Here is a 223,849-nt window from a genome sequence, read left to right as displayed (position 1 = left end):
GCGGGCTGCACAACGCCAGTCCGCTGTCGGCCGTCGGCGCCCTCGCCCCGGCGAGCTGGGTGCTCCAGATGCTCGGCGTCTTCTTCCTCGTCGGCGGCTACGCCTCGGTGCTCTCCTTCCGCCGCCGCACGGGCTCCACCGGTGCCTGGCTCAAGGGGCGGATGGTCCGGCTGGGACGGCCGGTGCTGGGGGTGACGGCCGTGTGGGCGCTGGCCGCGCCGGTGCTGTACGCGGCCGGCGTGCCGGAGGCCACGCTGCGGACGGGGGCGACCCTGGTGGTGCAGCCGCTGTGGTTCGTCGGTGTGTACGCGGTGGTGACGGCGCTGACCCCGTACTGCGTCCGGGCCGCGGGCCGGCTCGGCGGCTGGGCTGCGGCCCCGCTGCTCGTCTCGGTCGCGGTGGTGGACTTCCTGCGCTACGGGCCGCTCTCCGCCTCGGTGCCCTCCTGGCTGTCGGTGCTGAACGTCCTGCCGGGCTGGCTGTTCGCCTACCAGCTGGGCGTGTCCTGGGGCGAGCGGCGGATCGGCCGGGCCGGTGCGCGGCTGCTGCTGGTGGGCGGGGCCGTCCTGTTCGCGGTGCTGCTGGCGGTCTTCCACTACCCGGCGTCGATGGTCGGCGTGCCGGGCGCGGCGCGGACCAACTCGCACCCGCCGTCGCTGCTGGTCCTGGCGCTGGCCTCGGCCCAGTCGGGCGCGGCGATCCTGCTGCGGGACCGGCTGGCGCGGCTGCTGGCGCGGCCGGCTCTGTGGGCCCCGGTGGTGGTGGTCAACCTGTCGGCGATGACCGTCCTGTGCTGGCACCAGACGGCGATGCTGGCGGCGGCCGTGCCGGCGTCCCTCGCCGGCGGCCCGGTGGCGGGGCTCACGACCGCTCCCGACGGCCTGGGCTGGGTCGCGGCGCGGGCGCTGTGGCTGCCGGTGTTCGCGGCGCTGCTGGTGGCCATCGCCCGCTTCGCCCGCCGGTTCGAGGCGCCGCCGTCGCCGGGGCGCCGGGGGGCGGCGGTGCGCGCGGCCCTGGCGGGGGTGCTGGCGGCCGGGTTCGGGGTGTTCGCGCTGGGTCTGGCGTAGGGAACGCGGGGAGGGCGCCGCTCCCGGTGGGGAGCGGCGCCCTCCTGTCGTCCGGGCGCGGGTGGCGCGCCGGGCGGTCAGGCGATGGAGGCGGCCACGATCGCGGCGACCGCCAGGTTGCAGGAGGCGGTGACCCACACGGCCGGGTGCGGCTCGGGGTCGACCACGATGGCGCCGAGCTTGCCCGGCGTCACCAGGTCCAGCACCAGGAAGGCAACGGCCATCAGGACCAGGCCGAGCAGGCCGAAGGCCGCCGTGGACAGCAGGCCCTTGCCGAAGTCCTCGTACGTCGTCCAGATCGAGGTGAAGACGATGCCGCCGATGCCGAGGAGCGCGGAGCTGAGCAGGAGGGCCGCGTTGCGGTTGCGCTCCTCCCAGATCTGCCGGGGGAGCTTCCCGGGGGTCAGCACGTCCACCAGGACGATGCCGAGGACCAGCAGCACGAGCCCGAGGGCGCCGTAGGCGGTCGTACGGCCGAGTCCGTCGACGATGTCGCTCATGGAGAAGCCTGTCTGCGCGGGGGTGGGATAGGGATGTGCCAAGGACGTGCCGTGGGGAGGCCGAATGTATCGCACGGCCCAGCCCCGGACCATGGGGAGGTCAGGAGATGGCAAAGACCAGGCCCGCGCGGCCCGGTGAGGCGGCGGCGCTGACCGCGCTGGTCATGCGGTCCAAGGCGCACTGGGGGTACGGCGCGGAGTTCCTCGCGGCGTGCGCTGCGCAACTGCGGGTGCGGGAGGAGGAGCTGACGGCGCGGCGGATCGTGGTGGCCGAGAACGCGCGCGGGGAGGCGCTGGGCCTGGCCTCCCTGGAGGGCGGCGGGGACGCGGGCGGCCCGGACGGCGGCTCCCCCGGGACGGCGCGGCTCGGGCTGCTGTTCGTGGAGCCCTCGGCCATCGGCCGGGGGCTCGGGCGGCTGCTGTACCTGGACGCCGTGCGCCGGGCGGCCGCCCTGGGCTTCCGGCGGCTGCTGATCGACGCCGACCCCCATGCGGCGGGCTTCTACCGGGCGATGGGCGCCGTCCCGGCGGCGGGTTCCCCGCCGGGGCTGGTCCGCTTCGCGGTGGCCCCGGTCCCGCTCGCGCCCTGGGCGCGGGCCTGGACGGGCGGAGTGGCGGCGGTTCACGTGGGCAACGTGGCCGAGTTCAACGCGCAGTTCGCCGACGCCTCCCTCGACCCGGCGCAGGAGCCCGCGCACGACTACGCCTGTCTGGCCGCCTTCTACAGCCCCCGCCCGGCCGCGCTGCTGCTGCCGAGGCCGGTGCCGCGCTGGTGGGCCGGCGCCGTCGGGCGGCCGTTGGGCTGGGGGCCGGAGGTGGAGGTGTACGACGGCCTGGCGGAGCGGGGCCCGGGCCTGTCGGAGGCGGTGCTGGCCCGGCCGGCGCTGGCGCGTCGGGTGACGGGGTACGGGCTGCCGCTCGTTCCGTGGGGGCCGACGGGTCCGTACGCGCGGCTCGCGGGCGTGCCGTGGCGGCCGGACGCGCTGCGGTACGAGTCGAAGTCCGCGGCCCACGCCCTGTTCGCCCGGATCCTGGCGGGCGGCGGCCATCCGGCGGTCGCGCTGCCCGCGCAGTGGCGGGCCGGGAGCCGGCGGGCGGCGGTCCGGCGGGTGGCGGCGCGGGCCCGGGCTGGCGAGGGCACCGTCCTCAAGTCGGAGCACGGCGTCGGGGGTTCGGGCACCATCGTGGTGACGCCTGGGCGCGTACGGGCGGCCGGCGGGGCCCGGGCCCTGGTGCGCCGGCTGCCGCGCGGTCCGCTGCTGGTGGAGGAGTACGTGCACGGCCCGGCGGAACCGGACGCCGCCCGGGATCTGACCTACGACGGCTTCGTGGACGGCGCGGGGCGCCCGCACACGGTCGGCGCGGCCCTGATGGACGTGGCCGACGGCGGGTACCGGGGCGCCGTGGTGGGCCCCGGGGTGGTGCCCGCCCGCCTGGAGGCACCTCTGCTGGACTTCGGGGCGGCGGTGGGGCGGGAGCTGGCGGCGGCCGGCCACCGGGGCTGGTTCGACGTGGACTTCGTCGTGGACGCGTCCGGGCGGCTCGCGCCGACCGAGGCCAACCTGCGGCTCACCGGCCCGTCGGCGGCGTTCATGGCGGCCGCCCGGCTCGACGAGCTGCGGGGCGCGGGTCACCTCGTGCGGATCACCGACCGGGTGGAGCTGGGCGCCCGGCTGCCGGAGGCCCAGCTGGAGGAGGTGTGCGCGGGCCTGGCGCGGGACTGCGCCGGGCTCGGGGCCGTGTTCGTGCCGGCGATCCCGACGGGCGCCTTCGACCCGGCGCCGTGGCTGGGCGTGCTGGTGGCCGCGCACAGCCGGGAGGTGCTGGACGCGGCCGGGGCGGTGGTGCGGCAGCGGGCCCTGGCGGTGGGCGAGGGCTTCGCCGGGGAGGGGCGGGGTCAGTCGTCGAAGTCGAAGGGCGAGACGGGCCTGCGGGTGAGGTAGAGCGCCACCACCAGCCCCGCGATCATCAGGGGGATGTTGAAGGCGTAGACGAGGGCGGCCTGCCGGGGCCAGTCGTGCTTGGCGGCGAGCCGGTAGAGGTTGTCCTGCGGCCACCAGGCCATCAGCAGGTACGCCACCGCCAGGTGGGCGGCGGCCGTCCACCGCCGCCCCGGGCCCGGGCGCGGCATCCGCTTGCGGCCGGCGCACAGGAACAGCAGCCCCGCGGCGAAGGCCGAGCACTCGAAGAGGTACAGGACGGAGAAGAGGAACGACCACGGGCCGGGCACCCCGGTGAGGTCGGTGGAACCGGGCCAGATCAGGTCGGTGGCCAGCAGGGCCAGGACGGTCAACGGCACCGCCGCGCAGCCGAAGCCGAAGCAGCCGGGCAGCTCGCCGCCGGCCGCGGACCCGTACTTGCCGCTGCGCGCGGGCCGCGGCTGCGGTTCCGGGGGCTGCGGCACCGCCGCCCGGTCCTCCTGTCCGGCCCGGGTACGGGGCAGGGTGCGCAGGTGCACCAGGCCGGTCGGCCTCCCGGCGCGGAGCACCCGGCCCGCCAGGTGCTCGCGGAGCCCCTCCATGTCCACGGGTGCGCCGGCCCCCGTCCAGCCGGGGTCGTCGGGGGGCGGGGCGACGTACGCGACGAGCCGGGTGCCGCGGCGGCTGCGGACGGGGGCCACGACGGCCGCGCCGACGCCGGGGTGGGTGCGGATCGCGGACTCGACGGGGTACGGGTCGAGGGGGCTGCCGTCGTCGAGGGTGATCCGGTCGCGCAGGCGTCCGCCGAACTCCAGCAGCCCGTCCGGGCGGAGCGCGGCGAGGTCTCCGGTGGCCAGCGCGTCGCCGCCGCCCGGCGGGGTCAGGAGCACCTCCCCGTCGCGCAGCTCGGTGCGGCAGCCGGGGAACGGGGTGCCGAGCAGCGAGAGCCCGCCGGGCTCGTCCAGCGGGCGGGGCAGCTGCGGCAGTTCGAACCAGGTGCCGGTGCCGGCGGCCTCGGCGGGTGCGTAGACGTTGAGGACGCGGGCACCGGGGCGCAGCCGGTCCTGGAGGGCGGCCTGCTCGTCGAGGTAGAGCCGGTCCCCGGTGACGGTGAGCAGGCGCAGGGTCGACAGCAGCGGTGCGGGTTCGCGCCGTCCCCGGGGGGCGGCGCCGGCCGGGTCCAGGCTCCGGTCGAGGAGGCGCAGGGCGCCGGCGGGGTCGGTGTGCAGCACGCCGGCGTGGTGGTCGGCGACGGCCCCGGGTATCGCGCCGGGCGCCCAGGCCGGGCCCTCGGGGAGGACGAGGGCGCCTCCGGAGCACAGGGCGCGGGTCCAGCCGGCGGCGAAGGCCGTGAGGTCCGGGCCGCCGGTGAACAGGTGGCGGTCCTCGGGGGTCGGACGCGTGACCCGGTCCCAGGCCTCGTGGGCGGCGAGCAGCAGGTCGTGGCCGACGGGGACGGGGCGGGGCTCGGCGGTGCCGGTGAACAGCACGGCGGCGGCCGCCGCCGGCTGCGGGGAGCGGGCCGGGGGCCGGCCGGGGCGGGCGGCGATCCGGTCGGCCTCCTCGTCGGTGAGCAGGGTCCGCAGGCCCTCGCCCCGGTCCAGGCGGGCCCCGCCCGCGGCGTCGGTGACCAGCAGGTCGGGTTCCAGGGCGGCGAGCTGGAGCCGGGCGGTGCGGGTGTCGCCGGTGTCGACCAGGGCGTAGGCGGCGCCGGCCTTGAGGACGGCGAGGAGGGCGACGACGCCGTCCTCGCGGCGGGTGGGGCCGACGGCTATCCGGGCGTGCGCGGGCAGGTCCAGGGCGAGGAGGTGGTGGGCGAGCCGGTCGGCGCGCGCGTCGAGTTCGGCGTAGGAGAGGGGTTCCGGGCGGACGATGACGGCGGGGGCCCCGGGAGTGTCGCGGGCCCACTGTTCGAAGCGCTCCAGCACGGTGTCGGCGGCGGGCCGGCCGGAGCCGGCGGAGTGCGATGCCTGCGTCATTCCCCGATGATGCCACCACGACCGGACCGGACACGTGGTTCTCGAAATTCCCTTCCGTGGCCGGAAGTTGACGGTCTTCGGAACGGCGGGCGGCCCTCCGCACCGCTCCCTTGACCTCAAGTTTGGTCGAGGTCCTACCGTGGGGGTCATGGACATGGAAGTCACCGCCTGGCACTCACTGCACAGCGCGATCAACGCCCAGCAGGGCGGCAGGCCCCCGCTCTCCCGGGCGAGCCTGCGCCGGATCGCCGCCTTCGCCCGCCCGCACCGGCGCGGGCTGACCCTCTTCCTGCTGCTCAGCGTGGTGGGCGCCCTGCTCGCGGTGGCCACCCCGCTGCTGGCCAGCCGGATCGTGGACGCGATCGTCCAGGGCGCGGCGGCGGGCGGCGACGGCGACACCGGCCGGGTGACCCGGCTCGCGCTGCTGATCGCGCTCATCGCGGTGGCCGAGGCGGGACTCGGCCTGCTGACCCGCAAGCTCTCCTCCACCCTCGGCGAGGGCCTGATCCTCGACCTGCGCCGGGCGGTCTTCGACCACGTCCAGCGGATGCCGGTGGCGTTCTTCACCCGGACCCGGACGGGAGCGCTGGTCAGCCGCCTCAACAACGATGTGATCGGCGCCCAGCGGGCCTTCAGCAACACCCTCTCCGGGGTGGTCTCCAACCTCGTCACCCTGCTGCTGACGCTGGCGGTGATGCTGGGCATCTCCTGGCAGATCACCCTGCTGGCGCTGGCGCTGCTGCCGGTGTTCGTGCTGCCGGCCCGCCGGATGGGCACCCGGATGGCCGGGATGCAGCGCGAGGCCTCGACGCTGAACGCGGCGATGGGCACGCAGATGACGGAGCGCTTCTCCGCTCCCGGCGCCACTCTCGTCAAGCTGTTCGGGCGTCCCGCCGACGAGTCCGCCGAGTTCGCGGCCCGGGCGGCGCGGGTGCGCGACATCGGGGTCCGTACGGCGATGGCCCAGTCGGCGTTCATCACCGCCCTCACCCTCGTCTCGGCGCTGGCCCTCGCCCTGGTCTACGGCCTGGGCGGCTACTACGCCCTGCGCGGCAGCCTGGAGGCCGGCTCGGTCGTCGCCCTGGCCCTGCTCCTGACCCGGCTGTACGCCCCGCTGACCGCGCTGGCCGGGGCGCGGGTCGAGGTGATGAGCGCGATGGTCAGCTTCGAGCGGGTCTTCGAGGTCCTCGACCTGGTGCCGCTGATCGCCGAGAAGCCGGACGCCCGCCGGGTGCCCGACGGCCCGGTGGCGGTGGAGTTCGACCGCGTCTCCTTCGGCTACCCCTCCCCCGACAAGGTGTCGCTGGCCTCCCTGGAGGAGGTGGCCGTCCTCGACGCCCGGGGCGGCACCCGGGTGCTGCACGAGGTGTCCTTCCGGGCCGAACCCGGCCAGATGGTCGCGCTGGTCGGCTCCTCCGGCGCCGGCAAGTCCACCATCGCCCAGCTGCTGCCGCGCCTGTACGACGCCGACGCGGGCGCGGTGCGCCTGGGCGGGATCGACGTGCGCGACCTCACCGCGGACTCGATCCGCGACACCCTGGGCATGGTCACCCAGGACGGGCACCTCTTCCACGACTCGGTACGGGCCAACCTGCTGCTGGCCCGGCCCGACGCGGCGGAGGAGGAGCTGTGGGAGGCCCTGCGCCGCTCCCGTCTGGACGGACTGGTCGCCTCCCTCCCGGACGGCCTGGACACAGTCGTCGGCGAGCGCGGCTACCGGCTCTCGGGCGGGGAGCGGCAGCGCCTGACCATCGCGCGGCTGCTGCTGGCCCGCCAGCGGGTGGTCATCCTGGACGAGGCCACCGCCCACTTGGACTCCACCTCCGAGGCGGCCGTGCAGGAGGCCCTGGCCGAGGCGCTGGCGGGCCGGACGGCCGTGGTGATCGCGCACCGGCTCTCCACGGTGCAGGCCGCCGACCTGATCCTGGTGGTGGAGGAGGGCCGTGTCGTGGAACGCGGCACCCACTCCGAGCTGCTGGCGTCGGGCGGCCGCTACGAGGAGCTGTACCGCACCCAGTTCGCGACGCGCGGCACGGCCGCGGCCGGCTGAGCGGCCCGCACCGGCCCGCCGGGCCGGGCGCTCCCCCGTGCGGGGTGCGCCGTGTGCTTCAGTGGTACCCCGGCGGCGAGGCGGCGGGAACGGCGGGGGTGGGACGTGGACTTCGGGCGCGTGATCGTGGTGATGGGCGTGGCCGGCACGGGCAAGACGACCGTCGGCCGGCTGGTGGCCCGGGCGCTCGGCGTCCCGTTCGCCGACGGCGACGCCTTCCACCCGGCGGCCAACGTGGCCAGGATGTCGGCCGGGATCCCGCTGGAGGACGCCGACCGGTGGCCGTGGCTGGACGCCCTCGGCGCGTGGATGCGCGCACGGGACGCACAGGGCGGCGGTGTGGCCGCCGCCTCCTGTCTCAAGCGGGCCTACCGCGACCGGCTGCGCGCCGCCGTCCCCGGGGGCGCGGTGTTCGTCCACCTCGCCGGGGAACGGGCGCTGATCGAGGGGCGGATGGCCGCCCGCACGGGACACTTCATGCCCGTCTCCCTCCTGGACTCCCAGTGCGCCGTGCTCGAACCGCTCGGGGCCGACGAGCCGGGGGTGGCCGTCGACGTGGCCGGCACCCCGGACGAGGTCGCCGAACGGGCGCTGGCCGCCCTGCGCGCGTACGGGGGCTGACGGAGCGGCGGCTCCCGGCGGGCCGGCGGGGGGTCAGCCGCGCCGGGGGTCCGGACCGTCGAGCTGGGCCGCCGCGAGGGCGAACCCGTCGGCCGCCCGGGCGCAGCGGTCCGCGAGGGCGGCCACCTCGGCGCGGAACGCGTCGGCCTGCGGACCCCGCCACTCCAGCGCCGCCGCGCCCGCGCGCAGCCGCCGGGCGTGGGAGCGCAGGAGGGCGCAGTGGCCCCGCAGGCCGTCGGCCGGGGCGGACGGGGCGGGGCGCGGCGGGCGGCGGTCGCTCACGGGTTGCTCCAGGGGGCGGGGGAGGTACGGAACCGGTCGGTGCGGGTGCCGGTGGCGCCGGGCGCCTTCGTCGGGCCGGCCCCGGGGGTGCGCGGGCCCTCGTTCCGGCCGCCCGCGCCCGGTCCGCGCGCGCAGAAGGCCCGTAGGGCGGCGCCGAGGCCCGCCAGCGGCGCGGCGGGGACGGCACGGCCGGTGGCGACCTGCCAGCCGGCGTGGTCGTTGAAGGGGTTCTCGTCGGTCAGGGCGTGCCAGGCCAGGATGTCCGCGAAGGCCGGGGCGAGCAGCGAGTAGGCCGGCCCGGCGCCCCGTTCGCGCAGGAGGGTCCGGAAGGCACGGGCGGCGTCGGCCTGCCGTCCCCGGTCCACGGCCCGCAGGACGGCGGCGCAGCCGGGGTCGGCGAGCAGTTCGGGACGGCCCGTGCGGGCGACGCGGATGCGCGCCTTCAGTCCGCAGACGGCCGCGCTGACGGCGAGGCTCTCCCGCCCGGCCAGGACCCCGGCGTACCACCCGGCCCGCGCCACCCCCCGGCCGCGCGGGGCCCAGCCGAGGCCGGCCGGGTCGGTCAGGGTGCGCAGCAGGGTCCGCCAGGCGCGGCGCCGGCGGCTGCTGCGGGCCACGAGGGCCCCGGCCGGCAGGCGCGCGCCGAAGGCGAGCCCGGAGGCGTACCGGGCGGCCTCGCCCACGGCGTCGGCGGCCTCGGCCAGTTCCCGGCACAGGGCGTCGAGCGTGTCGACGTCCGGGTCGGTGGCCGGCGCGGTCACGGCGTCGGACATGGGCTCCTCGCGGGGGCTGCGTACGGCGGCTGCGGACGGCTGACGGGATCACCGTACGTCGGCCCCGCGGGAGGCGCGCTCCGACTGCGCTACGGGAGTGGGCCGGCCGCCGCGGCCGGGGCGGGCGGCGGGTCGGCGGACGGGGCGGGCGGCGGGTCGGCGGGCGTCCCGGGGGCGAAGGCGGCCTCGCGGAAGGCGGTGCGCAGCCGGGAGCCGGGTGCGCAGGCGGCTCCCGGGAGCAGGGCGGCCCAGCGGTCGCGGCGCGGGGCGACCCAGAGGGCGGGGCCGGACGGGGGGTGGTGGGCCCACACCCCGGCGGGCGCCGGGTGCCAGAGCAGGCCCCGGGAGGGGGTGAGCTCGCCGGTGCGGATGCGCAGCGACTCGGCGGTCCAGGCGCGGGGGACGGGGTGGTCGGCCGCGGACAGCAGGTGGCGCAGGAAGCGGGCGAGGTCGGCCAGTGTGGTGTGCAGGACGCCGTCGGCGAGGCGGGTGCGGGCCATGCCGAGGGGCTGCCAGATCCGGGTCGCCGCGCAGTCGCCGAGCGGGGCGCCGGCGAGGTGTTCGGCGAGGCGGGTGAGGGTGGCGAGGGCGGCCGGGCCCTCCGCGTGCGTGAGGAGCTGGTGGGCGGTGGCGCCGCCGTGCGGTCCGGCCTCGGGCGGTTCCCCGTAGGCCGTGAGGGGGGTGTGGAGGCTCAGCTCCCCCTGGGCCACGAGGGTGCCGAGGACCGGCCACAGCGCGAGGGCGGGGGTGAGGGCGCCGGCGGCGTGGGGGGTGTCCCAGTCGCCGGGCGGGCCGGGCCGGGCCGTGTGGACGGAGTCCGCCGAGCCCACCGCCCAGACCGCGTCCGGGTCGGCGGTGCGCATGAGGGCCTCGATCTGCGGCGTCATGCCGGGCACGCTACGTCGGCCCGGGCGGCCCGCCGGGCAGGTCGCGGGGAAGTCGCGGACGCGTTGCCGCCCGCCACCCGAATGCCGGGGGCGGGCGGCCGCGTCCCTGCCGGGGCTACGTCCGGTCGGGGCGGTCGGTGACCCGGAGGCTGTTGACCAGGGGCTTGCCGAATCCGCCGTGGGTGACGAAGCGGAGGTCGAGCACCCCGTCCGTGACCTTGACCGTGTAGGTCCGGGTCAGGGCGGTGTACGTGCCGGCCTCCAGGGCGATGTCGAGGGAGGGCAGGATCTGGGCGCCCTCGGCCATGACGTCGAAGACCCGCTTGTCGGGCCGGGTGGAGGAGAGCTCCGCGAAGCCCAGCTCCACGGTGTAGGTGCCGTTCGGCACGTTGTCGAAGCGGTACTCGTACATGCCCTCGCGGGCGTTGCGGAACAGCCGCTGGTCCTCGGTGCCGGCGATGGCGCGGCCGGTGGACCGTACGGAGGAGGTGCCCTGGTAGCCGTAGGAGCCGGGCGCGTAGGCGCGGTCCGGGGACCAGGAGTCGCCGGCCGCGTCCGTGGAGGCGCGGTCGGATCCGGCGTCGACGGCGGCCTGGTAGCGCGGGACGACGAGCTTGACGGGGACGGTGAGCACGGGGGTCCGGCCGCTGGCGGAGGTGATCCTCAGGTCGGTGGTGAGGACCGTGCCGGGGGTCAGGCCGGCGGTGTCCGCCGTCAGGGTGATCGCGGCCCGGCCGCCCGTGGGGAGGTTCCCGTCGGCCGGGGCGGCCGTCAGCCAGGGGGCGTCCTCGGCGGCGGTGAAGGCGGTGCCGAGGCCGGGGTTGGTGAGGTCCAGGGTGCGGGTGCGGCGGGCTCCGGCCGGCAGGACGAGCTCCACGGCGGCCCGGTCGGCGGTGACCCGGCCCGTGCGCAGGGACCGGTCGACGGTGGTCACGTCGGCCGCCCTGACCTCGACGGTGCTCCGCGCGTCCTCGTACGCGGGGGCGGTGAGGGTCAGCGGGAGCGGACCGGAGGGGCTCTGGACGACGTAGCCGCCGTCGGCGGCGGTGGTGGCGGAGACGGCGCCGTCACCGGTGCCGACGGTCACGGTGGCCCCGGCGACGCCGTTGCCGTCGTTGGCGTCGAGCACCCGGCCGGTGACCACGCCGCTGCGCGTGGTGCGGAAGCCGATGGACAGGCCGTCGGTGAGGACGGCGGAGTTGAAGGAGTAGGCGAAGGCGTCGGTGCCGGCCGCGTTCTCCAGGCCGATGGTGGCCGAGGAACCGCCCTTGATGCCGGTGCCGCCGGTCCCCTTGTAGGAGTAGGTGACGGCGCCGTCCTCGCCGATGGCCGCCGAGAAGGAGAAGGTGTCGGCCTGGGCGGACCAGTGGGACACCTGGCGCCACTCGATCACGTAGCTGCGGTGGGGTGCGCTGCCGGTGACGGCGGTGAAGACGCCGGAGCCGCTGCCGGGCGCGCCGACCACGAGGTCGTCCCAGAAGGGGTAGAGGGCCGCGTTGGGCGTGGCGGTGCTCGGGAGGTCGCCGTTGACGTCGCCGGTGTGGTTGCCGCCGAAGCTGACGGTGCCGTTGGTGCCGATCCAGGCCTGCCCGTACGTCCTCCCGTACAGCGGCAGCGGGAAGGGCAGGTCGACGTGCTCGGTGGTGTTGTCGCCGGTCAGGGCGAGCCGGTGGTCGCCGGCGGCGTAGGGGCGGCCGGCGGCGGCGCAGGCGTAGCCGTAGCCGTCGGTGCGGTCGGGGAGGGTGAGGGCGACGGTGGTGTCCCCGGCGACGGTGGCCTTGGCGGTGGCGCCGGTGAGGCAGCGGGAGGGGTGGGTGGCGGAGAGGTCGTAGCTGCCGTGCGGCAGGGTGACCTCGAAGCGGCCCTGCGCGTCGGTGGTCGCGGTGACCGGGGTGTCGGCGACGGTGACGGTGGCGCCCGCGGCGGGTCCCGCGGCGGAGGAGACGGTCCCGGCGAGCTTGCCGGAGGGTGCCGGGACGAGTGTGAAGTCGCCGGTGGCGGTGGCGTGTTCGGTGACGTCCGCGGTGGCGCGCTGCTCGCCGTAGCCGAACTTCGCGGCGGTCAGGGCGTAGGCGCCTGCCGAGAGCGAGGGGAAGCGGTAGGTGCCGTCGGCGGCGGTGGTGGCCGTACGGTCGATCGGGCCGTGGGCGGTGACCTTCGCACCGGCCACGGGCTCGCCGGCGGGGCCGCGGACGGTCCCGGCGAGGGCGCCGACCGGTCCGCGCGGGGCGGAGGTCACCGCGGCCAGCGCGTCGAGGCGGCCCTCGCCGAACACGTTGTTGTCGGCGGGGGTACCGCCGCACTGGGCGTCGGCGGTGTCCTGGGCGGTGCCGTCGAGGAGGGCCTCGGTCTGCGCCACGTCGCCTTCGAGGGCGGGTGCGGCCGACCACAGCAGGGCCACGGTGGCGGCGGTGTGCGGCGAGGCCATGGAGGTGCCGGAGAACGCCTCGTAGGCGCCGCCGGGGACGGAGGAGCGGACGTTCACGCCGGGCGCGGCGATGTTCGGCTTGACGATGCCGCCGGGGCCGGCTCCGCGCGAGGAGAAGGAGGCGATGGCCCCGTCGCTGCCGAACGCGCCGGAGCTGTAGGAGTTCGCGTAGTCGCCGGGCGAGCCGCTGGTGGCGCAGGCGGGGCCGGAGTTGCCGTTGGAGAAGGCGGGGAAGATGCCGGCGGCCCGCCAGGTGTCGACGACCTGGCGGTACCAGTCGTCGTGGGCGGGGCTGCCCCAGGAGTTGTTGACGATGTGCGGGGCGAGGTCGGGCCGGGGGTTGCGGCCGGCCAGGTCGGTCGGGGCGACGATCCACTGGCCGGCGGCGAGGAGGGAGGCCTCGGAGCAGGAGTTGGACTCGCAGCCCTTCGCGGCGATCCAGCGGGCGCCCGGCGCGACGCCGATCCGGTTGGCCCCGCCGTCGTCGCCGACCATGGTCCCCATGGTGTGGGTGCCGTGGTCGTTGTTGTCGCAGGGGGCGGCGCCGGCACAGATCCCGGCCGGGTCGAACCAGTTGTAGTTGTGGTCGTACCCCCCGTCGGCCTTCCGGCCCCGGTACTGGGCGTTGACGGCGGGATGGGTGTAGTCGACCCCGCTGTCGACGTTGGCGACGACGATCCCCTCGCCGCGCACGCCGAGCCGGTCCCAGACCTCGGGCGCCTTGATCCGGTCGATGTTCCACTCGACGGCGTCCGCCGCGGTCTTCTCCCGGGTGCCCTCGGCGGGCTTGGGGAGGGCGACCTTCTCGTCGGCGTCGATCCGCGCGACCTCGGGGCGCTGGGCGATGGTCCCGGCGAGCTTGCGGTCGCCGACGACGCGGACGGCGTTCACGATCCAGAACGGGGTGTACTCGGCCCCGGCCCCGTCCAGCGCCTTGAGCAGGGCGGCCTGGGTGCGCCCGGCGTGCTCCCGCTTGGTGCGCAGAACCGTTTCTGCTTTGGCGGCGCGCGTCTGCTGGCGGCCCGCCGCGGTGAGGTCGGCGGCGCTGTCGAGGTAGACCCAGAAGGCCGCCTTGCCGGCGCCGTCGAGCTGGGCGCGCAGCGCGGGCTCGACCTTCCGCTCGGCCGGGCCGGGCGCCGGCCCGGGGGCGGGGGCGGCGGCTGCGGCGCCGGCGCCGAGGGGCAGGAGCAGGGCGGAGGTGAGGGCGGCGAGCGCCGCGCGTAAGGATCGTCGTCGGGTGGGTCGGGCCACGTGTGGTCTCCTCGTACGCCGTGTGCGGAACGTGCGGAAAGGACGTGCGTGACGTGCGCGGGTCATGCTGGAGGAGCCCGCGGGCCGCTCACAAGACCGCCTCCCGAGCCATCCCGGGCGCCGCGGCCGGCTCTCCCACTGGCCCTTCGCGGGCGGGCGGGCCAGCCTGGGGGCATGGACGCGACACCCGCCGGACCCGGGCCGGAACCCGGTACGCCGCCACCACCCGGTCCCCGTCCCGGACCGGCCCCCGGAGCGGCCGCGCAGCCGGAGGTCGTGCTGCGGTCCGCGCGGGGGCGGTGGGTGCTGCTCGCCACCGTCCTCGGGTCCGCGATGGCCCTGCTGGACTCGACCGTGGTCAACGTCGCCCTCCCGCAGATCGGGCGGGACCTGGACGCCGATCTGGCGGTGCTCCAGTGGACGGTGAACGCCTACCTGCTGACCCTGGCCGGGCTGATCCTCGTCGGCGGGGCGCTCGGCGACCGGTTCGGGCGGCGCCGGATCTTCGTCCTCGGGGTGGTGTGGTTCGCCGTGGGCTCGCTGCTGTGCGGCCTCGCCCCGAACGCCGGGGTGCTGATCGGCGCCCGCGCCCTCCAGGGCGTCGGCGGGGCCCTGCTGACCCCCGGCTCGCTCGCGCTGATCCAGGGCTCGATCCGGCCCGGCGACCGGGCCCGGGCGGTGGGCCTGTGGTCCGGGTTCGGCGGTGTGGGCGCGGCCGTGGGGCCCTTCCTCGGCGGCTGGCTGGTGGACGGGCCGGGCTGGCGGTGGGTGTTCCTGCTGAACGTGCCGGTGGCCGCGCTGTGCGTGCCGGTGACGCTCAGGCACGTACCGGAATCGCGGGACCCGCGGGCCGGCGGACGGTTCGACGTGGCCGGAGCGGTGCTCGGGGCGGCGGCCCTGGCCCTGGTCACCTACGCCCTGATCGAGGCCCGCTCCGCGAGCGCGCCCGTCATCGGCGCCGCCGTGGGCGGGGTGCTGCTGGCGGCCGCGTTCGTGTGGGTGGAGCGGCGGCGCGCGCATCCGATGGTGCCGCCGGACGTCTTCGCCTCCCGCCAGTTCACGGCCGTCAACCTGGTCACCCTGTGCGTGTACGGGGCCTTCGGCGGGTTCTTCTTCCTCTTCGTCCTCCAGCTCCAGGTGGTGTCCGGGTACTCGGCCCTGGGCGCGGGGGCTGCGCTGCTGCCGACCACCGTCCTGATGCTGCTGCTGTCGGCCCGCGCCGGGGCGCTGGGCGAGCGGATCGGGCCGCGGATCCCGCTCACGGTGGGGCCGCTGCTGTGCGCCGCCGGGATGCTGCTGACGCTGCGCGTGGGGCCGCACGCCTCGTACGTCCGGGACGTGCTGCCGGCCATGACGGTGCTCGGTCTGGGCATGGCGGCGCTGGTGGCCCCGCTGACGGCGGCCGTGCTGGCCGCCCTGGACCCGGGCCGGGCGGGCCTGGCCAGCGGCATCAACAACGCCGCCGCCCGCGTGGCGGGGCTGCTCGCGGTGGCGGCGCTGCCGCTGCTGTCCGGGATGGGCCCGGACGCCTATCTGTCGGCCGACGCCTTCGACGCGGCGTTCGGCCGGGCCATGGCCTGGTGCGGGGGCCTGCTGGTGGCCGGTGCGGCCGTGGCGTGGGCGACGGTGCGCTCCCCCGGCCCCGGGGCCTGCCACCCTCAGTGCCGGACGGCCTGCGCGGTCGTGGCCCCGCCCCTGGAGGACCCCCGGGAGTCCGCTCCCTGACCACGGGTCCCCTGACTACCGGTTCCCGGACTACGGGTTCCCGGACCACCGGTTCCGGGACTACTGGTTCCGGGACTACTGGTTCTCGCCGCCCAGGACGAACAGCAGGTACACGAAGAAGGCGAAGAGGTGGCCGACGAACAGGTACGCGATCAGCCGGATGATCAGGCCGCGCGGGAACTTCGACTCGAAGCGCTGCAGGACGGTGAGCTGGGCCGGGCTCTCGGGCGCGGTGGACATGTTCTCTCCCTCGGACATGCGGGTGACTCCTCGGCAGGTCGACTGGTCGACGGCTAGCGGTGGTGTGGGGCGGCCCCGCCGAGGCAGACCCCGGCGAGGCTGCTCTGCAGCAGGGTGTGCACGAACAGGAGGTCCGCCCCGCCGGGACCGGCCGCGCCGATCCGGTGCGGGGTCAGCGAGTCGAAGTGCGCGCTGTCCCCGGGCTCCAGCAGGTGCTCGGCCTCCCCCAGGTGCAGCCGCAGCCGCCCGCCGAGCACGTACAGCCACTCCTCCCCCGGGTGGACGCGGACCAGCTCGCCCTGGCTGCGCCCCGGCGGGACGTGCACACGCAGCGCCTGCATCCCCCGCCCGGAGCCGCCGGCCTGCCAGTACGTCCACCCGTCGGCCTCGCGGGCCCCGGGACCGCCGGCGCGTACGATGGGATCGGCGACGGCCGGGGTCTCGCCGAGCAGCTCGGAGACGGTCGTTCCGTAGGTGCGGGCGAGGCCGAGCAGCAGCGGCAGCGAGGGCTGGCGCCGGCCGGTCTCCAGCCGCGACAGGTGCGCGGGCGAGAGCCGGGCCCTGGCGGCGGCCGCCTCCAGGGTCAGACCGGCGCGTCGGCGCAGCTCGCGCAGCTGCGGGGCCACGGCCGGCAGCTCGTCGGCGGGGCCGCCGGTGGCCTGTGGGGCCTCGGTGTCCGAGGGTTCCTCGGGACGGGGGGTCATGCCCCGATTGAGTCAGAATCTTGCCCTCCTGGCAATCTCCCTTGCCTCTGAGGCAAATCCCGGGGGCGCGGGTTCAGCCGCCGCGCCGCTCCAGCACCGTCTCCACCGTGTCGGCCTCCTGCGGCCCCTTGTCCGGACGGTGCCGCAGCACCCGTGCGAAGCGCAGGGCCACCCCCGCCGGGTAGCGCGGGGAGCGCTGGAGACCGTCGTAGGCGATCTCGACGACCAGCTCCGGCCTGACCCGGACGGTGAACCCGTCGTCCTCCACCGCCAGCCCGCGCAACCGGTCCGTCTGCCAGCGCAGCATCTCGTCGGTGAGGCCCTTGAAGGTCTTGCCGAGCATGGCGAAGGCGCCGTCGGCCGCCCGGGCGCCCAGGTGCAGGTTCGACAGCAGGCCGGTGCGGCGGCCGTGCCCCCATTCGGCGGCCAGCACGACCAGGTCGAGGGTGTGCACCGGTTTGACCTTCAGCCACTGCCTGCCCCGCCGGCCCGCCGCGTACGGGGAGCCGAGCCCCTTGGCCATCACCCCCTCGTGGCCCCGGCGCAGGGTCTGCGACCAGAACGCCAGCGCCCGCTCCGCCTGGGCGACCGGGTCCTCGACCACCAGGCGGCGGACCCGCGCGGCCTCGGGGACGAGCCCGGCCAGGGCCTCGTACCGTTCGCGGACCGGCAGGTCCAGCAGGACCCGGTCGCCGAGGGCCAGCAGGTCGAAGAAGTACGCGGTGACGGGGAGGGCGCGGCGGGCGGCGGCCACGTCCACCCGGGAGCCGACCCGGCCCGCGATCTCCTGGAAGGGCACCGGCCGCCCGTCGGCGTCGTGCCCGATGACCTCCCCGTCGAGGACGAACCGCTCCCCCGGCAGGCTCAGGGCCAGCTCGGCGACCTCCGGAAGCCGGTCGGTGACCTCGTCCAGCGAGCGGGTGTACACGTGGACCTCCCCGCCCTCGCGGTGGACCTGGACCCGGATCCCGTCGAGCTTCTCCTCCACCGCGCACGGGCCGAGCGCCCTCAGGGCGTCCTCCAGCGAGCGGGCGGTCCCGGCCAGCATGGGCTGTACGGGCCGCCCGACGCGCAGGGTCGCCCCGCTCAGCGCCCCTGCCCCCTCGGCCAACACCGCCGCGGCCACCCGGGGCAGCGAGCCGTCGAGCATCACCGCCCTGCGCAGCGCGGCGGCCGGCACCCCGGCGGCCGCCGCCACCGCCTCCAGGGCCACCGCGTCCAGCGCGCCCTGGCGCACCTCGCCGGAGAGCAGGCTGCGCAGGAACCGCTGCTCGGCCGCGGTGGCGGAACCCAGCAGGGCGGTCACGACGCGGCGCCGCTCGGCCTGCGCGCCCGGGCCGGAGACGGCGGCCAGCTCGTCCACCGCCGCGTCGACGGCCCGCACGGTCAGGGTGGGCCCGGGGGCGGGGCCGACCTCCTCGGCGAGGGTGCGCCAACCGACGCCGGGGCGGCCCTGCGGGAGCCGGCCGGACAGATAGGCGATGACCAGGCCGGCCTCGTCGGCGGGGGCGGCCGCGAAGAGCTCCGCGAGCAGGGCGGTCTTCCGGGACCGGGCGGAGGTCCCGGCGACCTCCCGGGACACGCGCGCGACCTCGGCCAGCAGCATGTGCCCCATCCTGCCGCCGCCGGCGGCGCCCCGCAGCCCGGGTACCGCGGACGCGGTACGCGGGGCCGCGCGGGTACTCCTGGAGAAGGGGCGGGGCTCCCCCTGAGGGAGCTCGGGGAAGGCGATCAGGGGCTTTAGGGTTCCCCTATGAAGCTCCGACTGCCCCGGCGGCCCCGGGACCGCCTGCTCGCCGGCGCCGCCGCCCTCGCGGTCCTCGCGGGCGCCGGCACCTGGACGGCCGCGGCCGCCTCCGGGGACGAGCCGGCCGTGCACCGCCTGGACCAGGTCCTGCGGATGCCCGGCGCCGACGCGGACGGTTCCGCCGGCACCGACATCGACACCTCCTTCTTCACGGCGGGGGACGCCTCCGGGCGCCGTCCCGCCGTCCTCCTCGGGCACGGCTTCGGCGGCAGCAAGGACGACGTCCGCGCCCAGGCCGAGCGCCTGGCCCGCGACGGGTACGCGGTCATGACCTGGTCGGCGCGCGGCTTCGGCCGCTCCGGCGGGAGGATCGGGCTGAACGACCCCGAGCACGAGGTCAAGGACGTCTCCGCGCTCGTCGACTGGCTGGCCCGCCGCCCCGAGGTGAGGCTCGACGCGCCCGGCGACCCGCGCGTGGGCGTGGCCGGCGCCTCCTACGGCGGGGCCGCGGCGCTGCTGGCCGCCGGGTACGACCGGCGGGTGGACGCGATCGCCCCGCAGATCACGTACTGGAACCTCGCGGACTCCCTCTTCCCGCAGGGCGTGTTCAAGAAGCTCTGGGCCGGGATCTTCTTCACGAGCGGCTCGGCCGACGGCCTCGGCCGGCCGGGCCGCCCGGCCGGCCCGGCCGGGGCCCCGGCGGCCCCCGGCTGCGGACGGTTCGAGCCGCAGCTGTGCGCCATGTACGAGCGGGTCGCCGTGTCGGGGAAGCCCGACGCCGAGGCGCGCGAGCTGCTGGAGCGGCGCAGCCCCTCGGCCGTCGGCGACCGGATCAGGGTGCCCGCGCTGATCGTGCAGGGGCAGGACGACTCCCTCTTCCCGCTGGACCAGGCCGACGCCATGGCCAAGGCCATCGCCGCGAACGGCGCTCCGGTCGCCGTGGACTGGGCGGCCGGCGGGCACGACGGCGGCATGCGCGAGTCCGGCCGCGTCGAGGCCCGGGTGACGGCCTGGTTCGACCGCTACCTCAAGGGCGACGCGGGCGCGGACACCGGCCCGGCGTTCCGGGTCTCGCGCACCGGCGGCATCGACTCCACCGACGGGCGGATCATGGTGCGCGGCGCGAGCGGCGACCGCTACCCGGGGCTGGAGTCCGACCCGCGCGCGTTCGCCCTGTCCGGACGGGAGCAGACCTTCGCGAACCCGGCCGGCGGGGCCCCGCCCGCCCTGTCGGCGCTGCCCGGGATCGGCGGGCAGCTCGCCTCCCTCGGGACCGGGTTCTCCCTGGACTTCCCCGGGCAGAACGCCCGCTTCGACTCGGAGCCGCTGGCCGCGGAGGTACGGGTCACGGGGACCCCGACCGTCACCCTCGACGTGAGGTCGACGGCCGCCGACGGTTCGGCCGTGCTGTTCGGGAAGCTGTACGACGTCGGGCCCGACGGCCGCCAGCAGGTGCTGCCGAGCCAGCTCGTGGCGCCGGTGCGGGTGGCGGACGCCGGGCAGGGCCGCAGGGTGGAGCTGCGGCTCCCGGCCGTCGACCACGCCTTCCAGGCCGGGCACCGGATGCGGCTGGTGGTCGCGGCCACCGACCTCGGCTACGCCTCTCCGGCCGAGCCGGCCTCGTACACCGTCGCCGTGCGCGAGCCGCTGCGGGTGCCCGTCGCGGACGGGGTGCGGGCCGCCCCCGCCGGACTGCCCGGCTGGGTGTGGTGGCTGCCGCTGGGCGCGGCGGCGCTGGCCGCCGCGCTGCTCGGGATCCGCCGGACGGGCGGGAGCCGGGCGGCGGCGCCGCCCGAGCCCGCGCTGGCCGGCGTACCGCTCGACATCACCGGGCTGACCAAGCGCTACGCGAAGGCGCAGGACCGCTACGCCGTGCGGGACCTGTCCTTCCGGGTGGAGCGCGGCCAGGTGCTGGGCCTGCTGGGGCCCAACGGGGCGGGCAAGACCACGACGCTGCGGATGCTGATGGGGCTGATCGCGCCGGACGCCGGGGAGATCCGGGTGTTCGGGCACGCGATCCGGCCCGGGGCCCCGGTGCTGTCGCGGGTCGGGGCCTTCGTGGAGGGCGCCGGGTTCCTGCCGCACCTGAGCGGCCGGGCCAACCTGGAGCTGTACTGGCGGGCCACCGGCCGCCCCGCCGAGGACGCGCACCTGGCGGAGGCCCTGGAGATCGCCGGGCTCGGCGACGCCCTGGAGCGCGCGGTGCGCACGTACTCGCAGGGCATGCGGCAGCGGCTCGCGATCGCGCAGGCGATGCTGGGGCTGCCGGACCTGCTGATCCTGGACGAGCCGACGAACGGTCTGGACCCGCCGCAGATCCGGGAGATGCGCGACGTGATGATCCGCTACGCCGCCGCCGGGCGGACCGTGATCGTCTCCAGCCACCTGCTGTCGGAGGTGGAGCAGTCCTGCACGCACCTGGTGGTCATGGACCGCGGGCGGCTGGTGCAGGCCGGTCCGGTCGCCGAGATCACCGGCGGCGGGGACACCCTGCTGGTGGCGCTGGAGGGGCCGGCGGACGAGGTGGCCGTCGGGAAGGTCGCGGCGCTGGAGGGCGTCGCCTCCGCGGTGCCCGCCGAGGAGGGGCTGCTCGTACGGCTCGACGGTGCGACGCCCGCCGCCCTGATCGCCGAACTGGTGCGGCTGGAGCTGCCGGTGTCGGCGGTGGGGCCGCACCGGCGGCTCGAGGACGCCTTCCTGACCCTGATCGGAGGTGCGGCATGAGTGCCGTACGGGCCCCGGCTCCCGCCGGGGAGACCGCGCCCGGCTACCGGCCGGGGCGGACCCTGCCGCTGCGCGTGGAGGCGCTGCGGCAGTGGCGCAGGCGGCGGACGCTGGTGATGGGCGGGGTGCTGGCCGCCCTGCCGTTCGTCATGATCATCGCCTTCGCGGTGGGGGGCGGCGCGGACGACGGCCGGGGCGGGGCCGACGGCCGGGTGAGCTTCATCGACACGGCGACGGCCTCCGGCGCGAACTTCGCGGCGACCTGCCTGTTCGTGTCGGCCGGCTTCCTGCTGGTGGTGCCGGTGGCCCTGTTCTGCGGGGACACCGTCGCCTCGGAGGCGAGCTGGTCCTCGCTGCGCTACCTGCTGGCCTCGCCGGTGCCGCGCGCCCGGCTGCTGTGGAGCAAGCTGGTGGTGGCGCTGGGGTTCAGCCTCGCCGCGATCGTGCTGCTGCCGGTGGTGGCGCTGGCGGCGGGCACGGCGGCGTACGGGTGGGGGCCGCTGAAGCTGCCCGCGGGCGGGGCGCTGCCCGCCGGGGACACGGTGGCGAGGCTGGCTCTGGCCGTTGCCTTCGTGTTCGTGTCGCAGCTCGTCACGGCCGGGCTGGCGTTCTGGCTGTCGACCCGGACGGACGCGCCGCTGGGCGCGGTCGGCGGGGCCGTCGGGCTGACGATCGTGGGGAACGTGCTGGACGCGGTGACCGCGCTCGGGTCGTGGCGGGAGTTCCTGCCCGCGCACTGGCAGTTCGCCTGGGTGGACGCCCTGCAGCCGCAGCTGGAGTGGGGCGGGATGCTCAAGGGGGCGGTGGTGTCGGTGTCGTACGCGCTGGTGCTGTTCGCCCTCGCGTTCCGCGGCTTCTCCCGCAAGGACATCGTGTCCTGAGGGGCGCCGAGGACACGGGCCGCGGCCTGGTCCGAGCGGCACGGCCGAGGGCCCTCCCGGGTGTTCCGGGAGGGCCCTCGGCCCGTCAGGAGGTCGGCCGTCCGGGGGCGGCCCGTCCGGGGTCAGGGCAGGACGCGGACGGGCGCGCCGTCGAGGAAGGCGAGGACGTCCTCGACCGCCTCCCCGTAGTACGTGGCGTAGTTGGCCCGGGTGACGTAGCCGAGGTGCGGCGTGGCCAGCAGGTTCGGGGCGGTGCGCAGCGGATGGTCCGCGGGCAGCGGCTCGGTGTCGAACACGTCCAGGCCCGCCCCGGCGATGCGGCCCGTGCGCAGGGCCTCCAGAAGCGCCTCCTGGTCCACGATCGCGGACCGGGAGGTGTTGACCAGGCGGGCCGTCGGCCGCATCAGGGCCAGCTCGGCCGCGCCGATCAGGCCCCGGGTGCGCTCGCCGAGGGCGAGGTGGACGGAGACGAAGTCGCTGCCCGCCAGGAGCGCCTCCTTGGAGGGGGCCAGGGCGACCCCTTCCGCCGCGGCCCGTTCCCCGGTGAGGTTCGGGCTCCAGGCCGCCACGTCCATGCCGAAGGCGAGCCCGATCCGGGCCACCCGGGCGCCGATCCTGCCGAGGCCCAGCAGGCCGAGGCGGCTGCCGGCCAGATCGGTGCCCACGGTCTGCTGCCAGGGCCCGCCCTCGCGCAGGGCGGTGTTCTCCGTGACGAGTCCGCGCGCGAGACCGAGGAGCAGGGCCCAGGTGAGCTCGACGGGCGGGGTGGAGGAGCTGGCGGTGCCGCACACCGTCACGCCGGCGCGGTGGGCGGCGGCGTAGTCGATGACCGAGTTGCGCATGCCGCTGGCCACCAGCAGCCGGAGGCGGGGGAGCCGCTCCAGCAGGCCGGCGGGGAAGGGGACGCGCTCGCGCAGGGTGACGAGGATGTCGTAGCCGGCCAGGCGGGCGGCCAGTTCGTCCTCGTCCGCCAGGTGGTCGGGGTAGGAGACCACCTCGACGCCCCGCGCGGTGACCGGCGACCAGTCGGCCAGGGTGGTGGCCGCCCCCTGGAAGTCGTCGAGCACCGCGCAGCGCAGTGCCGTCGTCATGCGGCGTGGGCCCGGGCGACGGCGTCGATCTCGTCCAGCAGCCCCGCCTCCAGCGGGTTCGCTCCGGCGGCCGCGTTGGCGCGGACCTGCTCGGGCGAGGTGGCGCCGGCGATGACGGAGGCGCAGCCGGGCTGCGCGGAGAGCCAGCCGATGGCGAGTTCCAGCACGGTGCGTCCGTGCTTCTCCGCGAGCGCGGCCAGGGCCTCGACGGTGTCGAGGCGCTCCTCGGTGAGGTAGGAGTCGAGGCCTTCGAGGCGGGAGCCGGACGGGACGGGGGCGCCCCGGCGGATCTTGCCAGTGAGCAGGCCGTTGGCGAGGGGGAAGTACGGGAGGACGCCGAGGCCGTAGTGGCGGGCGGCCGGGACCAGTTCGCGCTCGGCGGAGCGCTCCAGCAGCGACCACTCGTTCTGCGCCGACACGAAGGGCACGGCGCCGGTCTCCCGGGCGGTGTGGGCGGCCTCGGCGAGCTGCCAGCCGCTGAGGTTGGAGTGGCCGATGTAGCGGACCTTGCCCTCGGCGACGAGCTCGGTGAGCGCGGCGAGGGTCTCCGCGATCGGGGTGGAGGGGTCGGGGCTGTGCAGCTGGAGGAGGTCGATGCGGTCGGTCTCCAGGCGGCGCAGGGACTCCTCGACGGCGCGCCGGATGTAGCCGCGGCCGCCGCGGGAGCCGGCGGCGGGCCCGTACCCCATGTCGACGCCGTCGTAGCCGAACTTGGTGGCGAGGACCACCTGGTCGCGGCGGCCCTTGAGGGCCTGGCCGAGGTGGCTCTCGGAGCCGCCCCGCCCGCCGTAGATGTCGGCGGTGTCGAGGAGGGTGATCCCGGAGTCGAGGGCGGCGTCGACGACGGCCCGGGTGGCCTGGAGGTCGAGGCGGGCACCGAAGTTGTTGCAGCCGAGGCCCACGGCGGAGACCAGGAGACCTGAACGGCCCAGGGGGAGATGGCGCATGCGGGATCTTCCTCCACACTCGTCGGTTGCATGATCGACAAGTGGCCAGTCTAAACAGACCGGTCGGTCGGGGACATGGTCTTCGGCCCCCGGGGCGTGAACTCTGCGTGTCGACGCGGAAGGGCGTCGCCGGCACGGTGCCGGCGACGCCCTTCGCAACCTGTCCGGGATCAGCCGTTGGCGGCGGCCAGCAGCACGTCCACGAGACGCTCGGCGGCGTCGGGCCGACCGTACGCCCGGGCCCGCTCGGCCATCTGCGCCCGCCGGCCGGCATCGGTGAGGAGCGGGCCGACCGCCTCCGCGAGGCCGTGCGCGGTGACCTCGCCGAGGAGGGCGACGGCGGCGCCCGCGTCGGCCAGGTACTGGGCGTTGTGCGCCTGCTCGTTGCCGGCCGAGGTCGCCAGCGGCACGAACACCGCGGGCTTGCCCAGCGCGGTCAGCTCGGCCAGGGTCCCCGCCCCGGAGCGGGAGATCACGATGTCGGCGAGCGCGAGCACGTCGGGCAGCTCCGGTCCGACGAAACCGGTCACGTGGTAGCGGCCGGCCAGCACGGGGTCCAGCCCGGCCGCCGCGAAGCGGAGCTCGTCGACGTTGGCGGGCCCGCACTGGTGGATCACGTTCGCGTGGCTCAGCAGCCACGGCAGCACCTCGCGCACCACGCCGTTGATCTGCTGGGCGCCCTGCGCGCCGCCGGTGACGTAGACGGTCGGCAGCCGGCGGTCGAACCCGACGAGGTTCAGCGCGTGCACGGCCTTGTCGGGGTGCCCGGAGAGCACCTCGGGGCGGACCGGGTTGCCGGTGACGACGGCGCGCTCGCGCACCTCGGCCGGGAGCAGCGGCAGGGAGGACTCCGAGGACACCGCGATGCGCGTCGCCGAGCCGGCGAGCTTGCGGTTGGCGAGACCGAGGCGCACGGTCTGCTCGTGCAGCACCAGCGGCCGCTTGCACAGCCGCGCCGCCAGGCCGGCGGGCACGGCGACGTAGCCGCCGGTGGCCAGGACCACGTCGGGCTCGAACTCGGAGACGATCGTGCGCGCCTGCGCCACGCCGAGCGGCACCCGCGCCATGTCCTTCATGTTCGCCGCCGACAGCATCTTCAGCGGGTTCGCCGAACGGCGGATCTTGCCCGTGGCGACGGTCTTGAACGCGATCCCCTCGGCCGGCGCGACCCGCGCCTCGAGCCCGTCGGCGGTCCCGATCCACAGCACGTCGAGCGTGCCGCCGGCGGCCGCGAGTCGGCCCTGCAGGGTACGGATCGCGGTCAGGGCGGGGTAGGTGTGTCCACCGGTCCCCCCACCCGTGACGAGCAGCCGGAAGGAACGCGGAAGCGCGGAAGAAAGGTTCACCCGGCCCACCCTACTGGCCTGCCGGGAACATCTCCCTCCGGGGCCGACCGCCCGGCCGACCCGGCCGGATCCGCCTGCCCGGCCCGGGCGACCGGGCCGGGCGACCCACCCACCCGGGCGGCCGCACGGGCGGCCGCCGCCGGTGCGCGCCGGGGTCAGGCCGGCCCGGGCCGCTCCAGGCGGGCCACGCCCGCGTCGAGGTCGATCCCGGTCCTGCGCGGGGCGCCGTCCTGCTCGTCGTCCCGGAGCACCAACTCGATCCGGCGCTGCTCCAGTTGGGCCCGCTTGCCGGGGTAGATCAGGGCGTGCAGCTCCTCGGTGGCCGTCGCGCCCGCGCCCCGGCCGCCCCGGTCCCGTCCTCGGGCACGACCGGGCAGCCACCCCCGTCTCCGGGCCCGATCGAGGGCGTACCGGGCCGCCGCCACGACGAACAGCGGTATCACCACGATCAGCACGAGGAGCGGACTCGTCAGCAGGCGCACCATGTCCCGACAACGTCCACCGCGCCGCCCCGGGTTCCCGCCTTCCCGGCCGGCCGCTGCGCGGGGCCCCAGGTGCGGGGACCGGGTTCAGCCGGTCCGCAGGCGGCGGGCCTCGGCGACGAGCCCGGGCGGCAGGCCGGGGCCGGCGCACGCGCGGTCGATCAGCAGGCCCCGGTACGAGGCGTCCGGGAGGTCCGGCGCCAGCGCGACCAGTGCGCGCAGGTCGTCAGGGGAGCCCGTGAGACGGGCCCGGTAGGCGGCACCCGCCGCGCGCAGCGTGACCTCCGCCGGCTCGTGCTCCAGCCCCTGGCCGACGAGCCGGACCGCGGTGGCGAAGTCGCCCTGCCCGGCGCGCACGTCGGCCAGGTCGAGGTACAGCGACCAGTTCACCGGGTCCAGGACGAGGGCGCGCTCGAACGCCGCCGCCGTCCGGTCGGGGTCGCCCAGCACGCGCCACGTCCCCGCCCGCACGACCTCCGTCAGCATGGCCGGCTCGACGGCGTCCGCCCGGTCGCAGAGGGCGAGCGACGCGTCGGTCAGGCCGCACGCCCGCAGGAAGATCGCCATCCTGGCCATCGCCCCGGGCCGCGGCTCGCGTGCGCAGACCGTCTCGACGGCCCGGATCCAGGGACCGAGCGCCTCCCGCGTGCCGTCGCCGTCCAGGGCGTGGCCGTGGTCCGTCGTCCGCAGGACGGCCTCGGCGAACGCCTCGGCGCCCACCGTCCCCAGGAACCGCGCGTCGCCGAACCAGGGGGCCCCGGCCCAGGCGACGGCGGGACGCGCGCCGGCGGCCGAGCCGAGCGCCATCACCGCCCCGTCCATGTCGTCCTCGAGGAAGCGGACGTACGCGTACGCCGGCACCGTCCGCAGGGAGTCGGCGTCCCGGAGGATCCCGGCCAGGTCGGCGCGCCGCTCCTGCCACAGTTCGGCGAGCGCCGCGTACGGCTCGGGGTCCTGCGGCGCGGAGGCGATCGCGGCGCCCAGGTGGTGCACGGCCGCCCGCAGGTCGCCCCCGCAGTGCGCCATCACGCGCGCGAGGCCGACCGCGGCTGCCGCCCGGTTCGAGGTCATCCGGGGATCGTACGGGGTCCCCCGGGGCGGGCCGGAAGGGCTTCCCCCCTCGGCCCCGCGCGGCTCCCTCCCGCCCCCATCGGCGATGATCACGGCATGCAGCCCCCTCACCTCCCGACGACCGAGTCGGCCGTCCGCGCGATACGCGAGATCGCCGAGGAGTACCGCCTGCCCTTGACCGTCACCGACGACATCGGCGCCGACCGGACCTCGCGCCGTACCGCCGCGGACCCCTTCACCGCCCTCGACCCCGACGGGTCCCTCCCGCACGAGGCCTTCGTCGAACTCGACGGCACGCCGGCGGTCACCGTCCGCCTCTTCCCCGAGGAGGACGCGGAGATCACGGTGGACCAGGTCGGGTTCCACGACGTCCCCCGCGACGCCGTCCCCGCCTTCCTCCGCTCCGTCTACGGGGGCCTCGCCCACACCAGGGGCCGCTTCTTCCCGCCCGGCCTGTGGCTGGTCGTCCCCCTGCCCGGGGACACGACCTACAAGGAACTCGTCGCCCTCCCCCACCCCACCCCCTGGCTGCTGCGCAACGCCCGCGACGCGTGAGCCCGGAAGGAGAAGCCTCCGGGCCGCGCTCGCCCAGGGGCGGCCGCAGGCACCCGGACCGGTGTGCCGGCTCCTGCCGACGGCTCCCGAGGACGCCGGGCGCGCGGCGGCCTGCGCGACCCCCTGCCGGCACCGCTGGGCGGGACCCCGGCGGAGGAACCCGCCCTGCGGGTCGCCCCGGCCGTGTTCGCCTGCCAGGACAATCCGGAGCCGCCGCGCGCCGCGGTCCACGTCCGGATCCCGTCGGAAGCGGCCGGGCCGAGCGGCCCGGATGCCGTTCGGCGGCGGGAAGTTGACCCGGCGGTTCCCGTACGGCACCCGTGACAGAATCGGCGCGTGCAGATCGGGGTGCTGGGTCCACTGGAGGTGCGCGCGGAGGACGGACGTCCGGTCGACGTGCCGGGTGCGCGGCTGCGCGGGCTGCTGGTCGCCCTCGCGCTCAGGCCGGGGCGCGTGGTCCCCAAGGCGGCGCTCGTCGACTGGATCTGGGGGCCGTACCCGCCCGCCGACGCGACCAACGCCCTGCAACGGCTGGTGTCCCGGCTGCGGAAGGTGCTGCCCGGCGGGGCGGTCGAGGGGCTGACGGACGGCTACCGGCTGGCGGTGGAACCCGACGCCGTCGACGCCGTGCGGTTCGAGCGGCTCGTCACCGCGGGGCAGGCCCGTACCGACGACCTCTCCCGGCGGGTGCGGCTGCTGCGCGAGGCCCTCGGCCTGTGGCGCGGCGCGGCCCTGCAGGACGTCGGCCTGCAGGACAGCGCCGCGTGCGAGGCGGCGGTCGTACGGCTGGAGGGGCTGCGGCTGACCGCCGCGGAGGCGCGGGCCGAGGCGGACGTCGCCCTGGGGCGCGGTGCGGAGGTGGTCACGGAGCTGGCCGACCTGGTGGCCGCGCACCCGGTGCGGGAGCGGCTCGTCGCCGCCCTGATGCGCGCCCTCGTCGCGGCCGGCCGCGACAGCGAGGCGCTGCAGGTGTACCAGCGGGCGCGGGAGGCACTCGCCGACACCCTGGGCGCCGACCCCTCCCCCGAGCTGTCCTCCGTGCACCTCGCGCTGCTGCGGGGCGAGCTGGGACGGCGCGAGGAGGGCCCGAGGACCAACCTGCGCGCCGAGCTGACCAGTTTCGTCGGCCGGGACGCCGATGTCGCCGCCCTCCGGGTGCTGATCGCCGAGCACCGGCTCACCACCGTGATCGGACCGGGCGGTGCGGGGAAGACCAGGCTGGCCGCGGAGACCGCGCGCACGCTGCTCGACGACCTGCCGGACGGGGCCTGGCTGGTGGAGCTCGCCGCCGTCGGCCCGGACGGGGGCGACGTGGCGCAGGCGGCGCTCGACGGTCTGGGCCTGCGGGACGCCCTGCTCGGCGGGGCCCCGAACGCGGAGCCGACGGACCGGCTCGTCGCCGCGGTCCGCGACCGCGAGGCGCTGCTGATCCTGGACAACTGCGAGCACCTCGTCGAGGCGGCCGCCGTCTTCGCCCACCGGGTGCTCGGCGAATGCCGGCGGCTGCGGATCCTGGCGACGAGCCGCGAACCGCTCGGCATCACCGGTGAGGCGCTGTGGCCGGTCGAGCCGCTGGCCCTGCCCCGGGGGAACGCCGGCCCGGCCGAGATCGAGTCCTCGCCGGCCGTCCGGCTGCTGCGGGACCGGGCCGGGGCGGTGCGCCGGGACCTCGCGGCCGGCGCCGGAACCGACGCCCGCACGCTGGCGACGATGGTGCGCGTGTGCCGGGCGCTGGACGGGATGCCGCTGGCGATCGAGCTGGCCGCGGCCCGGCTGCGCACGATGTCCGTGGACCAGCTCGCCCACCGGCTGGACGACCGGTTCCGCCTGCTGACCAGCGGCAGCCGTACCGCACTGCCGCGCCACAAGACGCTGCGCGCGGTGGTCGACTGGAGCTGGGAGCTGCTCAGCGGGGCCGAGCGGACGGTGCTGGGCAGGCTCTCGGTGTTCTCGGGCGGGGCGGGCCTGGAGGCGGCCGAGCGGGTCTGCGCGGACGGCGCCGTCGCGGAGCACGAGGTGCTCGAACTGCTCACCGCCCTGACCGAGAAGTCGCTGCTGCGCGCCGAGGGCGGCGCCGCCCCGCGCTACCGCATGCTGGGCACGATCAAGGAGTACGCCGCCCACCGCCTCGCCGAGGCGGGGGAGGCCGAGCGGGCGCGCCGGGCGCACCTGGCGTACTTCACCGGGCTCACCGAGAACGCGGAGCCGCACCTGCGGCGCGCCGAGCAGTTGGAGTGGCTGGCCCTGCTCGGGGCCGAGCACGACAACATCGGCTCCGCGATGCGCGGCGCGCTCGCGGCGGGCGAGGCGGAGCCGGCGATGCGGCTCGCGGCGGCCGCCGGCTGGTACTGGTGGCTCAGCGGGCACCGGACCGAGGGGATGGAGCTGGTCACCGCGGCCGTCGGGACGCCCGGCGAGGCCGCCGACGACGTACGGGCCACGGCGTACGCGCTGGTCGTCCTCTTCGTGAGCGCCGGTCGCGGCGACGAGCACCAGGCGGCGGAGTGGATCCACGAGGCGTACCGGTTCAGCCTGCGCGGCCTGCGCCGCAACCCGCTGCTGGGCCTCGTCACCGCGCTGGAACGCATGCTGGAGGCTCCCGACGCCTTCCTGCCCGCCTTCGAACCGCTGCTCGACAGCGAGGACCCCTGGGTGCGGGCGCTGGGACGGCTGCACCTGGGCAAGATGCGGATCATGCTGGGCCGGGAGGGGCGCGACGCGGACGCGTACCTGGAGACGGCGCTGGCCGAGTTCCGGGCCCTGGGCGAGCGGTTCGGGATCTCGTTCGCGCAGACGGAGCTGGCGGAGCGGATCGCCGTGCGCGGCGGGTTCGCCGCCGCGTGCGAGCACCTGGAGCAGGCGATCGCGGTCGTCACCGAGCTCGGCGCCGTCGAGGACGTCATCCGGATGCGGTCGCGGCAGGCCCAGTTGTACTGGCTGCGGGGCGACGGGGACGCCTGCGCGGCCGCCCTCGCCGAGGCGCAGCGGTACGCGGAGGGGGTCACCTGGCCGGACGCGCTGGCCGAACTGGCGCTCGCCCGGGCGGAGCTGGCCCGGTGGGGCGGCGAGGCCCGGGAGGCGCGCCGGCAGCTGGGCCTGGCGACGTCCCTGCTGGGCGACGAGGCGCGGCAGGGGAACGTCCTCGCGGTGACGCACGACCTGCTGGGCTACCTCGCCGACGACCTCGGTGAGGCCCGCGCGCACCACGCGGCGGCCTGCGCGGCGGCGGCCGGAGCCGGACACGCGCCGCTGATCGCCCAGGTGCTGGTCGGGGTCGCGGACCTGGCCCTGCGCCGGGGCGCGTACGAGCAGGCGGTGCGGCTGCTGGCGGCGAGCGCGGGCGTACGGGGGCTCCAGGACCGCTCGCAGCCGGACGTGGCCCGCATCGAACGGGCAGCGCGCCGCCGCCTCGGCGACGCGGGTTTCGCGGAGGCGGCCCGCGAGGGCGCCGGGACCGCCTGGCCCGAGCTGACCGCGGCGGTCCTCGCTCCCTGAACGGGTCCCGGGTGGCGGCCACGAGGTCGCCGCGGCCGCCACCCGCTCGGCCACCACCGGCCGATGACGGGGTGTCGCCCGGGCTGCCGCAGCGGACCGGTGGCCGGCCGGGCCGCCGTCCTCGGCCGCGCCGCAGGAGTCCGGTGCGGCGGGGTGGTGGGGTGGTGGGCGCCGATCGCCTCGTCCCGACCGGGCCGGCCGACCGGCAGGAAGCGCGGCGCTTCCTGCGTCCGGGGGCGAAGGCGGCCCGGCGCGGACGGCTCCGGCAGCCGTGCCGTGCGGCTCTCCGGGGCGCGGTCGGATGCCGTCCGTGCGCGGTGATCGGGCCGGCGGGTGAACCACGGGGCCCGCGCACGTGTCGCCGCCCCGCCCGGGGGCGGGCTCTGTGAGCATCTTCCTGCTCCCCTTCACGGCCCTCGGCCGCCGTCGGCTCCGGCGCCCGGGGCCCACCGCAGGAGGCGCCCGCGTGACCAGCCCAGCCGCCCCTTCCCGGCCCGCCACGGTGCTCGCCATGAGCCCGGACACGCGGGCCGCCGTGCTCGGCGGCCGGGTGCTGGCCGAGCTCGTCCGGATCGCCGATGTGGACCCCGGGTTGCTGCTCACCGACTTCGCGCGGCAGGACCCGGCGCTGAACGGGCGCCTCGCCCGCGTCGAGGTGCTGTTCACCGGCTGGGGCTGCCCCGCCCTGGACGCGGACGCCCTGCGCCGGATGCCGCGGCTGCGCGCCGTCGTGCACGCCGCCGGAAGCGTCAAGCGCCATGTGACCGAGGCCTGCTGGGAACGCGGTCTGCTGGTCTCCAGTGCGGCCGCCGCGAACGCCCTGCCCGTCGCCGAGTACACGCTCGCCGCGATCCTGTTCGCCAACAAACGGGTCCTGGAGGCCGCCCACGCCTACCGGACCGCGCGCGGACCGGTCGATCCGCTGGGCCGCTACCCGACGGCCGGCAACTACGGGCGCACCGTCGGCCTCGTCGGCGCCTCCCGGGTCGGCCGGCGGGTGCTGGAGCTGCTGCGCCCGTTCGACCTGCGGGTCCTCGTGTACGACCCGTACGCCGACCCGGCCGAACTCGCCGCCCTCGGCGGCGAGGCCGGGGGACTGGACGAACTGCTCGGCCGCAGCCACGTGGTGAGCCTGCACGCCCCCGAGCTGCCCGGGACCCGTCGTCTGCTGGACGCCTCCCGGCTGGCCCTGATGCCGGACGGTGCCACGCTGATCAACACGGCACGGGGTTCGCTCGTCGACACGCAGGCGCTGACACGGGAGCTGGTCACCGGGCGGCTGCACGCCGTCCTCGACCACACGGAGCCCGAGGTGCTGCCCGCCGGCTCGCCCCTGTACGACCTACCGAACGTCCTGCTCACCCCCCATGTGGCGGGATCTCTGGGCGGAGAGCTGGACCGGCTGGCGGTGACGGCGGTCGAGGAGCTGGAGCGCTACGCGCGCGGTGTCGGCTTCCGCTACCCGGTGGACCCGGACCGGCTGGCCTACTCGGCCTGATCGCCATGGACCACCAGCCCCTCCAGGTGTTCGCGGCCCCGCCTGAGCCGGGGGCCGGACAGCTCGGCCGCCCCGGGGTACCAGCGTCTCTCGTACTCCCAGCACAGCCACCCGTCGGCCGGGCTCCCGGCCACCGCCCCGGCCAGCGGCAGCACGCCTGCGCCCAGCGGTACCGGAGTGAGGTCGTCCGCCGATGCCACGTCCTTGACCTGGACGTAGCCCAGATGCGCGCCCAGCCGCCGTCTCGACTCGGCCGGCCCTTCGCCGCCCAGCCAGGTGTGCAGGACGTCCCACAGCGCGCCCGCCGCCGGGTGCCCGACCGCGTCGAGGACGCGGGCGGCGGCCGCTCCCGTACGGTGCGAGTCGTGGGTCTCCAACAGGATCCGCACCCCGTTCCGCTCCGCGTAGGGCGCCGCTTCCCTCAGGCGGCGTACGGCGATGGCGTCGGCCTGCTGCTGCGGCAGGCCGCCCCCGCCGGGGAAGACCCGCACGTACGGGGCCTCGAGGTCGGAGGCGAGCCGGACCAGGGACCTCAGCTCGGCGAGGACCGGCTCGTCGGAACCGGGCGCCGCGACCCTGGCGTAGCCCGCGACCCCGAGGACGACGACCCCGGCGCGGGTGACGGCCCGCAGCCCGGCGGCGCGGTCCCCCGGCGGGCTCTGGGGGTGCAGCGGCTCCTCCGGGTGGGCCCGCACCTCGAGGCCGTCGTAGCCGTGGCCAGCGGCCAGGGCGGCGCTCCGGGCGAGCGGGGTGCCCGGCAGGCCGAGGGTGGAGAGGGCGTACCTCACGGGGTCCTCCCGGTGGTCGGCGGCGGTGCGGTCGAGGCGCGCACCATGAGCGCGGTGGGCAGCGTGGTGATGCCTCCCGGGGGCAGGTCCCGGCGGCCGGTGACCAGCTCGGCGGCGAGCGCGCCCGCCTTGCGCAGCGGCACCCGGACGGTGGTGAGGGCGGGGGCGGTGTCCTGGCTGAACGGCAGGTCGTCGAAGCCGGCGACCGAGACGTCCTCGGGTATGCGCAGGCCCTCCTCGCGCAGGGCGGCGGCGACCCCCGCGGCGGCCGTGTCGCTGGCTGCGGCGACGGCGGTGAAGGCCTCTCCCCTGCGCAGCAGTTCGCGGGTGGCGTCATAGCCGGCGGAGCGGTCGAAGCCGGCGTGGACGGTGAGCGCCGCGCAGGCTCCGGGAAGTGCCGGGTCGTGGCGCCGGAGGGCTTCCCGGTGTCCTGCGAGGCGCTCCCGGGTGGTGCTGCGGCCCGGCGGGCCTGCGATGTAGGCGATGCGGCGGTGACCGAGTGTCAGGAGGTGTTCGGCGAGCCGGAACGCACCTCCCCGGTCGTCGAACACGACCGTGGCGACGGGCAGCGCGGGGGGTACGGGCAGGGGCGGGCGGCCGCAGAGGACCACCCGGGCTCCGGCGGCGGCCATGCGCGCGACCCTGGCGGCGAGTGCGGTCGTGTGCTCCGGGTCCTCGGCGGCCGCACCGGTGAGGACGACCCCTCCGGCGCGCTGGCCTTCGAGCAGGGTGAGGCAGGCGGTCTCGGCGGCCGGGACGCCCCGGGTGTTGCAGACGACGGCCAGCCGCCGCGCCCCGCCCTCCCCTGCGGGGTCGAGGGCGTGCTGCAGGGAGCCCGCGAGGATGCCGAAGTAGCCGTCGGCGATGTCGTGCACGAGGATTCCGACGAGGTCGGAGCTGGCGGCCGCGAGCGCCCGGGCGGGGGCGTTGGCGATGTAGCCGAGCTCTTCGACGGCCCGTTCCACCCGGGTCCTGGTGCCGCCGGCCACCGGATAGCCGCCGTTCAGTACGCGCGAGACCGTCGCGGGCGACACGCCCGCCCGGGCCGCGACCTCTGCAAGAGTCACCGCCATCGGGATCCCCTCCCCCTGCGGCCCGCTGCTGCCGCGGGCCCTCGTCCGATCTGGTGTGTGAACCTCATGGTGCCCGATCCAGAAAGCGCTTTCTATCACCCGAACGGGTAATTGAAGAGCGCCAGTTCGGAGGCCTAGCCTGATCGACAGAAAGCGCTTTCTATCGCTTTCCGCAGACGATGCCGACGGAACGGGAGGTAGGTCGCCATGGAACGCAGGACGATCAGGATCGCGATGAACGGCGTGACCGGGCGGATGGGGTACCGCCAGCATCTGGTCCGCTCCCTGCTCGCGCTGCGCGAGCAGGGCGGGCTGGACCTCGGCGACGGCACCCTGCTGTGGCCGGAGCCGGTGCTGGTCGGGCGCCGCGAGGCGGCCTTGCGGGCCATCGCCGAACGGCACGGCCTGGAGCACGTCGGCACGGACCTTGATTCCGTCCTGGCCGATCCGGAGGTGGAGGTCTATTTCGACGCCCAGGTGACCGGCGCCCGGGAGGCGGCCCTGCGCCGTGCCGTGGCAGCGGGGAAGCACGTGTACTGCGAGAAGCCGACCGCCCTGGGCTTCGCGTCCGCCCTGGAGCTGGCCCGGCTGGCGGCGGCGGCCGGCGTCAAGCACGGCGTGGTGCAGGACAAGCTGTTCCTGCCGGGCCTGATCAAGCTGAGACGGCTGGTCGAGTCCGGCTTCTTCGGACAGGTCCTCTCCGTCCGGGGGGAGTTCGGCTACTGGGTCTTCGAAGGGGACCGGGATCCGGCCCAGCGTCCCTCCTGGAACTACCGGGCACAGGACGGCGGCGGCATCGTCGCCGACATGTTCCCGCACTGGGAGTACCTGCTGCACGAGCTGTTCGGCCGGGTCCGCACCGTGCAGGTCCTGACCCGGACGCACATCGGCCGCCGGTGGGACGAGGAGGGCAAGCCCTACGAGGCCACGGCGGACGACGCCGCCTACGGGATCTTCGAGCTGGAGGGCGGTGCCGTGGCCCAGATCAACTCCTCCTGGGCGGTCCGGGTGCACCGCGACGAACTGGTCGAGTTCCAGGTGGACGGGACGCACGGTTCGGCCGTGGCCGGGCTCCACCACTGCCGGATCCAGCACCGCGCGGCCACGCCGAGACCGGTGTGGGACCCGGACCTGCCGGCGGCCGGCTCCTTCCGCGCGCAGTGGCAGGAGGTACCGGACCACGGCCCGGTGGACAACGGCTTCAAGGCCCAGTGGGAGCTGTTCCTGCGCCACGTCGTACGCGACGAACCCTGGCACTGGGACCTGCTCGCAGGGGCCCGCGGGGTGCAGCTCGCCGCTCTCGGCCTGCGCTCCTGCGCGGAGGGGCGCAGGCTGCCGGTACCGGAGGTGACCCTGTGAACGGGATCCGGCTCCCCTCGGCGGACGGCGGGTTCCGCCTCCACCGGCCGTCGGCCGCGCCGCTCGGGCCGTACGCCTGCGGTCCGACCCGCAGCCGGACCCTCTACGCCGCCGTCCATGTGGCCGCGGCCCCGCCCTCCGCGCCGGGCGGCGGGCCGGTGGTCGACTGGGAGGCCACGCTGGGCTTCCGGCACCGTCTGTGGGCGTGGGGGCTCGGAGTCGCGGAGGCCATGGACACGGCGCAGCGCGGCGCGGGACTGGGCTGGCCGGGCGCGGCGGAGCTGATCCGCCGTTCGGCGGCCGAGGCCCGGGCCGTGGGCGGCAGGATCGTCTGCGGCGCCGGAACCGACCAGCTGCCGCCCGGCCGGGTGCATACGCTCGCGGCGGTCACCGCCGCGTACGAGGAACAGCTCGCGCACGTGGAGGGCTGCGGAGCGGAGGCCGTGCTGATGGCCTCCCGCGCCCTGGCCGCGGCGGCCCGGGGCCCCGAGGACTACCTGGAGGTGTACGGAACGCTGCTGCGCCAGAGTTCCCGGCCGGTGCTCCTGCACTGGCTGGGCCCGGTGTTCGACCCGGAGCTCGCGGGGTACTGGGGCCACGACGGGCTCGACGGGGCCGCGGACCTCCTGGTGGCCCTGGTCGGCGCACACCCGCGGAAGGTGCGCGGCATCAAGGTCTCGCTGCTGGACGCGGAGCGGGAGAAGGACCTCAGACGCCGGCTCCCGGCGGACGTGCGGTGCTACACCGGCGACGACCACCACTATCCGGAACTGATCGCCGGGGACGGGGAGCGGGACAGCGACGCCCTGCTGGGGATCTTCGACCCGATCGCCCCGATCGCTGCGCGGGCGGCGCTCGCCCTCGACCGGGAGGACCCCGAGGGGTTCCGGGCGCTGCTGGATCCGACGGTCGCGCTGGCACGGCACCTGTTCGCCCCGCCGACCCCGCTCTACAAGACGGGAGTGGTCCTGCTGGCCTGGCTGGCGGGCTACCAGGAGCACTTCACGATGCTGGCCGGGCTGGAGTCGGCCCGCTCGCTCCCCCATCTGGCGCGGGCTTATGAACTGGCGGACCTGCTGGGCCTGTTCCCCGACCCGGAACTCGCCGGGGCCCGGATGCGCCGGCTCCTGTCGGACCAGGGGGTGCAGGCGTGAACGGGGCGGCTGCCCCGGCCCGGTTCAGTCTGAACCAGGAGACGGTGCGGCAGTGGTCGGTGCCCGAGCTGGTGGCCGGGTGCGGTACGGCCGGGGTGGCCTCGGTGGGGTTGTGGCGGGACCCGGTGCGCGGGTTCGGGGTGCGGGAGACGGCGCGGCTGGTCGCCGCCGCCGGGCTGCGGGTCAGTTCCCTGTGCCGGGGCGGGTTCTTCACCGCCGCCGATCCGGGGGGCCGCGCGGCCGCGCTGGAGGACAACCGCCGGGCGGTCGAGGAGGCGGCCGAACTGGGTGCGGACGTCCTGGTCCTGGTCTCGGGCGGGCTGCCGCGGGGCGAGCGGGACCTGGTCGGGGCGCGGCGGCGGATCGTCGGCTTCCTGGAGGACCTGGTCCCCTGGGCCGCCGGGCACGGGGTGCGGCTGGGCATCGAGCCGCTGCATCCGATGTTCGCGGCGGACCGCTGCGTGGTCTCCACCCTGGGGCAGGCCCTGGACATCGCCGAGCAGTTCCCGGCGGAGCGGGTCGGGGTGGTGGCCGACTCCTACCACCTGTGGTGGGACGAGCGGCTGGCCTCCGATCTGGGCCGGGCCGGTGCCGGCGGGCGGATCGTGTCCGTGCAGGTCGCGGACTGGGTGACCCCGCTCCCCGAGGGCGTCCTGCTGGGCCGGGGGCAGCTCGGTGACGGGTGCGTCGATCTGCGGGGCTTCCGGGAGCTGGCCGACCGGGCCGGCTACCGGGGGGCGGTGGAGGTCGAGATCTTCCATCCGGCCCTGTGGGAGCGCGACGGCCGCGAGGTGCTGCGGGAGGTGATCGACCGCTACCGCGAGCACGTGGAATGAGGACGGCCGCAGGGGTGGCACGGCCCGCTGCGGAGGGCTTGTGGGGATCGGACGGAGGAGATGTGATGACGGGAGTGTGGAGCCGGCGCGCCTTCCTGTCCGCCGCGGGCGCGGGGGCGCTGCGGGCGGGCGCGCCGGCCGACCGGGCGGACGCGCGGGGCGTGGTCGATGTCCACGGGGCGATGCGCGAGGTCTGGCGCTCGCTGGTACTGGGCGCCGGGTTCTCCGAGCGGGCCGAGCCGTTCCGCTCGCGGCTCGCCGAGCTCGGGCAGGAGGCGGGCCGCTGGGCGGCCGCGATGGCTCCGGCGCCGGGGGCGCTCTGGCCTGACCTGGGGTTCGCCTCGGACCCCGAGCCGATGGTGCGGAGCTTCCAGCGGCTGCGGACCATGGCCGAGGCCCATGTGCGGCCGGGCACCGGGCTCACCGGGGACGGGGCGCTGCTGGCGTCCGTACTGGCCGGCCTGGAGGAGCTGCACGCGCAGGTGTACCACGCGGGCCGGGAGCCGTACGGCAACTGGTGGTGCTGGCGGATCGGCGCGCCGCAGGCCCTGCTGGACGTGTGCGTGCTGCTGTACGGGGAACTGTCGCAGGCTCTCCGGGCCGATGTGTGCGCGGCGGTGGACCACTTCGTCCCGGACTCGGCGGTGGCCGTGTACGGCGGGACGAGCACGGGTGCCAACCGGGTCGACCTGTGCCGGGTGCTGGCGGTGCGCGGGGCCCTGGGCTCCGACGCCGCGAAGGTCGCCCTGGCCCGGGACGCGCTCGGGCCGGTCTTCCCGTACGTCACCGCGGGCGACGGTCTCCACCGGGACGGGTCCTACGTCCAGCACGGCGCAGTGGCGTACACGGGAACCTACGGCGCGGTGTTCCTGGAGGGGCTGGGGCTGTTGTTCGCGCTGTTGAGGGGAACGCCGTGGCAGGTCGTGGATCCCGCCCGGCAGAACGTCTTCGACGCCGTGGAGCGGGGCTGGGCGCCCTTCCTGTTCAACGGGCTGGTCATGGACGCGGTGTCCGGGCGGGCGGTCAGCCGGGGGCTGGCGGCCTCGGACGCCCGGCAGGTCCAGCAGGACGAGCACACCCGCGGCCACGCGGTGCTGGCCGCGGTCCTGCTGCTCGCCGAGGGGGCGGGCACCGCCGAGCGGGCCCGGTGGCGCGACCTGGTGAAGGGGTGGGCGGCGCGGTCGCACCACAGCCCGCCCCTGGCCGACCGGACGCTGGGGCCGGCCGCGCTGGCCCGGCTGGCCGAGCTGGAGGCGGACCCGTCGGCGGCGCCGCTGCCCGAGCCGGTGGGGCACCGGCTGTTCCCCTCGATGGACCGGGCCACCCACCGCAGACCGGGCTGGGCGGCCTCGCTGTCCATGGCCTCCCGGCGCATCGCCCACTACGAGACGGGGAACGGCGAGAACCTCCGCGGCTGGCACACGGGCAGCGGGATGCTCTGCTGGTGGGGTTCCTCGTACGGCAACGACCAGTACGCGGACGCGTTCTGGCCCACCGTCGACCCGTACCGCCTGCCGGGCGTCACCGTGGCGCGGAAGGCCCTGGCGGACGGGGCGGGCGGCTCCTGGGGCACCGCGCGGCCGGACACGGCGTGGGTGGGCGGGTCTGGTGACGGGGAGTTCGCGTCGGTGGGCCAGCACCTGCGCGGTCTGGGGAGCACCCTGGAGGCCCGCAAGTCCTGGTTCTTCCTCGACGACGCGGTCGTCTGCCTGGGGGCGGGGATCCGCGCCTCGGACGGGGTCCCGGTGGAGTCGGTGGTCGACTGCCGCAATCTCGGTGCGGCCGGTACGCACGCCCTGACGGTCGGCGGACGCCTCCAGCCGTCGGCCCTGGGCTGGTCGGCGGAGTTCCGTTCTCCCGGCTGGGCGCACCTGGCGGGCTTCGGCGGGTACGTCCTCCAGGGCCCGGGGCCCTTCAGGGCCTTGAGGGAGGGGCGTACCGGCCGGTGGAGCGAGGTGAACCGGGGCGGATCCGGGGCCGCGCTGACCCGGCGCTACCTCACCCTCTGGTACGACCACGGCGAGGACCCGGTGGACGCGGGGTACGCGTACCAGCTGCTGCCGGGGGCGACGGCCGCGCGGACGGCGGCCCGGGCGGCGACGCCGGGATGGCCCGCCGTCCTGGCCAACAGCGCGGCGGCCCAGGGGGTGGCCGTCGGCCCGCTCGGGTTCACCGGGGTGAACTTCTGGCGGGCCGGGGCGGCGGGCCCGCTGGAGGCGAGCGCCCCGTGCTCGGTGACGGTGCGGCAGCGGCGCGACGGCACGGCCGGGGTGTACGTCGCCGACCCGGCCCGGGCGGTCGGGGAGCTGGTCCTGGTGTGGGACCGGCCCGTCGCGGCGGTGCTGTCAGGCCCGCCGGCCCTGGTCTCGGCGCGCACGGGGGCACGGCTGCGGCTCGTCTTCGGGGACCTCTCGGCCACGGCGGGGGTGAGCCATGAGGTGGTGGTGCGGCTGCGGTGAGCGGAGGCCGGCCCCGCGGGCCGGTTCCGGTACCGCCACCGGTACCGCCCGGGTGCTGCGGGGACCCGGCAGGGCCGGGGCGGGCGGGCCTTCGGCGGGGTGGTGGGAGGGGGCGGGCAGGGGTGTCATAACGTGCCCCGCATGGATCAGGAGCACATACCCGAGGGCGCCGGGGGCGCGGGCAGGCGGCGGTTCCTCGCCATCGCGACGGGCGCGGCCACCGCCGCCGGGCTCGGCTCGGCCGCCGGCTGCGCGAGCGGCGCGGGTGGCGCGGGTGGCGCGGGTGGAGCGAGCGGGGCCGCGCTGAAGGGGAAGGGCGCGGGCAAGGAGTCACCGTCGGCGCCCGGTCAGGCCGGTTTCGACGTGAAGGCGGAGAACGCCCGGCCCGGCAACGCCGACTGGCACGTGGTCAGGGCGGGACCGGCCCGTGCCATCGAGGGCTTCACGGACAAGGTGAGCGTGCTGCCCGGGGAGTCGTTCGGGCTGCACGTGTCCACCACCGCGCCGCGGTTCACCGTCTCCGCATACCGGATGGGGTGGTACGGCGGGGCGAGGGCCCGGCTGGTGTGGCGTTCCGAGGCGCTGCCCGGGGTCCGACAGCCCGAGCACACGGTGGACGCCGGCACCCGTATGGTCCGCACCCGCTGGCCGCGCACCGCCACGGTGGAGACCAAGGGCTGGCCCGAGGGCTGCTACCTGCTGCGGCTCGACGCGCAGGGCGGCGAGGGGCAGCGGTTCGTGCCGGTGACCGTCCGCTCGGCATCGGCGGCGGGCCGGACGGTGATCGTCAACGCGGTGGCGACCTGGCAGGCGTACAACCGCTGGGGCGGTTACGGCAGCTACGACGGCCCGAGCGGCGGCTACGCCTCGCGTTCGCTGTCGGTGACCTTCGACCGGCCGTACGAGTACGACGACGGGGCGGGGCTGTTCCTCGTCTACGAGGCCCCCCTGGTCGCGCTGGCCGAGCGGCTCGGGATAGCCCTGGCCTACGCCACGACCACCGACGTGGCACGCGAGCGGCGCCTGCTGGAGGGGGCGGCGGCCGTGCTGTCGCTCGGCCACGACGAGTACTGGTCGCCCGAGCAGCGCGCGCACTTCACGGCGGCCCGGGACGCGGGCAGCAACATCGCGGTCCTGGGCGCGAACTGCTGCTTCCGCCGGATCCGGCTGGAGCCTTCCGAGCTGGGGCCGGACCGTACGGTGGTCTGCTACAAGTCCTCCTACGACCAGGATCCCGGCTTCAAGCGGGGGCATCCGGCGACCGTCGACTTCCGCTCGCAGCCGGGAGCGGACCCGGAGAGCTCACTGCTCGGGGTGATCTACGACGGCTACCCGGTGGACGCCCCGTACGTGGTCGTGAACCCGGGCCACTGGCTGTTCGAGGGGACGGGCGTGAAGGCCGGGGACGGTTTCGCGCACCTGGTCGGCGTGGAGTACGACAAGGTGAACACCGGCTTCCCGACCCCGCGTCCGATCGAGATCCTGGCCCACTCCCCGGTGGTGTGCGAGGGCCGTCCGAGCCATCAGGACACGGCGTACTACACCGTGCCGAGCGGGGCGGGGGTCTTCGCGACCGGCACGATGCGCTGGGTCGAGGCCCTCGACGCGTCCGGCGACGGCCGCAGCGGCGCCAACCACGGCCTGGACGCCCGTGCCGGCGCGCTGACCACCCGGGTCACGGAGAACCTGCTGCGGGTCTTCGCCGCGGGCCCGGCCGGCCGATCGCACCCGGCGCAGGACAACGTCAAGGCGGTGTACGGGGGGTCGTGAGCCGCCGGCGGCGGCATTTCGGTGGACCGGGCGCGAAGGAGGTGCCTAGGATCAAGGCGACGGCATCGCGTGTCGGTCACCGACCGGGTGAGGCATGGAGGTGCCGTGAGATGCCTTGTGGAGGCATTCACCCATGTCGGTCCAGTTGAACCACACGATCATCCACTCCCGTGACAACCGGGAGTCCGCCGAATTCCTGGCGCACATCCTCGGCCTCGAAGTCGGCCCGGAATGGGGTCCGTTCATCCCCGTGGCCACCGGGAACGGAGTGACGCTGGACTTCGCGGCCATCCCGGCCGAGTCCATCACCCCGCAGCACTACGCGTTCCTCGTCTCGGAGGAGGAGTTCGACGCCGCCTTCGAGAAGATCCGGGCGGGCGGCGTCGAGTACTTCGCCGATCCGCACCGCAAGCACCCGGGCGAGATCAACCACAACGACGGCGGGCGCGGGGTCTACTTCCTGGACCCCGTCGGCCACGCCATGGAGATCATCACCCGCCCGTACGGCGGCTGATCGACGAGGACCCGAGGGGCCCGCGGCGCACGGCGCGCCGCGGGCCCCTCGCACGTCCCCGGCACGCCCCTCGCACGTTCCCCGCACGCCCCTCCCCCACCCGCCCCCGACCGTGGCGGCCCATCCGGCGCGGAACCCTGGACAGATAGTCTGCGCAGAGATAATCTACGGACAGAGGAAATCGGGAACGACCGAGGAGAGCGCCCATGTGGACGTACGAGCACACCATCGAGACCGCCGCCGCGCCCGCAGCCGTCTGGCGTCTCTGGGCCGACGTCGAGAACTGGGGTGACTGGAACCCCGGGATCGAGAAGATCGAGATCGACGGCCCCTTCGCGGCCGGCGCCCGCATCACGATGACGCCGCCCGGCGAGGACCCCGTGCCGCTGGTCGTCGCCGAGGCCGTCGAGAACGGACTCTTCGTGGACGAGGCCCGGTTCCACGGGCTGCTCCTGCGCACGGAACACCGGATCGACCCCGCCGGGGACGGCCGGGTCCGCATCACCTACCGGATGGAGATCACCGGCCCGGGCGCCGACGAGGCCGGCCCCGAGATCGGCCCGGCCATCACCGCCGACTGGCCCGAGACCATGGCCGCGCTGGCGGAGTCGGCGGCCCGCTGATGGCCCTCAGCCCCGGGGAGAGCCCCGGGTTCCTGCTCTGGCACGCCACCCTGCGCTGGCAGCGGGAGGTCTCGGCGGCACTGACCCCGCTCGGCCTCACCCACGTGCAGTTCGTGCTGCTCGCCTGCGCGTGGTGGCTCAACGGCCAGGGCGAGCAACCCAACCAGCTCGCCCTGGCCCGCCAGGCGGGCACGGACGTGAAGATGACCTCCCAGGTGCTGCGCGCCCTGGAGCAGAAGGGGCTCGTCGCACGCGAGGTCGACCCGGCCGACACCCGCGCCAAGCGGCTGCGGGTCACCGCCGCCGGGGCGGAACTGGCCCCCCGGGCCGTCGCCGCCGTCGAGGAGGCCGACGCGCGGTTCTTCCGCGCGGTGCCCCTCGACGACGCACTGCCCCTGCTCAAGCGGCTGGCCCGGCCGGATTCCTGAGGCCCGCCACCCGAAACCGGCGCGGACCGGCGGACCGTCGAGCCGGCGAGCCGGCGAGCCGGCCGACAACGGCCCGCCTGTGCGCACGGCGGCGCCTCAGACGGCGGGGTGCTCCGGGAGGTACACGATGCCCGGAGCGCCCGTCGCCGGATGGACGGCGACATGGGCGCGGACCCCGTAGACCTCCGCGATCAGCTCCTCCGTGAGCACCTCGACCGGCGGCCCCTGAGCCACGACCCGGCCGCCCGCCAGGACGTACAGCCGGTCGCAGAACGACGCGGCGAGGTTCAGGTCGTGCAGGACGAGCAGGCTCGTCACGGGAAGCCGCCGGACCAGCCCCAGCAGTTCCAGCTGGTAGCGGATGTCGAGGTGGTTCGTGGGCTCGTCCAGGGCCAGCAGCCCGGGCTCCTGGACGAGTGCGCGGGCGACGAGGGCGCGCTGGCGCTCACCGCCCGAGAGCCCGTCGAAGCGGCGGCCGGCGAGCCCGCGGGCCCCGACGGTCTCCAGCGCCTCCGTGACGCGCCGGCGGTCGTCCGGGCCGTCCTGCTCCCAGAACCGCTTGTGCGGGCTGCGCCCCATGGCCACGACCTCCCGGACCGTCAGCCCGAAGGTGCCGGACGCGTCCTGCGGCACCACCGCCACCCGCCGGGCCCGCCCCCTCACCCCCAGAGCCGAGGCGTCGGCACCGTCGAACAGCACCCGGCCGGCGGCGGGCCGCAGCGCACCGTGGACGCAGCGCAGCAGGGTCGTCTTGCCGCTGCCGTTCGGTCCGACCACCCCGACCGTCTCACCGGGCCGGGCGCCGAGGTCGATCCCGTGCAGCAGGGTCCGCCCCTCGACCGCGTACCGCAGGGCCTCGACCGCGAGTTCCACCGGACGCCCCGTCATCCGGCCACCTCCTCGCCCCGGGTGGACCTGCGCAGCATCCACAGGAAGAAGGGGCCGCCCACCAGCGCGGTGACCACGCCGACGGGTATCTCCTCGGGCGCGGCCGCCGTCCGTGCCAGCAGGTCGGCCAGGGTCAGGAAGACCGCACCGGCCAGCGCGCAGACGGGCAGCAGCACCCGGTGCCCGGCTCCCACGACCATGCGGGCGGCGTGCGGGACCATCAGCCCGACGAAGCCGATCGCCCCGCTGGAGGCCACGAGCACCCCGATGACGAGGGAGGCGAGAACGAAGACGGCTGCCCGGAACCGGCCGGTGTCCAGGCCGAGGGTGCGCGCCCCCTCCTCCCCCGCGAGCAGCAGGTCCAGCGGGCGCGCCAGGGTGACGAGCAGTCCGGTGCCGGCCAGCAGCGCGGCGGCCGGCAGGGCGAGTTCGCCCCAGCGGGCGCCGCCCAGCCCGCCGAGGGTCCAGAACAGCACGGAGCGGATCTGGTCGGGGTGCGCGGACAGCACGAGCACCAGGCTGGTCAGTGCGGACAGGACGTACTGCACGGCCACCCCGGCCAGGACCAGCCGCCCCGTGGTCATGGCGCCGCCGCGCCGGGCCAGGGCGTACACGGCGACGAGAGCGGCGAGGGAGCCGGCGAACGCGGCCAGCGGGAGCCCGGCGGCGGCGCCCGCCCCCGCCCCGAGCACGAGGACCAGCACGGCCCCCGCCGAGGCGCCCGAGGAGGCGCCCAGCAGGAAGGGGTCCGCGAGCGCGTTGCGCACGAGGGCCTGGAGCACGGCGCCGGCGACCGCCAGCCCGGCGCCGACCACGGCCCCGAGCAGCACGCGCGGCATCCGTACGTCCCACACGATGGAGGCGAAGGCCCCGCGCCCGGCCCCGGGTCCGCCCGCCAGGATGCCGAGCACCTGCCCGGGGGCGATGCGCACGGGTCCCAGGGCCAGCCCCGCCACCACCGATCCGGCGAGGGCGGCGGCGAGGAGCAGGAGTACGGCCGCGGTGCGGCGGCGCCCGCTCACGCGGCGTCGGGGTGCAGGCCGCGGCCCAGGGATTCGACCGCGTCGGCGACGCGGACGCCCAGGACGGCGGAGGACAGCGGGAGCACCACGAACCGCCGGTTCTTGACGGCGGGAACCTCCGCCAGCGCCGGGTCGTTCAACAGGCGCTGCTTCTTGGCCTCCACGGAGGTGCCGCCGTAGTCGTAGATGAGGACGACCTCGGGCCCGCGCTCGACGACCTTCTCCCACGACACGTCTGCGAAGGTGTCCTGGAGGTCGGCGAAGACGTTCGCCCCGCCGGCGAGGGAGACGATCTCGTTGCCGATGCCGTTGCCCCCGGAGGTGAAGGCGGAGGCCTCGCCCGAGTCGTAGACGAAGACGGCCGGGCGGGCCCGGTCCTTCACCCGCGCGGTGACGGCGTCGATCCGGCGCTGCTCCTCCTCGACGAGGGCCGCGCCGCGCTCGGGCACGCCGAAGGTCCGGGCGACCTCCATGATCTCGGTCTTCAGCTGGGCGAGCCCGACACGGCCCGGGGTGCAGTACTCGATGCTGAGCCGGGAGGCGATCCCGGCCCGGGCCAGCCCCGCGCGGTCACGGCCCTGGCCCTGGTCGAAGGCGCTGGCGTAACCGCCGTACACGAAGTCGGGGTCGGCGCCGAGGAGCACCTCCTTCGACGGGTACCGCTCGGCCAGCACCGCGATCCCGTCGTAGGCGGTGCGGTAGGCGGGGAGCACGGAGTCGTCGAGGTAGGCCGTGCCCGCCATCCGGTCCTGGAGGCCGAGGGCGAGCAGGATCTCGGTGGCGTGCTGGTTCATGGTGACGGCCCGCCGGGGCGGGGCCTGGTAGGTGCTGGTGACACCGCAGTTGGTGACGGTGTACGGGAACCCGGGCGCGGCCTTCGCGCCGGGTGCGGGCCCCTGCCCGCCGGCCGGGCCGGCGCACGCGGTCAGGGGGATCAGGAGCGCGAGCGCGGAGAGCGGGCGCAGGGCGGCGCGGATACGCGACATGGTGAGGCCTCTCCGGGGGATCCTCGTCCCCGGTCGAAGTGAAGAGGCGGCGCGTCAGTGTCTGACTCCCGGGACCCCGCGGGCGGGGTCGCCGGTCACAGTGGCGGGACCGTACCGGATTCGCACCGGTTTCCTGTCCTGCACCGCCCGGACAACCCGGCCAAGTCTGCCAGATGCCGCGAATGCCGCCCGAAGGGCATCGGACGCCGCCGGTGGCGGGAGCCGCCCGTACGGAGGATCGTGGGCCGGGAGGGAAGGCGCGGAGGAGGTACGCCATGCGTCACGGCAGTCGCGGCAGTCATGGCGGCCACGGCGACCACGGCGGATGCCGGACCGGCGGCGGTCGGGCCGGGCGCGCGGGCCGGACCGCCCGCCTCCTGCTGGCGCCCCTCGTCGCGGCCCTGCTGCTGGGCGCCGGCCCCGACGGTTCCGGCGAGACCGTCCCCCTCGACGGGGACCGCCCCGGGGAGCACCTCGACGTCACCCTCACCCGGGTCGTCGACCCCGCGGGCCGGCCGCCCGCCCCCGGGGCCGACCGGCTGGTCGCCGTCGGGCTGCGCCTGGAGAACACGGGGACGGTGCCGTACCAGGACTCCCCCGCTCCGGCCGCGCACCTGCTCGGCACCGACGGGCAGCGCTTCACCGGCCTGAGCGGTACGACGGACGTCGGCCCGGCCCTACCCGGCCCGGCCCTGCCCGACACGGTCACCCTCGACCCGGGCCGGTCGGCCTCGGGCTACGTCGTCTTCCGGGTGCCGCAGGAGGCGGACCTGGCGGCGGTGCAGTTCGCCCTGGACGCCGGGCTCGGCGACGACGTGGCCCAGTGGAGCCTGGCCTGAGCCCTGCCGCAGCCAAAGCCGGAGCCGCAAGCGCCACCGGAACAGGCCGGAAATTATCCCGACGCGTCTAGTGACTTAGCAGGCACACGACAGTAGAACTTGTTCCCACTCCGTCGAGAGTGAGGAACCCCTCATGAGTGACAAAGGCCTGAACAGCAAGGTGTCCACAGGCGTTTCGCGCCGCGGATTCATCGCTGGAACCGGTTCTCTTCTGGGGGCCATGGCCCTCGCGGTGAACAGCACCGCCGCCCGCGCCGATCCCGCCACCGGATCCGCCGTCGCGAACGCCCCCCTCGTCTCCGGGACCCGTGTCCCGGCCCTCGTCATCGGCACCGGCTACGGCGGCTCCGTCGCGGCGCTCCGGCTGGCCCAGGCCGGTGTCGACGTGCACATGGTCGAGATGGGCATGGCCTGGGACACCCCGGGGACGGACGGCAAGATCTTCGCCAACACCACCAGGCCCGACTACCGCTCCTTCTGGCTGCGCACCCGCACGAAGGCCCCCCTGAGCAACTTCCTCGGCTTCCCCATCGACAAGGACGTCCCGAAGTACACGGGCATCCTCGACGCCGAGGAGATGGGCGGGATCATCGTCTACCAGGGCCGCGGCGTGGGCGGCGGCTCGCTCGTCAACGGCGGCATGGCCGTGACGCCCAAGCGGCAGAACTTCGCCGCCATCCTGCCCACGGTCGATGCCGAGGAGATGTACGCCACCTACTACCCCCGCGCCAACGCCGGGCTCGGAGTGGGCCTCGTCGACCCGGACTGGTTCGAGACGGTGGACTGCTACCAGTTCGCCCGCGTCGGCCGCAAGCACGCCCAGCGCTCGGGGTTCCCCTTCGTCTTCGTGCCCGACGTCTACGACTGGGACTACATGAAGCAGGAGGTGGCCGGCACCGTCCCCAAGTCGGCCGTGGACGGCGAGATCCTCTACGGGAACAACGCCGGGAAGAAGTCCCTCCAGAAGACCTACCTCGCCGCCGCCCGGGCGACCGGCCGGGTGGCGGTCTCCCCCCTGCACCGGGTCACCACCGTCTCCCCCTCGGACGGTGGCGGCTACACGGTCGCCGTGGAGGAGCTGAACACCACCGGCGACGTCGTCGCCGTCAAGACCGTCACCGCCGACCGGGTGTTCTTCGCGGCCGGCAGCGTCGGCACCAGCAAGCTGCTGGTCCGGCTGAGGGCGACCGGCGCCCTGCCGCTGCTCAACGACGAGATCGGCAAGGGCTGGGGCGACAACGGCAACGTCATGTGCGGCCGGGCGAACCACCTGTGGGACCCGACCGGGAAGGTGCAGGCGTCGATCCCCTGCGGAGGCATCGACAACTGGGACGCGGGCGGCGCCTTCGCCGAGGTGGCCCCGCTGCCGACCGGCATCGAGACGTACGCCTCCTTCTACCTCTCCATCACCAAGAACCCCAACCGAGCCCAGTTCTCCTGGAACGCGGCGACGGGCAAGGTCGAGCTGAACTGGCAGACCGCCTGGAAGCAGCCGTCCATCGACATGGCGAAGACCATCTTCGACAAGATCAACGCGAGGGAGGGGACGATCTACCGCACCGACCTCTTCGGCACCAACAAGGTCTGGGGCGACCACCTCACGTACCACCCCCTGGGCGGTGCGGTGCTGGGCAAGGCCACCGACAACTACGGCCGCCTGCACGGCCACCCGGGCCTGTACGTCATCGACGGGGCGCTGATCCCCGGCAACACCAGCGTCAACCCGTTCGTGACGATCACGGCCCTCGCGGAGCGGAACATAGAGAAGATCATCGCCACGGACCTGTGACGGCGGACGGCCACCGGGGCCGGCCGGGCGCACCGCGTGCCCCGGCCGGCGCCGGCACCGTTCAGCGCCCCGGCAGCACACAGACGCTGTCGAGGCCCAGGACGTGGTTGAGCCGGCCGAAGGCGAGCCAGGAGCCGATGCTCATGCTCAGCTCCACGATCTCCACCTGGCTGTAGTGCGCGGTCATCCGCTCCCAGAACTCCTCGTCGAGGTTGTGGTGGTCCAGGGCGTAGCGCTCGGCGTACTCCGCGGCCAGCCGGGTGCGGTCGTCGAAGGCGTCGGTGGTGCGCCACTCGGTCACCGCGTCGGCGAATCCCTCCTCGACCTTCTCCCCGTCCCGGTCGGTGCGCCAGTCGAGGCAGAAGACGCACCCGTTGATCTGCGCGACGCGCAACCGCGCCGCCTCGAACTCGCGCAGGCCCAGGGTGGTGTGGGCGTAGACCGACAGGGAGAAGTTGGCCGCCGCCATGCCGATGCCGGGGACCAGGTCGCCCCACACGTATTCGATGGGGTGCTGTCCGTCGGGGACGTCGATCCTCATGGCCGTTTCCTTCCGAGTTTGCCGACTGCGGGGCGCAGCGGGACGTCGAGGGCGTCGTAGAGCCCGGGCTCCGCCTCCACCAGCCAGTCGATGGCGCCGACCAGCCGCCCGACGGCGGTGGCGTTGCCGCCCGCGGAGCGGTTCCCGCCCTCGTCGGTGGCCTCGACGGTGACCTCGATGCGCGGGCTGCCCTCGATGACGACCCGGTGGGCGCCGGCCCCGCCGTCGGGCGGGGTGGGCCAGTCGGGGGCGCAGGAGGCGTGGATGCGGGTGACGTGTTCGATGACGATGCGGGGTTCGCCCGCGACGATGCCCTGGACCTCGAAGCGGATGGCGCCCTGGGTTCCGGCCTCGAACACGCCCATGGAAGGGGTGGTGACGGTGGTGTCGAGGGCGCGCCGGTCGGAGGTCTCGCGGATGTCGTCGAGTTCGACGCCGAGGGCGCGGGCCATCATCCGGACCTGCCCGCCCCACACCATGGTCGGGACCGAGGGCACGAGCATCATCGGCTCGTACTCCATGGGGTGGCCCATGCCGACCAGATGGCGGACGGAGTCCGGCTGGTCGTAGGTGGAGTAGTCGAAGATCTCCTGGCAGCGGATCGCGTCCACGGTGGTGCCCAGCCCGCTGAGCAGGAGCGGGAGCACGTCGTTGCCCCAGCCCGGGTCGACGCCGGAGGCGAAGAGCGAGCCGCCGCCCTCCGCTATCGCCGCGAGGACGGGGTCCCGGAACTCCGGCGGGGCGCTGCGGTGGTCGTAGAGCGGGTAGAGGGCGGGGCTGACGACGGCCGCGCCGGCCCGCACGGCGCGGGTGATGTCGGCGAGGGCCTCGTCGGGGCGGACGTCGCCGGACGCCGCGTAGACGACGGCGGCGGGGCGGGCGGCGAGCACCGCTCCGATGTCGTCGGTCGCCGGCACGCCCAGCCGGCGGTCGAGCCCGGCGAGTTCGCCCGCGTCGCGGCCGACCTTGGCGGGGTTGTGGACGATCACTGCCGTGAGCGCGAGCGCCGGGTGGGCCTCGACGGCGCGGATCGCCGCGCGGCCTACGTTGCCCGTGCCCCAGACCACCGTGGGAATCATGCGCGGAGGGTAGCGACGGGGCGCGGAGGAACCCAGGGGCGCGGAGGATGTTTTTCGCGGCCGGGCGGCCCCGGACTCCGGGCGTGGGGAAAGGATTCGGCGCGGGTGCGGCCCGCCCCGTACGCTCCCCCGGCATGAACATGAGGAACTCGACGGTGCGGGCGGTCAACCGGCTGACGGCGCGCTGGGCGGCGGAGGCGGGCGGCGACGCCGCCGGTACGGTCTTCACGGCGGCCGGGGTCTGGCCGCTGCTCGCCCCGCTCGCGGACGGGGCGGCGGGCCCGGCCCGGGCGGAACTGGCGGAGGCCCTGGGCCTGCCGGCCGAGCGCGCGGCGGGGGCCGCCCGGGAACTGCTGGCCGCGCTGGAGGGCGTCCGGGGGCTGCGGGCGGCGACGGGCCTGTGGACCCGGGCGGACCTGGCGCTGGAGGCGGCCTGGCTGGAACGGCTCGCGCCGGGGAGCCACGGCGTCCTGAGCGGGGACGCGGAGGCCGGCCACACGGCGCTGGACGCCTGGGCCGACCGGCGGACGGACGGGCTCGTCGAGCGCATGCCGGTCGCGTTGACGGACGGGCCGAACGGAACACGGCTGGTGCTGGCTTCGGCCCTCACCCTGAGGACGAGGTGGATCCAGCCGTTCACGGAGTGGCGCGGCGGGGCGTCCGAGGGTCCGTGGGCCGGGCGGCCCCTGAGGATGCTGCACCGCAGCACGGCCCTGCTGGACCGGGCCCGGGTGGCGCAGGGACCGGCCGGGGCGGTGACCCTGCTGGAGGTGGTCGGGGACACCGGGGTGGACGTCCACCTCGTGCTGGGGGAACCGGGCGCCCGGCCCGGCGGGGTGCTCGGTACCGGGATCGAGGCCGTCACCCGCGCCCGGCCGGCCGTGCCCGCGAGCCTGCTCCCGGAAGGCAGGCCCGGCCCCGGCCTGGACGTCGCCACCGTGCTCGCCCTGACGCCCGGGCCCCGGCTCGCCGTCAGGGCGCCCGTCTTCGAGGTCCGGGGCGAACACGACCTCCTGGAACGGGCCCGCCTGTTCGGCCTGGAGACGGCCCGCGACACCGCCCGCGGTCACTTTCCCGGGATCAGCTCCCAGCCCCTGGCGGTCGGTTCGGCCCGCCAGTCCGCGGTGGCGCGCTTCCACGCCGAGGGCTTCGAGGCCGCCGCGGTGACGGCCGTCTCCGTGGCGGTGGGCTGCGGGGTGCCGCCGCGGATCCGCTACCGCACCCGCCGGGCCGAAGTGACCTTCGACCGCCCCTTCGGTTTCCTGGCCGTGCACCGCACCTCGCGGCTGGTCCTCGCCGCGGGCTGGGTCACGGACCCGCTCCCGTACGAGGAGCCGCCGGAGAAGACGTGGGAGGAGAAGCGGCGGGAGGAGGAGGAAGCGGACGCGGAGTGGGAGGAAGAGGAACGGGCTCGGGCAGCCGGGCTGCCAGGGCCGCCGTCTCCGTGAGGGCGGGGACGCGGCCGGTGCCCCCGCGGCCCGAGACGGACAGGGAGGCCGCCGCGACGCCGTGCGCCACGGCCCGTACGAGCGGGTCCCCGAGCACGAGCCGGGCGGTGACGGTCCCGGTGAAGCAGTCCCCGGCCCCGGTCGCGTCGACGGGGTCCGGATCGACCGGGACGGGGTGGTGGGCCGCGCGGGTCCCCTGGTCCAGGAGCAGCGGGTCCGCCCCGGCGGTGACGGCGACGGCGCGGGCGCCCAGGGCCCGGTAGCGGGCGGCCGCCGTGCGCGGGTCGCGGGTGTCGACCAGGGCGAGGGCGTCGGCCGGGCAGGAGGTCTTGAGCAGCCCGGTCAGCGGGGCCATCGCGGCCAGCAGGGACCGGGCCCCGCCGCGCCCGGTCAGCCGGGGGCGGAAGTTGGCGTCGTACGTGACGTGCCCGCCGGCCCCGTGGACGGTCCGGGCGGCGGCGAGCACCGCCTCGCGGCTGGTCGGGGAGAGCGCGCCGGCGATCCCGCCGGTGATCAGCGCCCCGGCGCCGGCCAGCAGCTCGCGCCAGTCCTCGACGTGGGCCGGGGAGAGGGTGGATCCGGCGCTGCGGGTGCGCCAGTAGACGAACTCGCGCTCCCCCCCGGCGTCCGCGCTGAGCAGGTAGGCACCGTTGGGGTACGGGGCGCGCCGGACGTGGGAGACGTCGATCCCCAGCTCGGTGGCGCGGCGCAGCAGCGGGACGCTCAGCTCGTCCTCGCCGACGACCGCGAGCAGGGCGGTCCGCGCTCCGGCCGCGGCCGCGGCGGCCGCGGCGTTGAGGGCGTCGCCGGAGTAGGAGATCCGCGCGGCGGTCCCGTCCTCGGCCGTGCGCAACGGGGTCTCGGCGTGGATCTCGACGAGCACCTCGCCGAGCACGAGGACGTCGTAGGGCCCGGCGGTCCGGGACGGGGCCACGGCTAGCGCTCCCCGCGCGGCACGGCCCGCCCCTGCGGCGCTGCGCGCCCGGCGTCCGCAGCGGAGGCCCGCCTGCCGTCGGACGCGCCCGCACCGGCCTGCGGCCCCGGCGGCGGTGCGGAGCCCGGCGCCGACCCGCGCGGGACCGCGCCCGGCGCGGCCGGTCCCGCGCCCGGGCCCGTACCGGGACCCCCAGCCGGTCCCCCGCCCTGCCCGGTCGGTTCCGGGGCCGCCAGGGCCGTGAACAGGGCCGCCAGGTCGGCCGGGTCCGTCGGCAGGCCGTCGCCGATGCCGACGGCGGTCGCGCCCGCGGCGAGCCAGTCGCGGACCTCGCCGGGCGCGATGCCGCCGGTGGGGATCAGCAGGGCCCCGGGGAGGACGGCCCGCAGGGAGCGGATGAACGCCGGGCCGCCGACGTGGGCCGGGAAGACCTTGGCCGCGCCCGAGCGCCGGACGGCCGCCGCGATCTCACCGGGGGTGAAGCCGCCCTCGACGAAGGGGGCCCCGCGCCGCGCGGCGACCTCGCGGGCCTCGGGGGCCGGGTAGGGGGACACCAGGAAGCAGGCTCCCGCGTCGAGGGCCGCCTCGGCGTGGGCGGCGGTGGTGACGGTGCCGACGCCGATCAGTGCCGGGCGGCCCAGCGCGTCGGGGAGCCCGGCCGTACGGGCGACGGCCGCGGCCCAGCCGGGGGTGGAGGTGGTGAGCTCCACGGCGCGGCACCCGGCGGCGAGCAGGGCTCCGGTGGTGCGGACGGCCTCGTCGGCGTCCGCGCTGCGCAGCACGGGGAGCAGGCGCTGGGCGGCTATCGCGTCGTACGGACGGCAGGACACAGGACCCACGGGACCCTCCCGGACGTTCCCCGCGCGGAGAACTCGTCATCGTGTACGGGCACTTATTGGTCCAGACCTTACACATCCGAAGGCCGGACGGGGGCGGACGGGAGGCCGGACGGACGCCGCCGGGTGGCGCCGGAGATCCTCCTCCGGATAAAAACTTCTTCCGGATAAGTGTTATCGGAGTCCCCCTCGACGGTCTCCCAGGTGTCGGACATCATCGACCGCCGGTACGGACAGGGAAGTTCACATGAGTACACAGCACACGGCAGAGCTGGTGGCAGCGGCCCGCGCGGGCGACCCCCGCGCGCAGGACGAGCTGGTCGGCACCCACCTGCCGCTCGTCTACAACATCGTCGGCCGGGCCCTGAACGGCTCCTGCGACGTGGACGACGTGGTGCAGGACACCATGCTGCGGGCGCTCGACGGGCTGGGCGGCCTGCGCGCGGACGAGAGCTTCCGGTCCTGGCTGGTGGCGATCACCATGAACCGGATACGGGCCCACTGGCAGGCCCGCAGCGACGTTCCGGGGGCGAGCGGCCTGGAGGCGGCCCAGGACGTGGCCGACCCCGGCGCCGACTTCGCCGACCTGACGGTGGTCAAGCTCCAGCTGTCGGGGCAGCGGCGGGAGACGGCCCGCGCCACCCGCTGGCTGGAGCCCGACGACCGGGCGCTGCTGTCGCTGTGGTGGCTGGAGTGCGCCGGTGAGCTGACCCGGGCCGACGTGGCCTCGGCGCTGGAGCTGACCCCGCAGCACACGGCGGTGCGGGTGCAGCGGATGAAGGCGCAGCTGGAGTCGGCGCGGGTGGTGGAGCGCGCCCTGGAGGCGCAGCCGCCGTGCGAGCAGATCCGTTCGATGACGGGCACCTGGGACGGCCGGCCCTCGCCGCTGTGGCGCAAGCGCATAGCCCGGCACGCCCGGGAGTGCCTGCGCTGCTCCGGGCTGTGGAACGGGCTGATGCCGGCGGAGGGGCTGCTGGCCGGGCTGGCGCTGGTCCCCGTCGCGGCGGGGCTGATGGCGGGCGTACGGGCCGCCGTGACGGCGAACACCGCCCCGGTGGCCTTCGCCGAAGCGGCGACGCAGCTCAGCCCGGTGGTGTCCGGCCCCGGCCGGGCGGCCCGCCGCAAGGGCGCCGAGACCGGCCCGGGCGACGCGGCCGGCGGCCGCGGGGCGGAGCGCAAGCGGCGCCAGAACCGCCGTCGGGCGATCGGCGGGGCGGTGATCGCCGCGTGCGTGGCCGGCGGCGGCCTGGTCTACCTGACGACGACGCCCGGCCACCAGGGCGCCGAGGCGGGCGGTGCGGCCAGCGCCTCGCCGCTGTCCGCGCTGTCCGCACCGGACACGGCTTCGCCGCAGGCCTCCGGCTCCCCCTCGGCCTCGCCCTCCGGTTCGCCCTCCGCCTCGGCCTCCGCTTCCGCCTCGGCCTCCCCGTCGCCGTCCACGAGCAGCTCGAAGTCCGCGGACCCGAAGCCCGAGCCGGCCAAGAGCAACCCGCCGAAGCCGGCCCCGCCCGCTCCGGCGCCCGCCCCCGCGGGGGTGGTCGGGCAGGTGGTCGCCCTGGTCAACTCCGAGCGGGCGGCGGCCGGCTGCGGCCCGCTCAAGGAGGACGCGCAGCTGGACCGGGCCGCGCAGGGCCACTCCGACGACATGGCGCGCCGGGACTTCTTCTCGCACACCAACCCCGACGGGGCGGACCCGGGCGCGCGGACGACGGCCGCCGGGTACCGCTGGTCGACGTACGGGGAGAACATCGCCAAGGGCCAGCAGACGGCCCAGGACGTGATGGACTCGTGGATGAAGAGCCCCGGCCACCGGGCGAACATCCTCAACTGCTCCTTCAAGGACATCGGCGTGGGCATGCACCCGGGCGCCGGCGGCCCCTGGTGGACGCAGAACTTCGGCGCCCGCATGTAGCGGGTTCCGCCCCGCGTCCTCCTCATCGACTCAGAATCCGGGCAAGATAGGAGCTGGAGTCCAAAGAGCAGACCAGAGCGGGCGGGCGGGGTGAGGTGCATGCCGAGGAAGGAGCTGCGGCCCCATCAGCGCGAGGCCGTCGACGCCGTCGTGCGCGCGCTCCAGCTGCCGGCCGACGGTCGGGTGCCGGCGCGGGGGCTGCGGACCCAGGTCATCATGGCCACCGGGTCCGGGAAGTCCCTGGTCGCCGTGCGCTCCTCCGAGGAGCTGCGGGCCGGCCGGGTGCTCGTCCTGGTGCCCTCCCTCGACCTGCTCGTGCAGACCGTCGCCGCCTGGCGGGAGGGCGGCCGAACCGGGCGGGCGCTGGCGGTGTGCTCGCTGCGCGGCGAGGACGTGGGGGTGCCGACCACCACCGATCCGCGGATCCTGGCCCGCTGGGGCGCCCGCCCGGTGGAGCGGGTGACGGTGTTCGCCACCTACGCCTCCCTGGGCCTGGGCACCATCGAGCGGGCCCATCTGGCGGGGCTGCCGTCCTGGGACCTGGTGGTGGTCGACGAGGCGCACCGGACCTCCGGCCGGATCGGCAAGCCCTGGGCGGTGGTGCACGACAACGCGCGGCTCCCCTCCGTCCGGCGGCTGTACATGACGGCCACGCCCCGGGTGTGGCGCGACGGCGAGGACGTCGAGGAGGAAGAGGAGCGGGGCGGCGGCCGGGAGCCCCGGGGGCGGGGCGAGCTGGTCGCGTCGATGGAGGACGCCCCGGACGGGCCGTTCGGCTCGCGCTGCCACACCCTGTCCCTGTCCGAGGCCATCGACCGGGGCATCTGCGCCCCGTACCGGGTGGTGTGCGTGGACGTCAGCGACCCCGGGTTCCAGTCGGCGGTGCTGCTCGGGGCGGACGGGCGCTCGGACCGGGTGCGCGGGATGCGGATCGCGGCGCTCCAGGCGGCGCTGGTGACGGCCGCGGCGGACCAGGGGTTCCGGCGGACGCTGGTGTTCCATCACCTGACCAGGGAGGCCGAGGCGTTCGCGGCGGGACTGCCGGCGGTCGCGGCCCGGCTGCGGACGGCGAGCCGGAGCCCGCAGCCCGCGTACCCGCGCACGGTGTGGGCCGACTGGCTGTGCGGGCAGCACACCGCGGCCCACCGGCGGCGGGTGCTGGACGCCTTCGCGGCGGACCGGGTCGCGGACAAGGCCTTCCTCGGCAGCGTCCGGGTGCTGGGCGAGGGCGTGGACACCAAGGAGTGCGACTCCGTCTTCTGGGCCGACGTCCGCGGTTCCATGCCGGACCTGGTGCAGGCGGTGGGCCGGGCGCTGCGGATCCGGCCGGGCGAGGGGAAGGTGGCCTCGCTGGTGGTGCCCGTACTGCTGGGTCCCGGCGAGTCGCCGGACTCGATGCTGACCTCGCGGGCGTACGGGGACCTGGCGCGGCTCCTGGAGGCGCTGCGGGCGCACGACGCCCGGCTGGTGGAGGACCTGGCGCAACCGCAGGCCCCGAGCGCGACGCCGAAGGCCCGGGCGGCGGGCGCGGCGCAGGCGGGGCCCGGTGCGGGGGCGCGGGCCCTGCTGAGCTTCTCCACGCCGCGCGACCCGGCGCTGCTGGCGGCCTTCATCCGGTTGCGGGTGCTCAACCCGGAGCACACGCGGTGGCGGCGCGGGGCGGAGGCGGCGCGGATCTACGCGGCGGCGGCCGGGGACCTCAAGGTTCCGTTCGCGTACCGGGTCCCGGCGGACCGCGAGGAGTGGCCGGCGGCCCTGGCGGGGTTCCCGCTCGGCCAGTGGATCGCGGACGCGCGGCGCACGTACCGGCGGGGCGCGCTGGGCCGGGAGCGGACGCGGGAGCTGGACGAGCTCGGGATGGTGTGGAGCCATTTCGACGTGGCCTTCGAGGAGGGGCTCGCCGCGGCCCGCGCCTGGGCGGCCGAGCACGGGCACCTGCTGCCGCCGGTGGACGCCACCTGGCACGGGGTTCCGGTCGGGGTGTGGATGAAGAACAACCGGGCCGCCGCCCGCCGGGAGGGGCCGGGGGCCCTGCCGGCGGAGCGCCGGGAGGCCCTGGAGGAGATCGACCCGGCCTGGTGCCCGGCCTGGGACATCGGCTGGCAGCGGGGCTTCCGGCTGACCCGGGCCCATCTGGAGGCGGGCGGCGCGGTCCCCTCCGGCCCGGGCCTGGTGGTGGTCCAGGGCGAGGACCTGGGGCTGTGGGTACGGGCCCAGCGGCTGGGCTGGGAGCGGCTCGCCTGGACGCAGCGGTGGCTGCTGGAGCACGCGCTGGGGCTGGCCCCGGCCGGCGAGGACGAGCGGCCCGCGCCGCGGCGCAGCCATGCCGACGCCTGGTCCGGGCACCTGGAGGCGGCCCGGCGGTTCCACTCCCGCGAGGGGCACCTGCGGGTGCCGCGTGCGCACGTGGAGCGGGTCGGGGGGCAGGAGGTGCGGCTCGGTTCGTGGATCGCCAACCAGCGCTCCCGGGCGGCGAAGCTCGCCCCGGAACGGGCGGCCGCGCTGACGGCCCTGGGGATGCGCTGGTCGGCTGCGGGCTGAGGACGCGGCCGGTCAGTGGTGGAAGCCGGACCGGGGGGCGGCGGGCGGGGCCGGCGGCGGCGCGGCGCGCAGGTGCTCCACGGCCGCGCGCAGGTCGGCGACGAGCAGGGCGATCTGGTCGCGGGTCACGCCGTGGCGGATCAGGACGCGCTGGATGACGGTGTCCTCGCGGTCCGCCGGGAGCGGGTACGTGGGCACCTGCCAGCCGCGCATCCGCAGCCGGTCGGAGAGGTCGTAGAGGCTGAACCCGGCCCCCTCCGGGTCGGCGAGGGTGTAGGAGACGGCGGGCAGCGCGCCCTGGCCGTCGTAGAGCAGGGTGAACAGGCCCATGTCGGTGATCTGCCGGGCCAGGTACTGGGCGGTGTCGGCGCAGGCCTGCTGGACGCGGCGGTAGCCGGCCCGGCCCAGGCGCAGGAAGAGGTAGTACTGGGCGATGACCTCGCCGCCCGGGCGGGAGAAGTTGAGGGCGAAGGTGGGCATGTCGCCGCCCAGGTAGTCCACGTCGAAGACGAGGTCGGCCGGCAGCAGGTCGGCGGTGCGCCAGACGATCCAGCCGACGCCGAGCGGGGTCAGCCCGTACTTGTGGCCGGAGGTGTTGATCGAGGCGACGCGCGGCAGCCTGAAGTCCCAGACCACGTCCTCGTGGAGGAAGGGGGCGACGAAGCCGCCGCTGGCGGCGTCGACGTGGACGGGGATGTCCCAGCCCTGCTCCTCCTGGATCGCGTCGAGGGCGGCCGCGATCTCGGCGACCGGTTCGTAGTCGCAGGTGTAGGTGACGCCGAGGATGGCGACGACCCCGATGGTGTTCTCGTCCACGTGGTCGGCGAGCTGGTGGGGGCGCAGGCCGGTGGCGCCGGGTTCCAGGGGGACCTGGCGGAGCTCGACGTCGAAGTAGCGGGCGAACTTCTCCCAGCAGATCTGGACCGGCCCGCAGACCAGGTTGGGGCGGTCGGCGGGCTTGCCCTCGGCCTCGCGGCGGGCCCGCCAGCGCCATTTGAGGGCGAGTCCGCCGAGCATGGCGGCCTCGCTGGAGCCGGTGGTGGAGCAGCCGGTGCCGGCGGCTCCGGGCGGGGCGTTCCAGAGGTCGGCCAGGATGTTGACGCAGCGGGCCTCGATCTCGGCGGTCTGCGGGTACTCGTCCTTGTCGATCATGTTCTTGTCGAGGCACTCGTTCATCAGCCGGTGCACGCCGTCGTCCGACCAGGTGGTGCAGAAGGTGGCCAGGTTCTGGGCGGCGTTGCCGTCGAGGAGCAGCTCGTTGTGGAGGAGCGAGTAGACCACCTCGGAGGGCGAGTGGTCGTCGGGGATCCGGTACTTGGGAAGGATCTGGCCGCTCAGGGCGGACGTGAAGACGTCCGTGTCGGCGTCCTCGGCACGCGTGTCCTTCGTCTGATGAAGAGCCATGTTCCGGACTATAAAGGATGGATAGCGCCAAATCGGACTTCAGGGACCCTTGAGGACTGATCGGGAATGGCGGATTCCGGCACCGCTTCCGGCCGACTCCGGAGAGTGACGATCTCCATATGCGTACCATCGGACCGAAAAAATTACTGTCGGGTAGGATAGGCACCGTAGATCTTCCCGTCCGGGCCACTGGAGCCGGCCCGGACGGGAAGATCATTTAATTTGTTCTACATAGAACTTATCCGCCGATGTCCGGATACAGGCCAACTGCCCTCCGGCCACTGATAGTTCTTCGGCCATGAACAAGATCACCCGCCGGCAGGCCCTGGGCACCACCGCCGGCGCTCTCACCGTCCTCGGCATCGCAGGCGCCACCGCGCACGCCGCCGCCACCGACTCGCGCGCCGCCGCCACCCCGGCCGGCACCGTCGACGAGGTGTACATGGGCCGCCGCATCCAGATATCCCCCGCCTCCGGCGGCGGGCACCACGGCGGCCACCACGGTGGCGCCGGCACGCCCACCGTCCGGATAGACGGCCGGGAACTGCACGTCATGCAGAACGCCGACGGCACCTGGATCAGCGTGGTCAACCACTACGAGACCTTCGCGGACCCGACCTCGCTGGCCCGCGCCGCCGTGCGCGAGCTCCAGGGCTCCCAGCTGGCCCCGATGCAGATGGGCGGCATGTGATGGCCATCCGCAAGAACCAGGCCACGCTGACCGCGGAGGAGAAGCGCGCCTTCACCAACGCGCTGCTCGAACTGAAGCGCACCGGCCGCTACGACCGCTTCGTCACGACCCACAACGGGTTCATCATGAGCGACACCGACTCGGGCGACCGCGTCGGCCACCGCTCCCCCTCCTTCCTCCCCTGGCACCGCCGCTTTCTCCTCGAGTTCGAGGCGGCTCTTCAGGCGGTGGACAAGAGCGTTTCGATCCCCTACTGGGACTGGACCGCCGACCGCACCGCCCGCTCCTCCCTCTGGGCCGCCGACTTCCTCGGCGGCACCGGCCGGGCGCGCGACGGCCAGGTGATGGACGGACCGTTCGCGTACGCGACGGGCAAGTGGGAGATCGCGGTGCGCGTGGACGGCCGCTCCTACCTGCGCCGCGCGCTCGGCGAGGGCGTGGCTCAGCTGCCGACGCGCGCCGAGGTGGACGCGGTGCTCGCGATGCCGGTCTACGACATGGCGCCGTGGAACAGCTCCTCGAACGGCTTCCGCAACAACCTCGAGGGCTGGCGCGGGGCCAACCTGCACAACCGGGTGCACGTGTGGGTGGGCGGCCAGATGGCCACCGGCGTCTCCCCCAACGACCCCGTGTTCTGGATGCACCACGCCTTCGTGGACAAGCTGTGGGCCGACTGGCAGGCGAAGAACCCGAACTCGCCGTACCTGCCGGCCGCCGGCACCGCGAACGTCGTCGACCTGCGCGACACCATGCGCCCCTGGAACGACGTGACCCCGGCCGACATGCTCGACCACCGGAAGTTCTACGCCTTCGACACCGAGCCCGCCTCCGCCGCCAGCCAGCGGTAGTGCAGCTCAGGGCGGCCGACCTGGCCGTACCGGGGGGAGCGGTCCGCGCGGCCGGTGTCCACCAGGTGCTCCAGGTAGCGGCGGGCGGTGATCCGCGAGATCCCGGCCGCCACGGCCGCCCCCGCCGCGGTCAGCCCCCCGGGCGCCGCCCGCAGCAGCGCCGCGACCCGGTCCAGGGTCGGGGCGCTGAGCCCTTTGGGGAGCTGGGCCGAGGCCGGCGCGCGCAGGGCGGCGAGCGCCCGGTCGACGTCGTCCTGGCCGACGGCCTCGCCGGCCGCCGCGCGGAACTCGGCGTAGCGCAGCAGCCGTTCGCGCAGGGTGGGGAAGGCGAAGGGCTTCAGTACGTACTGCACCACGCCCAGGGAGACGCTCTCGCGGACCACGGCCAGGTCCCGCGCCGAGGTCACCGCGATCACGTCGGCCGGATGCCCGGCGGCCCGCAGCCCGCGCGCGAAGCGCAGCCCGTTGCCGTCGGGCAGGGTCAGGTCGAGCAGCAGCAGGTCGACGCGGGTGCGCTCCAGCACCCGGGTGGCCTCCGCGAGGGTGTGGACGGCCGCCACGGCGGTGAACCCGGGCACCCGGCCGACGTAGAGGGCGTGCGCGTCGGCGGCGACGGGGTCGTCCTCGACGACCAGGACCCGCACGGGGGCGCTCATGCGGCACCGTCCCCCGCGGGCCGGCCGGCGGGGCCGCAGGCCGCCGGGGACAGCGGCAGCCGCGCGGTGAACGCCGCGCCGCCCCCGGGGACGGCGCCGGCCTCCACCGAGCCGCCGTGCCGGTGGGCCGCCTGGCGGACCAGGGCCAGGCCCAGGCCCCGCCCCTCCCCCTTGCCGGACCAGCCCCGCCGGAAGACGTCCACCCCCTCCGGGAGCCCGGGCCCGTTGTCCGCGACCCGCAGCAGCAGCCCGCCGGCGTCCCGGCGCACGGTGACGGCGATCCGCCCGCCCGGTACCCCGGTGAGGGCGTCGAGGGCGTTGTCGACGAGGTTGCCGAGGACGGTGACCAGGTCCCGGGCCGGCGGCAGCCCCGGCCCGGCGTCGATGGCCCCGCTGTCCGTCGTGACGTGCAGCTCGATTCCGCGCTCGTGGGCCTGCGCGGCCTTGCCGAGCAGCAGGGCGACCAGGACCGGCTCGCCCACGGCGGTGACCACCTCGTCGGTCAGGGCCTGGGCCAGCTCCAGTTCGGCGGTCGCGAAGTCCACCGCCTCCTCGCTGCGGCCCAGTTCGATGAGGGAGACCACGGTGTGCAGCCGGTTGGCCGCCTCGTGGGCCTGGGAGCGCAGGGCCTGGGTGAAGCCGCGCTCGTGGTCCAGCTCCCCGGTGAGGACCTGGAGTTCGGTGTGGTCCCGCAGCGTGACCACGGTCCCGCGGCGGCCGCCGCCCGCCACCGGCGAGCTGTTGACCACCAGCACCCGCTCGGCGGTGAGGTGCACCTCGTCGACGCGGGGCCGGTCCGCGAGCAGGGCCCCGGTGAGCGGGGGCGGCAGCCCGAGGGCGTCCACGCCGGTTCCGGTGACCTCCCCGGACAGGCCCAGGAGTTCGCGCCCCGCGTCGTTGATCAGGGTGATCCTGCGGTGGCCGTCGAGCATCAGCAGCCCTTCCCGGACCCCGTGCAGGGCCGCCTGGTGGTAGTCGTACATGCGGCTCAGTCCGGCGGCGTCCATCCCGTGGGTGTGGCGGCGCAGCCGGGCGTTGACCACGTACGTGCCCGCGCCGCCCAGGGCCAGCGCCCCGGCCGCCACCCAGGCGAGGGCGGTCAGCTGCCGGGCGAGGCGGGCGCTGACGGCGCGGACCGTGATCCCCGCGCTGACCAGGCCGACGACCCGGCCGCCCTCGTCGGCGAGCGGGGTGACCACGCGGATGGAGGGCCCCAGGGTGCCGGTGTAGGTCTCGCTGAAGGTCTCGCCGCGCAGCGCCCGCGCGGTGTTGCCGAGGAAGCGCTCGCCGATGCGGTGCGGGTCGGGGTGGGTCCAGCGCCGCCCGTCGGGGGCCATGATCGTCACGAAGTCCACCTCCGCGTCGGCCCGGACCCGCTCCGCGTACGGCTGGAGCGCGGCCGAGGGGTCGGTCCCGGCGCGCGCGGCCTCCCGTACCGCCTCGCGCACGGACGGCGAGTCCGCGACGGCCCGGGCCACCGCCCCCGCCTGGCGGCGGGCGGCGTCCTCGGCCTGCCCGCGGGCGGTCGCATACGCGAAGACCGCACAGCCGGCGACGACGAGGGCGACCAGCAGCACCTGCATGGCGAAGAGCTGGCCGGCGAGGCTCCGGGGCGGCCGGGGGAAGCGGAACATGGCGCTCAGTGTGCACCGGCCCGTGAACTCAATGAACGCAAGGGTGACCGGGGTCACAGGGTGGGCGATGGTCTCCCGGAACGCATTCACCACCGGGAGGCGAACGTGGCCGCCAGACGCGACAGAACGCACTACCTCTACATCGCGGTGATCGCCGCGGTGCTGCTCGGCATCGTCGTCGGCTTCGCCGCGCCCGGTACCGCCGTCGGGCTGAAACCGCTGGGCACCGGCTTCGTCAACCTGATCAAGATGATGATCTCGCCGGTGATCTTCTGCACGATCGTGCTGGGGATCGGCTCGGTCCGCAAGGCCGCCAAGGTGGGCGCCGTCGGCGGCCTGGCCCTCGGCTACTTCATGGTGATGTCCACGGTCGCCCTGGCCATCGGGCTCCTCGTCGGGAACCTCCTGGAGCCCGGCAGCGGCCTGCACCTGACGGAGGCGGCGCGGCACGCGGGCGAGGCACAGGCCAAGGCGGGCGGGGCGCAGAGCACCCCGGAGTTCCTGCTGGGGATCATCCCGACCACGCTGGTGTCGGCCTTCACCGGCGGCCAGGTGCTCCAGACGCTGCTGGTGGCGCTGCTGTGCGGGTTCGCGCTCCAGGCCATGGGCCCGGCGGGCGAGCCGGTGCTGCGCGGCATCGGGCACGTGCAGAAGCTGGTGTTCCGCGTACTGGCGATGATCATGTGGGCGGCGCCGGTGGGCGCGTTCGGGGCCATCGCGGCGGTGGTCGGGGCGACCGGGATCGACGCCCTGAAGTCCCTGGCCGTCATCATGGTCGGCTTCTACGTCACCTGCCTGCTCTTCGTCGTCGTGGTGCTGGGCACGCTGCTGCGGCTGTGCACGGGGGTCAGCGTCTTCGCCCTGCTGCGCTACCTGGGACGGGAGTTCCTGCTGATCCTGTCGACCTCCTCCTCGGAGTCGGCGCTGCCGCGGCTGATCGCGAAGATGGAACACCTGGGCGTGTCCCGGCCGGTCACGGGGATCACCGTGCCCACGGGGTACTCCTTCAACCTGGACGGCACGGCCATCTACCTGACGATGTCCTCGCTCTTCGTCGCGGAGGCCATGGGCAAGCCCCTGGCCCTGGGCGAGCAGGTCTCCCTGCTGCTCTTCATGATGGTGGCCTCGAAGGGGGCGGCCGGGGTCACCGGGGCCGGACTGGCCACCCTGGCCGGGGGGCTCCAGTCGCACCGGCCCGAACTGGTCGACGGCGTCGGCCTGATCGTGGGCATCGACCGCTTCATGAGCGAGGCGCGGGCGCTGACGAACTTCGCGGGCAACGCGGTCGCGACGGTCCTCATCGGGACGTGGACCAAGGAGTTCGACCGCGAGCGGGCCGCCGAAGTCCTCGCGGGACGACTGCCCTTCGACGAGTCCGTGCTGGTGGACGACGGCCACGCCCCGGCCCCGGCCGACCCCCCGGCCTCCCTCCCCGGCCCCTCGGCGGGCCCCAAGGACGGTGTGCCGGTGTAGCCGGCGCACCCCCGGAAACCGGCCGGGCAGGGCTCTCCCCCACGGTGCCCAGCCCGGCCGGCGTTCCGGCCCGGCGCCGCCCCCTCCTCGCTGCGCCGGGCCGGATCCGGACACCCTCCGCACAACCGCCGCAGCGGGTGCAAGTCCGGCGAAGGGCATGCAACGCCCACACCGGCGAGCAACCGTCGGGTTTCGGCCAGCGAGTCTCAAGTCGAGCGCTGCAAAAGGTACTTCCCTCCGGGGCCGCGCGTCTGACATCTTGCGTCCACCACTCGTTTCGTACGGCCCGGTAGGTGCCACCAGCACCATCACCGGGTCATCGGAGGACGTTTTGATACCCCACATATCCAGTCGACCTCGACGCGCCCTGGTGGTGGCTGCCGCCCTCGGCGCCGCCCTCACCCTCGGAGCCCCCGCCGCGCTCGCCGGCACCGCTCCCGTCGGCCCCTCGGGCTCCGCCGTCGCGGTGGCCCCCAAGGCCCCCAAGGCCTCGGCCCCGGCTTCTTCCCAGAGTGCGACCTGGGTTGCCGGCACCCGTGCCTACCTCGTGATCACCGCCCCGGGCGACAGCTCGGCGGTCCGGTCGGCCGTCACCGCCAACGGCGGCACGGTCTTCTCGTACTTCGACCAGATCGGCGTCGTCGTCGCCCACTCCTCCTCGGCCTCCTTCGCCGCCACGATGCGCGGCGTCAGCGGGGTCCAGCAGGTCGGTGCGACCCGTACCTCGGACGTCCCCGCCGACGCCTACAACCCCGCGCTGCCCGCCAACCCGGCGCAGGCCACCACCCCGGCGGGCGAGCCCGCGCGGGCCGACATGACGCAGATCAAGGCCGACCAGGCCTGGGCCGTCAACCCCGGCTCCGCGTCGGTCAAGGTCGGCATCCTCGACACCGGTGTGGACGACCAGCACCAGGACCTGGCGCCGAACTTCAACGCGGCGGACTCCGTCTCCTGCGCCTACGGCAAGCCCGACACCCGCACCGGCGCCTGGCGCGACGTCGACACGCACGGCACCCACGTCGCGGGCACCATCGCCGCCGCCAAGAACGGCAAGGGCGTCGTCGGCGTGGCCCCGGGCGTGAAGATCTCCGCCGTCCGCGTCGCCGAGCCGGGCAACTCGTTCTTCTTCGCCGAGAACACCATCTGCGGGTTCGTGTGGGCCGGTGACCACGGCTTCAAGGTCACCAACAACAGCTACTACACCGACCCGTGGCAGTTCAACTGCCCGGACAACATCGACCAGGCCGCCATCATCGAGGGCGTCAAGCGCGCCCAGGAGTACGCCGAGGGCAAGGGCTCGCTCCAGATCGCCGCCGCGGGCAACGAGAACTACGACCTCGCCCACAAGACGACCGACACCGCGAGCCCCAACGACTCGACGCCGGTCACCCGCACCATCACCAACGCCTGCCTGGACATCCCGACCGAGCTCCCCGGCGTGGTCACGGTCGCCGCGAACGGCACCGGCACCACCAAGGCCTCGTTCTCCAACTTCGGCCAGGGCGTCATCGACGTCGCGGCCCCCGGCCAGGACGTCTACTCCACGCTGCCGGGCGGCAAGTACGGCACGAAGAGCGGCACCTCGATGGCCACCCCGCACGTCGTGGGCGTCGCCGCGCTGATCGCGAGCGCCAACCCGGGCATCACCCCGGCGCAGATCCGCGACAGGCTGGCCACCCAGGCCAACGACATCCCCTGCCCGGCCGACGGCCGCTGCACCGGGACCGCCGCCAACAACTCCTTCTTCGGCGAGGGCCAGGTCGACGCCCTGAAGGCGGTCGGCGCCACCCCGCCCGCGGGCAAGTACTTCGAGAACACCGCGGACTTCGCGATCGCCGACAACAGCACGGTGGAGAGCCCGATCACCGTCACCGGCGTGACCGGCAACGCCCCGGCCACCCTCAAGGTCGGCGTGAACATCGTCCACACCTACATCGGTGACCTGAAGGTCGACCTGGTGGCCCCCGACGGCACCGTCTACACGGTCCACAACCGGGCCGGCGGCAGCACGGACAACATCAACCAGACGTACACCGTGAACGCCTCCTCGGAGGTCGCGAACGGCACCTGGAAGCTGCGCGTGAACGACAACGCGGGCGGCGACACCGGCAGGATCGACTCCTGGAACCTGACCTTCTAGTCGGGACCGGAGGCGGGGACCGTCGGGGGGACCTCTCCCCGGCGGCCCCCGTCGCGCTACCGGGTCCGCAGGACGCAGTCCCCGCACAGCCCGCCGCCGGGCACCTTGTAGTAGAGGCAGCAACTGCGCCTCACGAAGGCCACCCCGAGGCCCTCCTCGTGGACGAACTCCCCCGTGCCGGCCAGGGCCCCGCCGTCGGCCAGCAGGCCGGCCGCCAGTTCCACCGCCGTCGGCCCCGGCACCCGGTCGAGCAGCACCCGCAGGGCCCCGACCAGCCCGGAGGCGGCGTTGCCCCGCAGGACCTTCCCCGAGACCCCGTACGCCCGCCGCAGCGCGGCGTCCAGCACGGCCAGGTTCCCCAGCACGCTCTCCCCGAGGGCCCCGGCGGGCAGGACGGCGGCCGGCGCGGGGAGCCACAGCTGCAGCGAGCCGCCGTCGGGCAGCCGCCACCACACCCGGTCGGGGGCCAGGTCCGGCACCGCCCCGCCCAGGGCGGCGCAGCCGAGCCCCAGCGACCACAGCCGCGAGACGATCCCGAACTGCGCGGTCGAGGCCGCCACCCGGTCCGGCCCGGTGCCGATCCGCCGGCCCACCTCGGCGACGTACGGGCCGAGCCGCTCCCCGTAGAGCTCCGTCAGCGGACGGAAGCCCGGCCCGGGCGGCTCCTCGCCGTACGGCACGGTGAAGAAGGGGCCGACGGCGGCCAGCCCGCCCAGTACGTCCTCGAAGTCCATCCCCGCATGATCGCAGGGCCCGTTGCCGCCCCCGCCCGCCGGGAGGGGGTCAGGAGAGCCCGGGCGAGGCCGCCCCGGCGGCCCGCGCCCGCCCGCCGCCGTCCTCGGCCCCGGCACGGGCCCGGCGGGCCGCCGGGCCCATCGCGAACGAGGCCGCCAGCAGCAGGCCGCCGAGCAGCAGCCAGCCGGGGATCCCCCACATCAGGAGCAGCGCCGTCAGCAGCAGCGGGCCCAGGGTGCGGGCCACCGGGACCCCGGTGCCGAAGAACCCCTGGTACTGCCCGATCCGCTCGGCGGGGGCCAGCGAGAAGCCGATCTGCCAGGACCCGGCCGACTGCCGCATCTCGGCGTCGGACAGCAGTACGGCGCCCGCCACGAGAAGCGCGGTCGCCGCCCACCCCGAAGCGGGCAGGGCGGACACGGCGAACACCGCGCAGGACAGGGCCATGACGACACCGGAGACCCGCAGGGCCCGCCCGGCGCTGTCCAGGCCGGTGACGGTCCGGGCCAGGCGCACCTGGAACAGCATCACGGCGAGCGTGTTCAGCACGAACAGCGCCGACACCAGCCAGCCCGGGGCCTGGGTGCGCTCGGCGATCCACAGCGGGATCGCCAGGCTCAGCAGCGGCATCCGCAGCAGCAGGACCGCGTTGAGCAGCGTGACCAGGGCGTACGGCCGGTCGCGCAGCACCGCCAGCCGCGGCTCCCCCGCCGCCCGGCCGGGCGCGGGCGCCACCGCGGGCAGCCCGCGCAGCACGGCGGCGCAGACCAGGAAGCCCACCGCGTCCAGGGCGAACACCACGAGGTAGGCCCGCGCGGTGCCGGCGCCGAGGGCGAGCCCGCCGAGGGCCGCGCCCAGGGCCAGACCGGCGTTGAGCGTGGACTGGAGGTGCGCCAGCACCCCGGTGCGCTCCCCCGGGTCCACCAGGCCCGCCAGCAGGGCCTGGCGGGCGGCCGCGAGCCCGCACTGGGAGACGGCGTAGAGGACCACGGCGCACAGGAAGGCCCCGTAGGAGCGGATGAACAGGAAGGAGGCCACCGAGGCGGCGGTGGCCAGCGCCAGCAGGACCGAGGTGCCGCGCGGGCCCCGGCGGTCGGCGAGGGCCCCCAGCGGGACGCCGGCGACCGAGCCGACCGCCCAGGCGAGGGTCAGGCCGAGGCCGATCTGGGCGGGCGAGAGGCCCACCACGCGGGTGAAGTAGAGGGCTGAGCACACGTAGTAGGCGCCGTCGCCGACGGAATTGCTCAACTGGGCGGCGGCCAGGCGGCGGGGCGCTCCGGGCGCGGGCAGGAACCGTATCGTCACCGGCCCATTGGATCACCGCGGCGGCCCGCCCGAACGGGCCGATCGGCAGTCTGTCAGGTGGGCCACTTCACCGCGGGGCCGCGGGCGCGGCACCGACCCGGGCGGGCGCCTCCGGCTGGCCGGGGTCCGCGCGGGGCGCCAGCATCGTGTCAATGAGCCCTTCCCCACACGGACCCGCCCCCTGCGCGGGAGGCCGCCCGGCGGTCTTCCGGCGGGGCTCCGCGCCGTCACCGGCCTCCCTGAGCGGGGCGGCGGCGGAGCGGTCGCGGGGCCCGCGCGGGACCCGGGTGGCGCAACCCCGGACGCCGCGCGGTCCGCCCGCCCGCGGGCGCTCCCCCGACGGCCGCCAGTTCGATACCCGGGCCGCGGAGGAGCCCGGCCGGGCCGCCGACGGCAGCCGCGGGTGCCGCCTTCCCCTCGCCTTCCGGATCTTCCCGGCATCCTTGCAGGTCAGAGGCCTTGACACGCGGGCCGATCATGGTCGGCGCGGCCGTCCGCGGGGCCCCGGTCGGCCGCCCGGACGGGCGTCGGCGAACATGGATCAAGCGCTCCCGGGCCGTCGGACCAAAGTCATCGAAAACACACTTTGCGCCATTGCCAAATAGGGGGTTCATGAGAGGACCCTGAGGGGCTACATTGAGCCACTCGCGTTCACCTGACAGCCCGTTGCCTTTCACCCGCGTTTTGCGCGGGGGGTGACGTCAGGGACGCAGACTGTGCAACCACCCCACCGCCCAGAAGGACCGAAGGCTCCGTGCCCGTACCCGTACTCCTCGCCGGCCGCTCCGTGCGGCTCGAGCCCCTCGCCCCCCACCACACCGAGGCCCTGGCCGAGGCCGGGGCCGAGGATCGTACGACTTACGCCTTCACTCCCGTGCCGCACGGGTTGCAGGCGTCCCACGAGTACATCGACCGCGCCCTCTCCGATCAGGCAGCCGGTCGATCCCTTGCGTTCGCCGTGGTCAGAGCGTCTGACGGGCGGGTCGTCGGTTCGACCCGGTTCCTGGAACTCGACTACTGGCAGGGTCCGCTCGTCTGGCCCGCCGTGCCCGGGGTCCCCTTCGGGGATCCGGCGACGGCGATCCCGGATGCCGCCGAGATCGGGAACACCTGGCTGTCCCCGGCCGCCCAGGGCACCGGGATCAACACCGAGGCCAAGCTGCTCATGCTGCGCCACGCCTTCGAGACCTGGGGCGTGCGCCGCATCTCGCTGCGGGCGGACGCCCGCAACGGGCGCTCGCGGGCCGCGATGGAGCGCCTCGGCTTCACCTGCGAGGGGGTCCGCCGGGCCCATTCGCGGGGGCTGGACGGAGCGGTCCGCAGCACGGCGTTCTACTCGATCCTCGACGAGGAGTGGCCCACGGTCCGCTCGATCATCGAGCTGCGGATGTCGGCGGCCGCGCCCCGCCGGCGCCGGCGCCGGACGCTGATCCCGGCGTAACGGTCCTGCGGGCACCCGCCCGCCCGGATCCCCGGTCCTGCTGCGCCCCGGCGCCGCAGGACCCCCGTCGGCCCTCGTTCCCGCCCCTGCCCCGGCCCCTCAGCCGAGGAAGGCCGGGGCGAGGGCCGAGGCCGTCACACGGGCCGGGGCGCCGCTCCCGTCGGCCGGTACGGAGTAGAGGTCCGCGCCGAAGTCCCCGGGCAGGGAGTAGACGACGGTGCGGTCGTCGGTCCACACCACCTGGTCGTCCACGCTGCGCTGCTCGGCGAGCGGGGTCTCCTTCATGGAGGCGAGGTCGAGGGCGTACAGCCGCCAGGGCGCCTCCTCGGGCAGGCCCTCCACCCGCTTCTTGAACACCAGCCGGGTCCCGTCCGGGGAGAGCGAGGGGCACTCCAGGTTCTCGCGCAGGACGGTCACCGTGCGCTCGGCGAGGTCGCCGCGGACCAGGTGGGTGCGGCCGCCGGTGGCGAGGGTCGCGTAGAAGGTCCGCTCGTCGGCGGCGAAGGTGACCCCCCAGAAGTTGACGTCGGCGTTGCGGTAGGCCTTCCCGTCCATGAGGACGGTGAAGTCCTCCAGCGAGGCGTCGTACCTCCCGGTGCGCAGGTCGAGCAGCGAGGTCCGGGTGGAGAAGTTCGTGCCGGCGTACGAGTCCCCGCCGACGAAGACCGTCCAGGCCGCCAGGTGGCCGCCCGGCGAGACCCGGGCCCGGGTGGGGATCCCGGCGAGGGGGCGGGAGGCGACCTCTTTGAGGCCGGCGTCGAGGACGACCGCCCGGTAGCTCTCCTGGACCCCGCCCTTGTCGGACCGCAGGCAGATGCCCGTGCCGGCGGCCGCGAAGAAGCGCAGGCACTTCACCCCCGAGGCGGTGCGGGGGCCGTCGGGGGCCGCGGCCGGGACGGAGGCGAGCTCGTCGCGGTGCGGGCCCCAGGCCATGTTCCGGAAGACCATCCGCCGGCCCCCGTCGCCCGGGGCGAGGGAGACCGCGCCGGGGGTGATCTGCGGGCCGCCGGGCCGGGCCCGGTCCTTCTCGTCGGCCCGCGACCCGGCGCGGACCACGGCGATCACGCCGACGGCGGCGAGCAGGACGACGGCGCAGACCAGGATCAGGATCCGGCGCTGGAGGGTCATGGGGGGCCTTCGGTCTTTCTCGTGGGGGACGCGGTGGTGCGGGCGGCGGCGGGGATCAGTCGCCGTCGGGCCTGAGCCGGGCGCAGCCGGCGACGGCGACGGCGAGCAGGACGGCGGCCACGGCGAGCGCGGGCCGGGCGCCCCAGACGGTCCAGGCGGCGCCGAAGCCCAGGGAGGCGGCGAACCGGGCGAGGGCCTGGCCGGTCTGGACGAGGGCGAGCCCGCCGCCCCGGTGCTCCTCGGGGACGGCTCCGGCGGCCTCGGCCATGAGCACGCCGTCGGTGGCGGCGTAGAAGGCGCCGTGCAGCAGGAGGACCGCGTAGGGCAGGGCCGGGTGCTGGGCCCCGGTGAGGAGCAGAGCGTAGGCGAGGAGCAGCGCGAGGTGTCCGCCGAGGAAGACCCGGCGGCGGCCGACGCGGTCGGCGAGGCGGCCCAGCGGCATCGCGAGCAGGAAGAAGGCCGCGGCGGTGCCGAGCGGCAGCAGCGCGAACCAGCGGTCGGCGATCCCGGTGGCCTTCTGCAGCAGCAGGAAGACGAAGGCGTCGCTGACGGTGCACAGCCCCAGGAGCAGCGCGCACAGGGCGGTGCGGCGCAGGTCCCGGCGGCGCAGCAGGCCGAGGGAGGCCCGCAGCGAGACCGGGGCGGCGTCGGGGGCGGGCTCGGTGCGGCGGCCGGGTACGAAGAGGACCAGCACCAGGACGCCGAGGGCGGCCACGCAGGCGCTGACGGTGAAGACGGCGTCGTAGCCGTCGGCGGCGCCGCGCAGGATCAGGAAGGCCAGGAGCGGTCCGATGAGCGCGCCGGCGGTGTCCATGGCCCGGTGCACGCCGAAGGCGCGGCCGCGGTCCTCGGGGGCGGCGGCCAGGGAGATGAGCGCGTCGCGCGGGGCGGTGCGCAGCCCCTTGCCGGTGCGGTCGAGGGCGAGGACGGCGCCGATGGCGGGGAGGGTGTGGGCGAGCAGCAGCAGCGGCTTGCACAGGGCGGAGAGGCCGTAGCCGAGGCCGGCGAGCGCCTTGTGCCGGCCGAGCCGGTCGCCGAGGTGGCCGCCGGTGAGGCGGACCAGGGCGCTGACGCCGTTGTAGACCCCGTCGAGGAGGCCGAAGCCGAGCGGGGTGAGGCCGAGTCCGGCGACGAGGTAGAGCGGGAGCACGGCCGTGACCATCTCGGAGGAGACGTCGGTGATCAGGCTGACCGTGCCCAGGGCGAGCACCGTGGGGGCGAGGGCGGCGCGCCGCCCCGGGCGGGGGCCCGGGGCGGCGGCCGGCGTCTCGGGGGCCACGGCGGGCGCGGGGGTACCGCGACTGTCCGCGACGTACATGGTCAGGAAGCCCAGATCCCCGTGATGTCCTTGGCGGTGGCGGCGTTCCCGGCGTGGGTGGTCAGCCCGGCCAGGCCCTCCAGGGTCCGCAGCATGTCGTAGTGGTTGTAGGTGGTGGCCGAGGTGGAGCCCGGGGTCACGGGCTGGCCGTAGAGCACGGTGGGGATCTGGTTGCCGGCGAGGCGGTTGTCCTCGTCGAAGGTGACGACGAGCAGGCTGTTGTGGGTCTTGGCCCAGTCCGCGTAGGGCTTGAGGTTGTTCTTGAGCCAGGTGTCGCCGGTGCCGACGGAGCAGTCGTGCATGTCGCTGCAGAGGTTCGGGACGACGAAGGACACCTTGGGCAGGGTGGTGAAGTCCGTCGGGAACTGGGTCATCGTCTTCGCGGTGCCGGTGGGCACGTTGGAGAAGGCGAACCAGGGGTTGTGCTTGCGGGCGTACTTGCCGCTGGAGCAGGTGGTGGAGCCCTGGCTGGGGAGGGTCTCGTTGTAGCTGCCCCAGCTCTTGCCGGCGGCGATCAGCTCGGAGGCCAGGTTGGGCGCGGAGCTGAAGCCGGGGGTGTAGCAGCTGTCGTCCGTGACGCCCTGGTTGGAGCCCGAGAAGAGCTGCATGTAGTTGGGCTGGCTGGGGTGGGTGATGCCGTAGGACTGGGTGAGGTTGGCACCCCCCGCCTTCAGGGAGTTGATGTACGGGGCGCTGGAGCTGCCGATGACCTGGTTGTAGGCGTGGTTCTCGAAGACCACGACGACGGTGTGGTCGGGGGCGGGCAGGCCCGCGGCGTGCGCGGGCTGCGCGCCGCCGAGGCCGGCCCAGAGGGCGGCGCCGGCGGCGGTGACGCCGAAGGCGGTGGCGAGGGCGGTCCTGCGGCGAGGCCGTGAAATGGTCATGCCAAACACGGGATGTACCTCCGGGCACATGGGGGAAGTCGGGGGCGGCGGCGCGGACGCACCATACCCAGGGGCATGTGCATGGGCCAGGGACGCGCGGGTAACAGCAGGGGAACTCCGTGCGCCCTACAGGCGATGGGCAATGCCCTACCCCCAGGACCGTCAAGAAAATGAAAAATCGGGAACCCCGGGGCACTATCGTTCATCATTCGAACGGAAGCAGTCATCACCCCCGACGGGGCCAGCAACAGCCGGAGAGCCACCGCACATGTCGTACTCACCCGACGGCCAGTACCAGCCGCCGTACAGGCCGGAAGGTCAGAACCCGCCGCCGCGCCCGCCGTACGGCCAGCAGCAGGGCCGGCCGCAGTACGCCCCCCAGGGCGGCCGGCCGCAGTCCCCGTACGGGCAGCAGCAGCCCCCGCAGGGCGGGCAGCCCTACGGGCGCCCCCAGCAGGGGGGCCGCCCTCCGTACGGCCAGGACCAGTACGGGTACGAGGCGCCCACGCAGCAGCAGCCCCGTTTCGAGCAGCAGCAGTACGAGCAGCAGCAGTACGACCACTACGAGCCTCCCTACGGGGAGGAGCCGCCGCGCCGCAAGTCCAAGGCGAAGAAGTGGATCATCGCGGGCGTCACCGTGCTGGCCCTCGCCGGCATCGGCGCGGGCGTGATGGCGTACTTCGAAATACCGCCGTTCACCGACAAGGGCGACTCCGTCTCCTTCGGCAAGCCCGCGGGCGGCGAGGGCGGCGGGGCCAAGCAGGCGCCCAACTCGAAGATGTCGATGCCGACGAACCCGACGGCCCAGTTCAAGAACGCCTCGACCCTGCCCGACGGCACCCACGTGGCGGTCACCGAGCTGGACGGCAAGAAGTCGGGCTTCAAGGGCAAGGTCTGGGTCTGGGCTCCGAAGGAGTACAACGACCCCAAGTTCGCCAAGAGCGGCTTCCCGGTCATGATCGCCCTGCCCGGCGGCGCCGGCTACCCGATCAACTACTGGATGGGCACCGACCTCAAGCTCCAGGCCAGCATCAGCAAGTGGTACTCGGAGGGCAAGAGCAAGCCCTTCATCCTGGCGATGCCGGTGCTCAACCCGCAGCCGGACGAGCCCAAGGCCATCTACTGGGACGGCTCCGACATCCCGGGCCAGCCCAAGATGGGCACCTGGCTGACCGACGACGTCCCGGACCTGATGCGGGAGAACTTCCGCACCATCAAGTCGCGTGACGGCTGGGCCTTCATGGGCTCCTCCACGGGCGGCTTCTCCAGCCTCAAGGCGGTGCTCAAGTACCCGGAGAAGTTCAAGGCCGCGATCTGCTCCGGTCCCGACATCGTCCCGGACTCCCCCCTGTGGGTGGGCCACGAGAAGGAGAAGGCCGAGAACAACCCCGAGCTGCTCGCCAAGCAGCTCATCGACAAGAAGGGTGCTCCGGACGTCTACCTGGCCTTCCAGGTCGGCGACAACGAGAGCAACAAGAAGACGCTCCCGGACGTCCAGAAGTTCGTCTCCACCTATACCAAGGGCCCCATCCACACCAGCCTGAGAGTGATCCCGGGCGGCCAGCACAACGCCAAGACCTACGTGCCGAACATGGGCGAAGGCCCGATCGAGTTCATCAGCAAGGTCATGGAAGGACCAGTGGAGTAACCGCCTCCGCACGCACTGCCTCCGGCTCCGGCCCGCCGAACACCTTCGGCGGGCCGTCGCCGTTCCAGGGCGCCCAGCCGGGGTCCCCGGTGGTGGCGTAGCGGACCCAGGCCCCGTGCATCTCGTCGGCCAGGGCCTGCGGCGCGTCCGGCCCGGCCAGCCAGGTGGACTCCGGCAGGCCGAGGGTGTCGAAGACGAAGCCCAGCTCCAGCGCGTGGCAGGCACCGAGGCCGGGCAGGCCGCTGGGCCAGCGGAACTCGTAGAGGTGGCTCGGCGCCGCCCGCCGGGCCCCGGCGATCCGGCGCAGCGGGTCGCGCAGCAGCCGGTCGGTGACCAGGTGCCCGGCGAGGTCCGCCGCGGAGGCCTCCGGCAGCGCGGTGCGCAGCGCCCGTACGGCGGCCCCGTCCTTGCCGCCGCGCAGCCGGCCGTAGGCCACGGCCAGCGGGCCGAGGCGGTCCAGCAGCCGCATCCCGCCGGTCGGTGCGAGCCACAGCCGGTGCTCCTGCGCGGTCCAGCCCATCAGCAGCGGTACGTCCGAGGCCGCGGCGGCCTCCAGCGGGTCGACCGGGAGCGTGTGCGGGTCGGTGACCAGCCCGAAGGCGGGGCCGCCGAGCACCGGGGAGGAACGGCGCATCGCCGCCGCCTGGGCGGACAGCAGCGCGGGCAGGCCCACGGCCTCGAAGGCCCGGGCGGTGGCGGGCACCCGCAGCCGGGCGGCCATCCGGCGGACCATGGTGCGGACCTGGTCGCGCGGGAGCGCCTCGGGGGCCCCGCTCTGCAGGACGGCCCGGGCGAACAGGCCCGCCGCGCGGGGGGCGGCGAGCAGGGCGCCGGTGCTGATGGCGCCGGCGGACTCGCCGAAGACCGTCACCCGGCCGGGGTCCCCGCCGAAGGCCGCGATGTTGTCCCGGACCCATTCCAGGGCCGCGATCTGGTCGAGGAGGCCGCGGTTGGCGGGTGCGTCGGGGAAGAGCCCGTAGCCGAGGACCCCGAGCCGGAAGTTGACCGAGACCAGCACGACCCCGTCGCGGGCGAAGGCCGAGCCGTCGTAGACGGGGACCGCGGAGGAGCCCCGGGTGTGGGCGCCGCCGTGGATCCAGACCATCACCGGCAGCCGGGTCCCGGGGTCCGGGTCCGGGGTCCAGACGTTGAGGGTGAGGCAGTCCTCGCCGGGGATCTCCGGGTCGGACAGCAGGGCGGCGAAGACCGGCGGATAGGGCACCTTGGGCGCGGTCGGCCCGAAGGCCCCGGCGTCGCGTACGCCGTCCCAGGCGTCCGGAGGCCGCGGGGCCGTGAAACGGCGGGGTCCGGTGGGCGGGGCGGCGTAGGGGACGCCCCGGAACACGGCGGTGCCGTCGGCCTGCCGGAGGCCCTCCACGACCCCGTACCCGGTGCCGGCCCGGGGCCGGTCGAAGCCGCCCGCTGTGCCCATCCGCGCTCTCCTCGGTCGCCCCCGGTCCGTGCCGGGCCTCGGTCCGGCCCGGTTCCGCTTCCGGGCACTTCCAGCACGGTCGCACACCCGCCCGAGGGGTGACAAGGCGTGACCGGGTCCCGGGAGGGCCGGGTTGGACCGGCATGCGAGCGAACCTCATCCCCCCTGCCGCGGCGGCCCTGGCACTGGGCGCCCTGCTCTCGGCGGCCGCCGGCCCGGCGCAGGCCGCCGGGCCCGGATTCCAGTACGTCGGCCAGGACGACCGCGTCCACGGCGTGACCTCCCCGAAGGGCTGCGCGGAGGCGGAGGGCGGTGGCGGCCGCGCGGTCACGAACCACACCGGGCTCACCGCCTCCCTGTACCGCGAACCGCACTGCAAGGGCCGTGTCGTGGCCGTTCTGCGGCCGGATGCGGTCACTCCGGTCCGACCCTACTTCGCCTCTGTCCGTTTTTCCGTTCCCGGGTAGCCGCAGGGGCCGTGACCACTCGGCGCCCGCCGCGTTGTACGCCATGTCAAATGCCGCAGAGGATGCGGCGCCCACATCTCACGAGGAGATCTTGATGTCGCGTATCGCGAAGGCATTCGCCATCACCGCTGTCGCCGGTAGCACCGTGGCCGCCGGCGCCGGTCTGGCCGTCGCCGATGCCGGAGCGCACGGTGCGGCGGTCGGTTCCCCCGGTGTCCTGTCGGGCAACGTCGTCCAGGTTCCGGTTCACGTCCCGGTCAACGTCTGCGGCAACACCGTCAACGTGATCGCCCTGCTGAACCCGACCTTCGGCAACACCTGCGTCAACGCCTCCGGCGGCGGCCACCACCACACCGAGGGCGGCAGCTACGGCGAGTGATCGCCTCCCGCGCCTGACCGGCTGAAGGGCCCCCGCCGTGCGGCGGGGGCCCTTTCCGTGCGGCGCGTTGCGCACCCGGCCGGGCCGGTCGCCGCGGGCCGCCTCACTCGTAGCGGTAGACACCCCCGTGGCCGAGCATCTCGCGCGGGGTGACGTCCCAGGGCGGCATCGGCTCGTCGAGGGCGATCACCCGGCCGCGCTGGAGGTCGCCGGGCTCCAGGGGCGCGGCCGGCAGGTAGCCCGAGCCGGGGTGGCGCTGCTGCCAGCGGTCCCAGACGAGGTCCACGAAGGCGTGGTGCAGCCAGAACGCGGGGTCGTTGGGGGAGGTGCCGCCCGTCATGTGCCCGCCGATCCACTGGTGGACCTTGTTGTGGTTGCGCCAGCGCTCGCTCTTCGGCGCGGCCCAGCCCTCCAGCTTGTTGCGGAAACTGCCGCCCTCCGTGGTGGAGTTCCAGGGCGAGGAGTCGTAGACGGGATCGTCGATCGCCCACCGGAGTTCGGCGGCGGTCGGCAGGGAGATCGGACGGTCCGGCCGGCCGAGGTTGCGGGTGAGGAACGGGGCCTCGCTGACCCCGACGGTGATGGTCCAGTCCCCCCGCTCGTAGGCGAAGGGGCCGGTCGTCACCTGGCGGTCGCCCTCCCGGCCGGTGCCGCCGAGGAAGTCCTCGGCCCACAGGGAGGAGGCGGGGCTGGAGTCGGCGGTCCAGTCCCAGTAAGGGATGGAGAGCCGGGGGTCGAGCTCCCGCAGCCGCCTCTCGAACTCCAGCAGGTAGCTGCGGTGCCAGGGGAAGAACGACGGGGACATGTGCCCCACCCGCAGCTTCCGGTCCCGGTCGGGCACGAAGTAGGTGCCGTGGGTGCGCACGAACTCGTCGTAGGTGCCGTTGCGCTTGAGCTCCAGCAGCGCGGCCGTGAACCGCTTCTTCTGCGCGCTGGTGAGGTTCTTCTGGTTCTGCCGGGTGTACACCGCGGGGGTCCTCCTGTTCCCGTGCCTCAGCCGTGGTGCGGGGCGGCCAAGGCCAGCTGGGTGGTGCCGAGTTCGTCGACGGCGGCGCGGGCCAGCTCCAGCGGGGTCCCGTAGGACTGGAAGTGGTTCATCGCGCTGAGGTAGCTGCCGTCGGCGCGGCGCATGACGTGCAGGGGCCGGCCGTCGATGTGCACCGCCGCTCCGGCCGGGTCGACGCTGATGTGCCGGCCGCGGTAGGTCTCCTCGGTGAGCGGCGCCGGCCCCAGGGTCTGCCGCGGGCGGCGGGCGCGCAGGACGGGGGCCAGTGCGGCGGCCGTGCCGGCGAGGGCGGTCGCCCCGAACACCGTACGGAGGAAGGCGCGGCGGGTGCGCGGTACGGCGGCGCTGGCGTGCATACGGGTCTCCCTCGCTCGTTGGTCCGCGTACGGGGTCTAACGCGGAGTGGCGGGGGAGGTCACCTCGGCGGGGCGGGCGGGATCGCGGAGGGCCGCGGACCGCCCGCCCCGGCCGGCTACGGAGCCGGGAGTTCGGCGAAGTCGGCGACCAGGCCGAGGTGGTGGCCGGCGGTGCCGAGGGCGAGGGAGTCGGCCTTGGCCCGCTTGAGGTAGAGGTGGGCGGGGTGTTCCCAGGTCATCCCGATGCCCCCGTGGAGCTGGACGCACTCCTCGGCCGCGCGGACGGCGACCCCGGAGCAGTGGGCCTGGGCGACGGCCACCGTCAGCGGGGCGTCGGGGGCGGCCGTCGCGAGGGCGTCGGCGGCGGCCCGGGCGGCCGCGCGGGCGGAGGCCACCTCCAGCCACAGCCCGGCGAGGCGGTGCTTGAGCGCCTGGAAGGAGCCGACGGGGCGGTTGAACTGGTGGCGGCCGCGCAGGTACGCGACGGTCTCGGTGAGGCACCACTCGGCCAGCCCCAGCTGCTCCGAGGCCAGCAGGCCCGCCCCGGAGAGCAGGGCCCCGGCGACGGCCGCCCGTGCGGTGGCGGGGTCCGCGAGTCGGGTCCCGGCGGCGGAGTCGAGGGTGACGGAGGCGAGCGGGCGGGTCAGGTCCAGCGGGACCGCCGGGTGCAGGACGACGCGGTCGGCGGGGACGGCGTGGAGCCCGGTGTCGGCGAGGACCAGCAGGACGTCGGCGGCCACCGCGTCGGCGACGGAGGTGACGGTGCCGCTGAGCACCCCTCCCCCGGCGTCGTGGAGCGGCGCCGGCAGGGGCGCGCCGGGGGCCAGGGTGAGCGGCAGGGCGGGAACGCAGACGAGCCGGCCGGCGGCGAGCTCCCGCACCAGCTCCGCGGCTTCGGGGCCGTCGCAGGCGCAGGCGAGCAGGACCTCCGCGGCGAGGACGGAGCTGGTCAGGTACGGGACGGGGGCCACGGCCCGGCCCAGCTCCTCCAGGACCACGGCGGCCTCGCGGTGGCCCGCGCCCGCCCCGCCCAGCTTCTCGGGGACGAGCAGTCCGGCGGCGCCGATCTCCGCGGCCAGGGTGCGCCACAGCGCCGGGTCGTGGGGGCGGCCGGTCTCCGCGCGGGCGAGGACGGCCGCGGTGTCGCAGCGGTTGGCGAGCAGGGACCGTACGGCCGCTCGGAGTTCCTCCTCGGTGTCGGAGTAGAGGAGGTCGATGGGGGCGCGGGGGGCCGAGTGGCCCGGCCGCGGCGGGCGTGCGGTCATCGGGCGAGGTCCTTCCAGGGGGTGTCCTTGTCGTCACGCGGTTCGGTGGGCAGTCCGAGGACGCGTTCGGCGACGATGTTGAGGAGGATCTCGCTGGTGCCGCCCTCGATGCTGTTGCCCTTGGCGCGCAGGTAGCGGTATCCGGCGTCGCGGCCGGTGAAGTCGACGGTCTCGGGGCGGCGCAGGGTCCAGTCCCCGTACAGGAGGCCCTCCTCGCCGAGGAGTTCCACCTCCAGGCCGCTGATCTCCTGGTTGAGGCGGGCGAAGGTGAGCTTCATCCCGCTGCCCTCGGGGCCGGGCTGGCCGGCCGCGAGCTGCTGGCGCAGCCGTTCGGCGGTGAGCCGGGCGACCTCGGCCTCGACCCACAGGCCGAGGAGCCGCTGGTGCAGGGCGTGGGTGCGCAGCTCGGGGCGTTCGCGCCAGGCGGCGGCGACGGGGGCGATCATGCCGCCCTCGCGCGGGAGGCGCATGCCGCCGATGGAGACTCGTTCGTTCATGAGGGTGGTGCGGGCGACGGCCCAGCCCTCGCCGACGGCGCCGAGGCGGTGGGCGTCGGGGATGCGGACGCCGGTGAGGAAGACCTCGTTGAACTCGGCCTCGCCGGTGATCTGGCGCAGGGGGCGGACCTCGACGCCCGGGGCGTGCATGTCGCACAGGAAGTAGGTGATGCCCCGGTGCTTGGGGAGCTCCGGGTCGGTGCGGGCGATGAGGATGGCCCAGCGTGCGGTGTGGGCGCTGGAGGTCCACACCTTCTGCCCGTCGACCACCCACTCCCCGGTGGCCCCGTCGAGGACGGCGCGGGCGGCGAGGGCGGCGAGGTCGGAGCCGGCCCCGGGCTCGCTGAAGAGCTGGCACCAGACCTCCTCCCCCAGCCACAGGGGGCGCAGGAAGCGGCGCTTCTGCTCCTCGGTGCCGTAGGCGAGGATCGTGGGGGCCGCCATGCCCAGGCCGATGCCGATCCGGCGGGGGTCGTTGTCGGGGGCCCCGGCGGCCTCCAGTTCGGCGTCGACGACGGCCTGGAGGGTGCGGGGCGCGCCGAGGCCGCCGAGGCCCTCGGGGTAGTGGACCCAGGCGAGTCCGGCGTCGAAGCGGGCGCGCAGGAAGTCGGCGGGTGCGGTGGCCGCGGGCGGGTGGGCGGCGAGGAGGTCCCGGGTGCGGGTGAGGAGTTCCGCGGCGGTGGGGGTCATCGGGCGCCGCCGCCGGGCAGGGACGGTACGACGACCAGCCGGCCGGTGGTGGCCCCGTCGGCGACGCGCTGGACGGCGTCGGCGGCCCCGGCGAGCGGGACCCGTTCGCTGACCAGGGGCTTGATCGCCCCCTGGGCGGCGAGGCGGGTGAGTTCGGCGTGGCAGGCGAGCACGGCGGCGGGGTCCTTGGCGGCGTACAGCCCCCAGTGGAGCCCGAGGATCGAGTAGTTCTTCACCAGGGCGTGGTTGAGGGCCGGGGCGGGCACGGTGCCGCCGGCGAAGCCGACGACGACGATGCGGCCCTCGAAGGCGACGCACTTGGCGGAGGCGGTGTAGGCGTCGCCGCCGACGGGGTCGTAGACCACGTCGGCGCCGCGTCCGCCGGTGAACTCCTTGACCCGGGCGACGAGGTCCTCGGCGGTCCGGTCGACGACGAGGTCGCAGCCGAGTTCCTCGGCGGTCCGGGCCTTCGCCCTGCCTCCGACGACCCCGACGACGGTGGCCCCGGCGGCCTTGCCCAGCTGGACGGCGGCGCTGCCGACCCCGCCGGCGGCGGCGTGCACGAGGAGGGTCTCGCCGCTCCGGAGGCGGGCCCGGCGGTGCAGGCCGAACCAGCCGGTCTGGTAGCCGATGTGCAGGGCGGCGGCCTCGGCGTCGTCGAGGGCGTCGGGAGCGGGCAGCAGGGCCCGCGCGGGGGCGGTGACGTACTCGGCGAACCCGCCGTGGGGCAGGCTCGGGTTGGCGATGACGCGCCGGCCGTCCTCGGTCTCCCCGCAGACCTCGACGCCGGGGGTGAAGGGCAGCGGGGGCCGGATCTGGTACTGGCCCCGGGTGAGGAGCGCGTCGGGGAAGTTGACGTTGGCGGCGAGCACCCTGAGTCTGACCTCGCCCTCGCCGGGTACCGGTTCGGGGACCTCTTCGAGGCGCATGGCCTCGCGGGGCTCTCCGGTGGTGTGTACTCGCCATGCCTGCATCCGGGGCCTCCAGCCGCCGTCGAGGAACCACGCTCGGCGGCATACTAAGCGGTCGCTTGACGCCTTGGGAACCCTCGGCGGAACGGGCCCGCACCCGGTCCGGCCACCGCCCCCCTCCCTCACGCGCAGGAACGACGCATGAACAGGAGTACCGGGAGATAACATCAACTCGCCGCCACCACATGGCATATGACGCATCGGGGGTCCGTACGCCCGGAGCCGCCCGTTCCGGGCGCGCGCCCGCGCCACGGGCACACATCACAGGGGGAAGACAACGATGGACAGCACACGCACGCGCCGCGCCGCCTCGGCGGCGACCGCCGCCCTCGTCCTGGCCGGGATCGTCACCGCGGCCGGACCGGCCTCGGCGGCCCCGGCCTGCACGCCCCGGATCCAGGTCCTCGGCTCCATCGGGTCCGGCGGCTACCACGTGGGCAACCCGCAGCCCGAGGGGGTCCTCGGCCTCGGCACGGGCAACCTGTCCGTCGGCCGCTCCGGCGGCAGGCCGGTCTACTGGACCGGCACCCGGCTCCACAAGGTCCCGCTCCCCGAGGCCACCCCCTCGGGCGCGGTGCTCGCCGTGAACAGGAGCGGGCTGATGGTGGGCGGCGTCTACGGCGCCGAAGGCTACCTGTTCACCTACCGGGCGGGCGACGCCGCGGTCACCCGGCTGCCCGGCAGCGACTTCCAGTCCGACGACGCCGACGTCAACGACGCCGGGTACGTCGTCTCGCGCAACCGCAGCGGTCTGGGCGTCGTGTGGAAGGACGGCCTGAAGGTCCGAGACCTGCCGGTCCCGGCGGGCGCCGCCCCCGGCACCCGGATCGAACTGGCCACCGGCATCAACAACAAGGGCGACATCATCGGCATGGCCCGCGAGGACTACGAGGTCCCGGAGACCGGAGAGCACCGGGAGGGGACGTACCCGGTGCTCTGGCCCGGCGACGGCGGCCCCGCCGAGGCCCTGGCCCCCACCGGGCACGACAGCTACGTACAGGACCTCGACGAGAGCGGCCGCGTCGTCGGCTACGACTGGCTCGGCATGGCCTACCGGTTCACGCCGGCGACCTGGACGCCGCCCCACACCGGGCCCGCCTCCTTCCCCGGCACGCTCAAGACCCATCCGTACGGCACCTTCGAAGCGATCAGCCCGACCACCAACGTGTCGGTCGGCACCGCCAGGTTCCACCCGGACGAGCAGACGCTCCCCGACCAGGCGCAGCTGTGGCCGGGTACGGGGCCGGTGCTCGCCCTGCCCCGGCTGGCCCCGGGTCAGGCCAGCGCCGCCGCGTCGGTCTCGGACGACGGGCGGGCCGGCGGCGCGGCCGTCAACGCGGCCGGCACGCTGAAGCCGGTGATCTGGACCTGCGCCGCGCAGCAGGCGTACCTGCCGAAGTAGCCGGAGTGCGCGCGGGGGCGGGGGGCGTTCACCCCGTGAGCGGCCGGTCCCGGACCCCGCGCCCCCGCCGGGGACGCTGTCAGTGGGGTGCGGCACCATCGGGGACATGAAGATCCACGAATGGGAACCCTTCCTGCGCACCTGGAGCGACGAGCGCGGGGCCGCCCGGCGGGCCGAGGAGCCCTCGGAGCCGCCGCTGGGGTGGCTGGGCTTCGACCCGGCCCCGCCGGAGCGGATCGCCGCGCTCGAAGCCCGGCTCGGGGCCCCGCTGCCGCCCTCCTACCGCGCGTTCCTGGAGGTCACCGACGGCTGGCGGTGGGCCGGGGAGTTCGTGGAACTGCTGGCGCCGGCGGCGGAGGTGGGGCTGGTCCGGGAGCTGACGGCCTCCCTCCACGAGGACCTCACGATGTGGGAGCGGGAGGACCTGGACGCGGACCTCGACGAGGACGAAGAGGGGGAAGACGAGGAAGACGAGGAGGAGTACGAGAGCGCCCGGTGGAACCGCGCGGTGCAGATATCCCTGGCCGGGGACCAGACCTGGCTGCTCCTCGATCCCGGTGACGTGGACGGCGACGGCGAGTGGGCGGCGTACCGGTACTCCGCCTGGAGCGGGTACGGACCGCAGCGCCACGACTCCTTCGCCGCCCTGATGCGCGCCGAGTACCAGGGCTTCCGCGAGCTGCGCAGGCCCGAGGCTCCCTAGCCGCGCCTGAGGTGCGCGGGCCGGCGGGCGGCTCCGGCATGGGCGTCGGCCGCCCGCTCGACGCGCTGGACGGCGACCGGGGCGTTCGCCGCGGTCGCCGCCGCGGTCAGCGGGGGAAGACCTCGAACGGGACCGCCGGGACACCGCCGAAGCGGGCCGCCGCCTGCTGCACGTTGCCGGTCAGGAAGTTCCTGACGTACTCGTGCGGGTCCTCGTCGGTCAGTGCCGCGATGTACGCCTTGTGTTCCAGCAGGGAGTGCACGGCGCGCTCCAGCCCGGGGCCGGCCTCGACCGCGTGCGTCGGCGTGGTGGTGCCCGACACCGCGACCCACCGCACCCCGTCCCACGGCTCCAGGCCCTGCTCGGAGATGAGTTCGGGGAAGATCCACCGGTTGCCCGCGTCCCCGGCGGCGTCCAGGACGGCCCGGCCGACGGCCTTGTGGTCGGGGCTGTTCCAGTTCCCGCCGCCGTCCGCACCGCCCCAGGTGTCCCGGTGGTTGAGCGTGATCACCAGTTCGGGGCGGTGGCGCCGGATGGCCGCCGCGATGTCCCGGCGCAGGGCCGGGCCGTACTCGATCACGCCGTCGCGGTGTTCGAGGAACTCCACCGTCGAGACCCCGACGACGGCCGCGCCGGCGCGCTGCTCGGCCTCGCGCAGCGGGGCGCACGCGTCCGGGGCGACCCCGTCGATACCGGCCTCGCCCCGGGTGGCGAGCACGTAGGCGACCTCGCGGCCGCCGTCCGTCCAGTGGGCGATGGCCGCCGCGCAGCCGTACTCCAGGTCGTCGGGGTGGGCGACCACCGCGAGGGCGCGCCGCCAGTCGGTGGGCATCGGCTGCAAGGGCGGTTGCTGATCGGCGTGTTCGGTCATAGGCCGCACCCTAGACGAACGGGCCGTCAGGGGCCGTTCGTGGCACCGCTCGACGGGACGGCCTACTCGTCGAGCAGGGTCAGGAGGCGGTCCAGGACGCGGGGGCCGCTCGCTCGGACGCCGTCGTGTTCGTACTCGTTCGTCACCCAGGTGCGCAGGCCGCGGATCGCGGCGGCCGTGCGCAGGGAGTGCCCGGTGTCGACGTACATGTCGTCGTGGTAGACGGCGGCCGCCACCGGGACCTCGTTGGCGGCGAGCCGGGACGGGTCGTAGAGCGGCTGCCAGCCGGTGCGGGCCGCCAGGAGTTCGGCCGTGTCGCGCAGCGGGGCCAGGGCGGGGTCGACGGTGAAGTGCCAGGGGTGGATGGTCTCGCCGGTGAACAGGAGGGGTTCGGCGCCCTCCAGGGTCTTGGCGGCGTCGAAGCGCGGGTGGGCGGCGCGGACGCGTTCGGCGGCCCAGCCGGTGGGGACGGCCGGGTCCTGGGCGTAGATGGCCTCGTGGAGGAGGGCGTAGAGGGGGTGGCCGGCGAAGGAGAGGTGGGAGCGGACCGCTTCGAGGAAGGCGTCCGAGAGGACGGGTCCGGCCGGGGTGGTGAGGAAGGCGTCCTCCAGCAGGTAGTGGAGCTGGTGGCTGCCGTCGCCGGTGCCGAGGAGCAGGCCGAGGGACTGGAAGGCCTCGGTGGTGAGCCGGTAGCCGCCCGGGAGTTCAACGGGGTGCTCGGCGAGGTGGGCGGCGATGCGGCGGGCGCGCTCCACGTCCATGGGGTAGCGGGCGTAGTGGGTGAGGTTCTTGCGCTCGACGCGGGGGTAGGCGGCCTCGTACACCTGGGTCGCGGTGGCGTCGAGGGAGGGCAGTCCGCCGGTGATCAGGGCGGCGGTGAGGCCCTCGGGTGCGGTGGAGAGGTAGTGGGTGGCGCAGAAGCCGCCGAAGCTCTGCCCGAGCACGGTCCAGGGGGCGCCGCCGGTCAGGGCGCGGCGGACGGTCTCGGCGTCGCGGACGATGGAGTCGGCCCGGAAGCGGGCGAGGTGGTCGGCCTGCCGGGCGGGGGTGCCGCGCAGGGGCAGGGTCTGCCGGTTGAGCGGGGTGGAGCGGCCGGTTCCGCGCTGGTCGAGGAGGAGGACGCGGTAGTCGGCGAGGGCCCGCTCCAGCCAGGCCTGCCGCCCGGTGAAGCGCCGCGCCCCGAAGCCGGGGCCGCCCTCCAGGTAGAGCAGCCAGGGCAGCCGGTCGGGGTCCTTGCCGCTCGCCACGACCTCGCGCGCGTAGAGCTCGATGTGCTCGCCGTCGGGGCGGGCGTGGTCGAGCGGCACGCTGAAGCGGTGGTCGGTGAGGACGACGCCGGGCTGGCGGTAGCTGTGGCTGCGCTGGCGGGTCACGGAAGGCCCCTGGGGTCTGGGTGCGGGCCCCCGGCCGGGGCCCCGGCCGGGTCGCGGCCGGGGCGGGCGGAGGTGTGCGGTCCGGCCGAGTCTACGGAACCGCCCCCGCCGTCACCGGCTCAGAACTCGACCACCGAGCGGAGCACCTCGCCGCGCTCCATGCGGGCGAAGGCCTCCTCGACCCCGTCGAGCGGGATGGTCTCGGAGACGAAGGCGTCGAGGTCGAGCCGGCCCTGGAGGTAGAGGTCGATCAGGAGCGGGAAGTCGCGCTCGGGCAGGCAGTCCCCGTACCAGGAGGACTTGAGGGCGCCGCCGCGGCCGAAGACGTCGAGGAGCGGGAGTTCGAGCTTCATCTCCGGCGTCGGCACGCCGACCAGCACCACGGTGCCGGCCAGGTCGCGGGCGTAGAAGGCCTGCTGGTAGGTCTCGGGGCGGCCGACGGCCTCGACGACCACGTCCGCGCCGTTCCCGCCGGTCAGCTCCTGGATCGCCTTGACCACGTCCTGCGTGCGGCCGTTGACGGTGTGGGTGGCGCCGAGTCCGCGCGCCCACTCCAGCTTCCGGTCGTCCAGGTCCACGGCGATGATCTTCGAGGCGCCGGCCAGCCGGGCCCCGGCGACCGCCGCGTTGCCCACTCCCCCGCAGCCGATGACGGCGACCGAGTCCCCGCGCCCGACGTTGCCGGTGTTCAGGGCGGCGCCGAGGCCGGCCATCACCCCGCAGCCCAGGAGGCCCGCGGCGGCGGGCGAGGCGGCCGGGTCCACCTTGGTGCACTGGCCGGCGGCGACGAGGGTCTTCTCCGCGAAGGCCCCGATGCCCAGCGCCGGGGAGAGCGGGGTGCCGTCCTCCAGGGTCATGGGCTGGGTGGCGTTGTGCGTGGCGAAGCAGTACCAGGGGCGCCCGCGCTTGCAGGCCCGGCAGGTGCCGCACACCGCACGCCAGTTGAGGACCACGAAGTCGCCGGGGGCGACCGAGGTGACGTCCGGGCCGACGGACTCGACGACGCCGGCCGCCTCGTGCCCCAGGAGGAAGGGGAACTCGTCGTTGATGCCGCCCTCGCGGTAGTGCAGGTCGGTGTGACAGACCCCGCAGGCCTGGACCTTGACCAGGGCCTCGCCCGGCCCCGGGTCGGGCACGAGGATCGTGGTCGTCTCCACCGGTGCGCCCTTGCTCCGCGCGATGACTCCTCGTACGCGATGTGTCACGTCGTACCCCGTTCTGATCGGTTCGGTCTGGATCACCGAACGTACACGGGCGGCGCGCGGTACGGGAGTTGTGTCACGCCCCGGCGCGCGGTACGGCCAGATCCGGCGGTACGCAGGCCCGGAGCGAGGCGGCGAAGGCGGCCACGGCGGGATGGGCGCCGGCCCCGCTGCGGAACGCGGTCTTGGTGCGGCGTTCCATGTGGAGGCGGGTCAGGGCGACGCCGGGGTCCGGGGGGCCGGTCACCCCGAGCTGCGGCACGACGGCCACCCCCTGCCCGGCCGCGACCAGTGCGAGGACGGTGGCGAACTCGTCGATGCGGTGGCGGACGCGCGGGGTGAACCCGGCCGCCTGGCAGGCGCGCAGGGTCATGGCGTGGCAGAGGGTGCCGGGGGTGGCGGTGATCCAGGGCGCGTCGCGGTGGGCCCGCAGGACGGCCCCCTGGTCGGCGCCGCCGGCGGGTCCCGCGGCCGGTCCGTGCTCCCCGTCCGGCCCCTGCCGCCCCGGCTCCGGTTCCGGCCCCGCCGCGGGGGCGGCCAGGTACATCGCCTCCCCGTACAGCGGCCGGGTGGCCAGCCCCGGCTCCGGGGGCGCGGGGACGAAGTCGTACTCGTGGACGAGGGCGACGTCCAGGTCGCCGGCGCGCAGCGCGTGCGCGACCGCCGCCGGGTCGGTCTCGTGGACCATCGGCTCCAGTGCCGGGTGGCGGCGGGCCAGGTGGACCAGGGCGGCGGGGACGAGGGCGCGGGTCGCCGTGGGGAAGGCGCCGATCCGCAGTACCCCGGCGAGGCCGCTGCGGGCCTCGGCGAGCTCGGCGTCGGCCCGTTCCAGCCGCTCCAGGACCGCCTCGGCGTGTCCGACCAGGTTCTGGGCCGCCGGGGTGAGCCGGACCCGGCGGCCGGTGCGCTCCAGCAGCGGCAGTCCCGCTTCGCGTTCCAGGACGGCGAGTTGCTGGGAGACGGCGGAGGGGCTGTAGGCGAGGGCCTCGGCCACGGCGGCGATGGTGCCGCGCCGGGCGAGTTCGCGCAGGAGCCGCAGGCGGCGTACGTCGAGCATCGGCTCAGCTTACGGTTCGCGTAAGGAACGTGAACTGGATTCGGCGCTCGGGGCGGGCGAGGCTCTTGGGCATGCGACAGGACACCGAAGGACACACGGAACGGCACACGGAACGACGGACGGGACGGACGGCAGGAGGGACGGCGGGCCGGGGCACGGCCCCCTTCCCCGGCGGGATCCACGTCCCGCTCGTCACCCCCTTCACCCGCGGCGGGGAGGTCGCCGCCGGGGCGCTGGAGGCCCTCGCGCACGAGGTGCTCGACGCGGGCGCGGCCGGGATCGTCGCCCTGGGCACCACCGCCGAGGCGGCCGCCCTGGAGGAGGCCGAGCGGGAGCTGGTGACCGGGGTCTGCGCCCGGGTCTGCCGGGAGCGGGGCGCGCCGCTCACGGTGGGGGCGGGCGCGGGCGGGACCCGTGCGGCGGAGGCCTCACTGGCCGGGCTGGCGCGGTGGCCGGAGGCGGGGGCGGCACTGGTGGCGGTGCCCCCGTTCGTCCGGCCGGGGGCGGCGGGGGTGCTGGCCCACTTCGCACGGCTGGCCGAGGTGAGCCCGGTACCGCTGATCGTCTATCACATCCCGTACCGGACGGGGCAGGCGCTCGACGCGGCCGCGCTGCGGGCGCTGGGCTCGCTGCCCGGGGTGGCCGGGGTGAAGTACGCGGGCGGCGGGATCGACCAGGAGGCGGTGGCGCTGCTGGGCGACCTGCCGGAGGGGTTCGCGGTGCTGGCCGGGGACGACGTGTACCTGTCCCCGCTGCTCGCGCTCGGGGCCTCGGGCGGGATCCTGGCCTCGGCGCACCTGGCGACGGAGCGGTTCGCGGAACTGGCGGGTGCCTGGCGGGACGGCGACGCGGCGCGGGCCCGGGAACTGGGCCACGGACTGGCGCGGCTCTCGGCGGCGCTCTTCACGGAGCCGAACCCGGCGGTGGTCAAGGGCGTGCTCCACGCGCAGGGACGGATCCCGACGCCGGACGTGCGGCTTCCGCTGCTGCCGGCGTCGGATGCGGCGGTGGCGGGCGCCCTGAAGGAGCTGGCCGCACTCTGACCTCGCCGCAACCCCGAAAGCACGCCCGATTCATCCCCATTTACTACGAATCGTAGCTCTCGCGCGAGTCGCCCCAATCGGCGGCATCAGCCCGTGAATTGCCCGTATTGAGCGCGGGCGCGGAGGGCCCGGCGGGGCCGTGATGTGAGCCACACCCGCCGGGCCAACATCAATTTCCCCGGAAGGGTCGATTCCCTTTTCCCGGAAAGGGAAACCAGGATTTCCGGAGAAGTTTTCCAAGGTCATTTACCGGGGGGTCGGAGAGAAGTCGATCTCCGGGGGTAATTCCCGTCTTGTCCGGCCCCCCGCGCTCGCCTACGGTCACCCTCATTCCCGGCGGCCGAATGCCGAATCCGGCCGCCGCCGGGGCTCTCCCGTACCCCCACGTGAGGACACGCCCATGCCCGCATCCGGTAAGCACCGTCGGCCGAAGCAGCACAGGATCGCCCGCAGGCTGGCCTTCGCCGGCACGGGCGGAGCAGCCCTCGCCCTCCCCCTGATCAGCGCGACCTCGGCCGGGGCGGCCGTCGCGCAGCCGGCCGCGGCGCCCGCCGTGAGCACCCTGGCCCGCCCCGCGGCCGTACCGGCCGCTGAAAAGGCGGCGGCCCCCCTGATCTATTCCGTGGTCGGCGGCGACACCCTCACGAAGATCGCGGCCGAGCATTCCGTGGACGGCGGCTGGCAGGCCCTCTACGACGCCAACCGAGGGGTCATCGGAAAGGACCCCTCCGTCATCCGCCCCGGCCTCAGACTGACCCTCGGCGGCGCCGCGAAGGCCGCCGCCACCCGGGCCACGGCGCTCGCCGCCAAGCCCGCCGCGGTGCCCGCCGCCGCCAAGACCTACGCGAACAACCTGGACGGCTGGATCCGCCAGTCGCTGGACATCATGGCGCGGCACGGAATCCCCGGCAGCTACGACGGGATCCACCGCAACGTGATGCGGGAGTCCTCGGGCAATCCCCTCGCCATCAACAACTGGGACTCCAACGCCGCGGCCGGCATCCCCTCGAAGGGCCTGCTCCAGGTCATCGACCCGACCTTCCGGGCCTACCACGTACCCGGCACCGCGATGGACTCGTACGACCCCGTCGCGAACATCACGGCCGCCTGCAACTACGCCGCCGCCCGCTACGGCTCCATCGACAACGTCAACGGCGCCTACTGAGCCGGAAGGTGCCCCGGGGCGATCGGCAGCCGCCGCTTGTGGTCGGTGAGCCGGTAGCGGCGGACGATCGTCTCGAAGGCCCGCGCGTCGACCGGCTTGCCCTCCAGGAAGTCGTCGATGTCGTCGTAGGTGACCCCGAGGGCGTCCTCGTCGGCCTTGCCCGGGTCGAGGGTCTCCAGGTCGGCGGTGGGGACCTTCCACACCAGCTCGGCGGGCGCGCCAAGGGCGTCCGCGACCCCGCGCACCCGGCGCTTGGTCAGGCCGGTCAGCGGGACCAGGTCGGCCGCCCCGTCGCCGAACTTGGTGAAGAAGCCGGAGACCGCCTCGGCGGCGTGGTCGGTGCCGACCACCAGGCCGTCCCGGGCGCCGGCCACCGCGTACTGGGCGATCATGCGCTGGCGGGCCTTGATGTTCCCGTGGACGAAGTCCTCGTGGTGGGCGTCGCGGAACTCCACGCCGGCGGCCCGCGCGGCCTCCAGGGCGGCGTCGCTCGCCGGCCTGACGTCCACGGTCAGGACCTCGTCGGCGCGGATGAAGGAGAGGGCGAGCTGGGCGTCGCGCTCGTCGGCCTGGACGCCGTAGGGCAGCCGCATCGCGTAGAAGCGGGCCTCGTGCCCGGCCGCGCGGGCCCGCTCGACGGCGAGCTGGCACAGCCGGCCGGCGGTGGTGGAGTCGACGCCGCCGCTGATGCCGAGGACGAGGGAGCGCAGGCCCGTGGAGGTCAGCCGCTCGGCGAGGAAGGCCACCCGGCGCTCGATCTCCCGCTCGGCGTCGAAGGTCTCCGCGACCTCCAGTTCCCGGGCGATCTCCTGCTGCAGGGCGATGGACGCCGGCTCGCTCACGTCTGCTCCTCGTTCTCGGCGGTGTCCGCACGCTCGGCGGGCTTCGCGCTTCCGTTCGACGGTGTGCCGTCGCCCCCACCCTACCCAGGCGGCCCGGCCGCCCCCGCCGTGCGTCAGAGCCAGCCCTGGCGGCGGGCCGCGCGGACGGCCTCCATGCGGTTGCGGGTGCCGGTCTTGCCGATGGCCGCCGAGAGGTAGTTCCGCACGGTCGACTCCGACAGGTGCACCCGGGCCGCGATGTCGGCGACCGTGGCCCCGTCGACGGCCGCGTTCAGGACGTCGGCCTCGCGCGGGGTCAGCGGGTTGGGGCCGGCGCTGAGCGCGGCCGCCGCGAGCGAGGGGTCGACCACGGTCTCGCCCGCCAGCACCCGGCGGATCGCGGCGGCCAGTTCCTCCACCGGCCCGTCCTTGACCAGGAACCCGGCGGCCCCCGCCTCCATCGCCCGGCGCAGGTAGCCGGGGCGGCCGAAGGTGGTCAGGATCAGCACCCGGCAGCCGGGGAGCGCCGTGCGCAGCTCGGCGGCGGCGTCGAGTCCGCTGCGGCCCGGGAGTTCGATGTCGAGGAGGGCCACGTCGGGCCGGGCGTCGAGGGCGGCGGGCACGATCTCGTCCCCGGCGGCCACCTGCGCCACCACCTCGATGTCCTCCTCGAGCCCGAGCAGCAGGGCCAGTGCGCCCCGCATCATGCCCTGGTCCTCGGCGAGCAGGACTCTTGTGGATCTCACGGGGCGCCCCGCGTCAGGCTCGGTCATGCGGCCAGCCTAGGCCGTGGGCGCAGCCGCGCCTCCGGGGGGCGGCGGACGGTCCGCCCCTGGTGCACGGCGCCTGCGGCGGCGTACCCTCGTGGATCCCGGACCGGCGTGCCCGGAAGGCGAGTTGGGAGAAGGACGGCATGAGGGGCACGGTCGGCTTGGGCATGTTCGCGACCGGCATGGTCGGCCTCATGGTCGGCAGCCGCTGCGAGCGCGGCTGGGAGAACTGGAACCGGACGCAGCGGATCGTCTGCTCGGTGTCCTCAGCGGTCTGGCTCGTCGGACTGTTCCTCATGGGGTAATGCCCTCCTCGACGTCCGCGGCCGCCTCCACCGGGAGTTCGGCGCTGACCCGGAAGCCCCCGCCCGGCACGGGGCCGCTGGTCAGCGTGCCGCCCGCGGCCGCGAGGCGTTCCCCGAGGCCGGTCAGTCCGCTGCCCGGCGGGGTCGAGCCCACGCCGCGGCCGTCGTCCGTGATCACGAGCCGGACCCGTTCCGCCGCGCCGTGCACCTCGATATCGCAGGTGGCGGCCCCGCTGTGGCGGACCGTGTTGGTGGCGGCCTCGCGGACCACCCATCCCAGCAGGGCGGCGGCCTGCGGGGGCAGCGGGGGCCCGGACTGGCGCACCAGCGGCTCGATGCCGGCGGCGGTCAGCACGCTGCGGGCCCGGTCGAGTTCGGTGGCCAGGCTGGCCTCGCGGTAGCCGGTGACGGCTTCCCGGATCTCGGTGAGGGCCTGGCGGCCGACGGTCTCGATGTCGCGGACCTGGCCGAGGGCGGCCTCCAGGTCGCGGGGGGCGATGCGCCGGGCCGCCTCCGACTTCACCACGATCACCGACAGGGTGTGGCCGAGCAGGTCGTGCAGGTCGCGGGAGAAGCGCAGCCGCTCCTGGTCCACCGCGGCCCGGGCCAGCTCCTGCCGGGTGTCGCGCAGTTCCCGCACGGTCTCGGACAGGGCGAGGATGGCGGCGGTGACCAGGCCGGACAGGAAGGTCCCGTAGACGATGCCCAGGGCGTCCCAGCCCTCCCGCAGTCCGCCGATCACACCCGCGACGGCGCTCATGCCGAACATCACCTGGCCCAGCCGGCGGCCCCGGACCACCGCGCCGGTGGCGAGCCCCAGCAGCGGGAAGAACAGCAGCCAGTTGCCCCCGTAGGCGCCGGCCAGGGCGCAGGTGACGGCACCGAGCGCGAGCAGGCACCAGCGGGTGGCGGCCGCCTCCCGGGCCCGCTTGTCGAAGGCGCGGAACACCAGGGTGATGTAGAGGGAGTTGAAGACCAGCAGGCCCAGGGCCCCGACCCAGGGGTTCGGGGTCTCCCCGTGGACGACGTTGGAGATGGCGCCCATGCCCAGCAGCAGCCAGGGCAGCAGGGTGAAGGCGTTGGGCGGGCCCATGGGGCCGCTGCCGTAGTCGGGGGCCTCGCCCCGGGCCTTGCGGGCCTTCTCCGCCGCCCGCCACTCGGCCTTGCGGGCCGGCCAGTCGGCCTTCCAGTCGCCCTTCAGGCCGGCCTTCCAGTCCGCCTTCCAGTCCGCCTTCCGGTCCGCCTTCCGGTCCTTCGTGCTCCGGCACCCGTCCCGCATGTCCGTTCCCGCTTCCCGTTCCACCATCGCACCGTCCCGCCCGAGCGGCGGTGCGGAGATCTGCTCTGTCATGACCACCACGGTATGGACCGGGGCGGGGGCGCCGGCAGAGCCGCCCGTACGGTCCCGACCAGTACGAATGTCACAACGCGCGGCGGCGCAGTGCGCGGACCAGGGTGCCGGCCGGGGCCACCAGGCCGTAGCCGACGTCCTTGCGCAGGAGGCGGGCGCCGGCCCGCTCCACCGCGGTCAGCTGGTGTCCCATGAGCTCGGTCATGGCGGCGACCACCGGGCGCAGCCCGGGTTCGGTGAGGTCGAGGATGCCGTCGTCGGCGGCGTCGAGCGCGGTGCGGGCGCGTCGGCACTCCGCGCGCAGGAGGGCGCGCACGGCCGGGGTGTCACGGGCCCGTTCGAGATCGGCGCGGGTCACGGAGTGCTCGGCGAGCCGGGCACGCGGGATGCAGAGCCGGCCCTCGGCGAGGTCGCCGGACAGGTCGGCGAGGAAGTCGACGCGCTGTGCGGCGTCCACGAAGGCGCGCCAGCCCGCGGCCTGCGCGGCGTCGGGCCCGCCCGGGTACTGGAGTCCGGTGAAGACCAGCACGCCGGGCCAGGCGTAGGCGTCGAGGTAGGCCTGGAAGTCCTCCTCGGTGCCGAACCCGTCGAAGCCGGCCTCGGCGGTGGCCGCTCCGTCGAGGAAGCGGGTGACCCAGTGGGCGGGCAGCTCCCGGGAGCGGACGGCGTGGGCGTACGCGCGGAGCAGCGGGTCGGGGCTGTCGCCGCCCTCCAGGGCCGCTCCGGTGCGTGCGGCGAGCGCGGCGAGGCCGGCGGAGCGCTGCTGCGGGGTGCCGGTCTCGGCCACGTCGTCGACGAGGTTCATGAAGGCCAGGCCGGCCGCGAGCCAGGGCACCAGCGGCGGCGCCGCGAGCAGGCGCAGGGTGACGAAGCGGGCGGGGTCGCGGCGCAGCACCCCGCGTGCGGCCCGGGTGTAGTCGTCCCTCAGGCCGGGCGCGGAGATCCCGGCCCGGGTGAGGGTGGTGCGCCAGCTGGGCATGGTGTGCGTGCTCCCTCGTACCGGTTCCGCGTACCGGGTGCGCCGGTACGGGAACACGATGTCAGGAGCGGTAGACCTTCTTCACATCGCCCTGGGCGTCGGCGTAGAGGTAGCCGCCCCGGCCGTACTCGTCGCTGAGGTAGGGCCGCACGGAGGTGGCGCCGCCGTCGAAGATCCACGGCTCGACGATGACGTAGCGGGAGGTCGGCTTGGTGACGCCGAGTTCCTGCCGGGCCTTGTCGAGGAGGCCGGGCAGGGCGTCCCAGTTCACGGCGGCCATGTCGATGAGCGGCTTGGTCCCGTCGATCAGGCCGCCGGGTCCGTCCCGCTTGACCCGGCCGTCGCGGTACTCGTAGCGGTCGTAGGTCCCGGCGCCGTCCGCGGTGGGGACGGAGGCGAGCACGTACCCCTCGTAGACGGTCATCTCGACGAAGGCGGTGGTGCCGGTCTGCTGCTTGAACGCCGCGAGCGCGGTGCGGACCCGGTCGGGGGTCAGCAGGCTGCCCTTGGCCGCGGCCGCGGGGCTGCCCTGCGGCGTGGACGGTGCGGCGGGCCGCCCGGCGGTGGTCGCGGCGGGCGTCCCGGTGGCGCCCGCCTTCGCGTGCGTGCCGGAGGCGTCGGGCTTGCCGTCGGGCAGGAACCGGACGAGGCCGACGGCGCCGCCGGTGAGGGCCAGCACGAGCAGGGCGCCGATCAGGACGGGCCGCAGGCGGCGGGCCCGGGCCCGGGCGACGGGAGCGGTGCGGTCGTACGGGGAGCCGCCGCCGGGGACGAAGGGGCGGGTGTCCGACACCGGGGGCGCGGGCGGGACCGCCGGGACGGCCGGGGGCCCGCCGGCGGTGGGAGCGGCGCTCGCGGCGCGGAGCAGGGCCTCCAGCTCGGCGCCGTCGGGCCGCACGGCCGGGTCCCGCACGAGCAGCCGTTCCAGGACGGGGCCCAGCGGGCCGGAGCGCACCGGCGCGGGGATCGGGTCGTCGAGGACGGCGACGACGGTGGCCAGGCTGGTGGCGCGGCGCAGCGGGTGGGTGCCTTCGGCGGCCACGTACAGCATCATGCCGAGGGACCAGAGGTCGGAGGCGGCGAGGCCCTCCTCACCCCGCGCGCGCTCGGGGGCGATGTACTCGGGCGAGCCGATCAGCACGCCGGTGGAAGTGAGGGCGGTCGCCCCGCCGAGGGCGGCGATGCCGAAGTCGGTCAGCACCGCGGCGCCGTCGGGCCGCAGCAGCACGTTGGCCGGTTTCACGTCCCGGTGCAGGACCCCTTCGGCGTGCGCGGCGCGCAGCGCCGACAGGACGTCGAGTCCGAGCCGCAGCACGTCGGCGACGGGCATGGGGCCGTCGGCCAGCCGGTCGTGCAGGGAGCCGCCCTTGACCAGCTCCATCACGATCCACGGGTGGCCGTCGGTTCCGGGCGCGGGCTCGACGATGTGGTGGATCGTCACCACGCCGGGGTGCGCGAGGCGGGCCAGGGCCCGGGCCTCGCGCACGGCCCGCGCACGCATCTGGTCGGAGAGGCCGGGGTTGGCGGCCTCGGAGGCCGGGTCCGGCGGGCGCACCTCCTTGAGGGCGACCTCGCGGTGCAGGGCGATGTCGCGGGCGCGCCACACCGTTCCCATGCCTCCGGCGCCCAGGGGGGCGATCAGTTCGAAACGGCCGTCGACCAGCCGTCTGCCGGCCTCACTCGTGTCCATGGCCGGTCATCGTAGAGGGCGCCACCGTCAGCAGCGGCGGCGGTCCGCCGTCAGGGCGCCCTGCGCGGTGGCCACCGTACGGTCGTAACAGCCGCCGCCGGTTCCCGTCCCGTACAGCTGGTAGCGGGCGGTGGTGGTGGCGACCGCGTGGCGCTGGTCGCGCGGGACGTTGGCGGTGTACGAGGCGTCGCCCGTGTACCGGTCGTCCAGACGGGTCCGCCCGGTCTGGCGGCCGCCGCGCAGGGTGAGGGTGTCGGCCCGGTCGCCCAGGGAGAGGACGGTGCGCAGCCGGTCACCGGCGCCGAGGGTGGTCGCGCCGTCCATGGTGTAGGCGCGGGTGGTGCGGGTGGTGTCGGCGCCCCGGGTGACGCTCTCCTGGTCGTTCCAGGAGGCGGTGAGGGCGTCGAGGTTCTCGCCGTCGGTCCAGCGGTGGGCGGAGGTGTGGGACACCGCCCGGGTGACGGTGGTGGTGACCCGGCCGTGGGAGGTGTCGAGGTGCCCGGCGACGGTGAGGCGGTGGGCGCCCCCGGTGTCGAGGCGGTGCTCGCCGCCGGGGGCGGCGGGCGTCCAGCGGGAGGTGCCGGTGGGCGCCGTCTCCTCGTGGCGGGTGAGGGCGCCGGTGACGACCTCGCGGCCCCGGTCCTGCCACAGCAGCAGGTTGGCGGGGGTGCTCCAGCCGCTCTGGCCGGCCGGGACCCCGGCGACGGCCACCTCGACCCGGTGCGGGCGGCCGTCGTTGAGGAGGCCGGCGTAGGGGGTGAGGTCGTAGACGATCGGCTGGACGTCGAAGGCGCGGGGGCCGGGGGTGACGTACCAGAGGAAGGGGTTGGACCAGCCGCCGGTCCAGACGGTCGGGAAGGGCGCGGCCAGCCCGGCGAGCTGTCCGTCGACGGAGATCCGGACCTCGCGGTAGGGGCCGTCGGCGGCCTTGCAGGAGTAGGGGGCCGCGTCGGGGACGGTCATGTACCAGTACTCCTCGCAGCCGCCGCCCGAGCCGGTGGCGTAGACCTCGGCGAGGAGCCGTTCGGTGTTGCGCGGGGTGGTGACGTCCGGGGTGGTGAGCGGGAGGACCCGGTCGGGGGTGGGGGCGGGGCGGGTGCGTCCCTCGGCGGCGTAGAAGGTGAGGGTGGCCTTGACGTCGATGACCCCGGTGTAGGTGTCGTCGACGACGTTGCCGATCAGCATCTCGACGGGCTGCGGGCGGGCGAGGGTGTCGCGGTAGCGGGTGACGTCCTTCTCGACGGACCACTCGATGCCCTCGGGCGAGGGTTCGGGGGTGGAGGTGCGCAGGATCTCCACGCCGCCGAGGGCGAGGTGGCCGAGGCGGTCGTACTGGCGGCCCTTGACCTTGCCGTCGAGGCGCAGCACCACCTTGGCCCAGTCGGCGCGGCCGCAGCCCTCGGGCGGGGTGTAGGCGCCCCGGTAGGGGGTGAAGTCGCGGAACTGCGCCTCGGCCAGGGTCACCCGGCAGGACCGGGTGCCGGGGTGTTCGACGGGCGGGGCGGCGGTGAGGGGGTCGTGCCAGTCGGTGCCGAACTCGGCGGGCGGGGTGTCCGCGGGCCGGGCGGAGACCGGGGCGGGGGTGGCCGCCGCGGGTCCGGCGGTGGCGGCCAGGGTGCCGGCGGCGAGGGTGAGCGCGCCGAACAGGCCCGTGATCCTGTGTCGTCTCATGGGCCCGCAGTGAAGCGGCTGCCGGGCTCCGCCCGCCAGGGCGGGTGGTCCGGGCCTGGCGGGATCTCGCCCCTGCTCCGGGTGGTCCCCCGACGCGTCAGGCGGCGGGGAGGACCACGACGCCGTCGTCGTCCACGTACACGGTGTCGCCGGGGCGGAAGGTGACGCCGCCGATGGTGACGGGCTCGTCGACGGCGCCCGCGCCGGTCTTGCCGCTCTTGCGGGGGCAGGTGCCCAGTGCCTGGACGCCGAGGTCGAGACCGCCGAGGGCGACGCTGTCGCGGACCGCCCCGTTGACGATCAGTCCGGCCCAGCCGGAGCGCTCCGCCGCGCCGGCGATGAGGTCGCCGACGAGGGCCGTGCGCAGCGAGCCGCCGCCGTCGACGACGAGGACGGCGCCTTCGCCGGGGGTGTGGAGGAGTTCGCGCAGCAGGGCGTTGTCCTCGTGGCAGCGGACGGTGCGCACGGGCCCGGCGAAGAGGCGACGGCCGCCGACGGGGCGGAAGGCGGTGGTGCAGATGCCGAGGCTCTCGCCGTGCTCGTCGTAGAGGTCGGCGGTGGGGACGGGGGTGACGCTCATGTGGCTGGGGCTCCTCGCATCTCGTACGTCGCGCCGTGCGGCCCCAGCGTATGCGGCGGTGCGGGCACGTTGCCGGGGGATGGCCGGGAGCGGAAAATGGGCCCCAGGGGTGTGCCGCAGGAAGGAGCTTCCGATGGCATGGCGGATCGAGGGGACGTATTTCGAGAACTGCAGCTGCGACATGGTGTGTCCCTGCTCCACGTCCGGCCTCACGGCTCCGGCGGACTACGACCGCTGCCGGGTCGTCCTGGCCTTCCACATCGATTCCGGCCAGGTCGACGACGTCGCCGTCGGCGGCCTGAACGTCGCCGTGGTGGCCGATACCCCGCCGCTCATGAGCGAGGGCGGCTGGCGGATGGGCATGTTCATGGACGAGGCGGCCTCACCGGAGCAGGCCGAGGCGCTCGGGGCGGTCTTCTCGGGTCAGCGGGGCGGCCCGATGGAAGGGCTCAGCCCGCTGGTCGGCGAGATGCTCGGGCTGGAGGTCGCCCGGATCGAGTACGCCGACGACGGCCGGCGCCACCGGGTGCGGATCGGTGACGCGGTCGACCTGGAGGTCGAGGACTTCGTCTCTCCGCTGGACGCGACCGGAGAGGGCGTCCGGGTCAGCGGGGTGGGCTTCCCCGCGGACACCCTCGCGGCCGGAGTCGCGACCAGGTCCCGGGTGGAGGCCTTCGGTCTCGAGTTCGCGAACGAAGGGAAGAACGCCTTCTCGGCGCCGTTCTCCTGGGCGGCCTGAATGTCGGCACCGCTCGCTCGCCGGGTCCCGCGCGGCGTCGCCCCGGCGAGCTGGTTCCTCCTGTTCGCGGCCGCGGCGTCGGCCTGGGTCCTGACGGTCCGCAGTGCGTCCGGCATGGCCCCCGGACCGGGCACGATGGGGCAGGGCCTGTGGGGGTTCCTGGTCCTGTGGGGGCTGATGATGGCCGCGATGATGCTCCCCTCGGTCGCCCCCGTGGTGGCGCTGTACCTGCGCACGGTGCGGGCCCGCTCGGCCGGCTGGGTCCGCGCGGGCCGCAGTACCGGGCTGGTCATCGGCTACCTCTGCGCGTGGGAGGCCTTCGGGCTGGCTGCCTTCGGCGCGGCGTGGGCGGGTGGCGAGCTCGCCGCCGGGGCACCGGACGCCGCGCCGTGGGTCGGCGCCCTGCTGCTGGCCGGGGCCGGCCTGTACCAGCTCGCCCCGCTCAAGGACCGCTGTCTGCGGCACTGCCGGTCGCCCCTCGGCTTCCTCATGCACTTCGGCGGGTACTCCGGGCCGCTGCGCGACCTGCGGGTCGGCCTCTACCACGGCGCCTACTGCGTCGGCTGCTGCTGGGGCCTCATGGTCGTCCTGATCGTGGTCGGCGTGATGAACCTCGCCTGGATGGCGGCTCTGGCCGGGGCCGTGTTCCTGGAGAAGACCTGGCGCCACGGCAAGGGGTTCAGCGTCGTCCTCGGCCTCGCGCTGATCGGCTACGCCTGCTTCGTGCCGTGGCACCCGGCCCTGGCCCCGGGCCTGTACACGGCGCCGGGCATGCCCATGTGAGCCGTCGTCGGCCTGATCCGAAAGACCCGGCCCCTAGTCGCGGGAGTTGCCGAAGAGGATGCGGTAGCCGATGAGCAGGACGAGGGAGCCGGCGATGGCGGCGCCCCAGGTGGCGAGGTCGAAGAAGTGGTTCTGGATCGGGCGGTCCAGGAACCGGGCGGAGAGCCAGCCGCCGATGAAGGCGCCCGCGACGCCGATGAGGGTCGTGCCGATGAAGCCGCCGGGGTCCCGGCCGGGCAGCAGGATCTTGGCGATGCCTCCGGCCAGCAGGCCCAGCACGATCCAGCCGATGATGCCCATGGTCGTTCACTCCGCTCGTTGGTCAGCGTCTCTACGGTGGGGAGGACGCAGCCAGGGGCCCGGCGGTTCTCAGCGGTGGCGGGCGCGCAGGAGCGCGGCGGCGGCGACGGCGGCCGTCACGGCGCCGATCCCGGCCACGGCGACGCCGCCCCGGGAGCGGTAGGAGAAGAGGGAGAGGGCGGAGCGGGCCGAGAAGGCGGAGCCCGCGCTCAGCCAGGAGGCCGCCGAGCCGATGCTGAGCGCGGAGCCGAAGGAGGCGACGGACAGCACGCTGCCGACCGAGCCGACGGAGAGCACGGAGCCCACCGAGCCGATGGACAGCACGGAGTCCCGGGACCACAGGGAGAGGTACGAGCGGTCGACCATGGCGGTCATGCTGTCACATGGCCGGCCGGTACGGCGCGGCTTTCGCCGGCCTGGTCGCCGGGCGCGGTCCGGGTCAGCAGCAGGACGCCGCGGCCGGCGGCGAGGGCTCCGGCGGCGGCGAGCACGATGCCGAGGGCCCCGCCCTGGAGGCGTTCGCCGAGCAGCACCATGCCGATGACGGCCGCGGCGAGGGGGTTGGCCAGGTTGACCACGGCGAGCGGGGCGCCGAGGCCGCCCCGGTAGGCCCGCTGCGAGAGCAGCATCCCGCCGACGGCGAAGACCACGACGAGCAGGGCCACGGTGACCACCCGGGCGCTGAGCAGGGAGCCGCCGCGGCCGCCCGCCACGGCCACGGTCTGGGTCAGGGCGGAGGCGACGGCGGAGGCGAGACCGGAGGCGGTGGCGTGGCGCAGGCCCGGGCCGGGGTCCTTGCGGGCGGTGAGCAGGGCGATCACGGCCAGGGTCGCCCCGGAGACGGTGAGCGCCTCGGCGACGGTGAGGGTGTCGTCGGGGGCCGGGCCGGAGGCCGGGAGCAGCAGCAGGCCCAGGCCGGCGACGGTGGCGAGGGTGCCCCGCCACTCGGTGGCGGCGACCCGCCGGCCGGCGCCGCGCGCGCCGAGCGGGACGGCGGCGACGAGGGTGAGCGCGCCCAGGGGCTGGACCAGGGTGAGCGGGCCGTAGCGCAGGGCGGCGGCGTGCAGCAGCGCGGCGCCGGCGTTCAGCCCGGCCGACCACCACCAGGCGCCGTTGCCGACCAGGTCGCGGGCGCTGCGGGCGACGGCCCGGCGGGCGAGCCGCTCCTGGGCGACGGCGGCGGCCGCGTAGGTGACGGCGGAGGCCAGGCAGAGCGCGACGGCGAGGACGGTGGCGTTCACCTCTCGCCCCCGGCGGGTACGGGGGCGGGCGCGGCGGCCGGAACCCGGGCGGGGGCCCGGCCGTCGGGTTCCGCCGTGGCGCGCGGGGCGGGCAGGCGGCGGGCCGCGGCGGGGAGCGCCGTCGGGCGGGGGACCAGCAGGAGGGAGGCGCCCAGGAGCAGGGTGGCCACGATCGCGTCGACCCAGTAGTGGTTCGCGGTGCCCACGACCACCAGCAGCGTGGCGAGGGGGTGCAGCAGCCACAGGACCCGCCACCGCGAGCGGGTGGCGGCGATCATGCCGAGGGCCAGCATCAGCGCCCAGCCGAAGTGCAGCGAGGGCATGGCGGCGAACTGGTTGGCCATCGTGTCGGCGGCCGGGGCGGCCCGGTAGACGGTCGGCCCGTAGACCTGGCCGGTGTCCACCAGGTGCGCGGCCTCCAGCATCCGCGGCGGCGCGAGGGGGAAGGCCAGGTGCAGGACGAGGGCCGCGCCGGTGAGGACGGCGAGCACCCGCCGGGTCCACAGGTAGTGCCCCGGGCGGCGCAGGTACAGCCAGACCAGGAACAGGACGGTCGCCGGGAAGTGCACGGCCGCGTAGTAGGTGTTCGCGGCGTGGACGGCGGCGTCCGAGTGGAGCAGCAGCCGCTGCACGGCCCCTTCACCGGGCAGGTGCAGGGCGCGCTCGGCGTCCCAGACCCACCCCGCGTTGCGGTGGGCCTCCTCGGTGCGGCCCGTCGAGAGCATCCGGCCCGCCTTGTACACGGCGAACAGGCCCGCGACGAGCAGCAGCTCGCGTATGAGCCGGCGCCGGGCCCCGCCCGCGGGGGCGGGTGGCCGGCCGGGTGTGGTGTGGGAGGTCATCCCCCGGTCTCACTTCTGTCGGGTGGAGCGGATTCGGTCGGACCGTTTCCGATCGACACGCCAGTGTATCGATACATTGGCGTATCGATACGATGGTGTAGCGATAAGCCGCCGGGGCCGTACACTCGGAGGCACGACCCACCGCCCGTGAGCTCGCGAGGAGAGCCGCACCCCATGACGTCCACGCCGCAGGCCACCGCGCGCCGCTCCAAGATCAGCCCGGAGCGCGAGCAGGAGTTCTACGACGCCGTCCTGGACCAGCTGCGCGAGCACGGGTACGAGGCCCTCACCATGGAGGGCGTGGCCGCCCGGGCCTGCTGCGGCAAGTCGACGCTGTACCGGCAGTGGAAGACCAAGCCCCAGCTGGTCGCCGCCGCCCTGCGCGCGAGCCGGGCGCGGCGCGGCGAGCGGACGCTGGCCGACGTGGACACCGGGAACCTGGCGGGCGACCTGCGCGAGGCCGCCCGGATCGCGGCCGGCACCTCCGGGCGCGACACCCGGCTGACCCAGGCCCTCGGGAACGCCGTGCTCAGCGACGAGGACCTCCAGCGCGCGCTGCGCGAGGCGCTGGTCGAGCCGGAGCTGGCGGCCTTCGACGCGATCGTGGCGCGGGCCGTGGCGCGGGGCGAGATCACCTCGGACCACCCGGCCGTGGAGTTCCTCCCGGCACAGCTGATGGGCGTCCTGCGGATCCGGCCGGTGCTGGAAGGGCGCTACGCCGACGCCGAGTACCTGGTCCGGTTCGTCGACGCGGCGCTGCTGCCCGCCCTGGGCATCGGCCCCGGGGAACGACCGGCCACCTGAACCGGTGGGCCGCCGTCCACGATGACCGGACGGCGACCCGCTCGCGCTGCCTCGTGGGGACGGCGGCAGCGCGCCACCCGGACGGGTCGGCGGCCCTCCCGAGCAGGGGGACCGCCGCCCCGTCCGGTACGGACCTCCCCGCGCGGACGCGTCGCCCGCCGGGCCCCTTGCGCGCGGACGCCTCCCCCGCGCGTCCCGCCGTCGCGTGCCCCCGCGCCCGGTCAGGCCCGGGCCGCGCCCATGACCCGGGTGTACTCCTGGGGGTCCGCCTCGAAACCGCGGGCCCGGGCGTCCAGTGTCCAGCCGCCCGCGCCGTCCCGGACGAACTCGGCGACGGTGGCCGACGCGGCCCCGGCGAGTCCGGTGAAGTCGAGGGTGGCGAGGTCGCTGTGGCCCTCCCTGATCCGCAGCCCGGTTCCGGCGACGGAGCCGAAGACCGTACGGCCGGGCGTGCCCGCCGGGCCCGGGTCCTGGATGACCACGCCGACCACGACCCGGCCCAGCTCGGGCGCCATCCGGTCCAGTTCGAGGGTCATCACCTCGTCCCAGCCGAAGCCCTGCCCGTTGCGGCTGTCCCGGTCGAGGGTGACCGTGCCGTCGGGGGCGCGGCTGCCGAAGTGCACGAGGTACACCGGCTCCCCGTACGGGTCGCGGATCCCGAAGACGCCGGCGACGAGGTCCAGGTCGTGCGGGGGCGTCCCGGCCGGGCTGGGGTCCCAGCGCAGGGATATCTCCACCTTGGCCAGGCTCTTGCGTACTCCGGTCACCGGACTCCCCCTCCGCTCGGCCGCTCTGGCCGGTGCTGCCCGGCCATGCTGCCACGCGTTCGTGATCACCGGGCGAACCACCGTACACAACCGGCCAGTTCGCCGGTCAGCGGGCGGGGTCCACCCGTACGGTCTCCACCCAGGCCGGCGGCTGCGGGGCGTCCGCCCCGATCAGCGCGGCGATCACCCGGCAGGGCAGGGCCCCCTCCGGCCACGGGGTGTACCCGTCGGTCAGGACGACGACGATGTCCGGCCGGTCGGGCACGGCCAGCGCGGCGGCGATGCCCACCCGCATGTCGGTGCCGCCGCCCCCGGCCAGGGTCACCTGCTGGGCGCTGGTCACCCGGTTCACGGCCTGGACGTCGGCGTCGCAGGCCAGCACCGCGACCCGGTTCCCGCCGACGCCGACCTCCCGCAGGACCCCGGTGACCTCGCCGAGCGCGGCGGCGAGCTCCTCGTCCCCCATGGAGCCGGAGGTGTCCACGACGATCGCGACCCGGGGCAGCGGTCGGCGCAGGCTCGGCAGGACCACCCGGCCGCCCAGCGCGGGGGTGCGGCGCGAGGGGCGGCGGTAGGTGTAGTCCACGGCGCCGGCCGCCCAGGCGGCGGCCTCCCGTACCGCGCCCGTCAGGGCGCGCCGCCAGTCGACGACGGGCTCCAGCACTTCTTGCGCCCAGCGTTCCCAGCCGGCGGGCAGGCTGCCCCGTCCCCGGGTGCGCCGGTGGGCGCGCATGGCCTGGGCGGTGGTCCGGCGCAGGGCCTCCGCCTCCACCGGGCCGATCCGGGCGGTGCCGGCGCCGCCGTCGCCGAGTTCCCAGGGCGCGGGCACGCCGTGCGCGCCGGAGCCGCAGTCCACGTGCTCGTGCGGGGGCGTGTGCGGGATGCCGGGCAGGTAGCCCTCGAAGAGGCCGCCCGCAGGGAGGCCGAAACGGCCCGGCTCCATCCGGCCGTCGGGCAGCCGCAGCCCGTCCGCGAGGAGGTCGTCGTTGATCTCGCAGTCCTGGGCGATGTTGATCCGCAGCGGATCGCTCTGGTCGGCGGCGGGGAGCCGGTCGGCCCGGCCGTGGTGGTCGCGCAGCAGGTGGGCGACCTCGTGGATCCACACGCCGGCCAGCTCGGGCACGGGGGTCCGCTCCACGAACTCGGGCGAGACGTAGCAGCGCCAGTGCCGGTCGACGCCCATCGTGCGCACCCCCGTCGGCCCCGGGGAGGGGACGACGGTCAGCGCGTACAGGGCGGAGGCCAGGTAGGGCCGGGCCTCGGCCGCCGCGTAGCGGGCGGCGAGCAGCTTGGCCCGGTCCAGGGGGCGGTCCACGGGTGCGGCCCGCCCGGTCAGCGGGCGCCGGGGAGGGCGCCGGCCAGCTGGAGCAGTTCCACGAAGGCATCGATCCCGGCGGGTACGGGCCAGGACAGGTCGCGCATCGCGGCCAGGTCGGCGGCGGCCCGCGCGGCGACGTCGGGCACGCCCGCGTCGACGGCCTTGGCGAGCACCGCCCAGCCTGCCTCCCAGCGGGGCCGGGTGGGCTCGCCCTGCACGGCGGCCACGACCGCGATGAGGAAGGCCAGCTGGCGGTCTCCGCGCTTGGGCAGGGCGAAGGCGTCGGGGTCGGCCAGCACCTTCTCCGGGTCGGGCAGGTCCAGGTTCTCCAGGTAGGTCAGCAGCTCCAGGCCCGCGCCGTCGCCCACGGCCCCGGTGAGCGCGGCGGAGAGCGCCTCGCGGCCCGCGCCGGCCGCGTAGCCGGTGGCGAGCAGGCGCAGCGCCATCTCCCAGGTGCGCGGGGAGGGCCAGGCGCGGCCGCGGCCCTCGGCGTCGTTCGGCATGTGGTGGACCAGGCCGGGACGGGCGGTCAGGAAACCGGAGACCACGCCCCGGGCGCGGGCGGCGGCGCCGGCGGCCCGCGCGGGGTCGACCGCCGGCAGGGCGGTCTCGGGCCAGGTCCCGGCCATGCCGCGGGCGACCGTGCGGGCGTCGTGGGTCCAGTCGAGGTGGACGAAGCGGTTGGCGAGCGGCGGGCTGAGGTGCCAGCCGTCGGCCGCGCTGGACGGCGGGTTGGCGGCGGCGACGATGCGTACGGACGCGGGCAGTTCGAGGCTTCCGACGCGGCGTTCGAGGACCACGCGCAGCAGGGCCGCCTGGACGGCGGGCGGGGCGGAGGACAGCTCGTCGAAGAAGAGCAGGCCGTGCCCGGTGCGGGCCAGGCGCACCGCCCAGTCCGGCGGGGCCATGGGCACGCCGGTGGTGGCGGGGTCGTCGCCGACGATGGGCAGGCCGGCGAAGTCCGAGGGCTCGTGGACGCTGGCGATGACGGTCTCCAGCCGGACCCCGAGGGCGTCGGCGAGCCGCTCCATGCCGGCGGACTTGCCGATGCCGGGCTCGCCCCACAGCAGGACGGGCTGGTTGGCCGTCACCGCCAGGGCCAGGGCCTCCAGCTGGGGGTTGGCGGCGGGCTCGGTACGGGTGGCGCCGAGCCGGGCGTTGAGGGCGTCGGCGGCGGCCAGCGCGGGGGCCTGCGCGGTCGGTGCCTTCGCCCCGGTCGGTGCCGTCGGTGCCGTCGGTGCGGTGGTCATGCTCCTCCTGCCCGGCCGTCGACGGGACCCGTGGGATCGCCGAGGGCCGCGTAGCCGTCGTGGTCGTCGTACTCCCGGTCCTCCTCCCACTCCTCGCGCTCGTCCATGAACTCGTCGTACTCCCCGGAGCCGAGGTCGGGGTGGCGCTCCTCCACCAGCTGCTTGAGGAAGGCGAGGTCGGTCCGCTTGTAGCGGCGCACCACCTGGCCCAGCGCCAGCTCCATGTCGTCCACCACGTCGGTGCGCGCTCCGGCCGCGAGGAGCGCGCGGACCAGGGCGGCGGTGCCGCCGTTCTGGACGGCGCACTGGAGCGGGGTGCGGTCGGAGTCGTCCTTCTGCTCCAGGTCGAGTCCGGCCTCCAGCAGCCGGGGCAGCAGCTCCTCGTGGCGTACGAAGGGCAGCAGGTGCAGCAGGCCCTGGCCGCGGCCGTTGCGCACCCGGGGGTCGAGGCCCGCGTCGAGCAGCGCGAGGACCCCGGGGGTGTCGCCGTGCTGGACGCGTTCGAACAGCTCGCGCCGCTCGGCGCGCAGGGCGCGCGGCAGGCGGCCCTCGCCGGTGGTCCACGCCTCGCGCACGGCGAAGCAGCCGGCGACGGCGCCGCCGAACGCGCGCATGGCGCGCTCGCGCTGCTGCTCCTCGGCGGTGTGCGGGATGTCGAGCACGCCGTCCCGGGAGCCCACCTCGTGCCACGCTCCGACGCAGCGGACCCGGACGGGCCGCGGCGCGGCGGGGCCGGGCGGACCCGCGGCCGGGCCGGCCCCGGGGAACAGGGCGTCGGCGACGAGCGGGTGCAGCTCCTGCGGGGCGGTCCGGCCGCTGCGCACGAGGTGCAGGTCGGGCAGCGGACGCCAGGCGTGGTCCGGCAGCCGGGGTACGTCGCGGACGTCGGGCGAGTCGACGAGCCGCGCCCGCAGCCCGCCGTCCGGGCCGTCGGGTTCCACCAGCAGCAGGCAGCTCCAGTGCGGGGCGAGGGTGAACCGCTCGCCGGCGCCCGCTTCGGCGAGGCGGCGGACCCCGGCGGCGAGCAGGGCCGGGCTGAGCGCGGCGCCCTTCAGCGCCGCCGGGGCGTTGGTCCAGCGGTAGGCGTTCGGCGGGGCGCTCAGGTCGAGCGCGATCCCGGCGGCGGCGAAGGCCCCGACGCTCTCCCTGCGCCACTGGAGCGCGGCGGCCCACTCGGCGCGCCCGGCGGGGTCGGCTGCTCCGGGGTCGGCGGTGGGCAGCTCGTCCTCGCCCAGCGGGGTGCCGTCGGCGCGGAAGAAGGGGATCCGGTCGTCCGGGCCGGCGCAGGAGCGCAGTGCGGCGGTGTGCCGGGAGTCCCAGAACCAGCGGGCTCCGGTCCAGTCCTCGGTGACCCAGCCCGCGTAGGCGTGGCGCCTTCGCTCCGGGTCGACGGGCGCGCAGTGCAGCCGCAGCCGCTGCGGGCCGTCCACCATGGCGCGGGTGCTCACGTACAGGACGGGCGCGTCCGGACCGGTGCCGTAACGGGCCAGCGGCACCCGCCGGTTCGGGGCGAGGACGGTACGGCCGCCCAGCACCCGGGGCAGGTGCCAGCGCAGCAGCTCGGGGACCAGGTGGAGCAGGTCGGCCTCGGCCCGTGCGGCGACGGCGGCGCCGTACGCGGAGGCGAGGGCGGGCAGGTCGAAGGCGACCTCGACGCCGGCGGCGGCGCAGGCGGCGCGCCAGTCCCCGGCCAGGCGGTGCGCGGTGGCCTGCTCGATCATCCAGCGGGGCACCGCGTAGCGGCGGATCCGCTGCCAGGCGGCGGCGTCCTCGTCGTGCAGGGCGCCGGGCGGCAGGTCGGCGAGGGACTGCTCGCTGGAGGCGCTCACCGGTACACGCTGCCGATGGCCCGCAGGTCCGGGTGGCCGGCCCGGGCGGGGCGCAGCCGCTCGGCGAAGGAGCGCTTGAGGCGGCGGGGGGTGCCGGGGCCGAGTCCGACGTGCTCCAGGGGGCAGTCGTCGGGGAGGGCGGCCAGCAGGCGCTTGGCGCCGCGGCCGGTGATGCCGGTGTGGCGCAGCTCCAGGCGCCGCAGCGCGCTGCCGGGCAGGGCGTCGGCCAGGGCGTACGCGCCCTCGTCGCCGGTGGCGTTGCCGGTGGAGCCGAGGCTGCGCTCGGACATGACCCGGCCGAGGTCCAGGGACTCGATGCCGCCGAGGGCCGCGGCCAGGGCGCGGGCCCCGGCCACGCCGATGCCGTTGCCGCCGAGGCCCAGGCGCACCGGGCGGCCCGGGCCCGCTTCGGCGGCGGCGGCCGCCAGGATCGCGGCGCCCTCGTCGCCGAGGTGGTTGGCGGGGACGTACAGCTCGCGTACCCCGGCCTCGCGGATGAGGGCGGCGAGCAGCGGGGCGGCTTCGGCGGTGAGGCCGTTGCCGCCGAGGTAGATGCGTTCGAGCGGGGTCGCGCGGGTGCGCAGGGCGTCCAGGAGGAGGCGTACGCCGTCGGTCTCGATGCCGGTGTTGACCAGGTCGAGGGTGCGCAGGGCGGTGTTGCGGCGCAGCAGGGCGGCCAGGGTCCGGGCGCCGTCCTGCCGGACGGGGTTCCGCTTGAGCCAGAGGGCGCGGACGGTGGTGTCCTCGGCGAGGGCGCCGGCGAGGGCCAGGACGCCGTCGGGGCCGATGCGGTTGCAGCCGAGGTAGAGGGTGTGCAGGCCGTGCTCCGGGCCGGCCGCGGTGAGGGCGGCGGCGAGGGTGCGGGCGCCCTCGTCGGCGATGGAGTTGGTGCCGAGCAGCAGGTGCGCGGCGTGCGGGGAGGCGGTGGCGGCGGGCAGCAGGCGGGCGGCACCGGCCGGGCCGAGGCCCTGCTTGCACAGGTCGACGCGGCCGTCGGCGCGCAGGGTGCCGAGGGGGAAGGTCTCGTCCGCCTCGACGGGGCGGTCCTGGGCCAGGCGGGCGAGCAGCGGGTCCAGGCCCGCCGGGTCGGCGAGCGGCAGGTCCGGGTGCTCGATCGCGGGGCACCGTACGGGCGTCGGCCGTGTCATCACCACTCCACCGGTTCCTTCGCCGGCTTCCGGCGACCGAGCAACTTCGGATACGACCGCCCTGACGGCACGGCGGCGCGCGCCGCGCCGTCAGGGCGGGAAGAAGACGCAAGACCGGTCGGATTCGAACCGACGTCCTCCAGCTCGATGCTTGGGCGCGACGACCTCTGCGCTACGGCCTTGCTGCGGTGATCATAGCGGCTGCGTGGCCGAAAATCGATCACCAGTTTGAATTTCATCCGGGCGCGCCGTCGCCCACCAGCCCCCGTCCCGCCCCGGGCGCCCGGGGCGCGGGGCGCTCCCGAGGCGCTTGACCCGGCCGGGCGCGGGGGGCGTCCAGGGCGCGCGGCCCTCACCCGGCCGGTCGCCCACGGGCTTGACCTCCGCCGGCGGGCCGGCGGCCGACAGGTCGGTTCCGCTTTCGTCGCAGTAGTCGTACCAGGGCGGTCCGGCCCGCGTGCAGGCGGCCCGGTCGACGGGCGAGGGCGCGGCGCCCTCCCCGGTGGTGCGGCGCCGCTCCGGCGGGGTCACGAGGTGGACGAAGACCCGCGCGGCGCGTCCCCCCAGGCCGGGAGCGGGCGGTCGTCCCGTCACGCCGCCCTTGGCCCGCCGCGCGGCGGGGACGGTGTCCGGGTGGTCCTCGACCCGGCGCAGCGGGAACTCCCCCGGCCCCGGCGGGAGGGCGTGCGTCCCCGACTCGGGAAGGCGCGCAATGTCCGGATGAACCTGATGCGCGCCCCGTCGCCCGGCAACAGGGCGTTCCCCTCGATCCGCGCCGACCCGATCGCCCCGCCCGCCGTCATGCACCAGCCCCCTTCTTCCGTCGCGGAGCGCGGCCGCCGCAGGATCTCCGGCGGAACCGGATCGTTATCCTCAAGTTTTCCTCAGATGTAGTGACGCTGCGCCCGCCGCCTTCCTAGCTTCCTCATACACGTGCCCTCGCGCCCCCGCGGTTCCGCACGTCCCCCCACGTTTCCCGCGACAGTCCCCCCGCGGATCCGCGTTCCCGAGGAAAGAGCAACACATGAAGGTTCCCAAGGCCGGTGCGGTCGCCGCAGTGATCGCCCTCGCCGCCACCGCTTCCGGCTGTGGTGGCGAAGCCCCGAAGGAGCCCCTCTCCGTCGGCATCAAGTTCGACCAGCCGGGTATCGGCATGCGCGAGCCCGACGGCACGTTCACCGGCTTCGACGTCGACGTCGCCACGTACGTCGCCAAGGAGCTCGGGTACAAGCCGAACGAGATCGAGTTCAAGCAGGTCTACAGCAACGACCGCGAGCTGCTGATCCAGTACAACGAGGTCAAGTTCGTCGCGGCCAGCTACACGATCAACGACAAGCGCCGCGAGAAGGTCGACTTCGCCGGCCCCTACTTCGTCGCCCACCAGGACCTGCTGGTCCGCGCCGACGACGCCACGATCACCAAGGCCGAGGACCTCAATACCAAGCGGCTGTGCTCGGTGACCGGCTCCACCTCCGCCGAGAACGTGCGCAGCAAGCTGGCCCCGAAGGCGAGCGTGCTGGAGCTCGGCGGGTACTCGGAGTGCCTGGTCGCCCTCCAGGACAACCTGGTCGACGCCATGACCACCGACAACTCCATCCTCGCCGGGTACGCGGCCCGCAAGGGCAACGAGGGCAAGTTCAAGCTGGTCGGGCTGAACCTGAGCAACGAGAACTACGGCATCGGCATCAAGAAGGGCGACAGCGCCCTCCAGAAGAAGATCAACGCCGCGCTCAGCAAGATGGTCTCGGACGGCTCCTGGGAGGCGGCCGTGAAGAAGAACTTCGGCCAGGCCAACTACAAGTACGAGCCGGCCCCGCGGGTCACCGCGGGCAGCTGACACCGCAAGGACGTGAGGGGCCCCGCCGGATCCGGCGGGGCCCCTCACGTCTGCGCGTGCGCCTACGCCAGCGGCGCCTTGGCGCGCAGCACCGTCAGGAACTCCCGCATCCAGGCGGAGTGGTCCGGCCAGGCGCGGGCGGACACCAGGGTTCCGTCGACCACGGCCTCGGAGTCCTCGAACGCGGCCCCGGCCGCCCGCATGTCGGGCTCCAGCGCCGGATAGGCGGTGACCCGGCGCCCGCCGAGGGAGCCGCTCGCGGCGGTGATCAGCGGGCCGTGGCAGATCTGGGCGATCGGCTTGTCGGCCCCGGCGAAGGCGGCCAGGATCCGGCGCACCTCGGGGTCGTTGCGCAGGTATTCCGGGGCGCGGCCGCCCGGAACGACCACCGCCGCGTACTCCTCGGGGACCACCTCGGAGAAGGCGATGTCGGCGGGCCAGGTGTAGCCGGGCTTCTCCGTGTAGGTGTCGAAGCCCTCCTCGAAATCGTGTACGACGAACCGCAGCTTCTTGCGCGAGGGGGCCGCGATGTGGACCTCGTACCCCTCCTCCTGGAGGCGCTGGTAGGGGTAGAGGACCTCCAGGGACTCCGCCGCGTCGCCGGTCACGATGAGGATCTTCACTGCCATGGGCTGCTCCAGGGGTGCTGTCGGCGGCCGGCCGGGGGGCCGTCCGGGCACCGCCTACCGTGCCCATGCCCGCCCGGCGGCAAACACCCTCGCGGACCCCGTCCGACACATGGTTTTAACCTGTTCGATACATGACAATGTGAGCCTCGCTTCGCCACCCGACACCCCGCCAACTGCCAGGGCGGGGACGGTGCTTGTGGAGAGGTATCCCCCACGTCATGAGAATCTCCCGTACGGCCCCCTGGGCCGCCGGCCTCGCGGCCGCCGCGCTGTTCCTCATACCGGCCACCGCCACGGCCGGCCCGCAGCGGACGGCGGCGGCTCCCCGCGCCGCGGCCTCCGCGACGAGCGTCGACGACTACTACGCGCCCGCCGCGGGCAAGACGGGCGCCGCGCTGAAGACGGCGCTGCACAACATCATCAAGAACCAGTCCACGGTGACGTACGACGGCGTGTGGAACGCGCTGAAGGTCACCGACCAGGACCCCAACAACCCGAACAACGTCATCCTGGTGTACTCGGGCCGCTCCCAGTCCAAGAACTCCAACGGCGGCGGGGTCAACGACTGGAACCGCGAGCACGTCTGGGCCAAGAGCCACGGCGACTTCGGCACGGCCACCGGCCCGGGCACCGACCTGCACCACCTGCGCCCCGAGGACGTGACGGTCAACAGCACGCGCGGCAACAAGGACTTCGACATGGGCGGCAGCCCGGTCGCCGAGGCACCCGGCAGCTACACCGACGCCGACTCCTTCGAGCCGCGGGACGCGGTCAAGGGCGACGTCGCGCGCATGCTGCTCTACATGGCCGTGCGCTACGACGGCGGGGACGGCTTCCCGGACCTGGAGATGAACGACAAGGTCAACAACGGCACCGCGCCGCTCTTCGGCCGGCTCAGCCTGCTGAAGCAGTGGAACCAGATGGACCCGCCGGACGCCTTCGAGAAGCGGCGCAACCAGGTCATCTTCGACACCTACCAGCACAACCGCAACCCGTTCATCGACCACCCGGAGTGGGTCAACTCGATCTGGTAGCGGCCCCCGGGAGCGCGGTGGGCTACTTGACGTAGATCTCGTCGAGGGTGTCGATGACGCCCGCCGCGTTCAGGTGGTAGCGGAAGGGCAGGCCCTCGTCCGGATGGGTGTCCAGCCAGGAGGTCAGCTCGCTGGTGGAGATGGGCCTGCCCATCACCACCGAGGGGAGGATCGGAGCCGTCGCGGTGATCTTGGCCTTCTCCCCGATCGGGAGGTACGTCCACGCGCCCGACGGCTCGAAGCGCCCGGGGCAGCCGTACGTGCCGTGCTGGACGACGAGACTCGTCATACCGCCCTCGGGCGTGTAGCGGTGCACCGCGATCGTGTCGGGCGAGACAGGCATCCGGTGGTCGGGGCCGCAGGTCGTCGCGGAGGGCGGGGCCGGGGCGGGGGGATTCTTCCCCGTGGCGGTGGCGGTCGCCGGGGACGTGGGCGCCGCGCCGGTCTTCGAAGGGGCCGGCACGGCGCCCGTGGCCGCGGGCGGGGCGGTGACGGCGGTGGGCGGGGCCGGGGCGGCGGCGCTGGGCCCGGCGTCCGGCGCGGCCGGGTCGTCGCCGTTCCGGCAGGCGCCGAGCGCCAGCATCCCGCACACCGCGAGGACGGCCGTGGCCGCCTGCCTCCGTACCGCTCCCATGGCCTTCTCCCTCTGCTCGTTCCGGCGTCGCGCCAGAACGTAGCCCCCGGGATCCGGCCGCGGCGACGGCCGGGCGCGCTTCGTCACCGCGCTGGGATCGGCTTGTTGCGGAGTGCTGACCTCCGGCCCTGCCGGGCGGACGCCGGTGACCGCCCAGCGGTCGCGGTCAGGGCCCGAGACGGCCGGCGAGGGCCTGGAAATCGGGCCAGGAGGCCTGCGGCGGGCGGGGGTCCCAGAGCTTCTGGGAGAGCGCGGCCAGCGGCATCCGGATGCCGGCGGCCACCTGGGCCGGGGTCTGGGAGGCCGCCAGGTCGCACCAGACGGCGAGGCGGGCGCCGAGGACCTGCGGGTCGTACGCGGCGGGGACGGCGGTGCTGCCGCGCAGGACGAGCGGCGTCCACTGCTCGTAGATCCGCTTGCCGGTGGGGTAGGTGAACTGGTTGGGCTCGCCGAGGACGTAGTAGAGGTACTCGTCGTTGAGGTTGACCACCTTGCGGCCCGCGCTCAGGTACTCCGTCGGCGGCCGGGCGCCGTACTCCTTGCCGGTCCAGTACTCGGCCTGGATGTCCGGGGCCGCCCGGGCGACACCGCCCGCGAAGATCCCGTCGTTCCACGCCTTGAGCGCCTTGCCGGAGGGGCGGACCACCGCGGCCCGGTCGTTGAGCCAGCCCGTCGCCAGGTCCTGCACCCGGGCCGTTGCCCCGTAGCGGGCGCGCGCGGCGCGTGCGAGCTGCGGGAAGGAGGCCTCCGGGTCCTTGACGACCAGTGCCTGGTACTCGTCGGCGCCCAGGTGCCAGGCTCCGGCCGGGAACAGCGGCAGGTACTCGCGCAGCAGGTCGTCCACGAGCCTGGCCGACGCCGGGTCGGATATGTCCACGGCGCCCTTGACGGCCCGGCCCGACGCGTCGCGCAGCTGCAGTTCCGGGTGGGCCCGCAGCACCGCGCCGAGGTGGCCGGGCGAGTCGATCTCGGGGACGACCGCGATGTGCAGCCGGGCGGCGAGCGCCGTGATCCGCCGGACGTCGGCCTTGGTGAGGTGCGGGGTGGAGACGATCTCGGGGTGCGTGTCCGACGCGATCCGGAAGGCCTGGTCGTCGGAGAAGTGCAGGCCGAGCTGGTTGAGCTTGAGGTCGGCCATCTCGCGCAGCCGGTCCTCGATCCACTCGGGGGCGAAGTTCTTGCGGGCGATGTCGAGGTTGAGCCCCCGCTGCGGTTTGGCCGGGGCGTCCTGCACCGTGCCCTCGGGGGCCGCCCCGGCCCCGCGTATCTCCTGCTTGAGGGTGCGGGTGCCGTAGAAGACGCCCGCCTCGTCGGGGCCGGTGATGGTGACCCGGCCGTCCCGGACGGTGAGGGTGTAGGACTCGGGCGCCCCCTTCGCCCCGAGGGCCAGCCGGACGTCGCCGGGCCGGGCCTGGTCGGACTCGGCGTACCCGAGGTGCAGCTCGCCGGCCAGCAGCCGGGCCTCGTCGGAGAGCGCCGCGCTGTCGGCGGGGGCCACGAGGACCCGGCCGGCGGGCGCGGGCTTCCAGCCGGGCCCCCGGGCCGGCGTGTGCTCGCGGACGGCCGGGACGGTGCGCGGGGCGCTGGACAGCGGGTACGAGGAGGCCGGCGGCGGGGTCGGGGTGGCGGAGGCCGGCGGAGGACTCCCCGGCGGGGCGGTGGCGCCGGGGGCGGCGCCCGTGTCCTCGGCTCCCGCGGAGCACGCCGGAACGGCGAAGGAGACCAGGGCGGCGGCCGCTGCCGTCGCGATGGCCCGTCCCGTGCCGTGCCTTCTCTTCGTCCGCCTCATGATGCACCGGTCCCCCGTACCAAGCTGGCACGGGGGACCGGTGCGCGCGACCCGGCACGCAAGGGGGCGCCCCGGGCCGGGCGGGCTCAGGCGCCGGAGTCGGCGCGGCCGAGGGCCTCCAGGGCGGCCTCGCCGAAGGCGTGGTCCTGCTCGGGGGCGCCGCCGCCGATGCCGACGGCTCCGACGAGATGGCCGTCGCGGTGGACCGGGAGGCCGCCGGCGATGAACAGCAGCGGGCGGTCGAGGGCGGTGGGCAGGGAGTGGAAGGGACCGCCGGGCAGGACGGCCTCGGTGAGGGCGGCGGTGGGGGCGTCCAGCTGGAGGGCGGTGTAGGCCTTGCGGGTGCTGGTCTCGCCGGAGATAAGGACGGCCCGGTCGTCGCGGCGGAAGGCCAGCGGGTGGCCGCCCGCGTCCAGCACGGTGACGCTGACCGCGACCCCGGCCGCCCCGGCTGCGGTACGGGCGGCGGTGACGAGCAGTTCGGCGTCCTCGGTGGTCAGCGGGGAGACGGCGGTACGGGTGGTGCGGGACATGCGGTGTGCTCCTGTGCGGGTGTGGATCGGTGGGGGGTGGATCGGTGGGGGGGTCAGTGGTGGACGGGGGCGGGGGCGGCGGGGGTCCCGGCCGCCACGACCCGGCTCGCGCCCGCCGTACGGCGCTCCAGCGCGCCGGAGACGAGGGCCAAGGCCAGGGCGGAGGCGGCGAGGGCGGCGCCGACCCAGTTCGGGGCGGTCCAGCCGAGGCCGGCGCCGATGACCAGACCGCCGAGCCAGGCGGCGAGGGCGTTGCCCAGGTTGAAGGCGCCGATGTTGACGGCGGAGGCCAGCGTGGGGGCGCCCGCGGCCTGGTCGAGGACCCGCTTCTGCAGCGGCGGCACGGTCGCGAAGCCCAGGGCGCCGATGAGGGCGACCGTGACGGCGGCGCCCGCCTTGCTGTGGGCGGTGAGGGTGAAGGCGGCGAGGACGAGGGCCAGCGCGCCCAGGGACGCGTACAGCATCGGCATCAGCGCCCGGTCGGCGAAGCGGCCCCCGACGAGGTTGCCGGCGACCATGCCCAGGCCGAAGAGGACCAGCAGCCAGGTCACGGAGGTGTCGGCGAAGCCGGCGACGTTGGTCAGCATCGGGGTGATGTAGGTGATCGCCGCGAAGACGCCGCCGAAGCCGAGCACGGTCATGGCCATCGCGAGCAGCACCTGGACGTTGCGGAAGGCTGCCAGTTCGTGGCGGATCCGCACGCCCTCGGGGCGGGGCAGCTCGGGGACCAGGCGGGCGATGCCCAGCAGGCCGACGACGCCGAGGGCGGCGACGATCAGGAAGGTGACGCGCCAGCCGAGGTGCTGGCCGACGAGGGTGCCGAGCGGGACGCCGACCACGTTGGCCACGGTCAGGCCGGTGAACATCAGGGCGATGGCGCCGGCCTTGCGCTCGGGCGCGACGAGCCCGGCCGCGACGACCGCGCCGATCCCGAAGAAGGCGCCGTGGGCGAGGGAGGCGACGACCCGGCCGGCCAGCATCACCCCGAAGGTCGGGGCGAGCGCCGAGAGCACGTTGCCGGCGACGAACAGGCCCATCAGCAGCATCAGCATCCGCTTGCGGGGGACGCGGGTGCCGAGGACGGTCATCACGGGGGCGCCGAGGACGACACCGAGGGCGTAGCCGGTGACCAGGAAGCCTGCGGTCGGGATCGAGACGCCGTATCCGGCGGCGACCTCGGGCAGCAGGCCCATGATCACGAACTCGGTGGTGCCGATCCCGAAGGCCCCGATGGCGAGGGCGAGGAGCGCGAGAGGCATGGGCGTGCGGCCCTTCAGGGTGGGGGGAGGTCGGTGCGGGAGGAGCGGCCGGAAGATTGCGCCAGCCGTTTACCGTCGCCCACATTAATTGCAGACGCCTGATATTCGCAAGCGCGGGCTATTGCGCGCGTCCCCTATCCTGGGTCGTACGCGCACGCGCGCGCCGCGGGCGTGCGCCTTGACGACGGAGGAGCCCATGACGGCCACGGACAGCGCCCCCGCCCCCCTCGCCCAGGGCTGGTGCGCCCTCTCCCTCCTCCACGGCCGCATCGAGGCCCACCTGGAGCGGGCCCTGCAGGCGGGGCACGGGCTGAGCGTGCGCGAGTACTCCCTGCTGGACGTGCTCAGCCGCCAGCACGACGGGCCGGGCGGGCACCTGCGGATGAACCAGGTGGCGGAGTCGGTGGTGCTCAGCCAGAGCGCGACGACCCGGCTGGTCAGCAGACTGGAGGACCGGGGACTGCTGAACCGCTACCTCTGCGACACGGACCGGCGCGGCATCTACACCGATGTGAGCGGGGCGGGCCTCGACCTGCTGGCCGAGGCCCGCCCCACCAACGCGGCCGCCCTGCGCGAGGCCCTCGACGAGGCCGCCGGCCGCCCGGAACTGGCCCCGCTGGTGGCGGCCGTCGAGAACCTGCACGGATAGCCCCCGGCGGGGGGACCCGGGCCCGCTACCTCGGAGGGCTCGGGAAGGCGGACGGCTGTCCGGCGCCCGACCCGGAGGACGGCACGGCCGAGCCCTGCACCGGGCCGTGCGTCGGCGGGGGCGCGGGAGTCGTGCGCGGCGGGCGCGCCGAAGGGGCCGACGGCGTCGGCGTGGGGCGGGGGCTCGCCGCCCCCGTGGACGGCTGCGACGGCACCGGCGAGGGCGTCGCGCTCGACGGCCCGCCCGGGGTCGGGGTCGGTGTCGGGGTGAGCTCCGGCGGCGCGGCCGGCGGAACCGGGCGGGGCGGGACCTCGTCCGGGCCGAGGACCAGGTAGCCCGCCAGGGCCGCCGCCGCCAGGCCGGACAGCCCCGCGAGGCCCCAGGCCGCACGGCGCAGCCGGACGCGGGGCGCCTTGAGGTGCGGGCCCGGCGGGTCGGCCGGGCGCAGCGAGCGCACGGTGACCTCCTCGGCCCGGGCCGCCATGGCCTGCCGCAGCCGGCGCTCCACGGGGCGTTCGCCGGTCATACCCTTCCCTCCAGAATCCGTTCCAGCGCGTCCAGGGCGCGGCTGGCGTTCGACTTCACCGAGCCCCGGCTGATGCCCAGGGTCTCGGCGATCTCCGCCTCGCTGAGGTCGGCCCAGTACCGGAGCACCAGTACCTGGCGGCGGCGCGGGGTCAGCCGGCCCAGCGCCGCCAGCACCTCGCGGTGCGCCTCGTCCAGGACGACGGACGCCTCGGCGGAGGGCACGTCGGCCGTGGCGGGCGGCACCCACGCGCGGGCCGTGCGGCGGCGGCGCAGCACGGAGCGCGCGGTGTTCACGACGGAGGTGCGCAGGTAGCCCAGCGCGTTGTCCACCTCCGTGATCCGCTCCCCGTGCCGCCTGTAGAGGGCGGTGAAGGCGTCCTGGACCACGTCCTCGGCGGTCCCCAGGTCGTCCACGAGGAGCACCGCGAGGCGGACCATGGACAGCCGGTGGGCGTGGTAGAGCTCGCTGACGGTCGGCGCGGGGTCGCCGGCGTCCCCCCGGCCGGCCGTGCCGTAGGTGTACGGGTAGGGGTGCGCGCCGGGTCCGGCCGGCGGGGCGGGGCTTTCGCGTCGGGTGAGCCACCACCACAAGCCCCGCCACGCCCGGAAGGAACCGGGCGCGGCGGGGCCGGCGGACGGTGCGAGTGCGAGCACGTGTTTCCTCAGTTGCCGGCGCGGCGCCGCACGGTGAAGAGGGCGCCCGCGCCGACGGCGATGAGCCCGGCCGCTCCGGCGCCGAGGGCGACGGTGGTCGCCGAGGAGCCAGTATGCGCGAGCTCGGAGCCCTCGCCGGAACCGGGCGCCCCCGAGGGGACGGCGGACGGCTGTCCGCTGCCGGGCTGCGAGACGGACGGGCTGGGCGTGGCGCCCGGCGGCAGCGAGGGCATGGCCGAGGGCTGGCCGCTGCCGCCGCCCGGGTGGGTCGGGACCGGGGTCGGCTTGCCGCCGGGCTGGGCGGGCACGGCGGAGGGCTGGCCGTTGGCCGGCTGCGAGGGCACCGGGTGCGGCGCCGCCGAGGTGGAGGGCGGCGCCGGCGTGGCGGAAGGCGCCTGCGCGGCGAAGGCCGGCCCGCCGAGGGCGACGACCGCCCCGGTGGCGGCGGCGACGGCGGCCGCCCGGCGGGCGGACAGGGGAACGCGCTTCAGGTTCTTCACGGTGCATCTCCACGGTCGGGTCCAGGGCGCGGAACTTCGCCCTTCACCCCCGCACGACGCGCGGGTCCGCGATCGGTTGCCGCCGTTCCCGAAATATTTTCCGCGGGATCCGCCGGGGTCCGCCGTAGGCGCGGGATGCCCCGGCGGCGTCAGCGCCGTGGGCCCCGGGTGCAGGTGCGCAGGGCCCGGCCCAGCAGGGCCACGCCCTCCTCGATCTCGGCGGCCGCGCCGGCGGCGTAGCCGAGGACCAGGCCCGGCGGGCCGGGGCGCAGGCGGTGCCAGGACAGCGGGTGGGACTTGACCCCGAGGGCCAGTGCGGCGGTGGCCAGCGCCGTGTCGGGGAAGGACGCGCCGTCGAAGGTGACCATCAGGTGCAGGCCCGCCGCCGCGCCGTGCACCCGGGCGCCGGGCAGGTGCCGGGCGACGGCACCGAGCATCGCGTCCCTGCGGCGGCGGTGGCGCCGGCGCACGAAGCGCAGGTGGCGCTCCAGTTCGCCCGAGTCCATCAGCCGTGCCAGCACGAGCTGGGCGAGGACCGGGTTGCCGAGGTCGGCGTACCGCTTGGCGTCGACGACCTCGTCGCGCATCCGGGGCGGGACCAGCAGCCAGCCCAGCCGCAGCGCGGGCGCGAGCAGTTTGGAGACGCTGCCGGCGTAGCAGACGGACTCCGGCGCCAGGGCCCGCAGGGCGGGGACGGGGGCGCGGTCGTAGCGGTGCTCGGCGTCGTAGTCGTCCTCCAGGACCAGTCCCCCGGCCGCCGCCCAGGCCAGCAGCCGGCGGCGGCGCTCCCCGTCGAGCACGACCCCGGTCGGGAACTGGTGGGCGGGGGTCAGCAGGACGGCCCCGGCGCCGCTCCCCCGCAGCGCGGCCACGTCGAGCCCCGCCCCGTCCACCGGGATCCCCACGGTGTCCAGTCCGCCGTGCTCCAGCTGCTGCCTCGCCCCGAGCGAGCCGGGGTCCTCCACCGCCACCCGGTGCACGCCGGCCCCGCGCAGTACCGCCGCGAGCAGTCCCAGGGCCTGGGCGACCCCGGCCACCACGACGACCTCGCCGGGGTCCGCGCGGATCCCGCGGTTGCGGGCCAGCCACCCGGCGACGGCCTCCCGCAGGGCGGGTGCGCCCTGCGGGTCCCCGTAGCCGAAGTCTGCGGCGGTGAGGCCGGCGAGCACCCGGCGCTCGGCCTGGAGCCAGGCGGTGCGCGGGAAGGCGGTGAGGTCGGGCACGCCGGGCGAGAGGTCGATCCGGCACGGCACGGCGCGCAGGGCGTCGACCGGCCCGCCGCGGGGCGCGGCGGGCCGGTCCGCACCGGCGGGCGGCGGGGGCGGCGGGGCCGCGACGACCACGGTGCCGCCCCGGCCGCGGCCCGCCACCTGGCCGGTCTCGGCGAGCCGCTGGTAGGCCTCCGTCACCAGACCGCGCGAGACGTTCAGTTCGGCGGCCAGGACCCGGGTGGCGGGCAGCCGGCTGCCGACGGGCAGGGTGCCGTCCGCGATGGCGGCCCGCAGCCGGCCGGCGAGCCACTCGGTGCGGCCGCCCTCGGGGGCCCGGCCGATGTCGAGCTGGAGGAAGTCGGAGCCGGTGCTGGAGGAGCCGGTCGTGGAGGAGCCGGCGGTGGAGGCGTAGGCGGTGGAGGCGTAGGCCGGGGCGGAGGAGGTCGTGGCGGAGCCGGCCGGGGCGGAGCCGGCGGTTGTGGACCTGTCGTCGGGGGCTTCTTTGGACCTGCTCACCGGGCCATTGTGCCCCCAGGCTGGTCCGTATGAGCACCTCCCCCTCCCTCCCCGCAGCCTCCGTGCGCGACCTGGCCCCCGGGGTCGTCGGCATGGCGCTGGTCGGCAGCAGCGTCACCGTCTCGCGGTCCCTGTCCGAGGCCCCGCTGTTCACCGCCCAGGCGGTGCGCTACGCGGCCGCCGCGCTGCTCCTCGTCCTCCTCGCCCGGGCCGCCGGGGTCCCGCTGCCGCGCCCGCGGGGGCGGGAGTGGCTGTGGCTGGCCGGGGTGGCGGTGACCGGTCTGGTGCTGTTCAACGTGGCCGTCGTCCGGGGGGTGGGGCACGCCGAGCCCGCCGTGATCGCCGTCGCCGTGGCCTCCGTACCGGTCGTGCTCGGGGTGATCGGCCCGCTGCTGGAGCGGCGCCGGCCCAGCCGGCGGGTGCTGCTGGCGGCGCCGGTGGTGGTCGCGGGGGCGGTGCTGGTCCAGGGGGCCGGGCGTACGGACGCCGCCGGGGTGGGCTGGGCCGCACTGGCGCTGGCCTGCGAGGCGGGGTTCACACTGCTGGCGGTGCCGGTGCTGGGGCGGCTCGGGGCGTGGGGGGTGTCCGTGCACGCGGTGTGGATGGGGGCGGTGGTGCTGGCGGGGCTGGCGTCGTCCACGGAGCCGGCGTCCGCCGTGACGGAGCTCGGGGCGGCGCAGTGGGCGGCGGTGGGCTACCTGGCGGTGCTGGTGACGGCGGTGGCGTTCCTGCTCTGGTACCGCACGGTGGCGGCCGTGGGCTCGGGCCGGGCGGGGCTGCTGACGGGGGTCGCCCCGCTCGCGGCGGCCGGTGCGGGCGCGCTGTCGGGCGGCGGCGTGCCGGGGCCGGCCGTGTGGCTGGGCCTGGCGGTGGTGGTCGGCGGCCTGGCGGCGGGGCTCCGCGGCGGGGCCTCAGGCCAGGGGGCGCCGCGCGTAGCAGAAGAGGTGCTCCTCGGGGTCGGCGAGGCCGCCGGCGGGGTGGAACGGCACGGTCTCGTGGTGCAGCACCTCCAGCCCCGCCGCCTCGATCCGGCGCCGGTACTCCTGGGCGGAGAGGCTGCTGACGGTGACCCGGTGGCCCATGAACTCGATGTCGAGGCGGTCGATGTCGCCCGGGACGGTGGCGACGACGAGGTAGCCGCCGGGCGCCGTCCAGGAGGCCATCCGCTCCAGTGAGGCCGCGATCTGCGACTGGTCCATCATCAGGAGCGGGAAGAAGGCGCAGACCGCGTCGAAGCCGTCGGGTCCGGGCGGGGCGTAGGTGCGGACGTCGGCCTGTTCGAAGCGGGCCCCGGGGACCCGGGTGCGGGCGAGGGCGACCATCTCGGCGGAGACGTCGATCCCGGTCACGGCGCAGCCGGCGCGGACCAGGGTCTCGGCCGTGGGGCGGCCGGTCCCGCTGCCGACGTCGAGCACGCGGGCGCCGCGGGGCAGCCGCCCGGTGAGCCAGTCCAGGGCCTGCCGCTGGGCCGGGATGCCGCCGAACGCCTCCTCGTAGCGCTCCGCGAGCGCGTCGAACACCTCTGCGGCGGTCTTGCCTGCGGTCATCGTGCGGCCCTGCCTCTCGTTCTCGTCCTCGTCCTCGTCCCCGGCGTCCGGGGCCCTGTGCGCAGGATGCCCGCCGCGGGGGCCGCCCGTACGCGGGAACGCCCGAAAAGGCCTCAACCGCTGACCGCCTCCCGGACCGCGGCGAGGAACTCGGGGGTCCCCGGGTGCGTGGGGTGGTGCGGGTAGGACAGGTAGACGGTGGCCGGCGGTGCGTCGGAGACCGGGACGAAGCGGACGCCCGGGTGTCCGTGGCTCTCGGCGGTGCCCGCCGTCGCCACGCCGAAGGCGCCGCCGGTGGCGATCAGGTTCAGCCACTCGTCGACGTTGCCGACCGCGACCGTCCGGGCCGGGCGCCGGTGCGGCGGCCACAGGTCCGGCGAGGCGGTGCCGGCCTCGGGCCAGACGGCCAGCGGCAGTACCGGGCCGGAGGCGAGCTCGGCGAGCAGGACGCCGTCCCGGTCGGCGAGCGGGTGGTCGTCGGGCAGGGCGGCGACCCGGTCCTCCGCGTAGAGGGCCTCGCTGCGGATCCGCGGGTCTTCGGGGCGGATGCGCAGGACGGCGACGTCGGCGTCCCCGGTGGCGAGGCCCGCGGTGCCGTTGTCGCGCCGGACCACGTCGAGCGGGGTGCCGGGGTGCGTACGGCGCCACGCGCGCATCAGCGGTACGGTCTGCCGCCCGAGCACCGCGCAGGTGTAGCCGAGGCGCAGCGGGCGGGACACCGCCCGGGTGTCGGCGAGGGCGGCGTCCAGGTGGGAGAGGATCGCCCGGCCGTGTCCGAGCAGGGTGGCGCCGGCCGCGGTGAGGGCCAGGTGCCGGGAGGAGCGGTCCACCAGCCGGACGCCGACGCGGGTCTCCAGTTGGGCCAGGGTCCGCGAGAGGGCGGGCTGCGTCATGTGCAGGCGGGCCGCGGCGGCGGTGATCGTGCCGGCTTCGGCCACCGCGTCGAGCGCCCTGAGGTGCCGCAGTTCCACGTCGTCCATGCCTGTGGAGCATAGTCGCTGCCCAGACGGCATTTCCGGACGGCCCGCGCGGTCCCTAGCGTCGGGGGTGCACGGGGGAGGTTCCCCCGGGCGGGGACCTTGGAGGTCGGGATGAGGATTCTGCTGGTCGGCGCGGGCGGCACGCTGGGGAGCGCCGTGCGCGAGGCGCTCGCGGCGCGCGGGCACGAGGTGGTCGGCGTGGGCCGCTCGGGCGGCGACCTGGTGGCCGACGTCACGGACCCGGAGCAGGTGGCCCGCCTCTACGCGCAGGCGGGGCCGCTGGACGCGGTGGCGGTCGCCGCCGGCGACGCCGTGTTCCGGCCGCTGTCCGAGCTGACCCCGGACGACTTCGCGGCGACGTTCCGGGGCAAGGCGCTGAGCCAGATCGAGCTGGTCCGCCAGGGCGCCGGGCACGTGGCCCCGACCGGCTCGTTCACGCTGATCAGCGGCGTCCTCGCGGAGCAGCCGATCCTGGCCGGCGCGGCCGCCTCGGCGGCGAACGGCGCGGTGGAGGCCTTCGTGCGCGCCGCGGCGATCGAACTGCCGCCGCAGCGGATCAACGTGGTGAGCCCGACGGTCGTCGAGGAGTCCCTGCCGGCCTACGGCCCCTTCTTCGCCGGGATGGAGGCCGTGCCCGCGGCCCGTGCGGCGACCGCCTTCGTGCGGTCGGTCGAGGGGGCGCAGACGGGCCAGGTCTACCGGGTCCACTGACGGGCCCGGGCGCGGCCACGGCGCCGTCGCGTCCCGGGCCCGCCGGTCAGCCGGTCAGCCGGTCAGCCGGTCAGCCGGTCAGCCGCCGGCGGGCACCAGGACGACGGCCGTGCCGTACGCGCACACCTCGGTACCGACGTCCGAGGCGTCCGTGACGTCGAAGCGCATCATCAGCACCGCGTTGGCACCGCGGGCCTTGGCCTGTTCGATGAGCCGGTCCATGGCCTGGTTGCGGGTCTCCACGAGTGTCTTGGTGAGGCCCTTCAGCTCGCCGCCGATCATGGACTTCAGGCCGGCGCCGATCTGGCTGCCGAGGTGCCGGGAGCGCACGGTGAGCCCGAACACCTCCCCGATGACCTGCTCGACGCGGTAGCCGGGCACGTCGTTGGTCGTGACGACCAGGACGCCGGTCTGCTGGGCGCCGGGGCCGCCGCCGTAGTCTTCGATACCCATGCGCCCCACTCTGGCTCGGGGCGCTGCGGCCCGCATCTTCGCGGACCCCAGGAACACATTGGGCATATCGGGCTAAGCGGCGGCGCGCCGCCGGGAGCCCCCACGGCCGTCGTCGTCATAGTCGTGCCTGGCGGCCGCCGGGCCGCCGCGCCTCGCCGCGCAGCGCGGCGAGCGGGAGTCTTCCCAGAGGAGCCGCTCATGCTCAAGCCCACCAGGACCATCCTCGCCCTGGCCGCCGGAAGCCTGGTGCTCGGCCTGGTCGGCGGGGGCGCCGCCGTCGCGGACCAGGGTCCGGCGGCCCACGGCGGAGCCCGTCTCGACGGCCCCCGGGACGGGAGGGACGACGACGACTCCTACGACGAGGACGGCGGCCACCACAAGCACCGCTACTCCCTGGGCAAGGTCGTCTCGCGCGGGCCGCTGAGCGTCCGCAGCGAGCCGACCACCCACTCCCACCTCCAGTACAAGGTGTACCCGGGCGAGACGCTGGCCCTGAAGTGCAAGACGCGCGGCGAGAACGTCGCCGGGAACGACATCTGGTACCTGATCGACCCGGGTGACGACTGGAAGGACGACAAGCGGGACGACTGGAAGGACGACACCGACGGCGAGGGCCGCTCGAAGCTCCGCGACCGCATGACCCACGACCGCTACGAGCACGACTGGGTCTCGGCCCGCTACGTCAAGGACCTCAAGCCCGTCCGGTGGTGCCGCGACTGACCGCGACCGGTCACGACCGTCCCGGCCGCCGTGCGCGCCCCGCCTCCGCGGGGGCGGGCACGGCGGCCGGCCGCGTACCCCGGATCAGAAGTCGCCGTAGTTGACCTGCCAGGTGGGCAGGCCCATCCGGCGCCAGACCGCGACCACCCGGTCCCGGTCGTCGAGGGACACGCGCACCGCGTAGCGCTCGCGCACGTGCGCGTCGAACAGCTCGGCCTTGACCACGTCGTCGCGGCGCGTGTCCCCCGCCGCGCGCATCCACAGCTCGTCGTAGGGCACCGCGTGCGCCCGCAGCCAGGACTCGGTCTGCGGCCGGTGCTCCTCGCCGCGCCCCGACAGCAGCACGATCCGGTCCCCGCCGCGCCGGAAGGCGTCCAGCGCGTGCCGCACCGGCTCGTTCAGCAGGTCCAGCTCGCAGCGCGAGAAGTCGTACGGGCCGCGGTCCCCGGTCAGGGCGAGCGTGCCGTCTATGTCGCACATCACGGCCGCGGGCAGCGCCGGGTCCGCGGCGTACGGCCTTACCGGCGGCTGGTCGTTGAGCCACTCCGCGGTCAGCCGCCAGCCGCCCTTGCGGGCCTTCGCGTGCTTCTCGGCCAGGATCCGGATGATCTCCTCGCCCACCGGCCGTTCCCGCGCGGCGTCGCGGCGCAGGCACTCCTCGACGGGCACGTCGGTGAAGTCGTGCACGACGAACCGCGCCCGGCCGGCCACGGCCGCCTTGAGCCGTTTGGGGATGTGCGAGGTCAGGTGGGTGTTGTCGACGACCACGTCGAAGCCGTCCGCGACGGCCGCGGCGACCGCCGCGTCCTGGACGGCGAGCACGGTCTGCTCGTGCTTGTACGAGCGGCCCCGCTCGGGGTCCGGTACGTCGAGCATGGCCCGCAGGTCGTCGAGGTTGACCCGGCGCATCCGCCCGGCCGCTTCCGTCTGGAGGGCGCGCGCGGCGGTGGTCTTGCCCGAGGCCGGCAACCCCGTCATGACGTGGACCACGGGGAGTTCGGGCTCTTCGGACACGATGTCAGTTCTCCTCGTCGGTGGTGAAGGGATCGGCCGTCTCGGGCCGCACGGCCCGCCAGGTGACGAGCTCGGTGGTGCGACCGTCCAGCCGCATGAACATGGCGCCGCGCAGGTCGCCGTCCCGGAGCTCCCGCACGGCCCGGGCGAAGGCGCCGCGGTCGTCCGCGAGGTGCTCGAACCGCTCGTAGGCCTCGTCGATGGCCCGCTCCCGGCGCGCGAACTCCTCCTCCAGGCCCGCGATCACCTCGCGCACCCAGGTGTCGAACTCGTCGGGGACCTGCTCCAGCAGCGCGTCCAGGGGGCGGCCGCCCCGGGAGCGGATGCCCCCGAGCTCGGCGACCGAGAGCCCCAGGCCCTGGGCCAGGCGCTTGGCGGAGGTCCCGGAGAAGCGCTGGACGCCGTGGCTGCGCCAGATGTCCCGCTCGGTGACGCCGGTGAGCAGCTTGTGCAGGCGCACGTACTCGGAGAGCTTGGCCTTGGCGCGGACGCCGGAGGCGAACCGCAGGACGAAGCCCTCGGCGTCCATCCCGGTGGCCGGGCCGCCGCCGGGCAGCGTGTTCGACTCGGCGAGCGCCAGGAGTTCGGGCAGCGGCATGGCGGGCCACACCTTCACGACGGAGCCGATGCCCTCCCAGTGGACGGCGGCCTCGGCGAGCGGCACCTCGGCGCCGGCCGGGTCGAAGGCGGCGAGCAGGACGAGGTCCCGGCGGTCGCCGTAGTCGACGACGATCCGGTTCTGCGGGTACAGGATCTCGGCGAGGTAGGTGGTGCCGGGCACGAGGGCCGCGGTGTCGCGGGCGTCGAGGCGGCGCTGGGCCCAGGACGCCTGGGAGCTGATGAAGGAGCCCTTGGAGGCGACGTGCCACCGGCCCGCGTAGTGGAAGACGACGGCGAGGCTGCCGTCGACCTTGTCGTACACCTCGAACGGCTCGTCCGGCAGGGCGGGCGCGTAGGGCTGGCCGGACTCGTGCTCGCCGACGTTGAAGAACTTCGGCAGCGGCAGTGCGACGACGGCTCCGGTGGCGTCGTCGGCGACGAGGCCCCGGCAGCGCGTGGTGACCTGGTTCCAGACCCGCTCGTACTGCGCGCTGCGCGTGTACGTGTAGATGGACAGCGGCAGTTCGGGGTGCCGCTTGCGGGTCACGTACCCGGCGTCGACGGCCTCCGCCAGTGCCTGCGCGGGCATCAGGTCATGGAGAGTCAGGTGGTCCTGGCTCATGGGTTCCTCCCGGTTCGAGATGGCTCATTCTCACGTGCGGAAGGGGCCGCCCGGTACTTAATTACGACTGGTCACGGGCCTGTAGCGGGGCTGTGACACGTCCCGTACCGGTGCGGGACGCGGAGCCCGCCGGACCTGCGGACGGCGGGGTCGGCGGGGTCGGCGGTCACCCGGAACGCGGGCGGTGCGGCCGGCGGGAGCGCGGGAAGGCCGTGAGGGTGAGGAGCCAGGCGGCGAAGGTGAGGACCCAGGCGCCGACCGCGATCCACAGCAGCACCTCGCCCAGCGGGCGCAGCCAGGCCGGGCCGGTCACGGAGGCGGCGGTGAGGCAGGCGGTGGCGGTCATGCCGAGGGGGAAGACGGTGGACCAGCGGCGGATGTCGTAGCCCGGGCGGGGGCTGCGGACCTCGGCGGCGAGCAGGACGGCGTACCAGGCGAGGGAGAGCGCGAGCGCGGTCAGGGTGGCGGCGCTCAGGACCGTGTGGGCCGGGCCGGCGGCTCCGACGGGCGAGGCGGTGAGCTTGGCGCCGGCCAGGGCGGTGATGGCCAGGGCGCCGCCCGCGACCCAGTGGTCGCCCGCGCCGCCGCACACCTCGCGGAGGTCGAAGCGCTGGAGGGCCAGCGCGTACAGGAGGACGCCCAGACAGAAGAGGACGAGCGCGGCCCGTGCCAGCCAGGCGAGGTGGTGGACGGTGGACAGGGCCGCTCCCAGGACGGCGAGTCCCTGGGTGGCGACGCAGACGAGGAAGACCACGCCCGGCATGCGGCGCCGCCAGTGCCGCAGGACGCCGAGGAGCAGCCAGGGCCAGATCAGGGCGGCCAGGGCCAGCAGGGCCGCGGCCGCGTCCTGCCGGCCGAGCTGGGAGATCCGGGTGCCGAGCACCGTGGTGGCGGCGACGGCGGTGAGGGCGGCCGGGGTGTCGGCCTCGGCCCGGAAGCGGCCCCGGTCACCGGCGAGCCGGGCGGTGAAGTCGGCGGCCAGCAGGAGCCAGAGCGCGGCGGAGACGGCCAGTGCCGCGAGGGAGAGGAGGCGGCGGCCCGTCAGTTCCAGGCCGACGGACAGGATTCCGGCGGCCATGACGGCGCCGCCCGCCGCGGGCGGGAGTGCGGCCCACCAGCCCCGCAGAAGGCTCCGGCTGCGCATGGCCTCACAGTACGCCGCGGGTGCGGAACTGGACGCTGATGCGGGGGCCGACGGCGCGCGCCGTCTTGGGGACGGCGTGCTCCATGGTGCGCTGGCAGGAGCCGCCCATCACCACGAGGTCGCCGTGGCCGAGCGGCAGGCGCAGCAGGGTGGGGCCGCCGTCGCGGGGGCGCAGGACGAGGTCGCGGGGGTCTCCGACGGAGAGGATCGCCACGAGGGTGTCCTCGGTGGCGGAGCGGCCGTTGCGGTCTCCGTGCCAGGCGACGCTGTCGCGGCCGTCGCGGTAGAGGCAGAGCCCGGCGGTGACGAAGGGTTCGCCGAGTTCGGGGGCGTAGTACCGGCCGAGGGCCTCGCGCGCCTCGGTGAGCACCGGGTGCGGGAGGGGGTCGCCGGCCCGGTAGAAGGCCAGCAGGCGGGGCACCTCCACCTCGCGCTCGTACATCTGCCGCCGCTCGGCGTGCCAGGGCACCCCGGCGGCGAGCTGTTCGAACAGCGCGTCGGCCCCGGACAGCCATCCGGGGAGCCGGTCGACCCAGGCGCCGGCCCCCAGCTCCGTGCGCTCCACCGCCGTGAGGGGGCCGAGCCGGATCTCGTCGGTCTGGTCGAAGAGGGACCCCTGGAGTGCGTGCATGGTTCGACCCTACTCCCCTGTCCGAACATGTGCTCGATTAGCGGGGGTGTGAATCCCACCCCTCGGGATCTGGCGGGACGGGCCCCTGGAGGCGATCATGGGCGGGCGCCGGGCCACGAGCCGGGCGCGCCCGCCGCCGTCCCGGCTCCCCGCCCAGGAGGTACGTGTGTCCGTCGCGTCGAGTTGTGCGTCCGGGAGCGCCGAGGTCCCGCTCCTGGAGGAGACGATCGGGGACAACCTCGACCGGACCGTACGGAGCTTCCCCGACCGGGACGCCCTCGTGGACGTGGCCGCCGGCCGCCGGTGGACCTACCGGGAGCTGGCCGCCGACGTGGACGCCCTCGCCCTCGGGCTGCTGGACCTCGGGATCGAGCGGGGGGACCGCGTGGGCATCTGGGCGCCCAACCGCGCGGAGTGGACGCTCGTCCAGTACGCCACCGCGAAGATCGGGGCCATCCTGGTCACGGTCAACCCGGCGTACCGCTCGCACGAGCTGGAGTACGTCCTCAACCAGTCCGGGACCAGGCTGCTGGTCGCGGCGGAGCGCTTCCGGAGCTCCGACTACGCGGGGATGGTCGAGGAGGTCCGGCCGCGCTGCCCCGACCTGGAGTTCACGGTCCTGTTCGACGGGCCGCTGTGGGAGTCGCTGCTGGAGCGCGGCCGTCGGGGCGATCGGGCGGCGCTGGCCCGGGCTGCGGCCGGCCTGCACCCGGACGACCCGATCAACATCCAGTACACCTCCGGGACCACGGGCTTCCCCAAGGGCGCCACCCTCTCGCACCGCAACATCCTCAACAACGGATTCTTCGTCGGGGAGCTGTGCGGCTACACCGAGGCGGACCGGGTGTGCGTACCGGTGCCCTTCTACCACTGCTTCGGCATGGTCATGGGGGCCCTGGCCTGCACGAGCCACGGCGCGGCACTGGTGATCCCGGCGCCGGCCTTCGACCCGGCGGCCACCCTGGCGGCGGTGCAGGCCGAGGCCTGCACCTCCCTGTACGGGGTGCCCACCATGTTCATCGCCGAGCTGGCCGCCCCCGGCTTCGACGGGTACGACCTGTCGAGCCTGCGGACCGGGATCATGGCGGGCTCGCCCTGCCCGGTGGAGGTGATGAACGAGGTCATCGAGCGGATGGGGATGACCGAGGTGTCCATCTGCTACGGCATGACGGAGACCTCGCCGGTGTCCACGCAGACCCGCGCGGACGACTCGGTCGAGCGCCGGGTCTCCACGGTCGGCCGGGTGGGCCCGCACCTGGAGGTCAAGGTGGTCGACCCGGAGAGCGGCCGGACCGTCCCGCGCGGCACCCCCGGCGAACTGTGCACCCGGGGCTACTCGGTGATGATCGGCTACTGGGGCGAGCCGGGCCGGACCGCCGAGGCGGTGGACCGGGAGGGCTGGATGCACACCGGCGACCTGGCGGTGATGGACGCGGACGGCTACCTGAGCATCACCGGCCGGATCAAGGACATGGTGATCCGGGGCGGCGAGAACCTCTACCCGCGCGAGATCGAGGAGTTCCTCCACGCCCACCCGGACGTCCTGGACGTCCAGGTCATCGGCGTCCCCGACCCGAAGTACGGGGAGGAGCTGATGGCCTGGGTGCGGATGCGGGAGGGGGCCGAGCCTCTCACCGCCGAGTCCGTGCGCGCGTACTGCGACGGCCGGCTCGCCCACTTCAAGATCCCGCGCTACGTGCACGTGGTGGACGAGTTCCCCATGACCGTCACCGGCAAGATCCGCAAGGTCGAGATGCGCGCGATGGCCGCCCGCCTGCTGGAGGAGTCCTAGGACCCGTCGCCCCTACGGCTGAGCCGGGCCAGGACGAGGACGGTGTCGTCGGTCGCCCCGTCGGGCAGCAGGGCCGCGAGGATCCGGTCGGCCTCCCGCTCCAGCGGCCCGGCGGCCCGGGCCAGCTCGGCGCGCAGGGCGTCGAGCCCCTCGTCGATGTCCTGGCCGCGCGCCTCGACGAGGCCGTCGGTGTACAGGGCCAGGACGGCCCCGTCGGGCAGTTCGGCCCCGCTGGTGCGAAAGGGGACGCCGCCGACGCCGAGGGGGACGCCGAGGACGCCGCCGAGGGTCTCGACGGTGCCGTCGGGGTGGCGCACCAGCGGCGGGGGGTGTCCCGCGTTGGCGATGCGGGCGCGGCCGGTGCGGGGGTCGTAGAGGACGTAGAGGCAGGTGGCCAGTTCGACGCCGGTGTCCCGGGCGGTCGTGTCGAGTTCGGCGAGCAGGGCCCCGGGGTCGGGGCTGTGGCGGGCCAGCGCCCGGGCCGTGATGCGCAGGCTGCCCATGGAGGCGGCGGCGGGCACCCCGTGTCCCATGACGTCGCCGACGACGAGCGCGACCCGGCCGTCGGGCAGGGCGATCACGTCGTACCAGTCGCCGCCGACCTCGGTGGCGCGGCTGCCCGGCAGGTAGCGGTGGGCGACGCTCACGTGCGCGGTCTCGTCCGGGGCCGTCGGCAGCAGGGCGCGCTGGAGGGTGAGGGAGATGTCCTGGACCCGGCTGTAGAGGCGGGCGTTGTCCAGGCACAGGGCGGCGCGCGAGGCGATCTCGCCGGCGAGGCCGAGGTCCTGCCCGGTGAAGGCGGGGCGGGCGGCGGACCGGCCGAAGAGGGCGATGCCCTGGACGTGGCCGCGGGCGATGAGCGGGGCGACGAGGACGCAGGCCAGGCCGCTGTCGAGGATCCGCCGGGCCCGCTGGTCACGGCCGACGGTCCGGGCGGTGAACTCGTCGACGCTGACGCTGACCGGGCGTCCCGTGCTCAGCATCCGGTGGATGCTGGAGCCCGGCGGGTACGTCACCCGGTCCAGGGAGGACAGCAGCTCGGCGGCGGGCGGCGGCAGGACGGTGCCGGTGGCGATCCGGCGGGTGATCAGGGGCAGGTCCGGGTCGAAGGCCTCGGACGGGTACATCCACTCGACCATCTCCACGACGGAGCCGTCGCAGAAGTCCGGCACGGTGGCGTCGACCAGCTCGCGGGCGGTGGTGTCCACGTCGAGGGTGGTGCCGATGCGGGCGCTGGCCCGGTCCAGCAGGGCCAGGCGCCGGCGCGCCGCGGTGGCCTCCAGCAGGGCCCGCTCGCGGTCGGTGACGTCGACGAGCAGTCCGCCCACCCCGCGCCCCGTGCCGACCGCCCCGCTGAGGGGGAAGAGGCTGACGGAGCGCACCTGGTCCACGTCGGGGCGCCCGGCGGTGCGCATCCCGACCAGGACGCCGACCAGGGGGCGGCCCCCGTCGGCGACGGCGCGCAGCATCCGGCGGAACTCGCCGCCGTCGGTGGTGATCATGATCTCGCCGGTGTCGCGGCCCAGGTGGTCGGCGACGGGGATCCCGTCCATGTCAGCCAGCGCCTGGTTGAGGTGGACGTAGCGCAGCTGCTCGTCCAGCATCACCAGCCCGATGGGGCAGGTCTCGAAGAGGGCGTCGAGGAAGGCGAGGTTCGTCTTCACCCGGTCGAGCTCGTCGCCCCTGCTGGCCAGGGCCATGACCACCGTGCCGTCGTCGCGGTCGGCGGAGCCGGTCACCGGGAAGGCGCGGAAGCCGCAGTCGAAGACGGTGCCGTCGCGGTGCCGGACGGGCAGCCGGACCCGCCAGTAGCCCAGGGCCAGGGCCCGCTCCACCAGCCGCTCGGCCGGCCCGGGGCCTTCGGCCGGCTCCGGGAAGAGGGCGGCCGCGGGGCGGGCCAGCGCGGCGGGGGCCTCGTACCCGAAGAGCTCCCGCGCGCCCGGGCCCCAGTACCGGACGCGGCCGGCGGGGTCCAGGCCGAGGACGGCGACGGGCACGTGCTCCAGCAGCGAACCGGGCTCGGAGCGGAGCGGCCCGGCAGACGGCGCGCCCCCCGGCTGGTCCGACGGCACGAGTCGCCTCCTCTGCCCGGGGCACGCCCGGTGGCCGCGTCCGCCCGGACGGGGGCGGAGGGCTCCCCTACATTCTGCGCGCCATCCCCCGGGGCGGCCCCCGGGACACACGGCGGCCGGGACGGACGCCGGGTCGGGGGCCGGGCCGGGGGCCTGGCGCGGGCGGGCTAGGCCTTCGAGAGGGGGGTGTTCGCGGTGGGGGTGCCGTCCGTGCCGGAGAGGGTCACCGCGTGGCGGACGCCGTCCGGGCCGAGGACCACGGCCTGCCAGGCGCTGCCGCCGCCCTCCTGGGGTATCGCGCGCAGGGCCTCGACCTTGCCGCCGGGGACGGCCGTGGCCGCCTTCTGCGCGGCCTGGTCGATCGGCAGCTGGGGCAGCGGGGCGGGGGCCGCCGGGGCCTTCTTCGCGAAGCTCCCGGGCGCGCCGGCGCCGTCCTGGACCATCGGCTTCTTCGGGTGGGGGCGCCGGCCCTCGCGTCCGCCGTCGTGGCCGCCGCCGTGCCTGCCGCCGTGCTCGCCCTCGTGGTCGGGCTCGGACCAGGCCGGGCGGCCGCCCTTGGCCATCGGGTCGTGGTGGCCGTGGTGGTGGCCGGCGACCGCCACGGCCGCGGCCCCGCCGCCCACGATCACCGCGGCAGCCGCTCCGGCCACCGCCCAGCGCGCGCCGGCGCCGCGGGACACCACGCGGCCCAGGCGACCCTTGCGCTTGGCCGCGCCGTCACCGGCGACGGCCTCGGTCTGCGGCTCGGGGCTCTGCTCGGGCTGCGGGAAGGACTCTGACATGGCGGGACTCCTCGGGAACCACCGGGCACCGCACCCGGCTCGCCCCAGAGCCTGCCGAGGCGATGCTGAAGCCCACCTGAAGCCTGCTGAAGACCCCTTCAGCAAAGCGCCGGCCGGGCCTGAGACCCTGGTCGGCATGCGCGTACTGGTGGTGGAGGACGAACGGCGGCTCGCCGCTGCCCTGCAGCGGGGCCTCCAGTCCGAGGGCTTCTCGGTGGACGTGGCCCACGACGGCCCGCAGGGGCTGTGGATGGCCTGCGAGCACGACTACGACCTGATCGTGCTCGACATCATGCTGCCCGGCCTCAACGGCTACCGGGTCTGCGCCAGGCTCCGCGCGGCCGGCAACGAGTCCGGGATCCTGATGCTCACCGCGAAGGACGGCGAGTACGACGAGGCGGAGGCCCTGGACACCGGGGCCGACGACTTCCTCTCCAAGCCCTTCTCCTACCTGGTCCTGGTCGCCCGGCTGCGCGCGCTGGGCCGGCGCACCGGCCGCCGGGGCCCGCAGTCGCTCCGGGTCGGCGACCTCCTGCTGGACCCGGCCCGCCACCTGTGCTCGCGGGGGGACACGGAGATACGGCTGACCGCGAGGGAGTTCGCCGTGCTGGAGTACCTGGCCCGGCGGCCGGGCGAGGTGGTGCCCAAGCGCGAGATCCTGGAGCAGGTGTGGGACAGCGCCTTCGACGGCGATCCCAATGTGGTCGAGGTGCACGTCAGCGCGGTGCGCCGGAAGATCGACGCCCCGTTCGGCCGGTCCGCCCTGGAGACGGTGCGCGGCGTGGGCTACCGGCTGGCGGCCGACGGTGGCTGAGACCGCGGCGGCGCGCGCCCCGCGCGCCCTGGCACCGCTGCTGCGCCGGTGCCGGTCCCTGCTGCGCCGGCTGCGGCCCACCACGGTCCGCGCGCGGGCCACCGCCGGCGCCGTCGTCGTCGTGGCCGTGGCCCTGGCCCTGGCCTCGGTCGCGCTGCTCGGGCTGCTCAGGGCCGGCATGCTGCGCAACGCCGAGCGCGACGCCGAGGAGCAGGCCTCCGCCGTCGCGCAGCTCGCCTCCGGCGGCCGCCTCGACCGGATGCGGGCTCCGCTGCACGGCGCCGACTTCGTGCAGGTGGTCAACGCCCGCGGCCGGGTGCTGCGCGCGACCCCGAACCTGGCCGGTCTGCCCGCGCTCGGGCCCGCCGCCGGGCCCCTGCGTCCGGGCACGGTCTTCCACACCTGGCGGATCCGCCCGCTCGGCGGCGAGCACCGCCAGCGGGTCGTCCAGGTCACCACCCAGACCCCCGACGGCCTGGTCGCCGTCTACGTCGGGACCTCGCTGCGGGACGTGGACGCGGCCGACGACACCACCACCGCCGCGCTCGTCGTCGGCGGGCCGCTGCTCCTGGCACTGGTGGCGCTGGTGACCTGGCGGGTCACCGGCCGCGCCCTGCGGCCCGTCGAGGCGATCCGCGCGGAGGTCGCCGAGATCAGCGACCGCGACCTGCACCGCCGGGTCCCCGTACCGGCCACCGGCGACGAGGTGGCCCGGCTGGCCCTGACGATGAACAGCACCCTGGACCGCCTGGAGTCCTCCGGGATACGCCAGCGCCAGTTCATCGCCGACGCCTCGCACGAGCTGCGCAGCCCCCTCACCGTGCTGCGCACGCAGCTGGAGGTGGCCCTGGCGGTCCGCGACCCCGAGCTGTGGCCGGAGCTGATCGGCGGGGCGCTGGAGGACACCGACCGGCTGGAGCGGCTCTGCTCCGACCTGCTCCTGCTGGCCCGCATCGACGCGGCGCAGCCGGCCGCGTCCGTCCGGCTGGACCTGGGCGACCTGGTGCGGGACGCCGTGGACTCCCGGCTGGGCGACCGGGTCCCCGTACGCGTCCGCGCGGAGGACGGGGTCGTGGTGGAGGGCAGCGAGCTGTGGCTGACGCGGGTGGTGACCAATCTGCTGGACAACGCCCAGCGGTTCGCCGCCGGGCGGGTGGAGCTGACGCTGCGCGCGTGCGGACCCGCGCGGGCGCGGACCGCCGTCCTGGAGGTCCGCGACGACGGCCCCGGCATCCCGCCGGCCGACCGGGAGCGGGTCTTCGAGCGGTTCACCCGCCTCGACGACGCCCGCAGCCGCGACCACGGCGGCGCCGGCCTCGGGCTGGCCATCGCCCGCGACCTGGCCACCCATCACGGCGGCACCCTCGCGGCCGAGCACTCCCCGGGCGGCGCCCGCATGGTCCTGCGGCTGCCCGTGCTCCCGCCGCCGGCCGCAGCGGACTGAGCCGGCACGGGACGGGACCATCCTCCATTCCACAGCTGCCGCCCGTCTGGCTGTTTGCACAAGCATCTGCGAGGCCGTGTACGAAACGGCCCTCGCGGATGCAGGATGCAACCATGAATGTACGCACTCAGGACGGCAGCGCCGGGGACGTGGATTACGGAGCCATCGGTTCCGGCTATGCCTCGTTCCGGCGGCCCGACACCCGTATCGCGCGGTTCATCGCCGAGGCCCTGGGCGAGGCCCGGACGGTCCTCAACGTCGGCGCCGGCGCCGGATCGTACGAGAACGCGGCCCGCGAGGTCACCGCGGTCGAGCCCTCCCGGTCCATGCGCGACCAGCGCCCGGCCCGGCTGGTGCGCGCCGTCGACGCCGTCGCCGAGCACCTGCCCTTCGCGGACGGCGAGTTCGACGGGGCGATGACCCTGTTCAGCGTGCACCAGTGGAGCGACGTCACCCGGGGCCTGCGCGAGATGCGGCGCGTGACCCGGGGCCCGGTGGTCGTGCTCACCTGCGCCCCGCAGCTGGTGCGCGACTTCTGGCTGTACGAGTACGCCCCCGAGGTCCTGGACACCGAGGCCCGGCGCTACCCGCGCGTGGAGGACATCGCCGCGGCCCTCGGCGGCACGGGCACCGTCCACACCGTGCCGATCCCGCTGGACTGCACGGACGGCTTCAACGAGGCCTACTACGGGCGCCCCGAGATGCTCCTCGACCCGGCCGCCCGCCAGGCCTGCTCGGCGTGGAGCTTCGTCGACGACGGGGTGCGCGAGCGCTTCGACGGGAGCCTGCGCCGCGACCTGGAGTCGGGCGCCTGGGACGCCCGCCACGGCCACCTGCGCACGCAGGGCGCGTACGAGGGCTCCCTGGTCCTGGTCCGCGCGACCCCGGACCCCGCCTGACCCGGCCGCCCCGGAGCCCGCGCCGTCCCTCCTGACGGGATCCTGACGCCTGGGGCACGGGTCCATACGGATCGCTGACGGCCGCCGCGCCCGCCCTGCCGTTGAATGGAGCCCGGACACGGCCCGCCGGATCCCGGCGGGCCGATCGGCTGGGGAGGAGCGGTGGTGGGGCGACGCGTGGTGGTGGGCGTGAACGGGAGCCCCGGAAGCCTGACGGCCCTGCACCGGGCCGCCGCCGAGGCCCGGTTGCGGGGCGCGGAGCTGTGGGCGGTGCTGGCCTGGCAGGCCCCGGGCGGGGGCCTGGGCAGCCGCACCTCCTGCGTGTGCTCCCCCTTCCCCGAGTGCCGGGCGGCGGCGGTCGAGCGGCTGCGCGGGGCGCTCGACGCGGCCTTCGGCCAGGGCGGCCCCGGGGTCGCCCTGGCCGGGCGGGCGGTACGGGGCCTGCCGGGGGCCGCGCTGGTCGAGGCCGTCCGGGACGGGGACGACCTGCTGGTGGTGGGCGCCGGCCCGCGCGGCCGGCTGCTGCGCGGCCTGCGGCCTTCGGTGGCCCGGTACTGCCTGGCGCACGCGCCGTGCCCCGTCCTCGCGGTACCGCCGAGCCCGCTGGAGGCCGAACTGCGGGCCGTGCGGCGGCGCAACGCCTGGCACGTCCCGCTGGACGCGCGGGAGGCGGGGGCCTGATCCCCGTAGGGGACGGCGGCGGAACCCGGTCGGCGATTGTCCGATTCGCGTCCCGTCATCACGCGGGGGGCACGCTAGGATCACGGCGTGGTCACAGCCCGGTCCTCGCGCCTGCCGCGGCCCCGCCCCCGCGCGGGTCTGCCGCACCTGCTCGGGCTGGTCCTGCTGCTCCTGGGCCTGGTCTGCGCGCACGGCGCCGGCGGCTCCCACAGCACCACCGACCACGCCACCCCGCAGCATCCCCCGGCGCACTCCGTCACCACCCGGGCCGACGCCGCGGCTCCCGCGGCGGGTGCCCCGGAGCGTCACGACCCGGCGCACCCGGTCCACCACTGCGTGCCCCTGCCGCCCCGCGCGGCCTCCGCCGTCGACGCCCCGCCCTCCCCGGCGGCGCCCGCCGAGGGCTGCGCCCCGGTCGGCGGCGCCGCCCCCCGCGGCGCGGTGCGCGCGGCCGGGCCGGCCGGCGACACCGCCCCGGCCGTCACCAGAAGCTCCGCCGTCCTGCGGGTGTAGGCACCGGGGTCCACGCCGCCGGCGACCCCGCGCACAGCCGTGCCCGGGAGCAGCCCCCGCGATCCCCCGCCTCCCCGCGCCCCTTCCGGGCCGGGGCGCGTCCGCCGCACGGAGGTCCGGTGCCCACCCACCCCCACGCACGCCCCTTTCATCCCGTTTCGTCGCATAGTGCCGTCCTGCTCGTCGCCCTGGTCGGCGCGCTGCTGTGCGCGGCCCTGTCCTGCTCCTCCGTCCCGCACGCGCCCGTCGCGGACGGCTCACCGACCGCTGGAGCCGCGCTCCAGTCCGGACCCACGGGGACCGCAGGGCACCCGCACCCCGACCCGGCCCACGGCTTCGCCTGCTCCCCCTCCGACCCGGCCCCCTCCCTCCGGTCCGGCACCACCCCGACCCCCGGGGAGGCACGGCCCCCGGCGGCTCCCGGGCACGTCGCGGCCGCCGCGCCGCCGACCGCCGGCGGGCCCGCCCGGGCCCGTTCCGGACGTTCCACTCTGGCCGTCGTCTGCCGGTGGCGGCTCTAGGCCGCTCCCGTACGCCCGTTCGCAGAGGCCGGCGCAGCCCCACGGGGAACTCGGCCCTGCCGCGGCACGACCCTTCCCGAGAGCGACCACCGACGCACCACCAAACGAGAGCGGAACCATGCATCCTTCGGCCCCCGACATCACGCCCCACGCCCGCACCACCCTCTCCGGCCTGGTCGGCAACACCCCCCTGCTGCGCGTGTCCGAGCCCCTCTCCCCGGCAGGGCGCGGCTTCTGGGCGAAGCTGGAGGGCTTCAACCCCGGCGGCATCAAGGACCGTCCCGGCCTGCACATGGTCGAGCGCGCCCGCGCCCGGGGGGACCTGGCGCCCGGCGCCCGGATCATCGAGTCCACCAGCGGCACCCTGGGCCTGGGCCTGGCCCTGGCCGGCATGGTCCACGGGCACCCCGTCACCCTGGTCACCGACCCCGGCCTGGAGCCCTCGATGACCCGGCTGCTGACGGCGTACGGGGCCAAGGTCGACGTCGTCAGCGAGCCCCACCCCGCGGGCGGCTGGCAGCAGGCGCGCCGGGACCGGGTGACCGAACTGCTTGCCGAGCACCCCGGCTCCTGGTGCCCGGACCAGTACAACAACCCGGACAACACCACCGCCTACACCCCGCTGGCCCACGAACTGGCCGCCGAACTGGGCCACATCGACGTCCTGGTGTGCAGCGTCGGCACCGGGGGCCACTCGGCGGGCGTCTCGCGCGTCCTGCGCGGGCTCTACCCCGGGCTGAAGGTGGTGGGCGTGGACACCGTCGGCTCCACCATCTTCGGCCAGCCCGCCCGCACCCGGCTGATGCGCGGCCTCGGCTCCAGCATCTACCCCCGCAACGTCGCCTACGAGCAGTTCTCCGAGGTGCACTGGGTCGCGCCGGGCGAGGCCGTGTGGACCTGCCGCCAGCTTGCCTCCTCCCACTACGCCACCGGCGGGTGGAGCGTCGGCGCGGTCGCCCTGGTCGCCGGGTGGCTGGCCCGCTCCCTGCCCGCGGAGACCCGGATCGCGGCCGTCTTCCCCGACGGCCCCCAGCGCTACCTCGGCACGGTGTACGACGACGACTACTGCGCGGCCCACGGCCTGCTCGACTCCCCGCCGCCGCCGGAGCCGGAGACGATCGGGCGGCTGGACGAGAAGGAGGTCATGCGCTGGACCCGCTGCGCCTCCGTGGTCGACCCGCTCACCCTGACCCGGGCGGGGGTGCCCGCCTGATGAAGGGCACCCTCGCGCAGGTCCGCTCGTACGAGCGGAGCGTCCAGCTGCTGATGGTGAACCAGTTCACCATCAACCTCGGCTTCTACATGCTGATGCCCTACCTGGCCACCCACCTGGCCGGCCCGCTCGGGCTGGCGGGCTGGACGGTCGGGCTGATCCTCGGCGTCCGCAACTTCAGCCAGCAGGGCATGTTCCTCATCGGCGGCACCCTGGCCGACCGGCTCGGCTACAAGCCGATGATCGTCGCCGGGCTGGCGCTGCGCATCGCCGGCTTCGCCACGCTCGGCCTGGTGGACTCCGTGCCCGCGCTCCTCGCCGCCTCCGCCGCGACGGGACTGGCCGGGGCCCTGTTCAACCCGGCCAGCCGCGCCTACCTGGCGGCCGACGCGGGCGAGCGCCGCGTCGAGGCCTTCGCCCTGTTCAACGTGTTCTACCAGGCCGGGATCCTGCTGGGGCCGCTGGTGGGCATGGTGCTGACCGGCGTGGACTTCCGGGTCACCTGCCTGGTGGCCGCCGGGATCTTCGCGGTGCTGAGCCTCGTGCAGATCCGGGCCCTGCCGCAGCGGCGCGGCGAGGACTCCCCGGCGGAGCGCGCGCCGGGGGACCGGGAGGGGGTGCTGGCCCAGTGGCGCGGCATCCTGCGCAACCGCCCGTTCCTGCTGTTCTCGGTCGCCATGATCGGCTCGTACGTGATGAACTTCCAGGTGTACATGGCGCTGCCGCTGGAGGTCCGGCGGATCGGCGGCGAGGGCCGCTTCGGCACGGCGGCGGTGGCCGTGCTGTTCGCCGTCTCCGGGCTGAGCACGATCCTCTTCCAGACCCGCGTCACCGCCTGGTGCAAGGCCAGGATGGAGCCGGGCCGGGCCCTGGCCTGGGGGCTGTTCGCCATGGGCGCGGCCTTCCTGCCGCTGCTGGCCGCCACGGCGCTGCCGGTACCGGACTCGGTGACGGGGACCCGGCTGCTGGCGGCGGTGCCCCCGGCCCTGTCGGCGCTGCTGCTGGCGGTGGGGACGATGATCGCCTACCCCTTCGAGATGGACACCATCGTCCGCCTCTCCGGGGACCGCCTGGTCGCGACGCACTACGGGCTGTACAACACCGTCTGCGGCGTGGGCATCGCGCTCGGGAACCTGCTCACGGGAGCGGCGCTGGACGCGGCCCGCGCGGCGGGGATGTCCGCGCTGCCCTGGCTGGCGCTGTTCGCGCTCGGCCTCGGCTGCGCGGCCGCCCTGTACGGGCTCCACCGTACGGGCCGTCTGGCGCCGCCCGCGCAGGAGGCCCGCAACCGGGAGGCCGTGGCCGCCTGAGCCGGCCGCCGTCCGATGCCGTTGCGCACCCCGGCCGGGCCGGGCCCGCCGGGGTGCAACACGACCGCCAAATACCCTTAACACAGCGGTCGTTGTACCGTACATCCCGCCCGCGTAGCGTCTTCGGCATGTCCGAACTCCACCTCGCCGTCGCCCTCGACGGCGCCGGCTGGCACCCGGCGGCCTGGCGCGAGCCGGGTGCCCGGCCGGCGGAACTGTTCACGTCCCGCCACTGGGCCGGCCTGGTCGCCGAGGCCGAGGCGGGCCTGCTCGACTTCGTCACCTTCGAGGACGGCCTGGCCCTCCAGTCCTCCTCGGCGGCCGCGCCCGACGAGCGCACCGACCGGGTGCGCGGGCGGCTGGACGCGGTGCTCACCGCCGCCCGGGTCGCCCCGCTGACCCGGCACATCGGGCTGGTCCCGAGCGTGACGGCCACCCACACCGAGCCCTTCCACGTCTCGAAGGCCATCGCCACCCTCGACCACGTCAGCCGGGGCCGGGCGGGCCTGCGCGTACAGACCTCCGCGCTGCCGTACGAGGCCGCGCACTTCGGACGCCGGACCTTCCCGGTGCCGGTGGGCGAGCTGGCCGGGGAGGCCGCCGACCACGTGGAGGTGGTCCGCAGGCTGTGGGACAGCTGGGAGGACGACGCCGAGATCCGCGACGTCGCCACGGGCCGGTTCGTCGACCGCGACAAACTCCACCCCGTCGACTTCGCGGGGCGGCACTTCAGCGTCCGGGGGCCTTCGATCACCCCGCGCCCGCCCCAGGGGCAGCCCCTGGTCACGGCCTCGGCGGGCACGGTGGCCCCCGGGGCCGCGGCCGTCGACCTCGTGTACGCCACACCGCGGGACGCGGACGAGGCCCGCGCCGCGGCGGCGGCCGCCGGCCCGCCGCACGTCTTCGCCGACCTCACCGTGTTCCTGGACGCGGACGGCCCGGCGGCGGCCGCCCGCCGCGACCGCCTCGACGCGGCCGCCGGACAGCCGGCCCCCACCGACGCGGCCGTGTTCACGGGAACCCCGGCCGGTCTCGCCGACCTGCTCCTGGAATGGCGGGAGGCGGGCCTGACCGGCTTCCGGCTGCGGCCGGCCGTCCTCGCCCACGACCTCCCGGGGATCACCCGCGGCCTGGTGCCCGAACTCCAGCGGCGGAACGCCTTCAGGGCCGCGTACGCGGCCCCCACGCTGCGCGGGCTGCTGGGCCTGGAACGCCCCGCCAACCGGTACGCCGCCACCCCCTCGGCCTGATCCCGCACCCGGAAGGACACGATGAGCGCCCAGCCGCCCAAGCAGATCCACCTCGCGGCCCATTTCCCCGGGGTCAACAACACCACCGTGTGGAGCGACCCGGCGGCCGGGAGCCACATCGAGTTCGACTCCTTCGTGCGCTTCGCGCGGACCGCGGAGCGGGCCCGTTTCGACTTCCTCTTCCTCGCCGAGGGCCTGCGCCTGCGCGAACAGGGCGGAAAGATCTACGACCTGGACGTGGTCGGGCGGCCCGACACCTTCACCGTCCTCTCCGCCCTGGCCGCCGTCACCGACCGGATCGGCCTCACCGGCACCATCAACTCCACCTTCAACGAGCCCTACGAGGTGGCCCGCCAGTTCGCCACCCTCGACCACCTCTCCGGGGGCCGGGCCGCCTGGAACGTGGTCACCTCCTGGGACGCCTTCACCGGGGAGAACTTCCGGCGCGGCGGCTTCCTGCCCCGCGAGGACCGCTACACCCGGGCCCGGGAGTTCCTGGCCACCGCCACCGAGCTGTTCGACTCCTGGGACGGCACGGAGATCGCCGCCGACCCCGCCGCCGGCGTCTTCCTGCGCGACGCGCGGGCCGGGGCCTTCGCACACCGGGGGCGGCACTTCGACATCGAGGGCCGGTTCAACGTGCCGCGCGGCCCCCAGGGCCGGCCGGTGGTCTTCCAGGCCGGTGACTCCGACGAGGGACGCGAGTTCGCCGCCGCCCACGCCGACGCCGTCTTCGGCCGGTACGGGACCCTGGAGGAGGGCCGGGCGTTCTACACCGACGTCAAGCGCCGGCTGGCCGCGTACGGGCGTGCGCACGACCGGCTCAAGATACTTCCGGCCGCCACCTTCGTCCTCGGGGACACCGACGCCGAGGCCCGCGAACTCGCCCACGAGGTGCGCCGCCTCCAGGTCAGCGGGGCCACCGCCCTCGCCCACCTGGAGCAGGTCTGGAACCGGGACCTGTCCGGCTACGACCCCGACGGGCCGCTGCCCGACATCGACCCCGAGCCCGGCGAGAACACCGTCGCCCTCGGGCGGGCGAGCGTACGGATGTTCCGCGATCCACTGGCCACCGCCCGGCGGTGGCGGGAGCTCGCCGAGGCCAGGAACCTCTCCATCCGGGAGCTCGTCATCGAGACCACCGGCCGGCAGACCTTCGTCGGCTCCCCCGCCACGGTCGCCGCCGCGATCGACGGCCTGGTGCAGGCGGACGCCGCCGACGGCTTCATCCTGGTCCCGCACCTGACCCCGGACGGCCTGGAGGGATTCGCCGACACCGTCGTCCCGCTGCTCCAGGAACGCGGGGTCTTCCGCACCGAGTACGGCGGCAGCACCCTGCGCGACCACCTCGGGCTCGCCGTGCCGGAGGCCGGGGCTGCGTGAGCCGCCCGGACGCCCGGCGCGCCACCCCCGGTGTTTCGGCCACAGCGGGCGGAGTGTCCGGCCGAGCCCCGACGATCTTGTCGACGGCGCCCCCGCAGGTCGCTAGAACTGTTCCGTCGGAGATCGCGCCGGTGGCGCACCGCGAGGTCCCCGGCGCCGCTCCCCCGTCAGACGGTCCGCAAGGAGACCCGGCCATGTCCCGCATCCCCCTCGGGGTCCTCGACCTCCTCCCGATCCCCTCCGGCTCCACCGCCGCCGACGCCCTGCACCACGGCATCGACCTCGCCCGGCAGACCGAGCGGTTCGGCTACGCCCGCTACTGGTTCGCCGAGCACCACCTCAACCCCGGTGTCGCGGGGAGCTCCCCGGCGGTGGTCCTGGCGCTGACCGCCTCCGCCACCACCTCGATCCGGATCGGCTCGGGCGCCGTGCAGCTGGGCCACCGCACCGCGCTGTCCACGGTCGAGGAGTTCGGCCTGATCGACGCCCTGCACCCGGGCCGCCTCGACCTGGGCCTGGGCCGCTCGGCGGGGCCGCCGGCGCCGCGCCCGGCCGGCCGGGAGCCCTTCGAGGGCTACACCCCGAACGGCCTGCGGATCCCTGCGAGGTTCTCGTTCGCCCACCTGCTCGGCCACCCGAACGTGGCCCTCCACCAGAAGCTGCTCAACCTGCCCGGCGCCCGCCCGCAGGACTACGCGGAGCAGGTCGAGGACGTGCTCGCGCTGCTGCGCGGCGAGTACCGGTCCGCCGAGGGCGTCGCGGCACGGGCCGTGCCCGGCGAGGGGGCGGACGTGGAGGTGTGGATCCTGGGCAGCAGCGGCGGGCAGAGCGCGGAGACCGCCGGCCGGCACGGGCTGCGGTTCGCGGCGAACTACCACGTCACCCCGGCGACCGTACTGGAGGCGGCGGAGGCCTACCGGGCCGCGTTCAAGCCGTCGGCCGCACTGGACCGGCCGTACCTGAGCGTCTCCGCCGACGTCGTGGTGGCCCCGGACGACGCCGGGGCGCGGGAGCTGGCCGCCGGGTACGCGCCCTGGGTGCGCAGCATCCGCACCGCCGAGGGAGCGATCCCCTTCCCCACCCCCGACGAGGCCCGCGCGCTGACCGCCGGCTGGTCGGAGGCCGACCACGCCCTGGTCGCCGACCGGGTGGAGACCCAGTTCGTGGGCTCGCCTCGGACCGTGGCCGACCACCTCGAACGCCTCCAGGAGGCCACCGGGGCCGACGAGTTGCTGATCACCACGATCACGCACGACCACGCGGACCGGGTCCGCTCGTACCGGCTGCTGGCGGAGGAATGGAGCCGCCGCTGACAGCGGGCCGCCCGCCGGGGCCGGGGCCGGACGTCCGTCACGGCGCACGGAGTACTACTCTGTGCGACGTGACGATGCAGCAGGGTGGCGACGTGGACGTCGACGCGATGATCGAGGACCTCCGCACGCTCGTCGAGGTCGAGTCCCCCTCGCGCGACGTCGAGGCCCTGGCGGCGTCGGCGAAGGCCGTGGCCGGGATCATCGAGCACCGCCTGGGCGGCCAGGCCGTCCTGGTCGAGAGCGACGCCGGTCCGCACGTCCACTGGTCGGGCGGCGGCGAGCCCCGGGTCCTGGTCCTCGGCCACCACGACACGGTGTTCCCGCTGGGCACCCTGGAGCGCCGCCCCTTCGCCGTCCGGGACGGCCGGGTGACCGGCCCCGGGGTGTTCGACATGCTGGGCGGCATCGTGCAGGCCGTCCACGGACTGGCCTCGCTCCCCGACCGGTCGGGCGTGGAGATCCTGATGACCGCCGACGAGGAGGTCGGCTCCCGGTCCTCCCGGGCCCTCCTGGAGGAGCGCGCCCTCGCCTGCGGCGCCGTGCTGGTCCTGGAGGGCGCCGCCGACGGCGGGGGCCTCAAGACCGGGCGCAAGGGCTGCGGCGCCTTCCAGGTCTCCATCGCCGGCCGGGCCTCCCACGCCGGCCTGGAACCGGCGGCCGGGGTCAACGCCCTGGTCGAGGCGGCCCACCAGGTCCTGGACATCGCGGGGTTCGGCCGTCCCGAGGCCGGTACGACCGTCACCCCGACCGTCGCGGCCGCGGGCACCCTGGAGAACGTCGTCCCCGCGGAGGCCACCGTCGTGGTCGACGTGCGCGTGGAGACGCAGGAGGAGCGGGAGCGCATCGAGTCCGCCTTCGCGGCGCTGGCCCCGCACCTGCCCGGTGCGCGGATCACGGTGGAGGGGTCCATCACCCGGCCCCCGATGCCCGAGTCGGCGGCGGCCGGGCTCTTCGCGGTGGCGCAGCGGCTGCTCCCCGGCATCGAGGCCCGGGCGGTGGGCGGCGGCAGCGACGGCAATTTCACCGCCGCGCTGGGGGTCCCCACGCTGGACGGCCTCGGGGCGGTCGGCGGCGGTGCCCACGCCGACCACGAGTACGTGGAGATCGGGGCCATGGCCGAGCGGGCGCACCTCGTCGCGGGCCTGGTGGCCACGCTCCAGCGCCCCTGAACGACCCGGAACGCCGGGCCCGTCGCGGACGGGCCCGGCGTTCGCGTGGGGCGGCCGGCGGCCGCCGCCGGGTCAGACGCGGTCGGCCGCGATCAGGACGTACTGGAACGAGCCGTCCCGGTAGGACTCGATGAACGCCTCCTCGATCCCGGTCACCAGGGAGGACGTGGCCCGCAGCTCCCAGTAGGGCAGGGTGTCGGGGGTCAGGTCGATCACGGCCTGGGGGACGAGCCGGTTGTCGGCCATGGCGCGCAGGTACTCGCGGCGGGAGTGGATGTTGCACTCGAAGTGGGCGTTGATCTGGGAGACCCACTTGGAGGGCTGGCCGTAGCGCGGGTTCCAGCAGCCGGTGATGGTGACGTAGCGGCCGCCGACGGCGAGGACGCGGGAGTGCTCGGCCATGAGGTCGTGCAGGTCGACGTACATGCTCGACTCGTTGTTCCACGAACCGGCCGCCTGCCCGGTCTCGAAGGGCATGTCGAGCATGTTGCAGACGCGGGAGTGAACCGATTCCTCAATGCCGAGTTCACGGGCGCGGTCGTTCCCGAAGTCGGCCTGCTTGGCGGAGAGCGTCACACCCTCGACCTTGCAGCCGAAGCGCTGGTGGGCCATGACCATCGAGCCGCCTCGGCCGCAGCCGGCGTCCACGAGGACGTCGTCGCGCCCGATGGCGCCGAGGTGGTCCAGGAGGAGCTCGGCCTGCGCCGACTCCAGCCGGTGCAGTTCGGCGACCAGCTTCTTCTCGTACGCGCTGTCCGCGCTGTCCCCGAGGGCGGCGTGGTCGACGGCGCCGATGCCGTAGTGGTGGTGGTAAAGGCCGTCCACGTCGCCGAGGCGCAGGTTGACGGGCCTGGCCTCCTCGTTCCAGTAGCGGGCGATGTCGCCCTGGTAGGGCGTGGCGGGTGCCGGGATGAACGGGGTGGTGCTGACGGTGCTGGTCATGGAATAAGTCCCCTCGTTTACCAGAAATCGGGCAGGGTGTATCGGTAGGTGTTGGACGCGTGCCAGTAGTGGTTGCCGTCGACCCAGGCGGCCACGCCCTTGAGGAAGCGGGCCGCGCGCGGGTCGGGACAGGCCGCGGCGAGCGCGGCGGACTCGGCCTCGAACGCGTGCATGAGGTCGTTGTGGACCTCGACCGCCTTCAGGTAGGCCTCCTTGTCGGAGAGCCCTTCCTTCTCGGCGATGACCACGGGCAGGTTCAGGTGCTTGCCGGGGCTCTTGAGCTCCTTCATGTAGGAGTAGAGGTCGTTGGAGAGGGTGGTGGCGTTGCCGGCGAGGGCGATGACCCGCTGCATGGCGGGCAGGGCGTGGAGTTCCGCCGGCAGTTCGTAGCCCCCGACGGTGTCGGTGATCGTGGGGCAGGGGCGGAAGTTGTTGAACTGGCGCATCGCCAGGTACTCCCACACCTCCGGGACGTACTCCGTCGCGTCCCAGGCCGCCTCGGCGAGGTACCCCAGGTGCAGCCGGGCCATGTCGTGCCGGAACCGGTCCGCCTGGGCCGGGGTGGCCGCCCCGGTGAAGTACTCCATGGCCGAGCGGTAGGAGCGCCGGGCGGCGTCCGAGGAGAGCGACTCCTCCCAGGCCGGCTGGTACTCCCCCGTCGTGTGGACCGGGTCGAGGGCGGTGTGCGCCAGGAGCAGCCGCCCGCCGACGTCGGGGGAGGTGGCCCCGTCCTCGCAGTAGGCGTCGTCGACGACGTTCTCGGCGACCATCAGCCGGGCGGCGAGCATCAGGTGGTCGAGGGTGGGCGCGTCCGGATGGCAGGCGACCATGTAGCGGCTCACGGAGAAGCCGTCGAACTGGTCCTCCCACTCCGGGGGGAACGCCCGGACCTCGTCCACCGCCCACGCCTTGATCCGCCGGCCGAGCTCCTCCACCCGGACCGGGTCCGGCTCGGCCACCGGGTGGTGGTAGAGGCCCGGGATCGGCCGGCTGGCCGCCGGCGCCGCGGGCTCCGGGGCGGCCGGGGGCTCCTCGGTCCGGGCCCAGTGCAGGCTCACGGTTCCGAGGCCGGCCGGACCGCGCAGGATCCGCTCCAGGGCGGCCGCCGAGTGCGCGGGCCCGGCGGGCGCGGGCTCGTGCGCGGGCGCCGGGGCGGCGGCCTCCGGCACCGGGGCGGTGCCGAAGGGCCGTACCGGCCGGGTGGGCAGGACCCGGCCGCCGACGGCTGCGGCTTCGGCGGTTCCGGTGACGGGCGCGAGGGCGTCGGCGAGGGACGGGGCGCCGAAACGGGCCGGTGCCGCGGTCGGGCCCGGTCGCTGGGGGGAAGGCCCGGGGTCGGGCATCCGTGGCTCCTTGATTCGGGGGGTGGGCCGTCCCGCGCCCCGGGCGTGCTCGGTCGGCCCGGGACGGCCCGGGCTGTCGTGGCCGTCGGGGTGTGCCCTCAGTCGCGCCTGCGGGCGATCTGGACGTTCTCCAGCACGCCGAGCGCGTCGGGGACGAGGATGGCGGCGGAGTAGTAGGTGGAGACCAGGTAGGAGATGATCGACCGCTCGTCGATGCCCATGAAGCGCACGGACAGGCCCGGCTCGTACTCCTCCGGCAGGCCGGTCTGGCGCAGGCCGACGACGCCCTGGTTGTCCTCGCCGGGGCGCATGGCCAGGATCGAGCTGGTGTTCTCCTTGGTGATGGGGATCTTGTTGCAGGGCAGGATCGGGACCCCGCGCCAGGCCGGGACCTGCTGTCCGCCGAGGTCGACGTGGTCCGGGTAGAGCCCGCGCGCGTTGAACTCGCGCCCGATGGCCGCGATCGTCTTGGGGTGGGCGAAGAGGAAGCGGGTGCCGCGGCGGCGGCAGAGGAGCTCGTCGAGGTCGTCCGGGGTGGGCGGGCCGGAGTGGGTCTGGATCCGCTGCTTGAAGTCGGCGTTGTGGAGCAGGCCGAACTCGCGGTTGTTGATCAGCTCGTGCTCCTGGCGCTCGCGCAGCGCCTCGATGGTGAGCCTGAGCTGCTCCTCCGTCTGGTTGTGCGGCCCGTTGTAGAGGTCGGCGACCCGGGTGTGGACCCGCAGGACCGTCTGCGCGACGGAGAGCTCGTACTCGCGCGGGTTGAGCTCGTAGTCGACGAAGGCGCCGGGCAGTTCGGCCTCGCCGGTGTGGCCGGCCGACATCGCGATCTCGGCCTCGCCGTGGCGGTTCTGCCGCTGGAGCGGGAGGGAGCTGAACCTGCGGATGTGCTCCTGGAGGTGGGGCGCCTGGGCCAGGACGGCGGCGAACTCCGCGCGGGAGAGCGTGAGCAGGGTGCCGGGGGTGTCGGCGGTGGCGGTGTAGTCCCAGGTGGCGTCGGCGTCCAGGAGGGCGTTCTCGCCGAAGCGCTCGCCGTCGGCGAGGACGGCCACGGCGACCTCGTCGCCGTACTTGCCGACGGAGGTCTGGCTGATGCGGCCGTGCGCGATGAGGTGGATCTGGTCGGCGGGGGTGCCGCGTTCGACGAGGACCTCGCCGGCCCGGAAGTCGCGCTGCACGCAGCGGTCGGCGATCGCGGTGAGCACCTGGACGTCGTCGAAGCCGCGCAGGAGGGCCAGCTCGCCGAGCTCCTGGGGGATCACGCGGACGCTGGCGCCGTCCTGGACGAAGTCGATGGTGCCGTCGCCGACGGTGTAGCTCAGACGGCGGTTGACCCGGTAGGTGCCGCCCTTGGTCTCCACCCAGGGGAGCATGCGCAGCAGCCACCGGGAGGTGATCTCCTGCATCTGCGGGGCGGACTTGGTGGTGGTGGCAAGGTTGCGGGCCGCCGCCGTGCTCAGGCTCTGCTGCCGGGGCGGTTCCTGCAGCTGCGCCTCGGGGCTGGTGTCAATGGTCATCGGACGAGCTCTCCTTCGTAAAACCGGAAAAAGAGGATGAATATCCGGGAATCCGTCCAGATCCTGAGGAACAGTAACGGCCCGCTCGACCAGTTGACCTTGAAATGGCGTTGGTATTACTTCGATGCAGTGATCTTTCTCGATGCGATGTTTACCGGGTCCAACCAGCGGTTTTCGGCCGTGAGCGCAGAAAAAAGGCCCCTCCCGCCGTGCTGGCCGCGCGGCGGGAGGGGCCGGGTGGTGCCCGTCAGGGCCGCCCGTCAGGTGCGGTACGCGTAGTAGACCGCGTCCGGGTAGGACGCGAGGATGCTCGCGAGCGACTTCCGGTACGTGTTGGTGGAGTGGTACGTCAGGTAAGGCATTCCGGCCTTGCTGCGGTACGTCACCATCATGGAGTGGTCCTTGGACCCGTCCCGGTTGAAGTCCGCCTGCAGGATGTCGCCGACGTCCAGCTGGTAGACGTTGGCCAGGTTGGCGGCACGCTGGTTGGAGAGCGTGAACCAGGCCCACTCGTTGGCGCCGACCCACGAGTCGGACTGCTTGGCGCCGTCGTACCACCAGTTGCGGTAGTCCGAGGACGTGCCCGGTACCGGCTTCCATCCGCCCGCCTTCAGCGCCTGGCTGATGAAGTTGGTGCAGTCGCCGCCGTTGCCGCTGAACTTGCGGTACGCCGGGTTGTAGTTGCTCCAGTACTTCTCGGCGTACTGCGCCATGGCGGCGTAGTTGTAGGCGCCGCCGGTCAGCGTCTTGGGCTTGGCCGTCGCCGGGTACTTGGTGGACGCCGGCGTGCCGTCGGGGTACTGGTTGCCGTCGTCCTTGACGACGGCCGCCTTGGCCGCGACCGGCTCGTTGACGGCGACCGGGCCGTTCTCCTGGGACTTGATCGCGTCGAGCTCCCAGTCACCGCCCTTCTTGCTGCTGAGCGTGAGCTCGTAGCGCGTCTTGAAGTCGGTCGTCGACGGCTCGTCCCCGTGCACCTTCTTGTAGGTGAGCGTGGTCTGCTCGGTGACCTGGACGGTCGCCTTCCCCCCGGTCACCACGGCGCGGTCGACGGTGACCTTGGTGTCGGCCCCGCTGTAGACCTCGCCCAGCTCCGCCAGCCGCGCCTTGCGGGAGCGCAGCGACTGGATCGCGGCGTCCTCGTCCTTCTTCAGGCGGTCGGAGACGCGGGCCTTCTTCTTGCCCCCCTGGCCGTGGCCGTGGCGCACGGTCTGGCCCTCCACCAGGGCCTGGGTGCGCTGCGAGAGCACGTCGTCGGCGAGGCGGGCGAAGGTGTCGGCGGTGGCCTTGTCGGCCTCCACGGGGCCCGGGACGGCGCTCGCCGAGTAGGCGAAGAAGCCCCCGGACGCCAGGGCCACGGTCAGGGCCGCGATGGCGGCGGGCCTGAACCTCTTAGGTATCACTGTGTTTCCCCTTGTCACCCGGTCCACACGGACCGGGAGGACGGAATTTTCGCACAACTAGGCGACTGATTCGGCGCGTTCCGCTTTGTCACCCGATGCCCGGTAGGAAACGCCTGTCCGCGCAGTCGAACGACTCCGCTTCGTCACCGTCGAGGGCGCCGGGGCGGCCGGGGCGGCTCGCCGTGACCACTCCGACCGGCTCACAGCAAATGCATCTAGGGTGTCCCGGAAAGCACGGAAGAGGGAGCATCCGCAGTGGCCAGGCAGGATACGGGCGGAAGAGGGCGGTCTCGGGGCGGACGCACGCCCTCGGACGCCGCCGGAGCGGCCCCCCCGGGCCGTCTGAGCGGATCGGGGGCGCGTCGGCGCCCCCGCGCGGGAGCGGGCCGGCTGCGGTCGCTCGCGCCGGTCCTGGCGCGGGTGCTGGCGCCCGCCGTCGCGCGGGTGCGGCCGCTGCTGCGGCGGGTGCGGCCCCTGCTGCTGCGGATTCGACCGCTGCTGCGGCGGATGCGGCCGGCCTATCCGAGACCCGGCCGCAGCGGCTGGCGCCGCTGGATACCCTCCTGGCGCCAGTGGCTGGGCGCCTGCCTGTACCTGTTCACGGGCTTCGCGGCCTTCGTCGGCATCGCGTACGCCACGACGGACATACCCGACGACCTCAACTCTTTCGCCACACAACAGGACAACGTCTACTACTGGGCCGACGGCTCCACCATGGCCCGGACCGGCTGGGTCAGCCGGCAGGAGATGCCCCTGGACAAGGTGCCCCCCAAGGTCCAGGGAGCCGTGCTCGCGGCCGAGAACGCCAGCTTCTACACGGACCCCGGTGTCTCCCCCTCCGGCGTCATGCGCGCCGTGCGCGCCGCGCTGACGGGCGGCGAGACCCAGGGCGGGTCCACCATCACCCAGCAGTACGTGAAGAACGCCTACCTGAACCAGGACCGCACGCTCTCCCGGAAGTTCACCGAGATCCTCCTGGCCCTGAAGCTGGACAACCAGACGGGCAAGAAGCAGATCCTCCAGGACTACCTCAACACCAGCTGGTTCGGGCGCGGCACCTACGGCATCCAGCGCGCCTCCCAGGCCTACTACGGCAAGGACGTCTCGAAGCTCAACCCGAGCGAGGGCGCCTTCCTCGCCTCCCTCCTCAAGGGCGCCGGACTGTACGACCCCGCGCTCGGCGAGGAGAACCACAAGCGGGCCGTGGAGCGCTGGAGCTGGATCCTGGACCGCATGGTGGACACCGGCCAGCTGACGCCCGCGGAGCGGGCCACCTACACGAAGTTCCCGGAGCCCACGGGCCCCGGCACGGCCGGCACGCCCGGCGCGCAGAACGGCTACCTGGTGGAGCTGGCCAAGGCCTACGCGATCAAGGCCGGGCACATCAAGGACGCCGACTTCGACCTCGGCGGCTACCAGGTCTACACGACCTTCGACCAGTCCCGCATGGCCGCGCTGACGGACGCCGTGCAGAAGGCGCAGAAGGACTTCGACGCGGAGAAGCGGCCCGCGACCGACACGCACGCGAAGATCGGCGCGGCGAGCGTCGCCCCGGACGGGCGGCTGCTCGCGGTCTACGGCGGCCCCGACTACCTGAAGCAGGGGTTCAACCAGGCCAACTCGACCACGATCCCGGTCGGGACGGCGTTCACCCCGCTCGTCTACGCCGCCGCCCTGGAGGAGGGGGTGGTGCGCACGCGCGGCAAGGACCGCACGCCCGTCACCCCCGCCACGGTCTACGACGGCAACGACCAGGTGACCGTGCAGACGCCGGAGGGACCGTACTGGGACCGCAGCGGCAAGGTGGTCAAGGGCCGCAACGACGGGAACCGCAGCTGGGGCCAGGTGACCCTCCAGCAGGCCGTCGCCAACTCCGTCAACACGCCGATGCTCCAGCTCGGCCTCGACGTCGGGCTCGAGCGGGTGGAGACGTTCGCCGAGCGGGCGGGCCTGCTGCCGTCGAGCCTCGGCACGCGGATCCCGACGTTCTCGCTCGGGGAGAACTCCAAGCCCAGCGCGATCCGCATGGCCGGCGCCTACGCGACCTTCGCGGCCGACGGCATGCACACCGACCCGTACTCGGTGCGCTCGGTCTCCCGCAACGGCACCGCGGTGCCGCTGGACGCGCCGAAGCCGGTCCGGGCGATGTCGGCGAAGACGGCCCGCTCGGTGACGGAGGCCCTGCGCGGCGCCGTCACCGACGGTTCGGCGAAGGCGGCGGCCAAGGCGCACCCCGGCGCCGCGGGCAAGACCGGGACCACGGCGGCGAACACGGCGGGGTGGTTCGTGGCGAACACCGAGAAGGAGTCCACGGCGGTGGTGGTCTACCGGATGGCGCTGACCGACCTGATCGCGCAGCCGCTGACCGGGCTGGGCGGGGACGCCCCGGCCACACCGGGCAGCGATCGGGCGGTGCGGCTGTGGGCGGACTACATCAAGGCGGTGAAGTAGACAGGGGGCGGGGCCGGAGTCCTCTCCGGCCCCGCCCCCGGCCCCGTCACTTGACCAGCGTGTTCCAGTCGGGCGCCTGGGCGGGGTCCAGCATGCGCAGCTGGGCCAGGACCTTGGGGTCCTGGGCGTCGAGCCAGTCCGACAGCTCCTTGAAGGACACGCAGCGGACGTCCGAGCGCGGGCAGACGTCCCGCATCACGTCCTCGACGGCCTGCATGTAGATGCCGCCGTTCCAGTCCTCGAAGTGGTTGCCGATGAACATGGGCGCCCGGCTGCCGTTGTAGACGCGGTTGAAGCCGTTCAGGTAGGAGGCGCGGGTCTGGGCCTCCCAGGCCGGGTACTTCGCCGGGTCGCCCTTGGTGCTGTCGCCGGACTGGTTGTAGAGGAAGTTGAAGTCCATGGAGAGGACCTGCAGCTCCTTGCCCTGGAGGGGCACGAGCTGGAGGGGGAAGTTCCAGATGCCGTTCATCTTCGACGGCCACAGCTGGAAGTCGCCCGATGAGCTCGCGTCGTAGCGCCAGCCGTACGGCTTGATCGCGGTCAGCAGGTTCTTCTGGCCCTCCAGGCAGGGCGCGCGGCCGCCGACGACCTCGCGGTCGGGGTCGAAGGGCAGGGGGGCTTCCTTGGTGAAGCCGGTGTTGGTCTTCCAGTTCTTGACGAACGCGTACGTCTGGTCGATCTCGCTCTTCCACTCGTCGGGGCTCCAGTCCCCGCCGCCCTTGGGACCGCAGAAGTGCCCGTTGAAGTGCGAACCGATCTCGTTGCCGTCGGTCCAGGCGCCGCGCAGCTGGCCCAGGGTGGACTTCACGTGCGGGACGGTCGGGTAGGAGATGGCGGCCGCGCCCTGCGGGTGCTGCGGCGGGCGGTAGAGCGTCTTCTTGCCGTCGGGCAGGAGGTAGATGCCCGTGAGGAAGAAGGTCATGTGGGCCTTGTTCTCCTTGGCCACCTGGCGGAAGTGCGAGAACAGGTGGTCATCGCCCTCCAGGGCGCCGTCCCAGGAGAAGACCACGAACTGCGGCGGCTTCTCGCCCGGCTTGAGCTTCTCGGGCTTGAGCTGGTTCGGCTGCGGCCCGGTGTAGGAGGTGGAGCCGTCGCCCAGCACCTTGACCTTGCCGTCCCACGGCTCCTCCGCGCCCTTCGCGGCGGCGGCCGCCTCGGCCGCGCTCTCCGAGGCCGCGAGCTTCGCGTCGCGCCGCGCGGCCCCCGGGTCGCCGCCCAGGGTGAAGGCGTACGCCGTGGCCGCCGCCCCGGCGACGGCCACGACGGCTATCGCTATGCCCAGGCGCTTGCGGCTGCGCGCCTTCCGCTGGAGCTTGCGGGCACTCCGGGACTCCGTCCGGTTGCCCGGAACGGTGTCGGTGTCGGCCATGCCTGTCGTCCCCCCTGATCACCGCAGCCGGGCCGCCGCGCGTGGATGGTTCGTACGAATATAGAACTTGTCGACCCTCTTCCCGCACCCCGGACCCCCCTGTTCCGCTCGTTCACAGCCACCTCACAGCCCGTCCGGCCCGCGTTCGCCGCGGCCGTCCCCGGGTAGGCGCCCGGCATGGCATACGTGACCGCCGGCAAGGAGTACTCCCGCGACAGCCGGTACCTGACGACACGGATCACCGCCGACGGGCGGGACGGGTACCGCGTGGAGCCCGGGCGCTACCGCCTGGTGGTCAGCCGGGCCTGCCCCTGGGCGAACCGGGCGATCATCGTACGGCGGCTCCTCGGACTGGAGGAAGCCCTCCCCATGGCGGTGGCCGGACCGGTCCACGACGAGCGCAGCTGGAGCTTCGACCTCGACCCGGGCGGGCGCGACCCCGTGCTCGGCATCGAGCGGCTGCGGGAGGCCTACCTCGCCCGCGACCCCGGCTACGACCGGGGGATCACGGTACCGGCGATCGTGGACGTCGCGACCGGCGCAGTGGTGACGAACGACTTCCCGCGGATCACCCTCGACCTGTCGCTCCAGTGGGCCGCCCACCACCGCGCGGGCGCGCCGGCGCTCTACCCGCGGGAGCTGCGGCCGCAGATCGACACCGTGAACGAGATGGTCTACCGGGACGTGAACAACGGCGTCTACCGGGCCGGGTTCGCCGGTTCCCAGGAGGCGTACGACGAGGCGTACCGGCGCTTGTTCGAGCGGCTCGACCGGCTCTCCGAGCGGCTGGAGCGGTCCCGCTACCTCGTCGGCGAGACGATCACGGAGGCGGACGTCCGGCTGTTCACCACGCTCGTGCGCTTCGACGCCGTCTACCACGGCCACTTCAAGTGCAACCGGCAGAAGCTGGCCGAGATGCCGGTGCTGTGGGCGTACGCCCGGGACCTGTTCCAGACGCCCGGCTTCGGCGACACCGTCGACTTCGACCACATCAAACGGCACTACCACCTGGTGCAGACGGACGTCGACCCGACCGGCATCGTGCCGGCCGGACCCGACGCGCGCGGCTGGCTCGCGCCCCACGGCCGGGCCGCTCTGGGCGGCCGCCCGTTCGGCGACGGCACCGCCCCCGGCCCCGTACCGACCGCGGAGGCGGTGCCGCCGGCCCACAACCCGCTGGGCTGAACCCGTAGTTCCACGGAGTGGTTGCGTATGGTTTGTCCCCCTATGGGGTGGGCAGTCGCGCTGGTACGGGCGCGAGGTGCCCGGGACGGAGGACCGAGATGTCGACAAGCACACTCATAATCGTCGTGGTGGCGGCGGTGATCGTGGTCCTCGCCATCACCGTGACCCTGGCACTGCTCGGGCGCCGGCGCCACCTGCGCCGCCGTTTCGGACCGGAGTACGAGCGCGCGGTCGACGAGAAGGGCGGCCTCCTCGCCGCCGAACGCGACCTGCGGGCCCGCGAGGCCCGGCACGACGAACTCGACATCAGGGAACTGCCCCCCGAGCGGCGGCGCCAGTTCACCGACCGGTGGAACGAGGTCCAGGTGCACTTCGTGGACCAGCCGGCGGAATCGGTCGACGAGGCCGACGACCTGGTGGCGAAGCTGATGAGGGAGCGCGGCTACCCGACGAACGGGTACCGCGGAGCCGTCCGCGACCTGTCGGTCGAGCACGGGCGGACGCTGGAGCACTACCGGGCCGCGCACGAGGTCAGGTCGCGCAGCGCGGGCGGGCAGGCGACCACGGAGGAACTGCGCGCGGCGATGGTGCACTACCGCGCCCTGTTCGACGAACTGCTGACGGACCAGAGGAGTCGGTGACATGGGCACGCACGACGGGATGCAGCGGGGCGCAGGCCCCCTGACCACGGAGGACCTCGCGGGACCGGGCACCGGGCGCACGGACCCGGGGCCCCCGGTCTACCCGGGCGAGGCGACCGGGGAGACGCTGTCCGGCGGGTCCGCCGCCGACCGCGACGAGGAGGACGAGCAGGCCGGGGCAGACCGGCGGGACGAGGTGGCGCACGACCTGTCGCACGACGAGTCGGCGGACGGGTCCGGGGACGGCACGACGGCCGAGCGGCGGCCCGCCGAGCCGCGGGGCGGGATCGGGAGCGGGGCGGAGGGCGGCGACGGCCAGCCGCTGCTCGCCACCGGGGACGCCGAGCGGTACCGGACGGCCTGGGGCGAGATCCAGGGCCGCTTCGTCGACGACCCCCGGGAGGCCGTCACCTCGGCGGACACCCTGGTGGCCGAGGTCATGCAGAGCCTCGCCGGCACCTTCGCCTCGCACAAACAGGAACTGGAGGGGCAGTGGCAGCGCGGGGACGACGTGGCGACGGAGGACCTGCGCCAGGCCCTGCAGCACTACCGCTCGTTCTTCAACCGCCTGCTGAACGCCTGAACCGCCCCGTCCGTTCGGGTGCCGCCGACCTGTGGCCGGCGGCACCCGAACGGGGTGCGGGCGGACCTGCATGAGCGGTGCGAATGCGCCTCACAGACTTGCATCTGCCGCTGATTATGGCGGGTTCCCCTCTTGGATGATTAACTGTCCCCACCCAGGCCCCAGCGGCCTGATTCCGTGTCCGGATCCAGTCGCCCCGCAGGGACGGCGCTTGGTTGACTGACACGCACCGGCCCCGGACGGACGAGCGGCTCTCTCCGCCCCGGGATCACCGGACCGAGGCCCCTGCGCGCCGATCGCGGTGTTCGACACGCAGGGGCCCCAAGCCGTTCCCGTGACGGGCTCGGATCCGAGGAGTGGGCATGGCGGTCGTCGTCGTACAGCGCGGTTCCGCGGAGGCGGCCCCCGCCGTGTGCGAGGTGCTCGCCTCGGCGGGCCTGACCGCGCGCACGGTCCTGCTCGCGGACGACGCCGCGTCCGCGCCCGCCGACCTCTGCGGCGCGGAGGGCCTGATCGTGCTGGGCGGGCCGCGTCCCGCCCGGCCCCTCTCCCCCGACCGCGCGCTCGTACGGGAGGCGCTGGCCGCCGGGGTTCCCGTGCTCGCCCTGGGCGCCGGGGCGCGGCTCCTCGCGCAGGAGGGGGCTCCGGCCGGGGCACCCGGCGGCACGTCCGGCGCCGGCCGGACGGTACGGCTCACCCCGGCCGCCGGCACCGACCCGGTCTTCGCCGGGGCCGGCCCGCCCTCCCCGGGGCTGCGGCCGGCCGCCGAACCACTGGAGCTGCCGGCCGGCGCGGTGGTCCTGGCCACCTGCGAGGGCTACCCGGAGCAGGCGTTCCGGGTCGGGGCCGGCGGGTGGGGGGTGCGCTGCCTGCACCCGGGGCCCGACGCGGTCGACGCGTGGGGCGGCCGGATCCTGGGCGGGTTCGCGGCGCTCGTCGCCGCCCGCGCCGAACACACGGCGACCCGCGCCTTCTTCACCCGCCGGGCCGACGACTGGGAGGAGCGGTTCGCCCACCAGACCCCGGCGTACGAGGCGGCGGTCGCCCGGATGCGCCTCTCCCCCGGCGGGATCGCGCTGGACCTGGGCTGCGGCACCGGCCGGGCCATGCCCGCCCTGCGCGCCCAGGTCGGACCCTCGGGGCAGGTCCTCGCCATCGACCTCACCCCGGCCATGCTGGAGGCGGCGGCCCGGCACGGCCGCACCGGCCACGGCCTGCTGCTGGCCGCCGACTGCACCCGCCTGCCGCTGGCCGACGCCTCCGTGCGGGGCGTGTTCTCGGCGGGCCTCCTCAACCACCTGCCCGACCCGAACGCCGCCCTGCGCGAATGGGCCCGGGTCATCGCGCCGGACGGGGTGCTGCTCCTCTTCCACCCCTCCGGCCACGCCGAACGCGCCGCCCGCCACGGCCGCCCCCTCGACCCCGCCGACCCCCTCGCCGCCCACGACCTCGGCCCCGCGCTCACCGCCGCGGGCTGGCACCTGGACACGTACGAGGACGCCCCCCACCACTTCCTGGCCCGCGCCGTCCCGCGCGGCTGACCCCCGCGCGGGAGGGGGTTCAGCGGCCCAGGGCCTCCTTCAGCTCCGCCTTGTCCATCTGGGAACGGCCCTTGATGTTCCGCTCCCTGGCCTCGTTGTAGAGCTGGTCCTTCGTGGGCCCCCGGGAGCCGCTGTGCGACCGCTGTCCGCCTCGCCTGGACGAGGACATGTCGTCGATGGACGACCTGCTGGCCGTCTTCGACTCGCCTGAGCGGGCGCGTTCCTTGTTCACCGTACGTGCGGCGATCTCCTCGGCCCGCTTCTCGGACTCACCGCGGTCGAGCGCCGAGTCCTTGATGTGCTCGTACTGCCGCTCCCGCTTCGGGGAGGAGCCACGGGGCATGGCCTTCTCCTTTCCGTTCCTCGCAGGGACGGGCCGGCGCGCGCCGGCCGTGTGCGGCGCCTACCCCGGACGGGCACACTCATGTTCACCTCCCCCGGGCGGACGACAGACGCCCGCCGCCCCGGCATGGGCCCCCGGATCCGGGGAAGAAGCCCGCGTCCGAGAGGAGGTCGCCATGTCGGTGACGAGGAACAGCCACCCGGACGCAGCCCCCCACCGGGCCACCGCGGAACCGGCGCAGCCCTGGCAGGACTTCGACGAGGTGATGGAGCGTATGCTGGAACTGTTCGAGGCCGGTCGCCCCGCCCGACGCCGGCACGGCAGTGCGTTCCCGCCGGAGAGGAGCCGACGGCCATGAGCAGCAGCGACGCCCGGGGGGACGATGTGTACCAGCCCCACGACGAGGCGGAGCCCGGCGAATCGCAGCCGGACATGGAGAACGCCCTCGGCGAACCCGACCTGGACCAGACACTGGACACCGGCTACTCCCCGCCCGACCGGCCCCTCGCGGTCACACGGCACGGCACCACGGCGGAGGAACAGCACACCGGGGAGACGCTCGACCAGCGGCTCGCCCAGGAGCAGCCCGAGCCGGACGCCACGGCGGACGACGGGGCGCCCGGCTCGGAGTCCGTCCCGGGGGAGGACCTGGTCGGGGACGGCGGGGGCGACAGCGAGGACATGTCCGGCGATCCCCACGGCGACGCGTCCACGGCGGGCCGCGTGCGGGCCGGCCGGATGGCCCCGGCGGACGACCCTTCGCCCATGCGGCACGTCTCCGTACTGGCGCACGACACCGGCATCAACGGCGGCGCGGCCTCCGCCGAGGAGGCGGCCATGCACGTGGTCGAGGAGGAGCCGGAGGAGGAGTTCTAGGAGGAGGAGTTCTAGGAGGCCGTGGCGGTCGGGGACGCCGCTGTGGAGCTGGAGGGTTCCCCGGGCTGCCGCGGCGCGGCCGCGGCCGGTGTCGCCGGCCGGTGCCGCCGCTGGTCAGGCCGGGTGCCCGGCCTCGATGTCCCGGACGTCCCCGTACCGCAGCGCCGCGGCGCCGGGCCCCCGGGCGGGCGGCCCGTCCTCGACGGGAACCAGCAGGAACCCCTCGTGGTCTCCCCCGGCGACGACGGCCTCGATCCGCCCGGTGAACCAGGCCGCCACACCCGTCAGGACGGGGCTGCCCTCCCGGCCGGGCCGCCAGCCGATCCCGGCGAACTTGTCGGTACGGTCCCCGGTCCGGCCGCCGAAGAGCCGGGCCAGCGCCTTCTGGTCCCGGCCCAGGACGTGCACGGTGAGGTGGCGGGCGCGGCGCGCCACCGCGTACGTGTGGTTCTGCACCGACAGCCACACGACGAAGCGCGGCGGGTCGATCGAGCACTGCGAGGCGAATCCGACGAGGCAGCCGGCCCGCTGCCCGTCCGCGGCCGCCGTGACCACGTACAGCGGGCCGTCCTGCGCGACGGCGAAGTCACCGAGATCCGGTTCTGCCGGCATGGCGGCCCCCTTCCCTGACGCTCCTCCCGCCCCTGCCCGGCCGCGGGACCGGCCATGCGCCCGCCGCGCGACGCATCCGGGGCGCCGGGACGGCGCCGGTCCGTGCCGCCGGGTGCGACGGCCCGCAGGGCCCGGGTCCCCTCAGAACCCGCCGAAGGCGCCGGCGTCCCGGAAGCGGCCCGCGTGGCGGCGCCGGTATTCGATCAGGCAGTGGGCCACGGCGGCGCCCTCGCCGACCGCGGCGCCGACCCGCTTGACGGAGCCGGAGCGTACGTCGCCGACGGCGAAGACGCCCGGCAGGCTGGTCTCCATCGGGAGGGCGTCGCGGCCGACGCCGCCGGTGCCGGTGCCGGTGCCGGTGCCGGTGCCGGTGAGGACGTAGCCGCGGTCGTCGAGCTCCAGGGCTCCGTCGAGCCAGTCCGTCGACGGCCGCCCGCCGATCAGGACGTACAGGCAGCGGGCGGGGACGGTGCGCTCGCCCCCGGTGCGCTCGCGCAGCCGCAGGCCGGTCAGCGTCGTCTCGCCCAGGCACTCGGCCACCTCGGTGCCGAGCAGGACGTTCAGCCCGGGCGTCCGGCCGATCCGCTGGACCAGGTAGTTCGACATGGAGGCGCCGAGGTCGGTGCCGCGGACGACGAGGGTGACGGAGCGGGCGTAGCGGGCGAAGTAGAGGGCGGCCTGGCCGGCGGAGTTGCCCGCGCCCACCATGTAGACGTCCTCGCCGGCGGTGGAGGGGGCGTCGGAGAGGGAGGCGCCGTAGTAGACACCGGAGTTGAGGAGCCGTTCGGTGCCCGGGCTCGCGAGGCGGTTCCACTCCACTCCGGTGGCCACGACGACCGCGGCCGCCGAGACCGACGCCGCCTCGGCCGTGCCCGCCTTGACGAACTCGACCGTGTGGCGCCCCGATTGCGCGGGGACCAGCCGGGTCGCCACCCGGGTGGGCTGCCATTCGACACGGACCCGGCGGGCCTGCTGCAGGGCCCGCTGTGCGAGATCGCCGCCGGTGAGCCCGACCGGGAAGCCCAGGTAGTTCTCGATCCGGGAGGTCGATCCCGCCTGGCCGCCGGGCGCGTCGTCCTCGATGACGACCACGCTCATGCCTTCCGCGGCCGCGTAGACGGCCGTGGAGAGTCCGCCGGGGCCGCCGCCGATGACGGCGACGTCGTAGTGCTCGTGCTCGGCCGGCCTGATGAGGCCGAGCCGGTCGGCCAGTTCACTGATCGAGGGGTCGACGAGTTCGGTGCCGTCGCCGAGCCGGACGGTCACCGGTGCCTCCGGCAGCTCCTCCTGCGGCACCCACCGGAAGAGGACGTCGCTGCGGCCGAGGAAGTCCCGGACGGCGTAGGCGGCCGGCGAGAAGCGGTGGCCGCGCACCTCGGCGGTGGGGAGGTCGCCGCGGCGCTCCGCGTTCCAGGTGCAGAGGGAGTCGTCGAGGGCGGCCCGCAGCCGCTCGGCCAGGCCGGTGCCGCCGTCGGGCGCCGTCGCCGGGGTGCGGTCGACCACGGTGACGGACGGGCCGGACGGGTCGGCGGCGCCCTCGGTGAGGAGCAACCAGCGGGTGGCCGGGTGCCGTTCGGGGTACGCCCCGGGGTGCTCGTCCGTGACCACCGCGCAGACGGGCACCTCCCGCCCGGCCAGTGCGTGCAGCACCCGCTCCGCCTCGGTGAGCCCGCCGACCTGGAGGACGCGGAACGACGTCCGGTACCAGCCCTGTACGAGCTCGGCCGTCTCGTGGCGGCGGAGCGGATCGGGGTCCGCGAGAAGGATCACCGGCAGCGCGGTCTCGGCCATGGGGGGCTCCTGGGGTGTCGATCGGTGAACGGTCCACCCGGTCAACGAGCCGAAGATCATTGCGTGGCGCGGGCACGGCAGCGCTCGGGGGAACGGGCGAACGAAGAGTCGACCGGCGAATCCGACGCGTCCTCGTGATCAAAGGGGCCTTGCCGCCGTTCACCGTGAAGGCCCTTGCTGCGAGGGCTGGTTGGCCCACCGCACGGAGAAGGGGAGGACCGTCTCGTGTCCGAGAGCCTGGCCGATGTCATCGAGGTCGCCGGGAGCGAGCTGCGCTTCCTGCGCAAGCTGCTCGGCGATGCCGGCGAGAACGCCTGGGAGCGGCTGCTCGAATGGTTCATCGACGACTGGTTCCGGCTGGACGTGCTGGGGCTGGAGAACATCCCCGCCGACGGGCCGGCGGTGCTGGTCTCCAACCATTCCGGGGCCTGGGGGCTGGACGCCTTCGTCCTGCAGAAGGCGCTGCTCCGCTCGCTGCGGCGGCGGCTGCACGTGCTCGCCGCACCCTTCGTCTTCCGGCTCCCGGTGCTGGGGACGTACGCCGCGCGCAAGGGCGCCGTGCCGATCGACCCGAGGGCGGCGATGAAGCGGCTGGGCGACGGGGAGCTGGTCGCGGTGTTCCCGGAGGGGGTCTCGGGGCTGGAGAAACCGTTCCGCGACCGCTACCGGCTCCAGCCCTTCAGCCCCGGATTCGCCGTGGCGGCCCTGCACACCGGGGCGCCGATCGTGCCGGTCGCCGTCATCGGGGCCGAGGAGTCCTCGCCCAAGCTCGGGGAGCTGCCCGCCCTGGCGAGGTTCCTGGACCTGCCCTACTTCCCGCTGACCTCGCCCTTCCCGCTGCCCGCGAAGTGGCTGGTCTCCATCGGCGAGCCGATCGAGCCGCCGGAGCGGCCCAGGGGCTTCGGCGAGCGCTCGGCCGCCGCCCGGCGGCTGTGCGCCGAGGTCCAGGACACCGTGCAGGACATGGTGGAGCGGGAGCGGGAACGGCGCGACTCCCTCCTCCGGTAGCGACGGGCCCCGCGGGGCGGGCGGCGTCCGGCCGCCCGCCCCGGAGCGCGGGGCACGCCGCGGCGGCCGCGTCAGTCGCCCAGGCGCCGGGCGGCCCCGCGGACGTCGGCGGCGGCGCGGGTGCACCGCTCGGCGTGCTCCAGCAGCCGCATCCGGAAGCGCTCGCCGGTCTCGTCGCCGTTCCAGCCCGGTGCGGCGGCGCAGTCGGCGAGGCTGCGGGCGTGCCGGTCGAGCCGGTCGGCGTCGGCCCGGGCCAGTACCGCGTACGAGGCGGGGCCTGCGGCGGGCACGGCCGGGGGGACGGCCCCGGCGGCGGGAAGGGCGACCCGCAGGGTGTGCGGGGCGAGGGTGAGCGGCATCCGGTCCGGGCTGAGGGCCGGGGACAGCAGGGCGGGCCGGGCGCTCCCGGTGAAGAAGCGGACGGCCTCCTCCGCGACCCGGACGGCGAACGCGGAGGCCGTGCAGCCCGTCGCGGATCCGCACAGCGGCGAGGGCCCTTCGTGCCACGGGGTGTCGACGCCGTCGCCGCGGTCCCCGGAGCCGGCGGCGTCGCCGTCCTCCCGGAGCCAGCCGGGGGCGGCCAGGATCTCGGTGCCGGCGTCGACGGCGAGTCCCTCCCAGGTGAAGGGGGTCCGGACCGGGTGGACGGCGGCCTCGACCGGCGGGAAGTGGTCGAGGGCGAGGGACACGGCCCCGGCGGGGCCGGCCGCGGCGCGCGGCACGCCCGCGGCCGTGAGGGCGAGGGCCTGGAGGGCGGTCGTGACGGCCGCCTCCGAGACCACCGCCAGGGTGTGGGCCAGTGCCTCCTCGCGCCGCCCCTCCCCCGCCGCGGTCGCGTGCCCGGTGCGGGCGGCGGGCACGGCCGCCGGTCCGCGGACCAGGCCGGCGGCCACCGAGCCGGGGTCCGGGTCGGCCAGGTAGGGGGCGATCCGGCGGCGCAGGGCGGCCGCCCTGCCGTCGTACGCGCGGCCTCCCGCAGCGCGGGCCGTCCTGGCCAGCACCTCGCTGAGCAGGCTGTCGTCCGCCGCCGCCGCGCCCGCCACGACCCGGCGGGCGGCGCGCAGCAGCGCGGGCCGCCAGGCCTCCCAGGGCAGGGCGTGGTCGTCCCCGCGTGCGGCGGCCGTCCGCTCCAGTTCCTCGGCCAGCGGTCCGGCGAACGCGGCGGCGGTGGGGACGGCGTCCGGCGGGAGCGGGACGTGGGGGTGCAGTCCGTGGCGGCGTCCGGCCGCGTCGAGCCGTACGGCGGGGGCGAGCGCGTCCGCGGCGGCGCCCCCGGCGAGGAGGGCGGCGGTGTCGGCCGGGCCGAGCGGGACGAGGAACGTGCCGAACGGGGTCCGCAGCCGGACGGGGCGCCCGGAGCGGCTGCGGCGCAGGTGGGCGAGGACCCCGCGGGCCGCGCCCTCGCGGGTGAGGGAGTCCAGGCCCAGGGCGCGGGCGGGGGCGTCCGCCCAGGGCAGTCGGTGGGCGAGCATGGCGGCGCCGAAGACCGCGTTCTCCAGCGGCCGGGCGGTGGCGGGGGTGGTCATCGGGGGGCGTTCTCCCTCGGGTCGCGCGCAGGCACGGGGGTGGGGCACGGTTTCCTGGTCGGTCACTTGTCGCGCAGCATGTACGGCTGGTTGCCGGTGATCTCGCCGTCGTAGCGCCGGATCAGCCCGTTGACGCGTGCGCGGTGGTGGGCGAGTTCTCCGCGCAGGCTGTCCGAGTAGGCCTGCGGGGCGTGCGAGAGCGGGTAGTCGTAGGACTCGTCGAGCCAGGACAGCTCCAGCCAGCCGTCCGGGATGTCGTGGGGGGAGGCGGGGCCGCGGCCGTCCAGCATCGGGATCACGTCGTGCTTGTTGACCAGGCTGACGACCTGCGTGGTGTGGTCGGCGGGCCGCTTGTTGTCGATCGGGGAGCCGAGCGTGACGACGTGGGTGATCCGGTACTCGGAGGCGACGTCCGGGTCGGCGGCCAGGTTCATGGCGGTCAGGCCACCGAGGCTGTGGCCGACCAGCATCAGCTCGGATCCCGCGGGCACGCCGGCCCGGTGCAGGAGCTTCCTCGCGGCCCGGGTGTAGGTGGTGTCGGTGCGCAGGCAGCCGTCGAAGGCTCCGATCAGGTCCTGCGGGGTGCTGTTGCTGAGCAGGGCGAAGCTGGTTCCGGGGAGCAGCAGGACGTGCCGTTCGGCCCCGTCGGCGCAGGCGACGCGGCGCAGGAGGACCAGGCCGTGGTTGCCGAGGGCGCCGATGTCGTTGATGTAGCTGACGATGTCGTTGCGGGAGCCGCCGAGGACCTTGGCGAGGATCGGGTCGGGTTCGGCCCGTTCGGCGCGGCCGGGGCCGGGGTTGAGGAACTTGAGGAGGGAGCTGGGCAGGCCGAGAAACGGGTCGGTGGTGGGGACGCCGCCCGCGAGGGTGACCCAGGAGAAGTCGTCGTTGACGGGGTTCTCGTCCAAGAGTCCGGTCAGCGCGAGGAGTTCCATGATCACGGGGCTGACCGTGGTGAGGGCCCGGGTGACGCCGAGCCGTTCCACCAGGGCGTGCAGGGCGCGTACGGCCTCCAGCCGGTCGCCGGCGACGAGGGCGCCGGTGAGGCGGCGGGCGTGCGGCGCGTCCAGGTTGGGGTGGGTGACCGTGGCCGCCTCGATGCGCAGGGCAAAGGCGTCCACCGCCATGGCGACGGCCGCGGGCCGCCGCCGGGTCACGTTGCCGGCGATGCGGGCGAGTTCGCCGACGACGCCGCCGTTGGCACCGAAGCCGAGGCCGGCCGGGCCGGTCAGGGCGCGTACGCAGGACAGCGCCGTGCCGAGGGCCCAGGCGGGCCGGCGCAGGGCCTGGAGGGCGAAGCGGCCGCCGGTGACCGCTCCGGTGAGGTCGGCCCCGGCCCGTTTGGCGGCGAGGGCGGCGTCGGCGAGCAGCACGGAGGCGGCGATGAGGAGTTCGGTGTCGGTGCGGCCGGCGACCGCTCCCGCGGGGCCGACGCCGGGGACGCCGGCGGTTTCGGAGGCTTCGGCGGTGCCGGGGACGCCGGCGGATTCGGTGGTGCCGGGTGGGCCGGGGGTGTTCGTCCGCTGCCCGTCGGAGAGCTGCCGGGTGGGGTTCCCGGTGGCCTGAGGCGTCACGTTCCAACCTCTCGTCGCTTGACCCGCTGTTCGCGACGCATGGTGGCACCGATCCGGGGGCGCCTCCGTCCCGCGGGGGCGCCCGCTCCGGCGCACGCACCGGCCTCCGCCCCGCGATACGCCCCACCGGCGCTGGGCTGCGGGCACACCCCGGACCCGCCCGCGCCCGGGCGGGTCCGGGGGATGACGGCGCGGCCGTGGGTTGACGCGGGCACCGCCCGCGCGGTTCAGCAGGGTTTGCGCCAGGTGTCCAGCTCGGGGTTCTTCATCATCGAGGAGAGCTTCAGGCGGCGGGCCTCGGGGCAGAAGCCCGAGGTCGCGCCCTTGTACTCGACGTGGAAGACCGCCTTGCCCGCCTTGATGAAGGGGCTCAGCGCCTCGCACTCCCCGAACTGGGCGCACTCCTCGTTGACCGCGAAGTCGAAGGCGCCTTCGAGCTGGGGGATCTGCGGCAGGTCGTTCTTCAGGCCGACCGACAGCCCGCGCGCGTGCGCGATCTCGGCGATCATGCGGTTGTAGGCGAGCTGGTGCTCCGCCGTCAGCGGGAAGCCGGTGTCGTTGCCGTAGGCCTCCACCAGGTCGGGTTCCACCGCGTCGAAGCCCTTGTCCCGGCACATGTCGAAGCGCCGTTCCATGATCGGGCGGAGCTGGTCGATCCGGCGGACGTCCAGCCAGCGCTCGCCCTTCCAGCCGTTGGGCTTGCCGAACAGGGTGGTGGGGAAGGCGTCCTTGTCCGGCCGGAAGTCCTCCCAGGCCCCGACGTTGACGTAGCAGATCACCTTCCGGCCGTCGCGGTGCAGCCGGGCCACGTCGGCCGCCGAGTTCTCGAACCCGTCGATGTCGTACACGGGCACGTCGACCGAGGGGTCGGAGCGTCCGTCGAGCTGCCACTGCCAGGCCAGTCCGGGCTGCGGCTTCCAGCGTCCTGCGGCCTGGTCGCCCGGTCCGGAAGGGGACGGGGACGGGCCCGACGGCGACCCGGACGGGGCGGGAGGGGCGGAGGAGGAGGGACCGGGGGAAGCGGGTCCCGGCCCCCGGCTCGCGGTGGGGCCGGACGGGGCCGGCGCGGCGTCGTCGTCATCGTCGTCGTTGTCCGTGCTGGAGCAGCCCGTCAGGACCAGTGCCGTCAGCACGGCCAGCAGGGCCAGGCGGTGCGGCAGGGTGCGGCTCATCGTTCCATCCCGGTGAGTGCGGGGGTCAACTGTTTCCATGGGTTGGGGAGTTCGCCCGTCACCGGCCCGGAGACCGCCGCTCCCCGTTCGTGCGCGGTGCGCACGGCGAGCGGGACCAGGGCCTCGGGCACCCCGTACACGAGGTGGCAGAAGCGCCCGGGGTCGTGGCGCGCCGTCCAGGCGGGCCGGGTGAAGGAGGAGACGTACGTCGACCAGTGCCCTTCGAAGGTGACGGTCAGGTCCGCGAGGCGCACGTACCCGGCCTCGGGGTGGACGCCCGGGTTCAGCACGACGGGACCGGCGCCGAGCCGGCGCAGCGCGCGGACCAGCCGGCGGGCGCCGGGCAGCTCCGCCCGTGTGGGGGCCGCGCGGTCGAGGAAGCAGCCGTCGACCGCGTACCACTCCTGGTAGCGGCACATCTCGTGGACGACCTCGACCTGGCCGCGGGCCCCGTACCCGGTGTCCACGTAGCCGAGGAGGCGGGCACCGGCCGTCCGCAGCGCGGCGGCGGCAGCGGCGAACGCCGGGTCGGGGCGCTCCCCCGGCCCGTCGGCCGGGTTGAGCACCACCCCGTAGGTCCCGGCGGCCGCGGTGATGAGCCGGTGCCAGGCGCCCGGGTCCTCGGCGGGGTGGACGTACAGCGGAACGAGCAGGCTCATGGCGTTCGGATGTCCTCCGGGGCGGTCGCCGCCCACAGGGCGGCCAGCGAGTCGCCGAGGCTGTGGACCGGGCGCCAGCCGAGGGCCTCGCCGGCGGCGGTGATGTCCGAGCACTGCCAGGACACCTGGGCGGATCGGGCCGAGCCCGCGGCCTCCTCCTCGATCCTCCCCCGGAAGCCCGCCCGCCCGGCCAGGCCCCGCACCAGCTCGCGGACGGGGACGGCCCGGCCGGCGCCGATGTTCAGGACGGGCGGCAGCGGTCCGGGGGCGGTGACCGCGAGCGCCACCGCCCGCGCCACGTCGCGCACGTCCACGAAGTCGCGGTGGGCGGACAGGTCGCCCAGCCGCAGCACCGCCTCCGGGTCCGGGCCGGCCTCCCGCAGCAGTGCGGCGATCCGCCCCGGCAGCCCGCTGGGCGGGGCGCCGGGCCCCACCGGGTTCCCCACCCGCAGGACGACGCCGTCCAGCCCGGAGGCGGCCACGGCGACGGTGCCGGCCAGCTTCGTCGCCCCGTACGGGGTGACGGGGCGGGTGGCGGCCGACTCGGCGACCCGGGTCTCGGGCTCGCCGGGCCCGTACTCCGCCGCCGAGCCCAGGTGCACCAGGCGGGCCGCGGGCGCCGCCTTCCGCAGTGCCTCGCACAGGGCGGCGGGGCCGCGGGCGTTGGTCTCGGCGAGCGTCACGGCGTCGCCGCCGGTCGCGCCCGCGCAGTTGACCACGGTGTCGGGCGCGGCCGCGGCGAGGACGTCGGCCAGGCGGTCGGGGTGGTCGGCCGCGAGGTCGATGCCGAAATCGGCGCCGGGCGCGCGTCCGCCGTCGAACACCCGCGCGCCCGGGAGGGCGCGCAGGTGGTCGGCGACGTGGGCGCCCAGGTAGCCGGTCCGGCCCAGGACGAGAATGCGCATGAGGTGCTCAGGCTCCCTTGAGCAGCAAGGACTTGCGGGTGGTGAACTCGGCGTTGGCCCGGTCGTAGTCGTCGGGGCGTCCGATGTCGAGCCAGTAGCCGTCGAAGGCGTAGGACTGCGGGAGGTTGTCGTCGCGCAGCAGGTCGAGGACGAGTTCGTCGAATCCGAGCGGAAGGCCCGGCGTGTAGGGGTCGAGGGTGGAGCGGCTCAGACCGTACACCCCCATGGAGACGTGGTAGTCCATGCTGGGCTTCTCGGTGAATCCGACCACCCTGCTGGCATCGGTGGTCAGCACCCCGAAGTCGATGTGCACCTTGCGCGGGTACGTCGCTATGGTCAGCGGCGCGCCCGACGCCTCGTGGCGGCGCAGGACGTCGGCGTAGTCGAGGTCGGTGAGCACGTCGCCGTTCATCACGAGGAAGTGCTCGGGCAGGCGGTCGCGCAGGTTGAGCAGGGGGCCCATGGTGCCGAGCGGGCTCTCCTCGGTGGCGTAGTCGACGCTCATGCCCCACTGGGAGCCGTCGCCGACGTAGGCCCGGATGATCTCGCCGAGGTGTCCGATGGCGATGGTGCACCGGGTGAACCCGGCCCCCGACAGCTGGCGCAGCACGATCTCCAGGATCGCGTGCTGGTCGCCGATGGGCACGAGCGGCTTGGGCAGGGCCGTGGTGTAGGGCCGCAGCCGGACGCCCTTGCCGCCCGCCAGGATCACTGCGTACATGGGTCTCCTCCTAGGATTGGGTGGGGGGAGGTCGAGTGGCGTGGGGATGGGGGGACCGCCGGCGGAGCGCCCGGCGGTCAGATGTTGTAGATGCCGGTCTTGTAGCGGGCCAGGTTCTCCGGGTCGCGGAAGAACTCGACGGTGTGCGCGAGGCCTTCCTCCAGGGTGTGCCGCGGCCGCCAGCCGGTGGCGGCGGTGAGCCGGGTCGCGTCGGCGACCAGCCGCATCACCTCGGAGGCCGGGGGCCGCAGCCGCTCGCTCTCCTCGCGGACCTCGATCGGGACGTCCATGACCTTGCCGATCAGGGTGACCAGGTCGGCGACCGAGATCTCGCCGCCGGTACCGGAGTTGAAGGTGCGCCCCACCACCCGGTCGGCGGGGGCGGTGCCCGCGGCGAGGAAGGCCTGCGCGGTGTCCTTGACGAAGCTGAAGTCCCGGGTGGGGCGCAGGTCGCCCAGGGTGATGACGCGTTCCCCTGCCGCCACCTGCCCGATGACGGTGGGGATCACCGCGCGCATCGACTGGCGGGGCCCGTAGGTGTTGAACGGGCGCAGCGTCACCACCGGGGTCTCGAAGCTGGCGTGGTAGCTGTCGGCCAGCCGGTCGCCGCCCGCCTTCGAAGCGGCGTACGGGGACTGGGTGTTGATCGGGTGGTCCTCGGTGATCGGCACGGTCTGCGCGGTGCCGTAGGTCTCGCTGGTGGAGGTGTGCACCAGGCGGGGGGTGCCGAGGGCGCGGACGGCCTCCAGCACGTTGAGGGTGCCGGTCACGTTGGTGTCGACGTAGCTGTGCGGGGCCCGGTAGGAGTACGGGATCGCGATGAGCGCGGCCAGGTGGTAGGCGGCTTCGGCGCCTTCGAGGAGGCCGCGGACGGATCCGGGGTCGCGGACGTCGCCGAGGACGATCTCCACCTGGTCGAGGACGTCGGGCGCCAGGGTCTCCAGCCATCCGTACGAGGAGAAGGAGTTGTACTGGGCCATGGCGCGGACCCGGTAGCCGCGGGCGACGAGGGCCTCGGTGAGGTGGGAGCCGATGAAGCCTTCGGCTCCGGTGACGGCGGCGAGCGGTGCGGAGGTCAACTGGGGCACCTTTCAGACGGGTCGGAGATGTACGGGCGGTGGTGCGGGGGTGTGCGGGACGGTCAGGCGTGCCGGGCCGGACGTCCGAGGATCCACAGGGTGCAGAGGACCAGGGCCGTCGCGGCCAGGCCGCAGGCCAGGGTCAGGGCCGCCGGGCCCGCCGCCGGCCCCAGGAGGGCGGCGGCTCCCGCGCCGGCCGCCGCCGCCCCGCAGACGGCCGCCGGCGGCCAGGCGACCCCGAAGGCCTGGAGCAGCAGCGCGGTCCACAGGGTCGCGGCGAGCAGCAGCAGCGCGGCCGGGGCGGCGCCGGTCAGCAGCGCGGCGGGCAGCAGGAGCAGCAGGTAGCCCGCCAGGCACAGGCCCAGGACCCCGGCGGACCTCAGCAGGAACCCCGCGGGGGTGGAGGCCGAGCCGAGTGCGGTGACGGACAGGCCGCGGAAGCGGTAGAGCAGCCATTCGGCCGGGCCCATGCTCAGGGTCAGCGCGATCACCGCGTACGGCTCCGCCCGTCCTTCCAGCAGGACCAGTACCGCCGCCGCCAGTCCGAAGAGACCGTACGGCAGGGACCGGCGCAGCGGGGGCCGGGAGCCGCCGTCCGGAGCCGCCGGGGCGGCGAACGCGGCGTGCAGCACCCGGGCGACCGCGGCGAGCGTCGCGAGGAGCGCCACCGCCGGGAGCGCGGCGCGCACCAGGGGGCCCGGCTCCCACCAGGGCAGGACGGCGGCCCCCGCGACCAGCGGGGTGAGCGCGGCCAGCAGCAGCCGCTCCCGGCCCAGCACCAGCAGGATCCCGGCGGCGGCCAGGTAGAGCGACTGCGCGGCCACCGCCCAGGTCACGGCCGTGCCGCCGGCGGCCGCGGCCCCCGCCGCCGTGGCGGCGACCGCCCCGAGCGGCGCCCCGACCAGCAGGGTCCGGCCGGCCTCGCGGCGCCCGGCCACCATCCGCAGGTAGGCGCGGTGTCCGAGGGCCTGGCCCCACGCCCAGGAGACGATCCCGGCGACGATGGGCCCTGCGGCGTGCCGGCCGGGGTTCCACAGGGGCGCGGTGAGCAGGTAGGCCAGCCCCGGGAGGGCGAAGAGCACCCCGCGCAGCAGGCACCTGAGGGTGTCCGGGCGCCAGGGGTCCGGCGGCCGGGCGGGCTCCGGGAAGACGCGGGGCACCCGCTCGTAGAGGGCGGCGGCGAGCGAGAAGATGTTGGGGTGTCCGTACCGTTCGCGGATCACCTCGGCGGACAGGCCCTCCGCCTCCAGCAGGGCGGCCACCTCGTACGGGTGGACGGCCGGCCCGACGCGGTCGGCGAGTTCGGCGGCGAGCCGGCTGACCTCCTCCTCGTCGGGGCCGGGCAGTCTGAGGGCGAGGGTGGTCTCGGCCCAGGCCCGGCGCGGCGGTCTCGCGGCCGTGTCGGCCAGCCGCAGGGCCAGGGTGTCCTGGTGCGACCCGCCGGGTTCGAGTGACATCGGCCCGCTCATCCGGCGAGGCTCCCCGCGTCGGTGACGGCCCCGGCCCCGGTCTCGCGGGCCGGCCGCCCGTCGGCCGTGAGGATCCGGCCGGGTGCGGACGGGCGGGCCCGCTCCTGTCTGCGGGCCCGTCCGGCGGCGACGGCCACCGGGGTGAGGAGCGCCGGGGCGGGGGCGGCGGCCGGTGCGGGGACCAGCGCGGGGACGGCCCGCGCGGGAACCCGGGTGCGGCCGGCCGTGGTGGACGGCGTGCGGTCGAGGCCGGGCAGCTCCAGGTAGATGGAGCGGAAGGTGTCGATGGTCTGGCGCAGGGTGAACTGCTCGATGACCCGCAGCCGGGCCGCCTCGCCCATCGCGGCGCGCCGCGGGGAGTCCCCGAGGAGTTCCAGGGCCGCCTCGGCCATGGCCTCCGGGTCGCGGGGCGGGACGACGAGGCCGGCGTCGCCGACCGCCTCCCGTACGCCGCCGACGTCGGTGGACACGGTGGCGCGGCCGCAGGACATGGCCTCGATGAGGGTGAACGGGAAGCCCTCGCTGATGCTGGAGAGCATCACGACGTTCCCGGCCGCGTAGGCGTCCTTGATGTCGTCCACCCGGCCCTCGAAGGCGACCGCGTCCGCGTGTCCGAGGTCGCGGGCCAGCGCCTCGCAGCGCTCGCGGTAGGCCTCGCCGCCGCGCGGCGTGCCGCCGAACAGGCGCAGCCGGGCCTCGGGGACGCGGGCGCGGACCAGGGCGAAGGCCCTGATCAGGGTCTCCAGGTCCTTGATGGGGTCGACCCGGCCGGCCCAGCTGAGGGTGGGGACGTCCGGTTCGGGCCCGGCGGGCGGGAAGGCGGCGGGGTCGACGCCGTTGTAGACCGTGCGGATGGCCTGCGGGTCGGCCCCGCCCTCCTCCTCCCACAGCCGGTTGTAGCGGTTGCCGGGGGTGACCAGGGAGGCGCGCCGGTAGCTCTCCTCCGCGAGCAGCCGGAAGAAGCCGAGGACGACGGCCTTGACCGGCCAGCGGTAGGGGGCCGTGCGGTAGCCGAGGTAGCGCTCGCGCAGGTAGACCCCGTGCTCCGTCAGCAGCAGCGGCACCCCGTGCCGTTCCAGCCCGGCCAGTCCGGGCAGGACGGCCACGCCGCCACTGACGGCGTGGGCCACTCCGTGTTCGGGGGGCGGGGCGGCCAGCGGGCGCAGGGCGTGCTCCAGGAGGGAGGTGGCGGTCAAGGCGTCGTGCAGGGTGGGCCGGGCCTCGCGCACGGTGAGCCCGGGGCGGTTCCAGACCGCCGCGAGCACCGCGATCGCGTGGTCCCCGCGGAGGAAGGGGCTCAGGGCGCCGTCGGACGCGGCCCGCGCCATCGTGGAGAGGGCGGGGGCGAACCCGTCCTCGGCGCGGGGGTCGAGCAGCGCGGTGAGGAACTGTTCGTAGGCGCCGGAGAGCCTGCGGTGGCCGCGGCCGCGCGGGGCGCGGCCCTCGGGGGGATCGCCCCACATGGGCACGGACCGGACGCCCAGGACGTGGCCGGGCAGGTCCCAGGCGAGGGATTCCCGGCCGGTGCCGGTGACGGCTATGACGTCGAAGTCGATGTCGGGCATGCCCTGGACGAGTTGGTCGCACCAGACGCTGACCCCGCCGTGACTGTGCGGATAGGTGCCTTCGGTGAGCAGGGTGACGTGCGGCGCGCCGGGGCGCCGCGCGCCGGCTTGAGCGTGCATGGGTGTGCTCCACGGCCGGTGTGTGGGGGTGGTCGGGCCGGGCCGGGCCGCGCGGAGGCGGCCGGCCCGGCGGGACGCCGGTTCAGCGCCGGTCGGTGTCCGCGGCGCCCTCGCGCACGGCGGGCGGCACGGTGGTGCCGGGTGCCGGTGCGGTGGCGGGCGCCGGTCGGGGCGCGGCCGCGGCGGCGGACGGCGCGGCGGGCGCCGAGGACGGCAGGGTCAGTTCGAGCGCGCTGCCGGTCGCGGTGGTCCACCCGGAGACCCGGCCCGCGTAGGGGCTGCCGAAGCCGGCGGTGCCCAGCCGGGTGCCGGTGGGCAGGGTGGCGGTGACGTCGAGCCCGGCCGGCGCCGCGACGGTGACGGCGTTGCCGATGCGGTAGGCGGTGACCTGGCCGGCCTGGAGGGCGCTCTTCCAGGCGCCGCGGCGCTTCAGTTCGGCGCCGATGTCCTTCATCCGCTCGTTCACCAGCGGGGTGTTGGCGTCGAACAGCGCGTCGTAGCCGTCGATGACCCCGTTCAGCACCGGGTAGGCGAGGCGCTCCTCCGCCAGGTTCGACTGGTGGATGAAGTGCGGCTTAGGGTCGTTGCCGAGGACGTGTCCGAGGGCGGTGCGGGTCTCCGCCGGCACGATCTTCTGGGCGTACCCGGTGGCCGTGTCCAGGGGTGCGGGCAGGCAGGTGGTGGTGTCCGCGTGGTCCTCGCAGATGCCGCTGCCGCCCTGGGCGCGGGAGGTGTAGATCCAGTTGTACTCGTCGACCGCCTCGGTGGCCTTGCCGACGTTGTAGTAGACGTTCATCGGGTAGCGGGCGACGGTGGAGGCCGAGCCGACCTGGCGCTGCTCGGGGTCGCGGGAGTTGTCCGAGGCGACCCACTTGACGCCGTTGCCGGTGAGGGAGGCGGCCAGGTTCGGGTTGTCCTGCGGCTGCTGGGGCAGGACGGCCATGCCGGAGTGCTCGCCGGTGACCAGCTCGTCGTTCTGCAGGGGCAGGCCGAAGCCCTGGCCCCAGAGCCGGTTGAGGACGATCTCGTTGTCGATGGTGCTGCGGCTGACCCACTTGGTGCTGCCGTCGGGGTTGGCGGCGCACCGCCAGGGCACCACGCTGACGTCCTGCTCGCAGCCCAGGAAGGCGTGCGTGTAGGTGTGGTTGATCCAGCGGAACCGGTCGCGGTCGGCCTGGAGCTTGTCGGCGAGCAGGTCGACGCCGTTGTTGTCCTCGCGCTGGTCGAGGCTGCCGGCGCCGTTGTAGACCATGTCGAGGGTGAAGTTGCGGCCCGCCTGCCAGTTCTTGGCGTACTCGGCGTCGTCGGCGGTCATGCGGATGGGGTTGGGCGTTCCCCCGCCGCCGGCGCAGTCGACGTCGCCCGGGGTGCAGTTGAGCTGCGTGTCCCAGCGGTCGTCGGCGGCGAAGACGTCGTCCACGTGGACGGAGAAGTAGTTGCGGGAGGCGCCCAGGTGGACCCCGCCGGTCATCCACTCGACGATGCCCCGGGCCAGCAGCCGGAACTGCTGCTGGTAGCGGTTGTACACGAAGGTGACGACGAGTTCGCGCCGGCCTCCGTGGCGGTACTCGCCGACGAGCGAGCCGCGCCGGGCGGTGCCGGGGATGGGCGCGTCGACGTAGGTCGTGAAGTCCGCGCCGGGGGCGGGCTGGGCGAGGTAGGCGTAGCTCTCGCCGACCGTGGGCGAGTTGTCCTCGAACGGGACGGAGCCCTCGAGGTAGTTGAAGGGGCCGGAGCGGCCGGCGGCGGTGACGCCCGCCTGGGCTCCGTCGACGCTGCCCGCGTAGCCGCCGGCGACGAAGTACTGGAGGCCGACCTGGGGGCGCGCGTAGGTGTAGGCGTCGACCTGGGGTATGTCGTAGGTCTGCTCGTAGGCGGTGAGTGCGGCCATCTCGGCCGAACCCGCGGCGAACGGGTTGTCGTTGGGCAGGACGACGGCCTGGAACTTCGCGCGGGGCCGGCCTTCTACGGTGTCGGCGAGGAAGGCGGCGTCGATCGTGGGCCGGTCGGACCGCGTGAGGTCGACCTGCGTGTACGGCGTCCCCGCCGAGTCCAGCTCCGCCGTGATGGCCTGGACGGCCGGGCCTCCGTCGGCCACGACCAGCACCCGCAGGTCCACGCGGGGCGTGGTCGTGTCGGCATGGGCCGTGCCCGCCGGCAGTCCGGCGGCTGCGATGAGCGCGCCCACCGATAAGACGGCGGTACGTATGCTTCGCTTCATGCGGTGAAAGTCCCCTCCCCGGGCAGGGGTGAGCGCGGCGCGCACGAAGCGGCGGACACCCCCTTGCGCGACGCCGGCCTCCCCCTCAGAAACCAGTCGTCAACGCATCCGTCGCGTCACATGGTGGTGCCTGTGTGTAGCTTTCGTGGGGGTGTTGCGAAAACCGACGGAAAAACGCAGGCGACCAACTGACCCCACAGCGGGCCGAGTTGTCCGCCCCTGCCCTTTCCCGCCCCTTCCGGTGCCCGGCGGGCGGACCGGTCCGCCGCCCATGAGCGCCGGTCCGGAGCGGGGCGGGGTGCTGCCGGACCGTCACGGTCCGGCAGCACCCCGCCCTAGTGGTCCAGACCAATTGTTCCGGAGGTCGGGGGCGATTTCAGGCCACCCCCGACCGGGACGGAGGCCGTCAGGCGCAGAGGACGCGCGTCTCGGGCGTGTAGACCGGGCCGCCGCTGGTGTTCGTGCTGTCGCTGAACTCGGCGTAGTAGTACGAGTAGAAGCCGATGTTGCCGTTGCAGCCGGAGTCGGCGGCCACCTGGAGGGTCAGCGTCACCGTGCGGCTCTGGCCGGGGGGTATGGTCGCGCCGTAGTTGCCGCCGAGGTCGGACGGGCCGACGCCGGAGCAGGCGGCGGCGCCGGTCGGGGTGGCCACGCTGCAGCCGGTGAAGCTGTACTTGAGGTCGGCGCGCTGGGTGGTCAGCCAGGTCGGGGAGATGGTCTGGTAGACGAACCAGACGTCGTAGGTCTTGTTGTTGGTGAGCGTCATCGAGAGGTTGACCGTCCCGCCGGGGGTGACGGTCGCGGCGTTCGTGGTGAACGCCAGGGCGGCCGGGGCGGGGTCGGCCTGGGCCGCCGGGGCGAGGCCGAACAGGGCCAGGACGAAGGCGAGGATCGCGGCGAGGCCGAGGCGGCCCTTCAGAGGTGATCGCATGGGGCGGGAGGCTAGGGCGGCGCCTCGCGCGCCGTCTGCCCCCCGGAGCGGCGCAGGGGCGCACAAAGGCCAGAAGTGTGCGCCCCGTGAAGAGCTTCTGGTGAACACGTGATGATGATCACGCAGCGTGTAGCGGCAGTCCACGGTGGGTGTCCGCACGGCTAAACCCGGCCCCTGCGGCCGGAAGGCGCCTCCGGGGCGCGAATGGCGCGTACATGACCCTGGCATGTTCCGGAGTCCCTGCCGCCACTTCCCGGACGCCGCCGCCCGGGCGCTCCGGTGACGGGTCGGGGACGGGTCAGGTACCGCGCTCGCGGCCCTCGGCCCGCTGCCAGTCGCGATAGGCGGCGACCGCCGTGGGAAGGGTGGGGTAGATGCGGTCGGGGCCCACCGCCGCCGTGAGGCCGTAGGCGTCGAGGGGGCCGCGGAGGTCCTGCTTCACCCGGGCCAGCGCGAACACGACGTCCCGCCGGACGAGTTCGCGGCGCAGGGCCTCGACCGCGTCGAGGGCGGTGATGTCGACCTCGACGTTCGCCTCCGTGTTCAGCACGAACCAGTGGACCGGTGCGCTCTGGACGTCGACGGCGGCCAGGGCCCGGCGGTGGAAGTCCTCGGCGTTGGCGAAGAACAGCGGGGAGTCGTAGCGGTAGACGAGCAGGCCGGGGATGGTGCGGGCGCTCGGGTAGTCGTCGACGTCGTGCATGCCCGCCAGACCGGGCACGATGCCCTCGACGGCGTCGTGCGGGCGGGCGACCCTGGCGAGGAGGTCGATGACGGAGAGGGCCACCGCGACGAGGACGCCGTGGAGGATCCCGAGGGCGAGCACGCCGAGGGTGCAGCCGAGGGCCAGCAGGAGTTCGCGTCGGCGGAAGGCCGCCAGACGGCGGAACTGGCCCACCTCGACCAGGCGGACGGCGGCGTAGACGACGATCGCGCCGAGGGCGGCGTCGGGGGTGTGGGCCAGCAGGGGGCCGAGGAAGAGCAGCACGGCCGCCACGCAGACGGCGCCGGCGAGGGAGTACACCTGGGTGCGGGCGCCGGCGGATTCGGCGAGGGCGGTGCGGCTGGCGCTGCTGCTGACGGGGAACCCGTGCAGGAGGCCGGCTCCGAGGTTGGCCGCGCCGAGCGCCAGCAGCTCCCGGTTGGCCTCCAGGGGGTACGGGTCGTCGTGGCGGACGAAGGCGCGGGCGGTCAGGATGACGTCGGTGTAGCCGACCACGAGGACGCCGAGGGCGGGCAGGAGCAGGTCCGGGAGGTCGCCGGGCCGGGGCAGCGCGAAGCCCGGCAGGCCGGACGGGACGGCTCCGATGACGGCGACGCCGTGCGCCTCGTCGAGGGCGAGGACCGCGACCGCCGCCGTGGCGAGGACGAGGACGACGAGGGGGCCGGGCACGGCGCGCCACACCCGGGGCAGGGTGAACAGCAGGAGCAGGCAGCCGGCCCCCAGCCAGACCGTGGCCGGGTGGACGTCGCCGAGGTGGCGGACGAAGGAGAGGAGCTGGGGGAAGAAGCCCGAGCCGCCGCCCTCGGTGCCGGTCAGCCGGGGCAGCTGGTCCACGATCATGATGAACGCGACTCCCGCCAGGTAGCCGACGAGCACGGGCCGGGACAGGAGGTCGGCGAGGAAGCCGAGCCGGGCGGCCCAGGCCGCCAGGCACAGCAGGCCGACGACGAGGGCCAGGGCCGCGGCGAGCGCCGCGTACCGGGCGGGGTCTCCGGCCGCGGCCGGGCCCACGGCCACGGCGGTCATCAGGGCGGTGGTCGACTCGGGGCCGACGGACAGCAGGCGGGAGGAGCCGCTCAGGGCGTAGAGGACCATGGCCGGCAGGACGGCCCACAGGCCGGTGACCGGCGGCAGGCCGGCCACGCCCGCGTAGGCCATGACCTGCGGGACGAGGTAGGCGGCGACGGTGATACCGGCCAGGAGGTCGCCGCCCAGCCAGGCCCTGCGGTAGCCGCGGAGGGCGTGCGGGACGGCGGAGGTCCGTCCGTGGGTCGGCATGGGGCCTCCGGGGCTCGCGGCGGGCGGCGGATCGGTGCCGCACCATCGTGCCGCGCGCCCGGCCCCGCAGCCGTCAAGCGCACGGGCCGGCCGCTACGCGCCCCACCGCGGGGCGCCGCGCGGGTCACGGCCCGGCTCGGGGGGGCGCGGGTCCCGCCGCGTTGCCGCGCAGGACCGCCAGCCGCCGCCCGTACTCCTCGTCGTCGATCTCGCCCCTGGCGTACCGCTCGGCGAGGAGCGCCTCGGCTCCCCTGGCGGGGTCGGCGCCCGCGGCGGGTACCGACCGTCCGGGGGCGGCGTCCCCCCTGGAGGTGCGGACCACCAGGACGACGGCGGCGACGATCAGGCCCCAGAACACCAGGGTCGTGAGGGACATCGCGAACCAGCCCCAGGGCCCCATGTGACCGTTCCAGTACATCGTGCACCTGCCTGGTCGACGGGGCGGACGGCCGCGGCCCGGCCGTCCGCTGCCAGCCTCCCCCGGACGGGCGGCAGCGGGGAGGGGCCGGTCGGGTCCCGGACGGGGCCACAGGGCCCCTGTGCGCAGCGGGCCGGTGCGCGGAGGATGGAGGCGGACCCGATCCCGGTGGCCGTCCGCGCGCACCCCGCCGGACCGCCCTCCGGACTCCGCTCGTCCCCGTCGCCGAGGAGCCGGTCATGCCCGCGTCCCGCTACACCGTCAGTGACGTCATGACGCACACCGCCGTCGCCATCGGCCGTGAGGCGTCCTACAAGGAGATCGTCGAGCTGATGCACGAGTGGAGGGTCAGCGCGCTCCCCGTCCTGGAGGGCGAGGGGCGGGTCGTCGGCGTGGTCTCCGAGGCGGACCTCCTGCCGAAGGAGGAGTTCCGCAGCGCGGAGCCCGCGCTGCCCGAGCAGCTGGAGGAGGCGTCCAAGGCGGGCGCGGTCCTGGCCGAGGAGCTGATGTCGAGCCCCGCGGTCACCGTCCACCCCGGCGCGCCGGTCGCCGAGGCCGCCCGGATCATGGCCCGCAGGGGCGTCAAGCGCCTGCCCGTCGTGAACGAGGTCGGCATGCTGGAGGGCGTCGTCAGCCGCAGTGACCTGCTGAAGGTGTTCCTGCGCCCGGACGGGGAGCTCGCCGAGGAGATCCGCCGGGATGTGCTCACCGACCTGGCTCCGGGCACGGGCCTGGACTTCACCGTGGAGGAGGGCGTCGTGACCCTGCGCGGTCCGCTGCGGGACCGCGCGCTGGTGCCCCTGCTCGCGCGGGCGGTCCGGGCGGTCGAGGGCGTGGTGGACGTCCGGATGGAGCTCGACGGCCCGGCCGGCGAGGCGGCCGCCTAGGGACCGTCCCGGGGTGCTCCGCGCGGCTTCCTGAGACAATGCGGGTGGAAGAACCCGGCGGGCACCGAACCAGGGGCGACCATGTCCGACGCTGCGCAGCCCTCCCCCGAGGCACCGGTCACGGTGTTCCTCCTCGACGACCACGAGGTGGTCCGGCGCGGCCTGCGGGACCTCCTGGAGGCCGAACCGGACATCACGGTGGTGGGCGAGGCCGGCACGGCCGAGCAGGCCCTGGCCCGCGGGCCGGCGCTGCGCCCCGACGTCGCCGTGCTCGACGTGCGGCTGCCCGACGGCGACGGCATCGCCGTCTGCCGGGAGCTGCGCTCGCGCATGCCGGACCTGGCCTGCCTGATGCTCACCTCGTTCGACGACGAGGACGCCCTGCTGGACGCGATCATGGCGGGGGCCGCCGGGTACGTGCTGAAGCAGATCAAGGGCTCCGACCTGGTCTCCGCCGTCCGGACCGTCGCCACCGGCCAGTCCATGCTGGACCCGGCCACGACCGCCCGCCTGATGCACTCGCTGCGCGACCCGGAGGCGGTCAAGGAGCCCCACGACGCCCGGCTGGCGGCGCTGACGGAGCGGGAGCGGGCCGTCCTGGACCTCATCGGGGACGGTCTGACCAACCGGCAGATCGCCAAACGGCTCTACCTGTCCGAGAAGACGGTGAAGAACCACATCTCGCGGCTCCTGGGCAAGCTCGGGGTGGAACGCCGGGTCCAGGCGGCCGTCATCGCCGCCCAGGTGCACGAGGACACCCCGCCCCCTCCCGCCGGTCCCGCGGGCCGCCCGTGACGACGGTGCCGTGCGGGCCCGGACCGCCGGGCCCTTCCGGTCCCCGGTCGGGGCCGTTCGGCCCTCGCTCCGCACGCCGCACCGGCGGAAGGTGAGGGTCACACCCCATCCGACACCAGCCGCCGACCCGGCAGAGCACGGCCCGGCGGAGCGGGAGGCACCGTGAACCAGATCAAAGTGGCGGACCTGATGTCCGACGAGGTCGTCTCCGCCGCCCCCGGCACCACCGTCAAGGACATCGTGAAACTGCTCGCCCAGTACGACATCAGCGGGATCCCCGTCCTGGACGAAGAGGACCGCGTCCTGGGCGTCGTCTCTCAGACGGACGTACTGGCACGCGCCGCACCGCTCTGCGCCGGAGCCCCCGGGCACGACGGGGACGGGGAGCTGCCGCCGACGGCGGGCACCATCATGTCCTCCCCCGCCGTGACCGTCCGCGCCGAGGAGACGGCCGCCGACGCCGCCCGGCTGATGACGCGGCGCGGCATCGAGCGCCTGCCCGTGGTGGACGTGGAGGACCGGCTCGTCGGCATCGTCACCCGCCGGGACCTGCTGCGCATGTTCCTGCGGCCCGACACCGAGATCCGCCGGCGGGTCCGGGAGGTCCTGGAGGACGTGCTGGACGTGCCGGCCGGGGACGTCGAGGTGCACGTGGTGGACGGGATCGTGACGCTGGAGGGCCGCCTGCCCGACCGCAGCCCGCTCCCGCTCCTGCTGGGCCTCGTCGAGCGGATCGACGGGGTGGTGGCCGTGGCCCCGCGCCTCGCCGCCCGCTCCGAGGACGCGCAGGGCAGCGGGACCGGCCGCTCCCCCCAGGCGATGCCGTGGTGACGCACCGGGACCCCCACGGACCACAGACAGGACCAGTGCCATGACCACAGCCCACGTCGACGCCGCGACGGCCGCACTGCTCGTCGGCGACGCCGTCACCGCCCCCTCCATGCACAACGCCCAGCCCTGGCGGTTTGTCCTGCGCCCGGACCGCGGCGCCCTCGCCCTTTACGGCGACCCGCGGCGGGCCATGACGCGGACCGACCCCGACCACCGCGCGCTCCACCTCGGGTGTGCCGCGGCCCTGTTCAACCTGCGCGTGTCCGCGGCCCGCCACCGGCTCGGCGCCCGGGTGGACCTGCTGCCCGACGCCTCCGACCCCTGGCTGCTGGCCACGGTCGCCTTCGACGGGACGTACGCCGACGACGAGGGCCGGGAGCTGGCCGCGCTGCACGGCGCGCTGCGGCGCCGGCACACCAGCCGGTACCCGTTCGGCGACGAGCCCGTGCCGTCCGCGATCCTGGACGGGCTCCGGGCGGCCGCCCGGCTCGAAGGCTGCCGGCTGGCCGTCCCCGACGTCTGGCACGCCGACACCGTGCTCTCCCTGGTACGCGACGCGGAGCACCGCGAGGAGCTGGACCCGGCGGTCCGGGCGGAGACGGCCGCCTGGACCGGCGCCGCGCCGGACGGGGCAGGCGTGCGCCGCGACGGCGTTCCCGCCGCGGCCTTCGGCCCGCGCGCCTCCGGCGGCCCGGCGCCCGTCCGCGACTTCGGCCGGGCCACCCCGGTGCCCGACCGCGGCTGGGCGGTGTTCGAGGAGCGGCCGCAGCTCGCCCTGCTGAGCACACCTGGCGACACCCCCGCCGACTGGCTGCGCGCCGGCCAGGCACTGGAGCGCGTCCTGCTCCAGGCCACCACCGACGGCCTGGCCACCTCGATGACCTCCCAGCCCCTCGAATGGCCGGAGCTGCGCTGGACGGTCCGCGACCCGCTGGCCGCCACGGGCCACATCCAGATGGTCCTGCGCCTCGGCTACGGCCCCGCGGGGGCCGACACCCCGCGCCGGCCGGTGGCGGAGGTCCTGGAGACCGGGTGAGGCATCCCCGCGGCCCCGCCGCGGGCGGGCGCCCGCAACGACGCCCGCCGGGCCTCCGCGAATCGATACGCTGACCGTGGTCATGCCGGAACAACGGGTGGGCAATCGGAGGTCGGACGCGTGGGTGTGGGGGATCCGTTGACTCGGGTACCGCGGATGCGGCTGGACGAGCTGCTGGACGAGCTCCAGGTGCGCATCGACGAGGTGCGCGGCACCCGGGACCGGGTGCACAGCCTGCTGGAGGCCGTCGTGTCGGTCGGGCGGCAGCTGGACCTCTCCCAGGTGCTGCGCCGGATCGTGGAGGCGGCGGCGCTGCTGGTGGACGCCGAGTACGGGGCCCTGGGCGTGATCGGCCCCGACGGCCGCACGCTGGCGCAGTTCCTGACGGTGGGGCTGAGCGACGAGGAGATCTCCGCGATCGGCCCGCTGCCGGCCGGCCACGGCCTGCTCGGCGAGGTCATCCACCACCCGGAGCCGCTGCGCCTCACCGACCTCGGGGCGCACTCCTCCTCGTACGGGTTCCCGGCCCACCACCCGCCCATGCGCACCTTCCTCGGCGTGCCGATCCGCGTCCGCGACGAGGTGTTCGGGAACCTCTACCTGACCGACAAGCGGGGCGGCGTCGACTTCGACACCGAGGACGAGACCGTGATCTCCACCCTCTCGGTGGCCGCCGGCGTGGCGATCGACAACGCGCGGCTCTACGAGGGGGCCCAGCGCCAGCAGCTGTGGCTCCGGGCGAACGCGGAGATCACCGAGAGCCTGCTGTCGGGCAGTTCGCGCCCGGCGGTGCTGGAACTCATCGCCCGCCGCGCCCAGGAGATCACCGCGGCCCGGCTGGCGCACGTCGCCGTGCCGGTCGCCGGTGTCGACGGCCTGGTCGTGGAGTTCGCGGCCGGCGCGGACGGGACCGGGTGCCAGGGACTGGTGGTCCCCTTCGAGGGCACGCTCTCCGGGGCCGCGCACCGCGCGGGCAAGCCGGTGACGGCGATGCAGGTCTCGGGGGACGGCCTCTATCCGGCGCAGGCGCGGGGGCGGGAGGCGCTGGGGCCCGCCGTGGCGGTGCCGTTGGGCACCGCGGGCGGGGAGAGCCGGGGCGTCCTGCTGCTGTCGCGGCCGGCCGGGGACCCGGCGTTCGGCGAGGGGGAGCTGGAGCCGCTCGTCGCCTTCGCGGGGCAGGCGGCGCTCGCCCTGGAGCTGGCGGAACGGCGCCGGGACGCCGAGCAGATAGCCCTGTTGGAAGAACGCGACCGGATCGCCCGCGACCTGCACGACCTGGCCATCCAGCGGCTCTTCGCCACCGGTATGACCCTGCAGAGCGCCGCCCGGCTCGTGGAGCACGAGGGGGCCGCCGAGCGGGTCGGCCGGGCGGTCGACGACCTGGACGAGACCATCAAGATCATCCGGTCCACGATCTTCGGGCTGCGCACCAAGGACCGCGAGGGCGGCCCCGGGCTGCGGGCGCGCGCCGCCCGTGCCGTCGGCGACGCGGCCGTCTCCCTCGGCCATCCGCCGCGCCTGAGCATGGAAGGGCTGCTCGACACCGACGTCCCCGCGCCGATCGCCGACCACGTGGTGGCGGCGCTGGGCGAGCTCCTGAGCAACGCGGCCCGCCACGCGCGGGCGACCCGGGTGGGGGTGACCCTCAGGGCGGGCCTGGGCGAGATCGTGCTGACCGTCTCCGACAACGGCACGGGCATCGCGCCCCAGGGCCGCAGGAGCGGTCTGCGCAACCTCGACGAGCGGGCCCGGGGCGTGGGCGGGACCTTCACCGTCGAGAACCCCGAGGAGGGGGGCAGCCGGCTCGTGTGGCGGGCGCCGCTCCCCGGCGGCGCCTGAGGTCGGAACCCGCGGCCGGACGGGCGGGTGCCAGACGCGCAGCGCCCGGCCGGACCGGGACGGCGTCAGACGCGCAGCGCCCGGCCGGACCGGGACGGCGTCAGACGGGCAGCGCGCGGGCGGCCGACGGCGCGGCCTCCAGCCGGAAGCCGGTGACCAGGTCCGGGCGGATGCGCAGGGTGCCCGCCATGGGCCGCCCCACCCACGGGCACAGCAGCTCCGCGTACCGGTCGGCTTCCTCGGGCTCGGTCACCGGACGCACGTAGCCGGTGACGACGACGCTCCAGCCCAGGTGGGTCTCGGGGTCGATGGCGTCCGCCTCGTACGCCACCACCACGCCGGGGACGTCGGCGGGGGCCGCCAGGGAGGCGAGCGCGCCGCCTCCGTGGATCCGGATGATGACGTCCCCGCCGTCGACGAGGTGGTTCACCGGCCGGACGGCCGGCAGCGCGTGCCGGGTGAAGACGATGCGGCCCAGCGACACCGTGGCGAGGAGCTCCAGGGCCTCGGCCCTGTCCAGCTCCCGCATGTGCCGGACGGCCGTCGCGCGCGTCCGGCGGGCGGGCCGGCGCAGGGCTTCCTGGTCCATGGTGCGCACCTCCGTCCGGCGCGGGCGCCGGTGGTCACGAGACGACGAGCTTCAGGTCGCGGTCGGCGCCGAGCACCCGTATGGACTTGGCGACCAGGGGCGGCACGTCGCACAGCAGGAGCCGGGTCCCCGCCACGCGGCAGCGGCAGTCCAGGTGGAGGAAGAGGTCGATGCCCGCGCTGTCGCAGAAGGAGAGGTCGCCGAGGTCCAGGACCAGGCCGCGGTGGTCGGACTCCGCGAGGGCGCACAGGCGCGGCTGCACCAGCCCGGCCGTGTGGAAGTCGAGCTCCCCGGCCAGGGCGACCCGCAGGCCGCGGGCGTCGCGCGCCACGGTCCTCAGGTCGATCAAGGCGGTCGTCATGGCATCCTCCGCGCTGCGTGCGGCCCCGGCGGGCCGTGCCGTTCCCCGTGCGCCACCAGTGCAGCCGGTGCGGTGCTCCCTCCGGAAGGCCCGGCAGGTCCCCCGGACAGGGCCGAAGGTCCCTTCCCCGGGGGTCCGGTCGGTACCGCACCGCCGTGATCAGGGCCGATCGGCCCTGGCCGTTCGGCCCGACGGCCGGGCAGGATTCCGGTGTCCGCGCGTGCGGGCGGACCCAGGCGAAGGAGTTGTGTGATGACCGGCGGCAGCGCCCCCTCCCCCGATGCGGAGCCCATCGGCGTCTTCCTCCTCGACGATCACGAGGTCGTGCGCAGGGGTGTGCACGACCTGCTGGACGCCGAACCCGACCTGACCGTGGTGGGCGAGGCGGGCACGGCCGAACAGGCCCTGGTGCGCATCCCCGCCCTCCGTCCCCGGGTCGCGATCCTGGACGTGCGGCTCCAGGACGGCGACGGGGTGAGCGTCTGCCGTGAACTGCGCTCGCGGATGCCCGACCTGGCCTGCCTGATGCTCACCTCGTTCGACGACGAGGAGGCCCTGCTGGACGCCGTGATGGCGGGCGCCTCGGGCTACGTCCTGAAGCAGATCACCGGGACCGACCTGGTGACCGCCGTGCGGACGGTGGCCGCGGGCCAGTCGATGCTCGACCCCGGCGCGACCGCACGGCTGATGGCGCGCATGCGCGGCGAGGTGCCCGAGGAGGAGCGGGTACCGGGGCTGCCCGGATTCACGGACCGGGAGAAGGAGATCCTCCTCATGGTCAGCGAGGGGCTCACCAACCGGGAGATCGGCAAGCGGCTGTACCTCGCGGAGAAGACCGTGAAGAACATCATCTCGCGGCTCTTCGTCAAGCTCGGGGTGGAGCGGCGCGTGCAGGCCGCCGTGATCGCCAGCCACGCCCTGACCCCGCCCGGCCGGCACCCGGCGCCGGCGCCGCCCGCGGAGTAGGGCCGCCCGTGGGGGCGGCGCCGGCCGGGGGAGGACCGGGCGCCGCCGGGATCCACCCTCTCCGGGTCGGGCGGGTGCGCGAAAGGGCCGACGGTCCCTCCCGGAGGGCCGGTCCTCCCCCTGCGGACCGGGCCCCGCCTGGTGCAGGGTGGGGGCATCGGCCCAGACGACGGACTCCCGGACCCTCACCCGCAGGAGCGGACATGACCGCGTTGACCGCGCACTCGATCTCGGAGCTGGACGCCCACTGGCGCGCCGCCAACTACCTGGCCGCGGGCCAGATCTACCTCATGGACAACCCCCTGCTCGCCGACCCGCTCAGGCCGGAGCACATCAAGCCGAGGCTGCTCGGCCACTGGGGCACCTCCCCCGGCCTGAACCTGGTGTACACCCACCTCAACCGGGTGATCAGGGAGCGCTCGCTGGAGGCCCTGTGCGTCTGGGGTCCCGGACACGGAGGCCCCGCCGTCCTGGCCAACTCCTGGCTGGAGGGGACCTACAGCGAGACCTACCCGGACGTGTCCCGCGACGCCGGCGGCATGGCCCGGCTGTTCCGGCAGTTCTCCTTCCCCGGCGGGGTGCCCAGCCACGTGGCGCCGCAGACACCCGGCTCCATCCACGAGGGCGGGGAGCTGGGGTACTCCCTCGCCCACGCCTACGGGGCCGCCTTCGACCGGCCGGGCCTGCTGGTCGCCTGCGTCATCGGCGACGGCGAGGCGGAGACCGGCCCGCTGGCCGCGTCCTGGCACGCGAACAAGTTCCTCGACCCCGTCCACGACGGGGCCGTCCTGCCCGTCCTGCACCTCAACGGGTACAAGATCGCCAACCCGACGGTGCTGTCCCGGATCCCCGAGTCCGAGCTCGACGCGCTGCTGCGCGGCTACGGCCACGAGCCGCTGTACGTGACGGGCAGCGACCCCGCCCTGGTCCACCGGTCCATGGCCCGCGCGATGGACCAGGCCCTGGACCGCATCGCCGTCATCCAGCGGGAGGCGCGGGCGGCGGGCACCGACCGCGGCCGGGAGTACCCGCGCTGGCCGGTGGTCGTGCTGCGCACGCCCAAGGGCTGGACGGGGCCGGCGGCCGTCGACGGCGATCCGGTCGAGGGCACGTGGCGCTCCCACCAGGTGCCGCTCGCCGGGGTGCGCGAGAACCCCGCGCACCTGCGGCAGCTGGAGGAATGGCTGCGCTCGTACCGGCCGGAGGAGCTCTTCGACTCCGCGGGCCGTCCGAAGCCGCAGGTCCTGGCGTGCGTCCCGGAGGGCGGCCGCCGCCTGGGCGCGGTGCCCTGCGCGAACGGGGGCCGGCTGCTGCGACCGCTGCCGCTGCCCGCGCCCGACGCGCACGCCGTCCCGGTCGACAAGCCGGGCCGCACCCTGCACGAGCCGACCCGGGTGCTCGGGCGCTTCCTCACGCAGGTCATGCGGGACACGGACGGGCGCAGGGACTTCCGGGTCGTCGGGCCCGACGAGACCGCCTCGAACCGGCTGGACGACCTGTACGCGGCCACCGGCAAGGCCTGGCAGGGCGCCACCGAGCCGGTGGACCGGAACCTGGCCCGGGACGGCAGGGTGATGGAGATCCTCTCGGAACACGTCTGCCAGGGCTGGCTGGAGGGATACCTGCTCACCGGCCGCCACGGCCTGTTCTCCACGTACGAGGCCTTCGCCCACATCGTCGACTCGATGGTCGGCCAGCACGTCAAATGGCTCAAGACCGCGCGCGAACTGTCCTGGCGGGCGCCCATCGCCTCCCTCAACTACCTGCTCACCTCGCACGTCTGGCGCCAGGACAACAACGGCTTCTCGCACCAGGACCCCGGGTTCGTCGACCACGTCCTCAACAAGAGCCCCGAGGTCGTACGGGTCTACCTGCCGCCGGACGCCAACACCCTCCTGGCCGTGGCGGACCACGCGCTGCGCAGCCGCGACCGGGTCAACGTGATCGTCGCCGGCAAGCAGCCGTGCTTCGACTGGCTCCCCGCCGACGAGGCCCGCACGCACGTGGCGCGCGGCGCCGGCATCTGGGCGTGGGCGGGCACCGACGACGGCTCCCGCGCGCCGGACGTGGTGCTGGCCTGCGCCGGCGACGTGCCGACCATGGAGGTGCTGGCCGCCGCGGCCCTGCTGCGCGAGCACCTGTCCTCGCTGGCCGTTCGCGTCGTCAACGTGGTCGACATCGCCCGCCTCATGCCCCACGAGGAACACCCGCACGGCATGACGGACACCGAGTACGACGCCCTCTTCACCACCGACCGGCCGGTGGTCTTCGCCTACCACGGCTATCCGTGGCTCATCCACCGGCTCGCCTACCGCCGCAGGGGCCATGCGCAGCTGCACGTCCGCGGGTACAAGGAGTCCGGGACGACCACGACCCCGTTCGACATGGTGGTCCGCAACGGCATGGACCGCTACCGGCTGGTCATGGACGTGATCGACCGGGTCCCGGGCCTCGCGGGCCGCGCCGAGCACCTGCGCCAGGCCATGGCCGACCGGCACATCCGCCACCACGACTGGATCCGCGAGCACGGCACGGACCTCCCGGAGGTCGCCGACTGGTCCTGGCCGTACTGAGCCGCTCCGCCCGCGGCGGGGCGGCCGGTCAGCCGGCGGGCCAGGTGCGCAGCAGGGCGTCGAGGGCGTCGACGATGCGCTCCCAGCTCGTCTGGCTGTCCGGGGGGCTGTGGCTGAAGCCGCCGGTCCCCTCCAGGCTGACGTAGCCGTGGAAGACGCTGCCGAGCATGCGGACGGCGTGGGTCTCCTCCGGTTCGGCCAGGTCGTAGCCGCGCAGGATGGCACGGGTCATCCGGGCGTGCCGTACGCCGGCGCTCGCCAGGGCGGTCGCGGTGTCCAGCGGGAACCGGGTCGCGGCGTAGCGGCCCGGGTGCTGTCGGGCGTAGTCCCTCAGGGCGTCGGCGTACGCCCTGAGGGCGTCCTTGCCGGAGCGTCCGGCGAGGGCGTCGGCGGCCCGGTCGGCGAGCTCCTCCAGGCAGGCCAGCGCGATGCGGGTCTTCAGGTCCTGGGAGTTGCGCAGGTGGGAGTACAGGCTCGCGACCTTGACGTCGAACCTCCGGGCGAGTTCCGAGAGCGTCACCCGCTCGAAGCCGATCTCGTCCGCCAGCTCCACCCCGGCACGTACGAGCCGGTCCGCCGTGAGCCCCGCACGCCGTGCCATGGCGCCTCCTCCTCGAAGTCCACCTAAAACGCATCGGGATTCCCTAAAGCATATAGGCGGGCTGGGCGGCCGGACGGCCGCTCCCGTCCGGGCCCCGGCGGGAGCGTCACCCCACGGGACCCGCGGGCCGTGCGGGATGCCGGCCGGAACCGGACCATGGCAGGTGTACGACCCGTTCGGTCGGACGCGCCGTTCCCCGGAGGAAGCCATGAAGGACCTCAAGTTCGAACAGAAGCGCTCGATGACCCGTGCCGAGGCCGCCGACCAGCTCGCGGGGCTCGCCCGGGCGCTGCGCGAGGGCGGGGAGGCCGAGGTCGAGCTGGGCACGGGCACGCTGAGCCTGCGGGTCCCCGACGAGCTCCGCAGCGAGGTGGAGATCGAGGTGGACGGGGACGAGATCGAGCTGGAGATCGAGCTGAAGTGGACCACGGGCCGGCCCCGCACGGCCGCCCGCACGGCCGCCGCCCGCGCGCCGGAGCCCGAGCCGGAACCGCGTCCGGCCCCCGCCGCGGCGACCGCGTCCGCCCGGACCCGGAAGACCGCCGCGACGGCCAAGCCCCGGCGCTCCACCGCCAAGCGCGCCTGAGCGGGGCCCGGCTAGTCGTCCTCGCGCAGCCTGCGCCAGACGCGGGTGCGATGCAGCACGTAGAGGCAGCCGGCGAGGACCAGCAGCTGGAGGCCGACGGCGAGCAGCCAGAACTCCTCGCGGCTCTCCATGCTGTCCGTCAGGAACGTGAAGTTCATGCCGAAGAACCCGGTCAGGAACGACAGCGGCAGGAAGACCACCGACACGATCGCCAGCCGGTTGATCACGCCGTTCTGTTCGCCGGCACTGAGCGAGGCGTGGCTGGCGAACGCCCGGCGGGTGGCCTCCTTGAGGGACTCGATGTCCGCGAGCACCAGCCGTCCCCTGGTCTGGAACTCCTGGGCGAGCCGTCGCCGCTCCTGCGGGAAGGCGGGACTCAGCATCCGCCGGGTGAGGACCTCGTCGGCCACGTCCAGGAAGGGCCGCAGGAAGTGGTGCAGCTGCGCGGACCGCCGGCGCAGCCGCGCCAGCCGGTAGAGCTGTTCGGGCCGGCGCTCCTCGAACATGGCGTCCTCGATCGCCTCGGCCTCCAGCAGGGCCTGCACGGCGGCCCGGCGGAAGGTGCCCAGCGCCTCGCCGAGCAGGAAGAAGAGCACGGCCACGGTGTCGTCCGCCTCCTGCCGCTCCAGCCTCTCGGTGAAGTCCCGCGCCTGTTCGCCCCGGCCCCGGTGCACCGTGATCAGGAAGCGCTCGGTCACCAGCACGTGGAAGTGGACGATCTGCTCCCCGCGGACCAGCGGTACGACGAGGCCCGACCGGTCGCCCAGGTACTCGGCGCGCGGCTGCTCCCCCGCCCGGCCGAACCAGTCCAGTCCCTCGAAGTCCAGGCCCAGCCGGTCGGCTACCGACTCCTCGTCCCCCGGCTCCTGCGCCGGCTCCTCCCCCACCTCCACCTCCGCCGACGCCGCCCCCTCCGGACGTTCCTCCTCCGGAAGCTCCACGTCGACGAGCAGGAAGGGGTCGGCGGCCAGCCGCGCGCGCACCTCCGCCACATCGGGGCAGGTGATGCGCATCTCGGGCATCGACACCACCGTCAGCTTCATCGCACCCGTCCTGTCCCCCGGGTCCGTCCGCTCGCCGGTCAGGTGTGGAGCCGGCCGTTGGCGCCGTCGTGGCCGTCGGCCTGCTCGTCGTCGAACCAGTAGTCACCGGCCGCCAGATAGCGGAAGGAGTGGCTCCCGCGGGTGGGCAGGGCGACCGTCGCGGCGCGGGTGCCGTCACCGCGGGGCGTGAGGGGGTGCGTGGAGGGGTTCCACTGGTTGAAGTCACCCACCACGCTGACCGGCCCGTCGGGGGCGCCCTCCGGGAGGACGAAGGTGACCTGCGTACGGCCCTCGAGCTGTTGGCGTTCCAGCACGGACGACTCCCGACGGTGAGCTGGCAGAGGCCATGCACGGTCGCACGGCCCGCCCCTCCCCGGCGCCGCACACGCCGGGAACGGACCCGCCGTCACCCGCCCGGCTGCGGGGCGTCAGGCGGCCGGGACGAACGGGTGGAGCGAGTCGTCGCCCCGGCGCACCACGCCGTAGCTGTGCTCGGGCACCTCGTTCCAGGCCCCGGGGAGGTCCCCCAGGGGCTCCGAGACCACGAGCCGGGTCTCGTCGGACAGCTCCTGGAGGAAGGACATGTCGGGGTGCAGCGCGCGCAGGGAGTCCACCCGGGTGCTGTAGTAGAGCGACCGGGCGGCGCCCCCGCTGGCGTAGCGGAACGCCCACAGCGCCTCGCCGTCCGTGACGGCGACCGTCATCTGCATCGGGTTCCCGATCCCGTGCGCGCGGCCGGTGCGCTCCACGAGGCCGACCATCCGGGCCACCGCCCCCGGGGGGTCCTCCTCCAGCCCCAGGGTCAGGGCCAGGTAGAACATCACCTCGGAGTCCGTGGTCCCCTCCATCCCGGGGAAGAGGGAGGGTTCGACCGCCAGGCAGAGTTCCCTGCGCATCTCGTGGAAGCCGGCGATGGCGCCGTTGTGCATCCACAGCCAGCGGCCGTGCCGGAAGGGGTGGCAGTTCGTCTGCTGGACGGCCGTGCCGGTCGAGGCCCTGATGTGGGCGAAGAAGAGCGGGGACGTGACGTGCTGGGCGATCTCCCGCAGGTTCCGGTTGTTCCAGGCGGGACCGACGTCCCGCATCACCGCGGGGGTGTCGATGCCGGACTCCTGCGCGTACCAGCCGATTCCGAAGCCGTCACCGTTGGTCGTCTCGACGCCCAGCCGCGCGTGCAGGCTCTGGTCGATCAGGGAGTGCGCGGGTTTGTAGAGGATGGTGTCGAGGAGCACGGGGGTTCCCGAATAGGCCAGCCACCTGCACATGGTCGATCACCTCTCCGCGGGGACGGGTCGTGGTCCCAGCATGGCCGCGCGGCCGGACGCGCACCTCACCCGCCGGGGGTGAGGTGCGCGTCCGGGACGCCGCCGGGAGCGCCGGCGCGCCGCTGCGGTCAGCCGAGGATCCTGCGCTTCTGCTCCTCGAACTCGGCCTCCGTGAGCACGCCCTGCGCCTTGAGTTCGCCGAGCTGCTTCAGCTCGTCCAGCATGTTCGACCGGTCGGAGGCTGGCGCCGCGGCCGGCTGCGGGGGCGGGGGCGGCGGGGCGGGCTCGGGCTCCGGCTGCTGGGCGGCCCACCGGCCGGCCTGCCGGCGGGACACACGGTTCGAGACCGCGGTCGCGGTTCCCGCGATGACGGCGGTGCGGGCTACGCCGCGGAGGAGTCCTGGCATGGCGGTCCTTCGGTGTCTCTCCCGCCCGCCGGGGGACGGCGGCGGGGTGTCGGCTGTCGGTGGGTGTCCTGCGCGCTCAGGAGTCGGCCTCGGTCGCCTCCAGCGAGGCGAGGATCGCCTGGACGGGGATGCGTCCCGAGGCGACCAGCTGGCCCCCGCCGCGGCGCAGGGCGGCGGCGAGCGGCGCCGCCCAGACGTTCTCGTAGACCAGCAGCCCGGCCGAGCTGCCGGGCTCGATGGCGTGGGCGGCCTCCTCCAGGTCGTCCTGGCCCAGGAGGCCCGACGACGCGCCCTCGAAGACGGCGAGGTCGAGCTCCCCGTCGGCGTCGAGGTCCGCGATCTCCAGCGCGACCACCGAGCCGTCCTGGTCCTTCCTGATGAAGACCAGGTCGAGGATGCGGATGAGACCGCGGTCCACCAGGTCGACGAGCAGGGGGAAGCCCTCACCGGTCATCCGGTTGCCGGGGAACTCCACGACGAGGTAGTCGACGGGGCCCATCTCCTCGATCGGCTCTCGCGTGTCGGCTTCTTCACTCACGGCGTCACCTACGGGTGTTGGCGGTACCCCCCTCAGGGCCATTGCACCACCGGACGCCCGCGGTCGCGACCGGCCGTCCCGGCCGCACCTCAGGCGAGGACGTTGACGGCCCGGGCGATCACGAGGCCCAGGATGACCAGGGAGATGACGGACTGGAGGGTCATGACCAGCTTGGCCCAGGGGGCGAGCGGCATGACGTCGGTGGGGCTCAGCGCGGTCGAATTGGTGAACCCGAGGTAGAAGTAGTCGACGTAGCGGGGGCGCCAGTCCCGGGCGTTCAGTTCGGGACTCAGGTGCTGGGGGAAGGCGAGTGCGGGAGTGCGGGGCATCCCGTGGGCCCGGACGGCCGGACCTCCGCTGTCGAGCTCGAAGTACAGCAGGGAGAAGGCGAGGACGGTGGAGGTCCAGACGCTGCCGCCGGCCAGCAGGAGGGAGGTGGCGGAGTTGGTCTCCTTCCCGCCGTGGAGCAGGTCGTCGATCAGCTGCACGGTGGACCAGAAGGAGCCGCACGCCAGTACGGTGACCAGGGCGATCGACACGGCGCGCAGGGCGTCCGAGCGGCGGCTGATCCGGACGGGGTCGCCGGAGACCAGCGCCACCAGGAGCAGTCCCTCGGCGACGGGGAGCGCCCAGCGGGGCCCCAGGCGCAGGTCGTCGGGCAGGAGCAGGGTCAGTACGGCGGAGGCGAGGACGGCCACGGCCATCGGCCAGCGGGCCTCGCCGTGCCCGCCGGCTTCCGGCTCCGGCTCCGGCTCGGGCGGACGGCCCGCCCGCGCCGGCCTCACTCCCCCCACGGCGTGATCCCCCAGCGGACGGTGTGGTGCGCGCCCGGCGCGAGGCGGACGAGGCCCGTGCCGCTGCGGAAGGCGTCGGGAGGGCAGGTCATGGGCTCGACGGCGACGGCGCGGCGCCGCTCCCCGGGCGGCAGGGTGTCGCCGGTGTAGAGCTGCACCCAGTCGGCGCCCGGCCCGAGCCAGACGTCCGTGCCGAGGGTGCCCGACGGATGGGCCAGGCGGACGACGGCCCGCCCGTCCGCGTCCCGCTCCAGGTCGCCGAAGGGGGTGTCCAGCCGGAGCGGCCCGAGCGCGCGCGGCGCCCGCAGGTCGTACTCCGTCCCGGCGACCGGCTCGGCGCCCACGGGCAGTCCCCGCCCGTCGGTGACCAGCCGCGTCCGTGCGGGCAGGGTCAGTACCGCCTCGTCGACGGACGCGGTGCCCGCCCTGACGTAGGGGTGCTGGCCGAAGCCGTAGGGCGCCGCGTCCGGGCCGAGGTTGCGCGCCGTGACGGCGACTTCGAGGCCGTGCCCGCCCAGGGTGTACGCGGCGCGGACGCCGAGGTGGAAGGGGTAGCCCGGCTGCGGCCGGAGTTCCACGTCGAGCACGGCCCGGTCGCCGCCCTCCTCGGCCACCCGCCAGGGGACCCAGCGGAGCAGTCCGTGGATGGCGTTGCCCGCGGCCGGCTCGGTGAGCGGCAGCCGGAGCTCCCGTCCCTCCCAGGTGTAGCGGCCGTCCCGGATCCGGTTGGGCCACGGCACGAGGATCTGGCCGCGGCCCCCGGTGACCGGCTCCTGTGCGGCGAACCCGTCGATCACGGGGCGTCCGCCGACGGTGTACGAGCGGAGCGCGGCGCCCAGCTCGACGACGACGGCCTCGTGCGCGCCGTGCCGGAGGGTCAGCTGGCGTCCGGTGCGGCTGTCCTGCACGCGTGGCCTCCTCGGTCCGCCCGGCGGCGGTCCGGTGCGCGGGCGTGGTCGTGGCCTGCGGTGGCGGCCCCGGTCAGGAGGATGCGGCCGCGCGCCGGGCCGGTCAAGCGCGACACGTCGCCGGGGGCCGGGCGGGGCCGGCGCCACCCGCCGGGCGGGTGGCCCGCTCACCGCGCCCGGTCGGCACGGCGTGGCGGGAGGGACCTGGGTGGGCGATGGTGGATCTGCGGGAACATCCGCCGATCCTCCCCGGAGTCACCATGGACCGCTACCCACCCATCGCCGAACACGGACTGGTGGGCGACCTGCAGACCGCCGCCCTCGTGTCGTCGAGGGGTGTCGTCGACTGGTTCGCCGCTCCCCGGTTCGACTCCCCCAGCATCTTCGCCGCCCTGCTCGACCACGACCGCGGCGGGTACTTCGAGCTGGCTCCCGAGCACCCGGACGTGACCTGCAAGCAGCTCTACTACACCGGCACGGCCATCCTGGTGACCCGCTTCATGTCGCCGGACGGCGTCGGCGAGGTCTTCGACTTCATGCCTCCCGACCGGACCCGCATCCCCACCGACCGGCACACCCTGGTCCGCGCGGTGCGCTGCGTGCGGGGGACCTTCGACTTCTCCCTCGTCTGCCGACCGCGTTTCGACTACGGCCGGGCCGAGCACTCCCTCGAACTGGACGGCGGCCGGGCCGTGTTCCGCTCACCGGAGATCGACGCCCACCTCCAGGCCACCTTCCCGCTGGAGCGCGACGGCCAGGACGTGCGGGGCAGGGTGAGGCTGAGCGCCGGAGAGTCCGGCGGCGCCGTGTTCACCGTCTGCGCCTCCGGCGGCGAGGCCCCGGCGGCGCCCACGGTCGCGGAGGTCACCGACCAGTTCTGGGAGGTCGCGGGGTTCTGGCAGAACTGGCTGCGCCAGTCCCGCTACCGGGGCCGCTGGCCCGAGCAGGTGCACCGCTCGGTGATCACCCTCAAGCTCCTCACCTACGCCCCCACCGGCGCCCTGGTCGCGGCGGCCACCACGGGCCTGCCCGAGCAGGTCGGCGGTGAGCGCAACTGGGACTACCGGTTCACCTGGGTGCGCGACGGCGCCCTGTCCGTGCGGGCCATGCTGGACCTCGGCTTCGCCGAGGAGGCCACGGCCTTCATCCACTGGCTGGCGGACAGGCTGCGCGAGCGCGAAGGCCGGGAGGGGGAGCCCCTCCAGACGATGTACCGGGTCGACGGGGATCCGGACCTGCCGGAGGAGACCCTCGACCACTTCGAGGGCTACCGCGGCTCCTTCCCGGTCCGCGTCGGCAACGGCGCCGCCGACCAGCTCCAGCTCGACATCTACGGCGAGGCCCTCTACGCGCTCTCCCAGGGCTACGAGATCGCCCAGCAGGCCAGCTACCGGGGGTGGAAGACGGTGGCGAAGGCGCTGGACTGGCTCACCGGCGCCTGGGACCGTCCGGACGAGGGCATCTGGGAGACCCGCGGCGGCCGGAAGGACTTCACCTACAGCAGGCTGATGTGCTGGGTCGCCTTCGACCAGGGGCTCCAGCTCGCCGAGCGCTTCCGTCGCCCGGCCGACCTGGAGGGCTGGCGCCGCGCGAGGGACGAGATCTTCGAGCAGATCATGCAGCGCGGCTGGAGCGAGAAGGACCGCTCCTTCGTCCAGCACTACGAGGGCGACGTCCTGGACGCCTCCCTCCTGCTCATGCCCAGGGTCAAGTTCATCGCCCCCAAGGACCCGGTCTGGCTGTCCACCCTGGACGCGATGGACCGCACCCTGGTCTCCGACAGCCTCGTCTACCGCTACGACCCTGCGGCCTCGCCGGACGGACTGCGCGGCTCGGAGGGCACGTTCAGCCTGTGCACCTTCCTCTACGTGGACGCGCTGGCCCGGGCGGGACGCCTGCCCCTGGCCCGGTACACCTTCGAGAAGATGCAGACGTACGCCAACCACGTCGGCCTCTACGCCGAGGAGATCGGTCCCAGCGGGGAGCAACTGGGCAACTTCCCCCAGGCGTTCACCCACCTGTCCCTCATCATGGCCGCCACCACCCTCGACCGGGCGCTCGACGCACAGCTGGATCGCTGACCATGTCCGCGCCGGCCCCTGCGGCGGGAGCGCCGCGGCTGACCGCGGCCGAGTTCGCCGCGCTCTACGCGCGCGTCCGCCGCCCGGCCGGCGCCTCCCCGCGGCGCGGCGCCCTCGACGAGCTCACGCCGGACCGGGTGCGGGCGGCGGCGGCCGAGGTGCGCTCCGGCCGGACGGTGACGATGGCGGCGCCGGTCGAGACGGAGCCGGGGCCCGACGATCCCGAGCCGTGCGAGCACGTCATGACCGGGGCCGTACGGGGTGCGATCGCCTCCACCGGGCTCCAGTTCGCCAGGGACCGCTTCACGATGAACGTCCACGGGGATGCCGACAGCCATCTCGACGCCCTGTGCCACGTGATCTACGACGGCACCCTGTACGGCGGCGTGGACGCGGACAGCGTCACGCCGGAGGGGGCCACGGCCCTGACCGTCGAGGAGGCCCGCGACGGGATCGTCGGCCGCGGCGTGCTGCTGGACATCCCTCGGCTGCGCGGGGTGCCGTGGCTGGAGCCGGGCGATCACGTGACCCCGGAGGACCTCACCGCGGCGGAGCGCGCCCAGCGGGTCCGGGTGGGCGCGGGCGACCTCCTCTTCGTCCGGGTCGGCCACCGCCGGCGCCGTACGGAGCTGGGCGCCTGGCGGGCGGCGGACCTGCGGGCCGGCCTCCATCCGTCCGCGGCGGAGTTCCTGCGGGACCGGGGGGTCGCGGTGCTCGGGGCCGACGGGAACCACGACACCGCCCCGAGCTGCACCGAGGGCGTCGACTTCCCGGTGCACGTGCTGGCCGTCCACGCCATGGGCCTGCACCTGCTGGACTACCTCCAGTTCGAGGACCTCGTGGAGGTCTGCGAGGCGGAGGGGCGCTGGTCGTTCCTCTGCGTCGTGGCCCCGCTGAGGCTGCCGGACGCCACGGGCTCGCCGGTCAATCCGATCGCCGTCTTCTGAGGCCGGTCCGGGCCGGCCGGACCAGGTTGGGGAACGTGATGGGAGCAGGGTCCCCGGTGCCGCCCGTGGTGGTCGTCATGGGTGTCTCGGGAGCGGGGAAGTCCACCGTCGGCCGGCTGCTCGCGGACCGCCTGGCGGTGCCCTTCGCGGAGGCGGACGACTTCCACTCGGCCGCGAACCGCGCCAAGATGGCCGCCGGCCGGCCCCTCGACGACGGGGACCGCCTGCCGTGGCTGCTGACCCTCGCCGACTGGATCCGGCAGGCGGAGGCCTCCGGCCGGGGCGGGGTGATGGCCTGCTCCGCGCTCAGGCGCGAGTACCGGGACCTGCTGCGCCGGGCGGGCGCGGGCGTCGTGTTCGTCCACCTCGCCCTCGACCGCACCCGCGCCGCGCGGCGGGTCGCCGGGCGCCGGGGCCATTTCATGCCCGCCCCGCTGGTGGACTCCCAGTACACCGCCCTCGAACCGCTGCGGCCCGACGAGCCCGGGGTGACCCTGGACGCGACGGCCGACCCGCGGACCATCGTCGACGCGGCGGCGCGCACGGTCCGGGCGGACGGCTGACCGGGGCCCTCCTTCGGTCGCCGCCACCGGGATTGCCGGATAGCGTCGGAAAGGTACGCAATGTCCCCTGTCTCTCCCAGAACAGGACCCCGCATGGCCGGCGATCAGCACTACGACGTCATCATCATCGGCACGGGAGCGGGCGGCGGCACGCTCGCCCACCGGCTGGCCCCCACCGGCAAGAGCGTCCTGATCCTGGAGCGCGGCGGCTACCTGCCCCGGGAGCGGGACAACTGGGACTCCACGGCCGTCTTCGTCAAGGGAAAGTACCGGGCGCCCGAGTTCTGGTACGACAAGCACGGCAACGCCTTCCCCCCGGAGGTCAACTACTACGTCGGGGGCAACACCAAGTTCTACGGCGCCGCCCTCTTCCGCCTGCGCCCCGAGGACTTCGGCGAGCTGCGCCACCACGACGGCGTCTCGCCGGCCTGGCCGATCGACTACGACGACCTGGAGCCCTACTACACCCGGGCGGAGCAGCTCTACCTCGTCCACGGGCGGCACGGCGAGGACCCGACGGAGGGGCGGGCCGGCAGCCAGTACCCGCACCCCCCGGTGGAGCACGAGCCGCGCATCCAGCAGCTCAGCGACGACCTGGAGAAGCGGGGCCTGCACCCCTTCCACCTGCCCATCGGGGTGAACCTGACCCAGGACGGGAACGGCCGGGCCACCCGTGACAGCGCCTGCATCCGCTGCGACCGGGTGGACGGCTTCCCCTGCCTGCTCGGCGCCAAGTCCGACGCCCAGGTGATCTGCGTCGACCCGGCCCTGGCGTACGACAACGTCACGATGGTGACGGGCGCCCACGTCCGGCGCCTGGAGACCGACCCGACCGGGCGCACGGTGACGCGCGTGGTCGCCGAGCTCGGCGACGGGTCCACGGAGGCGTTCGCCGCCGACATCGTCGTCGTCGCCTGCGGGGCCGTCAACTCCGCAGCCCTGCTCCTGCGTTCGGCCAACGACCGGCATCCCGGCGGCCTGGCCAACAGCTCGGACGTGGTGGGACGCCACTACATGCGGCACAACAACCTGGCACTGATGGCGGTGTCGAAGGAGCCCAACCCCACCAAGTTCCAGAAGACCCTCGCGCTCAACGACTGGTACCTCGGCGCGGACGACTGGGACTTCCCGCTCGGCGGCATCCAGATGCTGGGCAAGTCGGACGCCGACCAGATCCACGGCGAGGCACCGCGCTGGGCGGGCAGGATCTCCCCGGACATGCCCTTCGAGATGCTCGCGCACCACGCCGTCGACTTCTGGCTCTGCGGGGAGGACCTGCCGCTGCCCGACAGCCGCGTCACCCTCGACGCGAAGGGCGACATCCACCTGGCCCTCGACGAGAAGAACAACATCGCGGGCCTGGAGCGCCTCCAGCACAAGCTCCGGGGGATGCTCGGCCACCTGGGCATGCACGAGCACCACCTGCTGCCGCACAGCATCTACCTGCACAAGGGCATGCCCATCGGGGCCACGGCCCACCAGGCCGGCACCGTCCGCTTCGGCACCGACCCGCGCAGCTCGGCACTGGACGTCGACTGCAAGGCCCACGACCTCGACAACCTCTACGTCGTGGACACGAGCTTCTTCCCCAGCATCGGCGCGGTGAACCCGTCGCTGACCGCCATCGCCAACGCCCTGCGGGTCGGCGACCACCTCGTCGAGCGGATGGGCTGACGGGCCCGGCGGGGGCCGCGCGGCCCCCGCCGGGCCCCGGCTACGCGTCGTCCCCGGCGGCTCCGGCCGCCTGGGTGTCGGCGTCGGTGAGGGCCTCCAGCCGGCCCAGGGTGTCCAGCCGGTAGAGCAGCACCAGCGCGGGACCGACCAGGACGATCGCGATGCCGGTGACGATGACCAGCCAGTGCAGGGTGGCCGGGGCGCCCGCGGCGTCGGCCACGGTCAGCGTGGTGGGCAGCACGTAGGGCCGCTGCGCGAAGCCCCAGGCGCACACGGTCAGGGCCACGCTCGCCGCCGCCGTGTGGCGGGTCCAGGCGTGGGAGCGGCGCACCAGCAGGACCACCGTGGCCAGCCCGCAGACGGCGGCCAGGAGGACCAGCAGCAGTCCCGGGCCCCCGGTGAGGCCGTCCCAGACGTACCGGGCGTCGTCGTGGGTGACCGGCAGGGCGATGAGCGCGAGGACGACGATGCCCGCGAAGGCGAGCAGCGCCCGGAGGCGGAAGTAGCCGACGAGGTCGTCCGCGCCGAACCGGCGGGCGTCCGAGCAGAGGAACACCGCCCCGAGGAACGCGGCGGCCGCGACGGCCAGCAGACCGGTGAGGACCGAGGTCGGGTTGGCCCAGGCGTCCGCGGAGGCGATCGTCCCGACCTCGACCCGTCCGGAGGCGATGCCGCCGAGGACCGCCCCGAGGAAGAAGGGCGTGAGGAGCGAGGAGACGGCGAACGCGGCGCCGTAGACGCGCCGTCGGGCCAGCCGGTGGGTGGGCTTGCGCAGGGCGAACCCGGCGCCCCGCAGGACCAGGCCGACCGCCGCGAGCGCGAGCGGCAGCCACATCGCCTCGAAGACGGCCTGGAACATCGTCGGGAAGCCGGTCCACATGACGACGAGCACGAAGATCAGCCAGACGTTGTTGACCTCCCAGACCGGTGCCATCGCGTGGTCGATCAGTGCTCGGGGCCCCTTGCCGCGTTCCGGCCCGCCCGCCAGGAGGTCCCAGAAGCCCGCGCCGTAGTCGGTGCCCCCGCCGCAGGCGTAGGCCGCGATGACGGCCACCAGCACCCAGGCGATGAAGTCCGCCATCAGGACGCACCTCCCGCGTCGCGGCCGGAGTCGCCTGAGCCGCCGGCGGACGGCGGCCCGCCGACCGCGGCCCCGGGCTCGTCCCTGGGCCCGTAGGGGGTGTCGTCCTCCGGGGCCGGGGCGCCCCGCACGGCGTCCGGGTTCTCGTCGGCGGTGCGCCAGCGGGTGCGCATCGTGAGGACGACCGCGAGGAACGCGCCGAACACCAGCACGTACACGACGGCGATCAGGCCGAACATCGCCCACAGCGATCCGGCGCGGGTGGTGGTCACCGCCTCCGAGACCCTCATCTCGTTGTAGACGATCCAGGGCTGGCGGCCCACCTCGGTGGTGATCCAGCCGCACTCCACGGCGATCAGGCAGGCGGCTCCCGCGACGGCGGCGCAGCGGAAGAACCAGCGGTTGTGCGGGAGCTCCCGGTGCCGCAGCCACACCCAGCCGTACCAGAGCGCGAGCAGGACCAGCAGGCTGCCGACGGTGACCATGGTGTCGAAGGCCCAGTGGGCGATGGTCGCCTGGACGGTGGTGGGCCGGTCGGACGCGGGGACCGAGGTCAGGCCCGTCACCCGGGTGCTCGGCCGGAAGCCGGCGAGGATCGAGTCCAGCTGGGGGATCCTGATCCCGCCGGAGATGGTCCCGTCGGTGTTCAGCCGGCCGTAGAGGTACTCCGGGACGTGCGTGTCGGTCTCCCAGACCAGCTCCGTGGCGGCGAACTTGACCGGCTGCCTGTGGAAGACGGCGCGGGCGGTGGAGTCGCCGATCACGAACTGGACCGGCGTGAGGATCGCGGCCACCGTGAACGGCAGGGTGAAGCCGAGACGGTGGTACCGGTCGCGCCGCCCGCGCAGCCAGCCCACGGCGTACACCCCGGCGACCACGTACCCGGCGGTCATGAACATCGCGACCGCGAAGTGCCAGTACTCGGGACCGAACATCGGGGTGAAGATCGCCCGGCGCACCTCGACGTCGACCGGGTTGCCCTCGCTGTCGAGGCTGAACCCCCGCGGGGTGTTCATCCAGGCGTTGGCCGCGATGATCCCGAACGCCCCCATCAGGGCCGCCAGCGGCAGCGGGGCGCCCAGCCAGAAGTGGGTCCACGGCTTCAGGCGGCGCCACCCGTACAGGTAGACGGCGATCAGTACGGCCTCCAGGAAGAAGGCCCACGCCTCGACGCCGAACCCGAGCCCGAAGACGTCGCCCCAGCGCCCCAGCATGCCGGGCCACAGCAGACCGAGCTCGAAGGACAGCACCGTGCCCGTGACGACGCCGATGGCGAACTGCACGGCCATCACGGCGGACCAGCGCCGCGCCAGTTTGAGGGCGACGGGGTCCTCGCGGCGCAGCCCCCGGTAGTGCATCAGCAGCGTGAGGAACGGCAGCGCCACCCCGAAGGGGACCAGCAGGATGTGCGAACCCAGGGAGAAGGCCATCAGCTCGCGGGCCGGCAGGAGTTGCGGCGGGGCTTCCGCCAGGTGGAACACCGTGCTGGACATGTGTGCCTCGTTGGTCGTGCCCGCGGACGACGGGGCTGAGGAGCCGTGACGCGGGCGGAGGGGCGCCGTGGAGCCTTCCCCGCCCGGTGGGCGCACCGTCCGGCCGGCCGGTGCGCGCGGCGGTACGTCGCCCGGTCGCCCGGGTCCCGTACGGGCGGTCAGCCCCCGGTGGCGAAACCGGGGAAGAGCGTCATGCCCCCGTCGACGAAGAGCGTGGCGCCGACGACGTAGTCGAGGAGGTCGGAGGCGAGGGCGACGACCGCGTTGGCGATGTCCTCCGGGTCGCCCACACGGCCGTAGGGGATCAGTTGCAGGAGGGCGGCCTCGGCCTCGGGGGTGGACCAGGCGTCGCGGTTGATCGGGGTGCGGATCGCGCCGGGCCCGATCGCGTTGACCCGGATCCGATGGGGGGCCAGCTCCTGCGCGAGGGTCTGCATCAGCATGCCGACACCTCCCTTGGAGGAGGCGTAGTTGACGTGCCCCGCCCACGGGATGACCTGGTGGACCGAGCTCATGCAGATGATCTTCCCGGCCGACCGGGAGACCTCCTCCACCACACCGCGCCGCACGAACTCCTTGGCGGCCTCGCGGGCGCAGAGGAACTGGCCGGTCAGGTTGACGTCGATGACCTTCTGCCACTGGGCGAGGGTCATCTCGGTCAGCGCCGCGTCCCGCTGCAGTCCGGCGTTGGCGACCATGATGTCGATGGTGCCGAACTCCTGCACCATCCGGGCCACCATGGCGGCCACCTGCTCCTCGTCGGACACGTCGGCCTGGTGGGCGTAGGCGCGGACCCCGAAGCCCTTGATCTGCGCCACGACCTCCTCCGCCTCGTCCGCGCCGGCGACGTAGTTGACCACGACGTCGGCCCCGGCCCGGCCCAGGGCGACGGCGGTCGCCAGGCCGATGCCCGAGTTGGCACCGGTCACCAGCGCCTTCTGGCCGGCGAGCAACTGCGCGGAACCGGCACCGCGCCCCGTGTCGACTGTCGTGGCCACGCTCTCTCCTCAGGCAGGTGGGACGGAGCGCCCGCCCCCAGGAGCGGCGCCCGGTCGGCGACGCGTCGGGAGGGGCCGGCCCCGGTCGAAGGAGCGGCCACCGGCCCGGCCACCGACGAAAGCACCCCGCACCGCGGCGGACCGCCCCGGCGCGCCCCGCACCCCCCTTTCGGCCGCACCGCTCCCACGGTCGGCCCACACCCCGGGGCGCGCCTCCCCCCACTTCCGGGTTCAGGTGCCCCGGGACGACGCCCCGGGGAGCTGCGGCATCGGCCGCCCCGGCCGGGTCGGCACGCGTGACCACGCAGTGCTCGCCAACCGACCCGACCGTGAACGGCTTTTCCCGTCGTAAGCCGCTCAAGGCGACTGCGGTCGCCGGTGCCGGTGCTGTCGTCGCGCAGGGCGCCACGTCGGCCGGGGCCCACGGTGCGAACAGCAGCGACTGCCACCCCGAGCGGCTCCCCGAAGGCCCGCCCATGCTGACCATCTGCCAGCGCCACCTGGCCGCTTCCCACGCCGTACGGCGCAAGACCACGGCCGTAGACCTCGCCGCCCCGGCGTCCTGAACACCCCCGCCCCGGAAACGAGCGAGCACCGTTGTCCCACCGCCGCGCCAGCGCGACCCCCCTGTTCACCCCGAACAACATCGACCGCGCCCAGCGCCGGGCCCTGCGCAAGCAGACCGCCCGCGCCGAAGCCCGAGCCCGCACCGCCGCCGGCCCCGAAGCGGGCCAGCACGCCACCGAGGCCGCCTACCCCGACGCGGTCTATCCGCTCGCCGGACGCCCCGGCCCCACGTCCGCCCGCGGCGGCCGCCTGAAGCTGCCCGCCCACCGCATGACCACGGCCGTGGCCAGTGCCGCCTACCCCTTCCTCGCCGAAGGCGGACTCGGCGCCGACGGCATCTACATCGGCCGCGACCTCCACGCGGAAGGCAGCTTTACCTTCGACCCCTTCAGCCTCTACGGGAAAGTCGAGGGCTTCACCAACCCGAACCTGCTGCTCGCGGGGGTGATCGGGCAGGGCAAGAGCGCCCTGGCCAAGAGCCTGGCCCTGCGCAGCGTGGCGTTCGGGTACAGGGTGTACGTGCCGTGCGACCCGAAGGGTGAATGGAGCACGGTGGCCACCGCCTTGGGCGGCACGGCCATTGCGCTGGGGCCGGGGCTGCCCGGCAGGCTGAATCCCCTGGACTCGGCGCCCCGTCCACCCTCCGTACCGGAGGCGGAGTGGCAGGGCGAGGTCCGCAAACGCCGTCTGCTGCTCCTCGGCTCCCTGGCGCGCACCGTCCTGGGCCGGGACCTGCTCCCCATGGAGCACACCGTCCTCGACGTCGCGCTCGACGCCGCCGCTGCCCGCGCGGCGGCCAGTGGCCGGCCCCCGCTGCTCGGCGACATCGCCCACGCCCTGGCCGACGGACCCAGCCTCGAACTCGCTGGCGGCCTGCTGGCAGGACGACTGGGTGAGGCCGCCCGCGACCTCGCCCACGCCATGCGCCGCTTGGTCTTCGGAGACCTGGCCGGGATGTTCGACGCACCCTCCACCAGCGCCTTCAACCCGTACGCCCCGATGCTGTCCATCGATCTCTCCCGCCTCGGCGGCAGCGACGACACCGCCCTGGTCCTGGCCATGACCTGTGCATCGGCCTGGATGGAAGCCGCGCTCACCGACCCGTACGGCGGCCGACGGTGGGTGATCTACGACGAGGCGTGGAGATTGATGCGGCATCCGGCCCTCCTGATGCGCATGCAGGCGCAGTGGAAGCTCTCCCGCGGCCTGGGTATTGCCAACGCCATGGTCATCCACCGGCTGTCAGACCTGCTGACTGCGGGCGACGCCGGCAGCCAAAGCCGGGCACTGGCCGAGGGGTTGCTCGCCGACTGCAGCACCCGCGTGATCTACCGCCAGGAGACCGACCAGCTGCACGCCGCCGCCGGACTCCTCGGACTGACCAGCGTCGAGTCCGCCGCGCTGTCCCACCTCAGCCGGGGCCGCGGCCTGTGGAAGGTCGCAGGCCGGAGCTTCGTGGTTCAGCACCAGTTGCACCCCGCTGAGCTGCAACTTTTCGATACCGACGCCCGCATGCACTGACCGCAGAATCGTTCAACCAACCCGGGAGCCCATGCCCTCCGCACGCGCCGACCTGTCCCTGTTCGCCTCCGCGCTCGCCGCCCGCCTCCCCGGGCAGTGGACGAGCGACTACCAGCAGCATCCCACCTACCCGGACCAGTTCGCCGCCATCGAGCGCCTCTGGGACACCGGCCACGTCGAGTACATCGTCAGCCAGTACGTCCTGGGCCACGAGGCCGTACTCCACGGCCCGGACGGCCAGCAGCTCTACGTCACCGACAGGCCGCTGCGGCCCAGCCAGTTCGTCGTCGCCCCGCTCAGCCCCGACGTCGAACCCCACCACTTCGTGGGGGTAGAGGAACCCAACGGGATCGCGGTCCCCAATGATCCCGTCCGCGCCGCCGCCCGCATCGCGAGACGGCTGCTGCCCCGCTACGAACTCGCCCGGCACGCCGTACTCCGCAGCGTCATCGACCGGCCCGAACCCCCGCACCGCAAGGCCCCGCCGCAGGTCGACGAGACCGTCACCCTGACCTGGTAAGAGGACGGGGCACTCGGAACGCCGTACAAGGACGTCCCAGAGGAAGCCCGGGACGCGCTGTACGCCCACGGATTCCAGTACATGCCCCACCAGGCCGCATTCCTCCTCCCCGCCTCCTACGGCCAGGACGGTCGCGCCGTACGGATCCAGGCCGTCGCCCTGCGGCTCGCCGCACACGGCATCGGCGTGAACCTGCGTCACGCCACGCTCCCGCCACGCGCGCCGGCCGTGGCCCGGCCTGTGGCTGCCCTGCCCGCAGCCGCTGCCGCTGCCGCCCGCGCCCGCTGACCACCTGCACGAAGGAAACCGCCATCAGCACCCGCAGCTTCATCGCCCACCCGACCCCCAAGGACGGCTACGAGGGCATCTACTGCCATTACGACGGCTACCCCGACCACCAGCTCCCCCTTCTGCTCGCCGCCGCCCGCTACCGCTTCGGCGGTGACCTCGACGCCCTGCGCCGGCACCTGATCAACTGCCCCCACGACTGGAAGCAGCTCGGCATGGACCTCCTGGACAGGGCCCCCGATCACGTCCGGGAGCGGCCCGACCCCCACGGCGACCGCAGCCCGAGCGCACCCTTCGACAACGTGTTCAACATCGACGGCACCCCCGCGAAGCCGATCCCGGTCACCGACGACAACGCTGATGCCATGGGACTGGAGTGGGGCTACGTCCTACACGACCACGGCATCGAGGTCATCGTCCTGACCTGGTACGACATCGGCCCCATCGTGTCCTGGGACACCGACCCCCTCTCGCGGATCTCCGGAACCCCCTCTCTGTGGGATCCGTGCCGGCCCGCGCCCATCCAGGCTCCCGCCACCCCGCTGAAGATCACCAAGCCGGTCGCCCCGGCACCCGCACCCGCCCGATCGCGGGTCACCCGCTGAACGCCCCGTCCATGGACCGCACTCCGGAGAAGTCCCTGTCCGCCCCGCAGATCACCGTCGTCATCGCCACGCAGCTGCGCCCCGATCGCCTGCCCTACCTGCAGGAGATGCACGCCAGCCTCACCCGGCAGACCGTGCCCTGGGAGGCCGTCCTCGTCCTCGACGGCGCCGACCCCGCCCTCGTGCCCGCCCCGATTACCGCCGACCCTCGCATCCGGACCCTCGCCCTGCCCCGACCCGTCGGCGCCGCCTGCGCCCGCAACCTCGGCCTGAACGAGGTGCGCACCGAGTTCGTGAACTGGGCCGACGACGATGACGTCTTCCCCGACTGGAGCCTGGGCGTACGCCTGGAGACCTTCACCCACGAGCTCGGGTGGGTCGCAGGATGGAGCGAGGACCTGCTGCCGGACGGCTCCACACACCTGTGGGAATGCCCGGCCCCGCCCGGCTACCACGCCGCCGGCGACGTGGTGACGTACTGGCCCCGGCCGCAGGACACCATCCCGATCGGGCCGACGACCATCCTGGCCCGCACCCGCTTGGTCCGGGCGGCCGGCGGCATGGGCGGCCTGGTCCAGGGCGAGGACTACATGGCCGCCGTCGGCGTCACCGCGCTGGCTCCCGGCGTGCTCCTGCGGCTGCCCGTGTACCGGTACCGCAAGCACGACGGGCAGATGACCCGCGGCGAGCAGTACGAGGAGCTTGAGCTCGCCGCCCGCCGCCACGCCCACGCGTTCGGACACGGCCTGCGCAACGCCCTCACCCCCCGGGCATGAGCATGGACGACCGCGCAACGCCCAGCCCCAGGGGCCTGGCCCAGATCATCCTCGCCCTCAGCCCGGCCGATGGCCTGGTCGCCGTCCCCGTGGGCGAGCAGTACCGGTGGGCCGACACCGCCCTGCGGCTCACGCCCGGATTCGAGCGGCGCCCCGACGGCACCTACGCCCTGACCGACATAGACGCCGCAAAACCCAACCTGCTCGCCCTCGCAGAGAACGCCCGCCGACACCGCGTGCTCCTCTTCGGCGGCGCCCGCACCTACCTGGGCGACTACGCCACCGCGCTGGCCAACGGCCTGCCCGGGGACTGGACGGTGAAGGTCGAGGTCTACGCCCACCCGCTGTGGCAGGAAGACCTCGTCCCCAACCTGTGGGACGCGGGCGAACTCATCGACTCCGTGGAGCACGCCCGCATCCCGTACGGCGCGCACCTCACCAACGATGCCGGCATCGAACTCCTCCTGGTCGAACGCCCCGGCAGCGCCCACGAGTACCTGCTCGGCGCCTTCGCCAGCGCCACCTTCGACGACAACTACGCCAACCCGCACGCCCCCAGCTCGGTCGTACTACCGTCCGACGCTGCCCACGCCGCCGGTCTGGTGACCGGCACGTTCCTGCCCGCGTACGAGCAGGCCGTCCACGGACGGCTGCTAGCCGTAGTCGAATCGGCGCACGGCAGGCTCGAGGAACTCCATGCGACATGGACGGCAATCCAGCAGTCCGGCCGCTACAGCGACGGCATCCGCCTGGGCCCAGCCACGCTCGGGCACGTCGAGCAGCAGTACCTGGAAGAAGGCTCCACCGAGTGGCGCCGCCTGCGCCCCCACGCCGCCGAGCTCCTCTCACGTATGCGCCCCGCCGTGGGCACCGAGGACTCCGCCTCCTTGGACCGCCTCCGCCAGCTCCTTCACTCGGACGAGGCGGCCTCCTCGTGGCCGGCGGCGCCATCCGCCTCTGCCGCGCTGCCGCCCGGCACGGTCGAGACCCTCCGCCGGTGGCGCACCGACGCGCCAGCCCTGCTGCGGCAGGCTCGCGCCACCCGACCCGTCGGTCCTGCGACCACGGTCCGGCCCGCACTCCCCGCTGCAGGCAAGGCCGCGCCGTTCGGCCCCGAACGACCGCCGCGCAGCCGATGACCTTCCCCGACCCGTCAGGACGCCCCCATGCAACCGCACTTCCATTTCGGGCTGCACGCCGAGCACGGTGTGGTCGCCCGTCCCACCGCAGCCATCACTTCCCACCTCGCGGCCTGGTACCTGGAGCGCGAGCAGTTCGAACCAGTACCGGGCCGAGCCGATCTGTTCCGCCTGGCCCAGCCCGATCACGATCTGAGGCGCCGCGCCCGACAGGCCGTCCATGATCTCCGCCAACACGGGTTCACCGTGCAGGCGGACCTCTCCCTCGATCCAGCCCAGACCGCCCCGCCGAACGCCCCGATCCGCGTGAACTACGCGGCCGAACGGTTGGCTCGCATCGCCCGGGCCGCCGCCTCCCGGCCTCCGCAGCACCGCGTGAACGCCTCCCCGGTCGCGTCCGTGCCTGTACCCGCCCTCGGCGCCCACTCTTCGACAACCAGACGAGCCCGGTGACCTCGGCGGGCCCCTCCCTGGCCAGACGGCCACACCCCACCGCTTTCCCTCCACCACCGACAGGAGATTCGCCTTGCCCGAAGCACCAGCAGAGCCGTTCATGACAATCCGGCACGCCATCACCGGCGAGATCACCACCACCGGCTACAACGCCGCCGCCCGGCGGATCCTGCTCCAGGACGGGTTCGAAGAGACGCCAGACTGCGCTTGCCGAGCGACGGAACCCGGTACGGAGCGGACGCACGAGCCTGCTCGGCGGCTAGCGAGCTGCTCGTCGCCGACCCTCCCGTGCACCTGTACCGAACCCTCGGTCGGCCGGTGAGCGCCGATGGTGCGCCCCGGTTGGCCCGGCCGCCGATGTCGGCACAGTCCGTGATCCGCTCCGAGAGCGGCCAGCCTCTCCAGCCCATTGCCCACGCCCGCACCCGCACCCGCACCTGCTGAAGGACCCTCGTTTTGACCACACCCACCGGAACGCCTACCAGTTCAGCGCGCACCAAGGGCGGCGAGCTACGGGCCAAGGTGGCCCGACTGCTGGCGGACCGGCCGGCGGACACGCTCACCATCGGGGAGATGGCCCGACAGCTGGGCCACTCCCACGGCGCGGTCCGCAACGCCGCCCTCACCCTGGTACGACGCGGCGAGGCCGACCAAAACGGAACCGGACAACCCGAGTTCCGAGCGAACGGGAAAACCACCGCAGCCGCGCAGACTGCGGTGATCAGCCCACCGGGCACCCACTCGCCCCGCGCCCAGCCGGCCACGCCCCACACGACCAGCCCCGCAGCAGCCACGCCCAGGCAGACCGGCCCGATCCGCCGCGCGGGGGGCCAGCTCTACCACCCCCGGGAGCTGGCCGATCTGCCCGACGTCGAGGCGCTGAACCGGCTGCGCGACGCCGACGTGCCGGTGCTGCTCTACGGCCCTCCGGGCACCGGCAAGACGTCGTTGGTGGAGGCGGCGTTCCCGGACCTGCTTACCGTCGCCGGTGACGGCGACACCACGGTCGGCGACCTGATCGGCGAGTACACGCAGGCCGACGGCGGAGGTTACGTCTTCCAGTACGGTCCGCTGGTCACCGCGATGACCGAGGGCCGCGCCCTGCTGATCGACGATGCGACCCTGATCTCGCCGAAGGTCCTGGCGGCGCTGTATCCCGCGATGGACGGGCGCAGGCAGATCCAGGTCAAGGCCCACAAGGGCGAGACCATCAAGGCCGAGCCGGGCTTCTACGTGGTCGCGGGCCACAACCCCGGCGTCCACGGGGCGGTCCTGACGGAGGCGCTGTCGTCCCGGTTCAGCGTGCAGATCCAGATCGGCACGGACTATGACCTCGCCCTGGCGCTGAAGATCGACGCCCGGGTGGTCCGGGTCGCCCGACACCTCTCCCGCCAAGTCGAACTTGGTGAGCTGGGCTGGGCCCCACAGCTGCGGGAGCTGCTCAGCTACCAGAAGACCGAGGCCGTCCTCGGCACCAACGCCGCGCTCGCGAACCTGGTCGGCATCGCCCCTGAGGAGGATCGCGACGCCGTCGCCGACGCCGTCATCAAGGCCGTCGGCGTCAAGAAGATCGCGCCCCTCACCCTCGGCAAGCAGCTTTCCGCCTCGGCCCTCCGGAAGCCCCCGGGCATCACCGGCTCCGCGCACCGGGGCCGCTCGCGATGAGCGCCCACCGCCACGTCCAGTCCCCCGCCACCACACCGGAGGACGACGCCGACCTCGCGCGATGGGACGACGACGGCGCCCCGCCCGCGCAACCCCGTTCCTCCCCGGACGCGTGGCTGCGCGTGGGAGCCGAACTCGGCGATCGGCTGGTCGCCCTCTCTGGCCGCCAGGACCTCCTCGTCACCTGCCGCCCCGGCACCCGCAGCGGCGCACCGGCCGCGTTCTTCCCCACGTTGGGTGAGGTCGAGTTCGACGCCGGCCTGTTCGCTCCGCTCCAGCCCCACGAGATCCATCCGCGGATCGTGGGCGACGAGGAGCGGTATCCCGCCGCCTGGGGAGTGTTCGTCCACGAGGCCGCGCACGCGGCCCACTCCGTCTGGACGGCGCCTGCCGGAGCGAACCCCCGTCTCGTCGAGGCCGCGCTCCTGCTGGAGGAGAGCCGTGTCGAAGGCGCACACCTGATCACGCGGCCCACGGACCGCACCTACCTGCGCACCAGTGCCCGGACCCTGGTCATGCCCGACATCGCCAACCCCACCCTCCAGGGCATCGAGCACGCCGCCGCCGTCGCGGCCCTGATCCTCGGCCGCCGTGACGCCGGCATCCTGGACCCTGGCGAGACTCGGGCCGTCGCCAATCTGTGCGAAAAGGTGCTGGGCGCCGATCTGCTGGCCACGCTCACCCGGATCTGGACCGCGGCCCACCAGTGCGCCGACCACGACGCCACGACCATGCTCGCGCACGCTCAGGACTGGTGCGACGCGCTGAACATCGCGGCCCCCGCCCTGCCCGTGCCGGAGAACCTCACCGATCTACTGTCCGGCGCCGTGCAGGTCGTCATGGACAGCACGGAAGCCACCGACGCCGCCGACCTCGCGGCACAGGCCGCAGCGACCAGCGCCATCGCCGCGCAGTCCAAGGCGCAGGCTCAGGACCGCGCCCAGCGGGCCAGCCAGCGACGCCAAGCCGCCGCCACCGCCAAGTCGGTCTTCAACGCCCGCGGCACCACCGTCAACCCTGACGGCACACCGGCGCCCTACAGCAACCCGGTCACCGGCACCCGCAGACCCACCGCCGCCGAGCAGAGTGCCGCCGCCCGCCTGAGCCGCGCCCTGCGTGCCGCCGCCTACCGCGAGCGGACCGAGGAACGGACCACCAGCCCTACCCCGCCCGGCCGCCTCAACATGCGCGCGGCCCTCGCCCGCGACGCTCAACGCGCGGCCGGGTCGGTCCCCACCGCGGAACCGTTCACCCACACCCGCCGCCGGAACTCCCCCACCCCGCCGCTGCGCGTGGGTATCGCCGTCGATGTCTCCGGCTCCATGCGTGCCGCCTGCGCGCCCGTCGCGTCCGCTGCCTGGATCGTGGCACGCGCAGCAGCCATGACCGACCCCGACTCCCGTACCGCCACCATCGCCTACGACAGGCACCTGACCGCATTGACCCGACCCACCCACCGAGCACCAGAGCGCGTGACGACGTTCAATGCCACCGGCGGCAGCCACAACCTCGGCGACGCCATCGACGCACTCGACCACGGCCTCGAACTCAGCCGCCCCGGCGCCGGCCGCCTCCTCGTGATCGTCACCGACGCCCATTACGGCAGCGACGAAACCGCTCAAGCCGTCACCCGCGTCAAGCAGCTCACGACCGCCGGCTGCGCCGTACTCCAGCTCACCCTCACCGCGGAGTCCCGCCACTTGCCGGGGACCACCTTGCTGCATCTGCCCCGGCCCTCCAGCGCTCCCGCCGCCATCGCCACGGCGGCCACAGCCGCCATCCGCAGGACCCGCTGAGACGACGCAGCGGAAGCGTCCCCGAGACCACCGTCAAGCACTCCAGACCACCTCCGTCCGCCGGATGAATCGCGCATCTGATGCACGACCCTCCGCAACGACGAAGGCCACCACCCCAACCGCCAACGGAAGGCACTCGATTTGAAGCCCCAGACCAGCAGCCCGACCTCGAACGTAACGCCCATCAAACGGAACTCCCCGGGGGTCGCCACGTCATTCGAGATCGTCCACAGCTGTGGACACGGCAACACCCATGATCTGTCCAGCCGTTCGGCGGACCAGCGCGCCGGATACGCCCGCTGGCTCGCCGCCCGCCAGTGCACCGACTGCTGGCGGGCAGACCACCAGGCGGACGCCGCCAGCACGGCCGAGTGGCTGGCCGCCAAACGCGCCGAGGAACAGACCGCCGCTGCAGACTGGGCAACCCAGTTCGACATGCCTCCCCTGGAAGGACCCGAAAAGATCCTGGGCTGGGGCGAACGCACCCGCCACCAGCTGGTGACCCGCGCGTACACCGCGCTGGTCACCGAAGGCACCTGGGACGAAGCCGACTGGGCCCAGTTGGAGGAGCAGGTCCGGCTGCTGACGCGGGCAGGGTGGTGGGTCGACCAGCGCGAGGCCGAGGGGAGCGATCTGCCCGAGCTGCTGGAGGCCGCCGACGACCGCGACCGGCCCACGGAGAACCCGTACCGGTAGGCGCGCGACGCGCAATATAGCGGCGAAGTCCCGGTTTCGGAAACCGGGGATTCTCCGGACCCTTTGTCTTCCACCGCCGCCCAGCGCCTTCGTGGAGGACCCTCCGTGCCCGAGACCCGTCCCGTGTACCTGCCGCCCGACCCGCTCACCCCGACGCGGGACATCACCCACCAGCACTTCCGCCCCGGCGAGCACGTCGTGATCATCAAGGGCGCCGCCGGCGGAGAGCTGTGGGGCGACGCAATGAAGGTCGTGGTCTCCTCCTGGCACACCCTCACCGACGAAGACGGGTGGCGGCTGCTCGACCCCAACGGCGGCGACCGCTCCTACGTCACCGCCCACCCCCGCTACCTGGTGCACCTGTCCAAGCGGTGCCCGGAGTGCCTGATGCACCAGAAGGCGCTGCGGGAGTACCTGGTCAAGCGCCTCGGGGACGCCGAGGAAGTCGTGGACTGCCGCTGGTACTCACTGAACGCCCTCAACCAGCTCGTCCACGTCGCCGACGCCCGGCCCGGGCGCTGAGCACGGTCGCAGCACCCCGGAAGGACCGGCCTTCCGCCACCCCCTCGAAATGCGACCCCCGAGCGAGACCATGATCATTGCAATCCACTCCCGCGACGTGACCGCCGACGAAGCACTCGCCGAGGCGCTCGGACGGGAGACCAGCACGGCCGAAGGCCTGACCACCGAGCCCGGCGGCACGGTGGTGGCCCACTGGAACCGGCTGGACCACTACACCAGCGAGGACGAGACGTGGAGCTCGGCGGCGTGGGCCGACCATCTCGCCGACCCCTCGCTGGAGCACCCGCTCGCCTCCGGGCCTGACGGCGACCGGCGCGCAATCCTCCACGTCACCGCGCACATGCATCCGCTGGACCGGGAGCTGAGCCACACCGAGTGGTCCGAGATCGGTCACCGGATCGCCCGTGTCACCGGCATCGCGCCACCCGGCGACGACGCGGCAGGCCGGTGGATCGCCGTCCAGGGCCAGCCCGGCCGCCTGGACGTGATCGCCAACCTCATACGCCTCGATGGCACCTGGAGTGCCCAACCCCGACGCCTCCTGCAGGCCCTGGTCGCCGAGGCACGGAAGATCGAAGCTGACCTCCTTCTGCACCCCAGCCACGGGCGGGACTCCGCGCGCCCGGGCCCGGCGCCCGGAATGGAACACGTCGCCTCGCCGCGGGTGCCGACCGCGACCGGCCCGCTCGCGGGCATTCTGCGCCAGCTCGCCGCCGAGCGGTCCGGTCCGATCGCCGCCGTGCGCCAGCTCGTGGAGGAGGTCGGGCGGCAAGCAGCCGCGCTGCCCGACCACCAAACGGACGCCGCCGCACGGGACTTGTTCTGGGCGGCCCGCCGCTTGCACGGGCTGCAGGAGCAGCTGGGCGAGATCGCCTCCCGACTCCAGCCTCCTGCGGCTCCGGCCGCTCTCGCTCCGGCCCTACCGGTACAGGCGCCTGCCGCATCGCGGGGGTCGGCCCGGTGAACGAGCCGGCCACCCCGCGGAAGGCACCGCCCGGACCGCCAGCCGCACCCACCCCTACCGCCTCCGGGCGGACCCGATGACCCCCGCCCCAAGTTCGAGGAGCCCATGCCCGCCCCCCACACCCTGCCCGACGACGACAGCCGCGACGTGGAGTCGTTCGCCACCGTCCTCTCCGAGGAACTCCCCGGGACCTGGACCGTGCACCACCACCAGCACCAGCGGCACGAAGACCAGTTCCTGCACGCCGAAGAGGTCTGGGACCTCAACGACGTGGCCGCTGCCCTCGCCGAGTACGCACTGGGCGCAGACGCCCACCTCCTCCACGACGACGGCACCCGCCTGTACGTCACCCTCCATCCCCGGCACGAAGAAGAGTTCCTGGTGGCCGCCATGGCCCCGTCCGGCGTCGCCCCGGAGGCGTTCGCCGGGGTCCGCGAACCCGACGGGATCGCCGTGCCCGCCGACCCCGAGCGCGCCGCCCGCGCCATCACCGCCGACCTGCTGCCCCGCTACGACGTCGCGCTCGCCCAGGTCCGGCACAACGCGATGAACCCCCCGCAACCCCTCCCCGCCCCCGGTACTCAGCCGCAGCAGGTGGTGATGACCTGGCTCGAGAACGGTTCCCTCGCGGCCGTCACCACCGCCCGCTCGGCAGCCGAAGCCCTGGTCTCCGAAGGGTTCGTGTGGGACACCGCGGCAAACGCGTACGTGATCTCCGGGGACGACACCCGGGCCCAGGGCCACGCCGTCCAGGCGGCCGGCGCCCGCCTCGCCCGCCTCGGTATCGCCACCGTGCTGCGCGCTGCCGCCCGCCCTGCCGCCGAGGCCACGCTGCCCGCTGCGCCGCCCGGTGCCCGGAGCACCGCCCGCACCCGGTGACCCGTACGCCCCGGCCATCCACCGATATCCCCCGCACCCGGCGCCGCGTCCCACCGCTCGACGCCACCAGCCGCCCCCGGCTCGCCCGATTCCTGCTGCGCCGGTACCTGCGCGCCGCCGTAGTCAAAGCCGCAGGCAGCGACCTGCCCCGGCCCGAACGGCCACCGCGCGCCACCGCGCCGGCCGCCCTCAACCACCGCCGCACCCGCTGACCGCCGTCGCGGGTACTGCACAGCCCCCGGGACCGCCCATGACCCCACCCGCCACCGCACTCACCGACAGCATCACCCGTCAGCTCGACCAACTCTCCGCGCACCTGTCCCAGGCCGGGCCGCAGCAGGCCGCACAGATCCTCCAGCAGGTCCTGGACGCCGAGAGCGGCGTCCTGGGCAGGCTGTCGGCCCTGGTCGGCACCGGCACCTACGTCACCAAGCACCATGCCCAGAGCGGTGTCTTCCCCGCCGAGATGTGGCTGGCACTCGGGCGCACCGCCAACACCCTCCACGACCTCGCCCTCGACCTGGACGAACACCAGGGAGTGTTCGAGGAGATCGCCTCCCGCCGAGCGTTGACCACGTCCTCCCCGGCGGCCACGCAGGCCACCACCCTGGTGGCACGGGGGAGGCACCGTTGAGCAAGAGAGCCCAGTGGTCCGGCTGGGGTCAGGCCCAGCAGGCACAGCAGCACTACCTGGTCGAGCCCCGCTACCTCGCCGGCGGCGGAGACCTGCGGCACGTCGGCGAGTACATGCGCGCGTCGGGTTGGAAGGACATCACCCGCCAGTCCGGCACGATGCTCGCCTTCGACTCACCCGACCAGATGGTGCGCGTCGCCTACCAGCCTCCGGGCGGCTGGCAGGTTCACGGGGCCGCGTACGGACATCAGCCGGCCTGGCAGGTCACCCTGACCCCGCAGACCCCGGTGGAGATCGTCGCAGGCCTGACCGACGCTCTCACCAAGCCTCGCTCGGCGCACGCCCCGAACGTGTGGGCGCCGCTCACCGGGAACTCGTGGAGCGTGCATCGGGAGGACGGCCACTTCGTCGCCCAGAGCCCCGACCGGCATGCCGTCGTGCAGTACGTCAAGGCCGACGGGAACGGGAGCCAGGAGCACTGGTGAGTCGGCGCCCGCAACGAGCACGGCCCCGTGTGGAACGTCCAGGCCACCGCGAGTACGCCGCTGCACCTGATGCAGTCCCTGACCACGGCCATGGCCGACCCGGAGCCGGTGATGCGCCCGCTCGGGCACGTACCGCTCAGCAACCGCATCCGTGTCACCTCCGTGTCCGTCCTGCCCGACCAGCTCGGCGCCTGGCAGCAAGCCCGTCTCTCCGCCGCCCGCGCCGCAGCCTGGAGCCGCAACTGGGTCTCCTCCCGTGCACGCACCGCCACCAAGGCATCCGGCTACGCGAGGACCCGCTGAATCGCCGGGCTCCCTCCTCCCGGCCGCGGCCCGAATCCCCGGCGCCACTGAACCACCCTCATTCCCTGGAGCTTTCGATGACTGACGTGCACACCACCCGGCTGACCGCCGAGGACATCCGTGCTTCCGCACACACCCTGCACCGCCTCACCGCGCACCTGCGGACCGGCCCGCACCTGGACGACGCCCTCCCCTTGATCGCGGCGCTCGTCGACGCGGACACCGGCACCGCAGTCCGCCTTGGCGAAGCCCTGCGCGGCATCGCCCGCTACCTCGCACAGGAGACCACCGTCCCCCGCACCGACACCGTCGAGGCGACCCTGGGCGAGTACATCGAGGCCGCATCCGTCCTGCAGGACCTGCGCCTACTCGATCTCACCCTCGAACCCCTGCGCACCGCACCCGTCCGTACGAGCCCTGCCGAGACAGCCCCGTGGCAGTAAGCCCTGCCCAGCGGGCCTCCTACTCCAACGACCACCACACGACGATCCCCTTCGAGAAGTCACCCCGCGCCCTCGCGGGCCCCGGCGACCCCCGTCACGTCACCCACGCCCTGCTCGCCTCCGGCTGGACCCTGACCTCCGCCCCCGGCGACCCCCGGATCACCCTGACCGGCCCCGACGAGGCCCGGCACCAGATGGCGATAGATCCGTTCGCCTCTGGCTCACCGTGGCGGATCCAGGCCGCCGACTTGACCTGGTACGCCTCCTTCGACCGGATGGTGCCGGCGGAAATCACCGCCGGATTCACCGACGGCCTCCTCGACGGACCACGCCGGGACGAAACCGGCCCGTGGGAGCACATGCAGAAGGCCGGTTGGGCTGTGGAACACCAACCGGACGGCACCGGTCAGGCCCTCTCGCCCGCCCCGGGGCTACCGATCCGCGCCGAGCTGCTCCCCATCTTCAACGACTCGTCCGACCATCTCGCCTGGCGCATCATTCAGCCCGATCACGTCGGCGCCCCGGTCTGGAAGATGTGGATCAGCGGCCTGGTCCCGGACCACCTCATGGCCGGCCTGGCCGAACAGCTCGTTTCCGACGCCCCCGTCCTGCGCGGCATGTACGACCTCGATCACTACAGCCGCCCGGCAGGAGCCCAGCCCGCTCACGCCCCAGCAGGCGGTCGAGGCCCACTTCACCCGCATCGACGCCGCACAAGCCCGGGCCCGCTCCCAGCGCCGCACCCGCCTGCCGGCCCCGGCCGCCACCCCCGCAGTTCCAACCTCCTCGCGCGCAACACGGCCCTGACCTTTGCCTCGCCTCCCCAGAGCCGTCGCTGCGCGTAGAGAAGGAGAAGGCCACCTTCCTGCTCTACAGAATCGATCGCCACAGCGCCCACCGCACCGGGCAGCCCATGCCGCCCCGGCCGCCCGGCGGGCCGGTGCCGCGCCGCGCCCCCGCTGAGCATCTTCCTCCTTCCCGCACCCGCCCCTTCACGGAACAGCGCCGCCCTTGCCCCAGCCCAATTCCTCCTCATCCGACGGCTACGACATAGCCTTCAAGGTCCTCTTGGGCCTGTTCGCCGTCGCCGTCCCCCTCGCCCACCTCGCCTGGCTCAGCGGGAACCTCACCGCCCTGGCCACCGGCAACACCTGGAGCGCCTACCGGCCCGCCGACGCACTCATACGCCCCGACCAGCTCTGGCCCGGCCTTGGAGAAACGTCCCTGCTGATCGGTGCGCGAATCCTTCCCGTACTCGCCCTGATCGCCCTCGCCGCCGTCGGCGGCGTGTGGTGGAGCCGCCACAAGGGCACCTTCGGCGGGAAGAACAAGCGCCGAGTCCGGGGCACGGCAAAAGCTCGGGACATAGAGCCGCTGCTGGCCAGCGCGATCACCGCCAAGGCCCGCTCCCTTCGCCCCAGCCTGAAGGACGCCGACCGCATCGCGGCCTCCGACACCGGAATCCTCCTCGGCAACCTGCAGGGAAGTCGTACCGAAGTCCGCATGGGGTACGAGGACGTCGCGGTGGCGATCATGGCACCGCGCTCCGGGAAGACCACCTCGCTGGCAATCCCCTCCATCCTGGCCGCGCCCGGAGCCGTACTCCTGACCAGCAACAAAGCCGCCGGTGACGCATATACCACCTGCCTCGACGCCCGCAGCCGGGTGGGACGTGTGTGGTCGATGGACCCGCAGCAGATCGCCCACGCCCCCCGCACCATGTGGTGGAACCCTCTGTCGGACGCGAAGTCCCTGGAGGGCGCGAACCGGCTCGCCGGGCACTTCCTCGCCGCCGCCGTAGACGGGAGCCAGCAGGGCGACTTCTGGTCCAAGGCCGGATCCAACATCCTGGCGCAATTGCTCCTGGCGGCGGCCCTCGACAACCGCCCGATCACGGACGTGATGCAGTGGCTGGCCTTCCCTGCCGACCGGCGACCGCTCGACATCCTGCGCGACCACGGGTTCACCTCCGTCGCGTCCCAATTGAAGGGCACCGTCGAGGGGCCGCCGGAGACACGCGACGGCATCTACGAGACCGCGAGACAGTACGCGTCCGCCCTGCTCAGCGCCGACATCGCAGCCTGGGTGACCCCTCAGAAGGACGTGCCGGAGTTCCGCCCGGCCGAGTTCGTGGCCTCCACCGACACGCTGTTCCTGCTCTCCAAGGACGGCGGCGGCGGAGCCTCCGCGCTGATCGCGGCGTGTGCGGACTCGGTGATGCGTGCCGCGACCGCCCGAGCCGAACGCACCGGCGGACGTCTCGACCCGCCCATGCTCGCGATCCTCGACGAGGCCGCAAACGTGTGCAAGATCAGCGACCTCCCCGACCTGTACTCGCACCTGGGGTCGCGCGGAATCATCCCGATAACGATCTTGCAGTCCTACCGGCAGGGCCAGAAAGTGTGGGGCGACGCGGGAATGGACGCCATGTGGTCGGCGGCCACCATCAAGGTCATCGGGTCGGGAATCGACGACCCCGACTTCGCCGACAAGCTCAGCCGGCTGATCGGCGACCACGACATGGAGACGAAGTCCACCAGCATCTCCGAGTCGGGCAAATCTACCTCGATCAGCATGCGGCAGGAGCGCATCCTGCCCGCAGACCGGATCCGCGCCCTACCCAAGGGCACCGCCCTGCTCTTCGCGACCGGTCTGCGCGCCGCCATGCTCGACCTGCGTCCCTGGTATCTCGAGCCGGGCGCCGGTGAACTCGCCGCGGCGTCCAAGGCCGCCTCCGACGCCATCACCGCCCGGGCCATCGCCAAGACCGAATCAACGCGTGGCTGGGGACGACGGGGCGAAGCGCCCGAGCCGGACCGCGACGACTTCGGGCTGGCCGTATGAGAGACCTCATTGTGGACCTGTTCGCCGGCGCGGGCGGCTGGGGCCATGCCCTGCACGTCCTGGGCGTACGCGATGTCGGCCTGGAGTGGGACGAATGGGCCTGTATGACCCGCGCGGCCGCCGC

203 protein-coding genes, 1 tRNA gene, 4 pseudogenes and 1 riboswitch (2 of these 209 cut by a window edge) are annotated in these 223,849 nt (G+C 74.9%); of the genes and pseudogenes, 98 read left to right on the top strand and 110 right to left on the bottom strand.

Translation table 11 applies throughout. The features are described 5' to 3' along the window. Positions 1 to 1,067, top strand: partial view of an acyltransferase gene (locus ACIRBY_RS01970; RefSeq protein WP_403894619.1) — the 3' portion only. 157 nt of this gene lie to the left of the window's left edge; the window shows 1,067 of its 1,224 coding nt (coding positions 158–1,224); the start codon falls outside the window, past its left edge; it ends in the stop codon at positions 1,065 to 1,067. Positions 1,068 to 1,144: 77 nt separating this feature from the next. On the opposite strand, the gene ACIRBY_RS01965 is transcribed toward ACIRBY_RS01970, so the two are convergent. Then, positions 1,145 to 1,567, bottom strand: a complete 423-nt coding sequence (locus tag ACIRBY_RS01965) for a DUF350 domain-containing protein (RefSeq protein ID WP_366456051.1) — start codon at positions 1,565 to 1,567, stop codon at positions 1,145 to 1,147. 107 nt (positions 1,568 to 1,674) lie between these two features. On the opposite strand from ACIRBY_RS01965, the gene ACIRBY_RS01960 reads away from it, so the two are divergent. Further along, positions 1,675 to 3,510, top strand: a complete 1,836-nt coding sequence (locus ACIRBY_RS01960) for a GNAT family N-acetyltransferase (RefSeq protein WP_403894617.1) — start codon at positions 1,675 to 1,677, stop codon at positions 3,508 to 3,510. Here the strand turns inward: ACIRBY_RS01960 and ACIRBY_RS01955 are convergent. Then, entirely contained in the window at positions 3,465 to 5,465 is a 2,001-nt protein-coding gene (locus ACIRBY_RS01955) for an AMP-binding protein (protein ID WP_403894615.1), read from the bottom strand. The genes ACIRBY_RS01960 and ACIRBY_RS01955 overlap by 46 nt on opposite strands. A gap of 148 nt (positions 5,466 to 5,613) precedes the next feature. Between ACIRBY_RS01955 and ACIRBY_RS01950 the strand changes: the two genes are divergently transcribed. Both ACIRBY_RS01950 and ACIRBY_RS01945 read left to right on the top strand, forming a co-directional pair. Further along, positions 5,614 to 7,515 (top strand): ABC transporter ATP-binding protein, encoded by a 1,902-nt coding sequence (locus ACIRBY_RS01950; RefSeq protein WP_403894613.1) that lies wholly within the window; start codon positions 5,614 to 5,616, stop codon positions 7,513 to 7,515. A 132-nt stretch (positions 7,516 to 7,647) separates the two neighbouring features. Then, entirely contained in the window at positions 7,648 to 8,136 is a 489-nt protein-coding gene (locus ACIRBY_RS01945) for a gluconokinase (RefSeq protein ID WP_403895233.1), read from the top strand. A 33-nt stretch (positions 8,137 to 8,169) separates the two neighbouring features. Here the strand turns inward: ACIRBY_RS01945 and ACIRBY_RS01940 are convergent, their stop codons facing one another. The 4 genes from ACIRBY_RS01940 to ACIRBY_RS01925 all read right to left on the bottom strand — a co-directional run bounded on the left by ACIRBY_RS01940 (position 8,170) and on the right by ACIRBY_RS01925 (position 13,757). Further along, a complete protein-coding gene (locus tag ACIRBY_RS01940; RefSeq protein ID WP_366456056.1) occupies positions 8,170 to 8,418 on the bottom strand; it encodes a hypothetical protein in 249 nt (82 codons plus the stop codon). Beyond that, positions 8,415 to 9,191: a hypothetical protein gene (locus tag ACIRBY_RS01935; RefSeq protein WP_403894610.1), complete on the bottom strand. Its 777-nt coding sequence runs from the start codon at positions 9,189 to 9,191 to the stop codon at positions 8,415 to 8,417. Before ACIRBY_RS01935 ends, ACIRBY_RS01940 begins: the two co-directional genes overlap by 4 nt. A gap of 89 nt (positions 9,192 to 9,280) precedes the next feature. Then, positions 9,281 to 10,078: a hypothetical protein gene (locus tag ACIRBY_RS01930; protein WP_403894607.1), complete on the bottom strand. Its 798-nt coding sequence runs from the start codon at positions 10,076 to 10,078 to the stop codon at positions 9,281 to 9,283. A 115-nt stretch (positions 10,079 to 10,193) separates the two neighbouring features. Beyond that, positions 10,194 to 13,757 carry a S8 family serine peptidase gene (locus tag ACIRBY_RS01925; protein WP_403894604.1) on the bottom strand — a complete coding sequence of 1,188 codons (3,564 nt, stop codon included), beginning with the start codon at positions 13,755 to 13,757 and terminating at the stop codon, positions 10,194 to 10,196. Positions 13,758 to 13,931: 174 nt separating this feature from the next. Here ACIRBY_RS01925 and ACIRBY_RS01920 point away from each other — a divergent pair, with 174 nt between their 5' ends. Beyond that, positions 13,932 to 15,482 (top strand): MFS transporter, encoded by a 1,551-nt coding sequence (locus ACIRBY_RS01920; protein ID WP_403894601.1) that lies wholly within the window; start codon positions 13,932 to 13,934, stop codon positions 15,480 to 15,482. A gap of 75 nt (positions 15,483 to 15,557) precedes the next feature. Here ACIRBY_RS01920 and ACIRBY_RS01915 read toward each other — a convergent pair whose 3' ends face one another. From ACIRBY_RS01915 to ACIRBY_RS01905, 3 genes are all read right to left on the bottom strand, one after another. Further along, positions 15,558 to 15,722: a DUF6126 family protein gene (locus ACIRBY_RS01915; RefSeq protein ID WP_390687324.1), complete on the bottom strand. Its 165-nt coding sequence runs from the start codon at positions 15,720 to 15,722 to the stop codon at positions 15,558 to 15,560. A 53-nt stretch (positions 15,723 to 15,775) separates the two neighbouring features. Then, a complete protein-coding gene (locus tag ACIRBY_RS01910; RefSeq protein ID WP_403894598.1) occupies positions 15,776 to 16,426 on the bottom strand; it encodes a helix-turn-helix domain-containing protein in 651 nt (216 codons plus the stop codon). Positions 16,427 to 16,499: 73 nt separating this feature from the next. Next, on the bottom strand, positions 16,500 to 18,032 hold the full coding sequence (locus ACIRBY_RS01905; protein ID WP_403894595.1) for an ATP-dependent DNA ligase: 1,533 nt from the start codon (positions 18,030 to 18,032) through the stop codon (positions 16,500 to 16,502). A gap of 147 nt (positions 18,033 to 18,179) precedes the next feature. On the opposite strand from ACIRBY_RS01905, the gene ACIRBY_RS01900 reads away from it, so the two are divergent. Next, the gene (locus ACIRBY_RS01900) at positions 18,180 to 20,897 is read left to right on the top strand and encodes an alpha/beta fold hydrolase (RefSeq protein ID WP_403894592.1); all 2,718 of its coding nucleotides are present in this window, start codon (positions 18,180 to 18,182) and stop codon (positions 20,895 to 20,897) included. Next, the gene (locus ACIRBY_RS01895; protein ID WP_403894589.1) at positions 20,894 to 21,778 is read left to right on the top strand and encodes an ABC transporter permease; all 885 of its coding nucleotides are present in this window, start codon (positions 20,894 to 20,896) and stop codon (positions 21,776 to 21,778) included. The genes ACIRBY_RS01900 and ACIRBY_RS01895 overlap by 4 nt, the downstream gene beginning before the upstream one ends. Before the next feature lie 122 nt (positions 21,779 to 21,900). On the opposite strand, the gene ACIRBY_RS01890 is transcribed toward ACIRBY_RS01895, so the two are convergent. The 5 genes from ACIRBY_RS01890 to ACIRBY_RS01870 all read right to left on the bottom strand — a co-directional run bounded on the left by ACIRBY_RS01890 (position 21,901) and on the right by ACIRBY_RS01870 (position 26,715). Next, entirely contained in the window at positions 21,901 to 22,869 is a 969-nt protein-coding gene (locus ACIRBY_RS01890) for a D-2-hydroxyacid dehydrogenase family protein (RefSeq protein ID WP_403894587.1), read from the bottom strand. Further along, on the bottom strand, positions 22,866 to 23,816 hold the full coding sequence (locus tag ACIRBY_RS01885; RefSeq protein ID WP_403894584.1) for an aldo/keto reductase: 951 nt from the start codon (positions 23,814 to 23,816) through the stop codon (positions 22,866 to 22,868). The genes ACIRBY_RS01890 and ACIRBY_RS01885 overlap by 4 nt, the downstream gene beginning before the upstream one ends. Before the next feature lie 170 nt (positions 23,817 to 23,986). Continuing rightward, positions 23,987 to 25,162, bottom strand: a complete 1,176-nt coding sequence (locus ACIRBY_RS01880; RefSeq protein ID WP_389611886.1) for a glycosyltransferase — start codon at positions 25,160 to 25,162, stop codon at positions 23,987 to 23,989. A gap of 155 nt (positions 25,163 to 25,317) precedes the next feature. Then, the gene (locus tag ACIRBY_RS01875) at positions 25,318 to 25,647 is read right to left on the bottom strand and encodes a DUF6191 domain-containing protein (protein WP_403894580.1); all 330 of its coding nucleotides are present in this window, start codon (positions 25,645 to 25,647) and stop codon (positions 25,318 to 25,320) included. 84 nt (positions 25,648 to 25,731) lie between these two features. Beyond that, positions 25,732 to 26,715, bottom strand: a complete 984-nt coding sequence (locus tag ACIRBY_RS01870) for a hypothetical protein (protein WP_403894578.1) — start codon at positions 26,713 to 26,715, stop codon at positions 25,732 to 25,734. Positions 26,716 to 26,811: 96 nt separating this feature from the next. Between ACIRBY_RS01870 and ACIRBY_RS01865 the strand changes: the two genes are divergently transcribed. The 3 genes from ACIRBY_RS01865 to ACIRBY_RS01855 all read left to right on the top strand — a co-directional run bounded on the left by ACIRBY_RS01865 (position 26,812) and on the right by ACIRBY_RS01855 (position 32,263). Next, a complete protein-coding gene (locus ACIRBY_RS01865) occupies positions 26,812 to 27,270 on the top strand; it encodes a hypothetical protein (RefSeq protein WP_403894575.1) in 459 nt (152 codons plus the stop codon). Positions 27,271 to 27,606: 336 nt separating this feature from the next. Beyond that, the gene (locus tag ACIRBY_RS01860; protein ID WP_403894572.1) at positions 27,607 to 30,765 is read left to right on the top strand and encodes a BTAD domain-containing putative transcriptional regulator; all 3,159 of its coding nucleotides are present in this window, start codon (positions 27,607 to 27,609) and stop codon (positions 30,763 to 30,765) included. 466 nt (positions 30,766 to 31,231) lie between these two features. Then, entirely contained in the window at positions 31,232 to 32,263 is a 1,032-nt protein-coding gene (locus ACIRBY_RS01855) for a hydroxyacid dehydrogenase (RefSeq protein WP_403894569.1), read from the top strand. On the opposite strand, the gene ACIRBY_RS01850 is transcribed toward ACIRBY_RS01855, so the two are convergent. Next, the gene (locus tag ACIRBY_RS01850; protein WP_403894565.1) at positions 32,251 to 33,051 is read right to left on the bottom strand and encodes a sugar phosphate isomerase/epimerase family protein; all 801 of its coding nucleotides are present in this window, start codon (positions 33,049 to 33,051) and stop codon (positions 32,251 to 32,253) included. The two genes, ACIRBY_RS01855 and ACIRBY_RS01850, sit on opposite strands and share 13 nt — an antisense overlap. After that, positions 33,048 to 34,124: a LacI family DNA-binding transcriptional regulator gene (locus ACIRBY_RS01845; RefSeq protein ID WP_403894562.1), complete on the bottom strand. Its 1,077-nt coding sequence runs from the start codon at positions 34,122 to 34,124 to the stop codon at positions 33,048 to 33,050. Before ACIRBY_RS01845 ends, ACIRBY_RS01850 begins: the two co-directional genes overlap by 4 nt. 207 nt (positions 34,125 to 34,331) lie before the next feature. On the opposite strand from ACIRBY_RS01845, the gene ACIRBY_RS01840 reads away from it, so the two are divergent. From ACIRBY_RS01840 to ACIRBY_RS01805, 8 genes are all read left to right on the top strand, one after another. Then, the gene (locus tag ACIRBY_RS01840; RefSeq protein WP_403894559.1) at positions 34,332 to 35,483 is read left to right on the top strand and encodes a Gfo/Idh/MocA family protein; all 1,152 of its coding nucleotides are present in this window, start codon (positions 34,332 to 34,334) and stop codon (positions 35,481 to 35,483) included. After that, the gene (locus tag ACIRBY_RS01835; protein WP_403894556.1) at positions 35,480 to 36,637 is read left to right on the top strand and encodes a DUF993 family protein; all 1,158 of its coding nucleotides are present in this window, start codon (positions 35,480 to 35,482) and stop codon (positions 36,635 to 36,637) included. The genes ACIRBY_RS01840 and ACIRBY_RS01835 overlap by 4 nt, the downstream gene beginning before the upstream one ends. Further along, positions 36,634 to 37,473: a sugar phosphate isomerase/epimerase family protein gene (locus tag ACIRBY_RS01830; RefSeq protein ID WP_403894553.1), complete on the top strand. Its 840-nt coding sequence runs from the start codon at positions 36,634 to 36,636 to the stop codon at positions 37,471 to 37,473. The genes ACIRBY_RS01835 and ACIRBY_RS01830 overlap by 4 nt, the downstream gene beginning before the upstream one ends. A gap of 65 nt (positions 37,474 to 37,538) precedes the next feature. After that, positions 37,539 to 39,932, top strand: a complete 2,394-nt coding sequence (locus tag ACIRBY_RS01825) for a polysaccharide lyase 8 family protein (protein WP_403894550.1) — start codon at positions 37,539 to 37,541, stop codon at positions 39,930 to 39,932. Between the two features lie 141 nt (positions 39,933 to 40,073). Next, on the top strand, positions 40,074 to 41,702 hold the full coding sequence (locus ACIRBY_RS01820; protein ID WP_403894547.1) for a N,N-dimethylformamidase beta subunit family domain-containing protein: 1,629 nt from the start codon (positions 40,074 to 40,076) through the stop codon (positions 41,700 to 41,702). 133 nt (positions 41,703 to 41,835) lie between these two features. Further along, positions 41,836 to 42,216, top strand: coding sequence for a VOC family protein (locus ACIRBY_RS01815; RefSeq protein WP_403894544.1), 381 nt, complete (start codon positions 41,836 to 41,838; stop codon positions 42,214 to 42,216). Positions 42,217 to 42,422: 206 nt separating this feature from the next. Beyond that, positions 42,423 to 42,839 (top strand): SRPBCC family protein, encoded by a 417-nt coding sequence (locus ACIRBY_RS01810; RefSeq protein WP_403894541.1) that lies wholly within the window; start codon positions 42,423 to 42,425, stop codon positions 42,837 to 42,839. Further along, on the top strand, positions 42,839 to 43,267 hold the full coding sequence (locus tag ACIRBY_RS01805) for a MarR family winged helix-turn-helix transcriptional regulator (RefSeq protein WP_403894538.1): 429 nt from the start codon (positions 42,839 to 42,841) through the stop codon (positions 43,265 to 43,267). Before ACIRBY_RS01810 ends, ACIRBY_RS01805 begins: the two co-directional genes overlap by 1 nt. 96 nt (positions 43,268 to 43,363) lie before the next feature. On the opposite strand, the gene ACIRBY_RS01800 is transcribed toward ACIRBY_RS01805, so the two are convergent. From ACIRBY_RS01800 to ACIRBY_RS01790, 3 genes are read right to left on the bottom strand one after another with little or no spacing between them, the layout of a single operon-like run. Next, positions 43,364 to 44,155, bottom strand: a complete 792-nt coding sequence (locus tag ACIRBY_RS01800; RefSeq protein WP_403894535.1) for an ABC transporter ATP-binding protein — start codon at positions 44,153 to 44,155, stop codon at positions 43,364 to 43,366. Beyond that, positions 44,152 to 45,177, bottom strand: a complete 1,026-nt coding sequence (locus ACIRBY_RS01795) for a FecCD family ABC transporter permease (RefSeq protein WP_403894532.1) — start codon at positions 45,175 to 45,177, stop codon at positions 44,152 to 44,154. Before ACIRBY_RS01795 ends, ACIRBY_RS01800 begins: the two co-directional genes overlap by 4 nt. Further along, positions 45,174 to 46,163 (bottom strand): ABC transporter substrate-binding protein, encoded by a 990-nt coding sequence (locus tag ACIRBY_RS01790; RefSeq protein ID WP_403894529.1) that lies wholly within the window; start codon positions 46,161 to 46,163, stop codon positions 45,174 to 45,176. Before ACIRBY_RS01790 ends, ACIRBY_RS01795 begins: the two co-directional genes overlap by 4 nt. Before the next feature lie 35 nt (positions 46,164 to 46,198). After that, positions 46,199 to 46,337, bottom strand: a riboswitch (cobalamin riboswitch). 101 nt (positions 46,338 to 46,438) lie between these two features. Here ACIRBY_RS01790 and ACIRBY_RS01785 point away from each other — a divergent pair. Both ACIRBY_RS01785 and ACIRBY_RS01780 read left to right on the top strand, forming a co-directional pair. Continuing rightward, positions 46,439 to 47,002, top strand: coding sequence for a hypothetical protein (locus ACIRBY_RS01785; RefSeq protein ID WP_403894527.1), 564 nt, complete (start codon positions 46,439 to 46,441; stop codon positions 47,000 to 47,002). A 133-nt stretch (positions 47,003 to 47,135) separates the two neighbouring features. Further along, a complete protein-coding gene (locus ACIRBY_RS01780; RefSeq protein WP_403894524.1) occupies positions 47,136 to 48,791 on the top strand; it encodes a GMC oxidoreductase in 1,656 nt (551 codons plus the stop codon). A gap of 61 nt (positions 48,792 to 48,852) precedes the next feature. Here the strand turns inward: ACIRBY_RS01780 and ACIRBY_RS01775 are convergent, their stop codons facing one another. Further along, positions 48,853 to 49,332: a carboxymuconolactone decarboxylase family protein gene (locus tag ACIRBY_RS01775; RefSeq protein WP_403894521.1), complete on the bottom strand. Its 480-nt coding sequence runs from the start codon at positions 49,330 to 49,332 to the stop codon at positions 48,853 to 48,855. Next, positions 49,329 to 50,411 carry a dihydrodipicolinate reductase gene (locus ACIRBY_RS01770; protein ID WP_403894519.1) on the bottom strand — a complete coding sequence of 361 codons (1,083 nt, stop codon included), beginning with the start codon at positions 50,409 to 50,411 and terminating at the stop codon, positions 49,329 to 49,331. The genes ACIRBY_RS01775 and ACIRBY_RS01770 overlap by 4 nt, the downstream gene beginning before the upstream one ends. A 134-nt stretch (positions 50,412 to 50,545) precedes the next feature. Between ACIRBY_RS01770 and ACIRBY_RS01765 the strand changes: the two genes are divergently transcribed. Next, positions 50,546 to 51,859, top strand: a complete 1,314-nt coding sequence (locus ACIRBY_RS01765) for a serpin family protein (protein WP_403894516.1) — start codon at positions 50,546 to 50,548, stop codon at positions 51,857 to 51,859. 22 nt (positions 51,860 to 51,881) lie between these two features. Here the strand turns inward: ACIRBY_RS01765 and ACIRBY_RS01760 are convergent. Together ACIRBY_RS01760 and ACIRBY_RS01755 are read right to left on the bottom strand one after the other, a co-directional pair. Beyond that, positions 51,882 to 52,754: pseudogene (locus ACIRBY_RS01760) on the bottom strand (PfkB family carbohydrate kinase); the annotation flags it as partial. A gap of 41 nt (positions 52,755 to 52,795) precedes the next feature. Continuing rightward, positions 52,796 to 53,632, bottom strand: a complete 837-nt coding sequence (locus tag ACIRBY_RS01755) for a bifunctional 4-hydroxy-2-oxoglutarate aldolase/2-dehydro-3-deoxy-phosphogluconate aldolase (protein ID WP_403894513.1) — start codon at positions 53,630 to 53,632, stop codon at positions 52,796 to 52,798. A gap of 244 nt (positions 53,633 to 53,876) precedes the next feature. On the opposite strand from ACIRBY_RS01755, the gene ACIRBY_RS01750 reads away from it, so the two are divergent. Together ACIRBY_RS01750 and ACIRBY_RS01745 are read left to right on the top strand one after the other, a co-directional pair. Then, positions 53,877 to 55,541 carry a sigma-70 family RNA polymerase sigma factor gene (locus tag ACIRBY_RS01750; RefSeq protein ID WP_403894511.1) on the top strand — a complete coding sequence of 555 codons (1,665 nt, stop codon included), beginning with the start codon at positions 53,877 to 53,879 and terminating at the stop codon, positions 55,539 to 55,541. A gap of 99 nt (positions 55,542 to 55,640) precedes the next feature. Then, entirely contained in the window at positions 55,641 to 58,082 is a 2,442-nt protein-coding gene (locus ACIRBY_RS01745) for a Helicase associated domain protein (protein WP_403894508.1), read from the top strand. 12 nt (positions 58,083 to 58,094) lie between these two features. On the opposite strand, the gene ACIRBY_RS01740 is transcribed toward ACIRBY_RS01745, so the two are convergent. Further along, positions 58,095 to 59,486 (bottom strand): glutamate decarboxylase, encoded by a 1,392-nt coding sequence (locus tag ACIRBY_RS01740; RefSeq protein ID WP_403894506.1) that lies wholly within the window; start codon positions 59,484 to 59,486, stop codon positions 58,095 to 58,097. 298 nt (positions 59,487 to 59,784) lie between these two features. Between ACIRBY_RS01740 and ACIRBY_RS01735 the strand changes: the two genes are divergently transcribed. Together ACIRBY_RS01735 and ACIRBY_RS01730 are read left to right on the top strand one after the other, a co-directional pair. After that, entirely contained in the window at positions 59,785 to 60,177 is a 393-nt protein-coding gene (locus ACIRBY_RS01735; RefSeq protein ID WP_366454670.1) for a tyrosinase family oxidase copper chaperone, read from the top strand. After that, positions 60,177 to 61,025, top strand: a complete 849-nt coding sequence (locus ACIRBY_RS01730) for a tyrosinase family protein (protein ID WP_403894503.1) — start codon at positions 60,177 to 60,179, stop codon at positions 61,023 to 61,025. Before ACIRBY_RS01735 ends, ACIRBY_RS01730 begins: the two co-directional genes overlap by 1 nt. On the opposite strand, the gene ACIRBY_RS01725 is transcribed toward ACIRBY_RS01730, so the two are convergent. Both ACIRBY_RS01725 and ACIRBY_RS01720 read right to left on the bottom strand, forming a co-directional pair. After that, positions 60,980 to 61,681, bottom strand: a complete 702-nt coding sequence (locus ACIRBY_RS01725; RefSeq protein ID WP_403894501.1) for a response regulator — start codon at positions 61,679 to 61,681, stop codon at positions 60,980 to 60,982. The genes ACIRBY_RS01730 and ACIRBY_RS01725 overlap by 46 nt on opposite strands. Continuing rightward, entirely contained in the window at positions 61,678 to 63,315 is a 1,638-nt protein-coding gene (locus ACIRBY_RS01720) for an ATP-binding protein (protein ID WP_403894498.1), read from the bottom strand. The genes ACIRBY_RS01725 and ACIRBY_RS01720 overlap by 4 nt, the downstream gene beginning before the upstream one ends. Positions 63,316 to 63,420: 105 nt before the next feature. Between ACIRBY_RS01720 and ACIRBY_RS01715 the strand changes: the two genes are divergently transcribed. Both ACIRBY_RS01715 and ACIRBY_RS01710 read left to right on the top strand, forming a co-directional pair. Then, positions 63,421 to 64,788 carry a cation:dicarboxylate symporter family transporter gene (locus ACIRBY_RS01715; RefSeq protein ID WP_403894495.1) on the top strand — a complete coding sequence of 456 codons (1,368 nt, stop codon included), beginning with the start codon at positions 63,421 to 63,423 and terminating at the stop codon, positions 64,786 to 64,788. A gap of 370 nt (positions 64,789 to 65,158) precedes the next feature. Continuing rightward, a complete protein-coding gene (locus tag ACIRBY_RS01710; RefSeq protein WP_403894493.1) occupies positions 65,159 to 66,928 on the top strand; it encodes a S8 family peptidase in 1,770 nt (589 codons plus the stop codon). A gap of 56 nt (positions 66,929 to 66,984) precedes the next feature. Here the strand turns inward: ACIRBY_RS01710 and ACIRBY_RS01705 are convergent, their stop codons facing one another. Continuing rightward, the gene (locus ACIRBY_RS01705) at positions 66,985 to 67,662 is read right to left on the bottom strand and encodes a (2Fe-2S)-binding protein (protein WP_403894490.1); all 678 of its coding nucleotides are present in this window, start codon (positions 67,660 to 67,662) and stop codon (positions 66,985 to 66,987) included. Between the two features lie 49 nt (positions 67,663 to 67,711). Next, positions 67,712 to 68,968, bottom strand: a complete 1,257-nt coding sequence (locus ACIRBY_RS01700; RefSeq protein WP_403894487.1) for an MFS transporter — start codon at positions 68,966 to 68,968, stop codon at positions 67,712 to 67,714. A gap of 754 nt (positions 68,969 to 69,722) precedes the next feature. Between ACIRBY_RS01700 and ACIRBY_RS01695 the strand changes: the two genes are divergently transcribed. Continuing rightward, entirely contained in the window at positions 69,723 to 70,409 is a 687-nt protein-coding gene (locus ACIRBY_RS01695; RefSeq protein WP_403894484.1) for a GNAT family N-acetyltransferase, read from the top strand. Between the two features lie 99 nt (positions 70,410 to 70,508). Here ACIRBY_RS01695 and ACIRBY_RS01690 read toward each other — a convergent pair whose 3' ends face one another. From ACIRBY_RS01690 to ACIRBY_RS01680, 3 genes are read right to left on the bottom strand one after another with little or no spacing between them, the layout of a single operon-like run. Continuing rightward, positions 70,509 to 71,537 (bottom strand): TolB family protein, encoded by a 1,029-nt coding sequence (locus ACIRBY_RS01690; protein ID WP_403894481.1) that lies wholly within the window; start codon positions 71,535 to 71,537, stop codon positions 70,509 to 70,511. Between the two features lie 55 nt (positions 71,538 to 71,592). Further along, complete coding sequence (locus tag ACIRBY_RS01685; protein WP_403894479.1) at positions 71,593 to 72,855, bottom strand: MFS transporter; 1,263 nt, start codon at positions 72,853 to 72,855, stop codon at positions 71,593 to 71,595. A 2-nt stretch (positions 72,856 to 72,857) separates the two neighbouring features. Then, on the bottom strand, positions 72,858 to 73,739 hold the full coding sequence (locus tag ACIRBY_RS01680) for an alkaline phosphatase family protein (protein ID WP_403894475.1): 882 nt from the start codon (positions 73,737 to 73,739) through the stop codon (positions 72,858 to 72,860). A gap of 268 nt (positions 73,740 to 74,007) precedes the next feature. On the opposite strand from ACIRBY_RS01680, the gene ACIRBY_RS01675 reads away from it, so the two are divergent. Continuing rightward, on the top strand, positions 74,008 to 75,387 hold the full coding sequence (locus ACIRBY_RS01675) for an alpha/beta hydrolase (protein ID WP_403894472.1): 1,380 nt from the start codon (positions 74,008 to 74,010) through the stop codon (positions 75,385 to 75,387). On the opposite strand, the gene ACIRBY_RS01670 is transcribed toward ACIRBY_RS01675, so the two are convergent. Then, positions 75,365 to 76,819, bottom strand: coding sequence for a carboxylesterase/lipase family protein (locus ACIRBY_RS01670; protein WP_403894469.1), 1,455 nt, complete (start codon positions 76,817 to 76,819; stop codon positions 75,365 to 75,367). The two genes, ACIRBY_RS01675 and ACIRBY_RS01670, sit on opposite strands and share 23 nt — an antisense overlap. A gap of 143 nt (positions 76,820 to 76,962) precedes the next feature. On the opposite strand from ACIRBY_RS01670, the gene ACIRBY_RS01665 reads away from it, so the two are divergent. Then, positions 76,963 to 77,286, top strand: coding sequence for a hypothetical protein (locus ACIRBY_RS01665; protein ID WP_403894466.1), 324 nt, complete (start codon positions 76,963 to 76,965; stop codon positions 77,284 to 77,286). 94 nt (positions 77,287 to 77,380) lie between these two features. Then, the gene (locus ACIRBY_RS01660; RefSeq protein WP_403894463.1) at positions 77,381 to 77,665 is read left to right on the top strand and encodes a chaplin; all 285 of its coding nucleotides are present in this window, start codon (positions 77,381 to 77,383) and stop codon (positions 77,663 to 77,665) included. Positions 77,666 to 77,768: 103 nt separating this feature from the next. On the opposite strand, the gene ACIRBY_RS01655 is transcribed toward ACIRBY_RS01660, so the two are convergent. From ACIRBY_RS01655 to ACIRBY_RS01635, 5 genes are all read right to left on the bottom strand, one after another. Further along, positions 77,769 to 78,632, bottom strand: coding sequence for a tyrosinase family protein (locus ACIRBY_RS01655; RefSeq protein ID WP_403894461.1), 864 nt, complete (start codon positions 78,630 to 78,632; stop codon positions 77,769 to 77,771). 26 nt (positions 78,633 to 78,658) lie between these two features. After that, entirely contained in the window at positions 78,659 to 79,027 is a 369-nt protein-coding gene (locus ACIRBY_RS01650) for a tyrosinase family oxidase copper chaperone (RefSeq protein ID WP_403894458.1), read from the bottom strand. 116 nt (positions 79,028 to 79,143) lie between these two features. Next, entirely contained in the window at positions 79,144 to 80,292 is a 1,149-nt protein-coding gene (locus ACIRBY_RS01645) for an acyl-CoA dehydrogenase family protein (RefSeq protein WP_403894455.1), read from the bottom strand. Continuing rightward, positions 80,289 to 81,479 carry an acyl-CoA dehydrogenase family protein gene (locus ACIRBY_RS01640; RefSeq protein ID WP_403894453.1) on the bottom strand — a complete coding sequence of 397 codons (1,191 nt, stop codon included), beginning with the start codon at positions 81,477 to 81,479 and terminating at the stop codon, positions 80,289 to 80,291. The genes ACIRBY_RS01645 and ACIRBY_RS01640 overlap by 4 nt, the downstream gene beginning before the upstream one ends. Then, entirely contained in the window at positions 81,476 to 82,453 is a 978-nt protein-coding gene (locus ACIRBY_RS01635; protein WP_403894450.1) for an NADPH:quinone oxidoreductase family protein, read from the bottom strand. The genes ACIRBY_RS01640 and ACIRBY_RS01635 overlap by 4 nt, the downstream gene beginning before the upstream one ends. 277 nt (positions 82,454 to 82,730) lie before the next feature. On the opposite strand from ACIRBY_RS01635, the gene ACIRBY_RS01630 reads away from it, so the two are divergent. Both ACIRBY_RS01630 and ACIRBY_RS01625 read left to right on the top strand, forming a co-directional pair. After that, entirely contained in the window at positions 82,731 to 83,852 is a 1,122-nt protein-coding gene (locus ACIRBY_RS01630; RefSeq protein ID WP_403894448.1) for a hypothetical protein, read from the top strand. Positions 83,853 to 83,958: 106 nt separating this feature from the next. Further along, positions 83,959 to 84,555: an SMI1/KNR4 family protein gene (locus ACIRBY_RS01625; protein ID WP_403894445.1), complete on the top strand. Its 597-nt coding sequence runs from the start codon at positions 83,959 to 83,961 to the stop codon at positions 84,553 to 84,555. A gap of 106 nt (positions 84,556 to 84,661) precedes the next feature. Here ACIRBY_RS01625 and ACIRBY_RS01620 read toward each other — a convergent pair whose 3' ends face one another. From ACIRBY_RS01620 to ACIRBY_RS01605, 4 genes are all read right to left on the bottom strand, one after another. Then, positions 84,662 to 85,426, bottom strand: a complete 765-nt coding sequence (locus ACIRBY_RS01620; protein WP_403894442.1) for a PIG-L deacetylase family protein — start codon at positions 85,424 to 85,426, stop codon at positions 84,662 to 84,664. 62 nt (positions 85,427 to 85,488) lie between these two features. Further along, positions 85,489 to 86,799 carry an alpha/beta fold hydrolase gene (locus tag ACIRBY_RS01615; protein WP_403894439.1) on the bottom strand — a complete coding sequence of 437 codons (1,311 nt, stop codon included), beginning with the start codon at positions 86,797 to 86,799 and terminating at the stop codon, positions 85,489 to 85,491. Between the two features lie 119 nt (positions 86,800 to 86,918). Beyond that, positions 86,919 to 88,004, bottom strand: a complete 1,086-nt coding sequence (locus ACIRBY_RS01610) for an S-(hydroxymethyl)mycothiol dehydrogenase (protein ID WP_403894436.1) — start codon at positions 88,002 to 88,004, stop codon at positions 86,919 to 86,921. Positions 88,005 to 88,077: 73 nt separating this feature from the next. After that, positions 88,078 to 89,058, bottom strand: coding sequence for a LysR substrate-binding domain-containing protein (locus ACIRBY_RS01605; RefSeq protein WP_403894433.1), 981 nt, complete (start codon positions 89,056 to 89,058; stop codon positions 88,078 to 88,080). A gap of 71 nt (positions 89,059 to 89,129) precedes the next feature. On the opposite strand from ACIRBY_RS01605, the gene ACIRBY_RS01600 reads away from it, so the two are divergent. Both ACIRBY_RS01600 and ACIRBY_RS01595 read left to right on the top strand, forming a co-directional pair. Further along, positions 89,130 to 90,101, top strand: coding sequence for a dihydrodipicolinate synthase family protein (locus tag ACIRBY_RS01600; protein WP_403894429.1), 972 nt, complete (start codon positions 89,130 to 89,132; stop codon positions 90,099 to 90,101). Between the two features lie 400 nt (positions 90,102 to 90,501). Next, a complete protein-coding gene (locus tag ACIRBY_RS01595) occupies positions 90,502 to 91,266 on the top strand; it encodes a transglycosylase SLT domain-containing protein (protein WP_403894427.1) in 765 nt (254 codons plus the stop codon). Here ACIRBY_RS01595 and nadE read toward each other — a convergent pair. After that, positions 91,260 to 92,108, bottom strand: coding sequence for an ammonia-dependent NAD(+) synthetase (nadE, locus tag ACIRBY_RS01590; protein ID WP_403894424.1), 849 nt, complete (start codon positions 92,106 to 92,108; stop codon positions 91,260 to 91,262). The genes ACIRBY_RS01595 and nadE overlap by 7 nt on opposite strands. Before the next feature lie 113 nt (positions 92,109 to 92,221). Continuing rightward, entirely contained in the window at positions 92,222 to 92,860 is a 639-nt protein-coding gene (locus tag ACIRBY_RS01585) for a response regulator (RefSeq protein ID WP_403894422.1), read from the bottom strand. A 140-nt stretch (positions 92,861 to 93,000) separates the two neighbouring features. Between ACIRBY_RS01585 and ACIRBY_RS01580 the strand changes: the two genes are divergently transcribed. Further along, positions 93,001 to 93,162, top strand: coding sequence for a hypothetical protein (locus ACIRBY_RS01580; RefSeq protein ID WP_403894419.1), 162 nt, complete (start codon positions 93,001 to 93,003; stop codon positions 93,160 to 93,162). On the opposite strand, the gene ACIRBY_RS01575 is transcribed toward ACIRBY_RS01580, so the two are convergent. The 5 genes from ACIRBY_RS01575 to rraA form a co-directional block, all read right to left on the bottom strand. Beyond that, entirely contained in the window at positions 93,152 to 94,513 is a 1,362-nt protein-coding gene (locus ACIRBY_RS01575; RefSeq protein WP_403894418.1) for a sensor histidine kinase, read from the bottom strand. The two genes, ACIRBY_RS01580 and ACIRBY_RS01575, sit on opposite strands and share 11 nt — an antisense overlap. Before the next feature lie 70 nt (positions 94,514 to 94,583). Beyond that, positions 94,584 to 95,492 carry a phytoene/squalene synthase family protein gene (locus ACIRBY_RS01570; protein WP_403894416.1) on the bottom strand — a complete coding sequence of 303 codons (909 nt, stop codon included), beginning with the start codon at positions 95,490 to 95,492 and terminating at the stop codon, positions 94,584 to 94,586. A 61-nt stretch (positions 95,493 to 95,553) separates the two neighbouring features. Beyond that, entirely contained in the window at positions 95,554 to 97,182 is a 1,629-nt protein-coding gene (locus ACIRBY_RS01565; RefSeq protein ID WP_403894413.1) for a serine/threonine-protein kinase, read from the bottom strand. 27 nt (positions 97,183 to 97,209) lie between these two features. Beyond that, complete coding sequence (locus tag ACIRBY_RS01560) at positions 97,210 to 98,853, bottom strand: peptide-N4-asparagine amidase (RefSeq protein WP_403894411.1); 1,644 nt, start codon at positions 98,851 to 98,853, stop codon at positions 97,210 to 97,212. A gap of 97 nt (positions 98,854 to 98,950) precedes the next feature. Continuing rightward, on the bottom strand, positions 98,951 to 99,433 hold the full coding sequence (rraA, locus tag ACIRBY_RS01555) for a ribonuclease E activity regulator RraA (RefSeq protein ID WP_403894408.1): 483 nt from the start codon (positions 99,431 to 99,433) through the stop codon (positions 98,951 to 98,953). 133 nt (positions 99,434 to 99,566) lie between these two features. On the opposite strand from rraA, the gene ACIRBY_RS01550 reads away from it, so the two are divergent. Next, complete coding sequence (locus ACIRBY_RS01550) at positions 99,567 to 100,172, top strand: DUF1326 domain-containing protein (protein WP_403894405.1); 606 nt, start codon at positions 99,567 to 99,569, stop codon at positions 100,170 to 100,172. Further along, positions 100,173 to 100,955 (top strand): DUF2182 domain-containing protein, encoded by a 783-nt coding sequence (locus ACIRBY_RS01545; protein WP_403894403.1) that lies wholly within the window; start codon positions 100,173 to 100,175, stop codon positions 100,953 to 100,955. Between the two features lie 33 nt (positions 100,956 to 100,988). Here ACIRBY_RS01545 and ACIRBY_RS01540 read toward each other — a convergent pair whose 3' ends face one another. The 4 genes from ACIRBY_RS01540 to ACIRBY_RS01525 all read right to left on the bottom strand — a co-directional run bounded on the left by ACIRBY_RS01540 (position 100,989) and on the right by ACIRBY_RS01525 (position 103,338). Then, a complete protein-coding gene (locus ACIRBY_RS01540; RefSeq protein ID WP_042810319.1) occupies positions 100,989 to 101,255 on the bottom strand; it encodes a GlsB/YeaQ/YmgE family stress response membrane protein in 267 nt (88 codons plus the stop codon). Positions 101,256 to 101,324: 69 nt separating this feature from the next. After that, positions 101,325 to 101,630 carry a hypothetical protein gene (locus ACIRBY_RS01535; RefSeq protein ID WP_403894400.1) on the bottom strand — a complete coding sequence of 102 codons (306 nt, stop codon included), beginning with the start codon at positions 101,628 to 101,630 and terminating at the stop codon, positions 101,325 to 101,327. Further along, positions 101,627 to 102,496: a hypothetical protein gene (locus ACIRBY_RS01530; protein WP_403894398.1), complete on the bottom strand. Its 870-nt coding sequence runs from the start codon at positions 102,494 to 102,496 to the stop codon at positions 101,627 to 101,629. Before ACIRBY_RS01530 ends, ACIRBY_RS01535 begins: the two co-directional genes overlap by 4 nt. Then, positions 102,493 to 103,338, bottom strand: a complete 846-nt coding sequence (locus ACIRBY_RS01525; protein ID WP_403894395.1) for a phosphatase PAP2 family protein — start codon at positions 103,336 to 103,338, stop codon at positions 102,493 to 102,495. Before ACIRBY_RS01525 ends, ACIRBY_RS01530 begins: the two co-directional genes overlap by 4 nt. A gap of 174 nt (positions 103,339 to 103,512) precedes the next feature. On the opposite strand from ACIRBY_RS01525, the gene ACIRBY_RS01520 reads away from it, so the two are divergent. Beyond that, a complete protein-coding gene (locus ACIRBY_RS01520) occupies positions 103,513 to 104,142 on the top strand; it encodes a TetR/AcrR family transcriptional regulator (RefSeq protein ID WP_403894393.1) in 630 nt (209 codons plus the stop codon). A gap of 221 nt (positions 104,143 to 104,363) precedes the next feature. Here ACIRBY_RS01520 and ACIRBY_RS01515 read toward each other — a convergent pair whose 3' ends face one another. From ACIRBY_RS01515 to ACIRBY_RS01490, 6 genes are all read right to left on the bottom strand, one after another. Beyond that, a complete protein-coding gene (locus ACIRBY_RS01515; protein ID WP_403894390.1) occupies positions 104,364 to 104,909 on the bottom strand; it encodes a TerD family protein in 546 nt (181 codons plus the stop codon). Positions 104,910 to 105,015: 106 nt separating this feature from the next. Continuing rightward, positions 105,016 to 106,224 carry a VWA-like domain-containing protein gene (locus ACIRBY_RS01510; protein ID WP_403894388.1) on the bottom strand — a complete coding sequence of 403 codons (1,209 nt, stop codon included), beginning with the start codon at positions 106,222 to 106,224 and terminating at the stop codon, positions 105,016 to 105,018. 17 nt (positions 106,225 to 106,241) lie between these two features. Continuing rightward, entirely contained in the window at positions 106,242 to 107,477 is a 1,236-nt protein-coding gene (locus ACIRBY_RS01505) for an AAA family ATPase (RefSeq protein ID WP_403894385.1), read from the bottom strand. Further along, positions 107,474 to 109,306, bottom strand: coding sequence for an ankyrin repeat domain-containing protein (locus ACIRBY_RS01500; RefSeq protein ID WP_403894383.1), 1,833 nt, complete (start codon positions 109,304 to 109,306; stop codon positions 107,474 to 107,476). Before ACIRBY_RS01500 ends, ACIRBY_RS01505 begins: the two co-directional genes overlap by 4 nt. Then, positions 109,303 to 110,454: a gala protein gene (locus ACIRBY_RS01495; RefSeq protein WP_403894380.1), complete on the bottom strand. Its 1,152-nt coding sequence runs from the start codon at positions 110,452 to 110,454 to the stop codon at positions 109,303 to 109,305. The genes ACIRBY_RS01500 and ACIRBY_RS01495 overlap by 4 nt, the downstream gene beginning before the upstream one ends. A 109-nt stretch (positions 110,455 to 110,563) precedes the next feature. Then, a tRNA-Arg gene (locus ACIRBY_RS01490) sits at positions 110,564 to 110,636 on the bottom strand. 842 nt (positions 110,637 to 111,478) lie between these two features. Between ACIRBY_RS01490 and ACIRBY_RS01485 the strand changes: the two genes are divergently transcribed. After that, a complete protein-coding gene (locus tag ACIRBY_RS01485; protein WP_403894377.1) occupies positions 111,479 to 112,291 on the top strand; it encodes a glutamate ABC transporter substrate-binding protein in 813 nt (270 codons plus the stop codon). Between the two features lie 62 nt (positions 112,292 to 112,353). On the opposite strand, the gene ACIRBY_RS01480 is transcribed toward ACIRBY_RS01485, so the two are convergent. Beyond that, complete coding sequence (locus ACIRBY_RS01480; protein WP_403894375.1) at positions 112,354 to 112,920, bottom strand: DJ-1/PfpI family protein; 567 nt, start codon at positions 112,918 to 112,920, stop codon at positions 112,354 to 112,356. Positions 112,921 to 113,138: 218 nt separating this feature from the next. Between ACIRBY_RS01480 and ACIRBY_RS01475 the strand changes: the two genes are divergently transcribed. Next, on the top strand, positions 113,139 to 113,954 hold the full coding sequence (locus ACIRBY_RS01475; RefSeq protein WP_403894372.1) for an endonuclease I family protein: 816 nt from the start codon (positions 113,139 to 113,141) through the stop codon (positions 113,952 to 113,954). A 22-nt stretch (positions 113,955 to 113,976) separates the two neighbouring features. Here the strand turns inward: ACIRBY_RS01475 and ACIRBY_RS01470 are convergent, their stop codons facing one another. The 4 genes from ACIRBY_RS01470 to ACIRBY_RS01455 form a co-directional block, all read right to left on the bottom strand. Next, positions 113,977 to 114,588, bottom strand: coding sequence for a hypothetical protein (locus ACIRBY_RS01470; protein ID WP_403894369.1), 612 nt, complete (start codon positions 114,586 to 114,588; stop codon positions 113,977 to 113,979). Positions 114,589 to 114,754: 166 nt separating this feature from the next. Continuing rightward, positions 114,755 to 116,377 carry a glycoside hydrolase family 20 protein gene (locus tag ACIRBY_RS01465; RefSeq protein ID WP_403894366.1) on the bottom strand — a complete coding sequence of 541 codons (1,623 nt, stop codon included), beginning with the start codon at positions 116,375 to 116,377 and terminating at the stop codon, positions 114,755 to 114,757. A gap of 86 nt (positions 116,378 to 116,463) precedes the next feature. Next, positions 116,464 to 116,910, bottom strand: coding sequence for a heme-binding protein (locus ACIRBY_RS01460; protein WP_403894363.1), 447 nt, complete (start codon positions 116,908 to 116,910; stop codon positions 116,464 to 116,466). A 53-nt stretch (positions 116,911 to 116,963) separates the two neighbouring features. Beyond that, a complete protein-coding gene (locus ACIRBY_RS01455; protein ID WP_403894360.1) occupies positions 116,964 to 118,169 on the bottom strand; it encodes an MFS transporter in 1,206 nt (401 codons plus the stop codon). A gap of 196 nt (positions 118,170 to 118,365) precedes the next feature. On the opposite strand from ACIRBY_RS01455, the gene ACIRBY_RS01450 reads away from it, so the two are divergent. Continuing rightward, a complete protein-coding gene (locus ACIRBY_RS01450; RefSeq protein ID WP_403894358.1) occupies positions 118,366 to 118,818 on the top strand; it encodes a MarR family winged helix-turn-helix transcriptional regulator in 453 nt (150 codons plus the stop codon). A gap of 25 nt (positions 118,819 to 118,843) precedes the next feature. On the opposite strand, the gene ACIRBY_RS01445 is transcribed toward ACIRBY_RS01450, so the two are convergent. From ACIRBY_RS01445 to ACIRBY_RS01430, 4 genes are all read right to left on the bottom strand, one after another. Beyond that, positions 118,844 to 119,344 (bottom strand): hypothetical protein, encoded by a 501-nt coding sequence (locus ACIRBY_RS01445; RefSeq protein ID WP_403894355.1) that lies wholly within the window; start codon positions 119,342 to 119,344, stop codon positions 118,844 to 118,846. Next, positions 119,341 to 120,000 (bottom strand): RNA polymerase sigma factor, encoded by a 660-nt coding sequence (locus ACIRBY_RS01440; protein ID WP_403894353.1) that lies wholly within the window; start codon positions 119,998 to 120,000, stop codon positions 119,341 to 119,343. The genes ACIRBY_RS01445 and ACIRBY_RS01440 overlap by 4 nt, the downstream gene beginning before the upstream one ends. An 8-nt stretch (positions 120,001 to 120,008) precedes the next feature. After that, a complete protein-coding gene (locus ACIRBY_RS01435) occupies positions 120,009 to 120,500 on the bottom strand; it encodes an LAETG motif-containing sortase-dependent surface protein (RefSeq protein WP_403894350.1) in 492 nt (163 codons plus the stop codon). Between the two features lie 149 nt (positions 120,501 to 120,649). Beyond that, complete coding sequence (locus tag ACIRBY_RS01430; RefSeq protein ID WP_403894347.1) at positions 120,650 to 122,227, bottom strand: PLP-dependent aminotransferase family protein; 1,578 nt, start codon at positions 122,225 to 122,227, stop codon at positions 120,650 to 120,652. Between the two features lie 29 nt (positions 122,228 to 122,256). Here ACIRBY_RS01430 and ACIRBY_RS01425 point away from each other — a divergent pair. Beyond that, positions 122,257 to 123,105, top strand: a pseudogene (locus ACIRBY_RS01425) (EamA family transporter); the annotation flags it as partial. Positions 123,106 to 123,138: 33 nt separating this feature from the next. Here the strand turns inward: ACIRBY_RS01425 and ACIRBY_RS01420 are convergent. After that, a complete protein-coding gene (locus ACIRBY_RS01420) occupies positions 123,139 to 123,774 on the bottom strand; it encodes a class I SAM-dependent methyltransferase (protein ID WP_403894344.1) in 636 nt (211 codons plus the stop codon). 113 nt (positions 123,775 to 123,887) lie between these two features. Further along, entirely contained in the window at positions 123,888 to 124,754 is an 867-nt protein-coding gene (locus tag ACIRBY_RS01415; RefSeq protein ID WP_403894341.1) for a LysR family transcriptional regulator, read from the bottom strand. A 111-nt stretch (positions 124,755 to 124,865) separates the two neighbouring features. Between ACIRBY_RS01415 and ACIRBY_RS01410 the strand changes: the two genes are divergently transcribed. After that, positions 124,866 to 125,465, top strand: a complete 600-nt coding sequence (locus ACIRBY_RS01410; RefSeq protein ID WP_403894338.1) for a short chain dehydrogenase — start codon at positions 124,866 to 124,868, stop codon at positions 125,463 to 125,465. 78 nt (positions 125,466 to 125,543) lie between these two features. Here the strand turns inward: ACIRBY_RS01410 and ACIRBY_RS01405 are convergent, their stop codons facing one another. Further along, positions 125,544 to 125,918, bottom strand: a complete 375-nt coding sequence (locus ACIRBY_RS01405) for a YbjQ family protein (RefSeq protein WP_366454615.1) — start codon at positions 125,916 to 125,918, stop codon at positions 125,544 to 125,546. Positions 125,919 to 126,116: 198 nt separating this feature from the next. On the opposite strand from ACIRBY_RS01405, the gene ACIRBY_RS01400 reads away from it, so the two are divergent. Continuing rightward, a complete protein-coding gene (locus tag ACIRBY_RS01400) occupies positions 126,117 to 126,638 on the top strand; it encodes a hypothetical protein (protein ID WP_403894335.1) in 522 nt (173 codons plus the stop codon). An 84-nt stretch (positions 126,639 to 126,722) separates the two neighbouring features. Here the strand turns inward: ACIRBY_RS01400 and ACIRBY_RS01395 are convergent, their stop codons facing one another. The 4 genes from ACIRBY_RS01395 to ACIRBY_RS01380 all read right to left on the bottom strand — a co-directional run bounded on the left by ACIRBY_RS01395 (position 126,723) and on the right by ACIRBY_RS01380 (position 130,649). Further along, positions 126,723 to 127,652, bottom strand: coding sequence for an AAA family ATPase (locus tag ACIRBY_RS01395; protein ID WP_403894333.1), 930 nt, complete (start codon positions 127,650 to 127,652; stop codon positions 126,723 to 126,725). A 4-nt stretch (positions 127,653 to 127,656) separates the two neighbouring features. After that, positions 127,657 to 128,874: an RNA ligase gene (locus tag ACIRBY_RS01390; RefSeq protein WP_403894329.1), complete on the bottom strand. Its 1,218-nt coding sequence runs from the start codon at positions 128,872 to 128,874 to the stop codon at positions 127,657 to 127,659. Positions 128,875 to 129,040: 166 nt separating this feature from the next. Then, positions 129,041 to 130,018, bottom strand: a complete 978-nt coding sequence (locus ACIRBY_RS01385; RefSeq protein WP_403894326.1) for a tellurite resistance/C4-dicarboxylate transporter family protein — start codon at positions 130,016 to 130,018, stop codon at positions 129,041 to 129,043. Between the two features lie 4 nt (positions 130,019 to 130,022). Continuing rightward, on the bottom strand, positions 130,023 to 130,649 hold the full coding sequence (locus ACIRBY_RS01380; RefSeq protein WP_403894323.1) for an alpha-ketoglutarate-dependent dioxygenase AlkB: 627 nt from the start codon (positions 130,647 to 130,649) through the stop codon (positions 130,023 to 130,025). A 97-nt stretch (positions 130,650 to 130,746) separates the two neighbouring features. Here ACIRBY_RS01380 and ACIRBY_RS01375 point away from each other — a divergent pair, with 97 nt between their 5' ends. Next, positions 130,747 to 132,441, top strand: a complete 1,695-nt coding sequence (locus tag ACIRBY_RS01375) for an AMP-binding protein (protein WP_403894320.1) — start codon at positions 130,747 to 130,749, stop codon at positions 132,439 to 132,441. Here ACIRBY_RS01375 and ACIRBY_RS01370 read toward each other — a convergent pair. Next, positions 132,438 to 134,513 carry a SpoIIE family protein phosphatase gene (locus ACIRBY_RS01370; RefSeq protein ID WP_403894317.1) on the bottom strand — a complete coding sequence of 692 codons (2,076 nt, stop codon included), beginning with the start codon at positions 134,511 to 134,513 and terminating at the stop codon, positions 132,438 to 132,440. The two genes, ACIRBY_RS01375 and ACIRBY_RS01370, sit on opposite strands and share 4 nt — an antisense overlap. Positions 134,514 to 134,680: 167 nt before the next feature. Continuing rightward, on the bottom strand, positions 134,681 to 135,295 hold the full coding sequence (locus ACIRBY_RS01365) for a hypothetical protein (protein ID WP_403894314.1): 615 nt from the start codon (positions 135,293 to 135,295) through the stop codon (positions 134,681 to 134,683). Between the two features lie 136 nt (positions 135,296 to 135,431). Here ACIRBY_RS01365 and ACIRBY_RS01360 point away from each other — a divergent pair, with 136 nt between their 5' ends. The 11 genes from ACIRBY_RS01360 to ACIRBY_RS01310 all read left to right on the top strand — a co-directional run bounded on the left by ACIRBY_RS01360 (position 135,432) and on the right by ACIRBY_RS01310 (position 147,805). Further along, a complete protein-coding gene (locus ACIRBY_RS01360) occupies positions 135,432 to 136,109 on the top strand; it encodes a response regulator transcription factor (protein WP_403894311.1) in 678 nt (225 codons plus the stop codon). 70 nt (positions 136,110 to 136,179) lie between these two features. Next, positions 136,180 to 137,553: an ATP-binding protein gene (locus ACIRBY_RS01355; protein WP_403895230.1), complete on the top strand. Its 1,374-nt coding sequence runs from the start codon at positions 136,180 to 136,182 to the stop codon at positions 137,551 to 137,553. Positions 137,554 to 137,666: 113 nt separating this feature from the next. Then, entirely contained in the window at positions 137,667 to 138,452 is a 786-nt protein-coding gene (locus ACIRBY_RS01350) for a class I SAM-dependent methyltransferase (RefSeq protein ID WP_403894308.1), read from the top strand. A 165-nt stretch (positions 138,453 to 138,617) separates the two neighbouring features. Beyond that, entirely contained in the window at positions 138,618 to 139,133 is a 516-nt protein-coding gene (locus ACIRBY_RS01345) for a universal stress protein (protein WP_403894305.1), read from the top strand. Between the two features lie 87 nt (positions 139,134 to 139,220). Continuing rightward, positions 139,221 to 139,646 carry a hypothetical protein gene (locus ACIRBY_RS01340; protein WP_403894302.1) on the top strand — a complete coding sequence of 142 codons (426 nt, stop codon included), beginning with the start codon at positions 139,221 to 139,223 and terminating at the stop codon, positions 139,644 to 139,646. 639 nt (positions 139,647 to 140,285) lie between these two features. Next, positions 140,286 to 141,380 carry a PLP-dependent cysteine synthase family protein gene (locus ACIRBY_RS01335; RefSeq protein WP_403894299.1) on the top strand — a complete coding sequence of 365 codons (1,095 nt, stop codon included), beginning with the start codon at positions 140,286 to 140,288 and terminating at the stop codon, positions 141,378 to 141,380. Further along, the gene (locus ACIRBY_RS01330) at positions 141,380 to 142,690 is read left to right on the top strand and encodes an MDR family MFS transporter (RefSeq protein ID WP_403894296.1); all 1,311 of its coding nucleotides are present in this window, start codon (positions 141,380 to 141,382) and stop codon (positions 142,688 to 142,690) included. The genes ACIRBY_RS01335 and ACIRBY_RS01330 overlap by 1 nt, the downstream gene beginning before the upstream one ends. 128 nt (positions 142,691 to 142,818) lie before the next feature. After that, on the top strand, positions 142,819 to 143,940 hold the full coding sequence (locus tag ACIRBY_RS01325; protein ID WP_403894293.1) for an LLM class flavin-dependent oxidoreductase: 1,122 nt from the start codon (positions 142,819 to 142,821) through the stop codon (positions 143,938 to 143,940). A 21-nt stretch (positions 143,941 to 143,961) separates the two neighbouring features. Further along, positions 143,962 to 145,323 carry an NtaA/DmoA family FMN-dependent monooxygenase gene (locus ACIRBY_RS01320; RefSeq protein ID WP_403894290.1) on the top strand — a complete coding sequence of 454 codons (1,362 nt, stop codon included), beginning with the start codon at positions 143,962 to 143,964 and terminating at the stop codon, positions 145,321 to 145,323. A gap of 194 nt (positions 145,324 to 145,517) precedes the next feature. Then, positions 145,518 to 146,636: an LLM class flavin-dependent oxidoreductase gene (locus ACIRBY_RS01315; protein WP_403894287.1), complete on the top strand. Its 1,119-nt coding sequence runs from the start codon at positions 145,518 to 145,520 to the stop codon at positions 146,634 to 146,636. Positions 146,637 to 146,710: 74 nt separating this feature from the next. Continuing rightward, the gene (locus ACIRBY_RS01310) at positions 146,711 to 147,805 is read left to right on the top strand and encodes a M20 family metallopeptidase (protein WP_403895227.1); all 1,095 of its coding nucleotides are present in this window, start codon (positions 146,711 to 146,713) and stop codon (positions 147,803 to 147,805) included. A 72-nt stretch (positions 147,806 to 147,877) separates the two neighbouring features. Here the strand turns inward: ACIRBY_RS01310 and ACIRBY_RS01305 are convergent, their stop codons facing one another. From ACIRBY_RS01305 to ACIRBY_RS01290, 4 genes are all read right to left on the bottom strand, one after another. Next, positions 147,878 to 148,747: a geranyl diphosphate 2-C-methyltransferase gene (locus ACIRBY_RS01305; RefSeq protein ID WP_403894284.1), complete on the bottom strand. Its 870-nt coding sequence runs from the start codon at positions 148,745 to 148,747 to the stop codon at positions 147,878 to 147,880. Positions 148,748 to 148,764: 17 nt separating this feature from the next. Further along, positions 148,765 to 150,090 (bottom strand): family 2 encapsulin nanocompartment cargo protein terpene cyclase, encoded by a 1,326-nt coding sequence (locus ACIRBY_RS01300; protein WP_403894281.1) that lies wholly within the window; start codon positions 150,088 to 150,090, stop codon positions 148,765 to 148,767. A 98-nt stretch (positions 150,091 to 150,188) separates the two neighbouring features. After that, positions 150,189 to 151,604 (bottom strand): family 2B encapsulin nanocompartment shell protein, encoded by a 1,416-nt coding sequence (locus tag ACIRBY_RS01295; RefSeq protein WP_403894278.1) that lies wholly within the window; start codon positions 151,602 to 151,604, stop codon positions 150,189 to 150,191. Between the two features lie 260 nt (positions 151,605 to 151,864). Further along, positions 151,865 to 153,007, bottom strand: a complete 1,143-nt coding sequence (locus ACIRBY_RS01290; RefSeq protein ID WP_403894275.1) for an amidase domain-containing protein — start codon at positions 153,005 to 153,007, stop codon at positions 151,865 to 151,867. Between the two features lie 420 nt (positions 153,008 to 153,427). On the opposite strand from ACIRBY_RS01290, the gene ACIRBY_RS01285 reads away from it, so the two are divergent. Next, positions 153,428 to 155,458 carry a transglycosylase domain-containing protein gene (locus ACIRBY_RS01285; RefSeq protein ID WP_403894272.1) on the top strand — a complete coding sequence of 677 codons (2,031 nt, stop codon included), beginning with the start codon at positions 153,428 to 153,430 and terminating at the stop codon, positions 155,456 to 155,458. Between the two features lie 46 nt (positions 155,459 to 155,504). Here ACIRBY_RS01285 and ACIRBY_RS01280 read toward each other — a convergent pair whose 3' ends face one another. Then, positions 155,505 to 156,827, bottom strand: coding sequence for a hypothetical protein (locus ACIRBY_RS01280; protein ID WP_403894269.1), 1,323 nt, complete (start codon positions 156,825 to 156,827; stop codon positions 155,505 to 155,507). A gap of 177 nt (positions 156,828 to 157,004) precedes the next feature. On the opposite strand from ACIRBY_RS01280, the gene ACIRBY_RS01275 reads away from it, so the two are divergent. The 4 genes from ACIRBY_RS01275 to ACIRBY_RS01260 all read left to right on the top strand — a co-directional run bounded on the left by ACIRBY_RS01275 (position 157,005) and on the right by ACIRBY_RS01260 (position 160,777). After that, positions 157,005 to 158,012 carry a glutathione S-transferase family protein gene (locus ACIRBY_RS01275; RefSeq protein WP_403894266.1) on the top strand — a complete coding sequence of 336 codons (1,008 nt, stop codon included), beginning with the start codon at positions 157,005 to 157,007 and terminating at the stop codon, positions 158,010 to 158,012. Between the two features lie 98 nt (positions 158,013 to 158,110). Beyond that, the gene (locus ACIRBY_RS01270) at positions 158,111 to 158,653 is read left to right on the top strand and encodes a hypothetical protein (RefSeq protein WP_403894263.1); all 543 of its coding nucleotides are present in this window, start codon (positions 158,111 to 158,113) and stop codon (positions 158,651 to 158,653) included. Position 158,654: 1 nt separating this feature from the next. Beyond that, a complete protein-coding gene (locus ACIRBY_RS01265) occupies positions 158,655 to 159,236 on the top strand; it encodes a hypothetical protein (RefSeq protein ID WP_403894260.1) in 582 nt (193 codons plus the stop codon). A 362-nt stretch (positions 159,237 to 159,598) separates the two neighbouring features. Continuing rightward, on the top strand, positions 159,599 to 160,777 hold the full coding sequence (locus tag ACIRBY_RS01260) for a methyltransferase domain-containing protein (RefSeq protein WP_403894257.1): 1,179 nt from the start codon (positions 159,599 to 159,601) through the stop codon (positions 160,775 to 160,777). Positions 160,778 to 160,796: 19 nt separating this feature from the next. Here the strand turns inward: ACIRBY_RS01260 and ACIRBY_RS01255 are convergent, their stop codons facing one another. Next, entirely contained in the window at positions 160,797 to 161,120 is a 324-nt protein-coding gene (locus ACIRBY_RS01255) for a plasmid stabilization protein (protein ID WP_403894254.1), read from the bottom strand. A 354-nt stretch (positions 161,121 to 161,474) separates the two neighbouring features. On the opposite strand from ACIRBY_RS01255, the gene ACIRBY_RS01250 reads away from it, so the two are divergent. Beyond that, positions 161,475 to 161,996, top strand: coding sequence for a DUF5709 domain-containing protein (locus tag ACIRBY_RS01250; RefSeq protein WP_403894251.1), 522 nt, complete (start codon positions 161,475 to 161,477; stop codon positions 161,994 to 161,996). Between the two features lie 114 nt (positions 161,997 to 162,110). Here the strand turns inward: ACIRBY_RS01250 and ACIRBY_RS01245 are convergent, their stop codons facing one another. Together ACIRBY_RS01245 and ACIRBY_RS01240 are read right to left on the bottom strand one after the other, a co-directional pair. Beyond that, positions 162,111 to 162,608, bottom strand: a complete 498-nt coding sequence (locus ACIRBY_RS01245) for a flavin reductase family protein (RefSeq protein WP_403894249.1) — start codon at positions 162,606 to 162,608, stop codon at positions 162,111 to 162,113. A 141-nt stretch (positions 162,609 to 162,749) separates the two neighbouring features. Beyond that, positions 162,750 to 164,399, bottom strand: coding sequence for an NAD(P)/FAD-dependent oxidoreductase (locus tag ACIRBY_RS01240; protein WP_403894246.1), 1,650 nt, complete (start codon positions 164,397 to 164,399; stop codon positions 162,750 to 162,752). A gap of 225 nt (positions 164,400 to 164,624) precedes the next feature. Here ACIRBY_RS01240 and ACIRBY_RS01235 point away from each other — a divergent pair, with 225 nt between their 5' ends. Continuing rightward, positions 164,625 to 165,407, top strand: a complete 783-nt coding sequence (locus ACIRBY_RS01235; protein WP_403894243.1) for a lysophospholipid acyltransferase family protein — start codon at positions 164,625 to 164,627, stop codon at positions 165,405 to 165,407. Positions 165,408 to 165,478: 71 nt separating this feature from the next. Here the strand turns inward: ACIRBY_RS01235 and ACIRBY_RS01230 are convergent, their stop codons facing one another. The 13 genes from ACIRBY_RS01230 to ACIRBY_RS01170 all read right to left on the bottom strand — a co-directional run bounded on the left by ACIRBY_RS01230 (position 165,479) and on the right by ACIRBY_RS01170 (position 181,769). Then, positions 165,479 to 166,933, bottom strand: coding sequence for a hypothetical protein (locus tag ACIRBY_RS01230; RefSeq protein ID WP_403894240.1), 1,455 nt, complete (start codon positions 166,931 to 166,933; stop codon positions 165,479 to 165,481). Between the two features lie 62 nt (positions 166,934 to 166,995). Next, entirely contained in the window at positions 166,996 to 168,507 is a 1,512-nt protein-coding gene (locus ACIRBY_RS01225; protein WP_403894237.1) for a hypothetical protein, read from the bottom strand. Positions 168,508 to 168,734: 227 nt separating this feature from the next. After that, a complete protein-coding gene (locus tag ACIRBY_RS01220; protein ID WP_403894234.1) occupies positions 168,735 to 169,679 on the bottom strand; it encodes an endo alpha-1,4 polygalactosaminidase in 945 nt (314 codons plus the stop codon). Further along, positions 169,676 to 170,338: a spherulation-specific family 4 protein gene (locus tag ACIRBY_RS01215; protein WP_403894231.1), complete on the bottom strand. Its 663-nt coding sequence runs from the start codon at positions 170,336 to 170,338 to the stop codon at positions 169,676 to 169,678. Before ACIRBY_RS01215 ends, ACIRBY_RS01220 begins: the two co-directional genes overlap by 4 nt. After that, positions 170,335 to 171,243, bottom strand: a complete 909-nt coding sequence (locus tag ACIRBY_RS01210) for an NAD-dependent epimerase/dehydratase family protein (protein WP_403894228.1) — start codon at positions 171,241 to 171,243, stop codon at positions 170,335 to 170,337. Before ACIRBY_RS01210 ends, ACIRBY_RS01215 begins: the two co-directional genes overlap by 4 nt. Positions 171,244 to 171,250: 7 nt before the next feature. Beyond that, the gene (locus tag ACIRBY_RS01205; RefSeq protein WP_403894225.1) at positions 171,251 to 171,964 is read right to left on the bottom strand and encodes an NDP-sugar synthase; all 714 of its coding nucleotides are present in this window, start codon (positions 171,962 to 171,964) and stop codon (positions 171,251 to 171,253) included. Between the two features lie 77 nt (positions 171,965 to 172,041). Then, on the bottom strand, positions 172,042 to 173,043 hold the full coding sequence (locus ACIRBY_RS01200; protein WP_403894223.1) for a GDP-mannose 4,6-dehydratase: 1,002 nt from the start codon (positions 173,041 to 173,043) through the stop codon (positions 172,042 to 172,044). A 62-nt stretch (positions 173,044 to 173,105) separates the two neighbouring features. Then, positions 173,106 to 174,512 (bottom strand): hypothetical protein, encoded by a 1,407-nt coding sequence (locus tag ACIRBY_RS01195; RefSeq protein WP_403894220.1) that lies wholly within the window; start codon positions 174,510 to 174,512, stop codon positions 173,106 to 173,108. Beyond that, positions 174,509 to 176,197: a GT4 family glycosyltransferase PelF gene (gene pelF / locus ACIRBY_RS01190; protein ID WP_403894217.1), complete on the bottom strand. Its 1,689-nt coding sequence runs from the start codon at positions 176,195 to 176,197 to the stop codon at positions 174,509 to 174,511. Before pelF ends, ACIRBY_RS01195 begins: the two co-directional genes overlap by 4 nt. Positions 176,198 to 176,279: 82 nt before the next feature. After that, positions 176,280 to 178,418 (bottom strand): hypothetical protein, encoded by a 2,139-nt coding sequence (locus ACIRBY_RS01185; protein WP_403894214.1) that lies wholly within the window; start codon positions 178,416 to 178,418, stop codon positions 176,280 to 176,282. Positions 178,419 to 178,824: 406 nt separating this feature from the next. Next, positions 178,825 to 179,349, bottom strand: a complete 525-nt coding sequence (locus tag ACIRBY_RS01180; protein ID WP_403894212.1) for a hypothetical protein — start codon at positions 179,347 to 179,349, stop codon at positions 178,825 to 178,827. Positions 179,350 to 179,647: 298 nt separating this feature from the next. Beyond that, positions 179,648 to 181,351, bottom strand: a complete 1,704-nt coding sequence (locus ACIRBY_RS01175; RefSeq protein WP_403894210.1) for a SulP family inorganic anion transporter — start codon at positions 181,349 to 181,351, stop codon at positions 179,648 to 179,650. Positions 181,352 to 181,475: 124 nt separating this feature from the next. Continuing rightward, the gene (locus tag ACIRBY_RS01170) at positions 181,476 to 181,769 is read right to left on the bottom strand and encodes an SHOCT domain-containing protein (RefSeq protein ID WP_403894207.1); all 294 of its coding nucleotides are present in this window, start codon (positions 181,767 to 181,769) and stop codon (positions 181,476 to 181,478) included. 239 nt (positions 181,770 to 182,008) lie between these two features. Here ACIRBY_RS01170 and ACIRBY_RS01165 point away from each other — a divergent pair, with 239 nt between their 5' ends. The 5 genes from ACIRBY_RS01165 (at position 182,009) to ACIRBY_RS01145 (ending at position 187,157) form a co-directional block, all read left to right on the top strand. Then, a complete protein-coding gene (locus tag ACIRBY_RS01165; protein ID WP_403894204.1) occupies positions 182,009 to 182,656 on the top strand; it encodes a CBS domain-containing protein in 648 nt (215 codons plus the stop codon). An 81-nt stretch (positions 182,657 to 182,737) separates the two neighbouring features. After that, positions 182,738 to 183,451 carry a response regulator gene (locus tag ACIRBY_RS01160; RefSeq protein WP_403894201.1) on the top strand — a complete coding sequence of 238 codons (714 nt, stop codon included), beginning with the start codon at positions 182,738 to 182,740 and terminating at the stop codon, positions 183,449 to 183,451. Positions 183,452 to 183,613: 162 nt separating this feature from the next. Next, positions 183,614 to 184,282 carry a CBS domain-containing protein gene (locus ACIRBY_RS01155; RefSeq protein WP_403894198.1) on the top strand — a complete coding sequence of 223 codons (669 nt, stop codon included), beginning with the start codon at positions 183,614 to 183,616 and terminating at the stop codon, positions 184,280 to 184,282. A gap of 40 nt (positions 184,283 to 184,322) precedes the next feature. Next, positions 184,323 to 185,318, top strand: coding sequence for an Acg family FMN-binding oxidoreductase (locus ACIRBY_RS01150; protein ID WP_403894196.1), 996 nt, complete (start codon positions 184,323 to 184,325; stop codon positions 185,316 to 185,318). 156 nt (positions 185,319 to 185,474) lie between these two features. Beyond that, on the top strand, positions 185,475 to 187,157 hold the full coding sequence (locus ACIRBY_RS01145) for a GAF domain-containing protein (RefSeq protein ID WP_403894193.1): 1,683 nt from the start codon (positions 185,475 to 185,477) through the stop codon (positions 187,155 to 187,157). A 100-nt stretch (positions 187,158 to 187,257) separates the two neighbouring features. On the opposite strand, the gene ACIRBY_RS01140 is transcribed toward ACIRBY_RS01145, so the two are convergent. Next, positions 187,258 to 187,746: a pyridoxamine 5'-phosphate oxidase family protein gene (locus ACIRBY_RS01140; protein ID WP_403894187.1), complete on the bottom strand. Its 489-nt coding sequence runs from the start codon at positions 187,744 to 187,746 to the stop codon at positions 187,258 to 187,260. 34 nt (positions 187,747 to 187,780) lie between these two features. Then, positions 187,781 to 188,107: an STAS domain-containing protein gene (locus tag ACIRBY_RS01135; protein ID WP_403894184.1), complete on the bottom strand. Its 327-nt coding sequence runs from the start codon at positions 188,105 to 188,107 to the stop codon at positions 187,781 to 187,783. 252 nt (positions 188,108 to 188,359) lie between these two features. Between ACIRBY_RS01135 and ACIRBY_RS01130 the strand changes: the two genes are divergently transcribed. Further along, complete coding sequence (locus tag ACIRBY_RS01130) at positions 188,360 to 189,073, top strand: response regulator (RefSeq protein ID WP_403894182.1); 714 nt, start codon at positions 188,360 to 188,362, stop codon at positions 189,071 to 189,073. Between the two features lie 203 nt (positions 189,074 to 189,276). Further along, positions 189,277 to 191,646, top strand: coding sequence for a phosphoketolase (locus ACIRBY_RS01125; RefSeq protein WP_403894180.1), 2,370 nt, complete (start codon positions 189,277 to 189,279; stop codon positions 191,644 to 191,646). Between the two features lie 28 nt (positions 191,647 to 191,674). Here the strand turns inward: ACIRBY_RS01125 and ACIRBY_RS01120 are convergent, their stop codons facing one another. Continuing rightward, positions 191,675 to 192,247, bottom strand: a complete 573-nt coding sequence (locus ACIRBY_RS01120) for a TetR/AcrR family transcriptional regulator (protein WP_403894177.1) — start codon at positions 192,245 to 192,247, stop codon at positions 191,675 to 191,677. A 208-nt stretch (positions 192,248 to 192,455) separates the two neighbouring features. Here ACIRBY_RS01120 and ACIRBY_RS01115 point away from each other — a divergent pair, with 208 nt between their 5' ends. Next, entirely contained in the window at positions 192,456 to 192,833 is a 378-nt protein-coding gene (locus tag ACIRBY_RS01115) for an amphi-Trp domain-containing protein (RefSeq protein ID WP_403894175.1), read from the top strand. 11 nt (positions 192,834 to 192,844) lie between these two features. Here the strand turns inward: ACIRBY_RS01115 and ACIRBY_RS01110 are convergent, their stop codons facing one another. The 7 genes from ACIRBY_RS01110 to ACIRBY_RS01080 all read right to left on the bottom strand — a co-directional run bounded on the left by ACIRBY_RS01110 (position 192,845) and on the right by ACIRBY_RS01080 (position 197,788). After that, the gene (locus ACIRBY_RS01110) at positions 192,845 to 193,876 is read right to left on the bottom strand and encodes a CorA family divalent cation transporter (RefSeq protein ID WP_403894173.1); all 1,032 of its coding nucleotides are present in this window, start codon (positions 193,874 to 193,876) and stop codon (positions 192,845 to 192,847) included. Positions 193,877 to 193,914: 38 nt separating this feature from the next. Beyond that, positions 193,915 to 194,190 (bottom strand): isoamylase early set domain-containing protein, encoded by a 276-nt coding sequence (locus tag ACIRBY_RS01105; protein ID WP_403894170.1) that lies wholly within the window; start codon positions 194,188 to 194,190, stop codon positions 193,915 to 193,917. A gap of 114 nt (positions 194,191 to 194,304) precedes the next feature. Next, positions 194,305 to 195,141, bottom strand: coding sequence for a class II glutamine amidotransferase (locus ACIRBY_RS01100; protein WP_403894167.1), 837 nt, complete (start codon positions 195,139 to 195,141; stop codon positions 194,305 to 194,307). A gap of 128 nt (positions 195,142 to 195,269) precedes the next feature. After that, positions 195,270 to 195,548, bottom strand: coding sequence for an SHOCT domain-containing protein (locus ACIRBY_RS01095; protein WP_403894165.1), 279 nt, complete (start codon positions 195,546 to 195,548; stop codon positions 195,270 to 195,272). Positions 195,549 to 195,624: 76 nt separating this feature from the next. Then, a complete protein-coding gene (locus ACIRBY_RS01090; RefSeq protein ID WP_403895225.1) occupies positions 195,625 to 196,047 on the bottom strand; it encodes a DUF6325 family protein in 423 nt (140 codons plus the stop codon). A gap of 128 nt (positions 196,048 to 196,175) precedes the next feature. After that, complete coding sequence (locus ACIRBY_RS01085; protein ID WP_403894162.1) at positions 196,176 to 196,880, bottom strand: hypothetical protein; 705 nt, start codon at positions 196,878 to 196,880, stop codon at positions 196,176 to 196,178. After that, a complete protein-coding gene (locus ACIRBY_RS01080; protein WP_403894159.1) occupies positions 196,868 to 197,788 on the bottom strand; it encodes an aldose 1-epimerase family protein in 921 nt (306 codons plus the stop codon). Before ACIRBY_RS01080 ends, ACIRBY_RS01085 begins: the two co-directional genes overlap by 13 nt. 260 nt (positions 197,789 to 198,048) lie before the next feature. On the opposite strand from ACIRBY_RS01080, the gene ACIRBY_RS01075 reads away from it, so the two are divergent. From ACIRBY_RS01075 to ACIRBY_RS01060, 4 genes are all read left to right on the top strand, one after another. Further along, positions 198,049 to 199,869 carry a glycoside hydrolase family 15 protein gene (locus tag ACIRBY_RS01075; protein WP_403894156.1) on the top strand — a complete coding sequence of 607 codons (1,821 nt, stop codon included), beginning with the start codon at positions 198,049 to 198,051 and terminating at the stop codon, positions 199,867 to 199,869. Positions 199,870 to 199,871: 2 nt separating this feature from the next. Then, positions 199,872 to 200,816, top strand: coding sequence for a cyclase family protein (locus ACIRBY_RS01070; RefSeq protein WP_403894153.1), 945 nt, complete (start codon positions 199,872 to 199,874; stop codon positions 200,814 to 200,816). Positions 200,817 to 200,854: 38 nt separating this feature from the next. Beyond that, positions 200,855 to 201,379, top strand: a complete 525-nt coding sequence (locus ACIRBY_RS01065; RefSeq protein WP_403894150.1) for a gluconokinase — start codon at positions 200,855 to 200,857, stop codon at positions 201,377 to 201,379. A gap of 93 nt (positions 201,380 to 201,472) precedes the next feature. Further along, positions 201,473 to 203,053 (top strand): GMC oxidoreductase, encoded by a 1,581-nt coding sequence (locus ACIRBY_RS01060; protein WP_403894148.1) that lies wholly within the window; start codon positions 201,473 to 201,475, stop codon positions 203,051 to 203,053. 40 nt (positions 203,054 to 203,093) lie between these two features. On the opposite strand, the gene ACIRBY_RS01055 is transcribed toward ACIRBY_RS01060, so the two are convergent. From ACIRBY_RS01055 to ACIRBY_RS01045, 3 genes are all read right to left on the bottom strand, one after another. Beyond that, a complete protein-coding gene (locus tag ACIRBY_RS01055) occupies positions 203,094 to 204,134 on the bottom strand; it encodes a cytochrome d ubiquinol oxidase subunit II (RefSeq protein WP_403894145.1) in 1,041 nt (346 codons plus the stop codon). Beyond that, positions 204,134 to 205,627 carry a cytochrome ubiquinol oxidase subunit I gene (locus ACIRBY_RS01050; RefSeq protein ID WP_403894142.1) on the bottom strand — a complete coding sequence of 498 codons (1,494 nt, stop codon included), beginning with the start codon at positions 205,625 to 205,627 and terminating at the stop codon, positions 204,134 to 204,136. The genes ACIRBY_RS01055 and ACIRBY_RS01050 overlap by 1 nt, the downstream gene beginning before the upstream one ends. Positions 205,628 to 205,785: 158 nt before the next feature. Next, positions 205,786 to 206,625, bottom strand: coding sequence for an SDR family oxidoreductase (locus ACIRBY_RS01045; RefSeq protein ID WP_403894139.1), 840 nt, complete (start codon positions 206,623 to 206,625; stop codon positions 205,786 to 205,788). 428 nt (positions 206,626 to 207,053) lie between these two features. Between ACIRBY_RS01045 and ACIRBY_RS01040 the strand changes: the two are divergent. The 22 genes and pseudogenes from ACIRBY_RS01040 to ACIRBY_RS00935 form a co-directional block, all read left to right on the top strand. After that, a pseudogene (locus tag ACIRBY_RS01040) lies at positions 207,054 to 207,191 on the top strand (DUF6238 family protein); the annotation flags it as partial. Between the two features lie 31 nt (positions 207,192 to 207,222). Beyond that, positions 207,223 to 208,713, top strand: coding sequence for an ATP-binding protein (locus tag ACIRBY_RS01035; RefSeq protein ID WP_403894137.1), 1,491 nt, complete (start codon positions 207,223 to 207,225; stop codon positions 208,711 to 208,713). A 31-nt stretch (positions 208,714 to 208,744) separates the two neighbouring features. Then, positions 208,745 to 209,233 carry a hypothetical protein gene (locus ACIRBY_RS01030; RefSeq protein ID WP_403894135.1) on the top strand — a complete coding sequence of 163 codons (489 nt, stop codon included), beginning with the start codon at positions 208,745 to 208,747 and terminating at the stop codon, positions 209,231 to 209,233. Positions 209,234 to 209,314: 81 nt separating this feature from the next. Next, positions 209,315 to 209,521, top strand: a complete 207-nt coding sequence (locus tag ACIRBY_RS01025; protein ID WP_403894132.1) for a hypothetical protein — start codon at positions 209,315 to 209,317, stop codon at positions 209,519 to 209,521. A gap of 215 nt (positions 209,522 to 209,736) precedes the next feature. Then, positions 209,737 to 210,126, top strand: coding sequence for a hypothetical protein (locus tag ACIRBY_RS01020; RefSeq protein ID WP_403894129.1), 390 nt, complete (start codon positions 209,737 to 209,739; stop codon positions 210,124 to 210,126). Between the two features lie 11 nt (positions 210,127 to 210,137). Then, complete coding sequence (locus ACIRBY_RS01015) at positions 210,138 to 210,902, top strand: glycosyltransferase family 2 protein (protein ID WP_403894126.1); 765 nt, start codon at positions 210,138 to 210,140, stop codon at positions 210,900 to 210,902. Beyond that, complete coding sequence (locus ACIRBY_RS01010; protein WP_403894123.1) at positions 210,899 to 212,041, top strand: hypothetical protein; 1,143 nt, start codon at positions 210,899 to 210,901, stop codon at positions 212,039 to 212,041. Before ACIRBY_RS01015 ends, ACIRBY_RS01010 begins: the two co-directional genes overlap by 4 nt. Before the next feature lie 27 nt (positions 212,042 to 212,068). Then, a complete protein-coding gene (locus tag ACIRBY_RS01005) occupies positions 212,069 to 212,494 on the top strand; it encodes a hypothetical protein (protein ID WP_403894120.1) in 426 nt (141 codons plus the stop codon). A gap of 100 nt (positions 212,495 to 212,594) precedes the next feature. Next, on the top strand, positions 212,595 to 212,816 hold the full coding sequence (locus ACIRBY_RS01000) for a hypothetical protein (RefSeq protein ID WP_403895222.1): 222 nt from the start codon (positions 212,595 to 212,597) through the stop codon (positions 212,814 to 212,816). Positions 212,817 to 213,016: 200 nt separating this feature from the next. Next, the gene (locus ACIRBY_RS00995) at positions 213,017 to 214,159 is read left to right on the top strand and encodes an AAA family ATPase (RefSeq protein ID WP_403895219.1); all 1,143 of its coding nucleotides are present in this window, start codon (positions 213,017 to 213,019) and stop codon (positions 214,157 to 214,159) included. Further along, positions 214,156 to 215,955 (top strand): hypothetical protein, encoded by a 1,800-nt coding sequence (locus tag ACIRBY_RS00990; protein WP_403894117.1) that lies wholly within the window; start codon positions 214,156 to 214,158, stop codon positions 215,953 to 215,955. Before ACIRBY_RS00995 ends, ACIRBY_RS00990 begins: the two co-directional genes overlap by 4 nt. A 222-nt stretch (positions 215,956 to 216,177) precedes the next feature. Continuing rightward, positions 216,178 to 216,651, top strand: coding sequence for a hypothetical protein (locus ACIRBY_RS00985; RefSeq protein WP_403895216.1), 474 nt, complete (start codon positions 216,178 to 216,180; stop codon positions 216,649 to 216,651). 105 nt (positions 216,652 to 216,756) lie between these two features. Further along, a complete protein-coding gene (locus ACIRBY_RS00980; protein ID WP_403894115.1) occupies positions 216,757 to 217,173 on the top strand; it encodes a hypothetical protein in 417 nt (138 codons plus the stop codon). Between the two features lie 70 nt (positions 217,174 to 217,243). Beyond that, on the top strand, positions 217,244 to 218,137 hold the full coding sequence (locus ACIRBY_RS00975; protein ID WP_403894112.1) for a relaxase/mobilization nuclease: 894 nt from the start codon (positions 217,244 to 217,246) through the stop codon (positions 218,135 to 218,137). A gap of 105 nt (positions 218,138 to 218,242) precedes the next feature. Continuing rightward, positions 218,243 to 219,016, top strand: a complete 774-nt coding sequence (locus ACIRBY_RS00970) for a hypothetical protein (protein ID WP_403894109.1) — start codon at positions 218,243 to 218,245, stop codon at positions 219,014 to 219,016. Between the two features lie 250 nt (positions 219,017 to 219,266). Then, positions 219,267 to 219,650 (top strand): hypothetical protein, encoded by a 384-nt coding sequence (locus ACIRBY_RS00965; protein ID WP_403894106.1) that lies wholly within the window; start codon positions 219,267 to 219,269, stop codon positions 219,648 to 219,650. Further along, positions 219,647 to 220,135: a DUF317 domain-containing protein gene (locus tag ACIRBY_RS00960; protein ID WP_403894103.1), complete on the top strand. Its 489-nt coding sequence runs from the start codon at positions 219,647 to 219,649 to the stop codon at positions 220,133 to 220,135. Before ACIRBY_RS00965 ends, ACIRBY_RS00960 begins: the two co-directional genes overlap by 4 nt. A 15-nt stretch (positions 220,136 to 220,150) precedes the next feature. Beyond that, positions 220,151 to 220,438, top strand: a pseudogene (locus ACIRBY_RS00955) (DUF317 domain-containing protein); the annotation flags it as partial. A 77-nt stretch (positions 220,439 to 220,515) separates the two neighbouring features. Then, positions 220,516 to 220,881: a hypothetical protein gene (locus ACIRBY_RS00950; protein ID WP_403894100.1), complete on the top strand. Its 366-nt coding sequence runs from the start codon at positions 220,516 to 220,518 to the stop codon at positions 220,879 to 220,881. After that, positions 220,872 to 221,726, top strand: coding sequence for a DUF317 domain-containing protein (locus ACIRBY_RS00945; protein ID WP_403894098.1), 855 nt, complete (start codon positions 220,872 to 220,874; stop codon positions 221,724 to 221,726). The genes ACIRBY_RS00950 and ACIRBY_RS00945 overlap by 10 nt, the downstream gene beginning before the upstream one ends. A 166-nt stretch (positions 221,727 to 221,892) precedes the next feature. Then, positions 221,893 to 223,725 (top strand): type IV secretory system conjugative DNA transfer family protein, encoded by a 1,833-nt coding sequence (locus ACIRBY_RS00940; protein WP_403894095.1) that lies wholly within the window; start codon positions 221,893 to 221,895, stop codon positions 223,723 to 223,725. After that, positions 223,722 to 223,849 carry the 5' portion of a DNA cytosine methyltransferase gene (locus tag ACIRBY_RS00935; protein ID WP_403894093.1) on the top strand. 1,114 nt of this gene lie beyond the right edge of the window, so 128 of the gene's 1,242 nt are visible here — the first part of the coding sequence; the start codon lies at positions 223,722 to 223,724; the stop codon falls past the right edge of the window. Before ACIRBY_RS00940 ends, ACIRBY_RS00935 begins: the two co-directional genes overlap by 4 nt.

It is taken from the genome of Streptomyces sp. NPDC096136, from assembly GCF_044763325.1.
In the GTDB taxonomy this organism is placed as follows: domain Bacteria; phylum Actinomycetota; class Actinomycetes; order Streptomycetales; family Streptomycetaceae; genus Streptomyces.
The sequence above is the reverse complement of the archived record's forward strand: the minus strand, read 5'-3'. Positions and strand labels throughout refer to the sequence as shown.

Coding starts and splice junctions, on each gene's coding strand:
- ACIRBY_RS01320 (WP_403894290.1), top strand. CDS start 143,962: ATGAGCGCCCAGCCGCCCAAGCAGATCCACCTCGCGGCCCATTTCCCC.
- ACIRBY_RS01800 (WP_403894535.1), bottom strand. CDS start 44,155: ATGACGGGGCGTCCGGTGGAACTCGCGGTCGAGGCCCTGCGGTACGCG.
- ACIRBY_RS01815 (WP_403894544.1), top strand. CDS start 41,836: ATGTCGGTCCAGTTGAACCACACGATCATCCACTCCCGTGACAACCGG.
- ACIRBY_RS01720 (WP_403894498.1), bottom strand. CDS start 63,315: ATGTTCCGCTTCCCCCGGCCGCCCCGGAGCCTCGCCGGCCAGCTCTTC.
- ACIRBY_RS01170 (WP_403894207.1), bottom strand. CDS start 181,769: ATGTACTGGAACGGTCACATGGGGCCCTGGGGCTGGTTCGCGATGTCC.
- ACIRBY_RS01525 (WP_403894395.1), bottom strand. CDS start 103,338: ATGACCTCCCACACCACACCCGGCCGGCCACCCGCCCCCGCGGGCGGG.
- ACIRBY_RS01560 (WP_403894411.1), bottom strand. CDS start 98,853: ATGAGACGACACAGGATCACGGGCCTGTTCGGCGCGCTCACCCTCGCC.
- ACIRBY_RS01725 (WP_403894501.1), bottom strand. CDS start 61,681: ATGAGCGCCCCCGTGCGGGTCCTGGTCGTCGAGGACGACCCCGTCGCC.
- ACIRBY_RS01745 (WP_403894508.1), top strand. CDS start 55,641: ATGCCGAGGAAGGAGCTGCGGCCCCATCAGCGCGAGGCCGTCGACGCC.
- ACIRBY_RS01360 (WP_403894311.1), top strand. CDS start 135,432: ATGCGCGTACTGGTGGTGGAGGACGAACGGCGGCTCGCCGCTGCCCTG.
- ACIRBY_RS01455 (WP_403894360.1), bottom strand. CDS start 118,169: ATGCCTCTCGCGCTCCTCGCCCTCGCCATCGGGGCCTTCGGGATCGGC.
- ACIRBY_RS01000 (WP_403895222.1), top strand. CDS start 212,595: ATGACAATCCGGCACGCCATCACCGGCGAGATCACCACCACCGGCTAC.
- ACIRBY_RS01540 (WP_042810319.1), bottom strand. CDS start 101,255: ATGGGCATCATCGGCTGGATCGTGCTGGGCCTGCTGGCCGGAGGCATC.
- ACIRBY_RS01485 (WP_403894377.1), top strand. CDS start 111,479: ATGAAGGTTCCCAAGGCCGGTGCGGTCGCCGCAGTGATCGCCCTCGCC.
- ACIRBY_RS01245 (WP_403894249.1), bottom strand. CDS start 162,608: ATGCCGGCAGAACCGGATCTCGGTGACTTCGCCGTCGCGCAGGACGGC.
- ACIRBY_RS01470 (WP_403894369.1), bottom strand. CDS start 114,588: ATGGGAGCGGTACGGAGGCAGGCGGCCACGGCCGTCCTCGCGGTGTGC.
- ACIRBY_RS01095 (WP_403894165.1), bottom strand. CDS start 195,548: ATGCCAGGACTCCTCCGCGGCGTAGCCCGCACCGCCGTCATCGCGGGA.
- ACIRBY_RS01260 (WP_403894257.1), top strand. CDS start 159,599: ATGGCGGTCGTCGTCGTACAGCGCGGTTCCGCGGAGGCGGCCCCCGCC.
- ACIRBY_RS01070 (WP_403894153.1), top strand. CDS start 199,872: ATGTCCGCGCCGGCCCCTGCGGCGGGAGCGCCGCGGCTGACCGCGGCC.
- ACIRBY_RS01295 (WP_403894278.1), bottom strand. CDS start 151,604: ATGACCATTGACACCAGCCCCGAGGCGCAGCTGCAGGAACCGCCCCGG.
- ACIRBY_RS01255 (WP_403894254.1), bottom strand. CDS start 161,120: ATGCCCCGTGGCTCCTCCCCGAAGCGGGAGCGGCAGTACGAGCACATC.
- ACIRBY_RS01630 (WP_403894448.1), top strand. CDS start 82,731: ATGGACAGCACACGCACGCGCCGCGCCGCCTCGGCGGCGACCGCCGCC.
- ACIRBY_RS00965 (WP_403894106.1), top strand. CDS start 219,267: ATGACCCCACCCGCCACCGCACTCACCGACAGCATCACCCGTCAGCTC.
- ACIRBY_RS01405 (WP_366454615.1), bottom strand. CDS start 125,918: ATGGGTATCGAAGACTACGGCGGCGGCCCCGGCGCCCAGCAGACCGGC.
- ACIRBY_RS01935 (WP_403894610.1), bottom strand. CDS start 9,191: ATGTCCGACGCCGTGACCGCGCCGGCCACCGACCCGGACGTCGACACG.
- ACIRBY_RS01735 (WP_366454670.1), top strand. CDS start 59,785: ATGAACAAGATCACCCGCCGGCAGGCCCTGGGCACCACCGCCGGCGCT.
- ACIRBY_RS01375 (WP_403894320.1), top strand. CDS start 130,747: ATGGGCGGGCGCCGGGCCACGAGCCGGGCGCGCCCGCCGCCGTCCCGG.
- ACIRBY_RS01460 (WP_403894363.1), bottom strand. CDS start 116,910: ATGTCCCGCACCACCCGTACCGCCGTCTCCCCGCTGACCACCGAGGAC.
- ACIRBY_RS01620 (WP_403894442.1), bottom strand. CDS start 85,426: ATGACCGAACACGCCGATCAGCAACCGCCCTTGCAGCCGATGCCCACC.
- ACIRBY_RS01020 (WP_403894129.1), top strand. CDS start 209,737: ATGGACCTCCTGGACAGGGCCCCCGATCACGTCCGGGAGCGGCCCGAC.
- ACIRBY_RS01765 (WP_403894516.1), top strand. CDS start 50,546: ATGAACATGAGGAACTCGACGGTGCGGGCGGTCAACCGGCTGACGGCG.
- ACIRBY_RS01450 (WP_403894358.1), top strand. CDS start 118,366: ATGACGGCCACGGACAGCGCCCCCGCCCCCCTCGCCCAGGGCTGGTGC.
- ACIRBY_RS01680 (WP_403894475.1), bottom strand. CDS start 73,739: ATGACCATTTCACGGCCTCGCCGCAGGACCGCCCTCGCCACCGCCTTC.
- ACIRBY_RS01640 (WP_403894453.1), bottom strand. CDS start 81,479: ATGACCCCCACCGCCGCGGAACTCCTCACCCGCACCCGGGACCTCCTC.
- ACIRBY_RS01160 (WP_403894201.1), top strand. CDS start 182,738: ATGTCCGACGCTGCGCAGCCCTCCCCCGAGGCACCGGTCACGGTGTTC.
- ACIRBY_RS01910 (WP_403894598.1), bottom strand. CDS start 16,426: ATGACCCCCCGTCCCGAGGAACCCTCGGACACCGAGGCCCCACAGGCC.
- ACIRBY_RS01300 (WP_403894281.1), bottom strand. CDS start 150,090: ATGCCCGACCCCGGGCCTTCCCCCCAGCGACCGGGCCCGACCGCGGCA.
- ACIRBY_RS01845 (WP_403894562.1), bottom strand. CDS start 34,124: ATGGCGGTGACTCTTGCAGAGGTCGCGGCCCGGGCGGGCGTGTCGCCC.
- ACIRBY_RS01400 (WP_403894335.1), top strand. CDS start 126,117: ATGCTCAAGCCCACCAGGACCATCCTCGCCCTGGCCGCCGGAAGCCTG.
- ACIRBY_RS01585 (WP_403894422.1), bottom strand. CDS start 92,860: ATGACCGAGCCTGACGCGGGGCGCCCCGTGAGATCCACAAGAGTCCTG.
- ACIRBY_RS00950 (WP_403894100.1), top strand. CDS start 220,516: ATGACTGACGTGCACACCACCCGGCTGACCGCCGAGGACATCCGTGCT.
- ACIRBY_RS01090 (WP_403895225.1), bottom strand. CDS start 196,047: ATGGGCCCCGTCGACTACCTCGTCGTGGAGTTCCCCGGCAACCGGATG.
- ACIRBY_RS01280 (WP_403894269.1), bottom strand. CDS start 156,827: ATGGCCGACACCGACACCGTTCCGGGCAACCGGACGGAGTCCCGGAGT.
- ACIRBY_RS01230 (WP_403894240.1), bottom strand. CDS start 166,933: ATGACCACCCCCGCCACCGCCCGGCCGCTGGAGAACGCGGTCTTCGGC.
- ACIRBY_RS01595 (WP_403894427.1), top strand. CDS start 90,502: ATGCCCGCATCCGGTAAGCACCGTCGGCCGAAGCAGCACAGGATCGCC.
- ACIRBY_RS01185 (WP_403894214.1), bottom strand. CDS start 178,418: ATGAAGCGAAGCATACGTACCGCCGTCTTATCGGTGGGCGCGCTCATC.
- ACIRBY_RS01365 (WP_403894314.1), bottom strand. CDS start 135,295: ATGTCAGAGTCCTTCCCGCAGCCCGAGCAGAGCCCCGAGCCGCAGACC.
- ACIRBY_RS01015 (WP_403894126.1), top strand. CDS start 210,138: ATGGACCGCACTCCGGAGAAGTCCCTGTCCGCCCCGCAGATCACCGTC.
- ACIRBY_RS01945 (WP_403895233.1), top strand. CDS start 7,648: ATGGGCGTGGCCGGCACGGGCAAGACGACCGTCGGCCGGCTGGTGGCC.
- ACIRBY_RS01385 (WP_403894326.1), bottom strand. CDS start 130,018: ATGCGCAGCCGGAGCCTTCTGCGGGGCTGGTGGGCCGCACTCCCGCCC.
- ACIRBY_RS01665 (WP_403894466.1), top strand. CDS start 76,963: ATGCGAGCGAACCTCATCCCCCCTGCCGCGGCGGCCCTGGCACTGGGC.
- ACIRBY_RS01205 (WP_403894225.1), bottom strand. CDS start 171,964: ATGTACGCAGTGATCCTGGCGGGCGGCAAGGGCGTCCGGCTGCGGCCC.
- rraA (WP_403894408.1), bottom strand. CDS start 99,433: ATGAGCGTCACCCCCGTCCCCACCGCCGACCTCTACGACGAGCACGGC.
- ACIRBY_RS01465 (WP_403894366.1), bottom strand. CDS start 116,377: ATGAGGCGGACGAAGAGAAGGCACGGCACGGGACGGGCCATCGCGACG.
- ACIRBY_RS01955 (WP_403894615.1), bottom strand. CDS start 5,465: ATGACGCAGGCATCGCACTCCGCCGGCTCCGGCCGGCCCGCCGCCGAC.
- ACIRBY_RS01675 (WP_403894472.1), top strand. CDS start 74,008: ATGTCGTACTCACCCGACGGCCAGTACCAGCCGCCGTACAGGCCGGAA.
- ACIRBY_RS01010 (WP_403894123.1), top strand. CDS start 210,899: ATGAGCATGGACGACCGCGCAACGCCCAGCCCCAGGGGCCTGGCCCAG.
- ACIRBY_RS01600 (WP_403894429.1), top strand. CDS start 89,130: ATGCGACAGGACACCGAAGGACACACGGAACGGCACACGGAACGACGG.
- ACIRBY_RS01580 (WP_403894419.1), top strand. CDS start 93,001: ATGAGGGGCACGGTCGGCTTGGGCATGTTCGCGACCGGCATGGTCGGC.
- ACIRBY_RS00970 (WP_403894109.1), top strand. CDS start 218,243: ATGCCCGCCCCCCACACCCTGCCCGACGACGACAGCCGCGACGTGGAG.
- ACIRBY_RS01415 (WP_403894341.1), bottom strand. CDS start 124,754: ATGGACGACGTGGAACTGCGGCACCTCAGGGCGCTCGACGCGGTGGCC.
- ACIRBY_RS01120 (WP_403894177.1), bottom strand. CDS start 192,247: ATGGCACGGCGTGCGGGGCTCACGGCGGACCGGCTCGTACGTGCCGGG.
- ACIRBY_RS01180 (WP_403894212.1), bottom strand. CDS start 179,349: ATGCGATCACCTCTGAAGGGCCGCCTCGGCCTCGCCGCGATCCTCGCC.
- ACIRBY_RS01870 (WP_403894578.1), bottom strand. CDS start 26,715: ATGACCTCGAACCGGGCGGCAGCCGCGGTCGGCCTCGCGCGCGTGATG.
- ACIRBY_RS01820 (WP_403894547.1), top strand. CDS start 40,074: ATGGATCAGGAGCACATACCCGAGGGCGCCGGGGGCGCGGGCAGGCGG.
- ACIRBY_RS01930 (WP_403894607.1), bottom strand. CDS start 10,078: ATGACGCCGCAGATCGAGGCCCTCATGCGCACCGCCGACCCGGACGCG.
- ACIRBY_RS01875 (WP_403894580.1), bottom strand. CDS start 25,647: ATGGTGCGCCTGCTGACGAGTCCGCTCCTCGTGCTGATCGTGGTGATA.
- ACIRBY_RS01905 (WP_403894595.1), bottom strand. CDS start 18,032: ATGCTGCTGGCCGAGGTCGCGCGCGTGTCCCGGGAGGTCGCCGGGACC.
- ACIRBY_RS01445 (WP_403894355.1), bottom strand. CDS start 119,344: ATGACCGGCGAACGCCCCGTGGAGCGCCGGCTGCGGCAGGCCATGGCG.
- ACIRBY_RS01135 (WP_403894184.1), bottom strand. CDS start 188,107: ATGACGACCGCCTTGATCGACCTGAGGACCGTGGCGCGCGACGCCCGC.
- ACIRBY_RS01770 (WP_403894519.1), bottom strand. CDS start 50,411: ATGATTCCCACGGTGGTCTGGGGCACGGGCAACGTAGGCCGCGCGGCG.
- ACIRBY_RS01550 (WP_403894405.1), top strand. CDS start 99,567: ATGGCATGGCGGATCGAGGGGACGTATTTCGAGAACTGCAGCTGCGAC.
- ACIRBY_RS01895 (WP_403894589.1), top strand. CDS start 20,894: ATGAGTGCCGTACGGGCCCCGGCTCCCGCCGGGGAGACCGCGCCCGGC.
- ACIRBY_RS01065 (WP_403894150.1), top strand. CDS start 200,855: ATGGGAGCAGGGTCCCCGGTGCCGCCCGTGGTGGTCGTCATGGGTGTC.
- ACIRBY_RS01130 (WP_403894182.1), top strand. CDS start 188,360: ATGACCGGCGGCAGCGCCCCCTCCCCCGATGCGGAGCCCATCGGCGTC.
- ACIRBY_RS01645 (WP_403894455.1), bottom strand. CDS start 80,292: ATGACCGCACGCCCGCCGCGGCCGGGCCACTCGGCCCCCCGCGCCCCC.
- ACIRBY_RS01650 (WP_403894458.1), bottom strand. CDS start 79,027: ATGCACGCCAGCGCCGCCGTACCGCGCACCCGCCGCGCCTTCCTCCGT.
- ACIRBY_RS01625 (WP_403894445.1), top strand. CDS start 83,959: ATGAAGATCCACGAATGGGAACCCTTCCTGCGCACCTGGAGCGACGAG.
- ACIRBY_RS01575 (WP_403894418.1), bottom strand. CDS start 94,513: ATGACAGAGCAGATCTCCGCACCGCCGCTCGGGCGGGACGGTGCGATG.
- ACIRBY_RS01730 (WP_403894503.1), top strand. CDS start 60,177: ATGGCCATCCGCAAGAACCAGGCCACGCTGACCGCGGAGGAGAAGCGC.
- ACIRBY_RS01270 (WP_403894263.1), top strand. CDS start 158,111: ATGTCGACAAGCACACTCATAATCGTCGTGGTGGCGGCGGTGATCGTG.
- ACIRBY_RS01265 (WP_403894260.1), top strand. CDS start 158,655: ATGGGCACGCACGACGGGATGCAGCGGGGCGCAGGCCCCCTGACCACG.
- ACIRBY_RS01145 (WP_403894193.1), top strand. CDS start 185,475: ATGCGGCTGGACGAGCTGCTGGACGAGCTCCAGGTGCGCATCGACGAG.
- ACIRBY_RS01165 (WP_403894204.1), top strand. CDS start 182,009: ATGCCCGCGTCCCGCTACACCGTCAGTGACGTCATGACGCACACCGCC.
- ACIRBY_RS01030 (WP_403894135.1), top strand. CDS start 208,745: ATGCCCTCCGCACGCGCCGACCTGTCCCTGTTCGCCTCCGCGCTCGCC.
- ACIRBY_RS01150 (WP_403894196.1), top strand. CDS start 184,323: ATGACCACAGCCCACGTCGACGCCGCGACGGCCGCACTGCTCGTCGGC.
- ACIRBY_RS00975 (WP_403894112.1), top strand. CDS start 217,244: ATGATCATTGCAATCCACTCCCGCGACGTGACCGCCGACGAAGCACTC.
- ACIRBY_RS01140 (WP_403894187.1), bottom strand. CDS start 187,746: ATGGACCAGGAAGCCCTGCGCCGGCCCGCCCGCCGGACGCGCGCGACG.
- ACIRBY_RS01125 (WP_403894180.1), top strand. CDS start 189,277: ATGACCGCGTTGACCGCGCACTCGATCTCGGAGCTGGACGCCCACTGG.
- ACIRBY_RS01330 (WP_403894296.1), top strand. CDS start 141,380: ATGAAGGGCACCCTCGCGCAGGTCCGCTCGTACGAGCGGAGCGTCCAG.
- ACIRBY_RS01075 (WP_403894156.1), top strand. CDS start 198,049: ATGGACCGCTACCCACCCATCGCCGAACACGGACTGGTGGGCGACCTG.
- ACIRBY_RS01775 (WP_403894521.1), bottom strand. CDS start 49,332: ATGAGGATCGACGTCCCCGACGGACAGCACCCCATCGAATACGTGTGG.
- ACIRBY_RS01920 (WP_403894601.1), top strand. CDS start 13,932: ATGGACGCGACACCCGCCGGACCCGGGCCGGAACCCGGTACGCCGCCA.
- ACIRBY_RS01380 (WP_403894323.1), bottom strand. CDS start 130,649: ATGCACGCACTCCAGGGGTCCCTCTTCGACCAGACCGACGAGATCCGG.
- ACIRBY_RS01705 (WP_403894490.1), bottom strand. CDS start 67,662: ATGGACTTCGAGGACGTACTGGGCGGGCTGGCCGCCGTCGGCCCCTTC.
- ACIRBY_RS01890 (WP_403894587.1), bottom strand. CDS start 22,869: ATGACGACGGCACTGCGCTGCGCGGTGCTCGACGACTTCCAGGGGGCG.
- ACIRBY_RS01495 (WP_403894380.1), bottom strand. CDS start 110,454: ATGACACGGCCGACGCCCGTACGGTGCCCCGCGATCGAGCACCCGGAC.
- ACIRBY_RS01325 (WP_403894293.1), top strand. CDS start 142,819: ATGTCCGAACTCCACCTCGCCGTCGCCCTCGACGGCGCCGGCTGGCAC.
- ACIRBY_RS01410 (WP_403894338.1), top strand. CDS start 124,866: ATGAGGATTCTGCTGGTCGGCGCGGGCGGCACGCTGGGGAGCGCCGTG.
- ACIRBY_RS01060 (WP_403894148.1), top strand. CDS start 201,473: ATGGCCGGCGATCAGCACTACGACGTCATCATCATCGGCACGGGAGCG.
- ACIRBY_RS01965 (WP_366456051.1), bottom strand. CDS start 1,567: ATGAGCGACATCGTCGACGGACTCGGCCGTACGACCGCCTACGGCGCC.
- ACIRBY_RS01250 (WP_403894251.1), top strand. CDS start 161,475: ATGAGCAGCAGCGACGCCCGGGGGGACGATGTGTACCAGCCCCACGAC.
- ACIRBY_RS01350 (WP_403894308.1), top strand. CDS start 137,667: ATGAATGTACGCACTCAGGACGGCAGCGCCGGGGACGTGGATTACGGA.
- ACIRBY_RS01960 (WP_403894617.1), top strand. CDS start 1,675: ATGGCAAAGACCAGGCCCGCGCGGCCCGGTGAGGCGGCGGCGCTGACC.
- ACIRBY_RS01115 (WP_403894175.1), top strand. CDS start 192,456: ATGAAGGACCTCAAGTTCGAACAGAAGCGCTCGATGACCCGTGCCGAG.
- ACIRBY_RS01420 (WP_403894344.1), bottom strand. CDS start 123,774: ATGACCGCAGGCAAGACCGCCGCAGAGGTGTTCGACGCGCTCGCGGAG.
- ACIRBY_RS01750 (WP_403894511.1), top strand. CDS start 53,877: ATGAGTACACAGCACACGGCAGAGCTGGTGGCAGCGGCCCGCGCGGGC.
- ACIRBY_RS01520 (WP_403894393.1), top strand. CDS start 103,513: ATGACGTCCACGCCGCAGGCCACCGCGCGCCGCTCCAAGATCAGCCCG.
- ACIRBY_RS01545 (WP_403894403.1), top strand. CDS start 100,173: ATGTCGGCACCGCTCGCTCGCCGGGTCCCGCGCGGCGTCGCCCCGGCG.
- ACIRBY_RS01480 (WP_403894375.1), bottom strand. CDS start 112,920: ATGGCAGTGAAGATCCTCATCGTGACCGGCGACGCGGCGGAGTCCCTG.
- ACIRBY_RS01785 (WP_403894527.1), top strand. CDS start 46,439: ATGCGTCACGGCAGTCGCGGCAGTCATGGCGGCCACGGCGACCACGGC.
- ACIRBY_RS01915 (WP_390687324.1), bottom strand. CDS start 15,722: ATGTCCACCGCGCCCGAGAGCCCGGCCCAGCTCACCGTCCTGCAGCGC.
- ACIRBY_RS01335 (WP_403894299.1), top strand. CDS start 140,286: ATGCATCCTTCGGCCCCCGACATCACGCCCCACGCCCGCACCACCCTC.
- ACIRBY_RS01685 (WP_403894479.1), bottom strand. CDS start 72,855: ATGTACGTCGCGGACAGTCGCGGTACCCCCGCGCCCGCCGTGGCCCCC.
- ACIRBY_RS01660 (WP_403894463.1), top strand. CDS start 77,381: ATGTCGCGTATCGCGAAGGCATTCGCCATCACCGCTGTCGCCGGTAGC.
- ACIRBY_RS01390 (WP_403894329.1), bottom strand. CDS start 128,874: ATGAGCCAGGACCACCTGACTCTCCATGACCTGATGCCCGCGCAGGCA.
- ACIRBY_RS01840 (WP_403894559.1), top strand. CDS start 34,332: ATGGAACGCAGGACGATCAGGATCGCGATGAACGGCGTGACCGGGCGG.
- ACIRBY_RS01195 (WP_403894220.1), bottom strand. CDS start 174,512: ATGAGCGGGCCGATGTCACTCGAACCCGGCGGGTCGCACCAGGACACC.
- ACIRBY_RS01305 (WP_403894284.1), bottom strand. CDS start 148,747: ATGACCAGCACCGTCAGCACCACCCCGTTCATCCCGGCACCCGCCACG.
- ACIRBY_RS01275 (WP_403894266.1), top strand. CDS start 157,005: ATGGCATACGTGACCGCCGGCAAGGAGTACTCCCGCGACAGCCGGTAC.
- ACIRBY_RS01240 (WP_403894246.1), bottom strand. CDS start 164,399: ATGGCCGAGACCGCGCTGCCGGTGATCCTTCTCGCGGACCCCGATCCG.
- ACIRBY_RS01670 (WP_403894469.1), bottom strand. CDS start 76,819: ATGGGCACAGCGGGCGGCTTCGACCGGCCCCGGGCCGGCACCGGGTAC.
- ACIRBY_RS01050 (WP_403894142.1), bottom strand. CDS start 205,627: ATGTCCAGCACGGTGTTCCACCTGGCGGAAGCCCCGCCGCAACTCCTG.
- pelF (WP_403894217.1), bottom strand. CDS start 176,197: ATGCACGCTCAAGCCGGCGCGCGGCGCCCCGGCGCGCCGCACGTCACC.
- ACIRBY_RS01220 (WP_403894234.1), bottom strand. CDS start 169,679: ATGAGCCGCACCCTGCCGCACCGCCTGGCCCTGCTGGCCGTGCTGACG.
- ACIRBY_RS01315 (WP_403894287.1), top strand. CDS start 145,518: ATGTCCCGCATCCCCCTCGGGGTCCTCGACCTCCTCCCGATCCCCTCC.
- ACIRBY_RS01005 (WP_403894120.1), top strand. CDS start 212,069: ATGCAACCGCACTTCCATTTCGGGCTGCACGCCGAGCACGGTGTGGTC.
- ACIRBY_RS01570 (WP_403894416.1), bottom strand. CDS start 95,492: ATGCCCAGCTGGCGCACCACCCTCACCCGGGCCGGGATCTCCGCGCCC.
- ACIRBY_RS01505 (WP_403894385.1), bottom strand. CDS start 107,477: ATGACCACCGCACCGACGGCACCGACGGCACCGACCGGGGCGAAGGCA.
- ACIRBY_RS01175 (WP_403894210.1), bottom strand. CDS start 181,351: ATGCCGACCCACGGACGGACCTCCGCCGTCCCGCACGCCCTCCGCGGC.
- ACIRBY_RS01885 (WP_403894584.1), bottom strand. CDS start 23,816: ATGCGCCATCTCCCCCTGGGCCGTTCAGGTCTCCTGGTCTCCGCCGTG.
- ACIRBY_RS01690 (WP_403894481.1), bottom strand. CDS start 71,537: ATGACCCTCCAGCGCCGGATCCTGATCCTGGTCTGCGCCGTCGTCCTG.
- ACIRBY_RS01740 (WP_403894506.1), bottom strand. CDS start 59,486: ATGGCTCTTCATCAGACGAAGGACACGCGTGCCGAGGACGCCGACACG.
- ACIRBY_RS01825 (WP_403894550.1), top strand. CDS start 37,539: ATGACGGGAGTGTGGAGCCGGCGCGCCTTCCTGTCCGCCGCGGGCGCG.
- ACIRBY_RS01780 (WP_403894524.1), top strand. CDS start 47,136: ATGAGTGACAAAGGCCTGAACAGCAAGGTGTCCACAGGCGTTTCGCGC.
- ACIRBY_RS01790 (WP_403894529.1), bottom strand. CDS start 46,163: ATGTCGCGTATCCGCGCCGCCCTGCGCCCGCTCTCCGCGCTCGCGCTC.
- ACIRBY_RS01635 (WP_403894450.1), bottom strand. CDS start 82,453: ATGCAGGCATGGCGAGTACACACCACCGGAGAGCCCCGCGAGGCCATG.
- ACIRBY_RS01865 (WP_403894575.1), top strand. CDS start 26,812: ATGCAGCCCCCTCACCTCCCGACGACCGAGTCGGCCGTCCGCGCGATA.
- ACIRBY_RS01025 (WP_403894132.1), top strand. CDS start 209,315: ATGCCCCACCAGGCCGCATTCCTCCTCCCCGCCTCCTACGGCCAGGAC.
- ACIRBY_RS01565 (WP_403894413.1), bottom strand. CDS start 97,182: ATGGACACGAGTGAGGCCGGCAGACGGCTGGTCGACGGCCGTTTCGAA.
- ACIRBY_RS01110 (WP_403894173.1), bottom strand. CDS start 193,876: ATGAAGCTGACGGTGGTGTCGATGCCCGAGATGCGCATCACCTGCCCC.
- ACIRBY_RS00990 (WP_403894117.1), top strand. CDS start 214,156: ATGAGCGCCCACCGCCACGTCCAGTCCCCCGCCACCACACCGGAGGAC.
- ACIRBY_RS01605 (WP_403894433.1), bottom strand. CDS start 89,058: ATGCTCGACGTACGCCGCCTGCGGCTCCTGCGCGAACTCGCCCGGCGC.
- ACIRBY_RS01055 (WP_403894145.1), bottom strand. CDS start 204,134: ATGGCGGACTTCATCGCCTGGGTGCTGGTGGCCGTCATCGCGGCCTAC.
- ACIRBY_RS01475 (WP_403894372.1), top strand. CDS start 113,139: ATGAGAATCTCCCGTACGGCCCCCTGGGCCGCCGGCCTCGCGGCCGCC.
- ACIRBY_RS01210 (WP_403894228.1), bottom strand. CDS start 171,243: ATGCGCATTCTCGTCCTGGGCCGGACCGGCTACCTGGGCGCCCACGTC.
- ACIRBY_RS01215 (WP_403894231.1), bottom strand. CDS start 170,338: ATGAGCCTGCTCGTTCCGCTGTACGTCCACCCCGCCGAGGACCCGGGC.
- ACIRBY_RS01310 (WP_403895227.1), top strand. CDS start 146,711: ATGCAGCAGGGTGGCGACGTGGACGTCGACGCGATGATCGAGGACCTC.
- ACIRBY_RS01100 (WP_403894167.1), bottom strand. CDS start 195,141: ATGTGCAGGTGGCTGGCCTATTCGGGAACCCCCGTGCTCCTCGACACC.
- ACIRBY_RS01900 (WP_403894592.1), top strand. CDS start 18,180: ATGAAGCTCCGACTGCCCCGGCGGCCCCGGGACCGCCTGCTCGCCGGC.
- ACIRBY_RS01805 (WP_403894538.1), top strand. CDS start 42,839: ATGGCCCTCAGCCCCGGGGAGAGCCCCGGGTTCCTGCTCTGGCACGCC.
- ACIRBY_RS01535 (WP_403894400.1), bottom strand. CDS start 101,630: ATGACCGCCATGGTCGACCGCTCGTACCTCTCCCTGTGGTCCCGGGAC.
- ACIRBY_RS01810 (WP_403894541.1), top strand. CDS start 42,423: ATGTGGACGTACGAGCACACCATCGAGACCGCCGCCGCGCCCGCAGCC.
- ACIRBY_RS01950 (WP_403894613.1), top strand. CDS start 5,614: ATGGACATGGAAGTCACCGCCTGGCACTCACTGCACAGCGCGATCAAC.